153 protein-coding genes and 6 pseudogenes (1 of these 159 cut by a window edge) are annotated in these 162003 nt (G+C 74.0%); 66 read left to right on the forward strand and 93 right to left on the reverse strand.

Going from position 1 to position 162003, the window contains the following annotated elements:
- A protein-coding gene (locus AC07DA_RS03395; RefSeq protein ID WP_479124162.1) for a DNA-binding protein NsdB crosses the window boundary here: on the forward strand, nucleotides 1-65 show its final stretch. The gene continues 1429 nt to the left of window position 1, outside the view; 65 of the gene's 1494 nt are visible here — the last part of the coding sequence; the start codon falls outside the window, past its left edge; its stop codon occupies nucleotides 63-65.
- A gap of 23 nt (nucleotides 66-88) precedes the next feature.
- Here AC07DA_RS03395 and AC07DA_RS03400 read toward each other — a convergent pair whose 3' ends face one another.
- Both AC07DA_RS03400 and AC07DA_RS03405 read right to left on the reverse strand, forming a co-directional pair.
- Nucleotides 89-1498, reverse strand: a complete 1410-nt coding sequence (locus tag AC07DA_RS03400) for a PP2C family protein-serine/threonine phosphatase (protein WP_479124164.1) — start codon at nucleotides 1496-1498, stop codon at nucleotides 89-91.
- A gap of 336 nt (nucleotides 1499-1834) precedes the next feature.
- Nucleotides 1835-3406, reverse strand: coding sequence for an alpha/beta hydrolase (locus AC07DA_RS03405; protein ID WP_479124166.1), 1572 nt, complete (start codon nucleotides 3404-3406; stop codon nucleotides 1835-1837).
- Between the two features lie 259 nt (nucleotides 3407-3665).
- Between AC07DA_RS03405 and AC07DA_RS03410 the strand changes: the two genes are divergently transcribed.
- The gene (locus tag AC07DA_RS03410; protein ID WP_479124168.1) at nucleotides 3666-4340 is read left to right on the forward strand and encodes a chaplin; all 675 of its coding nucleotides are present in this window, start codon (nucleotides 3666-3668) and stop codon (nucleotides 4338-4340) included.
- 685 nt (nucleotides 4341-5025) lie between these two features.
- Here the strand turns inward: AC07DA_RS03410 and AC07DA_RS03415 are convergent.
- From AC07DA_RS03415 to AC07DA_RS03425, 3 genes are all read right to left on the reverse strand, one after another.
- Nucleotides 5026-5760 (reverse strand): class I SAM-dependent methyltransferase, encoded by a 735-nt coding sequence (locus AC07DA_RS03415; protein ID WP_479124170.1) that lies wholly within the window; start codon nucleotides 5758-5760, stop codon nucleotides 5026-5028.
- A 6-nt stretch (nucleotides 5761-5766) separates the two neighbouring features.
- Nucleotides 5767-10074 (reverse strand): aminotransferase class I/II-fold pyridoxal phosphate-dependent enzyme, encoded by a 4308-nt coding sequence (locus tag AC07DA_RS03420; RefSeq protein ID WP_479124172.1) that lies wholly within the window; start codon nucleotides 10072-10074, stop codon nucleotides 5767-5769.
- 146 nt (nucleotides 10075-10220) lie between these two features.
- A complete protein-coding gene (locus tag AC07DA_RS03425) occupies nucleotides 10221-10706 on the reverse strand; it encodes a nucleoside deaminase (RefSeq protein WP_479124174.1) in 486 nt (161 codons plus the stop codon).
- A 142-nt stretch (nucleotides 10707-10848) separates the two neighbouring features.
- Between AC07DA_RS03425 and AC07DA_RS03430 the strand changes: the two genes are divergently transcribed.
- Entirely contained in the window at nucleotides 10849-11625 is a 777-nt protein-coding gene (locus tag AC07DA_RS03430) for a GNAT family N-acetyltransferase (RefSeq protein WP_479124176.1), read from the forward strand.
- A gap of 230 nt (nucleotides 11626-11855) precedes the next feature.
- Here the strand turns inward: AC07DA_RS03430 and AC07DA_RS03435 are convergent, their stop codons facing one another.
- Complete coding sequence (locus tag AC07DA_RS03435; protein WP_479124178.1) at nucleotides 11856-12293, reverse strand: SPW repeat protein; 438 nt, start codon at nucleotides 12291-12293, stop codon at nucleotides 11856-11858.
- Between the two features lie 243 nt (nucleotides 12294-12536).
- Here AC07DA_RS03435 and AC07DA_RS03440 point away from each other — a divergent pair, with 243 nt between their 5' ends.
- A complete protein-coding gene (locus AC07DA_RS03440) occupies nucleotides 12537-12716 on the forward strand; it encodes a hypothetical protein (RefSeq protein WP_479124180.1) in 180 nt (59 codons plus the stop codon).
- Nucleotides 12717-12900: 184 nt separating this feature from the next.
- On the opposite strand, the gene AC07DA_RS03445 is transcribed toward AC07DA_RS03440, so the two are convergent.
- Nucleotides 12901-13971: an acyl-CoA dehydrogenase family protein gene (locus tag AC07DA_RS03445; protein ID WP_479124181.1), complete on the reverse strand. Its 1071-nt coding sequence runs from the start codon at nucleotides 13969-13971 to the stop codon at nucleotides 12901-12903.
- Between the two features lie 108 nt (nucleotides 13972-14079).
- Here AC07DA_RS03445 and AC07DA_RS03450 point away from each other — a divergent pair, with 108 nt between their 5' ends.
- The 5 genes from AC07DA_RS03450 (at nucleotide 14080) to AC07DA_RS03470 (ending at nucleotide 19099) form a co-directional block, all read left to right on the forward strand.
- Complete coding sequence (locus tag AC07DA_RS03450; RefSeq protein WP_479124183.1) at nucleotides 14080-14430, forward strand: YciI family protein; 351 nt, start codon at nucleotides 14080-14082, stop codon at nucleotides 14428-14430.
- A complete protein-coding gene (locus tag AC07DA_RS03455) occupies nucleotides 14430-15620 on the forward strand; it encodes an RNA polymerase sigma factor (RefSeq protein WP_479124185.1) in 1191 nt (396 codons plus the stop codon). The genes AC07DA_RS03450 and AC07DA_RS03455 overlap by 1 nt, the downstream gene beginning before the upstream one ends.
- A gap of 202 nt (nucleotides 15621-15822) precedes the next feature.
- A complete protein-coding gene (locus AC07DA_RS03460) occupies nucleotides 15823-16713 on the forward strand; it encodes a glycoside hydrolase family 19 protein (RefSeq protein ID WP_479124186.1) in 891 nt (296 codons plus the stop codon).
- Between the two features lie 73 nt (nucleotides 16714-16786).
- Entirely contained in the window at nucleotides 16787-18148 is a 1362-nt protein-coding gene (locus AC07DA_RS03465) for a phosphoinositide-specific phospholipase C-related protein (protein ID WP_479124700.1), read from the forward strand.
- 42 nt (nucleotides 18149-18190) lie between these two features.
- Nucleotides 18191-19099: an oxidoreductase gene (locus AC07DA_RS03470; protein ID WP_479124188.1), complete on the forward strand. Its 909-nt coding sequence runs from the start codon at nucleotides 18191-18193 to the stop codon at nucleotides 19097-19099.
- 45 nt (nucleotides 19100-19144) lie between these two features.
- Here the strand turns inward: AC07DA_RS03470 and AC07DA_RS03475 are convergent, their stop codons facing one another.
- The 3 genes from AC07DA_RS03475 to AC07DA_RS03485 are packed head-to-tail and all read right to left on the reverse strand — an operon-like array spanning nucleotide 19145 to nucleotide 22220.
- On the reverse strand, nucleotides 19145-19534 hold the full coding sequence (locus tag AC07DA_RS03475) for an STAS domain-containing protein (protein ID WP_479124190.1): 390 nt from the start codon (nucleotides 19532-19534) through the stop codon (nucleotides 19145-19147).
- Nucleotides 19531-20604, reverse strand: a complete 1074-nt coding sequence (locus tag AC07DA_RS03480; protein WP_479124192.1) for a cobalamin B12-binding domain-containing protein — start codon at nucleotides 20602-20604, stop codon at nucleotides 19531-19533. The genes AC07DA_RS03475 and AC07DA_RS03480 overlap by 4 nt, the downstream gene beginning before the upstream one ends.
- Nucleotides 20605-20615: 11 nt before the next feature.
- A complete protein-coding gene (locus AC07DA_RS03485) occupies nucleotides 20616-22220 on the reverse strand; it encodes a PP2C family protein-serine/threonine phosphatase (RefSeq protein WP_479124194.1) in 1605 nt (534 codons plus the stop codon).
- 400 nt (nucleotides 22221-22620) lie between these two features.
- Between AC07DA_RS03485 and AC07DA_RS03490 the strand changes: the two genes are divergently transcribed.
- Both AC07DA_RS03490 and AC07DA_RS03495 read left to right on the forward strand, forming a co-directional pair.
- A complete protein-coding gene (locus AC07DA_RS03490; protein WP_479124196.1) occupies nucleotides 22621-23013 on the forward strand; it encodes a VOC family protein in 393 nt (130 codons plus the stop codon).
- Nucleotides 23014-23062: 49 nt separating this feature from the next.
- Nucleotides 23063-24142: an adenosine deaminase gene (locus AC07DA_RS03495; RefSeq protein WP_479124198.1), complete on the forward strand. Its 1080-nt coding sequence runs from the start codon at nucleotides 23063-23065 to the stop codon at nucleotides 24140-24142.
- Here AC07DA_RS03495 and AC07DA_RS03500 read toward each other — a convergent pair.
- Together AC07DA_RS03500 and AC07DA_RS03505 are read right to left on the reverse strand one after the other, a co-directional pair.
- Entirely contained in the window at nucleotides 24124-24639 is a 516-nt protein-coding gene (locus AC07DA_RS03500; RefSeq protein ID WP_479124199.1) for a mycothiol transferase, read from the reverse strand. The genes AC07DA_RS03495 and AC07DA_RS03500 overlap by 19 nt on opposite strands.
- Before the next feature lie 41 nt (nucleotides 24640-24680).
- Nucleotides 24681-25565 carry a LysR family transcriptional regulator gene (locus AC07DA_RS03505; protein WP_479124200.1) on the reverse strand — a complete coding sequence of 295 codons (885 nt, stop codon included), beginning with the start codon at nucleotides 25563-25565 and terminating at the stop codon, nucleotides 24681-24683.
- A gap of 117 nt (nucleotides 25566-25682) precedes the next feature.
- Here AC07DA_RS03505 and mgrA point away from each other — a divergent pair, with 117 nt between their 5' ends.
- On the forward strand, nucleotides 25683-26675 hold the full coding sequence (gene mgrA, locus AC07DA_RS03510) for an L-glyceraldehyde 3-phosphate reductase (protein ID WP_479124202.1): 993 nt from the start codon (nucleotides 25683-25685) through the stop codon (nucleotides 26673-26675).
- A 44-nt stretch (nucleotides 26676-26719) separates the two neighbouring features.
- Here mgrA and AC07DA_RS03515 read toward each other — a convergent pair.
- Nucleotides 26720-26896, reverse strand: a pseudogene (locus AC07DA_RS03515) (DUF1905 domain-containing protein); the annotation flags it as partial.
- A gap of 76 nt (nucleotides 26897-26972) precedes the next feature.
- On the reverse strand, nucleotides 26973-27353 hold the full coding sequence (locus AC07DA_RS03520) for a nuclear transport factor 2 family protein (RefSeq protein WP_479124204.1): 381 nt from the start codon (nucleotides 27351-27353) through the stop codon (nucleotides 26973-26975).
- 333 nt (nucleotides 27354-27686) lie between these two features.
- Here AC07DA_RS03520 and AC07DA_RS03525 point away from each other — a divergent pair, with 333 nt between their 5' ends.
- The 4 genes from AC07DA_RS03525 to AC07DA_RS03540 are packed head-to-tail and all read left to right on the forward strand — an operon-like array spanning nucleotide 27687 to nucleotide 32367.
- Nucleotides 27687-28097: a hypothetical protein gene (locus AC07DA_RS03525; protein ID WP_479124205.1), complete on the forward strand. Its 411-nt coding sequence runs from the start codon at nucleotides 27687-27689 to the stop codon at nucleotides 28095-28097.
- Nucleotides 28098-28156: 59 nt separating this feature from the next.
- Nucleotides 28157-30490 (forward strand): FHA domain-containing protein, encoded by a 2334-nt coding sequence (locus AC07DA_RS03530; RefSeq protein WP_479124207.1) that lies wholly within the window; start codon nucleotides 28157-28159, stop codon nucleotides 30488-30490.
- Nucleotides 30491-30496: 6 nt separating this feature from the next.
- A complete protein-coding gene (locus AC07DA_RS03535) occupies nucleotides 30497-31378 on the forward strand; it encodes a hypothetical protein (protein WP_479124209.1) in 882 nt (293 codons plus the stop codon).
- Entirely contained in the window at nucleotides 31375-32367 is a 993-nt protein-coding gene (locus AC07DA_RS03540; RefSeq protein ID WP_479124211.1) for a serine/threonine-protein kinase, read from the forward strand. Before AC07DA_RS03535 ends, AC07DA_RS03540 begins: the two co-directional genes overlap by 4 nt.
- Before the next feature lie 9 nt (nucleotides 32368-32376).
- Here the strand turns inward: AC07DA_RS03540 and AC07DA_RS03545 are convergent, their stop codons facing one another.
- The gene (locus AC07DA_RS03545) at nucleotides 32377-33675 is read right to left on the reverse strand and encodes a streptophobe family protein (RefSeq protein ID WP_479124213.1); all 1299 of its coding nucleotides are present in this window, start codon (nucleotides 33673-33675) and stop codon (nucleotides 32377-32379) included.
- 180 nt (nucleotides 33676-33855) lie between these two features.
- On the opposite strand from AC07DA_RS03545, the gene AC07DA_RS03550 reads away from it, so the two are divergent.
- Nucleotides 33856-35028 (forward strand): DUF6777 domain-containing protein, encoded by a 1173-nt coding sequence (locus AC07DA_RS03550; RefSeq protein ID WP_479124214.1) that lies wholly within the window; start codon nucleotides 33856-33858, stop codon nucleotides 35026-35028.
- A gap of 87 nt (nucleotides 35029-35115) precedes the next feature.
- On the opposite strand, the gene AC07DA_RS03555 is transcribed toward AC07DA_RS03550, so the two are convergent.
- The 3 genes from AC07DA_RS03555 to AC07DA_RS03565 are packed head-to-tail and all read right to left on the reverse strand — an operon-like array spanning nucleotide 35116 to nucleotide 36253.
- On the reverse strand, nucleotides 35116-35532 hold the full coding sequence (locus AC07DA_RS03555) for a PRC-barrel domain-containing protein (protein WP_479124215.1): 417 nt from the start codon (nucleotides 35530-35532) through the stop codon (nucleotides 35116-35118).
- 2 nt (nucleotides 35533-35534) lie between these two features.
- Nucleotides 35535-36116: a PRC-barrel domain-containing protein gene (locus AC07DA_RS03560; protein WP_479124217.1), complete on the reverse strand. Its 582-nt coding sequence runs from the start codon at nucleotides 36114-36116 to the stop codon at nucleotides 35535-35537.
- Complete coding sequence (locus tag AC07DA_RS03565; RefSeq protein ID WP_479124218.1) at nucleotides 36113-36253, reverse strand: hypothetical protein; 141 nt, start codon at nucleotides 36251-36253, stop codon at nucleotides 36113-36115. The genes AC07DA_RS03560 and AC07DA_RS03565 overlap by 4 nt, the downstream gene beginning before the upstream one ends.
- Before the next feature lie 186 nt (nucleotides 36254-36439).
- On the opposite strand from AC07DA_RS03565, the gene AC07DA_RS03570 reads away from it, so the two are divergent.
- Nucleotides 36440-36895 carry an ATP-binding protein gene (locus tag AC07DA_RS03570; RefSeq protein ID WP_479124220.1) on the forward strand — a complete coding sequence of 152 codons (456 nt, stop codon included), beginning with the start codon at nucleotides 36440-36442 and terminating at the stop codon, nucleotides 36893-36895.
- Between the two features lie 248 nt (nucleotides 36896-37143).
- Here AC07DA_RS03570 and AC07DA_RS03575 read toward each other — a convergent pair whose 3' ends face one another.
- Nucleotides 37144-38031 (reverse strand): RNA polymerase sigma factor SigF, encoded by an 888-nt coding sequence (locus tag AC07DA_RS03575; RefSeq protein ID WP_479124222.1) that lies wholly within the window; start codon nucleotides 38029-38031, stop codon nucleotides 37144-37146.
- A gap of 147 nt (nucleotides 38032-38178) precedes the next feature.
- Between AC07DA_RS03575 and AC07DA_RS03580 the strand changes: the two genes are divergently transcribed.
- Complete coding sequence (locus AC07DA_RS03580) at nucleotides 38179-38610, forward strand: helix-turn-helix domain-containing protein (protein ID WP_479124224.1); 432 nt, start codon at nucleotides 38179-38181, stop codon at nucleotides 38608-38610.
- Between the two features lie 22 nt (nucleotides 38611-38632).
- Here the strand turns inward: AC07DA_RS03580 and AC07DA_RS03585 are convergent, their stop codons facing one another.
- Together AC07DA_RS03585 and AC07DA_RS03590 are read right to left on the reverse strand one after the other, a co-directional pair.
- Nucleotides 38633-39235: a ClpP family protease gene (locus tag AC07DA_RS03585; RefSeq protein ID WP_479124225.1), complete on the reverse strand. Its 603-nt coding sequence runs from the start codon at nucleotides 39233-39235 to the stop codon at nucleotides 38633-38635.
- On the reverse strand, nucleotides 39235-39876 hold the full coding sequence (locus tag AC07DA_RS03590) for an ATP-dependent Clp protease proteolytic subunit (RefSeq protein ID WP_479124227.1): 642 nt from the start codon (nucleotides 39874-39876) through the stop codon (nucleotides 39235-39237). Before AC07DA_RS03590 ends, AC07DA_RS03585 begins: the two co-directional genes overlap by 1 nt.
- Before the next feature lie 200 nt (nucleotides 39877-40076).
- Between AC07DA_RS03590 and AC07DA_RS03595 the strand changes: the two genes are divergently transcribed.
- Complete coding sequence (locus AC07DA_RS03595; RefSeq protein WP_479124228.1) at nucleotides 40077-40556, forward strand: VOC family protein; 480 nt, start codon at nucleotides 40077-40079, stop codon at nucleotides 40554-40556.
- Between the two features lie 39 nt (nucleotides 40557-40595).
- On the opposite strand, the gene AC07DA_RS03600 is transcribed toward AC07DA_RS03595, so the two are convergent.
- The gene (locus tag AC07DA_RS03600; protein ID WP_479124230.1) at nucleotides 40596-41486 is read right to left on the reverse strand and encodes an aminoglycoside phosphotransferase family protein; all 891 of its coding nucleotides are present in this window, start codon (nucleotides 41484-41486) and stop codon (nucleotides 40596-40598) included.
- An 18-nt stretch (nucleotides 41487-41504) separates the two neighbouring features.
- On the reverse strand, nucleotides 41505-42425 hold the full coding sequence (locus AC07DA_RS03605) for an SGNH/GDSL hydrolase family protein (RefSeq protein ID WP_479124231.1): 921 nt from the start codon (nucleotides 42423-42425) through the stop codon (nucleotides 41505-41507).
- Nucleotides 42426-42623: 198 nt separating this feature from the next.
- On the opposite strand from AC07DA_RS03605, the gene AC07DA_RS03610 reads away from it, so the two are divergent.
- Complete coding sequence (locus AC07DA_RS03610) at nucleotides 42624-43430, forward strand: VOC family protein (RefSeq protein WP_479124233.1); 807 nt, start codon at nucleotides 42624-42626, stop codon at nucleotides 43428-43430.
- A gap of 37 nt (nucleotides 43431-43467) precedes the next feature.
- Nucleotides 43468-44193 (forward strand): ribonuclease H family protein, encoded by a 726-nt coding sequence (locus AC07DA_RS03615; protein ID WP_479124234.1) that lies wholly within the window; start codon nucleotides 43468-43470, stop codon nucleotides 44191-44193.
- Here the strand turns inward: AC07DA_RS03615 and melC2 are convergent, their stop codons facing one another.
- Both melC2 and melC1 read right to left on the reverse strand, forming a co-directional pair.
- On the reverse strand, nucleotides 44194-45015 hold the full coding sequence (gene melC2 / locus AC07DA_RS03620) for a tyrosinase MelC2 (protein ID WP_479124235.1): 822 nt from the start codon (nucleotides 45013-45015) through the stop codon (nucleotides 44194-44196).
- A gap of 32 nt (nucleotides 45016-45047) precedes the next feature.
- Nucleotides 45048-45419 (reverse strand): apotyrosinase chaperone MelC1, encoded by a 372-nt coding sequence (melC1, locus tag AC07DA_RS03625; protein WP_479124237.1) that lies wholly within the window; start codon nucleotides 45417-45419, stop codon nucleotides 45048-45050.
- A gap of 340 nt (nucleotides 45420-45759) precedes the next feature.
- Here melC1 and AC07DA_RS03630 point away from each other — a divergent pair, with 340 nt between their 5' ends.
- Entirely contained in the window at nucleotides 45760-46971 is a 1212-nt protein-coding gene (locus AC07DA_RS03630) for an FAD-dependent monooxygenase (RefSeq protein WP_479124239.1), read from the forward strand.
- A gap of 124 nt (nucleotides 46972-47095) precedes the next feature.
- Nucleotides 47096-48079: an aldo/keto reductase gene (locus tag AC07DA_RS03635; protein ID WP_479124240.1), complete on the forward strand. Its 984-nt coding sequence runs from the start codon at nucleotides 47096-47098 to the stop codon at nucleotides 48077-48079.
- 15 nt (nucleotides 48080-48094) lie between these two features.
- Here AC07DA_RS03635 and AC07DA_RS03640 read toward each other — a convergent pair whose 3' ends face one another.
- On the reverse strand, nucleotides 48095-48448 hold the full coding sequence (locus AC07DA_RS03640; RefSeq protein ID WP_479124242.1) for a hypothetical protein: 354 nt from the start codon (nucleotides 48446-48448) through the stop codon (nucleotides 48095-48097).
- Nucleotides 48449-48621: 173 nt separating this feature from the next.
- Between AC07DA_RS03640 and AC07DA_RS03645 the strand changes: the two genes are divergently transcribed.
- Nucleotides 48622-49092, forward strand: a complete 471-nt coding sequence (locus AC07DA_RS03645; protein ID WP_479124702.1) for a DUF6328 family protein — start codon at nucleotides 48622-48624, stop codon at nucleotides 49090-49092.
- A gap of 62 nt (nucleotides 49093-49154) precedes the next feature.
- Here the strand turns inward: AC07DA_RS03645 and AC07DA_RS03650 are convergent, their stop codons facing one another.
- On the reverse strand, nucleotides 49155-49580 hold the full coding sequence (locus AC07DA_RS03650) for an SsgA family sporulation/cell division regulator (protein WP_479124244.1): 426 nt from the start codon (nucleotides 49578-49580) through the stop codon (nucleotides 49155-49157).
- Between the two features lie 62 nt (nucleotides 49581-49642).
- Nucleotides 49643-50683 (reverse strand): hypothetical protein, encoded by a 1041-nt coding sequence (locus tag AC07DA_RS03655; protein WP_479124246.1) that lies wholly within the window; start codon nucleotides 50681-50683, stop codon nucleotides 49643-49645.
- Between the two features lie 189 nt (nucleotides 50684-50872).
- Here AC07DA_RS03655 and AC07DA_RS03660 point away from each other — a divergent pair, with 189 nt between their 5' ends.
- Nucleotides 50873-51565, forward strand: a complete 693-nt coding sequence (locus AC07DA_RS03660) for a hypothetical protein (RefSeq protein ID WP_479124247.1) — start codon at nucleotides 50873-50875, stop codon at nucleotides 51563-51565.
- Here AC07DA_RS03660 and AC07DA_RS03665 read toward each other — a convergent pair.
- Nucleotides 51462-52433 (reverse strand): LLM class F420-dependent oxidoreductase, encoded by a 972-nt coding sequence (locus AC07DA_RS03665; RefSeq protein ID WP_479124248.1) that lies wholly within the window; start codon nucleotides 52431-52433, stop codon nucleotides 51462-51464. The two genes, AC07DA_RS03660 and AC07DA_RS03665, sit on opposite strands and share 104 nt — an antisense overlap.
- A gap of 72 nt (nucleotides 52434-52505) precedes the next feature.
- On the opposite strand from AC07DA_RS03665, the gene AC07DA_RS03670 reads away from it, so the two are divergent.
- Nucleotides 52506-53948, forward strand: a complete 1443-nt coding sequence (locus tag AC07DA_RS03670) for a serine hydrolase domain-containing protein (RefSeq protein WP_479124249.1) — start codon at nucleotides 52506-52508, stop codon at nucleotides 53946-53948.
- On the opposite strand, the gene AC07DA_RS03675 is transcribed toward AC07DA_RS03670, so the two are convergent.
- The 6 genes from AC07DA_RS03675 to AC07DA_RS03700 form a co-directional block, all read right to left on the reverse strand.
- Nucleotides 53940-55595, reverse strand: a complete 1656-nt coding sequence (locus tag AC07DA_RS03675) for a serine/threonine protein kinase (protein WP_479124704.1) — start codon at nucleotides 55593-55595, stop codon at nucleotides 53940-53942. The two genes, AC07DA_RS03670 and AC07DA_RS03675, sit on opposite strands and share 9 nt — an antisense overlap.
- 296 nt (nucleotides 55596-55891) lie before the next feature.
- The gene (locus AC07DA_RS03680) at nucleotides 55892-56851 is read right to left on the reverse strand and encodes a threonine/serine dehydratase (protein WP_479124251.1); all 960 of its coding nucleotides are present in this window, start codon (nucleotides 56849-56851) and stop codon (nucleotides 55892-55894) included.
- Nucleotides 56852-56981: 130 nt separating this feature from the next.
- Nucleotides 56982-57965 (reverse strand): polyprenyl synthetase family protein, encoded by a 984-nt coding sequence (locus AC07DA_RS03685; RefSeq protein ID WP_479124706.1) that lies wholly within the window; start codon nucleotides 57963-57965, stop codon nucleotides 56982-56984.
- Between the two features lie 242 nt (nucleotides 57966-58207).
- Nucleotides 58208-59263: a tetratricopeptide repeat protein gene (locus AC07DA_RS03690; RefSeq protein WP_479124253.1), complete on the reverse strand. Its 1056-nt coding sequence runs from the start codon at nucleotides 59261-59263 to the stop codon at nucleotides 58208-58210.
- A gap of 182 nt (nucleotides 59264-59445) precedes the next feature.
- Nucleotides 59446-60123: an AIM24 family protein gene (locus AC07DA_RS03695; RefSeq protein WP_479124254.1), complete on the reverse strand. Its 678-nt coding sequence runs from the start codon at nucleotides 60121-60123 to the stop codon at nucleotides 59446-59448.
- An 80-nt stretch (nucleotides 60124-60203) separates the two neighbouring features.
- Nucleotides 60204-61670 (reverse strand): CAP domain-containing protein, encoded by a 1467-nt coding sequence (locus AC07DA_RS03700; protein ID WP_479124256.1) that lies wholly within the window; start codon nucleotides 61668-61670, stop codon nucleotides 60204-60206.
- A 148-nt stretch (nucleotides 61671-61818) separates the two neighbouring features.
- Between AC07DA_RS03700 and AC07DA_RS03705 the strand changes: the two genes are divergently transcribed.
- Nucleotides 61819-62196 carry a hypothetical protein gene (locus AC07DA_RS03705; protein ID WP_479124257.1) on the forward strand — a complete coding sequence of 126 codons (378 nt, stop codon included), beginning with the start codon at nucleotides 61819-61821 and terminating at the stop codon, nucleotides 62194-62196.
- On the opposite strand, the gene AC07DA_RS03710 is transcribed toward AC07DA_RS03705, so the two are convergent.
- From AC07DA_RS03710 to AC07DA_RS03725, 4 genes are all read right to left on the reverse strand, one after another.
- The gene (locus AC07DA_RS03710; protein WP_479124258.1) at nucleotides 62154-65087 is read right to left on the reverse strand and encodes a helix-turn-helix transcriptional regulator; all 2934 of its coding nucleotides are present in this window, start codon (nucleotides 65085-65087) and stop codon (nucleotides 62154-62156) included. The genes AC07DA_RS03705 and AC07DA_RS03710 overlap by 43 nt on opposite strands.
- Nucleotides 65088-65171: 84 nt before the next feature.
- The gene (locus tag AC07DA_RS03715) at nucleotides 65172-65528 is read right to left on the reverse strand and encodes a UBP-type zinc finger domain-containing protein (RefSeq protein WP_479124260.1); all 357 of its coding nucleotides are present in this window, start codon (nucleotides 65526-65528) and stop codon (nucleotides 65172-65174) included.
- The gene (locus tag AC07DA_RS03720) at nucleotides 65525-66970 is read right to left on the reverse strand and encodes an ATP-binding protein (RefSeq protein WP_479124261.1); all 1446 of its coding nucleotides are present in this window, start codon (nucleotides 66968-66970) and stop codon (nucleotides 65525-65527) included. The genes AC07DA_RS03715 and AC07DA_RS03720 overlap by 4 nt, the downstream gene beginning before the upstream one ends.
- Nucleotides 66967-68643, reverse strand: a complete 1677-nt coding sequence (locus AC07DA_RS03725) for an NAD(P)/FAD-dependent oxidoreductase (protein ID WP_479124263.1) — start codon at nucleotides 68641-68643, stop codon at nucleotides 66967-66969. Before AC07DA_RS03725 ends, AC07DA_RS03720 begins: the two co-directional genes overlap by 4 nt.
- Nucleotides 68644-68835: 192 nt before the next feature.
- On the opposite strand from AC07DA_RS03725, the gene AC07DA_RS03730 reads away from it, so the two are divergent.
- Nucleotides 68836-69729, forward strand: a complete 894-nt coding sequence (locus tag AC07DA_RS03730) for a universal stress protein (RefSeq protein ID WP_479124264.1) — start codon at nucleotides 68836-68838, stop codon at nucleotides 69727-69729.
- Between the two features lies 1 nt (nucleotide 69730).
- Here AC07DA_RS03730 and AC07DA_RS03735 read toward each other — a convergent pair whose 3' ends face one another.
- From AC07DA_RS03735 to AC07DA_RS03745, 3 genes are all read right to left on the reverse strand, one after another.
- Nucleotides 69731-70963, reverse strand: coding sequence for a DUF4032 domain-containing protein (locus AC07DA_RS03735; RefSeq protein WP_479124266.1), 1233 nt, complete (start codon nucleotides 70961-70963; stop codon nucleotides 69731-69733).
- A 41-nt stretch (nucleotides 70964-71004) separates the two neighbouring features.
- Nucleotides 71005-71751, reverse strand: a complete 747-nt coding sequence (locus tag AC07DA_RS03740) for an MBL fold metallo-hydrolase (RefSeq protein WP_479124268.1) — start codon at nucleotides 71749-71751, stop codon at nucleotides 71005-71007.
- Between the two features lie 127 nt (nucleotides 71752-71878).
- Complete coding sequence (locus AC07DA_RS03745; protein WP_479124270.1) at nucleotides 71879-72502, reverse strand: alpha-ketoglutarate-dependent dioxygenase AlkB; 624 nt, start codon at nucleotides 72500-72502, stop codon at nucleotides 71879-71881.
- 64 nt (nucleotides 72503-72566) lie between these two features.
- Here AC07DA_RS03745 and AC07DA_RS03750 point away from each other — a divergent pair, with 64 nt between their 5' ends.
- A complete protein-coding gene (locus tag AC07DA_RS03750) occupies nucleotides 72567-73232 on the forward strand; it encodes a TetR/AcrR family transcriptional regulator (protein WP_479124272.1) in 666 nt (221 codons plus the stop codon).
- 17 nt (nucleotides 73233-73249) lie between these two features.
- Nucleotides 73250-74923: an FAD-binding dehydrogenase gene (locus AC07DA_RS03755; RefSeq protein WP_479124274.1), complete on the forward strand. Its 1674-nt coding sequence runs from the start codon at nucleotides 73250-73252 to the stop codon at nucleotides 74921-74923.
- Nucleotides 74924-74963: 40 nt separating this feature from the next.
- Here the strand turns inward: AC07DA_RS03755 and AC07DA_RS03760 are convergent, their stop codons facing one another.
- The gene (locus AC07DA_RS03760; protein WP_479124275.1) at nucleotides 74964-75314 is read right to left on the reverse strand and encodes a DUF488 domain-containing protein; all 351 of its coding nucleotides are present in this window, start codon (nucleotides 75312-75314) and stop codon (nucleotides 74964-74966) included.
- A gap of 145 nt (nucleotides 75315-75459) precedes the next feature.
- Between AC07DA_RS03760 and AC07DA_RS03765 the strand changes: the two genes are divergently transcribed.
- On the forward strand, nucleotides 75460-75903 hold the full coding sequence (locus AC07DA_RS03765) for a DUF6098 family protein (protein WP_479124277.1): 444 nt from the start codon (nucleotides 75460-75462) through the stop codon (nucleotides 75901-75903).
- 133 nt (nucleotides 75904-76036) lie between these two features.
- On the opposite strand, the gene AC07DA_RS03770 is transcribed toward AC07DA_RS03765, so the two are convergent.
- Together AC07DA_RS03770 and AC07DA_RS03775 are read right to left on the reverse strand one after the other, a co-directional pair.
- On the reverse strand, nucleotides 76037-76288 hold the full coding sequence (locus AC07DA_RS03770) for a WhiB family transcriptional regulator (RefSeq protein ID WP_479124708.1): 252 nt from the start codon (nucleotides 76286-76288) through the stop codon (nucleotides 76037-76039).
- A 113-nt stretch (nucleotides 76289-76401) separates the two neighbouring features.
- The gene (locus AC07DA_RS03775) at nucleotides 76402-77619 is read right to left on the reverse strand and encodes a saccharopine dehydrogenase family protein (RefSeq protein ID WP_479124278.1); all 1218 of its coding nucleotides are present in this window, start codon (nucleotides 77617-77619) and stop codon (nucleotides 76402-76404) included.
- 122 nt (nucleotides 77620-77741) lie between these two features.
- On the opposite strand from AC07DA_RS03775, the gene AC07DA_RS03780 reads away from it, so the two are divergent.
- Nucleotides 77742-78488 carry a TetR/AcrR family transcriptional regulator gene (locus tag AC07DA_RS03780; protein ID WP_479124279.1) on the forward strand — a complete coding sequence of 249 codons (747 nt, stop codon included), beginning with the start codon at nucleotides 77742-77744 and terminating at the stop codon, nucleotides 78486-78488.
- Here the strand turns inward: AC07DA_RS03780 and AC07DA_RS03785 are convergent.
- Nucleotides 78454-79353, reverse strand: a complete 900-nt coding sequence (locus AC07DA_RS03785; protein ID WP_479124709.1) for a LysR family transcriptional regulator ArgP — start codon at nucleotides 79351-79353, stop codon at nucleotides 78454-78456. The genes AC07DA_RS03780 and AC07DA_RS03785 overlap by 35 nt on opposite strands.
- Before the next feature lie 70 nt (nucleotides 79354-79423).
- On the opposite strand from AC07DA_RS03785, the gene AC07DA_RS03790 reads away from it, so the two are divergent.
- Complete coding sequence (locus AC07DA_RS03790; RefSeq protein ID WP_479124281.1) at nucleotides 79424-80041, forward strand: LysE/ArgO family amino acid transporter; 618 nt, start codon at nucleotides 79424-79426, stop codon at nucleotides 80039-80041.
- Nucleotides 80042-80124: 83 nt separating this feature from the next.
- Nucleotides 80125-81417 carry an MFS transporter gene (locus AC07DA_RS03795; protein ID WP_479124283.1) on the forward strand — a complete coding sequence of 431 codons (1293 nt, stop codon included), beginning with the start codon at nucleotides 80125-80127 and terminating at the stop codon, nucleotides 81415-81417.
- A gap of 13 nt (nucleotides 81418-81430) precedes the next feature.
- Here AC07DA_RS03795 and AC07DA_RS03800 read toward each other — a convergent pair whose 3' ends face one another.
- From AC07DA_RS03800 to AC07DA_RS03810, 3 genes are all read right to left on the reverse strand, one after another.
- Nucleotides 81431-81886 (reverse strand): cyclic nucleotide-binding domain-containing protein, encoded by a 456-nt coding sequence (locus AC07DA_RS03800; RefSeq protein WP_479124285.1) that lies wholly within the window; start codon nucleotides 81884-81886, stop codon nucleotides 81431-81433.
- 263 nt (nucleotides 81887-82149) lie between these two features.
- The gene (locus AC07DA_RS03805; protein WP_479124287.1) at nucleotides 82150-83631 is read right to left on the reverse strand and encodes an aminotransferase class I/II-fold pyridoxal phosphate-dependent enzyme; all 1482 of its coding nucleotides are present in this window, start codon (nucleotides 83629-83631) and stop codon (nucleotides 82150-82152) included.
- Nucleotides 83632-83893: 262 nt separating this feature from the next.
- Nucleotides 83894-84115 carry a hypothetical protein gene (locus AC07DA_RS03810; RefSeq protein WP_479124288.1) on the reverse strand — a complete coding sequence of 74 codons (222 nt, stop codon included), beginning with the start codon at nucleotides 84113-84115 and terminating at the stop codon, nucleotides 83894-83896.
- 267 nt (nucleotides 84116-84382) lie between these two features.
- Here AC07DA_RS03810 and AC07DA_RS03815 point away from each other — a divergent pair, with 267 nt between their 5' ends.
- The 5 genes from AC07DA_RS03815 (at nucleotide 84383) to AC07DA_RS03835 (ending at nucleotide 87748) form a co-directional block, all read left to right on the forward strand.
- Nucleotides 84383-84817, forward strand: a complete 435-nt coding sequence (locus AC07DA_RS03815; RefSeq protein ID WP_479124290.1) for an ATP-binding protein — start codon at nucleotides 84383-84385, stop codon at nucleotides 84815-84817.
- 211 nt (nucleotides 84818-85028) lie between these two features.
- Nucleotides 85029-85892 carry an RNA polymerase sigma factor SigF gene (locus AC07DA_RS03820; RefSeq protein WP_479124292.1) on the forward strand — a complete coding sequence of 288 codons (864 nt, stop codon included), beginning with the start codon at nucleotides 85029-85031 and terminating at the stop codon, nucleotides 85890-85892.
- Nucleotides 85893-85923: 31 nt separating this feature from the next.
- On the forward strand, nucleotides 85924-86190 hold the full coding sequence (locus tag AC07DA_RS03825; RefSeq protein WP_479124294.1) for a DUF5133 domain-containing protein: 267 nt from the start codon (nucleotides 85924-85926) through the stop codon (nucleotides 86188-86190).
- A 258-nt stretch (nucleotides 86191-86448) separates the two neighbouring features.
- Entirely contained in the window at nucleotides 86449-87285 is an 837-nt protein-coding gene (locus tag AC07DA_RS03830) for a DUF1206 domain-containing protein (protein WP_479124296.1), read from the forward strand.
- 28 nt (nucleotides 87286-87313) lie between these two features.
- Complete coding sequence (locus AC07DA_RS03835) at nucleotides 87314-87748, forward strand: hypothetical protein (protein ID WP_479124297.1); 435 nt, start codon at nucleotides 87314-87316, stop codon at nucleotides 87746-87748.
- Between the two features lie 28 nt (nucleotides 87749-87776).
- Here the strand turns inward: AC07DA_RS03835 and AC07DA_RS03840 are convergent, their stop codons facing one another.
- The 9 genes and pseudogenes from AC07DA_RS03840 to AC07DA_RS03880 all read right to left on the reverse strand — a co-directional run bounded on the left by AC07DA_RS03840 (nucleotide 87777) and on the right by AC07DA_RS03880 (nucleotide 97611).
- A complete protein-coding gene (locus AC07DA_RS03840; protein ID WP_479124299.1) occupies nucleotides 87777-90020 on the reverse strand; it encodes an FUSC family protein in 2244 nt (747 codons plus the stop codon).
- 87 nt (nucleotides 90021-90107) lie between these two features.
- Nucleotides 90108-91478 carry an NAD(P)/FAD-dependent oxidoreductase gene (locus AC07DA_RS03845; protein ID WP_479124300.1) on the reverse strand — a complete coding sequence of 457 codons (1371 nt, stop codon included), beginning with the start codon at nucleotides 91476-91478 and terminating at the stop codon, nucleotides 90108-90110.
- A 221-nt stretch (nucleotides 91479-91699) separates the two neighbouring features.
- Complete coding sequence (locus AC07DA_RS03850; protein WP_479124302.1) at nucleotides 91700-93424, reverse strand: PP2C family protein-serine/threonine phosphatase; 1725 nt, start codon at nucleotides 93422-93424, stop codon at nucleotides 91700-91702.
- Nucleotides 93421-94053 (reverse strand): annotated as a pseudogene (locus AC07DA_RS03855) (SpoIIE family protein phosphatase); the annotation flags it as partial. The pseudogene AC07DA_RS03855 and the gene AC07DA_RS03850, both read right to left, overlap by 4 nt.
- 654 nt (nucleotides 94054-94707) lie before the next feature.
- A pseudogene (locus AC07DA_RS03860) lies at nucleotides 94708-95205 on the reverse strand (anti-sigma regulatory factor); the annotation flags it as partial.
- Complete coding sequence (locus AC07DA_RS03865; protein WP_479124303.1) at nucleotides 95205-95645, reverse strand: anti-sigma regulatory factor; 441 nt, start codon at nucleotides 95643-95645, stop codon at nucleotides 95205-95207. The pseudogene AC07DA_RS03860 and the gene AC07DA_RS03865, both read right to left, overlap by 1 nt.
- Nucleotides 95645-96064: an STAS domain-containing protein gene (locus AC07DA_RS03870; protein WP_479124305.1), complete on the reverse strand. Its 420-nt coding sequence runs from the start codon at nucleotides 96062-96064 to the stop codon at nucleotides 95645-95647. Before AC07DA_RS03870 ends, AC07DA_RS03865 begins: the two co-directional genes overlap by 1 nt.
- The gene (locus tag AC07DA_RS03875) at nucleotides 96061-96948 is read right to left on the reverse strand and encodes an STAS domain-containing protein (protein WP_479124307.1); all 888 of its coding nucleotides are present in this window, start codon (nucleotides 96946-96948) and stop codon (nucleotides 96061-96063) included. The genes AC07DA_RS03870 and AC07DA_RS03875 overlap by 4 nt, the downstream gene beginning before the upstream one ends.
- Nucleotides 96949-97209: 261 nt before the next feature.
- Complete coding sequence (locus tag AC07DA_RS03880; RefSeq protein WP_479124309.1) at nucleotides 97210-97611, reverse strand: STAS domain-containing protein; 402 nt, start codon at nucleotides 97609-97611, stop codon at nucleotides 97210-97212.
- A 337-nt stretch (nucleotides 97612-97948) separates the two neighbouring features.
- Here AC07DA_RS03880 and AC07DA_RS03885 point away from each other — a divergent pair, with 337 nt between their 5' ends.
- Complete coding sequence (locus AC07DA_RS03885; protein WP_479124311.1) at nucleotides 97949-98320, forward strand: PRC-barrel domain containing protein; 372 nt, start codon at nucleotides 97949-97951, stop codon at nucleotides 98318-98320.
- A gap of 74 nt (nucleotides 98321-98394) precedes the next feature.
- On the opposite strand, the gene AC07DA_RS03890 is transcribed toward AC07DA_RS03885, so the two are convergent.
- Together AC07DA_RS03890 and AC07DA_RS03895 are read right to left on the reverse strand one after the other, a co-directional pair.
- Nucleotides 98395-98829: an ATP-binding protein gene (locus AC07DA_RS03890; RefSeq protein WP_479124312.1), complete on the reverse strand. Its 435-nt coding sequence runs from the start codon at nucleotides 98827-98829 to the stop codon at nucleotides 98395-98397.
- A gap of 117 nt (nucleotides 98830-98946) precedes the next feature.
- Nucleotides 98947-100845: an AMP-dependent synthetase/ligase gene (locus tag AC07DA_RS03895; protein ID WP_479124314.1), complete on the reverse strand. Its 1899-nt coding sequence runs from the start codon at nucleotides 100843-100845 to the stop codon at nucleotides 98947-98949.
- Nucleotides 100846-100993: 148 nt separating this feature from the next.
- Between AC07DA_RS03895 and AC07DA_RS03900 the strand changes: the two genes are divergently transcribed.
- Complete coding sequence (locus tag AC07DA_RS03900) at nucleotides 100994-101227, forward strand: DUF6480 family protein (RefSeq protein ID WP_479124315.1); 234 nt, start codon at nucleotides 100994-100996, stop codon at nucleotides 101225-101227.
- Between the two features lie 21 nt (nucleotides 101228-101248).
- Here the strand turns inward: AC07DA_RS03900 and AC07DA_RS03905 are convergent, their stop codons facing one another.
- From AC07DA_RS03905 to AC07DA_RS03930, 6 genes are all read right to left on the reverse strand, one after another.
- Nucleotides 101249-102337 (reverse strand): glutamate--cysteine ligase 2, encoded by a 1089-nt coding sequence (locus AC07DA_RS03905; protein ID WP_479124317.1) that lies wholly within the window; start codon nucleotides 102335-102337, stop codon nucleotides 101249-101251.
- 108 nt (nucleotides 102338-102445) lie between these two features.
- Nucleotides 102446-104653, reverse strand: coding sequence for a 1,4-alpha-glucan branching protein GlgB (glgB, locus tag AC07DA_RS03910; protein ID WP_479124319.1), 2208 nt, complete (start codon nucleotides 104651-104653; stop codon nucleotides 102446-102448).
- Between the two features lie 3 nt (nucleotides 104654-104656).
- Entirely contained in the window at nucleotides 104657-106027 is a 1371-nt protein-coding gene (locus AC07DA_RS03915; protein WP_479124320.1) for a maltokinase N-terminal cap-like domain-containing protein, read from the reverse strand.
- Between the two features lie 28 nt (nucleotides 106028-106055).
- Entirely contained in the window at nucleotides 106056-107774 is a 1719-nt protein-coding gene (gene treS, locus AC07DA_RS03920) for a maltose alpha-D-glucosyltransferase (protein ID WP_479124321.1), read from the reverse strand.
- Nucleotides 107771-109768: an alpha-1,4-glucan--maltose-1-phosphate maltosyltransferase gene (locus AC07DA_RS03925; RefSeq protein WP_479124323.1), complete on the reverse strand. Its 1998-nt coding sequence runs from the start codon at nucleotides 109766-109768 to the stop codon at nucleotides 107771-107773. The genes treS and AC07DA_RS03925 overlap by 4 nt, the downstream gene beginning before the upstream one ends.
- A gap of 70 nt (nucleotides 109769-109838) precedes the next feature.
- Nucleotides 109839-110159 carry a DUF5133 domain-containing protein gene (locus AC07DA_RS03930; RefSeq protein ID WP_479124325.1) on the reverse strand — a complete coding sequence of 107 codons (321 nt, stop codon included), beginning with the start codon at nucleotides 110157-110159 and terminating at the stop codon, nucleotides 109839-109841.
- 362 nt (nucleotides 110160-110521) lie between these two features.
- Between AC07DA_RS03930 and AC07DA_RS03935 the strand changes: the two genes are divergently transcribed.
- Together AC07DA_RS03935 and glgX are read left to right on the forward strand one after the other, a co-directional pair.
- Complete coding sequence (locus tag AC07DA_RS03935) at nucleotides 110522-111034, forward strand: pep a2 (protein WP_479124327.1); 513 nt, start codon at nucleotides 110522-110524, stop codon at nucleotides 111032-111034.
- The gene (glgX, locus tag AC07DA_RS03940) at nucleotides 111031-113187 is read left to right on the forward strand and encodes a glycogen debranching protein GlgX (protein ID WP_479124328.1); all 2157 of its coding nucleotides are present in this window, start codon (nucleotides 111031-111033) and stop codon (nucleotides 113185-113187) included. The genes AC07DA_RS03935 and glgX overlap by 4 nt, the downstream gene beginning before the upstream one ends.
- 138 nt (nucleotides 113188-113325) lie before the next feature.
- Here the strand turns inward: glgX and AC07DA_RS03945 are convergent, their stop codons facing one another.
- Complete coding sequence (locus AC07DA_RS03945) at nucleotides 113326-114129, reverse strand: VOC family protein (protein ID WP_479124329.1); 804 nt, start codon at nucleotides 114127-114129, stop codon at nucleotides 113326-113328.
- Between the two features lie 251 nt (nucleotides 114130-114380).
- On the opposite strand from AC07DA_RS03945, the gene AC07DA_RS03950 reads away from it, so the two are divergent.
- On the forward strand, nucleotides 114381-114740 hold the full coding sequence (locus AC07DA_RS03950) for an ANTAR domain-containing protein (protein WP_479124330.1): 360 nt from the start codon (nucleotides 114381-114383) through the stop codon (nucleotides 114738-114740).
- Nucleotides 114741-114770: 30 nt separating this feature from the next.
- On the opposite strand, the gene AC07DA_RS03955 is transcribed toward AC07DA_RS03950, so the two are convergent.
- The gene (locus AC07DA_RS03955; protein WP_479124332.1) at nucleotides 114771-115562 is read right to left on the reverse strand and encodes an RNA polymerase sigma factor SigF; all 792 of its coding nucleotides are present in this window, start codon (nucleotides 115560-115562) and stop codon (nucleotides 114771-114773) included.
- 463 nt (nucleotides 115563-116025) lie between these two features.
- Here AC07DA_RS03955 and AC07DA_RS03960 point away from each other — a divergent pair, with 463 nt between their 5' ends.
- Nucleotides 116026-116547, forward strand: a complete 522-nt coding sequence (locus AC07DA_RS03960; protein ID WP_479124333.1) for a hypothetical protein — start codon at nucleotides 116026-116028, stop codon at nucleotides 116545-116547.
- Nucleotides 116548-116577: 30 nt separating this feature from the next.
- On the opposite strand, the gene hemC is transcribed toward AC07DA_RS03960, so the two are convergent.
- The 5 genes and pseudogenes from hemC to AC07DA_RS03985 form a co-directional block, all read right to left on the reverse strand.
- Nucleotides 116578-117513 carry a hydroxymethylbilane synthase gene (hemC, locus tag AC07DA_RS03965; protein WP_479124335.1) on the reverse strand — a complete coding sequence of 312 codons (936 nt, stop codon included), beginning with the start codon at nucleotides 117511-117513 and terminating at the stop codon, nucleotides 116578-116580.
- Between the two features lie 69 nt (nucleotides 117514-117582).
- Nucleotides 117583-117955: pseudogene (locus tag AC07DA_RS03970) on the reverse strand (questin oxidase family protein); the annotation flags it as partial.
- Between the two features lie 52 nt (nucleotides 117956-118007).
- Complete coding sequence (locus AC07DA_RS03975; protein WP_479124337.1) at nucleotides 118008-118781, reverse strand: NPP1 family protein; 774 nt, start codon at nucleotides 118779-118781, stop codon at nucleotides 118008-118010.
- Between the two features lie 140 nt (nucleotides 118782-118921).
- Nucleotides 118922-119902: a non-homologous end-joining DNA ligase gene (ligD, locus tag AC07DA_RS03980; protein WP_479124339.1), complete on the reverse strand. Its 981-nt coding sequence runs from the start codon at nucleotides 119900-119902 to the stop codon at nucleotides 118922-118924.
- Nucleotides 119903-120076: 174 nt separating this feature from the next.
- Entirely contained in the window at nucleotides 120077-121228 is a 1152-nt protein-coding gene (locus AC07DA_RS03985) for an MFS transporter (protein WP_479124341.1), read from the reverse strand.
- Between the two features lie 123 nt (nucleotides 121229-121351).
- Here AC07DA_RS03985 and AC07DA_RS03990 point away from each other — a divergent pair, with 123 nt between their 5' ends.
- From AC07DA_RS03990 to AC07DA_RS04000, 3 genes are read left to right on the forward strand one after another with little or no spacing between them, the layout of a single operon-like run.
- On the forward strand, nucleotides 121352-122113 hold the full coding sequence (locus AC07DA_RS03990; RefSeq protein WP_479124343.1) for an AraC family transcriptional regulator: 762 nt from the start codon (nucleotides 121352-121354) through the stop codon (nucleotides 122111-122113).
- A 50-nt stretch (nucleotides 122114-122163) separates the two neighbouring features.
- Entirely contained in the window at nucleotides 122164-122544 is a 381-nt protein-coding gene (locus tag AC07DA_RS03995) for a DoxX family protein (protein WP_479124345.1), read from the forward strand.
- On the forward strand, nucleotides 122541-123008 hold the full coding sequence (locus AC07DA_RS04000) for a peroxiredoxin (protein ID WP_479124346.1): 468 nt from the start codon (nucleotides 122541-122543) through the stop codon (nucleotides 123006-123008). The genes AC07DA_RS03995 and AC07DA_RS04000 overlap by 4 nt, the downstream gene beginning before the upstream one ends.
- A gap of 408 nt (nucleotides 123009-123416) precedes the next feature.
- On the opposite strand, the gene AC07DA_RS04005 is transcribed toward AC07DA_RS04000, so the two are convergent.
- A complete protein-coding gene (locus AC07DA_RS04005; RefSeq protein WP_479124348.1) occupies nucleotides 123417-124247 on the reverse strand; it encodes an aldo/keto reductase in 831 nt (276 codons plus the stop codon).
- A gap of 97 nt (nucleotides 124248-124344) precedes the next feature.
- On the opposite strand from AC07DA_RS04005, the gene AC07DA_RS04010 reads away from it, so the two are divergent.
- A complete protein-coding gene (locus tag AC07DA_RS04010; protein WP_479124711.1) occupies nucleotides 124345-125409 on the forward strand; it encodes a LacI family DNA-binding transcriptional regulator in 1065 nt (354 codons plus the stop codon).
- Here the strand turns inward: AC07DA_RS04010 and AC07DA_RS04015 are convergent.
- From AC07DA_RS04015 to AC07DA_RS04030, 4 genes are read right to left on the reverse strand one after another with little or no spacing between them, the layout of a single operon-like run.
- The gene (locus AC07DA_RS04015) at nucleotides 125372-126751 is read right to left on the reverse strand and encodes a glycoside hydrolase family 32 protein (protein WP_479124350.1); all 1380 of its coding nucleotides are present in this window, start codon (nucleotides 126749-126751) and stop codon (nucleotides 125372-125374) included. The genes AC07DA_RS04010 and AC07DA_RS04015 overlap by 38 nt on opposite strands.
- Nucleotides 126748-127602, reverse strand: coding sequence for a carbohydrate ABC transporter permease (locus tag AC07DA_RS04020; RefSeq protein WP_479124352.1), 855 nt, complete (start codon nucleotides 127600-127602; stop codon nucleotides 126748-126750). Before AC07DA_RS04020 ends, AC07DA_RS04015 begins: the two co-directional genes overlap by 4 nt.
- Nucleotides 127603-127619: 17 nt before the next feature.
- The gene (locus AC07DA_RS04025; RefSeq protein ID WP_479124354.1) at nucleotides 127620-128579 is read right to left on the reverse strand and encodes a carbohydrate ABC transporter permease; all 960 of its coding nucleotides are present in this window, start codon (nucleotides 128577-128579) and stop codon (nucleotides 127620-127622) included.
- A complete protein-coding gene (locus AC07DA_RS04030; RefSeq protein WP_479124355.1) occupies nucleotides 128576-129985 on the reverse strand; it encodes an extracellular solute-binding protein in 1410 nt (469 codons plus the stop codon). The genes AC07DA_RS04025 and AC07DA_RS04030 overlap by 4 nt, the downstream gene beginning before the upstream one ends.
- A gap of 164 nt (nucleotides 129986-130149) precedes the next feature.
- Here AC07DA_RS04030 and AC07DA_RS04035 point away from each other — a divergent pair, with 164 nt between their 5' ends.
- Both AC07DA_RS04035 and AC07DA_RS04040 read left to right on the forward strand, forming a co-directional pair.
- Complete coding sequence (locus tag AC07DA_RS04035; protein ID WP_479124356.1) at nucleotides 130150-131691, forward strand: glycoside hydrolase family 32 protein; 1542 nt, start codon at nucleotides 130150-130152, stop codon at nucleotides 131689-131691.
- 72 nt (nucleotides 131692-131763) lie between these two features.
- On the forward strand, nucleotides 131764-132738 hold the full coding sequence (locus tag AC07DA_RS04040; protein WP_479124358.1) for a TauD/TfdA dioxygenase family protein: 975 nt from the start codon (nucleotides 131764-131766) through the stop codon (nucleotides 132736-132738).
- On the opposite strand, the pseudogene AC07DA_RS04045 reads toward AC07DA_RS04040, so the two are convergent.
- From AC07DA_RS04045 to AC07DA_RS04065, 5 genes and pseudogenes are all read right to left on the reverse strand, one after another.
- A pseudogene (locus AC07DA_RS04045) lies at nucleotides 132710-133384 on the reverse strand (LLM class flavin-dependent oxidoreductase); the annotation flags it as partial. The gene AC07DA_RS04040 and the pseudogene AC07DA_RS04045 overlap by 29 nt on opposite strands.
- Before the next feature lie 71 nt (nucleotides 133385-133455).
- Entirely contained in the window at nucleotides 133456-134961 is a 1506-nt protein-coding gene (locus AC07DA_RS04050; RefSeq protein WP_479124360.1) for a metallophosphoesterase family protein, read from the reverse strand.
- A gap of 46 nt (nucleotides 134962-135007) precedes the next feature.
- Nucleotides 135008-135841 carry an MHYT domain-containing protein gene (locus AC07DA_RS04055; RefSeq protein ID WP_479124361.1) on the reverse strand — a complete coding sequence of 278 codons (834 nt, stop codon included), beginning with the start codon at nucleotides 135839-135841 and terminating at the stop codon, nucleotides 135008-135010.
- 120 nt (nucleotides 135842-135961) lie between these two features.
- Nucleotides 135962-136717, reverse strand: a complete 756-nt coding sequence (locus AC07DA_RS04060; RefSeq protein ID WP_479124363.1) for a dienelactone hydrolase family protein — start codon at nucleotides 136715-136717, stop codon at nucleotides 135962-135964.
- Between the two features lie 146 nt (nucleotides 136718-136863).
- Complete coding sequence (locus AC07DA_RS04065) at nucleotides 136864-137484, reverse strand: L-threonylcarbamoyladenylate synthase (RefSeq protein WP_479124365.1); 621 nt, start codon at nucleotides 137482-137484, stop codon at nucleotides 136864-136866.
- A 140-nt stretch (nucleotides 137485-137624) separates the two neighbouring features.
- Between AC07DA_RS04065 and AC07DA_RS04070 the strand changes: the two genes are divergently transcribed.
- Complete coding sequence (locus tag AC07DA_RS04070) at nucleotides 137625-139118, forward strand: helix-turn-helix domain-containing protein (protein WP_479124366.1); 1494 nt, start codon at nucleotides 137625-137627, stop codon at nucleotides 139116-139118.
- A 219-nt stretch (nucleotides 139119-139337) separates the two neighbouring features.
- Here the strand turns inward: AC07DA_RS04070 and AC07DA_RS04075 are convergent, their stop codons facing one another.
- From AC07DA_RS04075 to AC07DA_RS04100, 6 genes are read right to left on the reverse strand one after another with little or no spacing between them, the layout of a single operon-like run.
- Nucleotides 139338-140558: a cytochrome P450 family protein gene (locus AC07DA_RS04075; RefSeq protein WP_479124368.1), complete on the reverse strand. Its 1221-nt coding sequence runs from the start codon at nucleotides 140556-140558 to the stop codon at nucleotides 139338-139340.
- Nucleotides 140555-141793, reverse strand: coding sequence for a cytochrome P450 family protein (locus AC07DA_RS04080; RefSeq protein ID WP_479124370.1), 1239 nt, complete (start codon nucleotides 141791-141793; stop codon nucleotides 140555-140557). The genes AC07DA_RS04075 and AC07DA_RS04080 overlap by 4 nt, the downstream gene beginning before the upstream one ends.
- Nucleotides 141790-142416 (reverse strand): GTP-binding protein, encoded by a 627-nt coding sequence (locus tag AC07DA_RS04085; RefSeq protein WP_479124372.1) that lies wholly within the window; start codon nucleotides 142414-142416, stop codon nucleotides 141790-141792. Before AC07DA_RS04085 ends, AC07DA_RS04080 begins: the two co-directional genes overlap by 4 nt.
- A complete protein-coding gene (locus tag AC07DA_RS04090; protein ID WP_479124374.1) occupies nucleotides 142388-142750 on the reverse strand; it encodes a DUF742 domain-containing protein in 363 nt (120 codons plus the stop codon). Before AC07DA_RS04090 ends, AC07DA_RS04085 begins: the two co-directional genes overlap by 29 nt.
- On the reverse strand, nucleotides 142747-143169 hold the full coding sequence (locus AC07DA_RS04095) for a roadblock/LC7 domain-containing protein (RefSeq protein WP_479124375.1): 423 nt from the start codon (nucleotides 143167-143169) through the stop codon (nucleotides 142747-142749). The genes AC07DA_RS04090 and AC07DA_RS04095 overlap by 4 nt, the downstream gene beginning before the upstream one ends.
- On the reverse strand, nucleotides 143166-144908 hold the full coding sequence (locus AC07DA_RS04100; protein ID WP_479124377.1) for an ATP-binding protein: 1743 nt from the start codon (nucleotides 144906-144908) through the stop codon (nucleotides 143166-143168). Before AC07DA_RS04100 ends, AC07DA_RS04095 begins: the two co-directional genes overlap by 4 nt.
- 324 nt (nucleotides 144909-145232) lie before the next feature.
- On the opposite strand from AC07DA_RS04100, the gene AC07DA_RS04105 reads away from it, so the two are divergent.
- Nucleotides 145233-145469 (forward strand): hypothetical protein, encoded by a 237-nt coding sequence (locus tag AC07DA_RS04105; protein WP_311678792.1) that lies wholly within the window; start codon nucleotides 145233-145235, stop codon nucleotides 145467-145469.
- A 64-nt stretch (nucleotides 145470-145533) separates the two neighbouring features.
- On the opposite strand, the gene AC07DA_RS04110 is transcribed toward AC07DA_RS04105, so the two are convergent.
- Nucleotides 145534-145983, reverse strand: coding sequence for a hypothetical protein (locus tag AC07DA_RS04110; RefSeq protein WP_479124379.1), 450 nt, complete (start codon nucleotides 145981-145983; stop codon nucleotides 145534-145536).
- 82 nt (nucleotides 145984-146065) lie between these two features.
- Nucleotides 146066-146338 carry a hypothetical protein gene (locus AC07DA_RS04115; RefSeq protein ID WP_479124380.1) on the reverse strand — a complete coding sequence of 91 codons (273 nt, stop codon included), beginning with the start codon at nucleotides 146336-146338 and terminating at the stop codon, nucleotides 146066-146068.
- Nucleotides 146339-146380: 42 nt separating this feature from the next.
- On the opposite strand from AC07DA_RS04115, the gene AC07DA_RS04120 reads away from it, so the two are divergent.
- Together AC07DA_RS04120 and AC07DA_RS04125 are read left to right on the forward strand one after the other, a co-directional pair.
- Nucleotides 146381-146698 carry a hypothetical protein gene (locus tag AC07DA_RS04120; protein WP_479124381.1) on the forward strand — a complete coding sequence of 106 codons (318 nt, stop codon included), beginning with the start codon at nucleotides 146381-146383 and terminating at the stop codon, nucleotides 146696-146698.
- Between the two features lie 106 nt (nucleotides 146699-146804).
- Entirely contained in the window at nucleotides 146805-148463 is a 1659-nt protein-coding gene (locus AC07DA_RS04125; protein WP_479124382.1) for a catalase, read from the forward strand.
- A gap of 4 nt (nucleotides 148464-148467) precedes the next feature.
- Here AC07DA_RS04125 and AC07DA_RS04130 read toward each other — a convergent pair whose 3' ends face one another.
- Entirely contained in the window at nucleotides 148468-149322 is an 855-nt protein-coding gene (locus AC07DA_RS04130) for a fructosamine kinase family protein (RefSeq protein WP_479124384.1), read from the reverse strand.
- Between the two features lie 142 nt (nucleotides 149323-149464).
- Here AC07DA_RS04130 and AC07DA_RS04135 point away from each other — a divergent pair, with 142 nt between their 5' ends.
- Nucleotides 149465-149788 carry a hypothetical protein gene (locus AC07DA_RS04135; protein ID WP_479124385.1) on the forward strand — a complete coding sequence of 108 codons (324 nt, stop codon included), beginning with the start codon at nucleotides 149465-149467 and terminating at the stop codon, nucleotides 149786-149788.
- A 36-nt stretch (nucleotides 149789-149824) separates the two neighbouring features.
- On the opposite strand, the gene AC07DA_RS04140 is transcribed toward AC07DA_RS04135, so the two are convergent.
- Nucleotides 149825-150517, reverse strand: coding sequence for a hypothetical protein (locus tag AC07DA_RS04140; protein WP_479124387.1), 693 nt, complete (start codon nucleotides 150515-150517; stop codon nucleotides 149825-149827).
- A 651-nt stretch (nucleotides 150518-151168) separates the two neighbouring features.
- Between AC07DA_RS04140 and AC07DA_RS04145 the strand changes: the two are divergent.
- From AC07DA_RS04145 to rfaE2, 9 genes and pseudogenes are all read left to right on the forward strand, one after another.
- Nucleotides 151169-151700, forward strand: a pseudogene (locus AC07DA_RS04145) (hypothetical protein).
- A 224-nt stretch (nucleotides 151701-151924) separates the two neighbouring features.
- On the forward strand, nucleotides 151925-152890 hold the full coding sequence (locus tag AC07DA_RS04150) for an NAD-dependent epimerase/dehydratase family protein (protein WP_479124388.1): 966 nt from the start codon (nucleotides 151925-151927) through the stop codon (nucleotides 152888-152890).
- A gap of 103 nt (nucleotides 152891-152993) precedes the next feature.
- On the forward strand, nucleotides 152994-154682 hold the full coding sequence (locus AC07DA_RS04155; RefSeq protein ID WP_479124389.1) for a carbamoyltransferase family protein: 1689 nt from the start codon (nucleotides 152994-152996) through the stop codon (nucleotides 154680-154682).
- Entirely contained in the window at nucleotides 154679-155752 is a 1074-nt protein-coding gene (locus tag AC07DA_RS04160) for a glycosyltransferase family 2 protein (RefSeq protein ID WP_479124391.1), read from the forward strand. Before AC07DA_RS04155 ends, AC07DA_RS04160 begins: the two co-directional genes overlap by 4 nt.
- Before the next feature lie 397 nt (nucleotides 155753-156149).
- Nucleotides 156150-157223: a glycosyltransferase family 9 protein gene (locus AC07DA_RS04165; protein ID WP_479124393.1), complete on the forward strand. Its 1074-nt coding sequence runs from the start codon at nucleotides 156150-156152 to the stop codon at nucleotides 157221-157223.
- Nucleotides 157220-158185: a glycosyltransferase gene (locus AC07DA_RS04170; protein ID WP_479124395.1), complete on the forward strand. Its 966-nt coding sequence runs from the start codon at nucleotides 157220-157222 to the stop codon at nucleotides 158183-158185. Before AC07DA_RS04165 ends, AC07DA_RS04170 begins: the two co-directional genes overlap by 4 nt.
- Nucleotides 158182-159459 (forward strand): glycosyltransferase, encoded by a 1278-nt coding sequence (locus AC07DA_RS04175; protein WP_479124396.1) that lies wholly within the window; start codon nucleotides 158182-158184, stop codon nucleotides 159457-159459. The genes AC07DA_RS04170 and AC07DA_RS04175 overlap by 4 nt, the downstream gene beginning before the upstream one ends.
- 67 nt (nucleotides 159460-159526) lie before the next feature.
- Nucleotides 159527-160162 carry a D-sedoheptulose-7-phosphate isomerase gene (locus AC07DA_RS04180; protein ID WP_479124398.1) on the forward strand — a complete coding sequence of 212 codons (636 nt, stop codon included), beginning with the start codon at nucleotides 159527-159529 and terminating at the stop codon, nucleotides 160160-160162.
- A complete protein-coding gene (gene rfaE2 / locus AC07DA_RS04185; RefSeq protein ID WP_479124400.1) occupies nucleotides 160159-161565 on the forward strand; it encodes a D-glycero-beta-D-manno-heptose 1-phosphate adenylyltransferase in 1407 nt (468 codons plus the stop codon). The genes AC07DA_RS04180 and rfaE2 overlap by 4 nt, the downstream gene beginning before the upstream one ends.
- Nucleotides 161566-162003 lie beyond the last annotated feature (438 nt).

Genomic DNA, 162003 nt, shown 5'->3' on the forward strand with positions numbered 1-162003 from the left:
GGGAGGAGATCAAGCTCGCCCTGCCGAAGACGAAGGGCAGGGGTGGTGCCGGCGCGCGGGCCTGAGTGCTCCAGGACGTGAGTTCTCCCTAGGACGTGACCCTGGCGACGAGCACGCAGGCGTTGTCCTCGCGCTCTCTCGTGCCGAACTCCTCGACGATCACGCGCACGCAGTCCTCCGCGTCGGCGGCCCCGGCCAGGCGTGGCGCCAGGCCGAGGAGGAGCTGCGCGGCCGCCGTCCCGGTGTGCCCGGGCACCAGCCCGTCGGTGTGCAGGAGCAGCAGGTCGCCGGCCCGCAGGGGCTCCTCGGCCTGTCCGTAGACGGCGCCGGAGGTGGCTCCGAGCAGGACGCCGTCCGGGGTGTCCAGGACACGCCCTGTCCCGTCGCGGAACAGCAGCGGGGCGGGGTGCCCGGCCTGCGCCCACACCAGCGTGCGGGTCTCGGGACGGTAGCGGCAGCAGACGGCGCTGCCCAGCGCGGGTTGCACGGTGGCGTCGAGTAACTGGTTCAGCCAGGCCATCAGCTGCCCCGGCCGGGCTCCGGCCATCGCCATGCCCCGCACGGCGCCGAGGAGCATGGTCATGTTCGACGTGACGCCGACGCCCTGCCCGGTGAGGTCGCCGACGCTCAGCAGGGTGTCACCGTCGGTCAGTTCGAGCGCGTCGTACCAGTCGCCGCCGATCAGGGTGCGCGAGGACGCCGGCAGGCAGCGGGCCGCGAGGTCGAGACTGCGGGGGCCTCGGTGCGGGAGCCGCAGGGAGCCGCGCCACGGCGGCAGCACGGCCTCCTGCAGCTCGACCGCGAGCCGGTGCTCGGTCCGCGCGGCCTCCCGCTGGTGGTGGAGCGAGTCACGGGTCTCGCTCACCACCCGCTGGCTGCGGCGCAGCGCGCTGACGTCGCGCAGCACGGCCCACATCGAGGCGGTGCTCCCGTCGGCGTCGAGCACCGGTTCGCCCATCATGTGCACGGTCCGTACGTCTCCGTCGGGGCGTGCGATGCGGAACTCGCCGTCGATGGGCCGGGCGTCGACGAGGCAGTTGGTGACCATCGCGGTCAGCCCGGGCCGGTCCTCGTCGAGCACCAGCGACGGCAGCTCGTCGAGGGTGAGCGGGGGAGCGGCGGGGTCGCGGCCCAGGATCTGGTACAACTCCCCGGACCAACTGGCCTCGTCGGTCAGGAGGTTCCACTCGGCGCTGCCGACCCGGCTGAGCAGGGAGCCCGGTACCGGCGGGCCGGGTTCCGGAACCGGTGCCGCGGGGAGGGGGCCGTCCCGCAGCTGGGCGAGATGCTCGTCGAGGTCGTCGAGCTGGTGCAGGGCCAGGTCGCACAGGGCGCGCTGCCAGCGTCCGCGCGGGTGGTCCGACCCCTCGCCCTCCGCGTCGCGGCGCACCGCGTCCACGTCGCCCTTCAGCCGCCGCGCCTGCGATATGAGCGCGTCGACCGAGCCGCGTCCGGGCGGCTGGGCGGCGGGGCGGTCCGCGGAGAGGTGGGACGGCATGACGCACTCCGATGCGGGATGGTTCGACCAAGGCGGACGGAGGGACCGCTACGACTGTCGCACAGCCCGCGACGCCCTGTAAGGGATTCGGCACCACACGATACGGTGGTGCTTCCGGCATATGCCACCGTCTCGCGGAGTTACCCCGAGGTAGCTGGGGAGCGTGTCACCCGGAGTGCCAAGTCGTAGGGTACACAGGGCATTTGACGCCGCGTCGGGTGGCGCCGCGACCCCGTCACGCGTTCGACGGTCAGGCGTTCGAGGCTAGGATTCCCGGTGGTACGGACCCGAGGTCGCCCCGGGCCCGAGGTCGCCCCGGCCGAGGCCCGGGCCCGCTCACTCGGTGTCGTGGTCGGAGCCGCAGGAGCTGCCGTCCGGCGGCAGGGTGCCGTACAGCAGGAAGGCGTCGACCTTGCGGTGCACGCACGGGGAGGAGCCGTAGCCGGTGTGGCCCTCGCCGCGGTTGTCGAGCACCACGGCGGACGACCCCAGCCGCTCGGCCGTCTCCACCGTCCAGCGGTAGGGCGTGGCCGGGTCGCCCCGGGTGCCGACCAGCAGCATGCGCGGCGTGTCCACGTCCTTGACCTCCTCGCGGATGAAGTCGGTGCCCCTGGGGCGGCCGTAGCACATCAGCACCTGCGTGAGCCGGTACCGGCCGAAGACCGGGGACGCCTGCTCGTAGCGGGCGCGCAGCCGGCCGAGGTCGCGGGTGACCTGCGCGGCGGCGGGGCGGTCGGGGTCGTCGGCGCAGTTGATCGCCATCAGCGCCGCCGGCAGGTTGTCCAGGGGCACGTCCTGTGGATCGGTGAGGCCGCGGTGGGCCCTCCCCGGCGGAGGGAGCGTGAAGCCGCCGTGCAGGAAGGCCTCCAGGCCGCTCGTGTCGCCCTCCTCCAGCAGCCGGGCGACGGCCCGCTGGAGCGAGGGCCACAGCTCCCGGCTGTAGAGGCCCTGCCCGAGGGCACCGGCGAGGTCCTGGCCGGAGAACGCCTCGCCGAACTCCGTCGGCACCGGGTCCTCGTCGAGCGACTGCACCACCTCGACGACGTGCTCCTGGGCCTCGCGCGCGTTCTGTCCGAAGGGGCAGGCGATGTCCTGCGTGCACCAGGTGAGGAAGTTCTCCAGCGCGGTCTGCTGCCCCCGCGCGCTCACCACGCCCTGCTCGGCCAGCGGCTCGGTCAGCGTGTCGACGCCGTCCAGCACCATCCGGCCGACCTTCCCCGGGAACTGCGCCGCGTACACCGCGCCGAGCCGGCTGCCGTAGGAGAAGCCCAGGTAGTTGAGCTTGCCGTCGCCGAGCGCGTCGCGCAGGACGTCCAGGTCGCGGGCGGCGTTCACCGTGCCGATGTGAGGCAGGACCGGGCCGGAGTGCTCGGCGCACTCGGCCGCCGCCTCGCGCAGCTTGTCCAGCACGGCCCTCGCATCGGTCACGTCGGCGTTGCCTTCGGTGGCGGCCATGGCGTCCTCGGAGGCGCTGCCGCAGCTGACCGGTGACGAGCGGCCGACGCCGCGGGGGTCGAAGGAGACCACGTCGTAGCCGTCGGTCAGGTCCATGAACTCCTTGCCGGCGAGCGCGAGCTGGCCCACGCCCTGGCCGCCGGGACCGCCGAAGTTGAGCAGCACCGAGCCCCGGGAGGCTCCGGTGGCCCGGTAGCGGGCCACGGCGAGGTCGAGCGTGCCCCGCTCCGGCCGGCCGTAGTCGAGCGGGACGGTGACCTTGCCGCACTGCAGGTCCTTCGGCATGTCCGGTCCCGCGCAGGCGGACCACGTCACCTTCTGGTCGTAGAAGCGCCCCAGGCCGGGCGGGGGGTCGTCGGCGGCCGGCAGGCCCGCACCCAGCAGGACCAGTCCGGCCGCGCCGGCGACCGCGCAGCGCCGGAGCGGGGGGCGCGTGGACAGCTTGGCCAGCATCGGTGCCTCCAGGGGCGCCCCACGGCGCCCTCGCCCACGATAAGCGGGCCCCGTGGGGCGCGCCTCCGGGCGGGCGGGGCGGGCAGAAGTGGCCTATCCTGCGCGGTTTCATCGCCCATACGAAGGTCTTTACCGCTAGTTCGACAACCGGGCCGCTCGATGGAGTGAAAGGCCGATAAGCCATAACTCGGACCGGGCGCGGCGCGTTGCACCTCGTGCGGGTGAGTGCCCGCGACGATGTCTGGAAGGCAGGGACCCTATGAAGCGGGTTACCCGAAACGGTGTGATCGCCGTCGCCGCCGCCTCGGGCGCGATGGCCCTGAGCGTCCCCGCGCACGCCGGTTCCGGGGCGGACGGCTCCGCGGCCGGTTCGCCCGGGGTGGTCTCCGGCAACACCGTCCAGCTGCCGGTGCACGTCCCCGTCAACGTGTGCGGCAACACCGTGAACGTGGTGGGACTGCTGAACCCCGCCGCGGGCAACGCCTGCGCGAACGAGGACGGCCGCGCGGCCGGGCGGCCGGGCCGTTCCGGCGGCGCCGTCGCCGAGGGCCGGGGAAAGGATTCGCCCGCCGTGGTCTCCGGCAACGGCGTCCAGCTGCCGGTCGACCTTCCCGTCAACGTCACCGGCAACACGGTGGACGTGGTCGGCATCGGCAACCCGTCGACCGGCAACCAGTCCTCGAACACGCCCGGCGACCGCCCGGTCCGGCCGCACGACCCGGTGAAGCCGGCGCCGAAGCCGCCGTCCGACCCGCCACGCACGCGGCCGGCTCCCGAGCCGCCGGCCCGGCAGCACGACACCACGCCGCAGCAGGCCCGGGGCGCCCTCGCGCACACGGGCACGGACCACACGCTCCAGACCGTCGCCGCGAGCGCGGCACTGCTGCTCGGGGGAGTGGTGCTGCGGCGGCGCTTCACGGCAACGGACGGCTGACCGCGGCGGCACGGACGCGCCCCGGCCGCCCGCTGACCGCGTCCGCCCCAGGCCCCTGCGACGGGCTCCCGGCGGACCGGCCGACTCGACTGCCCGCCCCGACCGGCTGCTTCCGGCAGGCCTCCCGCGGGGCAGCCGCCTCGCGTGGGGCCGGGGTCCTCACGGTGGACAGCGGCGTCCCGGGTGGTTGCCGGGTGGGTGGCGGCTTGCTCTTCCGGGCCGGTTGCCTCGCGTAGGGCGGGGACCCTCACTGTGCGACAGCGGGGCCCGGGGTGGGTGCCGGGTGGGTGGCGTCTCGCGCTTCCGGGCCGGTTCCGGCGGGCCGGTTGCCGTCGGCTCAGTTGCGATCGCGGTTCCTGCGGGGGCCGGAGCGCTCGCCGCGCGGCCGCGGGACTGGCGGGGCGGATGCCGGGGCGGCGTCGCACGGCGGCTTCGCCGCGGGCGGCGGCTCCGTGACGGACCGGCTCGTCACCACGGGCGCGGTCGCCGACGCCGTTGTGACGCGTGGCTCCTCGGCCGGGCTCCGTGACACGGCCGTCCCGTCCGGCGGCGGGAGCGGGGCTCCGGCCACTGGCGACGGAACGGCCCGACTCCGGGGGCCCGGCGTGCCCGGCCCGGAGCGGAGGGGCCCCGAGCGCAGTGCGGCCCGGAGCGGAGGGGCCCCGAGCGCAGTGCGGCCGGGGCGTCAGACCGCCTCCGCCACCCCCGTCAGCAGCACCATCCCCGAGTCGCCGTAGTCCGGCAGGGTCGGGTCCGCGTCGACGTGGGTGATGTCCAGGTCGCGGGTCAGGGGTGTGAAGACCTCGGTGACCGTCGCCGGGTCGACCGGGCAGCCGGGCCAGCGCGAGGCCGGGCCGATGCGGTAGGTCGGCATGTTCTCCATGAACGCGGCGACCAGGTACCCGCCGGGGACGACCGCGCGGACGAAGGCGCGGCAGAAGCCGGCGAACTCGGCGAAGTCCTCCGTCACGCTCTCCGCGACGAAGTGCATGGAGCCCAGCTCGTACCCGCCCGGCGGCAGGGCCCGTACGTCGGCGTGGACGACGTTCACCGGGGCCAGCGCCCCGGCCAGGGTCGCCGGCACCCGCGCATCGAACCGCCGGCACAGCGCGTGGAAGGGGAGCCAGCTCGCGTCGAGACGGTGACAGATCTGGTCCCGGAGGTAGGCGACGTTGCTCGCACTCGCCTCCACGGCGTCGATCCCGCGGCACACGGCCGACGCCAGCATCAGCGGGTACAGGTTGGGCCCCGCCCCGAACTCCACCGCGCGCGCGATGCCGCCGGCCGGCAGGCCCCGGTAGAACGCCGCGTGGTGCGCGATGACGGCCGCGTCCGAGGCGTGCACCTCGCGGTAGTTCTCCGCGAGGTAGTCCGCGACCGGCCAGCGGTCCCAGTCCACGTCGTCGTTGTGCGTCGTCATGGCCGTCTAGCCCTTCATCCGCAGTGGGAACCGTTCGGACAGGCGGGTCATCGTCGCGTTCAGCCGGTCGACGTCCCCGTCGGAGTGGAGCGCCGTGAGCTGGACGCGGAAACCCACCCGGTCGCGCGGGACCAGCGGGTAGACGGCCAGCGTCACGTAGATGCCCTCCTGCCACAGGAACGCCGACACCGCGTCCAGGTCCGCGGGGTTCGCCAGCGGCACCTCCACGATGGGCAGCCGGTCCGTGTTGAGCGTGGACACCCCCATGCCCTCCAGGTGGTCGAGTACCCGCACCGTCTTGCGGTACAGCTCGGCGCGGATGGCATCGCCCCGGCGCTCGTTGACGTCCAGCCCCGCCAGCGCCGTGGCCAGGGACGCCGTCGGGGACGGGCCCGAGTACAGGTAGGGTGCCGCCGCCGTCTTCAGCCGGTTCTTCAGCTCCGGCGGCAGGGCGAGGAACGCCAGCAGCGACGAGTACGCCTTGGAGAACCCGCCGACGAGCACGATCCCGTCGTACGCCTCCCCGGTGTGCCGCACCACGCAGTTGCCGCGCATGCCGTACGGGCAGGTCTCGCCCGGCCCGCGCTCCCCGATCACGCCGAAGCCGTGCGCGTCGTCGACGTACAGCGTCGCCCCCTCGGCGCGGCAGACCGCGGCCAGCGCCGGCAGGTCGGGGACGTTGCCGCTCATGCTGTCGACGCCGTCCAGGCACACCAGGCGGGGGGTGCCCTTGGCCACGCCGGTCAGCAGGGCCCGCAGCTCGTCGAGGCGTTCGGCGTGGAAGCGGTGCAGGGTGGCGCCCTGCGCGCGGGCCACCACACCGCCGTCGTAGACCGTGCGGTGCGCGGTCGCCTCCACGAACACGTGCCCGTCCTCCGCCAGCGCCGGGATCACCGAGGAGTGCACCAGCGTCAGCGTCGGCAGCAGCAGCGTGTCCGGCGCGCCCAGCAGCGCGGCGAGCCGTTCCTCGATCTCGGGGTACAGCCGCGGACTGCCCAGCAGCCGCGACCAGCTGGGGTGGGTGCCCCACCGGCGCACCGCGGGCTCCACCGACTCCACGACCTCCGGATCCCAGTCGAACCCCAGGTAGTTGCAGGAGGCGAAGTCGATCAGCCAGTGATCGCCGCTGCGGATGCGCCGGCCGCGCACCTCGTCGAGGACCGCGTCGCTCATCGGGCTGGTGCGGCGCAGGTGCTCCAGGTCCGCCCAGCGTGCCTCGCGCCGTCCCCGGGCGGGGGTGTCGACCCGCGGCCGGGGGGTCCGGCGCGGCGCGAAGGGGCGGGCGCTGGGCTCGCGCAGCACGCGCGCGGTCTGCTCCACCGTCATCGGCCGGGCGAACAGGAACCCCTGCCCGAACCGGCACCCCATCCCGGCCAGCAGGTCCCGCTGCGCGGCGTCCTCGATGCCCTCCGCGATCACCTGCAGACCCAGCGTGTCGGCGATCCGCACGATGCCCTCGACCAGGGCGACCTGCTGGGCGTCGCGCGCGATGTCGTCGATGAACGACTTGTCGATCTTCAGCACGTCGATGGGGAAGTCCCGCAGGTACCGCAGCGACGAGAAGCCGGTGCCGAAGTCGTCGACCGCGATGTGCACGCCGAGTTCCTTCAGGGTGTGCAGCACCGTCTGGAGCCGGTCGTCGCGGTGCAGCAGCACCGTCTCCGTCAGCTCCAGCTGCAGCGACCCCGGCTCAAGGCCCGGGGTGCTGAGCGCCTGGCCGACCTGCTCGACGAACCCGGCGTCGCGGAACTGGCGGGCGGAGACGTTCACACTGACGTAGGGCGGACGGGCGGGACCCGGCAGGCGCTGCAGGTCCGCGATGTCGCTGACCGCGTTCTGCAGCACCCACGCCCCCAGTGGCGCGATGTGCCCCGTCTCCTCGGCCAGGCTGATGAACTGGTCCGGCGGGACGTGTGGCCGCTGTCCGTGCGGCCAGCGGACCAGCGCCTCGAACCCGACGACCTCGCCCGCGGTGATGTCCACGACCGGCTGGTAGCGCAGCGCGAACGCCTTGTCGGCGACCGCCCGGGCCAGTTGGGACTGCAGGTCGTGCCGTTCGACCACGCGGCTGCGCAGCAGCGGCCGGAACCGGCGCCACTGCCGCTTGCCGGCCGCCTTCGCCGCGTAGAGCGCCAGGTCGGCGTGGCCCAGGAGCTCCTCCGCGTCGGTGCTGTCGCGCGCGGTGGCGACCCCGACGCTCGCCGACACCGTCACCGACTCGTCGGCCAGGTCGAACGGCCGGCCGAGCGTCTGGATCACCTGGGCCGCCAGCAGCTCGGCGTCGAGGGGCTGCTTGGCGTCCTCCATCAGCACGGCGAACTCGTCGCCGCCGAGCCGGGCCGCGGTGTCGGTGCGGCGCAGCGTCCGGGTCAGCCGGTTGCCGACCGCGATCAGCAGCTGGTCGCCCGCGCGGTGTCCCATGGTGTCGTTGACCAGCTTGAAGTCGTCCAGGTCGATGAAGAGCAGACACGTCAGCGACAACTCGCGGCGGCCGCGCAGCAGTGCGCGTTCGATCCGCTCCAGCAGCAGGGTCCGGTTGGGCAGGCCGGTCAGCGAGTCGTGGAAGGCCCGCTGCGTCAGCTCCTGTTCCAGGCGCCGCTGCTCGGTGACGTCCCGCAGGGTCACCACCAGGCCGGACACGGTGCGCTCGTCCCGGAAGTCGCTGCAGCGCACCTCCACCTCGACGCGTCCGTCCCGGCGCCGCACCCACCAGTGGTCGTGCCCGGCCCGCGGGCCCCGCTCCCGGACGGTGGCCAGTTCGCGCGCGGCCCGCCTCCGGTCCCCGGGGTCCACCAGCTCGGGCAGGGGAACGCCGATGAGGTCGTCGGTGCCGAACACGGAGTGCGCCGAGGGGCTGGCGTACCGGATGGTGTCGTCGTCCTCCAGGATCAGGATGACGTCGGAGGCGTTGCGGACGAGCGTGCGGAAGTAGGCCTCGTTCTCCCGCCGGACGACCTCCTGGCGCAGGGTGACCCGCTCCATGGCCAGGCCCGCGTGCGACGCGAGGATCTCCACCGAGCCCGAGGTCTCGCGGAGCCGGCTCTCCGGTGCGGCGACCAGCAGCACGCCGTGCACGGCTCCGGCCGGCCGGTCGGGCTGGGCCATGGGGCAGACCAGGACGGACGACAGGCCGTCCAGCCGGGCCGCGATGTCCGGGGCGAGGGCGGCGGGGCTCACGAGGTGGGTGCCGCGTGCGCCGAGTTCGCCGGCCCGTTCCGCGGGCAGCAGCAGGGTCCGGTGCGGTACGTCGGGGCCCATCAGCCGGTCGACCGCCGAGCGGCACGACTGGTCGACCTCCTCCTGGCGGAAGGCGGAGACCAGCGACGCGGCAGCCTGCCGCAGGGCGAGTTCACGCGTCACCGCACGGCGGTGGGCCACGACCATTCCCGCCAGCCGCAGGATCACCAGCAGGAACAGCACTCCCGAGAAGCCGGCGATCACGGCGGCGTCCCGGGTCTGGTCGCTGAGCCCTTCCCAGAGCAGGATCCCCGGCGCGATGAGGGTGACCACGGCGAGGACGACCAGCCGGCGCGGCGGCGGCAGCAGGGACTCCCGCTGGGGCACGGAGGCGGTCAGCTCGACCATGGAGGGATGCAGAGCGGCCAGACCCCAGGCGGTGTAGAAGGCGACCCAGCCGAGGTCCAGCGGGCTGCCCGTCTGCCACTCGTCGTTCAACTGGAGGATCCCGTAGGCGATGTCGGTGGCGAGCAGGGTCACCGTGCCGAGGACCAGCAGGCGTACGGCGCGGTTGGAGCCGTGGAGCGGGCTGGGGGTGAGCAGCCGGGCCAGCAGCGCCAGGACGAGGATGTCGCCGAGGGGATAGGCGATGCTGATGGCCCGCTGCTGCCAGGTCAGGCCCTGCACCACCGTCAGCGGTTGCACCACGTACACCCACACGGGCAGGGCGAGGCCGGCGGTGACGATCAGCGCGTCGAGCAGGCTCGGCAGGTCGCGGTCGGCCCACCGGTGGCGCACGAGCCCCGACAGGCCGATCGCGAACAGCGGGTACATCGCGAGGTAGCAGGCGTCGGCCGGGGACGGGAACGGATTCGAGGCCCCCAGGTACTCCTCCAGCACGAAGTAGTACGTGTCGCCGGCGATGAACGTGAGCAGGCCGGCGGCCAGGACCCACCACGGCCACCGGTGGGCGGGCCGGTACACGTGCGTGCCGACCAGGATGGCGACGACACCGGCCAGTCCCATGACGGCCCACATTGCGGGCGCCACCACCGGGACAAGCATGTACACGATCGCGACGGCCGCGACCAGGGCGAGGTAGGCGAACGTGAGCAGCCGTGTGGCCTGCGGGGACATGCGCCTCCCCCCATCGGGGGGACCGGGGTGTACACCTGGTCCGGTGCATCCGATCGTAGGTTCGCTCACGCGGCCCTGCATCTCGGGCGCCGCACCCGTCGAGTGCCGGGAGACGGGCCGCGCGAGCCCGAGCCGGGGCGCCCTCGTCAGCCGCGTCCGCGGTGGAACCGCACGTGCAGTTCCCGCACCCGCTCCGCGAGTTCGGGCACGGGCCCGTCCACGACCACGTCCGGCGCGATCTCGTGGACCGGCAGTGTCCTGACCGGTGGCGCGGGCACCCCCAACTCATCGAGCCACGAAGAGAGTTGTTCCGAAGAGGCGACGTAGACGATGCGGCCGAGGCCGACCCAGGCATGGGCGGCCGCGCACATCGGGCAGTGCTCGCCGGAGGTGTAGACCGTGGCGGCGGCCCGCTCCCCGGGCGTGAGGTGGGCGGCGGACCAGCGGGCGAGTTCGAACTCGGGGTGGCGGGTGCGGTCGCCGGAGGCCACCCGGTTGTGGTCCTCGCCGAGGACCGTGCCGTCCCCGCCGACCAGGACCGAGCCGAACGGCTCGTCCCCGGCGTCGAGCGCCTCGGCCGCGAGCTCCACGCAGCGGCGCAGATACGGCAGTTCCGTGTCCTGGACGACCATGGGACGTGACTCCTCACGTGCGACGCGATCACCAGGACCCTAGGGCGCCGGACCGCGCGGCGGAAGCGACGGCCCGGGCGCCCACCGGGAGCTCGCCGAAAACGCGTTGCCCGGGCACCTCGCCGGTGCTGGGATGACCCGCATGGATCACACTGCGCTGCTCGCCCTGTTCGACCGTGACCTGCGCGAGGGAGCGCGCCCGGACGGCCCCGGAGCCCGTGTCGAGCGCACCGGCGGTGTCGTCCGCCAGACCGCCGCCCCCGAGGAGTGGAACGGCGTGCTGTGGTCCGCCCTCGACGAGGACACCGCCGACGCGGCGATCGCCGGGCAGATCGGCCACTACACCGGTCTGGGCCTGGAGTTCGAGTGGAAGCTGTACGGCCACGACCGCCCGGCGGACCTCGGCCGACGGCTGCGCGCGGCCGGTTTCACGCCCGAACCGGAGGAGACGCTGATGATCGGCGAGACCTCCGCCCTGACCCTCGACGCCGAACCGCCACCGGGTGTGCGCTTCGTCCCGGTCACCGACGCGCACGGCGTCGGGCTCGTGGCCGACGTGCACGAGCAGGCGTTCGGCGCGGACAGCTCGCGGCTGCGCCACCAGCTGCTCGCCCGGCTGGCCGCCGGCCCCGACACCGTCTTCGCCGTCGTGGCGATGGCCGGGGACGAACCGGTCAGCGCCGCCCGCATGGAGCTGGTGCCCGGCACGCGCTTCGCCGGCCTGTGGGGCGGTGGCACCGTCGAGGCGTGGCGGGGCCGCGGCGTCTACCGCGCCCTCGTGGCGCACCGGGCCCGCGCCGCCGCGGCCCGCGGCCACGACTGCCTCCAGGTCGACGCCTCCAGCCGGAGCCGCCCCATCCTGGAACGCCTGGGCTTCACGCCGCTGACCTCCACGACGCCGTACGTGTACACGCCGTAGCCGGCGCGCCGTCACCTCGGCGCGGGCCCCGGAGCGGCCCGGCGCCGCGGGACCGAGGGCGGCGGGGCCCGACGGGCGACGGGGCCGGTCCGGATCGCCGACCGGGCCCGGCCGAGGCCCACGGCGTCCTCGACGCACTCGACACCATCGGCGCCGACCGCCGCGGCGCGTGCCGAGCCGGTACGCGAAAGGGCCGGTCCGGGGCCCGGGCCGGCCTCGGCTTCCGGGGGCTACGGTCGCGATGCCTTGGCCGCCGTGCCGGCGCACACCAGACCGAGGATCACGGCCAGCGCGCCGATGACGATGTTGTTCCACACGACACCGGCGTCCGGGCTGTCGCCGACGATCCACGGCGAGATGATCATCCACACCCCGAGGGCGCACATGGCCCAGCTCAGGCCGTACATCCGCTCCGGAGCGCGAGTGAACCCGAGGGCCAGCAGGCCGATCGCGATGCCCATGATCAGGTTGTGGGTCACGAGCGGGGGCTGACTGGTCGTGTAGTGGACGATCCAGGGGGAGGCGGCGCAGTACAGACCGAGCAGGAAGACCGGTCCGTCCACGAGCGCCACATCACGGCCGCCGAGCATCCGGGCGTACCTGGCCCGCATTTCGGAGGCATCTGGATGGCTGGTTATGTCACCTCTGGTGGGCGAGACGTTGGCCATGACTCGTCTCCTTACGTCATGCAGGACGACCGCGTCCGGGGACATGCGCGGTAATCGTCACGTAAGCCTCATTCTGCTCTTATCTCCCCTTTATGTGTAGGGGTCGTCCATGGGTGGAGGCCGTCGTCACCGCGGCGCGACGGCCGGTACATGTCCGGGCGGATCGGGGGCAACCGGATGTGTACGACAGTGACCGATCGCCGCCGCCCGGCGGGCGGCGCAGGACAGGGGAGGGCAGCGGACGTGACTGCGGCCATCAGTGCGAAGGTGTTGGAGCGGTTCCCGGCGGGGTCGCCGCGCGGATCGTGGCCCGCCGAGGAGTACGCGGCGCGCCGCCGCGCCGAGGGCGAACCCGCCACCGTCGTGATGGACCTGGAGTCCGACGCCTTCCTCGTGGTGGTTCCGGCCGACGACGGGAACTGAACCGCACGCGAGCGCGGGCGGCGCAGCCGCGGCACGACCACGAGGCACCCGGGACCGACCGCCCGGCGCGCGCACCGGCTGACCTTCGGCATCGACGGGGACCGGCGGCCTGAGCCGTCGCTCCCCTCGACGTCGTCCAGGCGGAGCCTGCGGCGGGAGGAGGCCGGCCCGCACGGACGAGTCGTCACCCCTGCCCGGGCTCGCCCGAGCCGGACGCCAGCCGGCCGAGGTGCGTCCGGCGCGCCTCGGGCGTCTGGCCCTGCACCAGCAGGAACATTCCCTCCCGGGCCAGCCGTTGGGCCCGGCTGTCCAGGGCCATGGCGCGGCCGCCCCCGGCGACGATCGCCGCCGTCGTGGCCGCCCGCATCACGTCGTACGCCCGTGTCCTCGCGGCGAGCCGTTGCGGCACGCACTCGTGGGGGGCCGGGTGATCGGCCAGCTCGTAGGACTCCCGCCGGACCGCCTCCAGTCGCTCCCGCAGCACCCGGGCCGTCTCCGTGCCCTCCGGGGACCGGGCCACCAGCTCCAGCGCCGCCTCGGCCACACCGAACACGGCCGGACTGGCGTTGGCGGCCCGCGGCAGGTCGACCCGGGCGAACTCCTCCCGCGGTACGCGCAGCACCACCGACTCCTCCGGCACCCACAGGCCGTCCAGGTCCAGGGAGACCGTACGGGCGGCGGTCGGGGCGGCCAGCCGCAGCGGCTCCGACGGGGTCAGCCCGGGCTGCTCCCGGGCGTCGGCCACGACGAACACCACCTCGGCCGCGTCCGTCACCCCGGCCAGCAGCATCACGTCGTTCAGGCCCCAGCCCGTGTACCAGGGCACCCGCCCGTCGAAGCGCCAGCCGCCCCGCTCGGACACCGCCCGCACGGGCACCCGCGGGAAGGCACGGACGTGGGCGAACGCGATGCCGGCCATCAGCTCGCCCGTCGCCAGCGGCCGCAGGAGCCTCTCCCGCACCGGAGAGTCGCAGGCGGCGATCAGCTTCACCGGCGTGTGGTGCTGGGTCTGCACGAACCAGGTGGAGCAGCACGCCCCGGCCAGGATCTCCGCGGTCTCCCGGGCCACGGCCACGGGCGCGTCCGCCCCGCCGTACTCCCGGGGCGCGCCCACCCCCAGCAGCCCCGCGCGCCTGATCGCCTCGACGTGACTCGCCGGCACCATCTCCCGGTCGACGCGCTCGGCCCGCGGAACGAGGAGATCGCGTGCCAGTCGCCGTGCGGCGGTCACCAGGGGGTGGGCTGTGGTGGTCATGGGGGGAATTCTCGCGGTCGCCCGGCGCGGGGTGTCGATCCGGGGGTGTGTCGTTCGTGTAGGAGGTGCGGGGGACACCCGGAACACCGAGAGGCCGAGGAGGCCGCCATGAAGTACTACCTGCTCAGCGTGATGCAGCCGGTCGGCGGGACGCCCGCCCCGGAGGTCCTGGAGGAGATCGGCGAGAGGCTCGACGCCTTCCACCGCGAGCTGCGCGAGGCGGGCGCCTGGGTCTTCGCCGGAGGGCTGCACGGCCCGGAGTCCTCCACCGTGCTGCGGCCCGGCGACGGCGAGGTGCTGATCACCGACGGCCCGTACGCCGAGGGCAAGGAGATGCTCGGCGGCATCTGCCTGGTGAAGGCGCCCGATCTGGACGCCGCCCTGGAGTGGGGGCGCAAGGCAGCCCTGGCCACCACTCTGCCGATCGAGGTGCGCCCCTTCATGGGGGACGCCGACTGATGAGCGTGGACGTGGAGGCGGTGTTCCGCGCGGAGTACGGCCGCGCGGTCGCCGTCCTGGTCCGCTTCCTCGGCGACATCGACCTCGCCGAGGAAGCGGTCCAGGACGCCTTCACCACGGCCGTGCGGCGCTGGCCGGAGACGGGCGTCCCGCCGAGTCCGGCCGGGTGGATCATCACCACCGCCCGGAACCGGGCCGTCGACCGGCTGCGCCGCGAGTCCTCCCGCGCCGCCCGGCACGCCGAGGCCGCCCTGCTGCACGCCCCCGACGCACCGGCCGAGGAGGGCCCCGTGCGCGACGACCGGCTGCGTCTGATCTTCACCTGCTGCCACCCCGCGCTCGCCCCGCACGCCCGGGTCGCCCTGACCCTGCGCCTGCTCGGCGGGCTCACCACCGGCCAGATCGCCCGGGCGTTCCTCGTGCCCGAGTCCACGATGGCCCAGCGCATCGTCCGGGCCAAGGCGAAGATCCGCGACGCGGGCATCCCGTACCGGGTCCCCCGCGACGCCGATCTGCCCGACCGGCTCGGCGCGGTCCTGGCCGTCGTCTACCTGATCTTCAACCAGGGATACGAGGGTGAGCCCGGGCTGTGCGCCGAGGCCGTGCGGCTCGGCCGGCTGCTGGCGGACCTGATGCCCGACGAACCCGAAGTGACGGGCCTGCTCGCGCTGATGCTGCTGGTCGAGTCACGCCGGGACGCCCGTGAGAACGAGAGGGGCGAACTGGTGCCGCTTCCCGAGCAGGACCGGGCCGGCTGGGACCGCGACTTGATCCGGGAGGGGCAGGACCTCGTCCGCCGCTGCCTGCGCCGCGGCCGGCCCGGGCCCTACCAGATCCAGGCCGCGATCCAGGCCGTCCACAGTGACGCCCCGACGGCCGACGCGACCGACTGGGGACAGATCCGGCAGCTGTACGACCAGCTCATGGCCGTCGCCCCGAGTCCGGTGGTGGCGCTGAACCGGGCCGTCGCCGTGGCCGAGACCGAGGGTCCGGACACGGCCCTGGCCCTGGTGGACGCCCTCGGCCTGGACGGCTACCACGTCTACCACGCCGTTCGCGCCGACCTGCTGCGCCGCCTGGGCCGCTCCGCCGAGGCCGTGCGGGCGTACGAGACGGCGATCGGGCTCGCGCAGAGCCCGGCGGAGCGCGCCTTCCTCGGCCGTCGCAGGAACCTGACCGCGGGGACCTGACCGCCGGGGGGCTGAAAGCTCGTCACGTCACTGACTGGTCTACACCCTTGACTGGTACATACCAATGCGGTTGAGTGTGCCTCCACAACCCCCCACCACGGCCGCGCCCACGCCGTGACCGGTCCGCCGGTGTGTGCGGCGCGGGCTCTGCTCCGCCCAGCCCCGGCCGGGAGCGGCCGTGTCGCACAAAGGAGTTGATCCCGTGTCGAGACGCCGTGTCTCCGCCGTCCTGGCCGCACTCGCCCTCGCGGGCACCGCACCGGTGCTGCTGCCGGCCTCGAACGCCGTCGCCGCCTCCTGCTCCAGCTACCCCAACTGGGTGGCAGGGAAGTCGTACAACGCCGGTGACATCGTCCGCTACACCGACGGCAAGGCCTACATCGCCGAGCACGCCAACCCGGGCTACGACCCGGTCATCAGCACCTGGTACTGGGAGCCGTACGCCTGCGACAGCGGGCCGGGCACGCCCGACGCGCGCTTCGTCGTGTCCGAGGCGCAGTTCAACCAGATGTTCCCGAACCGGAATCCGTTCTACACCTACAGCGGCCTCACCGCGGCCCTGAGCGCCTACCCCGGCTTCGCCAACACCGGCAGCGACACGGTGAAGAAGCAGGAGGCCGCCGCCTTCCTCGCCAACGTGAGCCACGAGACCGGCGGTCTGGTGCACGTGGTGGAGCAGAACACCGCCAACTACCCGCACTACTGCGACTGGAGCAGGCCGTACGGGTGCCCGGCCGGCCAGGCCGCCTACTACGGGCGCGGCCCGATCCAGCTGAGCTGGAACTTCAACTACAAGGCCGCGGGCGACGCGCTCGGCATCGACCTGCTGAACAACCCGTGGCTGGTGCAGAACGACTCGGCCGTCGCCTGGAAGACGGCCCTGTGGTACTGGAACACCCAGACCGGCCCGGGCAGCATGACCCCGCACAACGCGATGGTGAACGGCGCCGGGTTCGGCCAGACCATCCGCAGCATCAACGGCTCCCTGGAGTGCGACGGGAAGAACCCGGCGCAGGTGCAGAGCCGTGTGAACAACTACCAGCGGTTCACGCAGATCCTCGGGGTGTCACCCGGCGGCAACCTCTACTGCTGACGCCGGACCACCGGGCGTGGTGTCATGCGTGATGTCATGCACCTGACCTGACGGGAGGGCATCACCCATGCGCCTGCGCACCCCCCACGCCCTGCTCGCCACGACCGCGGCGCTCGCCGCCGCGGTCGTGGCGCCCCAGCCGGCTGCCGCCGCCGTACCGGCCCCGGGCGCGTACTACGTCCAGAGCGCCACGACCGGGCTCAACGCGGCCGACGCCGGTGGCGCGGTCGAGCAGCACAGACCCCGCGGCAACGAGGACCACCAGCAGTGGCAGCTCAAGCCGAACGGGTCCACGTACCTGCTGGAGAACACCGACGCGCCGGGCAGCTGTCTCGGCCGCGGCGGCGACCAGGCCGCGACCGTCGCCTGCGGCGGCGCCGACGCCGCCTGGGAGATCACCGCCGTCGGAGCCGACCGGTACACCCTCAAGGCCCCGGGCACCACGCGCCACCTCACCGTCGCCCCCAAGCCGCCCGGCGCCAACTACCCGGCGCGGCTGGCCCTCGGCGGTGCGGGCGACCTCGCCGCCTGGTACCTCACCCCGGTCAGCCCCGCCACCGCCCCCATGCCACCGCAGGACCGGCGCACCCTGGACCAGGTCACCTTCCTCACCACCCACAACGCGTACGCCAACGGCGCCGACGGCGGTTTCGCCCCGCCCTTCGTCAACCTCGCGCCCAACCAGACCCGCGGCATCGCGCGCCAACTCGCCGACGGGGTCCGCGGGTTCATGCTGGACATCCACCAGACCCCGGACGGCGCGATCCTCTGCCACAACAGCTGCACCCTCGTCAGCAGGCCCGTCGCCCTGTGGGTCGACCTCCAGCGCATGGTCGACTTCCTCGAGGCCCACCCCGACCAGTTCGTCACCGTCTTCCTGGAGGACTACGTCGACCCGGGCGTCCTGCGCGCCGAACTCGCCCGCGTCGACGGCCTGGCGGACGTGCTCTACCGGCCCGACCTCACCGGCGTCCGGCGCAACGGCTGGCCGACGATGGCCGAACTGATCGCCGCCAACGACCGGCTGCTGGTCTTCACCGACCACAGCCGCTCCGCCGACCAGGCCGCCGGTCTGACCCGGGACAGCTTCGGCGTCATGTACCAGCGCGAGTGGACCGTCGAGAACCACTGGTCCATGGGTCCGGGCATCGGATCCTCCGACTGGTCCTGCTACAGCCGCTGGTACGACGCCGGCACCAACATCCCGCTGACCCGCACCGAGCCCGGCTTCCGCCCGCTGTTCGTCATGAACCACTTCCGCGACGTCCCGCTCACCGGCACGGCCGCCACGGACAACGGCAAACTCGCCGACCGCGCCCGGCGGTTCTGCCAGCCCGCCGCCCGCAAGAAGCCCACCTTCCTCGCCGTGGACCACTACGACCGCGGCGACCCGGCCTCCGCCGTCACCGCCCTCAACGCGTACACGTATCCGTGAACCGGCTCCGCCGGCCCCCGCGCCTTGTGTGAGACTCCGCCGATGGACTCCCACAAGATCACCGCGGACGCCGCGGGCACCTGGAACCTCGGCGACCTGCCCGTCCACCGCGTCGGCCTGGGCGCGATGCGGCTGACGGGCAGCGCCGCCTTCCACCACGGCACACCGAGCGACCGCGACCGGTCGATCGCCGTGCTGCGCCGGGCGATCGACCTCGGCGTCAACCACATCGACACCGCCGCCTTCTACTTCTCGTCGCTGCGCAGCGCCAACGAGCTGATCAACAGCGCCCTGTCGCCCTACCCCGACGACCTGGTCGTCGTCACCAAGGTGGGCCCGCACCGGACCTACTCGGGTCGGTGGGGCACCTCCGCGCGCCCCGACGAACTGCGCGGCCAGGTCGAGGAGAACCTGCGCCAGCTCGGCCGCGACCACCTGGACGTGGTCAACCTGCGCCGGATGCCGGCGTGCGACTCGATAGCCGAGCACTTCGGGGCCCTCGCCGACCTGCGCGCGGCGGGCCTGATCCGGCACCTCGGCATCTCCAACGTCACCGCGCGGCACCTCGCCGAGGCGCAGGCCATCGCCCCCGTCGTCTGTGTCCAGAACCGCTACGCCGTCGACCGCCCCGACCCCGAGGGCGACGAACTGCTGCGCCGGTGCGGTGCGCAGGGCATCGCGTTCGTGCCGTTCTACGCCGTCGCCGGCGAGGCAGGGGAGCACGGCGCCACCGCCGCGCACGACGAGGAGGTCCGCGCCGTGGCCCGGACCCACGGTGCGAGCCCCGCCCAGATCCGCATCGCCTGGACGCTGCACCAGGGTCCCCACGTACTGGCCATCCCCGGCACGGGCAACCCGGACCACCTCGCCGAGAACGTGGCCGCGGGCGCGATCCGCCTCACCGACGAGGAACGGCGACGGCTCGACGGGCTGCGGCTCGGGCCCTCATGACGAGGAGCGGCGGCAGTCCGGGCCGGCCGGTGCGCAGCCGCGCGGTCAGGTCGCTCCGGCCTCGGTGACGTCGTCGTCCCGCTGTTCCGCCCCGGCACCGGCCGCGGGCGCGGTCAGATGGTCCAGGACATGGGTGAGCTCCAGCACGCGTTCCAGGAACCCGGGCCGGTGGTCCAGGTGCAGAATCGTGCCTGCGGCGCTGGTGTGCCGGTGGATCATCAGCAGCGCCGACAGGCCGGAGGAGTCCATCCAGGCCAGGTCACGGAAGTCCAGGCGCACGTCCCGCAGCCCCGTGGTGCCGGACAGCTCGCGGACGACGGCGTCGACGAGCTCGCCGCAGGTGTCGTAGTCGAGCTCGCCGGACACGCGCACGGTCAGCGTGGGCGGTTCGCGGTGGGTGGTGACGGTGAACGGGGTCGGTGGCAGGTTCGTCATGCGGGAGTCTCGGAGCCGGGGACAGGACGGGCGGGGCGGTCGTGGAGGACGGCCGTGCCCTCGCGGACCAGGGCGAGGGCACGGGGGAAGTCGCGTATCCGCCCGGCGAGGATGTCCAGTCCGGCGATCAGGGACCGGGCGGGCACGTGCCGGGCCTCCAGGATGTCGGCGGTCCAGGTCAGGAACGAGGTGAACAGCTCGGTGTCGTCGACGTAGAGGGCGGTCGCGAGGAAGTCCACGATGTGGGCGAGGTCCTCCGCCGTGCGCTCGAGCTGCTCGCCCGTGCAGGACCGCACGGCCGGGAAGCGGTCCTCCAGGCCGGCCAGGGTCCCTCTGACCAGCTGGGCCCGGCTCTGGACGACCATCGTGTACTCCTGGTCGGCCAGGTGCGGAAGGTCGTCCACGGCCTGGCGGAGCGCGGTCGGCGCGGGCCGGGGGATGCCCTCCCGCAGCGTGGCGGCCGCCCGCCGGGCGTCGGCCTCCCACCGGTCGGCGCCCAGGGCGCGGGCGTGGCGCCCGTCGGGGCCGAAGGCGCGGCCGCCGGCCATGACGGGCGTGCCGATGGCCTGGCACGCGGTGATGGCGCTGTGGGCGGCGGGCAGGTGGGTGGGGATCGAGCTGGACAGCAGCACCGCGTCCGGATTGGTGCGGTGCAGGTGCGCGATCAGGTGCTGCGTGGGCGTCTGGGCCCCGAGGTAGTCGACCTGCCACCCGCGCAGCCGCAGCGTCTCGGCGACGAGCCGGGCCGGGAAGGCGTGCCATTCGCCGTCGATGCAGGCGACCGTCACCCGGCCCCGCGCGGCGGACGGTCTCGCGCCGTCCGGGGCGCGGTGGGCGAGGGCGGCGACCGCGCGTTCGTTGATGGCGGTGGCGGCGTGCTCCTGGGCCACGGTGAGGCGATCGGCGGCCCACTCGGCGCCCACCCTCTCCTGCACGGGCGCGATCACGTCCAAAAGCAGCGTCTCTTCGTCGAGTCCCGTGGACAGGGCCTTCGACAGGACGTCGACGGCGGCGTACTCGTCACCGCCGGCCACGGCGCGCCACAACCGGTTCTGCAGTGCCACTGACATCGCGGGGTCGTTCACCCGTCCCTTCGGCCGTGGCCCCGGCGTCCGTCGACGACCGACAGCCCACCCGTCCTCGGCGCGCTGATGGCGACGACGGCCATGTCGTCGTGCCGTCCCGTGCCGAGCCACTGGGCGGCCACCATCTGCACCCGCTCCACGACGGCCTCCGCGGGCAGCCCCCCGCACTCGGCCAGCATCCTCCTCAGCCGCTGCTCACCGAACAGTTCGTCCCCGAGCGGACCGCCCCGGGCCTCGGTGATGCCGTCGGTGTACAGCAGGCAGGTGTCCCCCTGCTCCAGGGACGTCTCCTCCGTGTGCGCGGTCACGGTCGGCAGGGCACCGATGAGGGTGCCGCGGGAGGGCACCTCCTCCACCCGGCCGTCGGCCCGGACGACGAGCGGCGGCAGATGGCCCGCGCTGGTCAGCCGCAGCTGCGCCCGGCCCGCGCGGCGGCGCACCGAGGCGAGGACCAGGGTGGCGAAGCGGGTGTGGCGGGAGTTCAGCAGTGCTCCGTTGAGCAGGTCGAGCACCCTCTGGTGGTCGTCGGCCAGGGGGAGCAGGGCGTGCAGGGTGTTGCGGATCTTGCCGGTCAGCACGGCCGCGTCCAGGCCCTTGCCCGCCACGTCGCCGAGGACCACCAGGGTCTCCCGGGAGGGGTCGGAGCCGGGGTGGACGTCGTAGAAGTCGCCGCCGACCCGCTCGTGGTCCTTGGCGGCCCGGTAGCTGCCGGCGTACTGCACGCCGTGCACGCGTTGCAGGGAGGGCGGCAGCAGCTCGTGCATCAGGGTGGCGGTGATGGTGGCCTGCTCGGTGTACAGGCGGGCCGCCGAGAGCGCGGCCCCGGCCCGGGCGGCGAACAGCCGGGCGAAGACCTCCTCGCCCTCGCTGAACGCCTGCTCGGTGCTGGAGCGCAACAGGATGAGGGCGCCCGCGGCCACGCCGTGCCCGGGCAACGGGGTGACGATCACCGAACCGACCGGCCCGGTGAAGCCGTCTGGGATCGCCCAGTCGGGAAGCACCGACGGGTCGATCCAGCGCGCCGGCACCGGGGGGAAGCCCTGCAGGGCCTCGGGCAGGCCCGGCACGCTGTGCGTGTCGATCTGCCGGGTGACCTGGACGACGGGCCCGCCGCGCGGTGCGTAGGTCAGCGGGTGACGGCGGCCCTGGGCCGGGGCGACGAGAACCGCCGCCTCCGCGAGATGCTGCGCTGCCATGGACGCGGCGACCTCCATGCAGCGGGGCACGTTCAGTGTCGACAGCAGCGTGGAGGAGACCTCGGCCAGGATCTGCGACCGCGCCCGCGCGCTGCGCACGGCCTCCTCGGCTGCGCGGCGGTCGGTGTCGTCGACCAACCACCACACCACGTCCCCGTCGTCGGCCGCCGTGGGATGGGCCAGCACGACCCGGTCGTTGATGGCGCCGCTCAGCGGAGTGGCGCCGGTGGCGAGGGGCTCGCCGGCGATGTCGCGGTGCGCGTCCGACAGCCAGGAGGGCGCCGTCTCGTGCAGCCGGTCCCCGCTCGCCGCGTCGGGCAGCAGGAGCCGGGCGGCGTCGTTCAACTGCACGAGGGTGCCGTGCCGGTCGACGACCAGCACGGGGCAGGGGGCAGCGCCCCACACGCTGCCGACCCTGGTGTCGGCGCTGCGTGAGCGGGCGGAGGAACTGGGGGAAGCGGTCACAAGCGGAGGCACGCGTCCCGCGCACCCCACCACCTTCCTGTACTGGGAAACCTGTGCAGACGGCAACCGTCCCGCATCCACGCCCACGGCGCAACCCACCCAGGGAGGCCCCACATATGCACCGGACGTTCGTCACATCCGGCCGTCGTCACGGCCGACGGCCGGCTCGGGCGGCGCGTCCCGGGCGGACCCGATCACCCCTGGCATGGGCGATTCCGGGTGACAGGCCGTCGGCCGGGACGGTTGGCGTGGGCGGGTTCTGCGTCGGGCCGGGACCGGTTGGCGTGGTGCGGGTTTTACGTATAACCTCTCCGGCTAACCCCGCGCTGAGAGGTCCCCGATGCGACGTGTCGCCCTGGTCACCCTCGTCGTCGACGACTACGACGAGGCGATCCGCTTCTACACCGAGGCCCTCGGCTTCCGGCTGGCCGAGGACACGCCCCGGCCCGGCGGCTCCCGCTGGGTCGTCGTCGAACCGGGCGGTCCCGGTGCGGGCACCGGGCTGCTGCTCGCCCGCGCAGAGGGGGAGGCGCAGTCCGCCCGGGTCGGGGACCAGACCGGCGGGCGGGTCGGCTTCTTCCTGCACACCGGCGACTTCGCCCGCGACCACGCCCGGATGACCGCCGCCGGCGTGACCTTCCTGGAGGAACCGCGGCACGAGCCGTACGGGACCGTCGCCGTCTTCCAGGACCTGTACGGCAACCGCTGGGACCTGCTTCAGCCCGCGGGCTGACCCCCCTCGCCCACCGCTCCCCGAACCGCTGCTCAAGGAAAGACCCGCCATGACTGCTACGCGCGTAGACGCCGATGTGATCCGCCGCCTGCCCAAGGCCGTCCTGCACGACCACCTCGACGGCGGCCTGCGTCCCGCCACCGTGGTCGAGCTCGCGGACGCGGTCGGCCACACCCTGCCCACCACCGACCCCGACGAGCTCGCCGCCTGGTACTACGAGGCCGCCAACTCCGGTGACCTGGTGCGCTACATCGCCACCTTCGAGCACACCCTCGCCGTGATGCAGAACCGGGAGGGCCTGCTGCGCACCGCCGAGGAGTACGTGCTGGACCTCGCCGCGGACGGTGTCGTCTACGGCGAGGTGCGCTACGCGCCCGAGCTGAACACCCGGGGCGGGCTGACCATGGCCGAGGTCGTGGAGACCGTCCAGGAGGGCCTCGCCTCGGGCATGGCCAAGGCGGCGGCCGCGGGCACTCCGGTGCGGGTCGGCACGCTGCTGTGCGGCATGCGGATGTTCGACCGGGTGCGCGAGGCGGCCGATCTGGCCGTGGCGTTCCGGGACGCCGGTGTCGTCGGCTTCGACATCGCGGGCGCCGAGGACGGCTTCCCGCCCGCCGACCACCTCGCGGCCTTCGAGCACCTGCGCCGCGAGAACGTGCCCTTCACCATCCACGCCGGCGAGGCCCACGGCCTGCCCAGCATCCACCAGGCGCTCCAGGTGTGCGGTGCCCAGCGCATCGGGCACGGGGTGCGGATCACCGACGACATCCCCGACCTCGCGGCGGGCAAGCTGGGCCGTCTCGCGGCCTGGGTGCGCGACCGGCGCGTCGCCCTGGAGATGTGCCCGACGTCCAACCTCCAGACGGGCGCCGCGACCTCGATCGCCGAGCACCCCATCACCGCGCTGAAGGAGCTCGGCTTCCGCGTCACGGTCAACACCGACAACCGGCTGGTGTCGGGCACGACGATGACCCGCGAGATGACCCTGCTGGCCGAGGAGGCCGGCTGGACCGTGGAGGACCTGCGCACGGTCACGGTGAACGCCCTGAAGAGCGCGTTCCTCCCGTTCGACGAGCGCAACGCGCTCATCCGCGACGTCGTCCTGCCCGGCTACGCCGCCGCGCTCTGAAGCAGCCCCTTGAGGTAGGCGGCCTGTCCGACGTGCTGGAGGTCGTCGGACAGGACGCTGACCAGCCGCACGCCGAGGGTGACCGGCGGGTCCCAGCGCTCGTCGACGACGCGCTCCAGGTCCTTGGCGGCGAGGCCCCCGAGGGCGTCGAGGCTCTGCGCGTGCACGGCGTCGTGGTAGCCGGTCAGCAGGTCGCCCGAGCCGACCCTGACCTTGGCGACCTCGGCCGGGCTGTGGCCGTATCCCGTGTCGTGGCGGGGCAGGTCCAGCCCGAAGCGCTTCTCCCAGTCCTGGGAGAGCCACACCTGGTCGAGGCCGAAGGCGTCGGCGACGTGGTCGTCCTGGACGCGGGTCAGGTGCCAGACCAGCCAGGCGATGGAGTTGGCGTCGGGGGAGGGGCGGGCGGTCAGTTCGTCGCTCCCGAGCCCCTCGACGGTGGCGTGGACTTCTTCCCGGATGCGGTTGTAGCCGTCGATGAGGATGTCCTTCGCATGCATGCCTCCACCATCGCGCATCGCCGCGTCCCCCGCGCCCCGTTCTATCCGCCCGTGCCCTCCAGCAGCGCCATCAGCGCCCGGGCGGCCGGGCTGGTCGCCTGCCGGGGCGGCAGCAGCGCCACCGTCTCGTAGACCGCCTCCCCGGTGCCCTTCACGGGCAGCGCGGTCAGGGAGGCGCGCTTGTGCGCGAAGTGCCGCGGCACGACGGCCACGCCCAGGTTCTCGTCGACCAGGTCGAGCAGGGTGTGCACGTCGTTCACCTCCAGTGCCACGGTCCTGCGCACGCCCGCCGCGGCGAACACCGCGTCGGTGGTGCGCCGCGGCCCCCAGTCCGGGTGGAAGTCGACGAAGACCTCCCCGCCCAGCAATTCCGGCGTGACGGCCGCCCCGGTGGCGGCGAGCCGGTGGCTGGGGTGGCACAGCAGGGTCATCGGCTCGCTGGTCAGCGACACCGACCGCAGCTGGTCGCCGTCCTCCTGCGTGCGCACGGCGAACGCCATGTCGAGCCGTCCGGCCTCGACGTCCTCCGCCAGCGCCCCGGAACCGGCCTGCCGCAGGCAGATCTCCACGTCCGGATGCCGGTGCCGGAACGCGGCGAGCAGCCCCGCCAGGTTCACCCCGGCGATGCACTGCTCGCTGCCCAGCGTGAGCATCCCGCGCAGCACGCCCTGCACCGCCGCCACGGCCTCGTGGGCCGCCCGCACCTGCGCCAGGATCCGCTCCGCCTCACCGAGCAGCGCCCGCCCGGCCGGGGTCAGCGTCACCCGGCGGGTCGTGCGCACGAACAGCGGCGTCTGCAGCTCACGCTCCAGCGCCCGGATGGAGGCCGACAGGCCCGACTGGGACACCAGCAGGCGTTCGGCCGCCCGGGTGAAGTGCTGGTCCTCGGCGACCGCGACGAAGTGCTGCAGATGGCGCAGTTCCATGACTGAGAAGCGTAGCCGCTGAATCCCATCGGATTCTTCTGTTGGACGCATGGGAGCAGGTCACGCCAGAGTGGACACCGGTTTCTCTCCGACCGAGCCAACCCCTCTGGAGTCGCGTTGTACACCGCACACCCCGACCGCTACGCGGACATGCCCTACCGGCGCACCGGACGTAGCGGCCTGAAGCTCCCCGCGCTCTCGCTCGGCCTGTGGCACAACTTCGGCCCGGACCGGCCCCTGGAGACCCAGCGGGCCATCCTGCGGCGCGCCTTCGACCTCGGCGTCACGCACTTCGACCTCGCCAACAACTACGGCCCGCCGCCCGGCGCCGCCGAGTCCGCCTTCGGCGGGTTCCTGAAGTCGGACTTCGCGCGCTACCGCGACGAGCTGGTCATCTCCACCAAGGCCGGCTACCTGATGTGGCCCGGCCCGTACGGCGAGTGGGGCTCGCGCAAGTACCTGCTGTCCTCGCTGGACCAGAGCCTGAGCCGGATGGGCCTGGACTACGTCGACATCTTCTACTCGCACCGCCCCGACCCGGACACTCCGCTGGAGGAGACGATGGGCGCGCTGCACTCGGCGGTGCAGCAGGGCAAGGCGCTCTACGTGGGCGTCTCCAACTACTCCGCGGAACAGACCCGCGAGGCCGCCCGCATCCTGGGCGAGCTCGGCACGCCGCTGCTCATCCACCAGCCGCGCTACTCGATGCTGGACCGGCGTCCGGAGGACGAGGGCCTGCTGGACGCGCTCGACGAGCTCCAGGTCGGCTCCATCGTCTTCTCCCCGCTGGAGCAGGGCTTGCTCTCCGCCCGCTACCTCGACGGCATCCCCGAGGGCTCCCGGGCCGCGAGCGACAGCCCGTTCCTGCAGTCCGACGCCGTCACCGAGGATCTGGTGGGCCGGCTGCGCGACCTGAACGACATCGCGCGGGGACGCGGGCAGACCCTGGCCCAGATGGCGCTGGCCTGGGTGCTGCGCGGCGGCCGGGTCACCTCGGCGCTGGTCGGTGCGAGCAGCCCGCGGCAGGTCGAGGACAGCGTCGGCGCCATCGGCAACCTCGACTTCGACGCGGACGAGCTGGCCCGCATCGACGCGATCGTCAAGCAGTAGCGGATCCCCGTGCCCGGGGGCGGTGGCCGCCCCCGGGGCCGGTGTCAGGAGCCGATCCGCTCCTCCCGGTGCACGGTCACCATGTCGCCCTCCTCCGTGCCGGCCGCCCGGCGGACGCCGGCCCTCACGGACGGCTTGTGCGTGCCGTCGCCCAGGGCCGTGAACGAGCTGCGGAACGGGTGCCCGTCGATCGTCCCGCGGACCTCGGCCGGACCGCGGGTGCGAAGAAGCCGACGTCGGCGGCCTCTCTCCCTCACACGGACCGCCGGACACCCGGGAGCTCATCGGACGCGATTCTCATGCCCCGGCGGGCACCCGGTCGAGGAAGCCGAGCACGGCCCTGATCCGGCCCCGCCCGTCCAGCGTGATCACGTCCGACCCGGCGACGGGGGCCGAGCCGTCGGCCCCGCTCACCAGCTCCCACGAGAAGCGCGCCGTGTCGTGATGCCCGTCGACGTCCCCGGTGAGCTGGAAGACGAAGCCCGGGAACTGCTCGCGCACCGCCGCGATCAGCGCGGTGATGCCGTCGTGGCCGCTGACGTCGGCCAGGGGGTCGGTGTAGCCGCCGTCCTCGGTCCAGGCGGCCGCGACCGCCTCGGCGCGAGCCGCCGGGTCCCCGGCGTTCCAGGCCGCGAGGTAACGGGTGACGGCGTCCTCGTAACGGTCGGGTGCGGACATGGGGAATCAGCCTCCGGGAAGGTCGGGTGCGCTGGTCGGGGCCCGGATCCCCGCTCTCGGCGGACCCGGTACGGACCACCCTGCCCGCGCCCCCGCACGGCGTCGATTACTCCCGAGGTCATGCACCTCGACGGCGTCCGCCGGATTTCGGCCAACTCGGCGGGTGAATATGCCAGGAGAGTGGCCAAAAAGTCATGGTGACAGTGTTTCAGTAGTGAACATACTGACCTGCGAGAGCGTTTTCACATCCAGCGACGGCGTCCTCACGCACAGCACGCGAGCTGCGGGACGAGCGGGACCGGGCAGGCGGGCAGGGCAGCGGGGGAGGGACACGTGCACGACGAGTTTCTGTGCCACGTCACGGCGTACGGCGTCTGCGACGGCCGCCGCATCGGAGTACCCCTGGGGACCTACCGGGCGCCCACCCTCGCGCTCGCCCTGTGGTGGCTGCGCGACCGCGCCTCCTGGATCGCCCAGCGCCTGGACCCCCAGCCCGACGCCGAGCACTTACCGCCGGGCGCGCTCGTGCCGGTCGCCGACACCGTGCCCGACGTGCCCCTGCTGCTGCGCGCCTGGTGCGCCGACCCCGCCCAGCAGGAGCGGGTCGCCGAGGAACTGGCGGCCGGACGGCTGGTGCGCATCGCCACCAGCGACGAGACGACCGAGTACGAACTGCTCGCCGAGTCGGTGGACGCCCTGCGGATGCAGCGCACCGCCCCCGTCCTGGGCGTCCCCGTCGCCTGACCTGCCGCCCGTTCCGCCCGCCGAGGCGTACACAGGGACATATCGGTAGAATTTCGGTCATGGCGCAGCCGTCGGTAGCACCAGAGCTGGTCCTGGAGACGGAGACGGGCTCCACCGTGATGGTCCCGGGCCGCGACTACCACGTGGGACGCGACCCGTCGAGCGACATCGTCCTCGACGACGACCGGGTCTCCTGGCACCACGCGGTGCTGCGGCCGGAGGACGGCCACTGGACGCTGGAGGACGAGAACAGCACCAACGGCACCTACGCCGACGGCCGCCGCGTGCACGCCCGGGACGTCGGACCCGGCAGCGTCATCCGCTTCGGCAACCCCGCCGACGGACCGCGCGTGGTCCTCACCGGCCGCCCGGCACCGGCCCCGGAACGCCCCTTCGCCGTCTCCATGCCCGCCCTGACCGGCACCTACCGGGCACCCACGACCGTGCGGCCGCTGCCCTCGCGCACCGTCCGCATCGGCCGCGCGAGCGACAACGACCTCGTCATCGACGACCTCGTCGTCTCCCGCCGCCACGCCGAACTGCGCGCCCTGCCCGACGGCACCTACGAGATCACCGACCTCGGCAGCCACAACGGCACGTACCTCAACGGCAGTCCCGTCACCACCGCCCCGGTCCGCCAGGGCGACATCGTCGGCATCGGCCACTCGGCGTTCTGCCTGGTCGGCGACGAACTCCAGGAGTACGTCGACACCGGCGAGATCTCCCTGGACGTGCAGGACCTCGCGGTCTCCGTCGACCGCGGCCGCAAGACCCTGCTGGACCACGTGTCGTTCCCGGTGGGGGAGAAGTGCCTGCTCGCCGTCGTCGGCCCGAGCGGCGCGGGCAAGTCCACGCTCCTCAACGCCCTCACCGGTCAGCGCCCCGCCGGCCACGGCACCGTCCTGTACGACGGCCGCGACCTGTACCGCGACTACGCCGAACTGCGCCAGCGCATCGGTCTCGTCCCGCAGGACGACATCCTGCACGCCCAGCTGACCGTGAGAAAGGCCCTGTCCTACGCCGCCGAACTGCGCTTCCCGCAGGACACGGCCAAGGCCGAACGGCTCGCCCGGGTCGACGAGGTGATCCGCGAACTGGGCCTGGAACAACGCGCCGACCAGCCCGTGCACAGCCTCTCCGGAGGGCAGCGCAAGCGCGTCAGCGTGGCCCTGGAACTGCTGACCAAGCCGTCGCTGCTGTTCCTCGACGAGCCGACCTCGGGCCTCGACCCCGGCATGGACCGCTCGGTGATGCACATGCTGCGCGGCCTCGCCGACGACGGCCGCACCGTCATCGTCGTCACGCACAGCGTGCTCAGCCTGGACGTGTGCGACCGGCTGCTCGTCCTCGCGCCCGGCGGGAGGATCGCCTACTACGGGCCGCCCGAGGACGCCCTGCCGTACTTCGGCTTCGAGCAGTGGCCGGAGGCGTTCGAGGCCTTCGAACGGGACGCCGAACGGGACTGGGCCGGGGACTACCTCGCCTCGCCCGTCCACCGCCGCTACGTCGCCGACGCCACCGCCCAGCCCCCGCAGCCGCGTTCCGACCCCGTCGTCATCGCCCCGCCGCCCCGGCCGCGCAGCCGCTCCGCGCAACTCGGCACGCTGGTGCGCCGGTACGCGTCCGCGCTCGGCGCCGACCGCACCTTCCTGATCATCATGATCGCCCTGCCGTTCGTGATGGGCGCGATGGCCCGTGCCCTGGCGGGCGGCAAGCTGACCTCCGAGACCGCCATGAACGCGCTGCTCATCCTGTGCGTCGGCGCGGTGCTCACCGGTGCGGCCAACGCCGTGCGCGAACTCGTCAAGGAACGGGTGATCTACCAGCGGGAGCGGGCGGTGGGCCTGTCCAGATCGGCGTACCTGATGTCCAAGGTCGTCGTCCTGGGCGTCATCACCGTGCTGCAGGCGGTGGTGCTGACGCTGGTCGCGCTGCTCGGCGTGGACCTGAACGCACCGGGCGGCGAAGGCGTGCTGGTGCCGCCCCTGGTGGAGATCACCATCGCCGTCGCCCTGCTGGCGTTCACCGCGATGATGCTGGGCCTCCTCATCTCCGCGCTGGTGCGCAAGGAGGAGGTGACGATGCCGCTGCTCGTGCTCATCGCCATCGTCCAGGTCGTCTTCTGCGGTGCCCTGCTGAAGCTGGCCGGCGTACCCGGACTGGAGCAACTGGGCTGGCTGGTGCCGGCGCGCTGGGCCCTCGCCGCGATGGCCGGCACCGTCGGGCTGTCCCGGATCGTGCCCGACGACCTGACCGCGGACCCGCTCTTCGAGCACTCCGCGGGCACCTGGCTGATCGACGTCGGCATGCTGGTGGTGCTGTCGGTGCTCTTCGGGTTCCTCGTGTCCCGGCTGCTGCGCCGGCACGAACCGGCCGTGATGCGGAAGCAGTGAGCGCCCATGACGACTCCCGGCTTCCGGCCCACGCACGTCGTCCCGCAACACGGGATGCCGGCCTGGGAGGCCCCCGACACGGCACGGCCCACCGTGGACCTCGATCCGCTGCTGCCGGTGCAGCTCCTGGAACGGCAGGGCGACTGGGGGCACGTGCTCTGCTTCAACGGCTGGTCGGCGTGGGTCGACGGACGCCGGCTGGTCGCCGTGCCGCAGGATCCGCCCACCACCGACGGGCCGCTCACCCGCACCGCCGATCCCCGTCCGCTGCTGGCCCGCGCGCAGGAGTCCCTCGCGCGCTACCGCTCCGCGGTCGAGGACCTCGCGGGCGGCCTCGACGGGGAGTCCTTCCGCACCCGCACCCGGGGACTGCGCATCGGCGTCGTCATCGACGGCGAGTCCATGTGGCTCTACGACGCCGCCCACGGGAACTGGGTGTACGCCGACGGCACGCGGCTGACCACGTACGCGACGGACGAGACGCCCCGCAGCGACCCGGAGCACCGCCCCGCCGGGACACCTCCGGCGCGTCCGCCCACGCGGGTGGTGCCACCGGAGGACCTGGCCGAGCCGCCCCCCGCCGACCGGCCGTCCCGGCCACCGGACGCGCCGGCGACGCGGGTGGTGTCTCCGGAGTCTCCGGAACTGCCGGAGACTCCTGCGGCTCCCGAGCCGACGCGGGTGGTGTCTGCCGAGACTCCTGCGGCCCCCGAGCCGACGCGGGTGGTGTCCCCAGAGACTCCCGCGGCCCCCGAACCCACCCGGGTGGTGTCCCCCGAGGAGATGGAGGCGGCCGAAGGCGCGGAGCGGACGGGTGGTGCGCCGGGCACGCGGGTCGTGGGGCAGGAACCCACACGTGTCGTGTCACCCGAGGGTGACGGCCGTTGACCGGGGAGACGAGCCTGTCCTCGGGGCGGCCCTCCGAGCTGGTCGGGCGGCAGATCGCCGGGTACCGGATCGAGGGCGAGATCGGGCGCGGAGGCATGGCCGTCGTCTACCGGGCCCGCGACCTGCGTCTGGAACGCACGGTCGCCCTGAAGCTGCTCGCCCCGGAACTCGCCCGCAACGACACCTTCCGGCGCCGTTTCACCCACGAGTCCCGGGCCGCCGCCGCCATCGACCACCCGCACATCGTGCCGGTCTTCGAGGCAGGCGAGACGGACGGCGTGCTCTACATCGCCATGCGCTACGTCCCCGGCAGCGACCTGCGGCACGTCCTCGACCGGGAGGGCCCGCTGCCGCCCGCCACCGCCGTGCGCGTCGCCGCCCAGGTCGCCTCCGCGCTCGACGCGGCCCACGAGCACGGCCTGGTGCACCGGGACGTCAAACCCGGCAACATCCTGGTCGCCCGCGGCACCGACAGCGACCACCCCGAGCACGTCTACCTCACCGACTTCGGCCTGACGAAGAAGTCGCTGTCGCTCACCGGCTTCACCACGGTCGGCCAGTTCGTCGGCACCCTCGACTACGTCGCCCCCGAGCAGATCTCCGGCAAACCGGTCGACGCCCGCTGCGACGTCTACGGCTTCGCCTGCGTCGTCTACGAGGTCCTGACCGGGCATCCGCCCTTCCTGCGCGACGACGACATGGCCCTGCTGTGGGCGCACCAGTACGACGACCCGCCCCCGCTGACCGAGGCCCGGCCGGACATCGCCCCGCAGGCCGACCCGGTCCTCGCCAAGGCCCTGGCCAAGAGCCCCGACGACCGGTACCCGTCCTGCCTGGCCTTCGTGGCCGCGCTGCGCGCCGCGACGACCGGCGGCGACGCCGGGGCCGTACGCCGGGCCGCGCGCGCGGAGGACCGGCCGCGGGGCGGGCCGGAACCGGCCCGGCAGCCCCCGCGCTGGGCCGAACCGGTCTTCGTGCGCCGGCGGTGACACCCTGCGTCAGGTCCGGCCCTCCGGGCGCACCTGGCCCCGCCGCCGGACGTGCCGCGCGAGCAGCGCCCCGGCGAACCCGGTGACCAGCCCCCAGGCCACGGCCAGCCCGACCGCGCCCCACAGCCGCGGCCGCAGGAACAACTCGCCCGCGAGACCGCCGCCCAGGTCGCCGATGCCCAGCACGGACAGCCCGTAGTGCGCCGAGACGCGGCCGACGAGGCAGATCGCGAAGACCGTCAGCGCCAGCGCGACCGCCATGTGCACGGCGTGCTGCCAGGCCCGCACCCCGGCGGGTGACCGGGCCGCCATCACGAACGCGGCGCCCAGCAGCAGCACGACGCCGACGACGAGCAGCCACCACACCCGGCCGTCCTGCTCGGACAGCGTCCGCAGGTTCAGCTCGGAGATGCCGGGGGCGCGCAGCACCTCGTCCAGCACGTGCGGCATGGGCAGCCCGAACGGGCCCTCCACCCTGCCGTTCCAGGTGGCGCCCAGGCCGATCGTCAGCGCCGGCCACACCAGGTTGGGCAGACCCAGCAGGAGCACCGCGAACGTCTGCGCCGCGTGACCCCGGGTCGCCGCCACGACCAGGGCGATCACCACGCCGATCAGGACGTACGCCAGCAGCAGGGCGACCATCGCGTACGCGGCCGGCCGCACGGACGCCTGGAAGCGCAGCAACCGGCCCGGCAGCGGCGCGCCGCGCGACACCAGCAGGGCGAGCACCAGCACACCCGCGAGCCACACCACCCCGACGAACACGGACAGCGGGATGTCGGCGGTGAAGCCGACCCGGGGTGAGGCGCCGAAGAGGTCGCCGAGTTCGCCCAGCGCGTCGTCGCCCAGGGAGATGTCGAACGTGTGGCGGGCGACCGACGTCACGCCGGCCAGCGCGAGCAGCCACAGGACGGCGACCCGGGCGGCCCAGCCGGCCAGCTCGGCCGTACCGGCGACCGCGCGGTGCCGCAGGGGCCGCAGGAAGCCCCAGGCGACGACGAGCGCCCCGGTGAGTGTGACGGACAGCGGGACCACCGTCAGGTCCGCCTGGGTGCCGGCCAGGTCACCGGCGTTCCCGGAAAGCCGCACGGTGCCCCCGACGGCGGTGACCACGGTCGCCGCGACGACGGGCACGAAGGCGCCGCCGGGCAGGTCCGCGGCCCCGGCCGCCCAGAGGCCGAGGGCGGACACCACCGCCATGGCGAGCAGCGCGCCGACCACCGTGAGGAGGGCGTGCGCCCAGCCGTGGCGGGCGGCCGCCCGCTCGCCGGACGTGCGGACCTGGCCGGAGGGGGTGCGCGGACTCACGCTGCCACGCTAAGCAGCACCCGTGCCGGGCGCCCGCCGGACGGGTCCGTCCGCGTCGGCTTGCGGGGCCCCTGGGACCGGAGCACACAATGAACTCGTAGTGGAAAGAAGCGGTGTGTACCGGAATGAAGCAGTACGAACAGGCGCAGCCGCAGAGAACCCACGCGGGAAGAAGAGCTCGTGAGCGTCGAACCGCCGTCGTCCGGCCGCCCCACAGGACCTCCCTCCGGCCCGCTGTCGGGCCCCTCCCAGCCGCCGCCCGGCGGCGGCCCGCCCTCCGCGCCGACCGGCGGCGGGGGCGGCGGCGGGCCGGAGCCCCGCCGGCCCTGGTGGGGGTCGGTGCCCCGGGTCGCGATCGTCGCCACCGCCGTCGTGGCCGCCGTCATCCTCGCCGTCGTGCTGTCCCGGCCGGACGGCGGCGGCACCGGCGCGTCCGACGGCGGCACCAGCACGTCCCAGGGCGAGATCTTCCTCCAGCCCGCCGCCGACACCGGCCCCGACCCGTTCACCGAGTCCACGGCCAAGGAGAGCTCGGCCTCACCGGTCTCGCCCTCGCCCACCGAACTGGCCCCGCGGAACACCGTCCAGGGCGTCCAGGGCGGAGCGCCCGGCCTCTACGGCGGCACCCGCAACGTGGCCAGTTGCGACGTGGAGAAGCAGATCACGTACTTCCGGGGCGCCCCGGACAAGCAGCGGGCCTTCGCCTCGGTCGCCCGGATCGAATCCTCCGACGTCCCCGCGTACCTGCGCTCGCTCACCCCGGTGCAGCTGCGCATGGACACCCGTGTCACCAACCACGGCTACAAGGACGGCGCCGCCACCAGCTACCAGGCCGTCCTCCAGACCGGCACGGCCGTCCTCGTCGACGACCGCGGCGTGCCCCGGGTGCGCTGCGCCTGCGGCAACCCGCTCACCCCGCCGGTCGCCCAGCAGACCGCGCCGAAGACGACCGGCGAGGAGTGGCCGGGGTACGACACCGCCAAGGTGGTCGTGGTCACGCCCGCGCCGGAGCCGGTCGACGTCTTCGTGATGTGCGAGCCCGACGGCGAGTGGTTCGAGCGGCACAAGGGCGACACGGGCCGCAAGGACCGCGAGACCGAGAAGCCGGACAAGCCGTCCCCGTCGGTGAGCGTCACCACGCCGACGGCGCCGACCGACTCGACCTCGACGGGGCCGCCGACGACCGAACCGCCGTCCTCGGAGACGGAGACCTCGCCGCAGCCGCCGAGTGAGCCGCCCTCGTCGGAGTCCCCGCCGCCGCCCGGCAGCGGCACGGACACCGGGAGCGGCACGGACGGCGGAACCGACGGCGGGACCGACGGCGGCACGACGGATCAGGCACCGGCGTCCTGAGCAACCGGTCCGGCGCGGACGACACCCGCTCCCCTCACGTCTGGCCGCTCCTGGGAGACCCGGCCGGCGGCGGGACGCGCCCGCCCCTCACAGCCGGCCGGCCCGGACCACCAGCGCGTACTCGCCGAGCCCGAGCAGGTGATCGGCCGGCAGGTCGCCGTGGCCGGTCAGGATCGCTTCGAGGCGGCCGGTGCCGGGCTCGAACGCGACGTCCTGGACCGTGCCGAGCTGGTCGCCCGTCTCGGCGAGGATCCGCAGACCCGGCAGCTCGTGGTGGGGCGGCACCTCCGCCGGTGCCGCGGCCGAGCGCACCAGCACGGCGTCCTGGCCGAGGGCGTGCAGGGCGCCCCAGGGCAGGACGGTCTCCTTGCGGTGCGGACCCCGTACCCGGACGTGGGTGACCACACCCGACACGGCGTCCACCGTCAGCGCCTTCACCGTGCCGAGCTCCTCCGCGTCGTCCAGCGTCAGTACCGGCAACCCCCGCGCCTCGGAGAACAGCATCGTCACCGCGTCCTTTCGCGCTCGTCCCGGAAGGCGCCGACCCGGGCGGTGAACTCCGCCAGGTCGCCGGCGACGTAGCGGACCGCGTCGGCCGGGATGACCAGGGCCCGGCCGGAGACCGCGAGCGTCTCGCCGCGCGGCACGTACACCCGGTGACGGCGGCGCCGGGAGCCCCGCACCAGCGCCGTCGCCGCGGCGATCCTGAAGCCCACCACCCGGCCGCTGGTGCCGCCCTCGACGACCACGTCGAGCACCGTGCCGACCTCGGCGCCCTCGTCCGTCAGCACCCTGGCGTGCAGCACCCGGCCCTGCTGGGCCTCGCGACGTGCCACCACGGCGGACGTGTCCTGCAGCGCCAGCGCGTCGCGGACCATCACGGCGTCCCGGCCCAGGGAGTGCACCGCCGACCAGGGCAGGCTCTGCTTGAGCGGCCCCGACAGCAGCCCGCGGCCGCTGAGCGTGAAGCCGGTGACGCGCCCGGCCGCGGCGTCGAAGACGGTGTCCTTGATCTGTGCCACGGCGTCCCCGCCCAGCGTGACCACCGGCAGGGTCGTCAGGCTCCGCGCCGCCATCAGCTCGTTCATCGCAGCCCCTTCCCACCGGGCCTGCGCCGTACCGCGATCACCGTCCCGGACCGCCGCCCGGCCTGCACGGCGAGCGTCCCCACGACGAGGACGGCGAGCGCCGCGACCACTACCACCAGCCATACCCACCAGGCCACCGCGCACCTCCGGTGATCCGCCCGGCCGCCGTCGGCCGGCCCCGATGCCCTACCGGGTGCCCCGGGAGCGGGGGACAATGCCCCGGGCGCCGCACGGGCCGAGACTGCCAGGAGTGCACATCGCGGCTCGGGGTACGAGCACTGGTGCAGAGCATCCGGCCAGTCCGGCATCCCAGAGAGAAAACTATGATCGACCACGTGGACGGGGCAGTGATACCGACTGGTTTCGACGTGCCCGTGGAACCGCTGAGGCGGGCGGCACACTACTCCGGCGAGCAGGGATGCATCGCCGAGGCGCGGTCGTTCGCCGCTCTCTTCCTGGAGCAGCTCAGGACCGAGTGGTGCGCGCGCGTCGACGAGCGTGCCGACGGCGCCGTGCTGCTCGTGGTGAGCGAGCTGGTCACCAACGCCGACCGGCACAGCAACGGGCCGTACATCCTGGAGCTCGTCGGCACGGACACCTCGGTGACCGTGTCGGTCTACGACAGCAGCTCCGCCCTGCCCCGCATCTTCCCCCGTGACCCCGAGCGCATCGGCAGGCACGGTTTGGAGATCGTCCACGCGCTCGCGGAGCAGGTCAGCGTGGAGCGGGTGCCGGTGGGCAAGCGGGTGCGCGCCGTGCTGCCGCTCACCGCCGGGTGACCGGCCCGGAATCCACCACCGCTCGTCCCCCCGATCCGGTCGCGACCGCCCCTCGCCCCGTCACGGTCCCGGCCGCCCCTCGCCCCAAATCCGGTCCCGGCAGAGAAGCCTGGGAGCCCGGCACAGCAGAGAAGCCCAGGAAGCCCGGCACAGGGCCGGGGAACCACGGCACGAAAAGCGGGTGCCGTCCCACTCCCGCGTGTGGGACGGCACCCGCTGGTCCGCCGTCTTCCGGTCCGCCGTCGGCGTCAGGCGCAGCCGAGCTCGCCCAGCATGCCCTCCCGCAGCCGGGTGATGATCCGCTTGATCAGGCGGGAGACGTGCATCTGGGAGCAGCCGAGCCGCTCGCCGATCTCCGCCTGGGTGGCCTCCTCCACGAACCGCATGTGGATGATCTGCCGGTCGCGCTCGCTGAGCTCCGCCATGAGCGGGGCGAGGGAGTGGAAGTCCTCGACGAGCCGCAGCCCGTCCTCCTCGACGCCGATGAAGTCCGCCAGGACCGCCTCGCCGCCCTCCGGCCCGTCACCGGTGAGCGCGGCGTCCAGCGACGACGAGTTGTAGCCGTTGGAGGCGATCTGCCCCTCGACGACCTCCTTCTCGGAGATGTTCATCAGCGTCGCCAGCTCGGCGACCGTCGGCTCGCGGTCCAGCCGGCTGGCGAGCTCCTCGCGCGCCTTGGCCAGCTCCACGCGCAGCTCCTGCAGCCGCCGCGGCACGTGCACCGCCCACGTGGTGTCCCGGAAGAACCGCTTGATCTCACCGACGATGTACGGCAGCGCGAAGGAGGTGAACTCGACCTCCCGCGACAGCTCGAACCGGTCGATGGCCTTGATCAGACCGATCATGCCGGTCTGGACGATGTCCTCCATGTCGTCGCCGCGGCCCCGGAAACGGCCGGCCGCGAACCGCACGAGCGACATGTTCATCTCGATCAGGGTGTTGCGCGCGTACTGGTACTCGTGCGTGCCTTCTTCGAGCTCCGTCAGGCGCTGGAAGAACTGGCGGGACAGCTCGCGGGCGTCCCGGGGGGCCACGGACCGCGGGTCCACGACTCCCGGAAGTGCTCCGTCACCCGCGCTGGCCTCGGCGTTCTCTTCGACGGCCTGTGCCTTCGACCGGATCACGGCGGTCTCCATTACCCTCTCCCGACAGTCACGGCGGACATCTGCATAGGTACTCCCGAGTTGCGGGTACCCGGAAAGACGCGCACCATGCCCACCGAATTCACCGAGGGCGGAACGCCGGCCCCTTCCCCTCCCGGCCGGGATTCCTAGGCTGGAGCGGTGACCGATCACGTGCCCAACGAAGCCCGCGTCATCCCCCTGCGCCCGCACGGCGACCGGCCCCACGGCGACCGGCCCGCGGCGGCCCCGCCGCGCCAGGGGCCGCCGACGGCTCCGGCGGCGAAGGAGCCCCTGTGGCGGCACCTGGTGGGCGACGTCCTGCGCCGGGAACGCCTCGCGCAGGAGCGCACGCTCAAGGACGTCGCCGACGCGGCGCGGATCTCCATGCCCTACCTGTCGGAGGTGGAGCGCGGCCGCAAGGAGGCCTCCTCGGAGGTCCTCGCGGCCGCCGCCCACGCCCTGGGGCTGGGCCTGGCCGACCTGCTGTCCCGGGCCCACGGGGAACTGACCCGCGTCACCTCGCGGTACGCGGGCGGCGGCCGCCGCGGGACGTCCCCGTCGTCGCACGACGGACTGTGCCTGGCCGCCTGAGCCCGTCCGCCGGCCGGCGCCCTCAGACCGTCTGCGGGCGCCGGCCGAGCACCTCGTCGGCCAGCCCGTACGCCACCGCCTCCTGCGCGGTGAACACCTTGTCGCGGTCCATGTCGCCCCGCAGGGTCGCCACGTCGTGGTGGGTGTGCCGCGCCAGCACCTCCTCCACCTGGGAGCGGATCCGCACCATCTCCTTGGCCTGCAGGGCCAGGTCGGAGACCATGCCGCGCTGCCCTCCGGTGGCCGGCTGGCCCAGCAGCACGCGCGCGTGCTCCAGCACGAACCGCCGCCCGGGGTCCCCGCCGGCCAGCAGCACGGCGGCGGTGGAGGCGGCCTGCCCGACGCAGCACGTCGAGATCGGCGCCCGCACGAACGACATGGTGTCGTAGATCGCCATCAGGGAGGTGAACGAGCCGCCGGGGGAGTTGATGTAGACGGAGATCTCGGTCTCCGGTGCCGACGACTCCAGGTGCAGCAGCTGCGCGATGACGACGTTGGCGACGCCGTCGTCGATCTCGGTGCCGAGGAAGATGATCCGCTCGTTCAGCAGCCGGCTGAAGACGTCGAAGGACCGTTCGCCCTGCGGGGTCCGCTCGATGACGTTCGGAATCGTGTAGCTCCCCATCACCGCAGCCCCATCCTGGGTCGTGCCGTCGCCGGGACGACGTCCGCGAGGGACGCCACGACCCGGTCCACCATGCCGTACTCCCTGGCCTCCTCGGCCGTGAACCAGCGGTCCCGGTCGCCGTCCCGGGAGACGGTCTCCGGGCTCTGGCCGGTGTGCTCGGCGGTGATCCGCTCGATGGTCCGCTTGGTGAACTCCAGGTTCTCCGCCTGGATCTCGATGTCGGCGGTGGTGCCGCCGATGCCCGCGGACGGCTGGTGCATCATGATCCGCGCGTTCGGCAGGGCGTACCGCTTGCCGGGCGTGCCGACGCTGAGCAGGAACTGGCCCATGCTGGCCGCGAAGCCCAGGGCCAGGGTCGACACGTCGTTGGGGATGAGCCGCATCGTGTCGTAGATGGCGAGGCCCGCGTGCACCGCTCCGCCCGGGCTGTTGATGTACAGGCTGATGTCGGTGCGCGGGTCCTCCGCCGACAGGATCAGCAGCTGTGCGCACACCCGGTTGGCGGACACCTCGTCGACCTGTGTGCCCAGCAGCACGATGCGCTGGGCCAGCAGCTGGGCGGCCAGATGGTCGTCGAAGCGGGTCGGAGGGGTGTCGCCCTCCTCCGCCCGCGGGGCGAGTGCCGTCGGTGGGGTCATCGGATCTCCTCGTGGTCGCGAGAGCGCGGTCGACTCCACTGTCGGCCCCGGGCGGCGTCGGCGGCCGCTTTCTCTGCCCCGGGCAGATCCGCTGTCGGCAGAGCACCGGCCGCCGAACGGAATTCCCGCGGCGCCGATGAGTTCCGGGGCGCTGGAGGGTCGACACGGATGACAGCGATCCGCGCTCCGGGAGGAACCCCATGGCGACCGACGGCTTCACCACGTGTCTCTGGTTCGACGGCCAGGCCGAAGAGGCGGCCCACCACTACGTCTCGATCTTCAAGAACTCCAGCATCGGCAAGGTCGCGCGCTACCCCGAGGGCGGGCCGCAGCCCGCCGGCAGCGTGATGACGGTCGAGTTCACGGCCAACGGCCACCGGTTCCTCGGCCTGAACGGCGGCCCCCAGTTCCGGTTCAACGAGGCGGTCTCCTTCATGATCTTCTGCGAGAACCAGGAGGAGATCGACTACTACTGGGCCAGGCTCACCGACGGCGGGGAACCGGGCCCCTGCGGCTGGCTCAAGGACAAGTACGGCGTGTCCTGGCAGGTCGTCCCGGAGCGGCTCGACCAGATGCTCGCCGACCCCGACCCGCAGAAGGCGGCCCGGGTCACCGCGGCGTTCATGGCCATGGGCAAGTTCGACATCGCCGCCCTGGAGAGGGCCTACGCGGGCGAGTGACGAGCGACCGGCCGTAGGGGGTGATCCGCACCCCGCCCCCTACGCGTCCTCGGCCAGGATCTCGGCGATCACGTGCCGGGAGTTCTCCGCGACCGGCGGGTTGGTCTCCCAGTAATACGGCAGCGCGACGACCGCGATCGACAGCGCCCAGCCCCGGCCGCGCGCCCACTCGGCCTCTCCGGCGCCCACGGCCTCACGGAAGAGGCCGCGGACCCCGGCGGGCAGCACGCACCACGCGCTGATCAGGTCGACGGCGGGGTCGCTCACGCCGACCGTGCCGAAGTCGATCACGGCGCTCAGCCGGCCGTCCCTGACCAGGAGGTTCCCGGCCATCAGGTCGCCGTGCGCCCACACCGGCGGCCCGGCGTGCTCCGGCGCCCCGAGGGCCTCCTCCCAGCGGCGGGCCACCGCCGCGGTGTCGACCCGCCCGGTCAGCCGCGCGAGCGCCTCCCGCACGTCGTGGTCGCGGGCCGCCAGGGGCATGCCCCGGTAGCCGGCCGGTCCGCCCGGGGCGTCGATCCGGCGCAGGGCCCTGACGCAGGACGCCAGGTCCCGGGCGAGCGACTCCGGGGCGTCGAGCGCGCCGGGCACCGGATTGCGGCCGTCCAGCCAGCCGTACACCGACCAGGGCCACGGGAAGCCCGCGCCGGGCCCGCCGCGCCCCAGGGGTTCGGGCACGGCGACGGGCAGGGCCGGGCCCAGCCGGGGCAGCCAGCGCAGTTCGTGCTCGATGGCGGCGACGGCGCGGGGGTGCCGGGGCAGCCGCACGACCTTGTCGGTACCGAGGCGGAACACGGCGTTCTCGGTTCCGGAGGACTCCAGCCGCCGCAGGGGCAGCCCCGCCCACCGCGGGAACCGCTCGGCGACCAGCCGTCCCACCAGCCGGACATCGAGGTCGACCTCGTCCGCGTGCATCCGTCCCGCGTTCATGGCGGCCCATTCGACCGGTCAGCGCGCCGCCTGTCGAACGGTTTTCGTGATCTCCCGGGCGATCCGCAGGATGCCGGGGGAGCGCACCGGACAGGGCTTGGGCCTCGACGTCGTCGGCGCGAGGCAGAAGTGCAGGTAGTCGTCGTCGCGGTGCAGGGCCGTCCGGTCGCGGGAGGGCTGGGTGCAGTCTCCGGCCCGGGCCCGTTCCCCGGCCGTGCAGGGCAGGTACTGCGTCCACGTGTACCGGCCGCCGGCCGGGCTCACCGCCTTCCCGGCGTCCGCCACCAGCCCGCCGGAGGCGGCGGCCCGCTCCGCGTACAGGGCGTTGACCCGCCGGACCCGGTCGGGGGTGACCGGGTCGGGTCCCTGCGCCACCCAGACGATCCGGGGGCCGGCACCGCGCCCGGCCGCGGCGATCTCCTCGGTGAGCCGGCGCGCGTCGGCGGCGTACCGGGTGAAGTACCGGGACGGGGACTCGTCGTAGGTGATGCCGTCCATGCAGGGCGTGTAGCCCCAGGAGTTCCCCCAGAACTGCAGCACCACGACGTCGGGGCGCAGTCTGCGCACCAGCGCGGCGGCCTTGTCGGCGGCCGGCACCAGGGACCGTTCGGCCGTACCCTCCAGGTAGTCGCAGAGCGTGGTGCCGGAGTACGGGGCACTGGTGTAGCCGGCCCCCAGGTCCCGGCGCAGCTGCTGTCCGAGGACCTTCTGGTTCTCCATCGCCAGCGAGTCGCCCAGGTACAGCACCCGCGGCGCCTTCCGCGGCTTCGCGGCCGGCGGGGCGGGGGAGCCGGGAGAACCGGGAGCGCGCCGGTGGGTGGGGTCCGGCGACGCGCGCGGTGCCGTCGGCACGGGATCCTCCGGCGGCGACGCCGGATCCCCGCATCCGCCGAGCAGCAGCCCGGACAGCAGCACTCCCACGATCCACGGCTTGCGCATACGGCAACTCCCGCCCCGGCCCACCGAAACGGCACTCAGGCAAGCACAGCCGGCGGCCGGGGGGAAGACGCTTGCCGGACACGCCACGTGACGTCCCGCTCGCGCACGGGCCGCCCCGCTCGCTCGGCGCGCGGTCCCGGCCGCCGGTGACTAGCGTGAGGAAACGGACCGTTTCCCCGTCCGGAGAGGGCCGCAGCCATGGCCGTGCAACCCGAAGGAAGCCCGTGCTGGGCCGACGCGATGTTCCGTGACCTCGAAGGGGCCAAGCGCTTCTACGGCGACCTCCTCGGCTGGACCTTCGCCGAGTCGTCGACGGAGTACGGCAACTACACCGAGGCCTATGCGGGCGGCAAGGCGGTCGCCGCCGTCGTCCCGCCCATGCCCGGCCAGGACGGGCAGGAGGGCCTGTCGCAGTGGTGCCTGTACTTCGCGGCCGAGGACGCCGCCGCCACCGCCGACCGGATCCGCGACCACGGCGGCCAGGTGCTGATGGACCCGATGCCGGTCGGCGACTTCGGCACGATGTGCCTGGCCCGCGACCCCGGCGGCGTCGTCTTCGGCGTCTGGCAGGCCGGCACCCACGAGGGCTTCCAGGCGATGGCCGAACCGGGCGCCTACGCGTGGGCGGAGGTCTTCACCCGCGAGCCGGAGCAGTCCGACGCGTTCTTCCCCGCCGTCTTCTCCTACCGGCAGCGGGACATGGAGGACGGCGAGACGGACTTCCGCGTCTACGACCTCGGCGAGCGCAGCGTGCTCGGCCGGATGAGGATGACGGAGGACTTCCCACCCGGGATGCCGCCGTACATCAACGTCTACTTCACCGTGGAGGACTGCGACGCGGCCGTGGCGAAGGCCACCGAGCTCGGCGGGGTGCTGCGGTTCGGTCCGATGACCACCCCCTTCGGCAGGTTCGCGTCGATCAGCGACCCGCAGGGCGCCAACCTCTCGCTGATCGACCTCACCACGACCGAGGGTGACATGCCGAAGCTCACGGACGTGCCGTAACCGCCCCTGGCGGCCGGACGGCCCGCGCGGCCATGGCATGATCGGGCGCATGCGTGAACGTGTGGTGGCCGCGTGCGACGGGGCTTCGAAGGGGAACCCGGGGCCCGCCGGCTGGGCCTGGGTCGTGGCCGACGCCTCCGAGAGTCCGGCGCGCTGGGAGGCCGGGCCGCTCGGCAGGGCCACCAACAACGTCGCCGAGCTCACCGCCCTGGAGCGGCTGCTGGCGGCGACCGACCCGCGGGTGCCGCTGGAGGTCCGGATGGACTCCCAGTACGCCATGAAGGCCGTCACCACCTGGCTGCCCGGCTGGAAGCGCAACGGCTGGAAGACGGCCGCCGGCAAGCCGGTCGCCAACCAGGAGCTCGTCGTGCGCATCGACGAACTGCTGGACGGCCGCTCGGTCGAGTTCCGTTACGTGCCCGCCCACCAGGTCGACGGCGACCGGCTCAACGACTTCGCCGACCGGGCCGCCAGCCAGGCCGCCACCGTGCAGGAGCCCGCGGGCAGCGGCCTCGGCTCGCCCGAGCCGCCGCCCGCCCCGGACGTCCCGGCCAAGGCCCCGCGCTCCCGCGCGCGCGGCGCCGCCCGCCCGGGCAAGGCGACGGCCGCGAACGGTTCCGCCGCGAAGGGCTCCTCGCGCACGATCAAGGCGAAGTTCCCCGGCCGCTGCCAGTGCGGCCGCGCCTACGCGGCCGGTGAGCCCATCGCCAGGAACGACAGCGGCTGGGGCCACCCGGAGTGCCGCACCGGCGCGCCGGTCTGATCAGGCGTCGAACGTGTAGTGCGGCGTGTGGTCCAGCAGGTCCGCCGGGCTCGTGTCGTGCCACGGCCGCATCGTCTCGCGCAGGTCGATCACGTTCGGGGTGCCCGCGGCCGGCAGGTAGCCGGAGCCGGGGTGCCGCCGCTGCCACTCGGCCCACAGCTTGTCTATGTAGGCGTGGTGCAGCCAGAACACCGGGTCGTTGGGCGAGACACCCGTGGCCATCTGCCCGCCGACCCAGACGTGGACGCGGTTGTGCAGGTTGACGCCCCGCCAGCCCTCCAGATGGTTGCGGAAGCCGTCCGAGGCGCTGTTCCAGGGCGCCATGTCGTACGTCGGCATGGCCAGGACCGACTCCACCTCGGCCCGGGTCGGCAGCTCCCGCACGGCGGTGCCGAGCGAGCGGCGCAGGTAGGTGCGCCCGTCGACGCGGACGTTGACCGGCCAGTTGCCGGTGGACGCGGCGAACGGCCCGTCCGTCACCCGGCCGTCCCGCTCGCGCCCGGTCCCGCCGAGGAAGTCGGGCGCCCACAGCGAGGAGCGCGGCGAACGGTCGACGGTCCAGTCCCAGTACGGCAGCGTCACCGACGCGTCCACCGACTGCAGCGCCCGCTCGAACTCCAGGAGGAATCTTCGGTGCCAGGGCAGGAAGGACGGCGAGCGGTGGCCGGTGCGCTCGCCGTCGTCGGTGTCGGAGACGATGAACGCGTTGTGGGTCGTGACGAACTCGTCGTAGCGGCCGCTGCGCTTCAGTTCGAGCAGCGCGGCGACGAAACGCCGCTTCTCGTCGGCGGTCAGGGCGGACTGGTTCTTGCGGACTGCCATGTGCGGGTGCTCCAGGTGCCGTGCGATCGGGGTCAGTTGGCGGGGAAGGGCAGCAGGGGCGCGCCCTGCAGCTCGTCCACCGCGGCGCGTGCGGCGGCCCACGGGGTGGGCACCGGGTCGTAGTGGCTGACGACACTGATCCAGCTGCCGTCGGCGTTGCGCATCACGTGCAGCTCCACCCCGTCGACGAACACCGCGTAGCCGGCGCCGTGGTGGTGGTGACCGGACCCGGTGGCCGGACGGCCCTGTATCCGGCGGCCCTTGTAGACCTCGTCGAAGGCCTTGGGGGAGCCGTGGTGGGGGCCGGCGGCCGTGGCCGCCGGCGCGAGGGCGGGCAGGGCGCCGGCCGTTCCGGCGAGGACGGCCGCGGCGGCGAGCGCACGGCGACGGCTGAGTTCGGGCACAGGGATCTCCTCAATTCGTTCGGGTGAGGTCACCGCATGCCTACCGCCGCGTCCGGTTCCGGGAGAAATCCTCCCGAGCCGGTTGGCCACGATCCGGGCAAGTCCCCTTATGTCGTGCAAGGTTGAACGAAGATGATCTTGCTGCCGGAGGCGCGCGGGCCCGCACGGACGGGAAAATTCCGCCCGCGAGGAGCGCTGAGGCGGATGTTTCTCTCCGGGACCGGCGGGGCGCGTGGTGCGGGTCACACCGGCAAGCTGACGCGATTCCGCGCTCCGGCCGATGATGCTTTCGTACTGCTACTCTGCGTTGGCCATTGACCGCTCTCAGTAGTCACCAGGGGTGTGCGTGAAGGTCGCCTGCGTCGGCGGCGGGCCCGCCGGTCTGTATCTCTCGATCCTGCTCAAGCGGCAGGACCCGTCCCACGACATCACCGTCTACGAACGCGACCCCGAGGGCTCCACCTACGGCTGGGGCGTGACGTACTGGCGCGGACTGCTCGACCGGCTCCACGAACAGGACCCCGAGTCGGCCCGCGCGCTCGGTGCCGACTCCGTCCGCTGGCGCGACGGCGTCGCCCACGTCGGGGACCTCACCACCCGGCACAGCGGCGACGAGGGGCACGGCATCGGCCGCCACCGCCTCCTGGAGATCCTCGCCGCCCGCGCCCGCGAGCTGGGAGTGCGCCTGGAGTACGAGCGCGGGATCACCGCCGCCGAACTGCCCGCGGGCGCCGACCTGGTCGTGGCGGCCGACGGCGTCGGCAGCGACCTGCGCACGCGCCACGCCGCGCACTTCGGCACCCGGCTCACCGCCGGGCGCAACCGGTACCTCTGGCTCGGCACCACCAAGGCCTTCGACGCCTTCACCTTCGCCTTCGTGGAGACCGACCACGGCTGGATCTGGTGCTACGGCTACGGCTACGGCCCCGACCGCGGCACCTGCGTCGTCGAGTGCGCCCCCGGGACCTGGACCGGACTCGGCCTCGACCGCGCCGGCGAGACCGAAGGGCTGGCCATGCTGGAGAAGCTCTTCGCGGGCGTCCTGGAGGGCCATCCCCTGCTCGGGCGCCCCGGCGGGACGCGCTGGCAGACCTTCCGCACCCTCACGAACCGCACGTGGCACCACGGCAACCTCGTCCTGCTCGGCGACGCCGCCCACACCACGCACTACTCGATCGGCGCCGGCACCACCCTCGCCCTGGAGGACGCCATCGCCCTGGCCACCGCGCTGCGCGAGCACACCGCGCTCCCGCAGGCCCTCGCCCGCTACGAGCACGAGCGCACCGCGGCCCTGCTGCCCGTGCAGAGCGCCGCCCGCTACAGCGCCCAGTGGTACGAGAACCTCCCGCGCTACATCCACCTGCCCCCGGAGCGCATGTTCGCCCTGCTCGGCCAGCGCCACTCGCCCCTGCTGCCCCACGTGCCGCCCCAGCTGTACTACCGGCTCGACCGGGCCGCCGGACAGCTGCAGCCGCTGCGCCGGTTCAAGCGCTGGATCGGCCCCCGGGTGGCGCGGACCGTCCACGCCCGGACGCTGTCCACCGAGGAGTGACACCCCCGCGCGCGACGTCCGCCGGGAAGCCGCTCGCCTTCACCCGTGTGAGCGAATCGGGTCCGGTCCGCGAGCCGAGCGGCACGGTCCGCGCGCACCCGTGACGGATGACAGACTGACGCCCATGGACGAGCGCACATTCGACAGGTCGGGTCAGCACGCCTCCGTCGTCGGTCTCGGTACGTGGCAGCTGGGTGCCGACTGGGGAGACGTCGACGACAAGGAGGCCCTCGCGGTACTGGAGGCGGCGGCGGAGTCGGGGGTGACCTTCTTCGACACCGCCGACGTGTACGGCGACGGCCGCAGCGAGCAGACCATCGCCGCCTTCCTCAGCGGCAGGCCGGACCTGCACGTGCTGGTCGCCACCAAGATGGGGCGCCGGGTCGACCAGATCCCGGAGAACTACGTCCTGCAGAACTTCCGCGCCTGGAACGACCGCTCCCGGCGCAACCTCGGCGTCGACCGGATCGACCTCGTGCAGCTGCACTGCCCGCCGACGCCCGTCTACTCCACGGACGAGGTGTTCGACGCCCTCGACACGCTGGTGGCGGAGGAGCGGATCGCCGCGTACGGCGTCAGCGTCGAGACCTGCGCGGAGGCGCTCACCGCGATCGCCCGGCCGAACGTGGCCAGCGTGCAGATCATCCTCAACCCGTTCCGCATGAAGCCCCTGCGCGAGGTCCTCCCGGCCGCCCGGGAGGCCGGCGTCGGCATCATCGCCCGCGTCCCGCTCGCCTCCGGGCTGCTGTCGGGCAAGTACACGCGCGACACGGTCTTCCCGGAGAACGACCACCGCACCTACAACCGGCACGGCGAGTCCTTCGACGTGGGCGAGACCTTCTCCGGCGTCGACTACGCGACCGGCGTCGAGGCCGCCGCCGAGTTCGCGGCCCTCGCCCCCGAGGGGTACACCCCGGCCCAGCTGGCCCTGCGCTGGATCATCGAGCAGCCCGGTGTCACGACCGTGATCCCCGGCGCGCGCTCGCCCGAGCAGGCCCGGGCCAACGCCGAGGCCGCACGGCTGCCCCGGCTGCCCGACGAGACCCTGGCCGCCGTCCGGGACCTGTACGACCGGCGGATCAAGGACCAGGTGGAATCCCGCTGGTAGCGGACCGCGGGACCCTCACGGCTCCAGGAGCAGCTGCCTCTCCTGCTCCTGGTCGCCGGAGGCGGCGCCGTCGTCGCGCGCCGTGAAGGCCCGGGAGAGCGTGTCGCTCGCCCGCCGCACCGCCTCCGGGGAGCCCTGCACGGTGACCGTGACCGGCGCCGACAGGCTCCCCCCGCCCTCCCCTCCAGATGCGTTCCCGTCGCGACCGGACGGCGCGTCGCCGTCGAAGGTCGCCGTGTGCACCGTTGCGTTCTCGTCGGCGGGAAACTCGTCCGGCGCGCCGAACGTGCCTTCCAGCGCCCGTACGACCGCTCGTGCGTCGTCGGCGCCTCCGCCGCTGAGCGTCACGGTGAGCTGCGTACCGGACATGCGTCCACGACCTCCTCGCGCTGTGCCTGCTTCGAGCCGTCCGTGTAACCGCCCACTGATCGCTCAAACGCCGCCCACCCGGGAGGACGGTCTTTTCCGGGGCACACGGGGAAGCAGAGGGCACGTCATCGCACCGGGAGGACGCAGTGGCGGACACGGCACAGGGCGGGCCGATGCGCCGGGGGCGCAACGAGACGGAGGAGGAGAGAGCGGACCGGATGTGGCAGGAGCTCATCCAGGAGGTCCGCGTCGCCCAGATGGGCGTGCAGATCCTGTTCGGTTTCCTGCTGACCGTGGTCTTCACCGAGAAGTACGAGGAACTGACCGACACGGACCAGACGATCTACCTCGTGACGGTGGTGCTCGGCGCGTGCGCGACCGGGGCGCTCATAGGGCCCGTGTCACTGCACCGCCTCGTCTCGGGCCGGCGCGTCAAGCCGCAGGCGGTACGGCTGGCCTCCCGCCTGACCCTGCTCGGCCTGGTGCTGCTGCTCGCCACGACGACGTCGTCCCTGCTGCTGATCCTGCGCGTGGCGACGCACGACGGTTTCGTGCCCTACCTGGTCGCCGGAGTGGTCGGCTGGTACCTGCTGTGCTGGTTCGTTCTGCCGCTGTGGACCAGGTACCGCCACACCTCGCAGTGACGCGGCGGCGCCGCCGCGCCCGCACGGCCGTGCGGGTGCAGCGTGACGGCGCGGTGCGCGGTTCAGCTCCCGGCGAGGATGTCCGCCAGGAAGTCGTCGACACGGACCTCCTCGCGGCCCGGCGGGACCAGTTCGTGCGTCTCCCGCAGGAACGCCGCGAGCGCCGGGGCCCAGGCGAACACCACCGCGTGGTGGCGGCCGCCGTCGGCGTGCGCGTCGCCGTAGAAGTCCATGCGCAGCTCCCGCCACATGCCCCGCGACTCGGGCCGCATCCGTACGTCGCCCAGGCCGACCGGACGCCGCAGCGCCTCGCCCAGCATCTCCCGGTCCAGCTGCCACCGGGCGAGCACCCGGCCGTCATGGCTGAAGACGACCGTGACGGCGAAGGGGTCCGTGGTGTCGTAGCTCAGGTGGGCGAGCACGGAGAAACGGTCCGCGTCGCCCGCCTGCAGCTGCACCACCAGGGTCTTGTGGACGAACGAGTTCACGAGGGGGCCTCCGGGAAGAACCGACGTAGAGCCCTCTAGTACCCCCGATTTTCGCGAAATGCTCAGCTGTCCGGGTGATTCCCGCGCACACCGCGCAGCGACTCGATGCAGACCGCGACGGCCCGCTGGAGCTCCTCCAGACGCTCGACCATGTCGTCCTCGTAGAACTCGCCGGCGTCGTCGAAGGTCAGCTCCTCGAACACCTTCGTCGCCTTCTGCAGGCTGGTGTAGAACTTCGTGCGCCGCTCCCGCACCCGCAGCCCCGGATCGGCCTCCACGGCCTCGACGACCAGCGACTTCATGGTGGCGTAGGCCTCGGTGGCCCACTCGCCCGCGTCCTCGCCCTCGTCGAGTTCGTCGAGGAGCGACAGGTGCCGCTCGGCCTCCTGGCGCAGGCCGGAGGGCGCGTCGACGGTCTGCCCGGCGGGCGTCCTGATCTGCCCCGACTCGGCGATCTGACGGACGTAGCCGACACGGTCGGCCGCCCGGCTCTCCCCGGCGACGGCCTTCTTCAGCTCATCGGTGCGCACCACGTCCCGGGCCAGCTCCGACTGGAGCTCCGGGTCCTCGCGGACACGGTCGAGCAGGGCCTGGCGTGCCGCGCGGGCGGTGGAGGGGTCGGCGAGGATCGCGGCCCGCAGGGCGGTGGGGTTCTCCGCGACCTCCAGCGCCTTCGTGGGCCGGATGCCCTCCGCCTCGGCGGCCTCGGCGATGGCGGTGCCGCGCTCGGAACCGGCGCTGCTGCGGGAGACGTAGTAGCCGAGCCACACGTCGGCGTCCGGCAGGTCCACCTCCTGACCCGGCGTCAGGGCCTCGAAGTGGGGGACCATCCCGTCGTCGGCCGCCCGGTCCCACGCCTTGTAGTAGCGCATGACCCGCTCCGGGGAGCACCCGGCGAGTTCCGCGAACTGCTTCGCGGACACCTTCGGCGTCTCGTCCGCGCCCTGCCCGCCGGGCCGCACGCTGCGCGCGACCTTCAGCCCGAAGGCCCACCCGCCGGTCCGGGCGTAGGCCCCGAACTCCCGCGCGTCGCGCGCGACCGGCTCGGACAGGGGCGCCGGTGACGCGGGGGACGTCTCGGGCGGAGTGAGGGCGACAGTCACGGACGACTCTCCTGGAACGGGGCAGATCGGACCGGTACGGCGTACCGACGGGCAGCCTACCGGCCGCGCCGCCCCACCCCCCGTGCGCGCTCTCCGCGGGCCGGGGACCGTCCGGAGGGCCGGTGCGGCGCCCTCGCCCGGGCCGAAATCCGCTTCCCCGGGTGGTCGCCCCTCGGGGACGATGGCGGCATGACGCGTCCCGAGGTCGGTGCGGCGCTGCGGCGTTGCCGGGAGTGCGGCGGACACGAGTACGGCGGGGCGCCCGCGTGCGCGGCCTGCCGCCGGCTGGTGGACGGCATCGTGGAGGAGGAGTGGGACGCCTTCCTGCGGCGGTGGGACGCCGCAGGCGGCGACGAGGAACGGTTGCTGGCCGAGATGGTCGTGGCCGAACCCGACCGGTACGACTGGCGTGTGGTGGACGCCGCGCTGGACCGGCTGGTGTGCCCGGACTGCGGCGACCGGCTCGCCCGCGGCCCGGCCGGGTGCCCGCCCTGCGACTTCGCGCACGGATTCCGCTACGCCGCGATCGAGAGCGACCGGCCCGGTGTGCCGCCGGGCAACGAGCACGCGATCCGGGTCAACGTCTCGGTGGTGCGCCGGCCGCACGTCACCTCCGCGGACGAACTGCTCGTCAGACGCCTGCTGCTGCCCCTCCTGCTCGTCGGGTTCCTGCCGGCCACCGGGCAGGCGCAGCGGCTGAGCGCACAACTGAAGAAGAGCCCCCCGCAGCGGAGGGCTCAGTCGGCGGAACGGGCCGTGGCGGCGCTGGCGGAGGAACTCAGCCGAACGCCTCGCGCAGCGCGGGCAGCAGCGTCTTCTCCGACCAGTCCAGATAGGCCGGCTGCGACTCGCCGCCGATCTGCACGAGGGCGACCTCGGTGAACCCGGCCTCCACGTAGGGGCGGACGGCCTCGACGAAGGCCTCCGGGTCGTCACCGCACGGAATGGACTCGGCGACGTCGTCGGGCGTGACGAACTGGGTCGCCGCCTCGAAGGAGTCCGGGTGCGGCAGCTCCGAGTTGACCTTCCAGCCGCTGCCGAACCAGCGGAACTGGGAGTGCGCCCGCTTGACGGCGGTGTCCCGGTCGGGGTCGTAGCAGACGGGCAGCTGGCCCACGCGGGGCTTGCCCTCGCCGCCGTGCCGGTCGAACGCCTCCAGCAGGCCCGCCTTGGGTTCCGTGGCGATCACCAGGTCGCCCAGCCGGCCCGCAAGCTTGCAGGACCGCTCCCCGGAGACGGCGATGCCGATGGGCGGCGCCTCGTCCGGCAGGTCCCACAGCCGGGCCGACTCCACGTCGAAGTGGGTGCCGCGGTGGTTGACGTGGCCGCCCTCGAAGAGCGCGCGGATGATCTCCACGGCCTCCTCGAACATCTCGTGCCGCACGTCCACGGACGGCCAGCCGCCGCCCACCACGTGCTCGTTGAGGTTCTCGCCCGAGCCGAGGCCGAGCCGGAACCGCCCCTCGGACAGCAGCTGCACCGTCGCCGCCTTCTGCGCCACCACCGCCGGGTGGTAGCGGAACGTCGGGCACGTCACGTACGTCATCAGCGGGATACGTGACGTGGCCTGGGCGGCCGCGCCGAGCACCGCCCACGCGTAGGGCGAGTGACCCTGCGAGCGCAGCCACGGGAAGTAGTGGTCGGAGGTCACCGAGAAGTCGAAGCCCGCCTCCTCGGCCCGCACCACGTGGTCGACGAGGTCGCGGGGGCCGGCCTGCTCGGTCATCATCGTGTATCCGATTTGCACCATAACCGCCGGGTCCCCTGACAACGGGCGCGGAAACGGGTCGATCAAGGCCTGTGGGCAGGGCAGGATGCCCGCATGAGTGCCTCCGCCCTGCCGTCCTCCGGTCCCGCAGCCCAGGGCGTCGACGCCGCCGGCGTCCACGCCTTCCTCGACGCCCTCGAAGCCGCCCCCGAGATCGAGCCGCACAGCCTGATGATCATGCGGCACGGGCACCTCGTCGCCGCCGGCTGGTGGGCGCCGTACTCGCCACACCGGCCCCACCTGCTGTACTCGCTCAGCAAGAGCTTCACCGGGACCGCCGCCGCCCTGGCCGAGGCCGAGGGGCTGCTGGACTTCGACGCGCCGGTGATCTCGTACTTCCCGGAGTTCGAGGCCGGCATCACCGACCCGCGCAGCCGGGCCATGCTGGTACGGCACGTGGCGTCCATGTCCAGCGGCCACGAGCGGGAGACCGTGGAGGAGGCGTACGCGCGCGACCCCGACGAACCCGTGCGGGGCTTCCTGCTGCTGCCGCCCGACCGCGACCCGGGCACGGTCTTCGCCTACAACCAGCCCACCACCTACACGCTCGGCGCGATCGTGCAGCGGGTGACCGGGCAGTCGCTCTCGGCCTACCTGCGGCCCCGGCTGCTCGACCCGCTGGGCATCGGCGAGGTGTTCTGGCGGCGCGACCGCACCGGGCGCGAGATCGGCTTCAGCGGTCTGCACGCCCCCACCGACGCCGTCGCCCGGCTCGGCCAGCTGTACCTGAACGACGGCCTGTGGGAGGGCGAGCGGCTGCTGCCCGAGGGCTGGGCGGCCCGCGCCGCCCGGCCGCGCATACCGACCGGCGGGGCCATGGGCGAGGTGGACCGCCAGGACTGGGACCAGGGCTACGGCTACCAGTTCTGGCGGTCCCGGCACGGCTACCGGGGCGACGGCGCCTACGGCCAGTTCTGCCTGGTGCTGCCCGACCACGACGCGGTGATCGCCACGACCGCGGCGACCGAGCGGATGCAGGACCTGCTGAACCTGGTCTGGGAGCATCTGCTGCCCGCCTTCGGTCCCGGGCCGCTGACCGGCCGGGAGGCCGCCGACGCGGGCCTGCGGGAGCGCCTCGGCCGGCTCGCGCTGCCACCCGCCCCCGGCGCGTCCGCGCCGCCGGAGGGGGCGGGGGACTGGGCCGGGGCGCGGTTCGCGGCCCCCGGCGCCGGGCCCGTCCGGTCGGCCCGGCTCGACCGGGACGCGGACGGCTGGACGCTGACGCTCGGTGAGGACGGGGACCCGGACGGGGCGGGCATCCGGCTGCGCGTCGGGGCGGAGGGCTGGACGGTCGCGGAGGAACCCCTGCCGACCGCGGTGAGCGGCGGCTGGACCGGCTCCGGGACGCTCGCCGTCGACGTGGTGTTCCTGGAGACCCCGCACCGCCTCGCGGTGACCTGCTCCCTGGCGCGGCGGACGGTCACCGCGCGCTGGCGCACCGAGCCGCTGGAGCGCGGCCGCCTCACCGCCCGGCGCGCGCCGCGCGGGTCAGTCTGATCCCGGACGGAACGTGGCCAGCGCGGTGCGCAGCGCCTGCTGGTTCGCGGTGTCTCTCCAGTCGGCGTCGGGGGCCGTCCAGCGCAGTGAGGAGCCGCGGCCCCCGCCCAGCAGGAAGCCCCGGCCGAAGGTGCGCACCCGGGTCCCCTCGGCGTCCGCGGTCCACTCCATGTCGGCGGCCTCACGCCCCTGGTACGTCGTCGCCCGGATCTCACCGATCCGCTCGTAGCCGCCGGAGCGCTTCAGGCGCGGTTCCACGTCGTCCCGCCACACGGCCACGGGGTCCGGGCCCACGCGGGTGCTGTAGGTGACGGCCAGGGTGCGGTCGTCACCGTCGGCGCCGAAGACGACCCGGTAGGCCAGCTCGCCCTGGCGGTCGGTGGCCAGCCGCTCCCAGCCCTTCGGGAGGGCGACGGAGAAGCCCTCCGGCGCGTGGTGGCGCTGGAAACCGGGCGGCAGGGCCGCCGGGCCCGACCGCGTCGGTGACGGGGACGGGCCGGTCGGCGTCGGCGTCGGTGTGGGCTTGGGGGTGGGGGAACCGGTCGGGCGGGCGGGTCCGGTCGGCCGGGGACTGTCCTGGCCGGTGCCCCCGCCCGGTGCGGTGGCCGAGGCCGGCGGCCGGGACGGCGCGTCGGCCGAGTCGCCGCCCGAGTCGCCGACGGGCAGTCCCTGGGTCGCGACCAGCACGGCGAGCGCGACGGTGACGACGGCCAGGGCGGTGCCCGCCACCATGGTCCGTCTGCTCCAGGACGGACCGCCCGGGCGGGCGGCCCCGTAGCCGCCGCGCAGCGGCGGCACGGCCGGCGGGCCCAGGGCTGCCGCGTCCGGATCCCCGCTCAGTGCCCGGGTCAGCGCCTCACGGACCCCCGGACGGGTCAGCCGCTCCCGTGAGTTCTTGCGGAGCAGCCCCTGCACGACCTGCGTGAGCGGCCCGGCGCGCACCGGGGCGCGCAGCGGCAGCCGGTCCACGCCCTTCAGCGTGTTCTCCGGGCGGCCCCGGTCGCGGAAGGGCGGACGTCCCTCGACCATCGTGTAGAGGATCGCGCCCAGCGCCCACAGGTCGGCCGCGGGCCCGATCCGCTGGTCCCGGGCCTGCTCCGGAGAGGCGAACGCGGGCGCCGTCAGCCGGGGCGCCAGGGTCGCGCCGGCCAGGCCGAAACCGGTGACGACGACCGACTGGTCCGCGCGGACGAACACCTGCCCGGGGCTGAGCTCGCCGTGCGTGACGCCCTCGGCGTGCGCCGCGTCCAGCACGTCGAGCACCTCCAGGCCGATCCGCGCGGCCCGCACGTAGGGGAAGGTGCCCTGCTCCGAGAGGAGTTCGCCGAGCGGCGTGCCGTCGATCCACTCGTTGACGGTCCACAGCGCGCCGGCCTCCTCCACGGCGTCGACGACCGCGGCGATCCGCCCGGGGCACAGCAGGGCCATGTTCTCGGACGTGCGCAGCAGCCGCGCGGCGGCTCGGCGCTCGGCCCCGAAGGGGTCCTCCGGCAGCCCGATCTGCGTGACCAGGCACGGCCGGGCGGCCTCGCCGGCGCCGAGGTCCTCGGCGTACCAGCAGATGCGGTTGGTCTCACGCTGGATGATCTCGAGCAGCCGGTACCGGCCGGCCACCAACTGGTGTGTGGAGACGTGCGCCCTGCCCATGGTCATCCCTCGCTGGAAACCTGGCTCTCACCTTTGCCAGAGGTACGGGGGACGGGGCCGCCTGCGTTCAAACGGATCGCAACTCCGCCTTCCTTTCTGTCTTTTATTCAAAACAGGGGAGCAAGTGTGCGAGGAAAAACGGTCCTCGGGGCATTCCCCGGTGCGCTCACCTCGGCACTTTCCCCTTCGCCCGCCGACTCCGGGGTAACCGGCGGTAAATGCCGAGGTGTCGGCGATCGAACCCGATTACCCCCCGGTGAATTCGGGCGAGTGACGCGCCGGGAGCGCGCCGATCCTCAGCGCAGACCGAAGCGCCGGGACCAGCCGATCATGTCGCCCGTGGTGGCATTGCCCCCGCACACCACGAGACCCAACCGGGCCCCGTCCCCGACCCGTTCGCGCACCTGCCGGGCGGCGGGCAGCAGACAGCCGGCGGCCGGCTCGGCCCACACCTTGGCGTGGTCGGCCAGGTCCAGGGAGCCCTGCACGGCTTCCCGGTCCGGGACCACGAGCACCTCGGTGACCAGCGCGGACACATGGTCGTAGGTCAGCCGGGAGACCGACGGCGCGCTGAGCGTGGAGACGATCGACGACAAGGCGACCGGCAGCGGGCCGCCCGCCGCGAGCGCCTCGGACATCGCCTGCGCGCCCTGCGTCTCCACGCCCCACACCCGCACCCCGGGCCGGTGCGCCCGCAGCGCGGCGGCGACACCGGCGATCAGCCCGCCGCCCCCGACGCTGACGAGGACATCGGTGAGGTCTGCGGCGTCGGCGGCCAACTCCAGGCCGACCGTGCCCTGCCCGGCGACGACCACCGGGTCGTCGAAGGGGTGGACCAGGGTCAGGCCCTCCTGCCGGAGCCGGGCCGTGAGCGCGAACGCGCCGTCCATGTCGTCGGTCAGCCGCACGGACGCGCCGGAGTCCTGCGCGATCTCCACGGACCGGGCGGGTGCCGAGCGCGGCATCACCACCGTGGCCTTCACGTCGAGCGCGGCGGCCATGACCGCGAGGGCGATGCCGTGGTTGCCGCCGCTGACCGCCACCACCCCGGCGGCCCGCTCGGCCTCGCTCAGCGACAGCAGCTTGGCGGTCGCCCCGCGCGCCTTGAACGAGCCGGTGCGCTGCAGCAGTTCCAGCTTCGCGGTGACCGGCGCGCCGAGCAGCGCGGACAGGCCCGGGCTGGGCACGGTCGGGGTGCGCACGACGTGCCCGGCGATCCGTTCGGCCGCGGCTTCGATCTCCGAGATGCCGATCACGGCAGCCCTCCTTCTCGGCGCGGGGTCGCGGAACGCGCCGACCGGCACCCTCACCCGGGGAGGGGCTGCAGGTCAACGCCGGGTCCGAGCCGCGGGTCCGCGCGGCCCCGCGGCCGGCCCGCCCGAGAGCTCACAGGTCGCGCCGCACCAGGAAGCCGAGCAGCGAGCGCAGTTCAGCGGCGGGCGCCGGAGCCAGCGGCACGTCCGCCAGCGCCGTCTCCACGGCGGTCACGTGCCGCCGTGCCTCCGCCAGGGCCGCCGCACGGCCGCCCGCCTCCTCGATCAGCGCCGCGGCCGCCTCGGGTTCGTCGCCGCACTCCAGGAGCGCGGCGAGCCGGTCACCGCTCGGCGAACCGAGCGCCACCAGGACCGGATACGTCTTCTTCCGCTCCCGCAGGTCGCCGTGGACCGGCTTGCCCGTGACCCGGGGGTCGCCCCAGATGCCCAGGACGTCGTCGACGATCTGGAAGGCGACCCCCAGGTGGCGGCCCGCCCGGTCGAGTGCGGCGCACGTCCCGGGCGCGGCACCGCCCAGGACGGCGCCCAGCGCGGCGGCGCCGCCCAGCAGCGCACCCGTCTTGTGCTCGGCCATCGCCCGGTACTCCTGCGGCCGCACCCGCTGCGGTCCCGTCCAGGGGCGTTCGGTGAACAGCAGGTCGTCCGCCTGGCCGCGCACCAGGTCGCCCAGCGCCAGGGACAGGGCACGCACGGCCCCGGAACCGCCCGGCTGCGCCGCGAGCGTCTCGACGGCCAGCGCGAACAGGGCGTCGCCCGCCAGGACCGCGGGGCCCGTGCCGTAGGCCTTCCACACGGTCGGACGGCGGCGGCGGTCGGTGTCGCCGTCCATGATGTCGTCGTGCAGCAGGGAGAAGGTGTGCACCAGCTCCACCGCCACGGCCGCGGGCACCCCGGCCCGCCCGGGCGCACCGGCCGCCTCCGCCCCGAGCACGGCGAGCGCCTGCCGCACGCCCTTGCCGCCGGAGGCGTCGACGGGGGCGCCGCCGACCTCGCACCAGCCGAAGGAGTAACCGGCCATCTCGGCGACCCACGGGTGCAGCCGTCCCACCGCCTCGACGAGGGCCGGCCGGACGAGGGCGCGACAGCGGTCGAGGATCCGCGGGGCGTCACCCGCCCCGAACCGCGACCCGGGCGCGGCCGTGCCGCGCGGCCCGCCCGCCTCTGCCGGTGCGGCGGTGTGTTCTGGGGTCCGTGCGTCCGGGTCCGCCGGGGCGGTGGTGTGTTCTGGGGTCCGTGCGTCCGGGGCCGCCGGGCCCGTGGTGTGTCCTGGGGGTCGTGCGTCCGGGCCCGCCGGGGCGCTGCCCCGCCGGGCCGCCGCCCCCGCCGTCGGCAGTGCCGTCACCGTGCCGCCTCCGTCGCCCTCGTGTCCGCCGGGATGCCCAGTTCCTCGTAGGCCCGGGCCACCATGGCGTGGGCGTGGCGCAGGCCGATGCGCTCCAGGGTGGCGGCGAGGTCGGCCAGTTCGGCGGCCGTCTCGGCGTGGTCGCGGCCCAGCCGGGCCAGGGACTTGGCGAGGCCGAGACGGGACAGCGCCTCGCCGCGCGGCTCGCTCATCTCCCGGAACTCCGCGAGCGCCTGCTCGTACAGTTCCCGCGCCCGGGCGTAACGCCCCGCCCGGTACAGGACGTTGCCCCGCATCTTGTGGTTGTAGGCCAGTGCGCTGGACAGCCGCATCGCACGGCAGGTGCCCTCCGCCTCGCTCAGCAGCTCCAGGGCCCGCTCGGTGTCCCCGTCCCGCACCGAGACGACGTCGGCCAGCCCGCGCAACGCCCAGGCGTGGCCCCGCCGGTCGTCCGCGCCGGCCGCGATCCGGGCGGCCTCCTCGAACAGCTCGTACGCCGTGTCGTAGTCGCCGGTGTTGCGGTGCATCTGCGCGATGCCCTCCAGCGCCCACACCGTGTGCCGTGCCTCCCCGCGGCGCCGGGCCTCGGTGAGCAGCTGTTCGTGCAGCCGTCCGACGGCCTCGTAGTCCCCCTGGATCCGGCCGGTCTCGGCGAGCCCCGCGAGCGAGTAGCCGCGTACGACGACGTCCCCGCCGCGTTCGCCCAGGTCGGCCGCGAGCCGCAACAACCGCCTGGCCAGCGGGAAGGCGCCGCGCTGCCGGGCCAGGGTGCCGCCGCTCCACAGCGCCCAGGCCATCGCCGCCGTGTCCCCGGCCTGCCGGGCGGCGCGGTAGCTGGCCTTCCAGGCCCGGTCCGCCTCCTCGACCCGCCCCAGCCGGCGGTGTGCCTCGGCCACCGCGAGTCCGCAGCGCGCCGCCTCTCCGGGCTCGCCCGCGTGCTCGGCCGCTCTCAACTGCTCGGTGCCGGCGGCCAGGACGTCGGTCAGGGAGGAGTTGACGGACAGGGTGGTGAGCGCGCCCTGGTACTCGGGGGCGAATGCCTTGCCGTACATCGATGCCTTTCGGTCCGTATGCGCCCTACGTATACGCGATGTGTATACATAGTGTGTATAGCGAGGTGGAAATCTGCCCTGGCCGTGAGGCCAGGGCATCACCTGTTGCCGATCAAGATGACGGCGGACCGGACGGGGTTGCCTGTGAGGCGCAGATCACCTGACAGGGAATCAGCGGGGTCTCAGTGCTGGCCGGGCTTCTGCGGGGTCGCCTCGCTCGGCCGGACGACGACGTACCCCTCGCCCTGGAGCAGCAGTTGCACGGCCTCGCCCGAGCCGCCGCGCAGCATGGAGCCGATGGACTGGGAGCGGTGCAGGGAGGTCTGCAGGCCCGCCGTCCAGCCGACGATCGCGTCGGTGTCCACGTACACCGGGTCCCGCGGCGAGACGGGGATGACGAGCGGGGTGCCCTCGCAGATCAGGCCGAGCTTGCCGTGCCCGGTGAAGACGCTGTTGAACAGGCCCCCGCCGGTGATGCCGGCACCCTTCACGGTGGCGATGCGGTACGCCAACGTGGCGTCGAAGCACAGGACGTTGCGGCCGTTGACCGTGAACTCGTCGCCGGGTTCGACGTCGACGATGAAGCAGTTCTGCGCCTCGTGCGCGAACCAGGCCTCGCCCTGTCCGCGCACCGCCATCAACGGCAGCCCCTCCCCGGTGACCGCGCGCTTGAGCATGCCGCCCACGCCCTGGCCCTTGCGCTCGAACTGGAGGTTGCCGCGGTAGGCGATCATCGCGCCCTGCCGGGCGAGCATCTCGCCGTTCACCGTGTACCGGACGCACTTGGCGTTCTCGACCGCCATGCCCGTCGTGACGGCCGGCTGTGCCATGTGCTCACTGGAAAAGAGGTCACCCTTCATGCGGGCATCCTCGCCCGGATCGCTTCCCTCCGCCAGGATCGCGCGCGGCGCCCCGGGGAGGGCGGCGCGCTGGGGTGGGGTCAGCCGCCGAACATCTGGGTCCAGTACGTGCCCGCCCGGCCGCCGCCGGCGAAACCGACGCCGATGTGGGTGAAGTCCGGTCGGAGGATGTTGGCCCGGTGGCCGGGGCTGTTCATCCAGCCCTCGACCACGTCGGCGGGGGAGCGCTGGCCGCAGGCGATGTTCTCGCCGATCGTGCGCCGCGTGGAGCCTGCGGCGGCGGCCCGGTCCCAGGGACGGCTGCCGTCCGGCGCGGTGTGCGCGTAGAAGGCGCGGGCCACCATGTCCGCGCTGTGCGCCTGTGCGGCGGCGGTGAGACGCGGGTCGGCGGACAGGGGAGGCAGCCCGGCCCGTGCCCGGGCGCGGTTGGTGAGGTCGGTGACGACCGCCGCGGTGCGCTCCAGCCCCGCGGGGGTGAGCGGGGCGGCCCACAGAGCGGTCCAGTAGGTGTCGCCGGAGCGGTCGTCGTGGACGCGGGCGAACCCGGCGTGGCGGAACGCGGGCTCGCGCACGCTGCGGCGGGGGGCGTCCGCGCGCAGGCAGTAGGCGACGAACCCGGCGGCCGTGCGCGGGCCGGACACCAGGTGCTCGCCGATGGTCAGGTAGGCGTACCCGGCGCCGGTCACGCGCTGGTAGACGGAGACGCCGTCCCGGGTCTCGACGCCGAGCCGACCGGCCGCGGCCATGGCGGCGGCGTGCTCCCGCGCCGCCGCGACGAGCCGGGCGTCCAGGGAGACGGGTGGCGAACCGGCCTCCGCCCGGGCCGGGTTGACCAGCGCGAGGAAGCCGTCCGGGTCGGAGCCGGTGGGGGAGGGGGCGCCGGGGGAGGGACGCTGGGCGGCCGGGGCCGGGCCCGCCGGAGGGCGGGTGGCCGGCGGCGTCGCGGGAGCGGACGGGCGCGGGGTGGGCGCGGATGCCGCCGGGCCCCCCGGGCGGCGGGCGGCGGGGGCCGGATCGGAGACGGGGCCCGGGCGGCCGGAGGGGGACGGCGGGTCCGCAGCCGGCTCCTCGTCCGTCACCTCGACCCCGAAGTCCCGCGCCAGCCCCGCCAGCCCGTCCGCGTAGCCCTGCCCCAGGGCGCGCACCTTCCAGCGGTTGGCGCGCCGGTAGATCTCGGCGAGCAGCAGGACCGTCTCCTGCCCGGGACGCGGCGGGGTGAAGCGGGCGAGGTCCCGGCCCCGGGCGTCGGTGACGACGAGGGCCGGGGAGGGCAGGCCCCCGAGGGCGGCCCCGGGCTCGGCGGGGCTGACGGCGACGGTGACCCGGGTCGCGCCCGGACGCAGGGCCGAGGGGTCCACGACGAGCGCGTCGCCCCGCAGTTCGGCCCCGGGGGCCGCGGGCTGGTTGTAGAAGACGAAGTCGCCGTCGTCCCGGACCTTTCCGCCGTCGTCCGTGACCAGCGCGGACACGTCGAACGGGCCGGGCACCCGGACGGTCACCGCACCGCCCGGCAGCGCCAGGTTCCCCCCGGGGACCAGCTCCCTCATCACGTCCCCCTGTCCTCGTCGCCCCGCCCCTCTCCGAAACGGCCGCGCCCGCACCGGAGTTCCCCCGGCCGCGTGGGCCCGGTCGATCAGGGTCCGGTATCCGGCGATCAGCCGGTCGGCCGTGGGCGCCGGTTCACCCTTGATGCCGGTGACGCCCTGGAACAGGAAGACCGTGCGCACCCCCGGCAGCGACAGCACGTCCCGGCGCCCCGGCGCGGCCTCCCCGTTCGGCCCGGGCGCGCCCGGCGACGGACCGGCGCCGCACACGGCCCCGAAGCTGCCCGAGCCGGAAAGGGACCCCGAGGGCGAAGCGGTCCGCAAGGGGCTCAACGCCTTCGTCCGTGGCGGCGGCGCGGTCGACGCCGTCACCGGCTTCGACCGCGTCCTGCGCAGCCCCTACGACCCCGAGCGGCTCCCGCCCGCCTCCGACGGCGGCGACCACATGCACCCCGTGAGTCCGCCCCCGGGTATGCGGGGCGGCCATCAGGACGTCGACGGCTCCGGGGTGATCAGGCCCTCCCGGTAGGCGATCGCCACCGCTTCGCCGCGGTTGGAGGCGCCCAGCTTGGCGAGGATGTTGGAGACGTGGACGCTCGCCGTCTTGCCGCTGATGAACAGTTCCTCGCCGATCTGCCGGTTGCTGCGGCCCAGCGCGAGCAGCCGCAGCACGTCCTGCTCGCGCGCGGTGAGCACCCCCGCCCGGTCGCCCGGGACCGGGGCGTCCGCCAGCCGGGCCCGGCGGACCAGGGCGTCCACCTGCTCGCGCAACGGCGCGGCCGCGAGCCGGTCGGCGGTCTCCCGCACGAGACGGGCCTCGGTCGCCGCCTCCTCGCGGCGCCCCGCCGCCACCAGGGCCTCGGCGTACCGCAGCCGGCACCGCGCCCGCTCGTAGACGTCGCCGTAGCCGAACGCCGCCACCGCCCGGGCCCAGGCCGCCGCGTCCGGCCCCGACACGGCCCGCAGCCCTTCGGCCTCGGCCCGGACCAGCCACGCCCTGCCCTCCGGCCCCTGCGGGGTGCCGTCCTCGCCGCGGCCGGCGATGTCCCGGGCCAGTTCCACCAGTTCGCCCGCCGTGCCCGTCCAGCGGCGGGCGCCGGACTCGTCGCCGCCCAGCCGCGCAGCGGCGGCCCGGTCGGCCACGGCCGACAGCGCCAGGGCGGCGAGCCGGACCGCCACGTCGGGGCGGGTGCCCGCCTCGTCGGTGAGGGCCGTGACCGAGGCGTGCACCCAGCGCACCGCCTCCTCGGCATCACGGCGCAGCGCCGCGCCGTCGGTGAGGACGATGCCCGCGACCAGGGTGGCCATCCAGTCGAACGGCCCCTCCAGCAGGGCGCGCGCCCGGTCGGCGGCCGTGAAGTCGCCCCGGGCCAGCCTCACGTACAGCGCCGGGCCGACCGTGTACCCGCCGGCCGCCGGCAGCACCTCCGCGTCGGCCGCCGCCGCCTCCACGCACTCGTCCCAGCGTCCCAGCACCTGCAGCACCAGCAGCCGCAGGTACCGCATCTCCAGCGGGTACGGCGACGACAGCAGCCCGGCGCGCCGGGCCCGGTCCAGGCCCTCGGTCAGCCAGGGCAGGCACTCCGCCGGCGCCCCCGACTCGTAGCAGCCCATCGCCAGGTTGAACAGGGCCCGCAGCTCCACGGCCGCGTTGCCGGAACCGCGGGCCAGCTCCCGGGCCCGCAGCAGCCGCTCACGTCCCCCGGGGCCGCGCCGCCCGTCCCCGTCGAACACGGCCAGGGAGATCAGCAGGTCCGCCTGGGCGTCGGTCACCCGCAGCTCCTCGGCCACGCTCAGCGCCCGCCGGGCGACCCGCAGCGCCGTCTCGTTCTCCCCGACGTGGCGCGCGGCCATGGCGTGCGTGGCCGCCGCCCAGACCCAGGTGCGCGACGGGGGCTCCTCGGGGATCATCGCCAGTGCCTCGCTGCTGTAGGCGAACGCCGCCGTCAGGCTGTCCACGCTCAGCAGGTTCCCGGCCAGGGTGTAGCGGACCCGGGCGGCGAGTTCGGAGTCGGCGTCCTGGCCCAGCTGGGTCAGCGCCGACCGCGTCAGCGAGACCGCGCGGTGCAGCTCCCCGGCGTGCGCGGCCGCCGCCGAGGCCCGCAGCGTCAGCGTCACCCGGTCGGTACCGGCCGCCGCGGGCCGGGACTCGGAGGGCACCGCCGACCACAGGTCGAGGGCCGCTTCGAGGTGCCGGTGCTCCTCGGCCGGCGCCCCCACCCGCTGGGCGTGGTCGGCGGCCTCCAGCGAGGCGGCCAGCGCCTCGGCGAGGTCGTGGCTCTCCCGGTAGTGGTGGGCGCGTTCGGCCGCGCTCTCGGCACGGTGCCCGCGCCCGGCGAGCAGCCGCGCGAACGCGCCGTGCAGCCGGGCCCGTTCCCCGGGGAGCAGATCCGCGTAGACCGCCTCGCGGGCGAGCGCGTGCCGGAAGGAGTACGTGTCGTCGTCCCCGGCGACCAGCAACTGCCGCCCCACCGCCTCGCGCAGCGCGGACTCCAGCTCCTCCTCCGGCAGCCCGACCGCCTCGCGCAGCAGGTCGTGCTCGACCCGGCGCCCGGCGACGGCCGCGGTGCGCAGCACCTGCTGGGCGGTGTCGGAGAGCTGCTCGAAACGGATCAGCAGCACGTCCGCGAGGCCGCTCGGCACCCCGCCGGACCCGGTGTCCGTGGCCGCGAGCAACTCCTCGGCGTAGAAGGCGTTCCCCTCGGCCCGCTCCACGATCCGCCGCACCGTCGCCTCGGGCAGCGGCCGGCGCTCCAGGGCCCGCACGAGCCGGGCCACGTCGGGGTCGGCCAGCGGCCGCAGCTCCAGCCGCTCCACGGCGGGCAGCCGGATCAGCTCCGCGAGCAGCGGCCGCAGCGGGTGGCGGCGGTGCAGGTCGTCCGCCCGGTACGAGGCGAACACCGCCAGGCGCCGGCGCAGGACGCCCCGCCCGAGCAGGAACCGCAGCAGGTCCCGTGACGACTGGTCGGCCCAGTGCAGGTCCTCCAGCACGAGCAGCAACGGCGCGAGGTCCGCCACCTCGGCCAGCAGCCCGGCGATCCCCTCGAACAGCCGCAGCCGGCCGTCCACGTCCCGCACGGCGTCGGTCCCGGACCCCAGCAGCCGCTCCGCGACCGGATGCCCGGCGACAGCCGCCGAGAACCGCTCGTCGGCGGCGAGCGCCCCGAGGATCTCGGTGAACGGCAGATAGGGCAGGCCGACGTCGCCGAGGTCGACGCAGTGCCCGACGACCACGGTCATCCCGGCCTCGGCGGCCCGCTTCCCCGCCTCGCCGAGCAGCCGCGTCTTGCCGACACCGGCGTCCCCGGCGAGCAGCACGGCCCGCGCCTCACCCCCGCGCGCACGGTCCAGCACCTCGGAGAGCCGCGTCAGTTCCGCTTCCCTCCCGACGACCGGCGCGATGAACGAAGCCTGCGGCACTGAACCAACCTTCTTCTCCAGGGGCGCGGGGAAATGCGCGATCCACCATGAACGACCCGCGGCCGCCGGCCGGCGGCGAGCGGGCTACCCGGCCCGCAGCGCCTTGGCCCAGTTGGCCGGCACCCGCCCGGCAGGGCCCGGCGCGGGCTGGTCCTCCGGACGGCTCACCGGCGCGGCCAGCTCCGGCCCACTCTCGTACAGCTCGTTCGTCTCGTAGCTCCAGAACCAGCTCTCACCCGGCTCGTAGCTCTGCACGAACGGGTGCCCGGTCGCCCGGAAGTGCGCCGTGGCGTGCTGCGCCGGGGAGCTGTCGCAGCACCCGACGTGCCCGCACTGCGCGCACCGGCGCAGGTGGAACCACCACCCGCCGTCCGCGTCGCACTCGGCGCACCCGCTGCCGCTCGGCGGAGCACCCGGGTCGATCCCGTTCTCGCCACTCATTCCGACTCCTCCTCGGCCGCCGTCAGCGGCAGCAGCACCTGGAACCGGGTGTCTCCCGGCTCCGACTCCACCTGGATGCTCCCGTGGTGCCTGTCCACCACGATCCGCCAGGAGATGTCGAGGCCCAGCCCGGTCCCCTCGCCCACCGGCTTCGTCGTGAAGAACGGGTCGAAGATCCGCCCCCGGTCCTCCGCCGGGATGCCGGTCCCCGTGTCCCGGAACTCCACCAGCAGCCGGTCGTGCTCCCGGGCCGTCCGCACGGTCAGTGTCCCGTCGCCGCCCGCGCTGTTCATCGCCGAGACCGCGTTGTCGATCAGGTTCGTCCACACCTGGTTGAGCTCCGCCGGGTACGCCGGGATCCTCGGCAGCGCGCGGTCGTACTCCTTCACGACCCTGATCCGCGGGCCGATCTTGCCCGACAGCATCAGCAGGGTGCTGTCGAGGAGTTCGTGCACGTCGGCGTTCCGGAACGGCGCCCGGTCGAGCTGTGAGTACTGCTTCGCCGCGTCGACCAGGTGCGAGATGCGCGTGGTGGAGTCGCTGATCTCGTCCATCAGCAGCTCGGTCTCGACGGTGTAGCTGAGCCAGCCCACCGCGCTCGGCAGCATCTCCTCGTCGACGGCGGCCGCGACCTGGTCCAGCCAGTCCACGTCCAGGCCCGCCTGCACGAACGTGGGCGCGATCCGCCAGCCGTCCTGGATGCCGTGGTCGTCGAGCCAGTCGGCGAGCGCGTCCTCCCGGTCGGAGGCCTCCAGCGGACTCAGGCCGGGCGCCTTGGCGACCCGTTCGGCGGTGCGCTCCTGGATGTCGATGAGCTCCGCCATCACCTCCGGCGCGTACGAGGCCTGCGCGATGACGGCCAGCTTGTGGCGCATCTTGCCGACCCGCTCGCGCAGCGTCGCGGTCGCCCGTACCGCCGCCGCGGCCGGGTTGTTCAGCTCGTGCGTGAGACCCGCGGACAACGAACCGAGCGCCAGCAGCCGTTCCCGCTGCCCGATGGCCCGCTGGGTGTTCTTCGAGCCGAAGAAGAGCCCCTCCAGCAGGTGCACCGCCATCGGGAACCACTCCTGCATGATCCGCGCGAACGTGTCGGCGGGCAGCACGAAGAAGCGCGTCGGCTCGGTCACGCGCATGGAGTTGTTGTAGACCTGCCGCACCCGGTCGCCGAGGTAGGCCTGCATGGAGCCCGCGTACACCCCGCGCTGGGAGGTGCGGCTCACCTCCACGTCGTCCCCGCCGACCCGGCGGTACAGCACGACCGTGCCCTCCAGCATCACGTAGAAGCAGGTCGCGGGCTCGCCCTCGGTGTACACCGGCCCGGGTTCGAACCGCTCCACGCGCCCCTCGGCGCACAGCCGTCCGAGCTGCTCGGGCGTCAGCTTCTCGAACAGGAACAGCGACCCGATCTCCTCGGGGTTGCACGGCAGGCACGGCCCGCTCACGACTGCTCCAGGTACCGGTGGACGAGCATGACGGCCATGGCTCCCTCTCCGACGGCGGACGCGACCCGCTTCGCGGACTCGGAGCGTGCGTCGCCCGCCACGAACACGCCGGGCACGTTGGTCTCCAGGTGGTACGGCGGCCTGTCCAGCTCCCAGCCCTCGGGCGGACGGCCGTCGGCGGTCAGGTCGGGCCCGGCCAGGATGAACCCGCGCTCGTCGCGCAGCACCGTGCCGTCCAGCCAGTCGGTCAGCGGGGCCGCGCCGATGAACACGAACACGAACTGCGCGTCGACCTGTTCGGTCTCGCCGGTGTCCACGTCCCGCAGGGTCAGCCGCTCCAGGTGGCCGTCGCCGTGCGCCTCCTCGACGACCGTGCGGACGCGCACCCGGATGTTGGGGGACTCCTCGATCTGCTGGATCAGGTAGTGCGACATCGACGCCGTCAGCGACTCGCCGCGCACCAGCAGCGTCACCGACTTGGCGCTTCCCGACAGGTACATCGCCGCCTGGCCGGCGGAGTTGGCGCCGCCGACGATGTACACGTCCTGTCCCTGGCAGGCGGGCGCCTCGGTCAGGGCGGACCCGTAGTAGACCCCGCACCCGGTCAGGTCGTCGCAGCCGGGCGCCTGCAACTGACGGTAGCTCACGCCGGTCGCCAGGATCACGCTGTGCGCGGCGACCGCCGAGCCGTCCGAGAACCGCACGACGCGGGCGGCGCCGTTGACCTCCAGGGCCGTCACCTCCCGGGCGGTGAGCATCTCCGCGCCGAACTTGGCGGCCTGCCGCCGGGCGCGGTCGGTGAGCTGCGCTCCGGACACGCCGTCGGGGAAGCCCAGGTAGTTCTCGATGCGGGAGCTCTGCCCGGCCTGCCCGCCGGTCGCCGACCGCTCCACCAGCACCGTCCGCAGCCCCTCGGAAGCGCCGTAGACGGCCGCGCCGAGCCCGGCCGGGCCGCCGCCGATCACGACCAGGTCGTAGAAGTCCGCGGCCGGGGTGGTCGCCAGGCCCACCCGGGCGGCGAGGTCGACGGCCTCCGGCTCGACCAGCGGCGTCCCGTCCGGGGTGATCACGACCGGCAGCCGCAGCCCGTCCGCGCCGGCCGCGGCCAGCAGCCGCCGTCCCTCCGGCTCGTCGGAGGAGTACCAGCGGTAGGGCACTTGGTTGCGGGCCAGGAACTCCCGCACGTCCGAGGAGCGCGCCGACCAGCGGTGCCCCACCACCTTCGTGGCCGGCACGGGCCGGAAGTCGCTGGCGCGCCACGCCCGCAGCAGGTCGTCCAGGACCGGGTACAGCTTCTCCTCCGGCGGGTCCCACGGCTTGAGCAGGTAATGGTCGAGGTCGACGACGTTGATCGCGTCGATCGCCGCGTTCGTGTCCGCGTACGCGGTCAGCAGCACGCGCCGCGCGCCCGGATGGACGTCCAGGGCCTGTTCGAGGAACTCGATGCCGTTCATCTGCGGCATCCGGTAGTCCGCGAGGATCACCGCCACGAGGTCGCCGCGCAGTTTCAGCTCCCGCAGCGCCTCCAGCGCGGACTCGCCGGACTCCGCCCGCACGATCCGGTACGACGCGCCGTACCGCCGCCTCAGATCCCGGGCCACGGCCCGGGATACCCCCGGGTCGTCGTCCACGGTCATGATGACGGTCCGCGCCGAATCGGCGGCCTGTGCCATACGTCCCCCACGCCGGGCGGTCGACTCACGGCACGGCGTCCCGGGGCGCCGCGCCGACCTTCGCCCATCGTATGTTCGATCGCCGTGGAACGCCCGGATACGGAGATCACCGCCACAGGGCCCCGGCGGGCGCGGAGCTTGGGGAAGACTGATCACCGACGCCATTGACGACCTACACAAGGAGACAGCCGGATGACACGCCCGATCACCGCAGGGGTCGACGGAACGCGGGAGAGCCTCGCGGCGCTCGGCTGGGCGGCCCGCGAGGCGGTGCGGCGCGACCGGCCGCTGCGCGTGGTGCACGCCTGGCGGTTCGAGCCGCAGGAGGCGCTCGAAGCCGGGATCGAGGGGGACGCGGACAGCCAGGCCGAGTGGGTGCACAGCGCCGTGACCGAGGCCGTCGCCTCCGTCGGCGAACGCCACCCCGACCTGGAGGTGACCACCGACGTGGTGGAGGGCCCGGCCGTCGACACCCTGGTCGCCGCGGCCGCCGACGCCGAGCTGCTCGTGCTCGGCTCGCGCGGGCACGGGCCGATCGTCGGCTTCCTGCTCGGCTCGGTCGGCCAGCAGGTCATCGCCGGGGCCACCCGGCCCGTGGTGCTCGTCCGGGCCGGTGACCAGCCCTCGGGCGAGGCGGCGGGGCGGGAGGTCGTCGTGGGCCAGCAGGGCGACCCGGAGGACAGCGCCGACGCGCTCCGCTTCGCCTTCGAGACGGCCGCCGCGCGCGGGGCGGCCGTGCGGGTCGTACGGGCCTGGACCCTGCCGCCCGTGTTCGCCTACAGCCCGGGCTCGCTGAAGCTGCTCGACGAGGCCGGGGGCCTGGAGCCGTACGAGAAGAAGGCCCTGGCCGCCGCGGTCCGGCCCTGGCGGGAGCGGTTCCCCGAGGTGCCCGTGGAGGAGCACGTGGAGATGGGCAGCGCGGGCCAGGTGCTGCTGTCGGTGGCCGGGACGGCCCAGCTGATGGTCGTCGGCCGCCGCGTCCACCGGACAGCGGTCGGCGCCCGGATCGGCTCGGTGGCCCACGGGATGCTGCACCACGCGGACTGCCCGGTGGCGGTGGTGCCGCACGCCACGAAGGCGCCGTAGCTCACTCCGCCGTCGGCTGCAGCGTCTTGCGCGCCTTCGGCAGGATGTTCTTGATGTAGTCCTCGACGGCCGTGTCGAGGCCGATGTCGTGCTGGGCCCGCTCGGACAGGTACCAGCGGTGTTCCAGGAGCTGGTGGTAGATCTCCGCCGGGTCCATGGAGCCGCGCAGTTCGGGCGGGACGGCCCGCACGGTCGGCCGGAAGACCTCCCGCACCCAGCGGTGGGCGAGCACTTCCGGCCTGGCGGCGAGGGGATCCGCAGGGTCGTAGTCGTCCTGGGTGGCCATCCAGCTCTCCAGGTCGTTCAGCAGCCGCCGGGCCTGGTTCTCCTCGGTGTCGAGGCCGGTCAGCCGCAGCAGCTGGCGCTGGTGGTGGCCCGCGTCGACGACCTTGGGCACGAAGGTGACCGTGTCCCCGTTGGACGCGTGCTCGATCTGCATCTCGGCGACGTCGAAGCCGAGTTCGTTCAGGCGGCGGATCCGGCGTTCTATGTAGTGGTGCTTGCCCGCCGGGTAGACGGACGTGCGGGTCAGCTCGTCCCACAGGCCGCGGTAGCGGGCGCAGATCTCCGTGCCGAACTCGATCGGGTCCACCGACGGGTGCAGCGCCCCGGACGCCTCCAGGTCCAGCAGCTCCCCGCTGATGTTCACCCGGGCGAGGTCCAGGTCGTACTCGCGCTGCCCCTGGCTGAGCTGCGGGTGCAGGTCGCCGGTCTCGGCGTCCACCAGGTAGGCCGCGTAGGCGCCCGCGTCGCGCCGGAAGAGGGTGTTGGACAGGGAGCAGTCCCCCCAGGCGAACCCGGCCAGGTGCAGCCGCACCAGGAGCACGGCGAGCGCGTCCATCAGCCGGTGCATGGTGGCCGGGCGCATGGTCGTCTCGAACATCGAGCGGTACGGCATCGAGCCGCCCAGGTGCCGGGTGACCAGCACGCTCTCCAGTGGGGCGCCGTCGGCGTCGGTGCGGCCGGTGACCACGGCCAGCGGGTCCACCGCCGGGATGCCGAGCCGGTCCAGGTCGCGCAGCAGCTCGTACTCGCGCAGCGCGGGCCGCTCGGCCAGCTCCTTGACGGCGATCACCTCGTCCCCGGCGCGGGAGTAGCGCACCACGTGGCGGGAGATGCCGCGCGGCAGGGGGACCAGGTACTCCTGCGGCCAGTCCTCGAGGGGAACGTCCCAGGGGAGCTCCAGCAGGAGCGCGGGGTGCTCCGGGTTCGTCGCGCTGATCTGCAGTGCCATGCGCCGGGTGTCCTCGTCTCGCCGCCGATCGTCGCCTCACTCTAAAGGGCGCGTTCCCGGGCCCGCTGTGCGGCGTCGCGCAGCGGACCGCGGTGCACCGGCCCGTGCCCGGGCAACAGCAGCTCACCCTCCAGACCGGCCAGGAGGTCCAGGGAGGCCACCGCGCGCGGCCGCTCGTGGTGGAACATCTCCGGCAGCAGCTGCGGTCCCTCGATCGGCGAGGTGGCGTGCCCGCTGACCAGGGCGTCGCCGGAGATCAACGCCCCGGTGCCCGGCAGGTGGTAGGCGCAGTGCCCGTCGGTGTGGCCCGGCGTGTGCACCGGCACGGGGCGTCCGGGCAGGTCCAGGGCGCCCGTCTGCGGGAACGGCCGGGGGGCCGTGACCGGGTGGTGCCGCGTGCCGCCGGACCGCAGCACGTGCAGCGTCCAGGGCAGCACCCCGGGGCGCCAGGCGTTCCTCAGTACCGTCCCGACGGTCACCTGCTGCAGGAAGTCCCGCCGGGCGTGCGGCACTTCGGCCTCGTGCAGGTACACGGGCGTGCCGTACGCGGCCCGCAGGTATTCCGCGGACCCGAGGTGGTCGTTGTGCGCGTGGGTGATCAGCACGGCCGCGATCGCCTCCGGGGAGCTGCCCACCTCCGCGAGCGAGGCGAGGAGCTGCTCCCGGTCACCGGGGTAGCCGGTGTCGACCAGGGTGACGGCGTCCCCCTCCGTGAGGATCACCCAGTTGGTGTTCGAACCGTGCACCAGGTAGGTGCCGTCCGCGACGTGCCGTACGCCTGCCCGCATGAGTCTCCCCGCGTCGTGTGGTGCCGCTCCCGCTCCCGACGGGAGAAGGAAAGCAGACGTGCTGTCGGACGGAACCGCCGGGCCCGGCCGGACGGGACCGCGCGGCGGGGACGTTCGGGGCGGCGCCTCAGTGCACGCCGTGCGGGCGGAACTGGATGCTGATGCGCGGGCCGGTCGCCCGCGTGCTCTTCGGGACGCTGTGCTCCCAGGTGCGCTGGCAGGACCCGCCCATCACGACGAGGTCGCCGTGGCCGAGCGGGCGGCGCACGGTGTCCCGGCCGCCGTGCACGGGCCGCAGCAGCAGGTCCCGGGGCGCTCCGACGGACAGGATCGCGACCATGGTGTCCTCTCGGGCGCCGCGCCCGATCCGGTCGCCGTGCCAGGCGACGCTGTCCCGGCCGTCGCGGTAGTAGCACAGGCCGGCCGTGGTGAACGGCTCGCCCAGTTCCTCGCCGTAGTGGGCGCTCAGCGCGTCCCGGGCCTCGGCCAGCACCGGGTGCGGCAGCGCCTCGCCCGCGCCGTAGAAGGCCAGCAGCCGGGGCACGTCGACGACGTGGTCGTACATCTGGCGCCGCTCCGCACGCCAGGGCACCTCCGCGGCGAGCTGTTCGCACAGCGTGTCGGCGCCGCTGAGCCACCCGGGCAGCACGTCGAGCCAGGCGCCGGAGCCCAGCTCGGTGCGGTGGATTCCGTCGAGCGGACCGAGGCGCAGCTCGTCGGTCTGGTCGAAGAGGGAGCCCTGGAGGTGCATGAGAGCAGCGTACCTCCGAATCGAAAGTGTGTTCCATCCCGGCACTGGCTCTTTCGATACATCGATGTATCGAATACATTGCCGTATCGAAAGGAGGCCGACCGTGCAGGCGACGACCGGCCGCGTGACCCGGCGCCGGGTCCGCACCCGTGCCAACCTCCTCGAGGCGGCGTTCGCCGTCCTCGCGGCCAAGGGCTTCGGGCACGTCTCCATCGAGGAGATCTGCGAGGCCGCCGGCTACAGCAGGGGCGCCTTCTACTCCAACTTCTCCAGCCTCGACGAGCTGTTCTTCGCCCTCTACCGCGAGCGGGCCGAGCTGATCGCCGAGCAGGTGTCCGGGGCCCTCGCCGCCGATGGGCCCGGCCTCGACGTCCCGGCCGCCGTGGACCGCGTCACCGACGTGCTGCTCCTCGACCGGGACTGGCTGCTGGTGAAGACGGACTTCCTCGTGCACGCCGCCCGCGACCCGGGCGTGGCCCGCACCCTGCTCGAACACCGCGCACGGCTGCGGGAGGCGATCGCCGACCGGCTCGCCCGCGGCCTGACCGCGCTGCCCGCCGTCCTGGGCGGCACCGACGGCGCCGCCCACGCCGTGGTCGCGGCCTACGACGGCGTCACCACGCAACTGCTGCTGGACCGGGACGTCGACCACGCCCGGGCCTGGCTGAAGCAACTGCTCACGGCCCTGCTGACCGACGGCAGCGGCACCCCCGATCACGCGCAGCACTGAGGAAGGGAACGGTCGCCATGGATGCCGACGTCATCGTCGTAGGAGCGGGCCTCGCCGGCCTGGTCGCGGCACACGAACTGACCAGCAGAGGCAAAAGGGTCGCCCTCGTCGACCAGGAGAACGCCGCCAACCTCGGCGGCCAGGCCTTCTGGTCCTTCGGCGGGCTCTTCCTCGTCGGCTCGCCGGAACAGCGCCGCCTGGGCATCAAGGACTCCTTCGACCTGGCCTGGAGCGACTGGCGGGGCAGCGCCGGCTTCGACCGCCTCGACGACGAGGACTCCTGGGCCGTGCGCTGGGCGCGCGCCTACGTCGAGTTCGCCGCCGGGGAGAAGCGGTCCTGGCTCGACGGCCACGGCATCAGCTTCCTGCCCACCGTGGGCTGGGCCGAGCGCGGCGACCTCACCGCGCACGGACACGGCAACACCGTGCCCCGCTTCCACATCGCCTGGGGCACCGGCACCGGCGTCGTCGAGCCGTTCGTCCGCTACGCCCGGCAGGCCGCCCGCGACGGCCTGCTCACCTTCCACCACCGCCACCGCGTCGACGCCCTCGTCGTCGAGGGCGGCACGGCGAAGGGCGTGCGCGGCACGGTCCTCGCGCCGGACACCGCGCCCCGCGGCGTCGCCTCCAACCGCGACGCGGTCGGCGAGTTCGAGCTCACCGCCCAGGCCGTCATCGTCACCAGCGGCGGCATCGGCGCCAACCACGACATCGTCCGCCGCCACTGGCCCGAGCGCCTCGGCACCCCGCCGAAGGAGATGGTCACCGGCGTCCCCGCCTACGTCGACGGCCGGATGCTCGACATCAGCGCCGAGGCCGGCGTACGCCTGGTCAACCGGGACCGCATGTGGCACTACACCGAGGGCCTGCGGAACTGGGACCCGATCTGGCCCGGCCACGGCATCCGCATCCTGCCCGGCCCGTCCTCGATGTGGTTCGACGCCCTCGGCCGCCGCCTGCCCGGCCCGTACCTGCCGGGCTACGACACCCTCGGCACCCTCAAGCACCTGCGCACCACCGAGGACATCGCCGGGTACGACCACTCCTGGTTCATCCTCACCCGGAAGATCGTCGAGAAGGAGTTCGCCCTGTCGGGCTCCGAGCAGAACCCCGACATCACCGCCAAGGACCGCACCGGCTTCCTCAAGGAACGCATCCTCGGCAAGGGCGCGCCCGGACCGGTCGACGCGTTCCTGCGCAAGGGCGCCGACTTCGTCACCGCGCCCGGCATCGAGCAGCTGGTGGAGAAGATGAACCAGCTCACCGACGAGCCGCTGCTCGACGCCGCGGAGATCACCCGCCAGATCGAGGCCCGCGACCTGCAGATCACCAACCCCTACGCCAAGGACGCCCAGGTCCAGGGCATCCGCAACGCCCGCCGCTACATCGGTGACCGCCTCGGCCGGGTCGCCACCCCGCACCGCATCCTCGACCCGGCCGCGGGCCCCCTCATCGGCGTCAAGCTGCACATCCTCACCCGCAAGACCCTCGGCGGCATCCAGACCGACCTCGACTCCCGGGCCCTGGGCACCAATGGCGAACCGGTCGAGGGACTGTACGCGGCCGGGGAGGTCGCCGGCTTCGGCGGCGGCGGGGTGCACGGCTACAACGCCCTGGAGGGCACCTTCCTCGGCGGCTGCCTCTTCTCCGGGCGCGCCGCGGGCCGGGCGGCGGCCCGGCAGACCGCCTGACCCCACCGGCGACGGCCCGCCTCCCGCGCACGGGGCGGATCTACGCCCCGAGGAGGCGGGCCAGCACCGCGGCGTGGCTGCGCTCCGGCGTCTTCGACGCGGTCAGCAGCGTCACCCCGCCCCCGCGGACCAGCTCCCGCACCCCGGCCAGGGCCTCGGCCGCCTCGTCGGCGGCGAGCTCCGCCTCGTACCGCTCGGCGAACTCCTCGTACGAGCCCCCGCCCGCGTGGTACCAGCGCCGCAGCTCCGTCGACGGGGTGAGGGCCTTGGGCCACTCGTCGACCCGTGCCGCGTCCTTCGCCAGGCCACGCGGCCACAACCGGTCGACCAGGACCCGCACGCCGTCCCGCGGCCCGGGCGGATCGTAGACGCGGCGCACGCGAACGCTCATGGTCGGGCCCCTTCGGCGGCGGACGGACGTGCCGTGAGCGTAACTCCCACCCGGTGGCGACGGCGCGCCGAGCCGAAGGGCGGATTCCGCGCGCGCCGGGCGGGTACTCCGTCCGCCTGACCACGTCGAGGAAGGAGGTCACGACATGAGTGCATCGGACGACCTGAAGGTCGTGCGCACACTCGACGAACTCGCCGAGCTGGTCGACGGGCACCAGGGCCTGTACGTGCGTTGGTCCCGCGGCCCGGGGACCGATCTCCGCGACGTGTCCAGCACGGACGACCTGACGGGCGTGTCCATGCCGGGCCTGTCCGCCAACCCGCTCGATGTCGAGGACTGGTGGGAGGACCGGCCCGTGCGTGTGTGGGTGGCGAGGCGCCTGTACGACTACGCCCACCTGCCGCACGAGAAGGGGCCCGGGGTCCGTCCCTGGGTGCTCGCGGGCAAGGAGTGCGCGCGCGGACCCGACAACGAGCCCCTGGTCACCGACGTCCGGCCGATGGGCTGGATCGACCAGCAGGTGATCCACGAGGCGAAGGCCGAGGTGGCGCGGCAGGAGAAGCCCTGGGGGACGCTGCGGCGCGGCTGAGCCGCTCACCACCGCGCGGTGCCCGGGCCGAGGGACGGCCCGGGCACCGCGCGGTCGTGTGTGGGTGACAGGCGTGCGCGTGGGGTCACCGCCGGGGCCGGGCCGCCCGCCCGTGGCGGGCGGCCCGCCCGGCTCAGCCCGAGCGGCGCCGGGCCGCGGCGCGCCGCTTCAGCGCCCGTCGTTCGTCCTCACTCGTCCCGCCCCACACACCGATGGACTGTCCCGTCTCCAGCGCCCACTCCAGGCACTGTTCCTGCACCGGGCAGCGTCGGCACACCGCCTTGGCCTGCTGTGTCTGCATCAGGGCCGGGCCGGAGGTGCCGATCGGGAAGAAGAGTTCGGGGTCCTCGTTCCGGCAGGCAGCGTGGTTGCGCCAGTTGTCCATCGAAGTCACCTGCATCACAGTAGAAACGTGCTCTTTCGGATGCTTACTCCTTTTCGGGTCACCTGTCGATGCCCGGTGAAACAGCGCCTCCGTGGAGAACCGTTCACACCCGTTCACTGCTCGCGCATACCCCAGGGGGACCCGTAGGCCGTCAGCAGGTCGAGGAACGGCCGGGCCGGGAAGGCCTCCGGGCCGAGCACACCGGCCCCGGACCAGGCGCCCGTGGCGAGGAGCTCCAGCGCGACGACCGGGTTGACCGCCGTCTGCCAGACCACGGCCTGCGCGCCGTACTCCGCCATCGACCACTGGTTGTCGACCACGTGGTACAGGTACACCTCGCGCGGCCTGCCGTCCTTCCGCCCCCGCACCCAGGTGCCCGCGCACGTCTTGCCGTGCATCCGCTCGCCGAGGGCCGCCGGGTCGGGCAGGCACGCGGCGACCACGTCCCGGGGTGAGACCGCCACCGGACCCCCCGGCCCCGGCACCGGCACCGGGTCGGTGCGGTCCAGGCCCAGCCGGTGCAGGGTCCGCAGCGTCTCGACGAACTCCCGGCCCAGGCCGTACTTGAAGGTGACCCGGCGCGCGGGGACCCAGCGGGGGACCAGCAGCACCTCCTCGTGCTCCACGTTCACGCACTCGACCTCCCCGATGCCCTCCGGGAAGTCGAACACCTCGGGCTCGCTGAAGGGCTCGGTGGTGTACCAGCCCCGGTCCGACTCGTAGACGACCGGCGGGTTGAGGCACTCCTCGATGGTGGTCCAGATGCTGAAGGAGGGGGCGAAGTCGTAGCCGTCGACGGTGAGGTTCGCGCCGTCCCGGACGCCGATCTCCTCGATCTCGTCGAAGAGCTCGTCGGCGGCGTGGCGGGCGAACACGTCCGACAGACCCGGCTCCACCCCCATCCCGACCAGGGCCAGCAGCCCTTCCTCCTCCCACCGCGCGGCCTGCTCGAACTGCTCGTCACCGAGCTTGACCCCGCACTCCTCGTACGGCCGCTCCGGGTGCGGCCGGGACAGCGACATCGCCATGTCGAGGTAGGTCGCGCCCGCGGCCCGCGCCGCGCGGAACAGCGGCATCACGAAGCGGGGGTCGGTGGCGTTGAGGAGGACGTCGCAGCGGTGCGCGGCCAGCAGGCGGACCACGGCCGCCTCGTCGCCGGCGTCCACCCGCTCGGCGGCGAACCGCCGGTCACCGCCGACCGCCGCGACCGCCGCCCGGGCCCGCTCCGGGTCGTGGTCGGCCACCACCATCGTCTCGAAGAACGGCCGCCGGGCGGCGATCCGGGTGATCGCGCCGCCCACACCGCCGGCACCCACGAGCAGTACACGCATGACAGAAAACTCCCTCTGTGCGAAGAACGTGGCGCGCCCTCGGGGGAGATACAACGCCGCCCGCCGACGTAAGGTCAATGGCGTTGGCATAAGCGCGACCAGCAGGGCGAGGAGGAACCCCGGTGCCCAAACCCGTGGTGCCCGAGGAGAAACGCCGTCGGCGCAGGCCCACCAAGCGCGGCACGGTGCTGTCCGAGGAACTGATCGTCCGCACGGCGCTGCGGATGCTGCGCGAGCACGGCAGCGCGGGCCTGACCGCCCGCCGCCTCGGCCTCGCCCTGGACGCCGACCCGAGCACGCTCTACCGGTACTTCCGGGGCATGGACGACCTGACCCTCGCCATCGGCGACGCCCTCATCGGCCAGGCGCTGGACGGCTGGCGGCGCACGGGGCAGTGGCGGGCGGACCTGCGGGCGTTCGGGCTGGCGGTGCACGCCGCGTACGTGGAGCATCCGCAGGCGGCGGTGCTCACCGCGAGCCGGGTGTCGGGCCGGGCCAACGAACTCGCGGCGGACGAGGCGGTGCTGGACGTCCTGCGCACGGCGGGCTTCCCGCTGCCGGAGGCGGTGCGGGTGTACCACGCCTTCATCGACACCACCCTGGGCCTCGCCGCCCTGGACGCCGCCTCGCTGGCCCTGCCGCCCGAGTCGCTGCGCGCCGACGAGGACATGTGGCGCTCGGCGTACGCCCGGCTGCCGGCCGCCACCCACCCCCGTATCGCCGAGGCGGCGCCCCTGCTCGCCACCCGGATGGTCACCAGCGCCTATCCGACGGCCCTGGAGATGCTCCTGGACAGCGCGCAGGCCCGGCTGGCGGCCGTACGGGGCGCGGGCGTCAGGGCCGCAGGGCCGCCGCCGCGGTCGTCGTGACCGTCTCCGCCACCTGGGCCAGGGCCGGTGAGTCGAGTTTCCACTGCTGCCAGTACAGCGGTACGTCCACGTGCCCGCCCGGGGCGATGCGGACGAGCCGGCCGGCGCGCAGCAGGGGCTGCGCCTGGGCCTCCGGCACCAGGCCCCAGCCCAGCCCGGCCGTGACCGCCTCGACGAAGCCCTCCGATGTCGGCACGTAGTGGCGCAGCGCACTCGCGCCGCCGCGTCCCCGGGTGAGCCGGCGCACGAAGCCGTCCTGGAAGTCGTCCCGCCGGTCGAAGACCACGACGGGCACCTCCCGCAGCACCTCGGCCGGCGGCCCGGCCGGATGGCGCGCGGCGAAGTCCGGTGCGGCGACGGGCAGGTACCGCATCCGCCCGAGCGAGCGCACCGAGCAGCCCGGCACCGGATCCGGCGACGACGTCACGGCGGCCATCACCGCGCCCTCCCGCAGCAGTGCCGCCGTGTGGTCCTCGTCCTCGCGGTGCAGCTCGAAGTAGAGCCGCAGCTCCGGCGGCACCCGGGAGAGCACGGGCAGGAACCAGGTGGCCAGCGAGTCCGCGTTCACCGCCACCGACACCCGGGTCGGCTCCCCGCTGCCGCTCAGTCCGAGCTCGGCGTACGCGTCCCGTTCCAGCCGCGCCACCTGGCGGGCCAGCCGCACCAGCACCTCGCCGGACTCGGTCGGCCGCACCGGCTTGGTCCGCATCAGCAGGACCCGCCCCGTGCGCTGCTCCAGCGCCTTCACCCGCTGGCTGATGGCGGAGGGCGTCACGTGCAGCGCGGCGGCCGCCGCGTCGAACGTCCCCTCGTCCACGACCGCCAGCAGCGTCCGCAGCTGGTCCAGCGGGAGATCCGGCATCATCACATCGGCTAATGATACGTAAGAATCTTTAGCTGGACCGGGCTCCGGTGCCGTCCGTAGCCTCGACGCCATGACCAGCACCCTCACCGCCGGCGCCGCCGGATTCGGCACCGGACTGTCCCTCATCGTGGCCATCGGCGCCCAGAACGCCTTCGTCCTGCGCCAGGGCGTCCGCCGTCAGGCGGTCCTCGCCGTCGTCGCCATCTGCGCACTGTCGGACGCGCTGCTGATCGCCCTCGGCGTCGCCGGGGTCGGTGCGGTGGTGGTGACCTGGCCGGGCGCGCTGACCGCGGTCGCCTGGATCGGCGGCGCGTTCCTGCTGGGCTACGGAGCGCTGGCGGCCCGCCGGGTGTTCCGGCCGGACGGGGGCGCGCTGCGCGCGGAGGGGGAGGCGGCGGGCTCGGTGCGCCGGGCCGTGCTCACCTGCCTGGCGATGACCTGGCTCAATCCGCACGTCTACCTGGACACCGTGTTCCTGCTGGGCTCCGTCGCCGCCGACCACGGCCCGCTGCGCTGGACGTTCGCCCTGGGCGCCGTGCTGGCCAGCCTGAGCTGGTTCACCGCCCTCGGCTTCGGCGCCCGGCTGCTCGGCCGGTTCCTCGCCCGGCCCGCCGCCTGGCGGGCCTTGGACGGCCTGGTCGCCGCCACCATGATCGTGCTGGGTGTCCTGCTGATCACCGGCAGCTGAAGGCCGTCGCCGGGCGGCCGGGAGGTGGTGCGATAGTGATCCCGGCCGGAAAGATGTAGCGGGCATCGACAGGGCGGGGGCGCGTGGACACGAGTGGGAGCACGACCGGACGGCCGGAGCCGGACCCGTCGACGCCCCCGCGGCGGGGCCGGCGCCGCTGGACGATGGACACCCGTCCGCTGCGCCGCCCCGCCTACCGCCGCCTGTGGGCCTCCACCGTCGTCACCGCCGTGGGCAGCCAGCTCACCGCGGTGGCCGTGCCCAAGCAGATCTACGACATCACGGGCTCGTCGGCCTGGGTGGGCGCCGCGAGCCTGGCCGGTCTGCTGCCGCTGATCGTGTTCGCGCTGTGGGGCGGGGCGATCGCCGACACCATGGACCGGCGCAAGCTGCTGCTGATCACCAACACCGGCATCGCCGTCACCTCGCTGCTCTTCTGGTTCCAGGCCCTCGCCGGCCTGGATTCGGTGGCCGCGCTGATGCTGCTGCTCGCGCTGCAGCAGGCCTTCTGGGGCCTGAACGCACCGGCCCGCAACGCCTCCATCGCCCGCCTGGTCCCCGCGGACGAACTGGCCGCCGCCAACGCCCTCGGCTCCACGGTGATGCAGACCGGGCAGGTGGCCGGACCCCTGCTCGCCGGGGCCCTCATCCCCGTCGTCGGCCTGCCCGAGCTGTACCTCGCCGACGCCCTGGCGCTGTGCGTCACGGTGTGGGCCGTGTACCGGCTGCCGTCGCTGCCGCCCCTGGCCGGGGCGGCGGTGCGGCGCGCGGGGGTGAAGGAGATCGCCGCGGGCTTCCGGTACATGTGGGGGCACACCGTGCTGCTGCTGTCCTTCCTCGCCGACATCGTCGCCATGGTCCTCGGCATGCCCCGGGCCCTGTTCCCGCAGCTCGCCGCCGAGACCTACGCGCCCTGCGGCGAGGGGCTCGCGCTGGGACTGCTGTTCGCGGCGATCCCCGTCGGCGCGGTGCTCGGCGGACTGTTCTCCGGGACCTTCTCCCGGGCCCGCCGGCACGGCTGGATGGTCATCGGGGCGGTCGTCGTCTGGGGCGCGGCCATCACGGGCTTCGCACTGAGCGCCAACCTGTGGGTGGCGGTGGCGTTCCTCGCCGTCGCCGGGGTGGCCGACATGGTCTCCATGGTCTTCCGCGGGGCGATCCTGCTGTCCGCCGCCACCGACGAGATGCGCGGGCGCATGCAGGGCGTCTTCACCGTCGTCGTGGCGGGCGGCCCGCGCCTCGCCGACGTGCTGCACGGCACCGCGGGCTCGGCCTTCGGCCCCCGCGCCGCCGTGGCGGGCGGCGGGCTGCTGGTCGTCGCCGTGATGCTGCTCCTCGCCGCCACGGTGCCGGCGCTGCGCCGCTACCGCGTCTGACGCCCCCGGGGCCTCACAGCGCCCCGCGCCGGTGCAGCGTGTACTGCTCCATGAGTTTGCCCCGGGTCATCTCCAGCCGGTGGGCGAGCACCTCGGCGACGCTGCGCACCAGCGTCAGCCCGAGCCGCGGGTCCTCCTCGCACAGGTCCAGCACGGCCCTCGCGTCGAACTCGTAGGCCCGCACCGGGCTGAACGCCACCGCGCCGAAGTCCCAGGTGTACGGCGGGAACAGCCAGGACCAGCCCAGCAGGTCGCCCGCCCCGAGACTGGCCACGGTCACCCGCTGCAGGGAGTTGACCTGCTGGTCCAGGGAGACGGCGCCGGAGCGGATGACCCAGAAGCGGTCGGCCGGGCCGTCCGCCTCGAAGATCCGGGCGTCCTCGGGGAAGGACGCCTCCCGGGCCAGCGCCATCAGGCGCTGACGCTGGGGCGGGGGCAGGGCGGTCAGGAGTTTGATCGCTTTGGTCATGCGGAGCTCCTCGCCGGGCGGTCGACTGCGGTGCTGTCCCTACGCCCATTTCAGCCGCTGGCTAAGCCTTGGGCACCTCGGCGTACGAGACTTCCTCATCGGCGCCGTCCGGGCATGAGAAAGCCCTGGCTGGACGGGGGAAACCAGCCAGGGCCGTATGTGGCGGCACGGAGGACCGGGGTCGACTCCGTCACCACGTATGAATGAACGGTAAACCATTCAGGGGGCGTTCGCGTACCCAAGAGCGGGTCGCGTGACCTGTTTCACTTCCCGGCGCCCTTCGCGACGACCCGGACCGTCTGCAGCCCGGGATCCGTCGGGTCGGGGAGGTGCATACCCGCCTCCAGTCCGGTCCGCAGGTACGCCAGCACCGGCTCGGTGAGCAGCTCGCCCGGCAGAACCGCCGGGATGCCCGGGGGATAGGGCGTGATCATCTCCGCCGCGATCCGTCCGGCCGCCTCGGCCACCGGCACGTCCTCGGCCGGGCCGAAGAAGGCGTCACGCGGCAGGACCGCCTGTTCCATCCGCAGCTGAGCGGGCGGGGGCACCTCCACGCGCGGTGCCTCGGGCAGGTCCCGCGCGGCCCGGGCGAGGTCGCGCAGCGCCGCCAGCAGCTCGCCGGTCGTCTCCCGGTCGTCGCCGTGGGTGAGCTGGGCGCCGATCCGGCGGTGGTCGACCAGATGCGCGTCGATCTGCCGGTGCTCGCGCAGCCAGTCCGCCGCCTGGAAGCCGGAGATGCCCAGCTCGGTCAGGTCGATGACGCCGGGCAGCGGGTCGAAGTCGTCGGACAGCCCGGGGCCGCAGAAGTCGCCGCGGTCGTTGACGTGCAGCCCGTCGATCTCCTCGATCGCGGCGCGCACCTCCGCCGCCAGGGCCAGCGTGCCGCCCATCAGCTCCTCGCCGTGCAGCGCCATCTGGCGGCGCCAGCCGTCCAGGCCCGCGAAGATCAGCACCGACGGGCTGGTGGTCCCCAGCAGGTCCGCGCGCATCCCGAGCAGGGCCGGCGGGACGAGGTCGCCCTGGAGGTGGAAGACGGAGCCCTGCTCCAGGCCGCTGCCCATCTTGTGGATGCTGGTCACGCAGATGTCCGCGCCCGCGTCCATCGCCCAGGACGGCAGGCCGGGGTGGAACGGCAGGTGCGCGCCCCACGCCTCGTCGACGATCAGTGGCCGTGAACGCCGGTGGCAGACCTCGGCGATCGCCCGCAGGTCCGCGCAGCCGCCGTAGGGCGTCGGGCTCGTCACCAGCGCCCCGCGCGCGTCCGGGTGGGCCTCGAAGGCCCGGTCGAACTCCTCGGCGGACGGCGGATGCGCGAGGTGCCGCTCGGCGTCCCAGCGGGGCTCGACCCAGACCGGCTTGATCCCGCAGATGATCAGTCCCGACACCACGGACTTGTGGGCGTCCCGTCCGACCAGCAGCTTCTCGTGCGGGCCCGCGACGGACAGCATGGCGGCCTTCACGGACAGGGAGCTGCCGCACGTGCTGAAGAAGGTGTGCTCCGCGTGGACCGCGTCGGCCATCAGCTCCTGCGCCCGCTGCAGCACCTGCCCCCGGGTGAGCCGGTCGTCCAGCCCGCCCGTGGCCAGCACGTCCCCGAGGTACACGGCGTCCCCGAGGATCTCCCGGGCCTCCGGATCGGCACCGCGGGCCTGCTTGTGCCCGGGCGGCGTGAACGACAGATGCCCCTTGCGGCGATAGGCGTCCAGGGCTTCCAGAACCGGTGCACGGGTGTGGTCGACTGTCATGCGCACCGGGTTCCCGGGGCGGGGGCGCACAATCCGTGGCGGCGGGCGCCGTCCCACGGATGCCGTACGCCCGGTTCCGCGGCAGGGCCCGCCCGGGTACCCCGGGGCCGCGGCCGGACCGGGCCCTCGCGGGACCGGCCGGAAGACCCACCGGCCCGGTCCGGGGCGGGGCCCGCCCGGGGGACCGGTCTTCGCCCCGCGCACCGGCAGGCCGGTCCGGTCGCGGTCGCCGCTTTCCTCGTCCGCCGGCCTGCCGTGCCGGTCAGCCCTCCGCCGCGTGCCTGCCCGGGGTGAGGATCTCGTCCAGCACCGTGCGGACCGCCTCGTAGGACATGCGCCGGACGGTCGCGTCCCGCGAGCCCTGCGGGTCCGTCGCGCTCAGTTCGTCGCTCCTGGTCTGCCACGCCTGCTCCTCCCGCAGCGCGCAGGCCCTCGCGCGCTGGATGCGTCGCAGCAGTTCGTCGGAGTCCACCACGTCGGTCATGTCCACCGCGTACCCCGTCAGCGCCCGGAGATGGCACCGGCTCGCCGCTGTCCGGGGGTTTTCGGGCCGGGGGCGTGCCCCGGAGGTTTGCAGGTGCGGCGAAAGGTGAGCCGAAAGGAGAGCCCGCGGCGCTCGCGAGGTGCGCGTAGGAACGCCGCGGCAGTTGAAGGAAGCAACGGGTCCGTGAGCCCGTGGCGTGCCCGTGCGAGCGGTGGGCAACGCCGTCCGGATCCGTCCTTCCGTCCTGACCGAGCAGGGAGCTGAAGGATGTGCGAGGAGCGCATGATCGAATCCGTATTCGAACCGCCCGGCGCCGACCGCCCCCGGCCGTGCCAGCCCGCCGAGGCACGCCGGGCCGTGGAACGGGCCGTGGCCGAACGCTGCCGTGCCACCCGCACCCCGTGTGACGCGGACGCCCTGTCCGACGCGCTGCTCGTCGCCTCGGAGCTGACGACCAACGCGATCCTGCACGGCGGCGGAGTGACCGACTTCCACGTCGACGTCGACGGACCCGGCGTCCGGGTCTCGGTCAGCGACCGCAGTGACCGGCTGCCGGTGGCCGTCCCGCGCACCGACCCGCACGGCCGGACCCGGCACGGCGGCCACGGCTGGCCCATCGTCTGCCGGCTCTCCCGCGACATCCGGGTGTCGGACCTGCCGACCGGGGGCAAGTGCATCACCGCTGTGGTCCCCCTGTCCTGAGCTGCGGAGATCGGTGCCGAGATGGGTTCCGGAAGATTGCGCGGCGAAGCGGAGTTTGTTCCACCGGGGTCAGGGCAGACGCAGTTTCGTGCTTCGGACCGGAGGCGCGCCAGCGGGAGCGGTATGGCTGCCCCGGAGGCCGTCCAGGTTGATCCGGGCAGCGACCTTCCCGCGGTAAATCCCTGAAACCACCGTTCAGGAGCGAATCCGCATGCTCATCGAAACGCCCACCAACCGTCCCGGCACGCCCGAAACGACGACCACCGCCACCAAGCGGCGTCACGACGACGCGCCCGACACCGCCGCGCTCTTCGCCCGCATGGCGGAACTCGAGGAGGGGCCCGAGAGGGAAGCCGTCCGCGACGAACTGGTCACGCTCTGGCTGCCCATGGCCCACCGCATCGCCGGCCGTTTCCGCGACCGCGGGGAGTCGATCGAGGACCTCCGCCAGGTCGCCGCCCTGGGGCTCGTCAAGGCCATCGACCGGTTCGACCCGAGCCGGGGAGCCTTCGAGAGCTACGCCGTCCCCACCATCACCGGCGAGGTCAAGCGCCACTTCCGGGACCGCATGTGGGCTCTGAGGGTCCCGCGCCGCGTGCAGGAACTGCGCAACAAGGTGCGCGTCGCACGGCGTGAACTCACCCAGAACCCGGGCAGCCCGGAACCCTCCGTGGCGGACATCGCCACGCACACCGGCCTGACCGAGGAAGAGGTCAACGCCGGACTCGAGGCCCTCGACAGCTTCAGCACGCTGTCGCTGGACGCCGAGCTGTCCGCCGACGACGACGGCTACAGCCTCGCCGACACCCTCGGCGCGGCCGACTCGTCCTACGACACCGTGGTCGACCGCGAATCCGCCAAGGAAGGCCTGCGCCGGCTTCCGGAACGCGAACGGGCCATCCTCTACATGCGCTTCTTCGAGGACATGACCCAGAGCCGCATCGCGGACCGGCTGGGCATCTCCCAGATGCACGTCTCCCGGCTCATCAGCCGCAGCTGCGCCCGCGTGCGGGACGAGGTCCTGGGTCAGCGGACCGGGACCCGGGGCAGCGGCGGCCCTTCTGCCACGGCCTGACCAACCACCACCCCCACAAGGAGCGAACGACATGCTGAGGCCCCACCCCGCCGTGCTGCGCCGTCTCGTCGACGAGTACGAGGCACTGTCGGCGACCACCGAAGCCGGCCGCGCGACGGCAGAGGTGAGCGCACGGGTACGCGATCTGGCGTACACCCTGTGCGTGTCCACGGGCACCAGGGACGTCCGGCACGCACTGGAAGCCGCCCACCGGTGGCTCGCGGCCGCACCCGCACCGGCCCGCGAGACGGTCTCCCTGGTCACCCAGAAGCGGATGGCGGCCACCGAGCCCGCCTGAGCGCGTGCGCTGACGGGGAAGGCGAACAGGGGCACAAGGGTCCGGCCCGCGGCGGCAGCCGCGGGCCGGACCCTCGCGTCCCCGCACCGTATGGAAGCACCGCCGCACCGCGGCGGTCCTGAGTCCGCCGCGACGCGGGGGACACCGCCGCACCGCCGGGCCCCGCGACGCGACCGCACAACCGGAACCCCCTGGTCCGAAGGGCGGGCCGGGTGTGCGACCGCCGACCCGGGGCATCCGGAGTCCCGGGAGGTCCACATGAACACGAGTGCGATGGCACGGAGCGGCGGCTTCCGGGCCCGGCGGACGGCGCGGGGCTCGGTGACCGAGGGGGCGGCACGGGCGGGTTTCACCGCCCGGGGCGTGATCTATCTGCTCGTCGGGGCTCTGGCCCTGCAGATCGCCTTCGACGACACCGGCCGGCAGGCCGACCGCGGGGGAGCCCTGCAGGAACTGGCGCAGAAGCCGTTCGGCGCGGTGCTCCTGTGGGCGCTGGGCGTCGGTCTCGTCGGCATGGCCCTGTGGCGCCTGTCCGAGGTGGTCTTCGGCTCGGTCGGCAAGGACGGCCGCAGCCCGCGCAAACGGCTCATGGCCGCCGCCCGCTGCGCCTTCTACGTCTTCGTCGCCTACTCGGTGCTGTCGTTCGCGGCCAGCCGGCACCAGAGCGGCGGCTCCAGCGACCAGCAGTCCCGGGACGCCACGGCCAGGGTCCTGGAGATCCCCGCCGGCCAGTGGCTGGTCGGCGCCGCCGGGCTCGCGATCGTCGCGGCCGGCGGCTGGATCGCCGTACGCGCGATCCTGCGCAAGTACCACGACAAGCTCCGGCTCGGGCAGATGAGCCCGCGCACGCGGCGGCTGGTCGACGTCACGGGCGTGGCCGGGGGAGCGGCCCGCGGGCTGGTCTTCGCCGTCGCCGGTGTCTTCGCCGTGCGCGCGGCGATCGACTACGAACCGGACCGCGCCAAGGGCCTGGACGACACCCTGCGCAGCTTCGCCGACACCCCGCTCGGCCCCTGGCTGCTGGTCTGCGTCGCGGCCGGACTGGTGCTCTTCGGGCTGTTCTCCTTCGCCATGGCCCGCTGGCGCCGCGTCTGAGCCGCGTCTCGCGGGGAACACGGAGCGAATGAGCGATTCCGAGATTCCGCATGGCGACGGCCGGCCCGTGGACGTGTACCTGGACCTCCTGCGCATCCGGATGGACACGGAGGACTACCGCCTCCTGATGCGCGTGGTCGAACCGGTCCTCGAGGCGATCGACGAGGAACGCCTGTCCAGCCTCGACTTCGCGCTCGACTCCGGGGCCAACGACGAACTGCCCCAGGAGGTCCGTGACGAGGTGGCCCTCGTCATCGCCACCGCCGTCACCGGCCGCCTGGACAACGAAGTGATCGAGCTCGAGGTCGACGAGACCGGCCCGGTCCGGATCGTCACCGACGCGACCACCGCGTCCGACCCCGTCCGGCTCGGCGAGATAGCCGACTACATCAAGGAACGGCACCGGCAGACCGAGGAACTGCGGGGCATCGCCGAGGTGAGCGGCCTGCCCACCGATTTCTGACCGGCGGCCCCGCGGGGCATCGCGCCCCTCAGCCCCGGGGAGTCGACACCGGCACGCCCAGCGGCCGGGCGAGGCCCACCACGGCCTCGTCCAGCCGCTCCAGGTGCCGCAGCACGCGGTCGGTGATGCGGCCGTAGCGCGGTGTTCCGGCGTCGGGGCCCAGCAGCGAGGCGATGCTCGGCCCGGTCTCCACCGTCGCCCCGGCGTGCTCGCCGGCCACCCGGGCCGCGATGGCCTCGATGTTGCGCACGGTGCGCGCGGCCGCCCCGCGCAGCCGCGGGTCCGCCGCGATCGACGGATGCGTGGGCAGCAGCTCCGCCGTGGCCGCGAGCGTGCGCGCGTGGTACGCGCACGTCTCCAGCAGCGCCACCACGTACCGGGCCGTGTCCCGCCGGGCCCGCAGCGGCGTGACTGGATGCGTCAGCGGCTGGGTGGCGGCCCGCAGATCGGCCAGCGCCTGGTCCAGGTCACGCGCCTTGTCCAGCAGCTCGTCGGCGGGCCCGCCGCTGAGCTGGCCCACCGCCGCCTCAGCGACCCCGGCCAGCCGCTCCAGCACCGTTTCCAGCAGCTCGTTGGTCCGACGGTCCGTCCGCACCGGCAGCACCAGCGCCGCCGCGACCACCCCGCACACGGCGCCGATCGCCGTCTCCTCGATGCGCAGCACCAGCACGTCCAGGCTGTAGGTGTGCAGCAGCGTGTACAGCAGTCCGAGCATCGCCGTCACGAAGAACGACATCAGCGTATACGACAGCGGCGCCACGTAGAACATCGCGAAGATCAGCACCAGCACGAGCGCGAACGCCGTCACCGTGTGCTGCCCGACCAGCCCCGCCAGCACGATGCCGGCCACGACGCCGAAGACCGTGCCCAGCAGCCGCCGGTAGCCCTTGACCAGGATCTCACCCGTCGAGGACGTGTTGATGAAGACGATCCAGCACGTCAGCACCGCCCAGTACCAGCGCTGCGTGGACAGCAGCTCCCCGCCCGCGATGGCCAGTGAGGAACCGACCGCGACCTGCACGGCCGCGCGCGTGGTGGGACGCCGCAGGCCCGTCTGCTCCTCCCGCGCCGGTTCCTCGGCGCCGCCGTCGAGCGCGGCCTCCTCCGCGTCCAGCTCCTCACGGGAGCGGGTCGTCGCGGGGGAGTCGTCCGACTCGTCCTGCGGGCCGTCCAGGGCGATCCGCAGCCCCAGCACCGCGCGGGCGGCCTCGCCGATGCCGCGGAAGACGTCCTGCACGGCGGCGGGGGCCGGCGGCAGGTTCTCCTCGTCCCGGTAGCCGAGCAGCCGGTTGCGCACGTGCGCCAGCGCGGTGCCCGTGTCGCCGCCGCCGGCCCGCAGCACCAGCGTGTGCAGCGCCCGCAGGTCCCGGCGCAGCGTGGCGGTGGACTCGTCGGGCACGGCCGGCACGGCCACCGTCGGGGCGGGCGCCCCCGGCAGGTGCAGGGTGAGCGTGTCGGCCCGTTCGGCGCTGCGCGCCGTCAGCAGCAGCAGTCCGAGCCGCTCGGCGGCGATCTCGGCGTCCGCGATCCGGCGCTGCACCAGCCGCGCCGCCGACTCGTCCGGGGTGCCCTCCTCCAGCCGTCCCTGGATCATCATCGCGGTCTCGTGCAGCCGCGCCGTGCCCTCGCGCACGGCCCCGAGCGCCTTGTCCATGTCGTCCTCGCCCGCGTCGAGGAGGTCCAGCTGCGCGGACACCAGCTGGGCCAGCCGGGCACGGAAGGCCAGCCGCAGCCGGGTCAGGATGCCCGCGGGCGTCGCGGGGACCACCGCGAACCGCAGCACCGCACTGGCGCCGAAGGCCAGGGCGATGGCGCCGTACAGCGCGGGCAGCGCGGAGACGGTGGCGCCGACGAACAGGGACAGGAAGTACACCTGGAAGGCGATCAGCCCGAGCGCGGTGCCCCGGTCGCCGAACCGGCGGCCGTAGACCGCGCAGAAGATCAGGACGACGAAGAAGGCGTCACCGACGACGCGGCGCTCGCCGAGGACCGCGCTCAGGCTCACCGAGGCCAGCGCCACCGGCAGGCCCAGCGCCAGCGTCACGGCCTGCGCGCCCCGCTGCTTCTCCCGGATGGCGAAGGTGGCGACCATCGCCGCCATGGCCCCCGCCACCAGGTGGGGCACGTCCGTCCCCAGCAGGGAGAGCACGGCCAGGGTGAGGGCGATCGCGCCGACGGTCCGCAGTCCGGCCGTCAGGCGCAGCAGCCCCGGGTCGGACGCCGCGATCCGGTCCCGCAGCCGTGTCCGCACCGAGTGTCCCGCCGCCCTCACGCCGCCGTACTCTCTCCCGACTCACCCAGCAAGATCCGCACCTCAGCATGTCACGCCGCGTGCGGCGGCTCCCGCCCGGGCCGGGTGCTACTCCTGCCGTCCGGTCCCCTCGACGTGCGCCCGCACCTGCTCCGGCGTCAGGTAGGCGTCGGTGTACTCGAAGTCCTTCAGCCGCGCGGGCTTGCGCGCCTGGAACCCCGTCCGTACGAAGTCGTCACCGGCGACCGCGTTGAGCAGCCAGTTCGTCATCACCCGCGTCTTGGCGACGTTGGTGCGCAGCGCCGACCAGTGGTACCCGCGGGCGACGGCCTGGGCGGGCAGGCCGCGCAGTTCGATGCCCAGCGGCTTGGACACCGCGTCGGTGCCGCCGAGGTCGACGACGAGCCCCAGGTCCTTGTGGACGTACGGCGTCATCGACTGCCCGCGCAGCGAGGCGATCACGTTGTCGGCGACGTGCCGGCCCTGCCGCAGCGCGTGCTGCGCGGTGGGCGGGCACATGGCCCCCTCGCCCTTGGCCAGGTCGGGCACGGCGGCCGCGTCGCCGAGCGCGAACACGCCGTCGCAGCCCGGGAGGTTCATCTCGGCGGCGACCGCGAGACGGCCCTTGACGGTCTCCGCACCCAGCGTGGCGATCAGCGGGCTGGCGACGACGCCGGCGGTCCAGATGAGCGTGCGGGTCGGGATCACCCGCCCGTCGGTGAAGGTGACCTCCTCGGGGCCCGCCTTGGCGATGGAGGTGCCCAGGGAGATCTCGATGCCCCGGCGGCGCAGGATCTCCTGCGCGCTGCTGCCGAGCTTCTCGCCGAGCTCCGGCATGAGCTTCGGCGCGATGTCGATCAGGTGCCACTTGATCAGGCCCGGGTCCAGGCGCGGGTAGCGCTTGACGGCGGCGTGCGTCAGACGCTGCAGGCAGGCCGCCGTCTCCGTGCCCGCGTAGCCGCCGCCGACCACCACGAACTGCAGCCGCGAGGCCCTCTCCTGCGGGTCCTGGCTCGCGTCCGCCAGGTCCAGCTGGGAGATGACGTGGTCCCGGATGTAGGCCGCCTCCGCGAGCGTCTTCATCCCGAACGCGTGCTCCGTCAGACCCGGGATGTCGAAGGTCCGGGTGATGCTGCCGGGCGCCAGCACGATGTAGTCGTACGGTTCGTCGACGATCTCGTCGGTGATGGTGCGGATGACGCACACCTTCGCCTTCAGGTCGACGCCGATGGCGCCGCCCGGAATGATCCGCGTGCGGTACTTCTTGCTGCGGCGCAGGGAGACGGCGATCGACTGCGGCGTGAGCACGCCGGAGGCGACCTGGGGGAGCAGCGGCAGATACAGCTGGTAGGCGAACGGCGTCACCAGGGTGACGTCGGCCTCGTCCGGGGAGAGTTTCCGTTCCAGACGGCGGACGCACTCCACGCCGGCGAAGCCTGCGCCAACCACCAGGATCCTGGGTCGTGTCACGGTGTTCATCCCTTTCTGCGGCTCCAGGCGGTCTGCCTCGAACGCCTTTCGCCTGCCCCTGGATCGCCGGTTCGCACCCTTTCGATCCCACCCCGTGTCCGGCCGGGCCGCCAGTCGGGCGTGGCAGGCAGACGAACGCGTCGATCACCACCATGCCCTCCGGATGGCCGAAAAGCACCGGGTGGGAGTGAAGAACGCGTGCACACCGCTCCGGCCGGGGCCGGACCCGGTCAGGAGGCGGCGTCGCCCCGGACGTGGCACAGCAACAGGCACACGTCGTCGTCGCGCTCGGAGTCGCTCAACAGCGGATGCAGGATCCGGTCCGCCGAGCCCTCCAGGTCCGCGTCCAGCTCCGCGGAGTCGAACCGTCCCAGCGCCGCGGCCAGCCGCTCGATGCCCGGGTCTATGCCCTGCGCGCGCCGTTCCACCAGCCCGTCCGTGTACAGCGCGAGCGTGGATCCGGGCGACAGCTGCACGGTGTGGTCGTCGATCTCCTGGGTGAGGGGGATGCCGAGCATCGCGCCGGGCTTGGCGTCGAGGGTGCGCACGGTGCCGTCGGCCAGACGCAGCACCGGTGGGGGATGACCCGCGGCGGCCCAGGTCAGTGTGGGCTCGTCGGGGTGGAACCGGGCGATGACGGCCGTGGCGTACAGGTCCGGCTGCAGGTGGTGCAGGAACCGGTGCAGCCGGGTCAGCAGCCGGCCCGGGCTGTCGCCGTCGACGGCGTACGCCCGCAGCGCGGTGCGCAGCTGGCTCATCATCACCGCGGCGTGCAGGCCGTGCCCGGTCACGTCGCCGATGACGGTGATGAGCCCGCCGTCCCGCTGCGGGAACGCGTCGTACCAGTCACCGCCGATGTTCAGCCCGTGCGTGGCCGGCAGATACCGCGCGGCCAGGCTGAGGCCGGGCGTGGCCGGCAGGTCCGTGAGCAGCGCGCGCTGCAGCGTCTCGGCGATGTCGCGGTTGTGCTCGAAGCGGCGGGCGTTGTCGATGGCGATGCTGGCCCGCCGGGTGAGTTCGATCAGCATCACCGCGTCGTCGGGGTCCCAGCGCGCACCGGGCGGCGACAGCGTCAGCACGCCGAGCGGGGCCCGCCGCGTCGGCAGCGGCACGCACAGCAGCGGCGTGCCGGGGTCCAGCGCCGACGGCGGCTGGTCGTCGACGCCGGGCAGGTTGCCCGGGTGGCCGGCCGCGTACTGGGGCCGCCCGGTCCGCGCGGCCAGCACCGCGGCGGCCGGATGCGGGGTCGTCCGGTGCTTGTCGTCCTCGTCGAACAGCCAGACGTCGACGCTGCTCGCGTACTCCGGCACCAGCAGTTCGGGCAGCCGGCGCACGATCTCCTCGTGGTTGAGGGAGGCCGTCAGCACGGCGCTGGCGTCGGCGAGGAACGTCAGCCTGCGGCGGGCGCTCTCCGCCTCGTTGCGGGCGTGGCGCTCGGCGGCGAAGGCCTCGCGCTGGGCCCGGCCCGCCGCGTCCAGCTCGGCGTGCAGCGCCAGCACGCCCTGGTTCGTCTGGTGCAGCTCCTCCCGGTGGAAGGCGACCAGGTCCTCCTGCTCGGTGAGCTTGTCCAGCACCACGGCGGTGTCCTCGTCGGCGCCGAGCAGGGCCTCGGCCAGGGCCGCCGGGTCCTCGGCGACCGTGCCGGCGTCCGCGGCCTCGGCCGCCTCCGGGCAGGGGACGGTGACCTCCCACGGCGGCTCCCCGGCGGCGCACGCCTCCGGTGACGGGGTCACCACGGCGTGCAGCAGGCCCTGCTCGGCGGGCGACCCGGCGACGTTCAGGGTGAGCAGCCAGGTGCCGCCCTTGGTGAGGCACTGCCGCAGGTGGGCGCTGAGGTCGGCGGCGAGCCGGGTCCGTTCGAGGGTGGGCACACCGTAGGCGGCGGCCAGGCGCGCGAGGGCGATCCGCGCGCGTGCCGCGTCGGTGACGGTGGTGATCTGCCAAGTGCGCATCATGGGCGTTCCGGCGGGGTGGGGGTCAGCACGGCCACGGCGGTGTCGTCCCGCACCGGCCGGGCGGGACTGCTCGCGTCGCGTATCGTCACGGCGGCCGTCACGGCCGGGTCGGCTGCGGGCGCGCCAGTGTCGCCGGACGGCGGGGCCCAGCGGCTGGGCAGGCCGTCGGTGTGCAGGATGAGCAGCCGGTCGGCCGCCCAGCCGGCCTCCTCCTCGCGGAGGGTGGTGGGCCGGTGGACGCCGACGATGCCGGGCCGTGACAGCAGGGGCCGCCAGCTGCCGTCGGCGCGCAGCCGCGCCCCCACGTTCCCTATGCCGGCGAACGTGAGCCGACCGGCCCGCAGATCGAGCTGGGCCACGGCGACGGCCGCGCCCCGGGTGCCCCGCAGCGCGTCGTGGAGGTGCCGCAGCGCCTCGGCGGGGGAGAGGTGGGCCCACCGGTGCAGCGCCGCGGCGGCGGCGGACGAGGCCCGGGCGGCCTCCGGGCCGTGCCCCAGCCCGTCCGCCAGCATCAGTGTGACCCGTTCCCCGGCCCGCACCCACGTCCAGGCGTCACCGGAGTACTCGGCTCCGCCGTAGGGGATGTTCACGCCACCGGCCCGCACACGGGCGAGCGGCCCGGAGCCCGCAGGCACCGGCACGTCCCGCACCGCGCGTGCGGCCGCGCCGCGACTCCCTCCTGGCACACCGTCCGCCCCACCGGCGGGCGCGGACGCACGCCCCGGCCGCCCGCCGGCCGCGATCCCGCCCGGCGCAGGGTGCGCACCGTGGCCACGCGGGCCCGTGCCCGGCGCGGCGAGGGCCTCCGGGCCCCCGGCCAACGGGTCCGGTGTCGTGTGGGTCCCCGGCTTGCCGGTGGACCCGGCCGGCGGGGCGACGGGCTCGCGATCCCCGGTGGGTCGGTCGGGCGCCGTGTGGCCCCCGGAGCCGCCGGTGCGGCGGCCCGGCGCTGCGGGGACGCCGGGCCCCTCGGCGAGCCCGTTACGCGCGTCGGCCGCGTCGGCATCCCGGGCGAGCCCGCCCGGCGCCGCCGAGGTACCGGCACCGCCGGGGCGGGCGTCCGGTGCGGAATCGTTCCGGGAGGCGGCGCGCGCGGCGCTGCCGGCGTGCCGGGAGTGATCGCCCGCGTCGACGCGGGAGACGTGCTCCGTCAGGCCGTCGTGTGCCACGGCCGCGAGCGGAGCCCGGGCGGCACGTGGGGCGCCGCCCGGCCAGGGTCCGTCGTGGGAGGCCGGGGCGTCGGGCGCTGCAGGCGCTGCCGGCCCTGTCCACGGGTTCCCGTCCGCCGCGGCCCGCCCGGCCGAGGGTCCCTCGGGCCACGCGGCGACGGTCGTACCGGCGGGGACGGCACCGCCCCGGGGCGTGGAGCCGACGCGCGCCACCGCCACCGTGCCGCGGCCGGGCGCGCTGTCCAGACCGAAGTCGTCGGCCAGGCGCAGGCACGTGCCGAGGCCGGCGCCGAGCGAACGGGTCGTGGAGAAACCGTCGCGCACCGCCGCGGGGACGTCCGGGATGCCCGGACCGTGGTCGATCGCGGTGATCTGCACGACGCGGGACTCCTCGCCCCCGTCCCGCAGCACGGGCGGGTCCACGAGGTCGATCAGCACCTGCCCGCCCTCCGCGTGCTTGAGGAGATTCGTGGCGAGTTCGGTCGCGACCAGCGCGGCCGCCGCCGTACGGCTCTCGTCGAGCCCGGCCAGTGCGGCCGCCTGTTCGGCGGCCACCCGCGCGTCGCGCACGCGGGTGGAGTCCCGCACCGGGATGTCCCACACGCGGGGCATCAGGCCTCCTCGCGGGGCCGCGGCGGCTGGGCCACCCAGCACGTCACCCGCACCGTCGTGCCGGAGCCGGGCGTGCTGTCGATGTCGAACTCGTGCACCAGGCGCCGGGCACCGCTCAGCCCCATCCCCAGGCCGCCGCCGGAGGTGTAGCCGTCGCTGAGCGCCTGGTCCAGGTCGGCGATCCCCGGTCCCTCGTCGGTGAAGGACAGCCGCAGCCCCTGGGCGGCGCCGCTGCCGACGCGGGTCGCCTCCATCTGTCCGCCCCCGCCGTGCACGAGGGTGTTGCGGGCCAGCTCGCTGGCGGCGGTGACCAGTTTGGTCTGCTCCACCAGGCCGAAGCCGAGCCGGGCAGCGGCCTGCCGTACGTGCTGGCGCACCCACACCAGGTCCATGTCGGACCGGATGGGCAGGCAGGCCTCGACGCCCGCGGCAGTGTGCATCACGGACTCTCCTGACGCGGGCCGCCGGCACGGGTGACCGGCGGGCTCTGCGACAGCAGTCGCATGCCCGCCTCCGTGCTGAGCGCCGTGCTCAGGCCCGGCAGTGTCAGACCCAGTTCCACCAGGGTGATGGCGACCGCCGGGCGCATGCCCGCCACCACGGTCCGCGCGGCCAGCAGCTTGGCCTGCGCGGCGATCTCGGCCAGCACCCGGCCCAGGAAGGAGTCGACGATCTCCACGCCGGAGATGTCGATGAGGACCCCGCGGACCCCGGTGCGGGAGATGGTCTCCGCGAGGTCCTGCTGGAGCTGCTGCGCCGTGCTGTCGTGCAGGTCCCCCTGGAGCGTGACCAGCAGGACGTCCCCGAGCCGCAGCACCGGCACGTGGCCCGGGACGGGAGGGGGGTAGGCGTCGCTCACCGCTGACCCGCACCCGGGTTCACGATGTCCGCGCCGAGCTGGTGCAGCGCGTACCCCAGCGCGTCCGAGAGGCTCGCGCGGGTGATGACGTCCAGGTCCAGCCCGAGGTGGACCATGGTCTGCGCGATGGCGGGCCGGATGCCGGAGACGATGCACTCGGCGCCCATCAGCCGCGCCGCCGCCACCGTCTTCATCAGGTGCTGCGCCACCAGCGAGTCGACCGTGGGCACGCCGGTGATGTCGAGGATCGCGAACCGGGCGTGCTGCTCGACCACGGCGTTCAGCAGCGTCTCCATCACCACCTGGCTGCGGGCGCTGTCCAGCGTCCCGATCAGCGGCACCGCCACGATGCCGTCCCACAGCCGGATGACCGGCGTGGCCACCTCCAGCAACTGCATCCGCTGCCGGTCGCTGAGCGCCTGCCACTCGCTCAGGGCCGTCTGCATGGCCACCAGGCGCAGGGTGCCCATCAGCACCGTGAGCGCCGTCGAACAGGCCCGCAGGTGCTCGGGCGGGGCCTGCTCCAGATCGGCGGCCAGCAGGTTCTCCACGGGCGGCCGCAGGGCGGCCAGCTCGGTGGAGACCTGGGTGTTGGACAGCCCGGCGCGGGAGCGGGCCGCGCCCATGCGGGCCAGCTGCTCGCGGACCCCGCTGAAGCCCGCGGCGTCCGGGTCCTCCACCTGGTCCGAGTCGGCCACCTGGGCCAGCGCGTCGACGACGGCCTTGCCCGCCTCCACCGCCTCGTCGCGCGAGACGGTGAACACGGTGCGGAACAGGGGCTCGTCCGCCCACCGCTGGGCGATCTGCTCCCGCCGCCGGTGCAGGAAGTCCCGCACCTCGTGCGTCGGCGTGGCGAGCTGTCCGTCCGCTTCGTGCTCCGGCACCTGGTTCTCTCCTCATCCGCGTTGCGTCGACCGAGCCCGCTTCTGGCAACGAGAACGGCGATGTGACACTTGCCGGGCGACAACTCTAACCATGCGCCGACCTCGTACGACACCGGATCCGGCGCAAGGCGTCCGGTTCGGGGTGACGGCGGCCGGGCACCGCCGTCACCGGCGAGCGCGGGGGGTGAACCACCGTTCGGGCAGGACGGAGCCGGGCCCCGGCCGACCGGTTCGGCGCCGGGCCCGCGCGGGTCCCTGGGGTCAGGCGCCTTCCGCCCCCGGCTCGTCGGGGACCACCGGCCCGGCGTCGACGCGGGCCAGGGCCTCCTCCACGTTCTCCGATATCGGCACCGTGATGCTCACGCCGGTCAGGTCGAGGATGCGGCGCACGGCAGGCGTCGGGCTGATGACGTGCACGCTGCCGGCGTTGCCCCGGGTCTCCTGGTAGACCCGCAGGATGATGTTCATCCCGGACGAGTCCATGAACGGGACGGACGAGAGGTCGAGCAGGAAGTGTCGTCGGCCGTGGTGGAGTTGGTTGGCCAGATGGGCCTGGAACTCGGTCGCGGTGTCGACGTCCAGGTAGCCGTCGACCGTGATCAGGGCCACGTCCTCCCGGGGCAGTTCGACTTCCACGGACAGCGGGTTCTGGGCGAGGGGCACGGGTACCTCCAACAAGTGCTACGGCCTGGGGTGGTCACCTCTGGGGGTGACCGCGGTGCGGGGCGACGCCGGTCGTGTCGCGGGCTCGACTGCGGTTTCTCATGTGCCTCCCTTCGCTGCCGGGCTCCGTTTCCACCGCGCCCCCGCGATTACCCCGGAAACCGCGCTCCATGCCCGGCGATGTGAATCCGGCCGGGATCGTGTTCCCGCCGCCCTGGACACGGGTACGCCGAATGTGCGTGCGACAGGAGGGTAATTGCTGCTGTGGAGCAGGGCGGGCGCGAGCCGTCCGCCGGGGTTCGAGCGATCCGCACACCGTCAGGGAGGATGGAGCAGCGTGACCATCGACAGAATCTGGTCGTACGCGCCGGACAGCGGTCACGTCGAGGGGCAGGACCTGACCGGTTTCACCGTCGCCGCGGCCGACGGCACGATCGGGCACGTGGACCGGGAGGCCGCTCCGCACGGCCTGCGGCACCTGGTCGTCGACACCGGCGTCTGGGTGTTCGGCCGCAGCGTGCTGGTCCCGGCCGGGGTCGTCACCGGCATCGACGCGCAGGCGCGGAAAGTCACACTGGCCTGCACGAGGGCGGACGCCAAGGCGGCGCCCCGCTTCCAGACCGACAGCGAGACGCAGGACCAGCGGTACCTGCGGGCGGTCGGCGACTACTACGACAGGCTGCCCCCGCGCGAGACGACCTCCGTCTGAGCGCGGCACGGGCGCACCGCGCCCGTGCCGCTCGCGGCCCGCCGGGGGGCCGGGGCGCGCCGGAGCGGAACGGGTCACCAGGGCAGGAAGACGTGCACGTCCTTGCCGTGGTCGTCGGTCACCACGCTCACCTGGTCGCACAGCGTGTGGATCAGGTGCCAGCCGATGCCGCCGCCGCCGCTGCGCGGATCGAAGGGGCGGGGGGCCGGCTCGGTGGTGCTGGTGTCGTGCAGGACCACGTGCACGCCGTCGAAGGTGCGGCGCATCCGCAGTGCGAAGGGCCCCGGGGCGTACTGGACCGCGTTGGCGGCGAGTTCGGTCACCACCAGCAGGATGTCGTCCCAGTACTCGGGGGCGGAGGGCGGGGAGGAGCGTGCGAGGTCACGCAGGAACTCCTCCGCGGCCAGCCGCGCACCCGTCACGTCATGCGGCTCGCCCACGAAGCTGTTCGTGCGGCTCGGGATCTCCTCGGAGGTCAGGGCGTCGTCCCCACGCGGCTCGGTTGACATATCGCCTTTCCGGCCCGGGCGTCAGCGAGAGCTGTCGTCAGGGCTGTCGTCCTTTCTCTTGCGTCGCCACTGTTGCGTGTTCCCGAGGGCGCGAGGCCTACGCGTCCGGCCGCACGCTCAACGGAACACACTGTCGGAGTCGTCCCAGTGTGCCGCCTCCTCCGGGGTGCCCGGCCGCCCGGGGCGCCTGCGGGAGGCGTACATGGCGTCGATCTCGGCGGCGTAGTGCCGCACGATCTCGTCCCGGCGCAGCTTCATCGACGGGGTGAGCAGCCCGTTGGTCACGTCGAACGGCTCCGGCAGCACCCGGAAGACGCGGATCGACTCCGACCGCGACACGGCGCTGTTGGCCGTGGCCACGGCCCGGGCGACCTCCTCGCGCAGCGCGTTCTCCTCCCTGGCCTCCCGCATCTCGCCCTGCAGGGCCAGTGCGGCCCGCCAGTGGGCGAGGAACTCCGGGTCCAGCGTGATCAGGGCACCCACACAGGGCCGGTTGTCGCCCACGACCACCGCCTGGTGGATGAGCGGATGCATGCGCAGCCGCTGCTCCAGCGCGGCCGGGGCGACGCTCTTGCCGCTGCTCGTGATGATGATGTCCTTCTTGCGGCCGGTGATCGTCAGATAACCCTCCGAGTCGAGCCGCCCGAGGTCCCCGGTGGCCAGCCAGCCCCCGCGCAGCGCGGCCCGGGTGGCGGCCTCGTCGCCCACGTAGCCCTGGAAGACCGACGGCCCCCGCACCAGGATCTCGCCGTCCTCGGCCACCCGGATCTCCGTGCCCGGCAGCGCCTGGCCGACCGTCCCGGACTTCTCCCGGCCCAGCGGCTGCATCGTCACCCCGCCGGAGGTCTCGGTCAGGCCGTACCCGTCGTTCACGTAGATGCCGATGCCCTCGTAGAAGAGGGACAGCTCGCGGCTGAGGGGCGAGCCGCCGGACGTCGCCCGCTGCACCCGGCCGCCGAGCGCGGCCCGCAGCCGGCGGTAGACCGTGCGCTCGTACAGGGCGTGCTGCAACCGCAGGTCGAGACCGGGCCCGCGGCCGCGGCCCAGCCGCTGGCGCTCCAGCGCGGCGGCGAAGTCCCGGGCGGTCCCGGCGGCCCGCTCGAAGAGCGCGCCGTGACCCCCCTGCTGGGCCGTGCGCAGGAAGTTCTTGTAGATCTTCTCGAAGACCGACGGGACCGCGTAGAAGTACGTGGGACGGAAGGAACGCAGCGCCGACGACAGCGCCTCGGTGCCGAGATCCGCCTGGTGCCCCATGAGCAGCCCGCCGCGCACGCACAGCCCCTGGATCATCAGTCCGTACACGTGGGAGAAGGGCAGGAACGCCAGCACCGAGCCCTGCTCCCCGCGCGGTGCGGCCGTGTGCCCCCAGCCCGCGAGCAGCGTGTCGCAGGTGCCGGCCAGGTTGCGGTGGCTCAGGGCGCAGCCCATGGGGTGGCCGGTGGTGCCCGAGGTGTAGGCGATGACGGCCGTGGAGTCGGGGAGCACGATGCGGCGCATCGAGTCGACCGTGGCGATCGGCACGTCCTGGCCGAGCACCGCCAGCTCCTCCAGCGCGCCCGCGTCCAGCTGCCAGACGTGGCGCAGCACCGGCAGCGAGGCGCACACCGAGCCGACCGTCATGACGCCCTGCTCGTCCTCGACCACCACGGCCACGCAGCCGGAGTCGCGCAGGATCCACTCGACCTGGTCGCGCGAGGACGTCGGGTAGATCGGCACGACCTCGGCCCCCACCGCCCACAGCGCGTGGCACAGGACCGTCCACTCGTAGCGGGTGCGCGCCATGATGGCCACGCGGTGGCCCGGCGCGATCCCGGCGGCGATCAGGCCCTTGGCCACGTCCACCAGCTGGTCGCGCAGCTCGATCGCCGTGATCTCCTCCCAGCCGGCGCGGGCGGCGCCGGCGCGGCGGGCGAGCACCGGCCGGGCGGGTTCCCGTTCCGCCGTCTCGAAGACGCTGTCGGCGAGCCCGCCGGACAGGGGCGAGACGGCCGGTGGAGCGAGGGCGGGGTCGCGCATGCTGCTCCTGACATGTACGGGTGTGACACGGCCGACGGGTACCGTCATCGGCGGGGCTCGAATGTAGTCGAGTCGGGACCCTCCGGGGTCGGGAAATACGGAAGTGGATCCGCTGATGATCTCGGCGTGATCGGGGGACCCGGGGGACATGAGTCACTACAGTCCGGATCCCGAGCCCGAGCGCAGCACCGGTCTGGAGCCCGGCGGCGGTGTGCCGCCGGGTGAGACCCCGCCCGCGGAGAGCAGCATGCCCGAGGCGCTGCCGCGCGAGACCCACAACCCGACCAAGGGCTGGGCCAAGGCCCCGCTGGCCGTGATCATCGTGATGTCGGTGCTGATCGCGGCGTTCTTCCTGGCCTACGCCCTCGTCCTGATTTTCTGAGGAGCAACGCCCCCGGGACGTCTAGCCCTGCGTATGCCGCACGCACTCGGTGACGACGTCCCGCAGGCTGCCCGTGCGCTCCATCAGTTCGCGCTGCACCCGCGCGCCGTTGCCATCGCGCAGCAGCTCCTCGCACGCCACCCGGGCCTGCTCCAGGTCCCCGGTGCCGTCGAGGGCCTCCTCGACGTGTTCCAGCAGGGTCCGCACGACGGACTCGGCAGGCATGCGGCGCATGGTGGCGGGGTGCAGGAGTTCACCCGTCAGTCCGCAGCGGGCGGCCTGCCAGTCGGCCAGGCGCAGCAGGCTGACGTTGTGATCCAGCGGTTCCCGGCCCTCGCGCCACTCGCGTGCGGCCGTCTCGACCAGCCCGCGCACGAGGGTGGCGATCAGCACGGCCGTCCCGGCGTGCAGGCAGACGTCCGCGACCCGCAGTTCCACCGTCGGGTAGCGGGGCGAGAGCCGCGCGTCGAAGTAGATCATCCCGTCGTCGAGGAGGGCCCCGGTGGCCACCATGTCCGCGATCAGCCGGTGGTACCGCTCGGCCGAGCCGAAGATCTCGGTCGGGCCGGCCGACGGCCAGCGCAGCCACACCCGGCTGCGGTAACTGCTGTACCCGGTGTCCTTGCCCTGCCAGAACGGGGAGTTGGCGCTGAGTGCCCGCAGCACCGGCAGCCACGGCCGCAGCCGGTCGACGACGGCGACTCCCTCCTCGTCCGACTCCACCGACACGTGCACATGACAACCCAGGACGAGCTGTTCCCGGGTGGCGATGCCGTACTGGTCCGCCATCCACTGGTACCGCCGGTTGAGCCCGACGGCCGGGCTGACCGGCAGCGGGGAGGTGGCCAGCGCCGCCACCGTGCAGCCGATGTCCTCCGCGTGCCGGGCGGCCTCCTTGCGGCAGCGGACTATCTCCGCGCGCAGGGCCTCCATGGACGACTGCGGATGCGTGGCGAACTCCAGCATCTGCTCGTGGAGTTCCTTCTCGAACACGTCCTGATCCGCGTCGTCCTGAGCCGCCCGGGCAAGGACCGCGGCGGACAGTGCCCGCGGCTCCCCGGTCTCCGGATCGACCAGGAGGAGTTCCTCCTCCACTCCGACGGTGCGCACCTGATGCCCGCCCTTCCAAGACTCCGAAGCGTCGACCACCGGGTTTTCCCGGGGTAGACCCCCAGTGCCCCCTACAGGCCGGTCGGACACCTGGTGCGCGGGCGGACTTCACCCCGCGAAGGGCGTCAGCCACACCGTGGCCAGCGGCGGCAGGGTGATCCGGACCATGCCGTCCTCCGGCTTGACCGCGTCCGGGTTGGTCACACCGCTGCCGCCGTAGCGCGTGTCGTCGGTGTTGAGCGTCTCCTGCCAGGCGACGACGTCACCCGGGACCCGCAGGCCGTAGTCGGACCGGACGACGGGGGAGAAGTTCGACACCGCCAGCAGCGGGCGGCCCTCGGCGTCGTAGCGCAGGAACGCGTAGACGTTGTCGTCGGCCGAGTCCACCGCCACCCACCGGAAGCCCTCCGGCCGGGTGTCGCACTGCCACAGCGCCGGTGTCGCCAGGTAGGTCCTGTTCAGGTCACGGACCAGGTCGCGCACGCCCCGGTGGTCGCCCGCCGAGTGGTAGCCCTCGTCGAGCAGCCACCACTCCGGCCCCTGCTCCACCGACCACTCCGCTCCCTGCGCGAACTCCTGCCCCATGAACAGCAGCTGCTTGCCCGGGTGGCCCCACATGAAGCCCAGGTAGGCGCGCAGGTTCGCCCGCCGCTGCCACCAGTCGCCCGGCATCTTCGTCACCAGCGCCTGCTTGCCGTGCACCACCTCGTCGTGGGAGATGGGCAGGACGTAGTTCTCGCTGTAGGCGTACACCATCGAGAACGTCATCTCGTGGTGGTGGTACTTGCGGTGCACCGGCTCGTGGGAGATGTACTCCAGCGAGTCGTGCATCCAGCCCATGTTCCACTTCAGGCCGAAGCCGAGCCCGCCGGTGTCGGTGGGCCGGGTCACCCCGCCCCAGGCGGTGGACTCCTCCGCGATCGTGACCACGCCGGGGGCGCGCCGGTACACCGTCGCGTTCATCTCCTGCAGGAACGCCATGGCCGCCAGGTCCTCCCGGCCGCCGTACACGTTGGGCTCCCACTGGCCGTCCTCGCGCGAGTAGTCGAGGTAGAGCATCGAGGCGACCGCGTCCACGCGCAGCCCGTCGACGTGGAACTCCTCGCACCAGTACACGGCGTTCGCGACCAGGAAGTTGCGCACCTCGGTGCGGCCGAAGTCGAACTCGTACGTGCCCCAGTCGGGGTGCTCCGCGCGCCGGTCGTCGCCCGGCTCGTACAGCGGCTCCCCGTCGAACCGGGCCAGCGCCCAGTCGTCCTTCGGGAAGTGCGCCGGCACCCAGTCCATGATCACGCCGATGCCGGCCCGGTGGCAGGCGTCGACGAAGAACCGGAAGTCGTCGGGCGTGCCGAGGCGGGCCGTGGGCGCGTAGAAGCCGGTGACCTGGTACCCCCAGGAGCCGTGGAAGGGGTGCTCGGCGACCGGCATCAGCTCCACGTGCGTGAAGCCCAGGTCCTTGACGTACCTGGGCAGTTCCTCGGCGAGCTCCCGGTAGGTCAGCCCCGGCCGCCAGGACGCCAGGTGCACCTCGTAGACCGAGAACGGCGCCTGGTGCACCGGCCGGTCGGCGCGGTGCGCCATCCACTCCGCGTCGCCCCACTCGTAGTGCGAGGCGGTCACGATCGACGCCGTGTGGGGCGGCTCCTCGGTGCGGCGGGCCATCGGGTCGGCCTTGAGGAAGCGCTGCCCGTGCCGGGAGTGGATCTCGAACTTGTACGCGGTGCCCTCGCCGACGCCGGGCAGGAACAGCTCCCACACACCGGACGCGCCGAGCGAGCGCATCGGGAACTGCGTGCCGTCCCAGTAGGTGAAGTCGGTCGCCACCCGCACGCCCTGCGCGTTGGGCGCCCACACCGTGAACCGCGTGCCGGCCACGCCCTCGTGCGTCATGGGCTCGGCGCCCAGCGCCCGCCACAGCTGCTCGTGCCGGCCCTCGCGGATCAGGTGCAGGTCGAGCTCGCCGAGCGCGGGCAGGAAGCGGTACGGGTCGTGCGTCTCCTGCTCGCCCTCCTCGTAGGCGACGTGCAGGGTGTACGCGGGGATGTCCGCCAGCGGCAGCAGGCCGGAGAACAGGCCGTCGCCCTCCGAGACCAGGGCGGTGCGCCGCCCGTCGACCACCACGCTCACCGCGCGGGCGAAGGGGCGCAGCGCCCGGAACACGACCCCGCCCGGGACCGGGTGGGCGCCCAGCAGCGCGTGCGGATCGTGGTGGGCGCCCGCCAGCAGGCGGCCCCGGTCCTCCGGGCTCAGGGCGGGCGCGGTGCGGCTCGGGACCGGGCCGGACGGCTCCGGGATTGAGGTGTCTCGCAGGGCCACGGCTCAGTCTCCTCTCACGGCGAGGCGCTCGATCGCCGCCATCGGTACGGGCAGCCAGTCGGGGCGGTGCCGTGCCTCGTACAGCACCTCGTACACGGCCCGGTCCGTCTCATAGGCGCGGAGCAGTCCGTGTTTCTTGCGGGGGTCCCAGCCGGCGCGGGCGGCGTAGCCCGCGCAGTAGGCCTCGCGGCAGCGCCGCGCCCACTCCGGGCGCCAGGGGCGGCGCTGCCGGGCGGCGTAGTCGAAGGAGCGCAGCATCCCGGCGATGTCCCGCACGGGGGAGTGGGCGCTGCGCCGTTCGGAGAGCGGCCGGGACGGCTCGCCCTCGAAGTCGATGACGAACCAGTCGCGGCCGGCCCGCAGCACCTGGCCGAGGTGCAGGTCGCCGTGGATGCGCTGGGCGGGCGGCCCGGGATCGCAGCTGGTCAGCGCGGCGAACGCGGACCGCAGACCCGGCACGTACGGCTGCAGCGCGGGCACGCAGTGCGCGGCGGCGCCCAGCCGCTCCACCATGGCCGACGCCGTCCGCGCGTTCTCGCCGGGGGCACCGACCGGGAAGGCCGAGGCCAGCGCGAGGTGCACCTCCGCGGTGGCCGCGCCCAGCGCCCGCGCCTGCGCCGTGAAGTCGTCCCCGGCGGCCAGCGCGTGCAGCGCCAGCGTCCACCCGTCGGAGGCGTCCCGCAGATACGGCTGGAGCACACCGAGGGTGGCCTGGAACGGGTGCTTGGTCTGGAACCAGGCGACGGGCGCCGGGACGCGGTGGCAGCCCTGCCGGGCCAGCGCGCCCGGCACCTCCAGGTCCGGGTTGACGCCCGGCTGGATGCGCCGGAAGACCTTCAGGATGTACTCGTCGCCGTACACCAGCGAGGAGTTGGACTGCTCCGCGTCCAGCAGACGCGGCACCAGCCCGGCGGGCACCCGCTGGTCCGGGTCGCACTCGAAGCGCAGGGGGCCCGCGGTGCCCGGGTGCCGCAGCCGGTCCAGGAGCAGCTGGGCCGACCGCGGGTCGTGCAGCGCGTCGTAGACGGTCATACCGGCCAGCGGCCCGTCCTGCACCTGCCCGATGAGCGCCCGGCCGAGCCGCGGCGAGGGGTGCTCCCGTACGCCGAGCAGCAGCTGGTAGCAGTCACCGGCCGGGGGAGTCCCGCCGGGCGAGGGCACGCCCGTGTGACCCGCGTGCCCGGCGTGGACCAGCAGGTGCAGACAGCCCGGGAAGAGCTCGGTCATCGACAGCAGGCCGAGCTCCGTGACGGGCCGGTCCTTGCCCGCGAACCAGCGCTGCCGCGGCAGCCAGTCCCGCAGGAGCCGGCCGAGCGACTTCATGGGCTCGGCCAGGCGCGTGGGGGTCGGGCGGAGGGATGCGGTCTTCGGCATGGTCACGCCTCCTTTCGTCGGCGCATGCTCACAGTCGCCGGCCGATGCGGGATGCGACTCGCGTGAGCCGGAACCAGTAGAAGCCGTGGCCCCCGAGGGTCAGCAGGTAGGGAAGTTCACCGATGGCGGGGAAGCGGACCCCGCCGAACAGCTCCACCGGATGGCGGCCGGCGAACTCGCGCAGGTCGAGTTCGGTCGGCTGGGCGAAGCGGGCGAAGTTGTTCACGCACAGCACCAGGTCGTCCTCGTACTCCCGCAGGAAGGCGAGCACCGCCGGGTTGGAGGACGGCAGTTCGGTGTAGGAGCCGAGTCCGAAGGCCGGGTTCTGCTTGCGGATCTCGATCATGCGGCGGGTCCAGTGCAGCAGCGACGACGGCGACGACATCGACGCCTCGACGTTGGTCACCTGGTGGCCGTAGACCGGGTCCATGATCGCCGGCAGGAAGAGGCGGCCCGGGTCGCAGGTGGAGAACCCGGCGTTGCGGTCCGGGGTCCACTGCATCGGGGTCCGCACGGCGTCGCGGTCGCCGAGCCAGATGTTGTCGCCCATGCCGATCTCGTCGCCGTAGTACAGGATCGGCGAGCCGGGCAGGGCCAGCAGCAGCGCGGTGAACAGCTCGATGGTGTGCCGGTCGTTGTCCAGCAGGGGGGCGAGACGCCTGCGGATGCCGATGTTGGCGCGCATGCGGGGGTCCTTGGCGTACTCGGCCCACATGTAGTCGCGCTCCTCGTCGGTGACCATCTCCAGGGTCAGCTCGTCGTGGTTGCGCAGGAACATGCCCCACTGGCAGCCCGAGGGGATGGCCGGGGTCTTGGCCAGGATCTCGGAGACCGGGTAGCGGGACTCACGGCGGACGGCCATGAAGATGCGCGGCATGACCGGGAAGTGGAACGCCATGTGGCACTCGTCGCCGCCGCTCGGGTAGTCGCCGAAGTAGTCGACGACGTCCTCGGGCCACTGGTTGGCCTCGGCGAGCAGCACGGTGTCCGGGTACTGCGCGTCGATCTCGCGGCGGACCCGCTTGAGGAAGGCGTGCGTGGCGGGCAGGTTCTCGCAGTTGGTGCCCTCGGCCGCGTAGAGGTACGGCACCGCGTCCAGCCGGAACCCGTCGATGCCGAGGTCCAGCCAGAACTTCAGCGCGGCCAGGATCTCCTCCTGCACGCGCGGGTTCTCGTAGTTGAGGTCGGGCTGGTGCGAGAAGAAGCGGTGGAAGAAGTACTGGCCGCGCACCGGGTCGAAGGTCCAGTTCGACGTCTCGGTGTCGACGAAGATGATCCGCGCGTCCGGGTAGCCCTTGTCGTCGTCGGCCCACACGTAGTAGTCGCCGTAGGGCCCGTCGGGGTCCTTGCGCGACTCCTGGAACCAGGGGTGCTGGTCGCTGGTGTGGTTCATGACGAAGTCGATGATCACGCGCATGCCGCGCTGGTGGGCGGCGTCGACGAACTCCACGAAGTCGGCGAGGTCGCCGAACTCCGGCAGCACGGCCGTGTAGTCGGAGACGTCGTAGCCGCCGTCGCGCAGGGGCGACTTGAAGAAGGGCGGCAGCCACAGGCAGTCCACGCCCAGCCACTGCAGGTAGTCGAGCTTGGCGGTCAGGCCCTTCAGGTCACCGACGCCGTCGCCGTTGCTGTCCTGGAAGGAACGGACGAGCACCTCGTAGAAGACGGCGCGCTTGAACCACTCCGGGTCGCGGTCCCTGGCGGGCGTGTCCTCGAAGGTGTCCGGCACGGGCTCGTTCACGGTCATGACGTTCCTGCCCCTCCGATCCCTTGCGCGGCGGGCGGCGACTGGACGTGGAACACGTGCGCCGGAGCCCGCCCTGGCTCCAGGCGCACGTAGTTGTTCCGGCCCCAGTGGTAGGTCTCGCCGGTGAGTTCGTCGCGCACCGGCACCGGCGCGTGCCAGTCCAGGCCGAGGTGCGGCAGGTCGAGCGAGACCGTGGCCTCCTGGGCGTGGTGCGGGTCGAGGTTGGCGACCACGAGGACGACGTCGGATCCGGAGCGCTTGCTGTACGCGATGAGCGCGTCGTTGTCGGTGTGGTGGAAGCGCAGGTTCCTGAGCCGGTGCAGCGCGGGGTGGGCGCGGCGGATGGTGTTGAGCCGGGTCAGCAGCGGGGTGATGGTGCGGCCCTCGCGTTCGGCGTTCTCCCAGTCGCGGGGCCTGAGCTGGTACTTCTCCGAGTCGAGGTACTCCTCGCTGCCGTCGCGCAGCGGGGTGTTCTCGCACAGTTCGTAGCCGGAGTAGACGCCCCAGGTCGGGGAGAGCGTGGCGGCCAGGACGGCGCGGACCTCGAAGGCGGGCCGGCCGCCGTGCTGGAGGTAGGCGTGCAGGATGTCGGGGGTGTTGACGAAGAAGTTGGGCCGCATGTAGGAGGCGGCCTCGCCCGACAGCTCCGTCAGGTACTCGGTGAGCTCTTCCTTGGTGTTGCGCCAGGTGAAGTAGGTGTAGGACTGCTGGAAGCCGATCTGGGCCAGGGTGTGCATCATCGCCGGGCGGGTGAACGCCTCGGCCAGGAAGATCACATCGGGGGCGGTGCGGTTGATGTCCGCGATGACCCGCTCCCAGAAGACGACCGGCTTGGTGTGGGGGTTGTCCACCCGGAAGATGCGCACCCCGCAGCCCATCCAGTGCCGCAGCACCCGGCAGGTCTCGGCGACCAGGCCGTCCATGTCCGCGTCGAAGGCGATGGGGTAGATGTCCTGGTACTTCTTCGGCGGGTTCTCCGCGTAGGCGATGGTGCCGTCGGGCCGGTGGTGGAACCACTCGGGGTGCTTGTGCACCCAGGGGTGGTCCGGGGAGCACTGCAGCGCGAAGTCCAGGGCGATCTCCAGGCCCAGCTCGCGGGCCTGGTCCACGAACCAGGTGAAGTCCTCCAGGGTGCCGAGACCGGGGTGGACGGCGTCGTGCCCGCCCTCGGGCGAGCCGATCGCCCAGGGCACCCCCACGTCGTTTGGACCGGGGGAGAGGGTGTTGTTCTTCCCCTTGCGGAAGGTCGTGCCGATCGGGTGGATCGGCGGCAGGTACACCACGTCGAAGCCCATCGCCGCGATCGCCGGAAGACGCCGCGCGGCGGTGCGGAAGGTGCCGTGGGGCTGCTCGGGGGTGCCCTCCGAACGCGGGAAGAACTCGTACCAGGACCCGTACAGGGCCCGCTCGCGCTCGACCAGCAGCGGCAGCGGCTCGCTGCTCGTGACCAGGTCCCGCAGCGGATGCCGGGACAGCACCGCGTCCACCTCCGGCGTCAGCGCCGCCGCCAGCCGCGCCACCGGGGGCAGCGTGTCGTCGCGCAGGGTCCGCGCCGCCTCGAGCAGCACGGCGCGGCCGGCCTCCTTCGGCACGCCGGCCGCCGCCCGTTCGTGGAGATCGGCGCCTTCCTCCAGCACCAGTCCCGGGTCGATGCCCGCCGGGACCTTTATGCCCGCCAGGTGGCGCCAGGTGGCCACCGGGTCGCTCCAGGCCTCCACCCGGTACGTCCAGCGGCCCTCGGCGCCCGCCGTGACCTCGGCGCCCCAGCGGTCGCTGCCGGGGGCGAGCTCCCGCATCGGCGTCCACGGGCCGGGGCGGCCCTCCGGGTCCTTCAGCACGACGTTCGCGGCGACCGCGTCGTGCCCTTCCCGGAACACGGTGGCGGTGACCTCGAACGCCTCTCCCACGACCGCCTTGGCCGGCCGGTTGCCGTTCTCCACCGCAGGCCGGACGTCCCGTACCGGGATACGGCCGATGGGCCGGGTCTTGCTCATGGTCCTCACCTCCACCGTGCTCGACAGCCGGGCCGGGGCCCGGTCGGGGGACAGCCGTACGGGAATGCCGTCACCTTCCCGCCGGGGATCTTCTTCCGGCCGCCGGCGCGTGGCGGCCGGGGGCCGGTGCGCCGCGCCCGACCGCGGCGGCCGGACAGGGCCGCTCGCCCGGTTCCTCCAGACGGGCGACCTGGTTCGTCCGCAGGTACCGCTCGGCGGCGTCCGCCGCCTCCCGCGCACAGCGCTTGCCCATCAGCACGCAGAGGGTGTAGCCGGAGTCCTCGAACGTGGCCCGCACGGTGCGGTCGTTCGGCGCCGCGAGCATCACGCGTTCCCAGGCCCGGTAACGCCGCAACTGCCGGGCGACTTCGGCTTTGGCGGGTAGCAGCATGGCGCCGATCACCTTTCGGGCTCGAGGGGCACGGTCTCCCGACGGTCGGACGGCGTGCCGTGCGCGCAGCGGCACGGACCCGTAACGGCGATCGAGTTCTTCACACATGGTGCACGTGTGACGACGCAGCGTCTTGTTGGAGCTTCAACCAATGAGGGTGCGGCTGCGCCGTTCGGGCCACCGGGGGCCGCTCACTTGTGGGCTCGGCCGCCTCAAAGGTGCGCTCGTGTTGCACGAACGGGCTAGCACCGTCACGCTGATGGTGACTCAGAAGCGATACGTGCTCACGTTCCGTGTTCGGGGCTCGTCCCGCATACCGCGGGAACGAGGAGGAGCTGAGCTTCGCGGTGAGGAGCCGACCGATGAAGACCGCAGTGCCCTGCTACTACCACCTCGACGTGGAAGTCAGCCCGGACCGGGTGGGACAGGTCAGCCGCATTCTGGCCGCTCACCTGAGGTTCTGGGATCTGGACAACCTGGTCCAGCCCGTCTGTGGCGGTGCCGAGATGCTGCTCAAGGCCATCGACGAACACGCCACGGACAAGAAGACGTCGATCGAGATGTGGTGGAACGGGCAGCACCTGATCACCGCCATCGGGGACAACGACCGGGCGCTGCGCCCGGACCAGGAACTGCGCGGCTGCCTGGAGCACCTGGCCGCCGTGAGCGACGGCTGGGGCTGCTGCGCCACCGAGACCGGCAGCAAGGTCATCTGGTTCTCGCAGCGCGCCCGCGCCGGCGAGCGCGTCCCGCTGGTGCCGACCGCGCCCGCCCCGCAGGAGAGCGAAGGCCTCGAAGTGCCCCGAGAAGTGCGCGTCACGCAACTGGCCGCCCCGGCCGTCCTCCCGGACGAGGTCCTGGAGGACGCCCGGTGACCCGGCGCCAGACACGGAAAGGGGTGTCCGCGTGGAGCGGGCGCCCCTACCCACTGGGTGCGTCCTACGACGGGGAGGGCACCAACTTCGCGCTTTTCAGCGAGGTCGCCGAACGGGTCGAGCTGATCCTGGCCGACGACGACGGCACCCACACCGCCGTGCCGCTGAACGAGGTCGACGGCTTCGTCTGGCACGGCTACCTCCCCGGGGTCGGCCCCGGCCAGCGCTACGGCTACCGGGTGCACGGGCCGTGGGCCCCGGCCGCGGGCCACCGCTGCAACCCGGCCAAGCTGCTGCTGGACCCGTACGCCCGGGCGGTGGACGGGCAGATCGACAACGACCCCTCGCTCTACGAGCGCAACCCGGACGGTCCCGACCCGGCCGACAGCGCCGGGCACACCATGCTGGGCGTGGTCACCGACCCCGCCTTCGACTGGGGTGACGACACCCGGCCCTCCCGGGCGTACGCGGACACGGTGATCTACGAGGCACACGTCAAGGGTCTGACCCGTACCCACCCCGAGGTGCCACCGGAACTGCGCGGCACCTACGCCGGGCTGGCCCACCCGGCCGTGGTCGAGCACCTCACCTCGCTCGGCATCACGGCGGTGGAGCTCATGCCGGTCCACCAGTTCGTCCACGACGGCGTGCTGCACGACCGGGGGCTGTCGAACTACTGGGGCTACAACACCATCGGTTTCTTCGCGCCGCACAACGGCTACGCCGCCCACGGCACCCGGGGCCAGCAGGTCACCGAGTTCAAGCAGATGGTGAAGACGCTGCACGCGGCCGGGCTCGAAGTGATCCTCGACGTGGTCTACAACCACACCGCCGAGGGCAACGAGCTGGGCCCCACCCTGTCCTTCAGGGGCATCGACAACTCCTCGTACTACCGCCTGGTCGACGGCGACTGGGAGCACTACTACGACACCACCGGCACCGGCAACAGCCTGCTGATGCGCCACCCCTACGTCCTGCAGCTGATCATGGACTCGCTGCGGTACTGGGTCACCGAGATGCACGTCGACGGCTTCCGCTTCGACCTGGCGGCCACCCTGGCCCGGCAGTTCCACGAGGTGGACCGGCTGTCGGCGTTCTTCGACCTGATCCAGCAGGACCCGGTGATCAGCCGCGTCAAGCTGATCGCCGAGCCGTGGGACGTCGGGGAGGGCGGTTACCAGGTGGGCAACTTCCCGCCGCTGTGGTCGGAGTGGAACGGCCTGTACCGCGACGCGGTGCGGGACTTCTGGCGCGGCGAGGACCACACGCTCGGCGAGTTCGCCTCCCGGCTGACCGGTTCCTCCGACCTGTACCAGCACAGCAGGCGCCGCCCGCGCGCCAGCGTCAACTTCGTCACCGCGCACGACGGCTTCACGCTGCGCGACCTCGTCTCCTACAACGACAAGCACAACGAGGACAACGGTGAGGACAACCAGGACGGCGAGAGCACCAACCGGTCCTGGAACTGCGGCGCGGAGGGCCCGACCCGGGACCCGGCCGTGCTCGAACTGCGCGGCCGCCAGCAGCGCAACTTCCTCGCCACCCTGCTGCTGTCCCAGGGCATCCCGATGCTCTGCCACGGCGACGAACTCGGGCGCACGCAGCGCGGCAACAACAACGCCTACTGCCAGGACAACGAGATCTCCTGGATCGACTGGCGGCTCACCGAGGAGCAGCGCGCCCTGCTGGAGTTCACCCGGCACGTCATCCGGCTGCGCACCGACCACCCCGTGCTGCGCCGGCGCCGCTTCTTCCTCGGCGAGACCCTGACCCGCGCCGACCAGCCGCTGCCCGACCTGGTGTGGCTGGCGCCCGACGCGTCCGAGATGACCGACGAGGACTGGCAGCGCGGTGACGCGCACTGCGTCGGCGTCTTCCTCAACGGCGACGCCATCGCCGAGCCCGACCCGCGCGGGCGCCCGGTGGTCGACGACTCGTTCCTGCTGCTGCTCAACAGCCACTGGGAGCCGGTCGACTTCCGCCTCCCGGACGCCGCCTACGGCGAACGCTGGACGGCCCTGATCGACACCGCCGACCCGGAGGGCACCCCCGACGAGTCGGAGCACAAGGCGGGCACGGGCCTGACCGTGGGGCCCCGCAGCCTGGTGCTGCTGTCCCGGCCGTCGCGGGCCGCCGGTGGCACGCCACGCTGACGCGCGGAAAGCGGCCCCGACAGACAGCGGCCCCGCGGACCACTCGGTCCGCGGGGCCGCTGCTCCTGTGCCGCTGCTTTTGTGCCGGTGTCTGTGCCGGTGTCCGGCCCGGTGCCCGTGCCGGCGGGCGCCCCGGGCTCAGCGGTCGCGGCGGGCCGTCACCGTGAACTGGGCGCCGTCGTGGTCACGCAGCACCGCCTCGTCGCCGCCCTTGGACAGCACGCTGCCCCCGTGCAGTTCCGCCGCCCGGGCGCAGGCCGCCACGTCCTCGACGAAGAAGTGGACCTGCCAGTGCGGCCGGATCGTGGGATCGGGGGCCGCCTCCAGCGCGCCCGACTCGATCCGCGCCACCACGTCGCCGCGGCTGCGCAGCACGACCTCGCCGCCCTCGTAGTGGACCTCGCAGCAGCCGGGTTGCCCCGAGGCCCAGTCGAGGACCTCGCCGTAGAAGATGGCCGCGTCGAAGGCGTCCCGGGTGTGCAGCGTGATGAAGGCCGGCTGCGCGTTGCGCCAGGTCTCCCAGTCGGTGAAGAGGTCGCCCTCCCAGATCCCGAAGGTCGCCCCGTCCCGGTCGGCGAGCAGGGCCGCCCGCCCGGGGGGCAGCGAGATCGGGCCGACCGCCGTCGTGCCCATGCGCTCCTGCACCCGCGCCACCGCCTCGTCCGCGCTGCGCACGGCGAAGTAGGGCGTCCACGCCACCGCCATCTGCCACATCGTCGCCACCCCGGCGATCCCGGCCACCGGCGAACCGTCCACCAGCGCGATCCGGAACCGGTCGCCGAGCTTGGCCGGCCGCCACTGCCAGCCCAGCACGGCCCCGTAGAACTCCTCGGTCGCCTTGACGTCGCGGCTGGTCAGACTCACCCAGCAGGGTGCCCCGAACACGGAGTGCGAGGAGAGCACGTCCTTGGTGCCGGAGGAGGTGGGCATGTCGTGGTTCATGGCAGTCGCGTCCTGATCTCGTCGGCCTGGCAGCCACCGGGGAATGACACCAGTGTCCAACCGGACCCGTTGCGGGCGCCTGCCGAGTACCCCGGCGACAGTGCCGAAACGGTGTCCGGAACCGGCTGCTCCGCCCCGGTGGCACCGGGCGGGCCGAGTGACGACCATGGAGGGGTCGGACACTGCGTCAAGGCACTCAAGCACTCTGTGAGGCCATCGAGGCAGCGGCGCACCGGAACCCGGAGGTGACCATGCCCACGGACGGGGGCTCGGAGCGGATCCTCGCACTGCAGGAGGAAGTCCAGCAGCTGAAGGAGGCGGTGGTTTCCCACGCCGTCGTGGACCAGGCGATCGGGATGGTCGTGGCGCTCGGCAGGGTCTCACCCGACCAGGGGTGGGACGTGCTGAAGGAGGTCTCCCAGCACACCAACATCAAGCTGCGCAACGTCGCGGAGCTGATCCTCGTCTGGGGCCGTACCGGCCTGATGCCGGAGGAGATCCGGGCCGCGCTGGAGGACGCACTGGACCGCGTCGGCCCGACGCAGATCCCCGGCGCGCCGCAGGCACCGGGAGCGCCGGCGCAGGCACCGGGAGCACCGCCGGAGGCGTGATCCCCGGCGGTGGTCTACCCGGCTCCCCGCTCAGCGGTTCTCGGCGAGCAGCTCCTCGCGCAGATGGGCGAAGCAGCTGCTGAGCAGCCGGGAGACGTGCATCTGCGAGATCCCGAGCTGCTCGGCGATGCGGCTCTGGGTCATGCCCTTGAAGAACCGCAGGTAGAGGATGACCCGCTCGCGCTCCGGCAGCGCCTGCAGGCAGGGCTTGACGGCCACGCGGTTGACGACGGTGTCGAAGGCCGGGTCGGGCCCGCCGATCGCGTCGCCGAGGGCGTAGCCGTCGGTGCCGGGCATCTCCGCCTCCAGCGACAGCGCGGAGAAGCACTCCAGCGCCTCCATACCGGTGCGTACCTCGCCCTCGGTGAGCTGGGCGTACTCGGCGATCTCGGCGGTCGTGGGGGAGCGTCCGGAGGTGGTCTGGGACAGCTCCTTGACGGCGTGCCGCACCCGGTTGCGCAGGTCCTGCACCCGGCGCGGGACGTGCAGCGTCCACATGTGGTCGCGGAAGTGGCGTTTGATCTCGCCGGTGACCGTCGGTACGGCGTAGGCCTCGAAGGCGTTGCCGCGCGCCGGGTCGTAGTGGTCGACGGCCTTGACGAGGCCGAGGGCCGCCACCTGGTAGAGGTCCTCCAGGGCCTCGCCGCGCCCGCGGAAGCGGATGGCGATCCGCTCGGCCATCGGCAGCCAGGCCTCGACGAGCTCGTCGCGCAGTGCCTTGCGCTCGGGCCCGTCGGGCAGCCGTACGAGGCGTGCGAACGCCTCGGCGGTGTCGGGGGCGTCGTCGTGGGGGTGCGTTCGGGTGCTGCCGGCGATACGCATGGTGCGCACCTCCCTGAGCAGGTGCGGAAGGGACGGTCACCATGGGAGGCGCGGACGCGGACCTCACGGGGCACCCGGGGCCCGGCGGGCCGGCTCCCACGGACGTGCCTCCTGTCCGAAGCACTTCACTGCCTTGCCCGGGCAGTGACACAAGCAGCAATTCCGACAATACGGCATACGGGGTTCCCTGGCGCCACCGCGGTCGGCTGGAGATTCTCCGGCTCGGAGCCCCGGTCGTCGCCGCCGGTGCCCTGGGCCGGCCGGCCCAGTGATCTTCACTCCTGGAAGTGATGTGCGGCACGCCCGGGCAAGCGCTTTCCCGGCTCGCTCCCGGATAACCGCTGGGCACGGCTTGATCGTCGATCAAAAGGGATGAACTGCCTGGCCACAGCGCATTCTGCTCATTTGACAGTGCGCTGAGACCACAGATAGGAAGCAGCTTCCAGAGGTCGAGAGGTGCAGTGTGTACGAGCCGAACGTGGTCGGGGACTGGCAGGAGTACGACGAGCACGCCGGTCTGCGCGTCCGCGTCCACCGTCTGGAAGCGGCCGAGCCGCCGCGCGGCCGCGACGACGCCGCCGAGGGGCTGACGTACTTCTGCCTGCGCGTCACGGTCGAGAACCGCGGCAGCCGGCACCTCGGCATCCACCTGGAGGACGGTCAGATCGACGTCCGCGTCGGCCCTGACGGCGAGAGTGCCTTCCTCGACTGGCGCAACTCCCAGTTCATCGAGGGCTTCGACGTCTACCCGCTGCGCCGGGTCACCGCCGTGCTGTACGCGGCCGGTCCGGAGGCGTCCCTGGGGCTGGTGGACGTCCAGGTCCAGCTGAGGGTCGACGAGGAGTGGACCGACCGCCGGCTGTGGTCGGGCTCCATCGGCGCGCACGGGGGGACCGCGGAGGCCCAGCAGGGCGCGGTGCGCGAGAGCCTGGCGCACCAGGTGAGCGTGTTCCTGCGGGACCAGGCGGAGGAAGGCACCGCCTGATCCGGCGTCAGCGGCGGCCGGGGCCGCGCGTCAGTGCGGGATGCCGTCGATGATCTCGCGGGCGCCCTGGCGCAGCAGGGCCACGGCGACCGAGGTGCCGAGCGTGGCCGGATCCAGCCGTCCCGCCCACTCGTGGGCGTTCAGCCGCGTCTTGCCGTCCGGAGTGAACACGCAGGCCCGCAGGGACAGTTCACCGCTGCGGTCCACCCGCGCGAAACCGGCGATCGGGCTGTTGCAGTGGCCCTGCAGCACGTGCAGGAACATGCGCTCGGCGGTGGTCTCGCGGTGGGTGTCCGGGTCGCCGAGACCGCTGACCGCGTCGATCAGGTCGGCGTCGTCCTCGCGGCACTGGAGCGCCAGAACGCCCGCGCCGATGGGCGGCATCATCGTCTCGGTCGAGAGGATCTCGCTGATCACGTCCGCCCGCCCGATGCGCTCCAGCCCCGAGACGGCGAGCAGCAGCGCGTCGGCCTCGTTCGCCTCCAGTTTCGCCAGCCGCCGGTTGGCGTTGCCCCGGAACGGCACGCACTCCAGGTGCGGGTGCGTGGCGGCCAGTTGCGCGACCCGGCGCACCGAGGAGGTGCCGATCCGGGTACCGGCCGGCAGCTCGTCCAGGGTGAGTCCGCCCGGGTGGACGAGGGCGTCGCGGATGTCGTCCCGCTTGAGGAACGCGGCGAACACCGTGCCCGCCGGGAGGGGCCGGTCGGCGGGCACGTCCTTCACGCAGTGCACGGCGAGGTCGGCCTCGCCGGCCAGCAGCGCCGCGTCGACCTCCTTGGTGAACGCGCCCTTGCCCTCGACCTGGGAGAGATCTCCCATCCACTTGTCGCCGGTGGTCTTCACCGGGACGACCTCGGTGCGCACTCCGGGGTGGGCGGCGGCCAGTTCGGTCCGGACGCGCTCCACCTGGGCGAGGGCCATGGGCGAGTCGCGGGAGACGATGCGGATCAGTTCGGGGACGGACATGCCGCCACGATAGACCCTTCCACGGGTGCGTCCGTGCCGTACCTCCCCCCGACGGCCCTGCGGCGCACGTCAGTTCGGGGTGAGGGGCTCGCTCAGCTCGATCGCGCGCAGCGCCGCGGCCAGGGCCCGCTCGTCGCCCACGTCGAGGGCGGTGCTTGATGACGTGCTCGTCGCCGTGGGCGAGGGCCTGTTCCAGCACCTCCGGCGCCGTGCGGCCGGGCGCGGGGACGGTTGCGGCGGGTTCGGCCGGGGCGTACATGGCGGTGACCGCCGCGGAGGCGGTCCACGCGGCGTGCGGACTCGGCGCCCACAGCGCACGGGGCAGCGACGGCGGGGTGCGCAGCACGGCGTGGGGTGCCGTCGCCGCGTGCACCAGCATGGTCTCCTCGCCGTGGCCGTGGGTGGCGTACCGGTGGGTCGCGGCCCGGACCAGCTCGGTCAGGGCGGAACCGCGACCCCGCCGGGGACCTGGGCCCCCGGCCGGGCGGGTGGGCTCAGGCGTACGGGTCGAACGCGATGCCCGACGGCTTGGCCGAGGCCAGGTGGCCCGCGAAACTGGCGTCCTTCAGGCCGAAGTTGGCGCTGCCGAAGTTGTGTGAGGTGAGCTTGTCGCGCACCCCGGCCGGGTAGCCGTTCCAGCCCACCAGCGGCGGGTACTGCCAGGTGCCCTTGTGGTTCTCCGGCGGCTCGTCGTTGGCGTTGGCCAGGCGGAAGCAGTGCGTGCTGATGCCGTCCTTGTGGTAGACGATCTTCGGGTGCGTGCCGTCGAAGCGGACCGCGGACGCCGCGCGCACGGTGAACGAGCCGTGGTTGGAGGTCGAGACGTACTTGACCTGGTTGTCCTGCACCCACACGGCCACGTGCTCGAAGTCGTGCCGGTGGCCGCCGATGCTGCTGCCCGCCAGGGCCTGGTCCTTCTCGAAGTACAGGGCGTACAGGATGGCGCACCAGCCGTTGTTGCACTTGTAGCGCGAGTAGCCGTTGGTGTTGTCCAGGTCGGAGGCGTCGCGGCAGTTGCCGTTCAGCGCGCCGGTCGGGTTGAGCCCGCCGTTGACGGCCCCGTCCGGGCCGATCGCGGGCGTGGAGTAGCAGCCGTCGGTGTCGTAGTCGTAGGCCGGCTGGTACGTCCGCTCCAGGGACTCGGCGTTGGCGGGCAGGGCCGGCGGCGGGGCGGCGAAGGCGGTGGCGGGGAAGGCGAGGACCAGGGCGGCGGCACCGGCTGCCCCGGTGAGCCATCTCCTGCGCGATGTGAACGGGCGTGACGACACTGCGTCCTCCTCTTGGGCGCAGCCGAACGGCTGTGGGGGAAAGGGAGGTTCAGCTTCCAGGCTGAACGCGTCCATGCCAAGAGGGGCGGGTGGTCCCCACGGTGAATCGCAGCCCAACAGCCGGTGGTCCGGACGGCGGTTCAGACCAGGTCGTCCGGGATGTCGGCGGCCGCCTCCCCGGGGGCGAGGTCCGGCCGCAGCCGCAGCCAGGACGGCTGGCGCAGCAGCCCCTCCCGGGTGCGGGTGCTGTAGCGGACCTCGCCGACCAGCCGGGGGACGACCCAGTGCGCGCCCGGAGCGCGCGGGGCCGGGTCGAAGGGGCAGACGTCCGTCGCGGCGGCCGCCAGCAACGCGGCCAGTTCCGCGCGCTCGGCCTCGCTCCAGCCGGTGCCCACGCTGCCGACGTACCGCAGCCGTCCCGCGGCGCGCTGCCCGACCAGGACGGCGCCCGGCAGCCCGGTGAGCCGCCCCTTGCCGGGCTGCCAGCCGCCGACCAGGACGTCCTCGGTGCGCATGTTGCGGATCTTGATCCAGGCCCGGGAGCGCACCCCCGGTTCGTACGGCGAGTCCAGCCGCTTGCAGACCAGGCCCTCCAGGCCGTGCTCGCGGGTGGCGCGCAGCGCCTCGGCGCCGTGGCCGACGATCGCGGCCGGGGTCGACCAGGAGGGCCCGCCCAGACCGAGGTCCTCCAGCGCCGAGCGGCGTCGCGCGTAGGGCAGCCGGAGCAGCGACCGGCCCGCCAGGTGCATGACGTCGAACAGCACGAGGTGGACCGGGACCTCCGCGGCCCGCCGCGCGGCCCGGGCGGGGGCGTGGGCGAGGCCCATGCGGGACTGCAGCAGCTGGAAGGACGCGCGCCCCTGTGCGTCCAGGGCCAGGACCTCCCCGTCCAGCACGGCGGGCGTGGTCCCGAGGGCGGTGCCCAGCGGCCGCAGTTCGGGATAGGCGCCGGTGATCTCGTCACCGGAGCGCGCCCGCAGCAGCACGCTGCCGTCGCCGGGAAGGTAGACCACCACGCGCTGGCCGTCCTGCTTGGTCTCGTAGGCCCAGCGGGTGTCCTGTGCGGCGGGCGGCAGGGAGCCGGACGTGGCGAGCATGGGCGGGATCAGAGGCAGGTCCACGGGTTGAGTTGTCGACGGACCCGGGCGGGGTCACGCCCGCAGGCCGCGTCTTTCCCCTGAACGGCGCTGACCGCCGCGACCCGTCCCCCTCGACGACGTGAGCCGGGCGCACGCCCGCACCACCGCTGCTCCCGACCGCGTTCGGACCGAAGGCGCCGTGTCCGAGCGCACCCGTCACCGTGCCGCCGGGTCGCGCGGGCCCGCCCGCTCGGCCGTCACGGTTCCCGGGGGCGCGGGATCACGCACCCCGCACAGCAGCAGCCGTCCCAGGGCGGGCAGCACGATCAACGGCAGCAGCGCCGTGCGCAGGGACGTCGCGTCGGCCAGCGCCCCGATCGCGGGAGCCGCGAGGCCCCCCACGCTCACCGCCAGGCCCAGCGTGACCCCGCCCGCGGTGCCCCTCCGCCGGGGCAGGAAGTCCTGCCCCAGGGTGATATGCAGCGAGAACGGCACGTACAGGCTTGCCGACACCAGTGCCGCGAACAGGTACACCGGCGGCCCGGGCACCAGAACCAGCCCCGCCACGGCCGGGACCGTCAGCGCGTACGACCGGCGCACCACGGCCATCCGCCCGTACCGCTCGGCCAGCCGCCCCCCGGCGAGCGTCCCCACCGCACCCCCGGTGTAGAGGACGAACAGCGCCGCCGTACCGGCCGCCTCCCCGCCGCCGGTGCGCTCACCCACGTACAGCGAGACGAACGCGCCGAGGCCGACGAACACCACCGACCGGCAGACCACGGCACCCGACAGCCGCAGGAAGGACGCCCAGTCGTCCCGGCCCGAACCGGCCGGCGCGTCCGCGCCCCCGGAGCCGGAGCCGGCCGAGCGCACCGCCACCGCGCACAGCGCGGCGCCGAGCACGGCCGGGACGGCCAGCAGGGGAGAGGCGCGCAGTCCGCCCACCGCCATGACGGCGAGGACCAGCGGGGGCGCCAGGGCGAAACCGGCGTTCCCGCCGAAGGAGAACCAGCTCATCCCCGTATGGCGGCCGCCCGCCACCACCCGCGCCACCCGGGCGGCCTCCGGGTGGTAGGCCGCCACCCCGACGCCCGACACCGCGACCACCGCCAGCGCGTAGGAGCCGGTCACCCCGCTCAGCGCGACACCCGCCCCGGCCGTCAGCGCGCTCAGCGGCAGCAGCCACGGCATCGCCCACCGGTCGGTGAGCACCCCGAACAGCGGCTGCACGAGCGACGACAGCAGGGACGCCGCCAGGACGACACCCGACGCGGCGGCATAGGAGTAGGCACGCTCGGCGACGAAGTACGGCACCAGGGCGGCCACGCTCCCCTGGTAGACGTCCACGCAGGCGTGTCCCAGGGACATCCAGGCGACGGGCCGGCCCGGTCGGTTCGGGCGCCCGCTCGAACCCCGTTTCTCTCGTGAAGTGGTCACCCGGCGATCGTCGTCCGCGCACCGCCTGGCCCGCTTCCGATAAACTGCCGGACTGTGCCGGACATCCGCCACGCCCCGACGGCGCCGACCCGGGCCCAGCGGCTCACCGCCGGCGGCCGCATCGACGCGCACCGGCACGACGACCACCAGATCGTCTACGCCGGCTCCGGCGTCGTCGAGGTCACCACCGACTCCGGCACCTGGTTCGCTCCCGGCACCCGCGCCCTCTGGATCCCGGCCGGCACCGTGCACGCCCACCGCGCCCACGGCCGCCTCGACCTGCACCTGGTCGGCCTGCCGGCCGGCGACAACCCCCTCGGCCTGGCCCACCCGGCCGTCCTCGCCGTCAGCCCCCTGCTGCGCGAGCTGATCCTCGCCTACACCCGCGCCCCCGGCGACGACAGCCCCGAACGGCGTCGCCTGCGGGGCGTGCTGCGCGACCAGTTGCGCCTCTCGCCCCAGCAGCCGCTGATCCTGCCCACACCCGCCGACCCCCGGCTGGCCGCCGTCTGCGCGCTCGTGCACGCCGACCCGGCCGAGGCGCGCACCCTCGCCGCGCTGGGCGCCGCGACCGGCGTGGGGGAACGGACCCTCAGCCGGCTCTTCCGGGCCGAGTTCGGCATGACCTTCCCGCAGTGGCGCACCCAGTCGCGGCTCTACCACGCCCTGCGGATGCTGGCCGACGGCCTGCCCGTCACCAGCGTCGCCCACCGCTGCGGCTGGTCCTCCGCCAGCGCGTTCATCGACGTCTTCCGCCGCTCGTTCGGCTACACGCCCGGGACCCATCACCGGCGCGCGCGGGGCCGCGGGAACTGACCCGTCTACCCCCCGGTAATATCGCGCGGCAGGCCCCCAGAGGAGGAACCGTGCCCCGGTCCGAACGCTCGCCCCTGCTGCTCGCCGGCCTGCTGGCCACCGCGGGTGTCGCCCACTTCGCCGCACCGCGCCCGTTCGACGCGACCATCCCGGGCGGGCTGCCGGGCAGGCCCAGGACCTGGACGTACGCCAGCGGCGCCGCCGAGCTCGCCCTGGCCGCCGGCCTCGCCGTGCCCCGCACCCGCAAGGCGGCCGCGCTGGCCACGGCCGCGTTCTTCGTCGGGGTGTTCCCCGCCAACGTGAAGATGGCCGCCGACTGGCGCCACCGCCCCACCCCGCAGAAGGCCGCGGCCTTCGGCCGGCTGCCCCTCCAGGTGCCCCTCGTGCTCTGGGCGCGCGGCGTCGCCCGCAACGCGCAGGGCCGGCCGTGAGCGCGCGCCTGGAGACCGGCGACAAGGCCGGGGACTTCACCCTGCCCGACGAGAGCGGCACCGAGCGCAGCCTGTCCGCACTGCTCGCCGAGGGGCCGGCCGTGCTCTTCTTCTACCCGGCCGCCCTCAGCCCCGGCTGCACCGCCCAGGCCTGCCACTTCCGCGACCTCGCCGCCGAGTTCGCCGCCCTCGGCGCGCGGCCCGTCGGCATCAGCGGCGACGCCGTCGAGCGGCAGCGGGAGTTCGCCGGGCGGCACGGTTTGGGCATGCCGCTGCTCTCCGACGCCGACGGTACGGTCCGCGAGCGGTTCGGCGTGCGGCGCGGCTTCTCCCTGGCCCCCACCAAGCGCACCACGTTCGTCATAGCGCAGGACTTCACCGTGCTGGAGGTCGTCCGCAGCGAGGTGCGCATGAACGCGCACGCCGACCGGGCGCTCGCCGCCCTCCGGGCCCCGCGGCGCTGAGGGGCCCGCGCCCGCCGCCGGGCGGTTGATACCGGCGGCAAGGCCTGCCCTCGGGCTCGGCAGCGGCAGCGGCGGGGACTGGTCCGACGTGACCCCGCTGTCCGGCAGCCGGGTGGCGCCGGTCGTCGGGAACGTCGTCGGCCCCGGCATCCCCTCCACGGCGACCACGGGCCGGCCGGTCACGGCCGTGCGCACCCTCGCCGACGTGGACCTGCCGCCGGACCCAGCGCTGGGGCGCCCGGCAGACCACGTCGGCACGACCATCCGGTGGGAACGGCCGCTCGCCTCCTCTGCTGAGCTCCGCGGCGACCTGGGCACGGCCGGCCGTTCGTCCTTCGGGCCTGCCGAGGGGCCCTCGGAGCCCGGCCACCTGCGGCTCCTTCCCGCCCCGCGCGCCCCGGTACCCGCTCAGAACTCCTCGTGCACCTCCGGGTCACCGCCGACCCGCCGCCGCTCCCGGCCCGCCACGGCGGCCATCTCGTCCTCGCTCAGCTCGAAACCGAACACGTCCAGGTTGGCGCGCTGCCGCTCGGGGCTCGCCGACTTCGGGACGGGCACCGCGCCGAGCTGGACGTGCCAGCGCAGCACGACCTGTCCGGCGCTCACCCCGTGCGCCTCGGCGATCCGCGCCACGGCCGGGTCCTGGAGCAGGGGCGTGCCCCGGCCCAGCGGGCTCCAGCTCTCGGTGACGATGCCCTTGTCCGCGTGGAAGGCCCGCAGTTCCTCCTGCGGCAGGAACGGGTGCAGCTCGATCTGGTTGACGGAAGGCAGCACCCCGGTCTCCCTCTCCAGCCGCTCGATGTGCGCCGCCGTGAAGTTCGAGACGCCGATCGACCGCACGAGCCCGTCCTCGCGCAGCTTGATCATGGCCCTCCAGGAGTCGACGTACCGGTCCACGCGGGGCAGCGGCCAGTGGATGAGGTACAGGTCGACGTACTCCAGGCCGAGACGGGCCCGGGACTCCTCGAAGGAGGCGAGGGTCTCCGCGTAGCCGTGGTGGCGGCCCGGGAGCTTCGTCGTCACGACGATCTCCTCGCGCGGCACCACGCCGGCGGCGACGGCCCGGCCGACCCCCGTCTCGTTGCGGTAGTTCGCCGCCGAGTCGATCAGGCGGTACCCCGCCTCCAGGGCCGAGACCACCGCGGCCTGCGCCTCGTCGTCGCCCAGCGGCCAGGTGCCCAGGCCCAGGGCGGGGAGCGCCGTACCGTCGTCGAGCGTGTGCGTCGGGATGCTGATCACCGTCGGACCTTCCCGTTGACTGTGTCGTCCCCCCAGCGTCACGGATAGGGTGAGCAATGATCAACCGGACGGCTGGGGGACGAGGGCGGCGGACGGCATGGGCGGTGCCGAGGAGAAGACGGCGACGGGACCGGGACGACCCACCTCACGGGACGTCGCCCGGCTCGCCGGTGTGTCGCACACCGCGGTGTCGTTCGTGTTCAACGGCCGGGCCGACGGCAACCTCTCGCCCGCCACCCAGGAGCGCATCCGGCAGGCCGCCGCCCAGCTCGGCTACCGGCCCGACCCCGTCGCGCGCGGCCTGCGCAGCCGCCGTACGGCCGTGATCGGCCTGGTCACCGACGAGATCGCCTCCTCGCCCTTCGCCGGGCGGCTGCTGCGCGGTGCCATGGACACCGCCTGGGCCGGCGAGCACCTGGTCCTGACCGTCGACTCCGGCGGCGACGCGGCCAAGGAGGACGCCGCCGTCGCCGAGCTCCTCGACCGGCGGGTCGACGGCATCATCTACGCGGCCATGTCCCTGCGCCGCGTCCGCGTCCCCGAGGGCCTGCACCGCACGCACTCCGTGCTGGCCAACTGCCTGCCCGAGGACGGCTCGCTGCCCGCCGTCGTCCCCGCCGAGCGGGCCGGCGGCCGGACGGCGGCCCGGCTGCTGCTCGAACAGGGGCACCGGCGGGTCGCGCTCGTCGGCGGGCAGGACGACATCGCCTCCGTGGAGCGGCTGCGCGGCTTCCGCGACGCGCTGCGCGCCGAGGGCATCACCGTGCCGAGGGACTGGGTGGTCCGCACGGGCGGGGAGATCTCCGGCGGCTACGAGGGTGCCACGCGGCTGCTCGACGGGCCCCCGGCCGAGCGGCGGCCCACGGGGATCTTCGCGTACAACGACCGGGTCGCGGCGGGCGTCCTGCACGCCGCGACCCGGCTCGGGATCTCCGTGCCCGGTGAGCTGTCGGTGGTGGGCTACGACGACCAGGAGCACATGGCCGCCCACCTCGCACCGCCCCTGACCACCGTCGCCCTGCCCCACCGGGCGATGGGAGAGGCCGCCGCGCGGCTCCTGCTGGACTCCATCGCCACCGGCCGGACCCCGCCCGCGACCGTGCGGCGCCTGGCCTGCCCGGTGATCAGCCGCGCGTCGGTGGGACCAGCGCCCACCCGCTGACGGCGGCGTCGGACGACGGGACGTCCAACTCCCTCACGTCGTCCGGGCGTTCGTAGACGCGCTCGGTGAGCGTGGCCCGGTCGCCGACGAACACCTCGTACAGGGAGCCGTCGACCAGCACGCGTACCGTGAGTTCCCCGGCCGGGGGCACCCGGACCGTCACGGGCGCACCGGAGGCACCCGTGCGGGGCCAGTCGTCCCGGTCCAGCGTCACCGTCCCCGCGCCCGGATCCAGCCGGACCGTCAGCCCGGCGCCCGAGGCCGAGCGCAGCAGGCTCACGGTGGTGTCGCCGCGCGCCGTCACCGTCAGGTCGTACGCCGCGGGCAGGGCCGCCCGGCCCGGGGCGGTGACGAACGGCTCGGCCGCGCGCAGCCGGTCGAGTTCCGGGGCCGGGGCCACCCGCAGCGCACCGTCGGGGTGGACGCCGACGACACGGGGAGCGGTGAGGACACCGGCCCAGTCGGTGTCGCCCTGCTCGCGGGCCTCCCAGGACCAGCCCCACATCAGGGCGCGGTCCGGCTCCTGCAGCACGGCCGGGGCGTAGAAGTCGCGCCCGTGGTCGAGCCGTCCGCCCGCCCGGGCGGAGAAGCGGGCGGCGTCCAGACGACCCGTCAGGTAGCCGGTCGTCCACGGCCGGCCGTCCCACAGCGACACCACCAGCACCCAGGCGCCGTCGCCCGCCGCGTACAGCTGCGGGCACTCCCAGCCGGTCGCCCGGTCCCCGAACGCCGCCCGGGCGGCCGGGTCGTGGCCGTCCAGGAGCACCCCGGCGAACCGCCAGTCGGTCAGGTCGTCGCAGTCGTACAGCAGCACCGACGGGGTGCCGTCGGCGTGCCCCGCGCCGACCAGTGCCCAGCGCCGCCCCGCGTGCCGGAAGACGAACGGGTCGCGGAACATCACCACGTCCAGGCCCTCCGGCGGACCCGCCACCACGGGTGCGGGCAGCGGGACCCACTCGGTCAGCAGGGGGTCGTCCGGGTCCGCCGCCCGGGCCAGGCAGACGGTGCCGAGCCCCGTGTGGTGCCGGTCGACGCCGGTGTACACGGCCGTCGGGACGCCCCCGTCGTCGACCACGCAACCCGACCAGCAGCCCGCCTCGTCCGGGCCGCCCGGGGTGGGCGTCAGCGCGACCGGGTGGTGCCGCCAGTGGGCGAGGTCGGGGCTGGAGGCGTGGCCCCAGTGGACGTTGGCGTGCACCGGGGCGTCCGGGTTGTGCTGGTAGAAGAGGTGGTAGCGGCCGCGCCAGCGGAACGGCCCGTTGGGGTCGTTCATCCAGTGGGCGGGCGGGCGGACCCGGAAGCGCGGGGCGTACGGGTCCTGCGGGGGAGCGGCGAGGCTCAACGGTTGACTCCAGCGGAGGTGATGCCCTCACGCAGAGGGCGCTGGCCGACGACGAACACGGCGACGGCGGGGATCATGGACAGGACGACACCGGCGAGGACGACGGAGACGGAGCCGGTGCCGAGGTTGCCCTGGAGGGAGACCAGGCCCAGCGGCAACGTGTAGTTCTGGCCCGACGTCTCCAGGATCAGCGGCCGGAAGAACTCGTTCCAGTGGTAGTTGAAGGCCAGGACGCCGACGATCGCGAGGCCGGGCGCGGCCAGCGGGGCGTACACGGACCGGAAGGTCCGCCAGGGCCCGGCCCCGTCCAGCATCGCCGCCTCGCCCAGATCCTTGGGCATGCCCAGGAAGTACTGCCGCATCAGGAACGTGCCGAAGGCGGTCGGGAACGCCGGGACGATCAGCCCGAGCAGGGTGTCGGTCAGACCCATCGACTTCAGCACCAGGAACACCGGCACGATGGTGACCTGCAGCGGCACCATCATCGTCGCCAGGACCAGGCCGAACAGCGCCTTCTTGAAGCGGAACTCCAGCCGGGCGAAGGCGTATCCGGCCAGGCCCGCCGTCACCATCTGGCCGGCCGCGATCAGCCCGGTGACCAGCGTGGAGTTCAGCGCCAGCAGCCAGACGTCGATCTGGTCGAACACCCCGCGGTACGCCTCGGTGGAGGGGTTCGCGGGGATCAGCCGCGGCGGCAGGTCGAACGCCTCGGCCGGGGTGCGCAGCGAGGTGGACACCGTCCACACCACCGGACCGAGGGTGAGCAGCGCGCACACGGCCAGCCCGGCGATCCGCGCCCAGGGCGCCAGCCCGTGCCGCAGGCGGCCGGAGGACAGGGTTGCTTGACTCATCGCAGGACTCACCCGGCTCACTGGTAGTGGACGAAACGCCGGCTGAGCCGGAACTGGAGGGCGGTGACCGCCATGACCAGGACGAACAGCAGCACGCCCACCGCTGATGCCTCGCCGAAGCGGAGCTGCTCGAAAGCGGTCTCGTAGATCACCATCACGACCGTGCGGGTGGCGTCGCCCGGGCCGCCGTTGGTGAGGACGTAGGGCTGCTCGAAGACCTGCAGGGCGTTGATGATGCCGACGACGGAGGCGACCAGCAGGGTCGGCGACAGCAGTGGCAGGGTGACGGTCAGGTGCTTGCGCAGGCCCGTCGCGCCGTCCAGCGCGGCCGCCTCGTGGATCTCCTTCGGGATGTTGTTCAGCCCGCCCACGAACAGCAGGAACGAGAAGCCGAACTGCTGCCAGACGTAGACCAGGACGACCGTCGCCATGGCGGCGTTCTCCGACGTCAGCCAGGGCACCGGGGCGATCCCCACGAAGCCGAGCAGCCAGTTGACCACCCCGAAGTCCTGGTTGAACAGGTACTTCATCACCACCGAGATCGACGCCGCGGACAGCACCAGCGGGAAGAAGAACGCCGAGCGGAACACCGAGCGCAGCCACACCGGCATGCGCCCGTTCACGGCGAGTGCCAGGGCGAGCGCGACGATCAGTTGCAGCGCCACGGCGAACACCATGAACACCAGCGTGTTGCGGAAGGACACCAGCACGGTCTCGTCGCCGAACACCTCGCCGTAGTTGGCGAGTCCCGCGTACGACGGGGAGTCGATCACGTTCCAGTGGAAGAGGCTCAGCACCACCGAGCCGGCGATCGGCACGACCGTGAAGACGACGATGCCGACGATCGTCGGGGCCAGGAACAGCGTCGCGAGCAGCCGGGTGCCGCGCTCGCGGGCCGGGGGACGTCCCGGCGCCGGGGACGGGGACGGGGGCGGGGGCGCGGCGGTCCGGGCGGGCGGGGTCTGGGTGTTCGTCATACGTCACGCTCCATGGCCTTCTCCAAATCGCCCTGCATCCGGCGCAGCGCGGGGCGCACCGAGCGCGGCGAGGCCAGGGCCGTGCCCGTGTGCTTCAGCAGCACCTGCTCGACCTCGGCGACCTGCGGCGGCGCCGGGATCGGTCCCGTGTCGGGGAACCGGTCGAGGGTGTCGTAGAAGACCGGCCAGTGCGCCGGGCCGGTCTTCTCGTAGCGCTCGGCGGTCAGCAGCGAGCGGCGGGCCGGGGTGGTCTGGTTCGTGGCGAACAGCCGCTCCAGGGTGTCCCTGCGGGCGGCGTACTTGATGAACTCCCACGCCTCGTCCTGCATCGTCGAGGTGCGCAGCAGCGCGTAGCCCGCCGCGCCGTACTGCATGCGCTGGGTGCGCCAGCGCGGGAAGTACTGCACGTCGAACCCGTCGCGGTCCATGCCCGCCAGGTGCAGTCCGCCCGCCCAGAAGCCGCCCGCCGGGGTGACGCCGACCCGGCCGGTGGAGAACACGCCGATGAGGTTCTGGCCGTTGCCGCCCTCGGGCCGGGTGCACAGGCCGTCCTGGATGAGGGAGGCGAGGTAGTCGTAGACCTCCTCCACCCGGTCGTGCGTGGCCTGCGGCGTCGTCCAGCGGAAACCGCCGCCGCGGCCCGCGCGCTGCCCGGCCGGGTAGAAGCCGTCCCACAGCCACTGCCCGCCGGGCGCCTTGGACTCGGCGAGCAGGTTGGTGTCGTTGGCGAACAGCCAGGGCACCACGCCGCCCCAGAGCCGGTTGGTCCAGAAGTACGGCGTGAAGCGCGAGCCGCTCGCCCTCTTCATGTCCCGCAGCAGCGACGTGAAGTCGTCGCGGGTCCAGTCGGCCGGCGGGAACTGCGCGCCCGCGCGCCGCAGCACCTGCCGGTTGACGTACATGTCGGCCGCGTTGAACTCGACCGGCAGCTGGTACAGGCTGCCCTCGTACATCATCGACTCCACCAGCGAGGGGTGGACGTCCGCGAAGTACTCCTTCAGCTCGGCCGCGTCCCGCTTCACCCACTTGTCCAGCGCCACACCCAGGCGCCGCGCGAACAGCTGCACGCCCTCGGTGGCGACGTAGACGAGGTCGGGGGCGGTGCCCGCCGCGACCTGGGTGAGGATCTTCGCGAAGAAGTCCGACCAGTCGACGGCCTGGACCGCGTTGATCCGCAGCCTGATGCCGGGGTGCAGTTCGGCGAAGCCCTCCTGGAGCGTGCGGATGGCCTCCGGCCCGTAGGCGGGGCCCAGCGTGGCGACGACGAGGGAGCCGTCGTCCCGGCCGGGGATGTCGGCTCCGGTGAGCCGGTCCCAGCTCGCGGCGGTGCCGGCCAGGGCGGCGGCCCCCGCGCCGTAGGCGCCGTACCGCAGCAGGGCGCGGCGGGTGAGGTGCGAGTCGGTCATCGTGTCAGGGGCCTAACTCGTGTTAGCCATGGGTTGATGCCCCAGATGATGTGAGCGCGGGGCAGACCTGTCAAGGCGTGCGACCGCTTGACCTTTAACGAGTTAGGTCCGAGAGTCCTGAACCCATGAGCCACCGTTTCCGACGAGAGGGACGAGGTTGTGTGATGGGCGGGATCACCAGGAGAGCGCTGTTCGCCGGGTCGGCCGTGGGGGCCGCCGGGGCCCTGCTGCCCACGGCGGGCCCGGCCGCGGCCAAGCCCCGGACGGAGGGCGCGCGCTACCGCGCCGCGTACCACTTCACCGTCCCCGACCAGTGGAAGAACGACCCGCAGCGCCCGCTCTGGATCGACGGCGCGTACCACTACTACTACCTCCACAACGCCGACTACCTCTCCGGTGAGGTCGGCACCGCCTGGCGGCTGGCCACCAGCCGCGACCTGGTCTCCTTCACCGACCGGGGGATCGCCGTACCCAAGGACACGACCCCCAACGGCGACGTCTGGTCGGGCTCGGCGGTGGTCGACAGCGGTGACACGGCGGGCTTCGGCGCGGGCGCGGTGGTCGTCCTGGCCACGATGTCCCCGCACGACGGCCCGGCCGACCAGGCGCAGTACCTGTACTACTCCACCGACGGCGGCCGCACCTTCCGCCCGCACGGCACCGACCCGGTGCTGCCCAACCCCGGCGTGCGCGACTTCCGCGACCCGAAGGTGATCCGCGACGAGGAGCGCGGCCGGTGGGTGATGACCCTCGCGGAGAACGACAAGGTGGGCTTCTACCACTCGGCCGATCTGCGGTCGTGGACGTACGTGAGCGGTTTCGTGCGGCAGGGCATCGGGGTGCTGGAGTGCCCCGACCTGTTCCGGATCCGCGCCGCGGACGGGACGCGGAAGTGGGTGCTGGGGGTCAGCGCCAACGGCAAGGGCGCCGGGCTGCCGAACACGTACGCCTACTGGACGGGCTCCTTCGACGGCAGCACCTTCACCGCCGACGCGGCCGGTCCCCAGTGGCTCGACCACGGCTGGGACTGGTACGGCGCCGTCACCTTCGACAAGCACGCCGCCGACGGCACGGCCGACGAGAGCACCCGGTACGCGATCGGCTGGCTCAACAACTGGGACTACGCCCACATCACCCCCACGATCGACAGCGACGGCTTCAACGGCACGGACTCGATCGTCCGGGAACTGGCGCTGAAGCGGGGGAGCGACGGCACGTACTACCTTGCGTCCCGGCCGGTCGCCGCGCTCGACCGGTACGTCACGCGCACGGTGCGGCTCGGCGACCTGGAGGTGGAGGGCACCCGGATCCTCGGCTACCGCGGCACCGCCTACGAGGTGACCTGCGAGATCACCTGGGACCGGCTCGCGGGTGCGGGGCTGCAGCTGAGGCGTTCCCCGGACGGCGTGCGGCACGTCGACGCCGGTGTGCACCGCGACTACGCGTTCCTCAACCGCGGCCCCTCGGTGTCCCCCGACATGACCGGCCGCCGGCAGGAGAGCCAAAGCCCCTTCGACCCGGCCCGGCGCGCGGTGCGGTTGCGGATCCTGGTGGACCGCACCTCGGTGGAGATGTTCGTGGACGACGGCCGGTTCACGCACTCGTCGGCGGTGTTCCCGTACCTGGTCGACACCGGGCTCGCGCTGTTCACGACGGAGGGCAGGGCGGTCTTCCGGGACGTAGTGATCCGGGAGTTCACCGTGTGAGGCGGTCGCCACCCGCGGGGATCGCTGTCACGATCTCCGGGAGGGACCACGCCCACGAGCAGCGGAGTGCGCATGACGACGGAGAGCCGGACGACGGACGAGGCGGCGCGGGAGGCCGGGGTGGAGGTGAAGCCGGTCGCCGGGTACATCGGGGCCGAGATCCACGGGGTCGACCTGGCCGGCGAGCTCGACGACGCCGTGGTCGCCGCGATCCGGGCGGCGGTGCTGCGCTGGAAGGTCGTGTTCTTCCGGGGCCAGCGGCTGGACCACGCCGGGCACGTGGCGTTCGCGCGGCGGTTCGGGCAGCCGGTGGTGCTGCCGCGGCGCGGCAGGGCCTCGCCGCCGGACTTCCCGGAGATCGAGACGACGGCCGACCGGCTGGAACTGGGCGGACGGTTCGGCATGGAGCACGACGAGTGGCTGCGGCGGCGGCGCCACACCCTGCTGCGCGGCTGGCACTGCGACCACGGCGCCCGCGTCGACCCGCCCGCCGCGACGATCCTGCGCGCCGAGACCGTCCCGCCCTACGGCGGCGACACCACCTGGGCGAACCTGGCGGCGGCCTACGCCGGGCTCTCCGCGCCCCTGCGGCGGTTCGTCGACGGGCTGCGGGCCGAGCACCGGCTCGGCGTCGGCTACCAGCCCCGGCCCGGCGACGACGCCTACGTCCGCCACCTGCTGGACCGCCAGGTCGCCTCGCTGCACCCCCTGGTGCGCGTCCACCCCGAGACGGGGGAGCGGATCCTGTACGTCAACGGCTACTACGTCGAGCAGATCGCCGGCCTCTCCCGCCCCGAGAGCGCGGCGATCCTGGAGATGCTGCTGGAGCAGGCGGTGCGGCCCGAGTACACCGTGCGGTTCCGCTGGGAGCCGGGCAGCGTGGCGTTCTGGGACAACCGCGCCACGATGCACCTCGCCCCCGGTGACACCGCCCACCTCGGCCATCCGCGGATCATGCACCGGGTGATGCTCGCCGGGGACGTACCGGCCGGGGTGGACGGCACGCCGTCGGAGGCGATCACCGGGAGCGAACCCGGGCGGTGGTGACGCGCCGGGCGGCGGGCCGCCGGCCCGGTGCCGGGCCGGGCTTCGTCGCCAGGCCGGTGCGGATCCGCACGCAGGCGTCGTGCGCGAAGGCGAACGGGAGCGCGCACGCCACCTCGTCCACCTCCCCGGAACGCGGCGTGCGCGTGCGGGCGCTCGGCGATTTCGTCTCCAGTGCGCACCGGGTCCGGCGCGGACAGCAGCCGGGCCGGGCCCTGCGGCCGCCCCGTGCGCGGGGTGCGCCGGGCGGCGTACCTCTCGTACCGGGCGCGCTGCCAGGGCGAGGCGGACTCCGCCGGGATCACGACCTGGCCCTGCGGGACCCGGGCGGCCTCGCCGTCCGGGTGGGCGGCCGGGAAGGCCCGGATCCGGGCCGGCTGGATCTCCGTGGAGGCGAGGGGCCCTCGGCCCCTCGCCTTCACGACGCTGCTGGTGAGCAGGGCAGCCCGGGGCGTCGGCCGTGTCCGGGAGGAGGGCGCCCCTGACCTGGTCGAAGCGGGGCGGCGAGCCCCCACTGGCCCCGGGGCCGGACGGCCTCCGGAGCAACAGGCCGACGGTGGCCCGGTCCCCGCCGGACGCGGTGGGTTCTCCCGGCCGAGCGGGATGACGCCGTGCCCAGCTCGATACGGTGGGTGCGCTGCGTGGCCGCGGGACAGCACGGATCTCATCGAGCGGGGCGAGCGGCTCGGGTGCGGCAGCGCGTGGGCCCGTCCGGTGGTGTCAGGGCAGCGGGATCGTCACCTCGTCCTCGACCGGCGGGTCGACCTCCTGGGCGCGGTTGCCGGTGGCCGCGTAACAGCGCAGCCGGACCGACTCCGGTGAGACGTCCAGCCGCAGGAAGCACTTGAAGAACGGCGGGCTGTACGTGGCCGAGCCCGGCGAGAACAGCGACGTGTGGATCTTCCGCACGGGCAGCCGGAACCGCTTGGCCTCGTCGGGGCGGCGGCCGGTGCCCAGCAGCCCCGCGACCAGCCGGGCCCGCCGGGTGACGCGGACCGCGACGCCCGGGGCGCGCGCGGGTGTGATGCCGAGGCGCTCGGCGATCACGGCCGTCGCCTCCGCCTCGGTCAGTGTGAAGAAGCGGCGCAGCCGCAGCCGGCGGCCGTAGAGCCGGCTGTAGAAGGCGAGGGAGTCGCCGCGCAGCGGGTAGCAGCGGAAGTCGTCCTCGGTGACGCCGGCGACGGCGACGCGCGGGATGGTGTGGGTGGCGTGCATGAACGCCCCGCCGCCGCCCGCTACCACGTACTGGAGCGTGCGCCCGTCGTCCAGCCTGACGGGGTAGCGCTGGTAGTTGTGGATGTCGCCGCCGATCGCCGCCACGTAGTGGTGGTCCGGGTCGCGGACGATGTCGTCGACGAAGCCGCCGCCCTCGATGGCGCACGGCTCGTGCCGGCCGTCCACGTACAGGGGTGAGCCGGTGACCAGGATCTTCGGGCGGGGCCCGGCGGAGACCTCGCGCAGCCAGGCACCCTGCTCGGCGTCGAGGGTGCCGAGCAGGCCGGTGTCGATGCCGATGATCCGCACCGGCCCGGCGTCGATCGCCCAGTACGGGCCCGGCTGGACGGCCTGCTGGGCGGGGCCGGACCGCAGCGCCCGGGCCGCGGCCAGGTGCCGTCCGTCGTCCGGGCGCGGCCGGTGCCACAGCAGGGACCGCAGCCAGGCCCGGGTCAGCGGGCGCGGCCGGGGGCCGGGCGGCAGGGGCGGGGCGTCGCCGCAGAAGACGCGCATGAAGCCGCCGAGGTCCTCGTACCAGTCGTGGTTGCCGGGGATCGCGTAGACCGGCGCCGGGTAGTCGCGGTACGGACGGAAGAACTTGGGGCCGTAGTCGTCCGCACTGCCCACCGGGTAGATCACGTCACTGGCGAGGACGGCGAAGCGGGTGTCCTGACCGGCCTTCAGCAGGCCCGGCACGACGGCGTACTGGGGGTCGTCGCCCTCCCCGGTGTCGCCGATGACGAGGAACGAGAACCGGTCCGGGTCGTCGCGGCGGATCACCTTGTCGGCCGGGGCCCCGGCGGCCTCCCGCTGTGCCACCCAGCGCCCGCGGGTCCGGCCGGTGGGATCCCCGAACCAGGAGGCCAGCACACCGTTGCGGGCCGCCCACAGCATCCGGGGGTCCAGCCAGGAGATCTTCTCGGTCCGCGGCGGCAACAGCCGCTGGTACGCGCCGCGTTCGGCCGGTCCCCAGCCGGCGCCTTCGGGGGTGTCGCGTGAGGAGTCGGGCACCGGTGCACGGTAACAACCGCTCCGGGCGCCGCCGGTGGGCGGGTGCTCACCGCCCGCGGGGCGGTGCGGCCGTCCGGCGCCACGAAGGGCGCGGCCGCGTCGCGGAGCCGGCGGCCGCGGGGGCCGGTCCGGCGGGGGACGGCCGCTCGCCCACGACCAGCAGCGGGTCGGACATCACCACGACACCGGCCAGCAGCAAAAAGACGACCGGCCCCAGCAGCATCGGCAGCAGTAACGACATCGGCGAGTCGCCCGCCCACGTCCCGCCCGTGGTGTCGTGCACGTGGACGCGGACGGCCGCCATGCCCGTGTAGTGCATCCCGGACACCGCGACCCCCATCACCAGGCTCGCCCCGAGGCTCGTCCCCATGCCCCGGACGGTGACGGCCGACCACAGCGCCGCGGTCGCGGCGGCGACGGCGATCAGCACCGACAGCGCGACGCCCACCGGGTCGTAGCGGATGTCGCCGTTCAGCCGCATCGCCGCCATGCCCAGATAGTGCATGCCGGCGATCCCCAGGCCCGTCACCGTCCCCGCGACCGCCAGGGTGCGGGTGCCCGGGCCGCGGTAGCCGACGGTGAACACACCGGCGCCCACCACGACGACGGCCACGAGAAGACTGAGCACGGTCGTGGCGGCGTCGTACCGGACCCGGGTCTCCTCCACGTGGAAACCGGTCATGGCGATGAAGTGCATCGTCCAGATGCCGCACCCGATGGAGGCCGCTCCCAGGGCCAGCCAGCCCGGCTTCCACGACCGCGCGCCGAGCAGCGAGCGCACGATGCACCGCAGGCCCAGCGCCCCGCCCAGACAGGCCATCAGATAGGCCGCGACCGGAGTCACCGCGCCGTAGCGGAACCCCTCGACCGTGCCGTCCATGAGCCAACTCCCCCCGAGTCAGGGCTGCTTGTTCGCAAGGTCTACGCGCAGGGACCCCGCGGAGCAAGCCCTTACTACGGGTAGGCCGCCAACTCGGGCGCGCACAGGTGGCGAAAGGGGTCAGAAGGTGCGCCGCAGCAGGTCCAGCAGTGCCGCCCAGTGCCGCCGGTCGCCCTCCTCGTGGTACGCCGCCGTGTCGGCCTGCGTGAAGCCGTGCGGCGCACCGGCGTACACCTCGCAGCGGTGCCGGACGCCCGCCGCCGTCAGGGCCTCTTCCAGGCGCTCGATCTGTTCCGGCGGCAGCGACGGGTCCCGGTCGGCGTGCCCGAAGTACAGCTCGGCGGTGACCCGGGGAGCCACCAGGTGCGGACTGTCGGGCGCGTCCGTCGCCAGCCGCCCGCCGTGGAAACCGGCCGCCGCCGCCACCCGCTCGGCATGGGTGCCCGCGGTGAGCAGCGACAGGCGGGCACCCATGCAGTAGCCGGTCAGCGCCACCGGACCGTCGGCCGCCACCGGGGACCCGGCGAGCCAGCGCAGGTACGCACCGGCGTCCCGCATCGCCAGGTCGTCGGTCAGGGCCCGCATCACCGGCATGATCCGCTCGAATACCTCCGGACGCGCCCCCGGGTCGATGAACGCGGGCAGGTCGAACAGCGGGGCGCGCCCGGCCCGGTGGAACAGGTTGGGCACCAGCACCGTGTAGCCCTCCGCCGCCAGCCGGTCCGCCATGGACCGCAGTCCCGGACGCAGACCCAAGGCGTCCATGAAGACCAGGACCGCCGGATGGGCGGCCCCGTCGGCCGGGTGGGCCAGATAGGCGTCGGCGGTGCCGTCCCCGGTGGGGACGTCGACGGAGGTTCCCTGTACGGCGGTCATGGCGGGGCTGCCTCTCTGCGGGGTCGGGGCCGGGAACCCGTCCGCGTGACCGAACGGATCACGGGCATCGTGGCACGGCGGGCCCGGGGGCGCGGCGCCCGCCCCCGGTCCCGCGGCCCGCCCGTGAACAGCCCTTGGGGCGCCCTTTACTCGAACCGTGACGTGTCGCCCGCGCCGCGCCGCACGATCTCGGCCTCCCCGCCGGAGAAGTCGATGACCGTCGTCGGCTCGGTGCCGCACTCGCCGGAGTCGACCACCGCGTCCAGCAGGTGGTCGAGTTCGTCCTTGATCTCCCAGCCCTGCGTCATCGGCTCGTCCTCACCGGGCAGCAGCAGGGTGCTGGACAGCAGCGGCTCGCCCAGCTCGGCGAGGAGGGCCTGGGTGACGACGTGGTCGGGGATCCGCACCCCGACCGTCTTCTTCCTGGGGTGCTGCAGCACGCGCGGTACCTCCCGGGTCGCCGGCAGGATGAACGTGTAGCTGCCGGGCGTCGAGGCCTTGATCGCGCGGAACACGTCGTTGTCGATGCGCACGAACTGGCCGAGCTGCGCGAAGTCCTGGCACACGAGGGTGAAGTGGTGCCGGTCGTCCAGCTTGCGGATCGCGCGGATCCGGTCGATGCCGTTCCGGCTGCCCAGGCGGCAGCCCAGTGCGTAACAGGAGTCCGTGGGGTAGGCGACAAGGGCGTCCGCGCGGATGCTGTCGGCGATCTGGCCGATGGTGCGCGGCTGGGGGTTGTCGGGGTGCACGTCGTAGTACTTCGCCATCCGCCGAGCTTATGCCGCCCGGGCGCGCTGTCGGCGCACGGTGGGGGAGCGGGCCCGCGGGCGGACGCCCCGGGGCGGCTCGGGTAACGTCCCCGACCGGTGCGCCGGGGGGCGGTGCGAGGAAGGAGGGGAAAGCCGAGGTGGCTGGCCGGGAGGACGGGAACGGACAGCGGCGGACGGGCGTCGAGGCGAGTGGGGCGTGGGCGCGGGAACTGCTCGAACACCTGCGGCCGGCCGGGCGCGACGTCAACCGGGTCGTGGCGTGGCTCGCCGGTGCCGTGGACGGGTCGGCGGCCCTGCAGGACGCGGCCGGGAACCTCGTCGCCGGAACCCGGCTCACCCTGGACGAGGACCTCGCCGCCGACATCACCGCGGGCCGGATCGCCTCCGCCGCCTGGCAGAGCCGGGAGCGCCACCTGCGTCTGGTCCGGGTGGAGCACCCCTCCCACCCCTGTGTCCTGGCCGTGTCCCGGCCGGCCCCCTTCGACCGGCGGGCCTCCGAGGTCGTCACGCACACCGCCCAGGTGATCGAGCTGCTGCTGACGGCCCGTGAGTCCACCGTCGCCGGGCACCGGCTCCGGCGCGCCACCTCCGACCTGCGCCTGGCCATCCTGCAGTTGCTGATGGTCGAGGACACCGTCGCCGCCCGCCGCGTCGCCGCCGGACTGTGGCCGGGCCTCCTCGACGCCGACACCGCCTGCGTGTACGTCGTCGAGTCCGATCCCGCCGCCCGTGACCGCGTCATCGAGGACTGCCTCGACCACACCAGGGAGAACGCTCTGGTGGTGCGCTGCCCCGCCATGGACGGCCACGTGATCGTCGTCAGCCCGCGCGAGGCCACCGCCGACGCGCTGAAGTCCCTCGTCGGACGGCACCGGGACACCTACCTCGGCGGCAGCGTCCGGCAGAGCCTCGCCCGCACCGCCACCGCCTACGGGCAGGCCGTCAGCGCCCTCGCCGTCGCGCACCACCGGCCCGACAAGACGGCCGTGTACGCCGAGCGCACCCACCCCGAACGCCTGATGCACCCGGGGGCGCTGCGCGCCTGGACCGCCCGGCTGCTGCGCCCGCTGGACACCCTGCCGCACCACACCCGCGCCGAGCTCCTGGCCACCAGCCGCCTCGGTCTGGAGTTCACCGCCGTCGCCGCCGCCAAGGTCCTCGGCGTCAGCCGCAACACCGTCCGCGCCCGCATGGAACGCGTCGAGGCCCTGCTCGGCACCGACTTCACCGACCTCACCGTCCGGGCCGTGGTCCAGCTGGCGCTCAACACGCAGATCGGGCTCGCCGACGCCCCGGCCCCGAGCGACACCCGCGGCCCCGGCCCGGACCTCGCCGACCTGCTGTCGGGGCCCGCCCTGCGCACCTGGGCCGAGGCGCTGCTCGACCGCCTGGACGCGGACGCCAGGAACCCGCGCCGCACACTGCGGGCCTGGATCGCCGCCGGCGGCAACGCCGAGCGGGCCGCGCAGGCGCTGGGAGTGCACGCCCAGACGGTCCGCGAACACGTCCGCACCGCCGAACCGCTCCTGGAGCGCCGGCTGCTGACCGGCGGCAGCGACCTGTACGAAGTCGTGCTGGCGCACCTCGCCGTGGGCGATCTCGACCTGCCGCTCGTGGACCCCCGCTCCTGAAGGACCTTGCCTCCGGGCAACCGGCCGGCCCGGTTCCGGCGGGACGAAACAGGGCCATCCGGACTCAGCTGTGCACGGGTGAGCCCTCGTGAGCGCGCAGCGGGCATCGACGCGGTTCACAAGGTCTCGGCCCTGCACGTAGGTTCGACGCATCGCGGGGGCCCGACCGGAACGGGGGACCGGTCGCGCTCCCGCGCGCTGCCCGTGCCTCCGGCCGCCTCAGCCGCGCAGCCGGACCGGGATCTCCTGCCAGCCGAAGGCGATGAACGACGGAACCTGGCGCAGCCCGGTGCCGCCGGCGGCCAGGGTCAGGTCCGGGAACCGGGCGAACAGCGCGGGCAGCGCGGTGAGGGCCTCCAGACGGGCCAGCGGCGCCCCGATGCAGCGGTGGACGCCGATCCCGAAGGACAGGTGGTCGTCGGCCGCGCGCGTGACGTCGAAGACGTCGGCGTCCGGCCCGTAGTGCTCGGGATCGAGCCCCGCGGCGGCGTAGGTGGTGATGATGGCGTCGCCGGCCGGGATCCGCACGTCGCCCACGGTGAGGTCGCCGACCGCGAAGCGCAGCGGCAGCGAGGCGATCGACGGGTGGGCGCGCAGCGTCTCGTCGACGACGGCGTCCCAGCCGCTCTCCCCGGACCGCACGGCCGCCAGTTGCTCCGGGCGGCGCAGCAGGGCGACGATCGCGTTGCCGATCAGGTTCACGGTGGTCTCGAAACCGGCCCCGATCACCAGCAGCAGCGTGTAGAGCAGTTCCTCCTCGCTGAGCCGGTCGCCGTCCTCGTCCCGGACCCGGATCAGCTCGGTCGTCAGGTCGTCGCCGGGGTGTGCGGCCCGGTGCGCGATCAGCGCCGGCAGCACCGTGCCGATCTGCCGCTGCACGGACGCCGCGTGCTCCGGGGTCGGGTCGGAGGTGTCCATGATGGCCGCCACGAGCCGGACGGTGTCCTCCCGCAGCCCGTCCGGCACGCCGAACAGTTCGCAGATGATCCGCATCGGCAGCGGGTGGGCGAACCTCTCCTTGACGTCCACGACCTCGCCGCCGGACCCGTCGAGCGCGTCCAGCAGCTCCGCCGTGACGGCCTCCACCCGGGGCCGCATCGCCTCGGTGCGCCGGTGCGTGAAGCTCGGTGCCACGAGCCTGCGCAGCCGGGCGTGGTCGGCGCCGTACGTGGAGAGCATGTTGACCACGCCCACCCAGCCCAGGATCCAGGCCCAGGAGGGGTGCTCGCCGAGCTCGGGCCACAGCCGCCAGTGCAGTCGCGGGTCCTTGCTGACCCGCGGGTCGAGGATGAGCTCCTTCAGCGTGTCGTACCGCGTGGGCGCCCAGGCGGGGATGCCGCCCGGCAGTTCCACGGGCACGATCGGGCCGAGGGCGCGCAGCCGGGCACTCTCGGCGGCGATGTCGGCGCCCAAGGGGTCGAGAGCGATGCGGTCGGTCACGGTCGTCCTCCTGGCTGGTCGGGGGAGCGGGGGCTGAACCGGACGGGAAGCGCCGTCAGCGAGCGGTGGAACGGGCCCGGCCGCCAGGTCAGGCGCTCGCGGGGCAGCACCGGTTCGAGGTCGGGCAGCCACTGCGTGAGCCGCTCGATCGCCTCGGTGGCGATGAGCAGGGTGTGCTGCTTGACCGGGCAGGCGTGCGGGCCCGCGGACCAGGACAGGTGTGACGCGTCGGACGGGTGCCGGTCCGCGCCGCCCTCCTGCTCGGCGGCGTGCGCGAGTGCCCCGTAGGAGACCACCACCGGCACCGCCGCCCGGATCCACGCGCCGTGGAAGGCGACCGGCGTACGGGCGTAGTGGATGCCGTAGTTGGCGAGCGGCGTCTCGTGGTGCAGGACCTGGAGCACCGCGTCCCGCACGGGGCGGGCGCCGCTGGTGAGCGTCGAGGAGAACGCCGGGTTGCCGAGGATCCGCGACAGCGCGTTGGCGACCAGGTTCGCCGTCGGCTCGTGGCCCGCGCCGAGCGTGAGGAACACCTGCCAGGTGACCTCCTCGGGGGTCAGCCCGGCCGGATGGTCCAGCAGCCAGCTCGGCAGGTCGTCGCCGCGCCGCTCGGTCTTGGCCGCGATCAGCTCCAGCACGTACCCGGCGAATCCGGCCTCGCCCTCGGCCGCCCATGCGCCGCCCTCGATGAGTTTCCCGAGGGCGGCGTCGAGCCGGTCACCGGCGCTGTCCGGCAGCCCGAACAGGCTGTTGAAGACCTGCGCCATCAGCGGCCGCGTGAACTCGCCGACCAGGTCGGCCTCGCCGCGCGGCCCGAACCGGCTCACCAGCGTGTGCACCGCCCGGTGCACCCGGGCCCGCAGATCGTGCGGCTCCACCAGGTCGAAGGCGTCGATCAGCGAGGTCCGGTAGCGCTGGTGGGCGGCGCCGTCGGCGAACAGGGTGTTGGGCCGCCAGCGCATCATGCCGAGCACCGGCGAGTCGTCGGGGACGGTCGCCTCCCACGGCCGCGGGTCGCGCGAGAACGTCTCCGTGTCGTGCAGCAGGTCCAGTGCCGCCCGCCGGTCCGTGACGACGTACGCCGGTACACCGGGCGCGAGTTCCGCCCAGCCGACCGGGCCCTGGGCGCGCAGGGCGGCGTAGGAGGAGTAGGGGTCGCGGGCGAAGCCGTCCTCCCAGAGGCGGACGGGTGCCGCCAGGGAGAAGGCGTGCTCGGCGGGGGACGGGTGGGTCACCGGGGCTCCGGGGGGTGGTGGTCGATCAAGTGCTGCACCAGCGCGAGCAGGGCGTCGATCGAGGAGTCGGCCTCCCGCGCGTCGCAGGTCACCATGGGGGTCGTGGGCTCCAGGTCCAGGGCGGCGCGCAACTGCCCGGGCGTGTGGTGCCGGGGCGCGTCCGGGAAGGTGTTGAAGGCCACCGCGTACGGCAGTCCCGACTCCTCCACCAGGCCGAGCACGTCGAAGGAGGCGTCGATGCGGCGGGCGTCGACCAGGACGAGCGCGCCGAGCGCCCCGTAGGCGATGTCGTCCCACAGTTCCCGGAAGCGCTCCTGGCCGGGCGTGCCGAACAGGTACAGCACGATCCCGCCCGGCAGGCTGATCCGGCCGAAGTCGATGGCGACCGTGGTGGTGGACTTGTCGCGCACCCCGGCGAGATCGTCCACCTGCGCCGACGCCTCGGTGAGCAGCTCCTCCGTGTGCAGCGGGCGGATCTCGGACACCGAGCGGATCAGGGTGGTCTTGCCGACCCCGAAGGGCCCGGTGACCAGGATCTTCACCAAGTCCCGGGCGGTGTCCGGGAGATGGACGTCCGCCTCGGCGGGCCGGTCGTCAACGGTGCTTGAGGTCGCGGAGGCCATCGGCCACTCTCTTCAGCAGGTCGGGGTCGAAGCGCCGGGCGGGCGGGATCGGCGCGCGGGCCAGTACCAGGTCGCGGTCCAGGAGGCCGGCGGCCAGCACCAGCACCGCCGAGACGGGCAGCCGCAGCAGCGCCGCGGCCTCCACCACCGTCAGCGACCCGTGCTCCAGCTCCTCCAGGAGGGCCGCCTGGGCGGCGGGCAGATCGGCGGGGGCCCGCTCGCCGCTGCCGGTGAGGACGGACAGCCGCTCCAGATGGGTACGGCTGGGGCGCGCCACGCCGCCGGTCGACAGGTACGCGGGAACCAGGGGGCGGCCGCCGCGGCGGCGGGTCATGCCGGCGCGTCGCCGTCGGCACCCCGTGGACCGGCGGCCATCGCCTTCTCGCCGAGACGGGCCACCTGCGAGTGCACCCGGTGGGCGAGCAGGTCCAGGCGCACCTCGGGATCGCCGTACGCCGCCACGCAGGTCCCGTGGTCCGTCGGCACGATGAGCACATAGCCGTGGTCCGACTCGATGACGACCTGCCGGATGTCGGCCCGGTCGGTGTCCGCGAACGCCGCCGCCGCGGTACGGCAGGCGCCCTGGACCGTGCTGGTGATCGCCGCGACGCGCTCGGCCGACGGCCGCGACAGCGCGTCGGTCCAGCCGAGCACGAGCCCGTCCCGGGTGAGCAGGACGGCGGCCACGGTGTGCGGCACCTCCAGGACCGGATCGAGCACCCATGCCGTGTCCCCCGTTGCGCGGCTGCTCATCGGGCCGTTCCCCCTTCGTGGTCGTTGCGGTCGTTGCGGTCGTTGCGGTCGTTGCGGATGTCGCGGTCGTGATCGTGGCCGGGGCCGTCGCCCGACGCGTCGGCCGTGGTCGTGGCCGGCTCACTGTCGGATACGGCCGGAACGGCCCCGGCGTTCGACCGGGTGGCGGACCGCGCGGCCGTCGTGCCGGACTGGAGGGCGCCGAGGGCGGCGGCGGCCTCCTCGGGGCGCGGCGCCCTGCGCCGCGGCACCCCGGCAGGGGCCTCCGCGGCGGGCCCGGCCGGTGACGCCGCACGGTTGCGGCGGCGCCGCTGGGGCAGGCCTCCGCCGTCCTCGCGCGCGGTGCCGCGCGGGCCGTCGTGAAGGCCTGCGGCGTCCAGGGCGGGGTGGTGGCCGGGGGCGGTGACATCTGGTGCGGGGCCGTGGCCGGGCGCGTCACGCGCCGTGCCGTGGTCAGGGGCGGAGGGGTCTCGCGTCGTGCCGTGCTCGGGGGCGGTGATGTCTCGCGCCGTGCTGTGGCCGGAGGCGGAGGCGCCCCGCGCGGGGCCGTGGGCGGGGCCCGGGGCGGTCCGGGCCGGGGCGGTGGCCGGGGGTTCCGCGGCGGCGGTCCGGGCCGGTGCGGGTGGGGCCGTCGGCCGTGCGCCGCCCGCCCTGTCCCGCCGCGTCGCGCGGGTCGAGCGCGGGGCGCCGGCCGCCGGCGGCAGTTCCTCGGGATCGATCCGGCTCAGCAGGTGGCTGTCGATGCGCAGCACCGCCCGCACACCGCCGTACGGCGACGGGGAGGACAGGTCCACGCTCAGGTCGAACTGCCGGGTCAGCTGACCCACGGCGGCGAGCCCCATGCGCGGCGGGTCCCCCAGCTCGGTCAGCAGGATCGGCCCGGAACCGGCCACCATCCGCTGGGCACGGGCCCGTTCGTCCGGCGACATGCCGAGACCGGCGTCGTCGACGGTGACACAGACCCCGTGGTGGACGGCCTCAAGATTGACCACGACCTCGGTGTCGGGCGCGGAGTGCCGCAGCGCGTTGTCCAGCAGTTCGGCGACGATGATGGCGACGGGCTCGACGGCGTGGGACACCAGGGCCGTCCCGGCCTCCAGATGGTTGTGGACCCGGACGCGCCGGTAGCCCGCGAGCCGGGCCTGACCGCCCGTCACCGCGTCCACGAGGTGGGACTCCTCACGGGCGAGCCCGACCCACGCGCCGCACACCACCGCGGCGACCTGCGCCCGGCGCAGCGACTGCTCGTTCTCGTGGTCCAGTTCGAACAGGGTCTGTGACAACTCGGGATCGTCGTAACGGTGTTGCAGCCCGCGCAGGGCGTCCTGCAGCCGGTACAGCGCCGCCTGGATCTCCCGGGTGGCGCCCCGCATCCCGGCCTGCGCGGCCGCGTCGATCCGGGTGCGCTGCGTGGCGAGTTCGGCGTGCACCCCCTTGAGCACCTGTTCCAGTGCCAGCCCCAGGGGCGAGCCGGTCAGCTGCGGGTTCAGCGGGCCGGGCACGGTGACGTGCGGGTGGGCGGCCTGCCGGGCCGCGGCCGGCAGGCGTCGCGCCGCCAGATGCTCCACCTCGGCCGTGAACGCCCGCGACGTACCGTCGAGTTGGGCCCGCAGTGCGGCCGTCCTCGTCCGCTGCCGGGCCAGTTGACGCCGTGTGCGCAGCAGTCCGCCGCCGAGGGCGAACGCGGACAGTGTGCCGAGGGCGAGACCGCCGACGGCCAGGTCCGGTATGTCGATCATCGAGTCGATTCCAGTAGGGGGCCGGGCAGGGCGGCGTCCGTGGTGCTCTGGCGAACCACCCGCAGCACAGTACACACCGTCATCGACCGGTCTCGCACGGTGGAGCGCCACTTCTCTGCGAAAGTGATCGGTGACCGTACGCATCTGGGGCAACTGTCGGAATTGCCGTGCGGATGAGGGGAGTTGGTGGTGCGTACGGGGCTGCCCGGGCCGTCGTGACCGGAAAAAACACCGAACGTGGTGACTGCGGGCTGTGTGTCCTCCCCGAGGCCGGGTACCCGGCCGGCGCCTGAAGAGGTCCGCTCCACGGAGAAGGAGGTCCGAATGACCAGCGAGACGGAGACCGGCGGCGCAACCGGTACGCAGGACAAGGACTACAACCTGATCTGGTACGTCGAGGCGTGCCTGAGCAACGCCCTGCGTCTGGAGGGTTACATCCAGGACGCGGAGCGCGCCAAGGACACCGAGGTCGCGGATCTGTTCCGCAAGGCGCAGGCGGACAGCCGCAAGGGGGCCGAGCTGGGCAAGAACCTGCTGCGCGCACGCCTCAGCGAGGGCTGATCCCACCGTGAGCGAGCGGCCCGGACCCCAGGCGGGGTCCGGGCCGTCGCGCGTGCCGGGCCGGTCAGCCGGTGTACACCCTGCCTTCCCGCACCGTGTAGTGCGCAGGCTCGGAGCAGCCCAGGGACGGCGTGCGCAGCAGGCTCACGGTCAAGGGGGCGGGCTCGGTGCTCGCGGTGGAGAACGCGCAGACGGCGCCCTTGCCGGTGAGCGGGTACCAGAACCAGCCGTCCACCTCGCCCACGGTCACCCGGTCCGACTCCGTCCAAGCGCCGCCGGACCGCGTGAAGACCTGCAGGCGGACGGAGGCGGCGTACTCGTCCTGCGGTGAGCGCAGCGCGGTGAGCGTGATCTTGTAGTCGGACCCCAGGGTGGACGAGGCGATCTGCCGGGTCTGCGGCGCGGTGGTGACGGCGCTCGACGCGCCGGCACCGGCGGCGCCCAGGGCGGCCGCCAGCGCGAGGGCGAGGGCCGCGGTCGTACCGCGGCGGGTGGGCTTGCGGGTCAGGCTCATGTGTTCCCCCGTTGGAACGAGTTGAAGGGGTTTGTCCCCACGGTGGTACAGACCCTCCACACCCGGCCGGGGTTGTACGGCGTCACAGCCCGAACACGGCACCGACCCGCTCGGTCAGCCCCTCCTCCGTCAGCGTGCCGTCGACGGCCGCCGCCCGGCTCCGGAACACCGCCCGGCGCAATCGCGGGGCCGGAAGCAGCCAGACCGCGCGCCCCGGCGCCGGGAGCAGAGGCTCCACGAGGTGCGGCAGCAGCCGAAGGCTCGACGTCCGGACCGTCATCATCAGCCGGGCGAGCAGCCGGACGATGAGCCGGTCCCGTGGCCGGACGATGAGCCGGTCCCGTGGCCGGACCATGAGCCGGCTGATCAGTCGGTCCCGTGGCCGTCCGATCAGCCGGTGTCGTACCCGGGCCACGAGCCGGTCCCCGCGCCCAGCGGTGCGCCGGTCCCGGGCGCCGCCGAGCTCACCGTGATCGCCGCGTTCGGCCCTCTGGACCCGTCCCTGCGCCTGTCCCAGCCGCACATGGTGCTGCCCGCTATAGCGGCGGCCGCCGCGCCCGACCCGCTGCGGGCGGCCGTCGACGCGATGTTCGCGGCGGTGACCGCGTTCGGCGAGAACCACCGGGTCCTCCTGGACGAGATCAGGTCCTTCGTGGAGGCGGAACACCGCGGTGGCCGGAAGGGCACCAGGTCCCGGCCCGGCCCGCGTGAGTGATCCCCTGACACCGGGTACCCGGACGTTCCGCCATGGCCGGCCGGGTGGCGGTGCACGCTGCCGACCCGGTCGGCCACCCGGACCCGAGCCGAAGGAGCCCCTGCTTATGACGGACGTATCCGGCACCGGTCCCGCTCCGGGCGACGACCGCAAGGTCCTCACCAATCGCCAGGGCCATCCGGTCTACGACAACCAGAACCAGCGCACGGTCGGCCCCCGCGGCCCGGCCACGCTGGAGAACTACCAGTTCCTCGAGAAGATCAGCCACTTCGACCGGGAACGCATCCCCGAGCGCGTCGTGCACGCCCGGGGCGTCACCGCCTACGGCCACTTCGAGGCCTACGGCACCTGGGGTGACGAGCCGATCAGCCGCTACACCCGGGCCAAACTGTTCCAGGAGCGCGGCAAGCGCACGGACGTCGCCGTCCGCTTCTCCACCGTGATCGGCGGCCGGGACTCCTCCGAGGCCGCCCGTGACCCGCGTGGTTTCGCCGTCAAGTTCTACACCGAGGACGGCAACTGGGACCTGGTCGGCAACAACCTCGGCGTCTTCTTCATCCGCGACGCCATCAAGTTCCCGGACGTCATCCACGCCCTCAAGCCGGACCCGGTGACCTTCGAGCAGAAGCCCAACCGCATCTTCGACTTCATGTCGCAGACGCCCGAGGCCATGCACATGCTGGTCAACCTGTTCAGCCCGCGCGGCATCCCCAGCGACTACCGCCACATGCAGGGCTTCGGCGTCAACACCTACAAGTGGGTCAACGCCGACGGCGAGACCAAGCTGGTCAAGTACCACTGGATGCCGAAGCAGGGCGTGCGCAGCATGACCGAGGAGGACGCGGCCAACGTCCAGGCCGACACCCTGGGCCACGCCACGAAGGACCTGTACGAGGCGGTCGAGCGCGGTGACTACCCCGAGTGGGAACTGCTGGTCCAGATGATGGACGACCACGACCACCCGGAGCTCGACTTCGACCCGCTGGACGACACCAAGACCTGGCCCGAGCAGGAATTCCCGCCGAAGCCGGTGGGCCGGATGGTGCTCGACCGCATGCCGAAGGACTTCTTCGCCGAGAACGAGCAGATCTCCTTCGGCACCGGCGTCCTCGTGGACGGGCTGGACTTCTCCGACGACAAGATGCTCGTCGGCCGGACCTTCTCCTACAGCGACACCCAGCGCTACCGGGTCGGCCCGAACTACCTCCAGCTCCCGGTCAACCAGGCCAAGAACGCCGACGTGCGCACCAACCAGCGCGACGGCCAGATGGCGTACCACCAGGACGGCGGCGGTGAGAACCCGCACGTCAACTACGAGCCGTCGATCACCGGCGGCCTGCGCGAGGCGCAGTACCCGACCCACGACGAGCAGGGTCCCGAGATCACCGGCCGGCTCACCCGCAAGCGCATCCCGCGCACCAACGACTACATGCAGGCCGGCCAGCGGTACCTGCTGATGGAGGACTGGGAGCGCGACGACCTGGTGAAGAACTTCATCGGCCAGCTCTCCCAGTGCGACCGCGCCATCCAGGAGCGCATGGTCTGGCACTTCCTGCTGGTCGAGAACGACCTCGGTCTCAGGGTCGGGGAAGGGCTCGGCATCGGCCCGGAGGACGTGGCCGGCCTGGAGCCGCTGGCGAGCCAGGACCTCACGGACGAGGACCGGGAGCGCCTGTCGAGGCTGGGCAAGAACCAGCCGCGCGACGTGGAGGGCCTCACCATGACCCACTGCGTCCCCGACGAGCGGCACGTGGTGACGCGCTGACCGGTCAGCGCGTCACGGCCGAGCGGGCCGCGGAGAGAGCCTGCTCGGCGTAGCTCCGGCCGAACAGCACGGCGTGCACCAGCAGCGGGAACAGCTGGTGCACGCCGACGCGCTCCGGCCAGCCGTCGGCGAGCGGCGCCACCTCCTGGTAGCCGTCCAGCACCGCCTCCAGATGGGGGCAGCCGAACAACCGCAGCATCGCCAGATCGGTCTCGCGGTGCCCGCCGTGCGCCGCCGGGTCGATGAGCCGGACGTCGCCGTCCGCCGCCCACAGCACGTTGCCGCTCCACAGGTCGCCGTGCAGCCGGGCGGGGGGCTCGGCCGGCCCGGCCAGTTCGGGAAGGCGCTCGCACACCCGTTCCACGACGGCCGCCTCGTCCGCCCGCACCACGCCCTGGTCGACCGCCCGCCGCAGGTACGGCAGCACGCGCCGGCCGGCGTACCAGCCCGGCCAGTCGGTGCCGGGCTCGTTGCGCATCGGGGCGAGCCCGATGTACGCGTCCGCCGGCCCGCCCGGCGGGGGCGCCCCGAACGCGGGTGCCCCCGCGGCGTGCAGCCCCGCCAGGTCCCGCCCGAACCGCACCGCCGCCGCCCGGCTCGGCCGCCCCTGCGGGACCCGGTCGATCACCAGCCAGGCCCCCTCGTCGCCGTGGACGACCGGCACCCGCACGGTCCCGGCGGCGGCCAGCCACCGCAGCCCGGCCGCCTCGGCCCGCGCCGCCCCCGGCGCGTCGGACCGCTTGACGACCACGACCCGCCCGTCGTCGAGCGTGACCTCGGCGAGGGACCCGGACAGGGCCTGCTCGCCCCTCACCGCGCGCCCGGTGAGCCGGGCCACGACATCCCTACGGGCGGTCATGCGTCCTTCCTCTCCACGCCGCGCTCGATCGCCACTCAGGCTACGGCCACCCGCCTGCCCACCCGGTCCCGGCGTCACGCGGGACGGTGAAATCCCCTGCCGCGTCGACAGAACAGGCCGCCGCCGGGGGAGCAGTCGGGTCATGACGACTTCACCGTTCCAGCGCACCATCGCCCTGCCGGCCCCGGTGTGCGAACAGGCCGCACACCACCTGGAGCAGGCCGCGCACCGGGCCATCGACGGGGCCGCCGTCCCCCTGAAGGCGTTCCGCGCGGCGGCCGACAGCGACTTCACCCTGCCGGTGTCCGTGGTGGAGCAGGCGGCGGCCTGCCTGCTGGTCCTGGCCACCGAGACGGCCCAGACGGTACGCCCCTCCGCGCTGCGCGCCACCATCAGCGTCGCCCTGCGGCTGCGGGACGCCGTGGAGCTGGCGCGCCAGCCCGTCCTCAGCAGCCGCTTCTGGTGACCTCATGACGCCGTGGCCCCCATGACGCCGTGGCCCTCATGACGCTGCTCCCGTCGTGCTGCGGTCCGGGGCGACGGCCACCTGCGTGGTGACGCGCACGAGACAGGGACGGCGGGGCGCCGAGCCGGACCCGAACCGCACGGGGGGATCGACCGGGGCGAGGGCGCCGAGGCCGCGGCCCTCGCGCGCGACCGTGGCCGAGACGACCGGGTGCAGGTCGCGGGCGCCGTACCACTGGTGCCGGCCGGGCCGGGCGCTGCCGTGCGTGTGGGCGCCGAGCAGCAGCCGGGCGGGCCGGTCCCACAGCGCCAGCCACCCCGGGCTGGTGGCGAGCCCGCCGGGCACGGCCCGCAGCGCCAGACCGGGCAGGGCCCTCGGACCGGTGGTGAAGCGCAGCTCGAACGGTGGCGCGGAGACGGTCCAGTGGCGGCGGCCGGTGATCCGCACCTGGACCGGCACGATCCGGACCTCGTCGAAGACGTAGATTCCGGCCACGAACTCCGCCGTCTCCCGCGACGGCGCCAGCAGCAGGCGATGTCCGTCGGCCTCCTCGACCATCACGTCGCTGAACGGGCCGAACGGCGACCCGGGCCAGTGCCCGAGCACGACGCGGGTGCCGGACGCAGTGCCGATCCCCGCGATCCAGCCGTCGAAGCGCAGGGTGCGCACCGGCGACCGGAACCTCGCGGCCCGGGCCGGGCGGGTGCGTCCGGAACCGTGGCGCAGCATGCGGGCCGGGTTCCCGACCGGCCCGGACACGAAACGGTCCGGGCCTGCGAGCGGCCCAGGCGCGAAACGATCCGGGCGCCTGTCCCGCCCGATCGCGAAAGTGCCTGTTCCGGCCCGCCTACGAATCGATCCGGGTGCTTGTCCGGCTGGGGGCGCGGATGGATCGGGTGCTTGTCCGGTTCGGCAGCGCATGGAGTCGGTTGCTCGGCCGGGTCGGCCGCGCGCGTCGGTCCGGGTGCTCGTCCGGTTCGGCAGCGCATGGAGTCGGTTACCTGCCCTGCTCGGCCGCGCGTCGGTCCGGATGCCCGTCCGGCCCGGCGCAAATCCGTCCGGATGCCCGTCCGAGCCGGTCGCGAAACGAGTCGGACGGCTGCCCGGCCCGTCGCGGACAGGCTCGACGGTGGCGCGCGACGGCTCCGGCGGTCCGGTGCGAGACGGGCCCGTGCCGGGGCGGCGCCGGGCGGCACCGGCCCTCCGGCAGTCCAGGCGCCCGCGTCCGGAGGCCACGCCGACGGCAGCCCGGGCCTCACGGCCGGGGCGATGATGTGGCCGAGGCCACATCAGGGACGAGGTCCCGGTCACGTCCGGGTCCGGGAAACGGCGGTTACCGTCTACGACCAGACCCGCCCCCTCCCCTCGGACGGCCCGGCAGTGCAAGCAGATCTCTCCCCTGTCATAGCGGCGACCGCCCAGTGGCTGACCCGCGCCTTCCCCGCCACCGGCGGCGCGTTCGCCTCCGCCCTGTGCGAGGTGCAGGCCCGGCAGGCCGTGACGGTCGCGGCGTGGCTGCGGTACCCGACGGCGATGGACGCCGCCCTGCTCGGCCTGGCCGGCCCCGGCGGTTCCGCGCGGCTCGACTGGGTGACCGGCGCCGACACGGCCCCGGGCCAGGGCGAGGACGAGGACGCGCACGCCTGGCGCACCTGGGTGGACGAGGTCGTCGCGAGCTGGGCGGCCGGTCTGCTCACCGACCCGGAACTGGCCGCCCGGGCCGTGGCGGCGCTCGCCGAGGGCGGGTGGCACCGGCTCGCCCACCGAGTTCCGCCGGCTCGTCGCGCCCGACGCCGGCGACCGGAGCGCCGCCGCGCTCCTGCGCCACCCGGATCTGCTCGCCCCCGTCGTGGAACTCCACCGCCACCAGCTCCTCGACCGCCTGAACCCGGGCCGCGCCCTCATCGCCTGACCGCCCCCCCCCAACGGGTCCGTGGGCCCCTCCGGCCTGCGCGGACCTCGCCTGACGGTCTCCTTCACCCTCCGTGACTCACCGGTTTGCCGTAAGCGACCGTGCCCCGTCGCCACCCTCGGCGGACGCTGAGCGTGGGCTCGACGGCCTCCGGCCACTTCGGCGGCCCGGGATCGCCAACCGTCGTGCCGTGCCGTGACGCCGCTGACGGAGGAGAGACCGACATGACCACCGACTTCTCACGGAGCTGGGAACACGCCGTCGTCACCGGTGGTGCCGGGTTCGTCGGCTCCCACCTGTGCGCCGCCCTGCTGGACGCGGGCGGCGCCGTCACCTGCGTGGACGACTTCAGCACCGGCCGGCCGGAGAACATCGCGCCGCTGCTGGAACGGCCCGGCTTCACGCTCGTGCAGGCCAACGTCACCGAGGGACTGCGGATCAAGCGCCCGCCGGACCTCGTCCTGCACTTCGCCTCCCCGGCCTCCCCCGCGGACTACCTGCGCCTGCCCCTGCACACCATGGAGGCGGGCAGCACCGGCACCCGCAACGCCCTGGAACTCGCGCGCTCCGCCCGCGCCCGCTTCGTCCTGGCCTCGACCTCCGAGGTCTACGGCGACCCGCGGCAGCACCCCCAGGACGAGCGCTACTGGGGCAACGTCAACCCCGTCGGGCCGCGCAGCGTCTACGACGAGGCCAAGCGCTTCGGCGAGGCGCTGACCACGGCCCACGCCGAGACCCACGGCACCGACACCTGCATCGTGCGGCTGTTCAACACCTACGGCCCCCGGATGCGCGGCCACGACGGACGCGCGGTCCCGACGTTCGTACGGCAGGCCCTGGCGGGCGAACCCCTCACCGTCACCGGCGACGGCCGCCAGACCCGGTCGCTGTGCTACATCGACGACACCGTCCGCGGCATCCTCGCCGCGGCCGCCCACGGCATGCGCGGGCCCGTCAACATCGGCAACCCGGCCGAGATCACCATGCTCGACCTCGCCCGCCTGGTCGTCGAACTCGCCGGGTCCCCCTCGGAGATCCGCTTCATCGAACGCCCGGTGGACGACCCGGCCGTGCGCTGCCCGGACATCACCCTGGCGCGCGACAAGCTCGGCTGGGAGCCGCAGGTGCGCGCCGAGGAAGGGCTGCGGCGCACGATCGCCTGGTTCCGCGAGGAGGGAACCGACGACTGATCCGCCCGCCCCGCGCACCACCGCGCCGGGCCCGGCCCCGCCGCCGGAGGCCCGCGCCCCGCGCGCCCGGTCCCGCCCCCACCGCCGAAAGGCCCGCCACCCCATGCGCATCCTCGGAATCAACGCCCTCTTCCACGACCCCGCCGCCGCCCTCGTCGTCGACGGACGGACCGTCGCCGCCGCCGAGGAGGAGCGGTTCTCCCGGCGCAAGCACGGCAAGCGGCCCCTGCCCTTCTCCGCCTGGGAGCTGCCCGAGAAGGCCGCCGCCTGGTGCCTGAAGCGGGCCGGGCTGCGCCCCCAGGACCTCGACGCCGTCACCTACTCCTTCGACCCGGCGCTCGCCCGGCCCGCCGACGCCATGGGCCTGGACGACCCGTGGGACCACCTGCGGCTCACCTACGCCCGCGAGGCCCCCGGCTTCCTGGCGTCGGCCCTGCCCGGCCTCGACCCCGGCAACGTCCGGTTCGTGCCGCACCACATGGCCCACGCCGCTTCCGGCGCCTTCGCCGCACCGGACGCCGGCGACTCCTCCGTACTGGTCCTCGACGGCCGCGGCGAACGCGCCTCCCACCTGGCCGCACGCCGCGTCGGCGACCGGCTGGAGGCGCTGCACAGCCAGGAGCTGCCGCACTCGCTCGGCCTGGTCTACGAGGAACTCACCGCACATCTGGGCTTCCTGCGCTCCTCCGACGAGTTCAAGGTGATGGCCCTGGCCTCCCACGGCACCCCGCGCATGCTCGCCGAGCTGCGCCGCCACGTGTACCCCACCGGCGACGGCGGCTTCCACGCCACCGCGGTGCCCTGGCACGAGCTGTGCGCCCCGCGCGGAGCCGACGAGCCGTGGACGCAGGACCACGCCGACGTCGCCGCCAGCGCCCAGGCCGTGCTGGAGGAGACCCTGCTCGACCTGGTGCGCTGGCTGCACGGCCGCACCCACGACAGCGTGCTCACCCTCGCCGGCGGCGTCGCCCTCAACTGCGTCGCCAACTCCCGCATCGCCCGCGAGGGCCCCTTCTCCCGGGTGTGGGTGCAGCCCGCGGCGGGCGACGCCGGCACCGCCCTGGGCGGCGCCCTGCTGCTGTCCGCGGTGGAGGGCGACCAGCCGGAACCCATGACCGGCGCCGACCTCGGCCGGGACTGGTCCGACGCGGAGCTCGGCGCCTGGCTGAAGACGGCGGCGGTCCCCTTCGAACGGCCCGCGGACATCGCCGAGACCGTCGCCCGTGCCCTCGCGGACAACGGGATCGTCGCCTGGTTCCAGGGCCGCTCCGAGTACGGCCCGCGCGCCCTCGGCCACCGCTCCCTGCTGGCCCACCCCGGCCACGCGGGCAACCTGGAGCGCCTCAACGACGTCAAGGGACGCGAGCAGTTCCGGCCCGTCGCGCCCATGGTCCTCGCCGACCGCGCCGCCGAGATCTTCGACGGCCCGCTGCCCAGCCCCTACATGCTGTTCGTGCACGACGTGGCCCCGGCCTGGCGGGAGCGGATCCCGGCCGTCGTGCACGTCGACGGCACCGCCCGCATCCAGACCGTCGACCCGGACCGCGAACCCCTGGTGGCCCGCATGCTCGGCGCGTTCGAGCGGTTCACGGGACTGCCCGTGGTGGTCAACACCAGCCTCAACACGGCCGGGCGGCCCATGGTCGACGACCCGCGCGACGCCCTGGAGTGCTTCGGCTCCTCGCCCGTGGACCTGCTGGCCATCGGCCCGTACGCCATCCGCCGCGGCGATTTCTTCCGCACCGGGGGCGGCGACGCCCTGCGCTCCGACGCCGCGGGAGGCCCCCGGTGACCGCCCCGGGCGGCGCGGCGCGGGACGCCGAGTACGCCGTGGTGATCCCGACCCTCGGCCGGCCCAGTCTGCGCACCTGCCTGCACGCCCTGGCCGAGGCGGCCGGGCCCGGCCCGGTCCGCGTGGTCCTCGTCGACGACCGGCCCGACCCGGCCGGGGTCGCCCTCACCGCCGACGTGCCGCCGTCACTGCGCGCCCGCACCGTCGTGGTGCCCGGGGGAGCGCGCGGACCCGCCGCCGCGCGCAACCTCGGCTGGCGCGCGGCGGGCGACGTGCCCTGGATCGTCTTCCTCGACGACGACGTCGTGCCCGGCCCCACCTGGGGCGACGACCTCACCCTCGACCTGACGGCGGCGTCGGACCGGACGGCCGGGATCACCGCCCGCATCGAGGTGCCCCTGCCGCCCGGCCGCCGGCCGACCGACTGGGAGCGCAACACGGCCGGACTCGCCGGTGCCCACTGGATCACCGCCGACATGGCCTACCGCCGGGCGGCGCTCGTGGCCGTCGGCGGCTTCGACGAGCGCTTCCGGCGGGCCTTCCGCGAGGACGCGGACCTCGCGCTGCGCATGCTGGACGCAGGGTGGACGCTCACCGGTGGCCGGCGCACCACCACCCACCCCGTCCGGCCCGCCGGGCGCTGGATCTCCGTCCGGCTGCAGGCCGGCAACGCCGACGACGTCCTGATGACCCGGCTGCACGGCCGCCACTGGTGGCGCCGGGCGGGCGCGCCGCGCGGACGCCTGCCCGCGCACCTCGCCGTCACCGGGGCCGGGGTGACCGCCGTCGGCTGCGCCCTGCTCGGGCGGCACCGCCTCGCCGGGACCTGCGCCGCCGCCTGGCTGGCCGGCACCGCCGAGTTCGCCCTCGCCCGGATCCTGCCCGGCCCGCGCACCCGCGACGAGGTGCTCACCATGGCCGTCACCAGCGCGCTCGTCCCGCCCGCCGCGACCTGGCACTGGCTGCGCGGCCGCCTGGCGCACCGCACGGCCCGCCCGCACACCCCGTCCGCGACCCCCGAGCCGGCGACCGCGCCCCGCCCGGAGGTCAGGGAACGGCTGCGGTCATGAACCGTCCCACCGGTTCCCGGCGGCACCCCGGGACGTGCGGAACCGCCGGCACACCGCCGCCCCCACCCGCCCCGCTCCCGGCAGCGGCCGCCATCGCCCCCACCGCGCCCGGCACGCGGAGGCGCCCCCGACCGCTGCCCCCGACCGCCCCCCGCCCGGGCGTGCGTGTCCGGTGTCCGTTGTCGCCGGTGGCCGGGGCTCGGACCGGTGCGCCGCGGTGTCCGTTCCTGTCGGCGGCAGGGAGGCGACCGGACACCCGGGAACGGCGCCGAGCCCTGCTCGCCGCACCGCCGCGGCGGTGCGCCACGCGGTACCCGATTGCGGCAGATGCGTCCGGGGACGCGGGCCGGACCACCGCCACCCGCCGGCCCCTGCCCCCGCCCACGGGAGGCCCGCGATGAATCCGTTCCGCTCCCGCCGCCGCCCGCCCCGCACCCTCGTCGTGCGCCTCGACAGCGCCGGGGACGTGCTGCTCGCCGGCCCCGCCGTACGGGCCGTCGCGGCCGGTTCCTCGTACACCGCGCTGCTGTGCGGGCCGCAGGGCGCGGCGGCCGGGCGGATGCTGCCCGGCGTGGACGACGTGCTGACGTACGACGCCCCCTGGGTCGGCCTGGACCCCGCGCCGGTGACGCGGGCCGCCACCCGGCGGCTGATGGCGACGCTCGCCGCGGGCCGCTTCGACCGGGCGCTGGTGCTCGTGTCGTACCACCAGAGCCCGCTGCCGGTCGCCCTGCTGCTGAAGCTGGCCGGTGTCGCCCGGGTCGCCGCCGACAGCGAGGACTACCCGGGTGCGCTGCTGGACCTGCGGCACCGCAGGCGCCCGCACCGCCACGAGGCTCTGGCCGCCCTCGACCTCGTCCGCGCCGCGGGCTTCGCGCTGCCGCCCGGCGACGACGGCCGGCTGCGCGTCACCTCGCCGCCCCGCACGGCCCACCTCACCGGCCCCGGCCCGTACGTCGTCGTCCACCCGGGCGCCGCCGTGCCCGCCCGGGCGTGGAGCCCCGGCCGGGCCGCGCGGGCGGTGGCCGCGCTGTCCGCCGAGGGCTACCGGGTCGTCGTCACCGGCGGGCGCGCCGAGCGGGAGCTGACCGCACGGGTCGCCGGCCGCCACGCCCTCGATCTCGGCGGCGTCACCGACCTGCCGCACCTGGCCGGAGTCCTCGCCGGGGCCCGGGCCGTGGTCGCCGGGAACACCGGACCCGCGCATCTCGCCGCCGCCGTCGGCACCCCCGTCGTCAGCCTCTTCGCACCGGTCGTACCGGCCGAGCGGTGGGCGCCCTACGGCGTCCCGCACGTCCTGCTCGGCGACCCGCACGCCGCGTGCGCGGACACCAGGGCACGGCGCTGCCCGGTACCGGGACACCCCTGCCTGGACGGCATCCCCGACGCCGAGGTGCTCGCCGCCGTGGCGGCCCTCACCGACGACCCGGCGGACCAGGGAGAACAGACGGAGCGAGGAGCGACCGTATGAACATCCTGCTGTGGCACGTGCACGGCTCGTGGACGACCGCGTTCGTCCAGGGACCGCACACCTACCTCGTCCCCGTCACCCCGGGCCGCGACCCGGACGGACTCGGCCGCGCCCGCACCTTCTCCTGGCCGGACTCGGTCCACGAGGTCACGCCCGAGGCACTGCGCGACACGCCCGTCGACCTGGTGCTGCTGCAGCGACCGCACGAGCCGGAGCTGGCCGAGCGCTGGCTCGGCGGGCGCCGCCCCGGCCGGGACGTACCCGCCGTGTACCTGGAGCACAACGCGCCCGACGGGGACGTACCGGACACCCGGCATCCGTGCGCCGACCGCGCCGATCTCACCGTCGTGCACGTCACGCACTTCAACCGGTTGTTCTGGGACTGCGGAACCACCCGCACCGCGGTGATCGAACACGGCATCGTCGACCCGGGCCACCGCTACACCGGCCGTCTCGCCCGGGCCGCCGTCGTCGTCAACGAACCCGTGCGCCGCGCCCGCCACACCGGCACCGACCTGCTGCCGGCCCTCGCCGAGGCGGTGCCGCTCGACGTGTTCGGCATGGGCACCGAAGGCCTGGCCCGGCACCTCGGCCTGCCGCCCGACCGCTGCCACACGGCCGACCTGCCGCAGAGCGAGCTGCACCCGGCCATGGCCGAACGCCGCGTGTACCTGCACCCGGTGCGCTGGACCTCCCTCGGCCTGTCCCTGCTGGAGGCCATGCACCTCGGCATGCCCGTCCTGGCGCTCGCCACCACCGAGGCGGTCGAGGCCGTCCCGCCGGGCGCGGGCACCCTCTCCACCCGCCCCGACGTCCTGGCCCGCGCCGCCCGCCGCTACCTCCACGAACCCGAGGCGGCGGCCGCGGACGGCGCCCGGGCCCGGCAGGCGGCCCTCGAACGCTACGGGCTCAAGCGCTTCCTGGCCGACTGGGAGCGCCTGATCACGGAGGTGTGCTCATGACCCCGTCCCTCAGCCCCTTCCCGGCCGGGCCGCTCGACGGCGACCCGGGCGGCCCCGGCGCCCTCGACATCGCGCTCGTCTCCGAGCACGCCAGCCCCCTCGCCACCCTCGGCGGGGTCGACGCCGGCGGGCAGAACGTGCACGTCGCCTGCCTCGCCGGCGCCCTCGCCGACCGGGGCCACCGCGTCACCGTCTACACCCGGCGCGACGCGCCCGGCCTGCCCGCACGGGTGCGGCTGCGCGACGGCGTCGAGGTGCACCACGTGCCCGCCGGGCCGGCCGAGGAGCTCCCCAAGGACGCCCTCCTGCCGCACATGGGCGAGTTCGGCAGCTACCTCACCCGCGCCTGGCGCACCCGGGCACCCGACCTGGTCCACTCGCACTACTGGATGTCGGGCCTGGCCGCGCTGCGCGCCACCCGGGCGCGGGGGCTGCCGCTGCTGCACACGTACCACGCCCTCGGCACGGTGAAGAAACGGCACCAGCGGCTCGCCGACACCAGCCCGCCCGAACGGATACCCGGCGAGATCGAGGTCGGCCTGGGGTGCGACCGCGTCATCGCCACCTGCCGGGACGAGGCCGTCGAACTGGCCCGCATGGGCGTACCCGCGCACAAGGTGGCCATCGTGCCCTGCGGCGTCGACCCCGGCCGGTTCACGCCGCAGGGCCCGGCCGCGCCCCGCGGACCCCACCCGCACCGGCTGATCCAGCTGGGCCGGCTGGTGCCGCGCAAGGGCGCGGCGGTCACCGTCGCGGCCCTGGCCGACCTGCCCGGCACCGAACTCGTCGTGGTGGGCGGGCCCCCCGCGGACCGGCTCGACGACGACCCGGAGGTCCGCCGGCTGCGCGGCGTCGCGCGGGACGCGGGCGTCGCCGACCGGGTCCGCTTCACCGGCGCCGTCGCAGGCGAGGAGGTCCCGACGCTGCTGCGCTCCGCCGACGTGGTGGTGTGCCCCGCCGACTACGAACCGTTCGGCATCGTCCCGCTGGAGGCCATGGCCTGCGGCGTGCCGGTGGTGGCCAGCGCCGTCGGCGGGCAGCTCGACACCGTCGCCGACCCGGGCACCGGACGGCTGGTGCCGCCCCGCGACCCGCGGGCGCTGGCCCGTGCCGTGGCCGGACTGCTCGCCGACCCGGCGGCCCGCGCGGCGTGCGGCGCGGCCGGCCGCCGCCGGGTGCTGAGCCGGTACGGCTGGGACCGGGTCGCCGCGGCCACCGAGGCCGCGTACTGCGAGGTCCTCGACGCCGAGCCCGCCGCGACCGGCGCGGGCTGAACCGGCCCGCCCAGAGCCCGAAGGAGGTGTGGGCCCGCCGTCCCCCGCGGCGGCACGCCCGAACCGCATGAGCGAACTCCCCGCGCACCCCGCCCTCGACGCCGCGCGCGTCCACTGCGAGTCATTGGAGGAGGCCCTCCGCCGGTTCCGACGGCACGGCCTCGACCGGATCGCGGACTGGGGCACCCGGCTCGCCGGCGTCCTGTCCGACGGCGGCCGGCTGCTCGCCGCGGGCAACGGCGGCAGCGCCGCCCAGGCCCAGCACCTGACCGCCGAGCTCGTGGGCCGCTACCGCCGCGAACGCCGCGCCTACTCGGCGATCTCCCTGCACGCCGAGACCTCCAGCGTCACCGCCATCGGCAACGACTACGGCTTCGACCACGTCTACGCCCGCCAGGTCACCGCCCACGGCCGCCCCGGCGACGTCCTCATGCTGCTGTCCACCTCCGGGCGCAGCGCCAACCTCGTCGCCGCCGCCGTCACCGCCCGGCAGGCCGGACTGCGCGTGTGGGCCCTCACCGGGCGCGGCCCCAACCCCCTGGCGGAGGCCGCGCACGAGGCCCTGTGCGTGGACGCGGACAGCACCGCCAACGTCCAGGAGACCCACCTCGTCGCCGTCCACCTGCTGTGCGAGTCCTTCGACACGGCCGTCGCCGCGTCCCTCGCACGGCGCACCGTCCTCACCCGCGGGAGCACCTCATGACCGGTCCGCAGCCGATCGCGGTCGTCGGGGACGTCCTCCTCGACGAGGACATCGAAGGGGACTCCACCCGGCTCGCGCCGGACGCCCCCGCGCCCGTCGTCGACGTCACCGCCGACCGGCGGCACCCCGGAGGAGCCGGACTGGCCGCCGCGCTGGCGGCCCGCGGCGGCCGGGACGTGGTCCTGGTGACCGCGCTCGGCGACGACGACGCCAGCGAGGCGGTGCGGCGGGACCTGCGCGGCCGGGTCCGGCTGCTGGAGATCCCGCTGAACGGCACCCTGCCCGTGAAGACCCGCGTCCTCGCCGGTGGCCGGCCCGTCGTGCGCATCGACCGGGGCGGCGGCACCCCCGGCGAACCCGACGACGACGTCCGCAGCGCACTGGCCGGGGCCTGCGCGATCCTCGTGGCCGACTACGGCCGCCACACCGCGGGCGCCCTGCGGCCCCACCTGGAGGACGCCGCCCGGCGCACCCCGCTGGTGTGGGACCCGCATCCCAAGGGCGACCCGCCGGTACCCGGGGCCCGCCTGGTCACGCCCAACGCGGCGGAGGCCCGGGCCCTGCACCCCGGTGCCGGGGACACGACCCTGGGCGCGTACGCCGAGCGGGCCGCGCGGCTCGCGGAACGCTGGCGCGCGGCGGGCGTCGCCGTCACGCTCGGCGAGCGCGGGGTGCTGCTGGCCCGGCCCGGAACCGGCACGCCGATGCTGGTTCCGGTGCCGTACCGGGCGGCGGGGGACCCGTGCGGCGCCGGGGACTGTTTCGCGGCGACGGCGACGGCCGCCCTCGCCGACGGTCTGCTGCCCGAGGAGGCGCTGCAACGGGCCGTGGCCGAAGCGGCGGCGTTCGTTGCCGCGGGCGGCTCCGGCAACCCGGACCTGTGGCGCACCGAGCCGCCGCCCCGGCCGGCGGACGATCCCGCGACCGACGCGTTCGCGCTCGCGGAGAGCGTCCGCGCCCGGGGCGGCACGGTCGTCGCCACCGGCGGCTGCTTCGACCTGGTGCACGCCGGTCACGTCGGGCTGCTGGAGAGCGCCCGGCGCATCGGCGACTGCCTCATCGTGTGCCTGAACTCCGACGCCTCCGTCACCCGCCGCAAGGGCCCGGGCCGCCCGCTCAACCCGGCGGCGGACCGCGCCCGCGTCCTCGCCGCGCTCGGCAGCGTGGACGCGGTCGTGGTCTTCGACGAGGACACCCCCGAGGCGGTCCTGACCCGGCTGAAACCGGACGTCTGGGTCAAGGGCGGCGACTACTCCGTCCAGGACCTCCCGGAGGCGGAGGCCCTGCGCACCTGGGGTGGCCAGGCGGTGGTCCTGCCCTACCTGGACGGCCGCTCCACGACCCTGCTGACCCGCAGGGCGGCGAAGGCGGCGGTGGGGGCACTGCGCCGCTCGGGCTCCTGAAACGGCGGGCCGCGACCGAACCGGGCGCCGCGACCACCCGCCGTGCCGCCCGGCACGGCGGGTGGCACCGCGGTGCCGCCCGGCACGGCCGGTGGCGGACCGGGCGCGGGGCCGCCGGCGGCCCGGCCGACACGGCATCCCCGTCCGGGAGCCGCCCGAGGTCTCCTCCCCGACCTGACCACGCTGCCTGATCACACTGCCCCGACCGCGCTGCCCGCCCGTCCTGGGCGGCACCGGCGGGGCTCGCCGGGCGTGCCACGCATCCGTCGGCCCGCGCCGGCCTGTCGGGCGTTGCCCGGCCCCGGGCGTGGCCCCCGGGCGTAGCTCCCGGGCGTGCCACGCATCCGTCGGCCCGCGCCGGCCTGTCGGGGGGGGGGGGGGGGCCGGGGGGGGGCGGGGGGGGCGCCCCCCCCCCCCCGGGCGGGCGGGCCCGCCGGC

This window comes from Streptomyces sp. NPDC044921 (assembly GCF_056432865.1).

Excerpts from the sequence above, each read along its gene's own strand:
- AC07DA_RS03945 (WP_479124329.1), bottom strand. The coding sequence starts at position 114,129 with ATGAACCACGACATGCCCACCTCCTCCGGCACCAAGGACGTGCTCTCC.
- AC07DA_RS03765 (WP_479124277.1), top strand. The coding sequence starts at position 75,460 with ATGAGTGCATCGGACGACCTGAAGGTCGTGCGCACACTCGACGAACTC.
- hemC (WP_479124335.1), bottom strand. The coding sequence starts at position 117,513 with ATGTCCGTCCCCGAACTGATCCGCATCGTCTCCCGCGACTCGCCCATG.
- AC07DA_RS04130 (WP_479124384.1), bottom strand. The coding sequence starts at position 149,322 with ATGACCGCCCGTAGGGATGTCGTGGCCCGGCTCACCGGGCGCGCGGTG.
- AC07DA_RS03745 (WP_479124270.1), bottom strand. The coding sequence starts at position 72,502 with ATGCACCTCCAGGGCTCCCTCTTCGACCAGACCGACGAGCTGCGCCTC.
- AC07DA_RS03590 (WP_479124227.1), bottom strand. The coding sequence starts at position 39,876 with ATGACCCCACCGACGGCACTCGCCCCGCGGGCGGAGGAGGGCGACACC.
- AC07DA_RS03445 (WP_479124181.1), bottom strand. The coding sequence starts at position 13,971 with ATGACCACCACAGCCCACCCCCTGGTGACCGCCGCACGGCGACTGGCA.
- AC07DA_RS03420 (WP_479124172.1), bottom strand. The coding sequence starts at position 10,074 with ATGTCCCCGCAGGCCACACGGCTGCTCACGTTCGCCTACCTCGCCCTG.
- AC07DA_RS03800 (WP_479124285.1), bottom strand. The coding sequence starts at position 81,886 with ATGACCAAAGCGATCAAACTCCTGACCGCCCTGCCCCCGCCCCAGCGT.
- AC07DA_RS04025 (WP_479124354.1), bottom strand. The coding sequence starts at position 128,579 with ATGACGAACACCCAGACCCCGCCCGCCCGGACCGCCGCGCCCCCGCCC.
- AC07DA_RS04035 (WP_479124356.1), top strand. The coding sequence starts at position 130,150 with ATGGGCGGGATCACCAGGAGAGCGCTGTTCGCCGGGTCGGCCGTGGGG.
- AC07DA_RS03610 (WP_479124233.1), top strand. The coding sequence starts at position 42,624 with ATGGCCGTGCAACCCGAAGGAAGCCCGTGCTGGGCCGACGCGATGTTC.
- AC07DA_RS03405 (WP_479124166.1), bottom strand. The coding sequence starts at position 3,406 with ATGCTGGCCAAGCTGTCCACGCGCCCCCCGCTCCGGCGCTGCGCGGTC.
- AC07DA_RS04020 (WP_479124352.1), bottom strand. The coding sequence starts at position 127,602 with ATGAGTCAAGCAACCCTGTCCTCCGGCCGCCTGCGGCACGGGCTGGCG.
- AC07DA_RS04140 (WP_479124387.1), bottom strand. The coding sequence starts at position 150,517 with ATGCTGCGCCACGGTTCCGGACGCACCCGCCCGGCCCGGGCCGCGAGG.
- AC07DA_RS04105 (WP_311678792.1), top strand. The coding sequence starts at position 145,233 with ATGACCAGCGAGACGGAGACCGGCGGCGCAACCGGTACGCAGGACAAG.
- AC07DA_RS03400 (WP_479124164.1), bottom strand. The coding sequence starts at position 1,498 with ATGCCGTCCCACCTCTCCGCGGACCGCCCCGCCGCCCAGCCGCCCGGA.
- AC07DA_RS03585 (WP_479124225.1), bottom strand. The coding sequence starts at position 39,235 with ATGGGGAGCTACACGATTCCGAACGTCATCGAGCGGACCCCGCAGGGC.
- AC07DA_RS03770 (WP_479124708.1), bottom strand. The coding sequence starts at position 76,288 with ATGGACAACTGGCGCAACCACGCTGCCTGCCGGAACGAGGACCCCGAA.
- AC07DA_RS03640 (WP_479124242.1), bottom strand. The coding sequence starts at position 48,448 with ATGTCCGGTACGCAGCTCACCGTGACGCTCAGCGGCGGAGGCGCCGAC.
- AC07DA_RS03600 (WP_479124230.1), bottom strand. The coding sequence starts at position 41,486 with ATGAACGCGGGACGGATGCACGCGGACGAGGTCGACCTCGATGTCCGG.
- AC07DA_RS04180 (WP_479124398.1), top strand. The coding sequence starts at position 159,527 with ATGAGCGAACTCCCCGCGCACCCCGCCCTCGACGCCGCGCGCGTCCAC.
- AC07DA_RS03825 (WP_479124294.1), top strand. The coding sequence starts at position 85,924 with ATGCTGAGGCCCCACCCCGCCGTGCTGCGCCGTCTCGTCGACGAGTAC.
- AC07DA_RS04150 (WP_479124388.1), top strand. The coding sequence starts at position 151,925 with ATGACCACCGACTTCTCACGGAGCTGGGAACACGCCGTCGTCACCGGT.
- AC07DA_RS03775 (WP_479124278.1), bottom strand. The coding sequence starts at position 77,619 with ATGCGTGTACTGCTCGTGGGTGCCGGCGGTGTGGGCGGCGCGATCACC.
- AC07DA_RS03755 (WP_479124274.1), top strand. The coding sequence starts at position 73,250 with ATGGATGCCGACGTCATCGTCGTAGGAGCGGGCCTCGCCGGCCTGGTC.
- AC07DA_RS03675 (WP_479124704.1), bottom strand. The coding sequence starts at position 55,595 with ATGGGCAGGGCGCACGTCTCCACACACCAGTTGGTGGCCGGCCGGTAC.
- AC07DA_RS03950 (WP_479124330.1), top strand. The coding sequence starts at position 114,381 with ATGCCCACGGACGGGGGCTCGGAGCGGATCCTCGCACTGCAGGAGGAA.
- AC07DA_RS03865 (WP_479124303.1), bottom strand. The coding sequence starts at position 95,645 with ATGCACACTGCCGCGGGCGTCGAGGCCTGCCTGCCCATCCGGTCCGAC.
- AC07DA_RS04100 (WP_479124377.1), bottom strand. The coding sequence starts at position 144,908 with ATGATCGACATACCGGACCTGGCCGTCGGCGGTCTCGCCCTCGGCACA.
- AC07DA_RS04170 (WP_479124395.1), top strand. The coding sequence starts at position 157,220 with ATGAACATCCTGCTGTGGCACGTGCACGGCTCGTGGACGACCGCGTTC.
- AC07DA_RS03415 (WP_479124170.1), bottom strand. The coding sequence starts at position 5,760 with ATGACGACGCACAACGACGACGTGGACTGGGACCGCTGGCCGGTCGCG.
- AC07DA_RS04155 (WP_479124389.1), top strand. The coding sequence starts at position 152,994 with ATGCGCATCCTCGGAATCAACGCCCTCTTCCACGACCCCGCCGCCGCC.
- AC07DA_RS04030 (WP_479124355.1), bottom strand. The coding sequence starts at position 129,985 with ATGACCGACTCGCACCTCACCCGCCGCGCCCTGCTGCGGTACGGCGCC.
- AC07DA_RS03985 (WP_479124341.1), bottom strand. The coding sequence starts at position 121,228 with ATGTCCCTGGGACACGCCTGCGTGGACGTCTACCAGGGGAGCGTGGCC.
- AC07DA_RS03690 (WP_479124253.1), bottom strand. The coding sequence starts at position 59,263 with ATGTACGGCAAGGCATTCGCCCCCGAGTACCAGGGCGCGCTCACCACC.
- AC07DA_RS03845 (WP_479124300.1), bottom strand. The coding sequence starts at position 91,478 with ATGAACACCGTGACACGACCCAGGATCCTGGTGGTTGGCGCAGGCTTC.
- AC07DA_RS04085 (WP_479124372.1), bottom strand. The coding sequence starts at position 142,416 with ATGGCCTCCGCGACCTCAAGCACCGTTGACGACCGGCCCGCCGAGGCG.
- AC07DA_RS03555 (WP_479124215.1), bottom strand. The coding sequence starts at position 35,532 with ATGCTGTTCTCCGAGGCGCGGGGGTTGCCGGTACTGACGCTGGACGAC.
- AC07DA_RS04065 (WP_479124365.1), bottom strand. The coding sequence starts at position 137,484 with ATGGCGAAGTACTACGACGTGCACCCCGACAACCCCCAGCCGCGCACC.
- AC07DA_RS03740 (WP_479124268.1), bottom strand. The coding sequence starts at position 71,751 with ATGCGGGCAGGCGTACGGCACGTCGCGGACGGCACCTACCTGGTGCAC.
- AC07DA_RS03915 (WP_479124320.1), bottom strand. The coding sequence starts at position 106,027 with ATGCCGAAGACCGCATCCCTCCGCCCGACCCCCACGCGCCTGGCCGAG.
- AC07DA_RS03520 (WP_479124204.1), bottom strand. The coding sequence starts at position 27,353 with ATGTCCGCACCCGACCGTTACGAGGACGCCGTCACCCGTTACCTCGCG.
- AC07DA_RS03820 (WP_479124292.1), top strand. The coding sequence starts at position 85,029 with ATGCTCATCGAAACGCCCACCAACCGTCCCGGCACGCCCGAAACGACG.
- AC07DA_RS03760 (WP_479124275.1), bottom strand. The coding sequence starts at position 75,314 with ATGAGCGTTCGCGTGCGCCGCGTCTACGATCCGCCCGGGCCGCGGGAC.
- AC07DA_RS03490 (WP_479124196.1), top strand. The coding sequence starts at position 22,621 with ATGCGACGTGTCGCCCTGGTCACCCTCGTCGTCGACGACTACGACGAG.
- AC07DA_RS03595 (WP_479124228.1), top strand. The coding sequence starts at position 40,077 with ATGGCGACCGACGGCTTCACCACGTGTCTCTGGTTCGACGGCCAGGCC.
- AC07DA_RS04055 (WP_479124361.1), bottom strand. The coding sequence starts at position 135,841 with ATGGACGGCACGGTCGAGGGGTTCCGCTACGGCGCGGTGACTCCGGTC.
- melC2 (WP_479124235.1), bottom strand. The coding sequence starts at position 45,015 with ATGGCAGTCCGCAAGAACCAGTCCGCCCTGACCGCCGACGAGAAGCGG.
- AC07DA_RS04095 (WP_479124375.1), bottom strand. The coding sequence starts at position 143,169 with ATGAGCAGCCGCGCAACGGGGGACACGGCATGGGTGCTCGATCCGGTC.
- AC07DA_RS03835 (WP_479124297.1), top strand. The coding sequence starts at position 87,314 with ATGAGCGATTCCGAGATTCCGCATGGCGACGGCCGGCCCGTGGACGTG.
- AC07DA_RS03455 (WP_479124185.1), top strand. The coding sequence starts at position 14,430 with ATGAGCGTGGACGTGGAGGCGGTGTTCCGCGCGGAGTACGGCCGCGCG.
- AC07DA_RS03955 (WP_479124332.1), bottom strand. The coding sequence starts at position 115,562 with ATGCGTATCGCCGGCAGCACCCGAACGCACCCCCACGACGACGCCCCC.
- AC07DA_RS03530 (WP_479124207.1), top strand. The coding sequence starts at position 28,157 with ATGGCGCAGCCGTCGGTAGCACCAGAGCTGGTCCTGGAGACGGAGACG.
- AC07DA_RS03430 (WP_479124176.1), top strand. The coding sequence starts at position 10,849 with ATGGATCACACTGCGCTGCTCGCCCTGTTCGACCGTGACCTGCGCGAG.
- AC07DA_RS03715 (WP_479124260.1), bottom strand. The coding sequence starts at position 65,528 with ATGAGTGGCGAGAACGGGATCGACCCGGGTGCTCCGCCGAGCGGCAGC.
- rfaE2 (WP_479124400.1), top strand. The coding sequence starts at position 160,159 with ATGACCGGTCCGCAGCCGATCGCGGTCGTCGGGGACGTCCTCCTCGAC.
- AC07DA_RS03665 (WP_479124248.1), bottom strand. The coding sequence starts at position 52,433 with ATGGTGCAAATCGGATACACGATGATGACCGAGCAGGCCGGCCCCCGC.
- AC07DA_RS03535 (WP_479124209.1), top strand. The coding sequence starts at position 30,497 with ATGACGACTCCCGGCTTCCGGCCCACGCACGTCGTCCCGCAACACGGG.
- AC07DA_RS03635 (WP_479124240.1), top strand. The coding sequence starts at position 47,096 with ATGGACGAGCGCACATTCGACAGGTCGGGTCAGCACGCCTCCGTCGTC.
- AC07DA_RS03505 (WP_479124200.1), bottom strand. The coding sequence starts at position 25,565 with ATGGAACTGCGCCATCTGCAGCACTTCGTCGCGGTCGCCGAGGACCAG.
- AC07DA_RS03645 (WP_479124702.1), top strand. The coding sequence starts at position 48,622 with ATGCGCCGGGGGCGCAACGAGACGGAGGAGGAGAGAGCGGACCGGATG.
- AC07DA_RS03930 (WP_479124325.1), bottom strand. The coding sequence starts at position 110,159 with ATGCTGCTACCCGCCAAAGCCGAAGTCGCCCGGCAGTTGCGGCGTTAC.
- AC07DA_RS03850 (WP_479124302.1), bottom strand. The coding sequence starts at position 93,424 with ATGATGCGCACTTGGCAGATCACCACCGTCACCGACGCGGCACGCGCG.
- AC07DA_RS03700 (WP_479124256.1), bottom strand. The coding sequence starts at position 61,670 with ATGAGGGAGCTGGTCCCCGGGGGGAACCTGGCGCTGCCGGGCGGTGCG.
- AC07DA_RS03605 (WP_479124231.1), bottom strand. The coding sequence starts at position 42,425 with ATGCGCAAGCCGTGGATCGTGGGAGTGCTGCTGTCCGGGCTGCTGCTC.
- AC07DA_RS03925 (WP_479124323.1), bottom strand. The coding sequence starts at position 109,768 with ATGAGCAAGACCCGGCCCATCGGCCGTATCCCGGTACGGGACGTCCGG.
- AC07DA_RS03695 (WP_479124254.1), bottom strand. The coding sequence starts at position 60,123 with ATGAAGGGTGACCTCTTTTCCAGTGAGCACATGGCACAGCCGGCCGTC.
- AC07DA_RS03810 (WP_479124288.1), bottom strand. The coding sequence starts at position 84,115 with ATGACCGACGTGGTGGACTCCGACGAACTGCTGCGACGCATCCAGCGC.
- AC07DA_RS03615 (WP_479124234.1), top strand. The coding sequence starts at position 43,468 with ATGATCGGGCGCATGCGTGAACGTGTGGTGGCCGCGTGCGACGGGGCT.
- AC07DA_RS03435 (WP_479124178.1), bottom strand. The coding sequence starts at position 12,293 with ATGGCCAACGTCTCGCCCACCAGAGGTGACATAACCAGCCATCCAGAT.
- AC07DA_RS03900 (WP_479124315.1), top strand. The coding sequence starts at position 100,994 with ATGAGTCACTACAGTCCGGATCCCGAGCCCGAGCGCAGCACCGGTCTG.
- AC07DA_RS04175 (WP_479124396.1), top strand. The coding sequence starts at position 158,182 with ATGACCCCGTCCCTCAGCCCCTTCCCGGCCGGGCCGCTCGACGGCGAC.
- AC07DA_RS03805 (WP_479124287.1), bottom strand. The coding sequence starts at position 83,631 with ATGACAGTCGACCACACCCGTGCACCGGTTCTGGAAGCCCTGGACGCC.
- AC07DA_RS04090 (WP_479124374.1), bottom strand. The coding sequence starts at position 142,750 with ATGACCCGCCGCCGCGGCGGCCGCCCCCTGGTTCCCGCGTACCTGTCG.
- AC07DA_RS03495 (WP_479124198.1), top strand. The coding sequence starts at position 23,063 with ATGACTGCTACGCGCGTAGACGCCGATGTGATCCGCCGCCTGCCCAAG.
- AC07DA_RS03575 (WP_479124222.1), bottom strand. The coding sequence starts at position 38,031 with ATGGAGACCGCCGTGATCCGGTCGAAGGCACAGGCCGTCGAAGAGAAC.
- AC07DA_RS04165 (WP_479124393.1), top strand. The coding sequence starts at position 156,150 with ATGAATCCGTTCCGCTCCCGCCGCCGCCCGCCCCGCACCCTCGTCGTG.
- AC07DA_RS03725 (WP_479124263.1), bottom strand. The coding sequence starts at position 68,643 with ATGGCACAGGCCGCCGATTCGGCGCGGACCGTCATCATGACCGTGGAC.
- AC07DA_RS04125 (WP_479124382.1), top strand. The coding sequence starts at position 146,805 with ATGACGGACGTATCCGGCACCGGTCCCGCTCCGGGCGACGACCGCAAG.
- AC07DA_RS03785 (WP_479124709.1), bottom strand. The coding sequence starts at position 79,353 with ATGATGCCGGATCTCCCGCTGGACCAGCTGCGGACGCTGCTGGCGGTC.
- AC07DA_RS04060 (WP_479124363.1), bottom strand. The coding sequence starts at position 136,717 with ATGACCGCCGTACAGGGAACCTCCGTCGACGTCCCCACCGGGGACGGC.
- AC07DA_RS03670 (WP_479124249.1), top strand. The coding sequence starts at position 52,506 with ATGAGTGCCTCCGCCCTGCCGTCCTCCGGTCCCGCAGCCCAGGGCGTC.
- AC07DA_RS03730 (WP_479124264.1), top strand. The coding sequence starts at position 68,836 with ATGACACGCCCGATCACCGCAGGGGTCGACGGAACGCGGGAGAGCCTC.
- AC07DA_RS04115 (WP_479124380.1), bottom strand. The coding sequence starts at position 146,338 with ATGGTCCGGCCACGGGACCGGCTCATCGTCCGGCCACGGGACCGGCTC.
- AC07DA_RS03660 (WP_479124247.1), top strand. The coding sequence starts at position 50,873 with ATGACGCGTCCCGAGGTCGGTGCGGCGCTGCGGCGTTGCCGGGAGTGC.
- AC07DA_RS03750 (WP_479124272.1), top strand. The coding sequence starts at position 72,567 with ATGTATCGAATACATTGCCGTATCGAAAGGAGGCCGACCGTGCAGGCG.
- AC07DA_RS03450 (WP_479124183.1), top strand. The coding sequence starts at position 14,080 with ATGAAGTACTACCTGCTCAGCGTGATGCAGCCGGTCGGCGGGACGCCC.
- AC07DA_RS03560 (WP_479124217.1), bottom strand. The coding sequence starts at position 36,116 with ATGAACGAGCTGATGGCGGCGCGGAGCCTGACGACCCTGCCGGTGGTC.
- AC07DA_RS03935 (WP_479124327.1), top strand. The coding sequence starts at position 110,522 with ATGAAGACCGCAGTGCCCTGCTACTACCACCTCGACGTGGAAGTCAGC.
- AC07DA_RS03475 (WP_479124190.1), bottom strand. The coding sequence starts at position 19,534 with ATGACGAACCTGCCACCGACCCCGTTCACCGTCACCACCCACCGCGAA.
- AC07DA_RS03570 (WP_479124220.1), top strand. The coding sequence starts at position 36,440 with ATGATCGACCACGTGGACGGGGCAGTGATACCGACTGGTTTCGACGTG.
- AC07DA_RS03500 (WP_479124199.1), bottom strand. The coding sequence starts at position 24,639 with ATGCATGCGAAGGACATCCTCATCGACGGCTACAACCGCATCCGGGAA.
- AC07DA_RS03410 (WP_479124168.1), top strand. The coding sequence starts at position 3,666 with ATGAAGCGGGTTACCCGAAACGGTGTGATCGCCGTCGCCGCCGCCTCG.
- AC07DA_RS03425 (WP_479124174.1), bottom strand. The coding sequence starts at position 10,706 with ATGGTCGTCCAGGACACGGAACTGCCGTATCTGCGCCGCTGCGTGGAG.
- AC07DA_RS04110 (WP_479124379.1), bottom strand. The coding sequence starts at position 145,983 with ATGAGCCTGACCCGCAAGCCCACCCGCCGCGGTACGACCGCGGCCCTC.
- AC07DA_RS04010 (WP_479124711.1), top strand. The coding sequence starts at position 124,345 with ATGGGCGGTGCCGAGGAGAAGACGGCGACGGGACCGGGACGACCCACC.
- AC07DA_RS03815 (WP_479124290.1), top strand. The coding sequence starts at position 84,383 with ATGTGCGAGGAGCGCATGATCGAATCCGTATTCGAACCGCCCGGCGCC.
- AC07DA_RS03895 (WP_479124314.1), bottom strand. The coding sequence starts at position 100,845 with ATGCGCGACCCCGCCCTCGCTCCACCGGCCGTCTCGCCCCTGTCCGGC.
- AC07DA_RS03470 (WP_479124188.1), top strand. The coding sequence starts at position 18,191 with ATGGACTCCCACAAGATCACCGCGGACGCCGCGGGCACCTGGAACCTC.
- AC07DA_RS03480 (WP_479124192.1), bottom strand. The coding sequence starts at position 20,604 with ATGTCAGTGGCACTGCAGAACCGGTTGTGGCGCGCCGTGGCCGGCGGT.
- treS (WP_479124321.1), bottom strand. The coding sequence starts at position 107,774 with ATGACCGTGAACGAGCCCGTGCCGGACACCTTCGAGGACACGCCCGCC.
- AC07DA_RS04040 (WP_479124358.1), top strand. The coding sequence starts at position 131,764 with ATGACGACGGAGAGCCGGACGACGGACGAGGCGGCGCGGGAGGCCGGG.
- AC07DA_RS04135 (WP_479124385.1), top strand. The coding sequence starts at position 149,465 with ATGACGACTTCACCGTTCCAGCGCACCATCGCCCTGCCGGCCCCGGTG.
- AC07DA_RS03790 (WP_479124281.1), top strand. The coding sequence starts at position 79,424 with ATGACCAGCACCCTCACCGCCGGCGCCGCCGGATTCGGCACCGGACTG.
- AC07DA_RS03890 (WP_479124312.1), bottom strand. The coding sequence starts at position 98,829 with ATGTCAACCGAGCCGCGTGGGGACGACGCCCTGACCTCCGAGGAGATC.
- AC07DA_RS03735 (WP_479124266.1), bottom strand. The coding sequence starts at position 70,963 with ATGGCACTGCAGATCAGCGCGACGAACCCGGAGCACCCCGCGCTCCTG.
- AC07DA_RS03830 (WP_479124296.1), top strand. The coding sequence starts at position 86,449 with ATGAACACGAGTGCGATGGCACGGAGCGGCGGCTTCCGGGCCCGGCGG.